This window comes from Streptomyces sp. H27-C3, assembly GCF_030063415.1.
Taxonomy (GTDB): Bacteria; Actinomycetota; Actinomycetes; order Streptomycetales; family Streptomycetaceae; genus Streptomyces.
Map to the genome: position 1 here is coordinate 1 of NZ_JASITA010000016.1, position 167,356 is coordinate 167,356.

A 167,356-nucleotide genomic window follows, 5' to 3' on the forward strand; every position below is an offset into this window, starting at 1 on the left:
GGACCTCCGCCTCCGGCGTTGTCGTCAGTCGCGATGGCTCCGCCATCACTCCCTCCTCCGCCTTGGATTCGAAGGCCCCAGACGTCGCTCCTTCTCCCACTGTCAATCGCGGGTGAGGTCGTAACCACGGGCCGAGCTGTGCGCGCAAAAGGCCGAACCGCACGTACGGGGGGCTGAACCACTCGACAGCCGACTTTCCTCTTGAAATAGGACTAACTAGTCTCAAGCGCATGTCAGTGCCGGACGTGCCGCCCGCCCCGAGCGACCAGAGCGACCCGAGCGATTCCAGGTACAGCGAGGACAGTAAGGACATCTGGGACGCCAAGGACACCGAGGACGAGCTCGAAGCCGCGTCACAGGCGGCCCGCAGCCCGCAGGGCCTCTCCACCGAGCTCACCGCCCGTGTCCCGCAGCTTCTTGAGGCCATGCGATCCGTCGGCACGGGCCTGGAGCTGCACTCCACCCTCGACCGGATCTGCGAGACCGCTGCGGAGCTCGCCGACGCGCGCTACGCGGCGATCGGAGTCGTCGACGAGGAGGGCGACGGCCTGTCCGACTTCGTCACCCACGGAGTCACCGAGGAGTCGGCCGCCCGTATCGGCCGACTGCCGGACGGCCGCAAGGGGCTCATCGGCGCACTGATCAGGCACCCCGAGCCGGTGCGGCTCGCCGACCTGACGGCCGACCCGCGCTTCGCCGGATTTCCCGCCCACCACCCCCCGATGCGGACCTTTCTGGGTGTGCCCATTCGTGTACAGGGCGAGATCTTCGGCAATCTCTATCTGGCCGAGAAGGCCGGCGGGGCAGAGTTCAACGACTATGACCTGCACATGGTCCGGGTGCTCGCCACCGAGGCCGGGATCGCCATCGGCAATGCCCGGCTGTACGAGGCGGCGCGCCAGCGCGAGCGCTGGATCGACGGCTCGGTCGCCGTCACCACTGCCCTGCTGTCGGGCGGCAACGCCGACGACGCACTGACGGTCGTCGCGGAACAGGCCCGCCATCTGGCCGCGTCGGCAGCCGGAATGGTGCTGCTGCCCGTCGGCGAGGGCGGCCTGGAGATCGTCGCGGTCTCTGCCGACGATCCGTCCCGGTCGCTGGGAGTGATCATCCCGCCGGAGAGCCCGGTCATCGCGAAACTCCTCGATGGCGAGGCGGTGTTCGTCAACGACGCGGCGAACGACCCGCGCATGATCAGCAAGTTGACGTCCCGATACGGCCCGAGCATGATGCTGCCGCTACACAGCGGGGGGCGGGTGCTCGGCGCGCTCGCCACGCCACGCGCGCGTGGCGGGAAGCAGTTCACTGACGCGGAGCGGACGCTGGCCACCCAGTTCGCCTCGCAGGCCGCACTCGCGCTGATGATGGCGGAGGCGCAGCGGGACCGGGAACGGCTCGCGGTGTACGAGGACCGCGACCGGATCGCCCGCGACCTCCACGACCTGGTCATCCAGCGGCTGTTCGCCACCGGGATGATGCTGGAGAGCGCCCAGCGCACCTCGGCCGTGCCCGAGGTGCAGACGGGCGTGGGCAGGGCCGTGGACGAGCTGGATGTGACGATCCAGGAGATCCGTACGGCCATCTTCGCGCTCCAACAGGGCCCGGCCGAGGCCCCTTCGGGGCTGCGCACGCGCGTGCTGCGGGAGATCAACATGGCCGCTGTGCCGCTGGGCTTCAAGCCCGCGCACCGTTTCGTCGGAGCGGTCGACGCGCTCGTCGGCGAACTCACCGGCAAGAACCTGATCGCGGCCCTGCGCGAGGCACTGTCCAACGCGTTCCGGCACGCGGGGGCGGCCCGGATCGAAGTCGTCGTCGACGCCACGGTGACGATGCCGGACGGGACCGCCGGGGTGCGTCTTTCGGTCGCGGACGACGGGGTGGGCATCCCGGAGGGCGGCCGGCGCAGCGGACTGCGCAACCTCAAACGGCGGGCGGAGTCGCTGGGCGGGTCGAGCGGGTGCGAGCCCGGGATCGGTGAGGACGGCTCGGGGACCACAGTGGTGTGGGAAGCGCCGCTGTAGGGAGCGCCCCGGGGGTCACAGGGGCGTGAGAAGCGCCCCTGTGGAGAGCGGGCCCCGGGGTGCGTGGCTGTCCGGCCTGGACGCCCGTTGTAGGCCGGATGGCGGGACGACACCCCGGTGGCGCGCCCCCTATGCGCGCATTCGTGCCGCGACAGGTCCACGATCCGTGGATGCGCCCAGGACTGTGTCATCGGCCCCTCGTCCCGGTGCTGTGCCTGCTCCTGTGCCTCGTCGCATCCGCACCGGCACGGGCCGCTGAGCGCGTCACCCCTTCCGACGGGCCCACCATCGGGGCCGAGGTGGCGCGGCTTTACGAGGAGGCGGCGCTGGCCACCCAGACGTACGAGCACGGCAGGCGCGCGGCGCGGGTCCAGCGGGCCAGGGCGGACCGTCTGGAGCGGCTGCTCACCGCGGAACGGCGCGGTATCAAGGCGCTGCATGCGAATCTCGGCCGGGTCGCCCGCGCCCAGTACCGCGTCGGCGGCGGAGGCATCGAGTACACCGCGCAGCTGCTGCTCGCCGACGACCCGGAGGAATTGATGAACGGTCAGCGGCTCGCCTGGCAGGCCGATCTGGCGGTCTCGCGCATGCTGGAGCGCGCCGAGCGGGCGGAGCGCAAACTCGCCACGGACGAGAGAGTGGCGTCCGCCGTGTGGCGGGATCTCACCGGCCGGACCGAACGGCTGGCAGGGATCAAGCGGGGCATCCAGACGAAGCTCGAGGACGCCAGGTGGAAGTTGCAGAGCGACGCGGACCGCAGCGTCGCCGCGGGGCGCTGCGCGGGCGCCGTACGGCTGGAGCAGCGGGAGCGGCCCGCCACGCGCGCGTGGGTGGCGCCGGTCGAGACGTACGAGCTGTCCGCCGGGTTCGGCGGCTCGGGCGCGCGCTGGAGCAACCGGCACACCGGGCAGGACTTCGCCGTGGACATCGGCACACCGGTGCGCTCCGTCGGCGCCGGACGGGTCGTCTCGGTCTCCTGCGGCGGTGGCTTCGGCATCGAGGTGGTGGTCGGGCACCCGGGCGGCTACTACTCGCAGTACGCGCACCTCGCCGGGGTCACCATTGACCAGGGCGAGAAGGTACGGGCGGGACAGTGGCTCGGGCAGGCCGGCACCACGGGCAACTCGTCCGGGCCGCACCTGCACTTCGAGGTGCGGCTCACCCCGTACCTGGGATCGGGCGTCGACCCGGCCCGCTGGCTGCGCGAGCACGGGGTGAAGCTCTGAACGTCCCCTGTCCGCGCGTCGGCCCCTGTCCGGCCCGTGCGCGGAGGGGGGCAGGCCCGGGGCCGTAGGGATGGCCTAGGCCATCTGTAACTGCCGTGCACCGTACGGACGGCCGAAGCCATCCGTCACTGCCGGGCACCATACGGCTCGCCGAGGCCATCCGTCGGGGTCCGGCGCCGCCCGGGACTACAGGCCGCCGGTCAGGATCCGCTCGATGACGACCGCGACGCCATCCTCGTTGTTCGCGACGGTACGTCCGGACGCCGCGGCGATAACGTCCGGATGGGCGTTGCCCATCGCGTACGACGTGCCGGCCCAGCTCAGCATCTCGACGTCATTGGGCATGTCGCCGAAGGCCACGACCTCCGCGGGCGAGATGCCGCGCTCCGCACAGCACTGCGCGAGGGTGCTCGCCTTGGAGACGCCGGGGCCGCTGATCTCCAGCAGGGCGGTCGGGCTCGACCGGGTGATCGACGCACGCTCCCCGGCGGTCGCACGGGCCAGGGCGAGAAACGCGTCGGGGGACAGCTCGGTGTGGTGGGCGAGCAGCTTGATGACCGGAGCCCCCGCACCCGGGGTCGGCTCCTGGAGCAGCTTCTCGGCGGTGGCTACGGTCGCGCCCGGGTCGAGATGGAAAGGCGGGTACTCCGGCTCGTAGTGGATGCCGGTGGTCAGCTCGACCGCGAAGGAGGTGCCGGGGGCGGCGGCGCGCAGGGCCTCCACAACGGCGAGCGCGGTGCCGCGGGGCAGCGGGCGGACCTCGATCAGTTTGCCGTCGGCGTGCAGATCGACGACGGCGGCACCGTTGGCGCAGATCGCCAGCCCGTGGCCGTGGACGTGGTCGCTGACGACGTCCATCCAGCGGGCCGGGCGGCCGGTGACGAAGAAGACCTCGATGCCGGCCTCCTCGGCGGCGGCGAGCGCGGCGATCGTACGGTCCGAGACGGACTTGTCGTCGCGCAGCAAGGTGCCGTCGAGGTCGGTGGCGATCAGCCGCGGCAGGACGGTGGCCGGGGCCGGGCGGGCGGGGTGGGGGTCGGTAGCTGAGGTCACAGGTGCATCTTCGCGTATGAACACGCGGGTAGGTGCACGGGCGTGCGAAGGGGTGCACATCTGAGAGGGGAGCCACACCCCTGAGATCTGCGGGATTGCCGGTCCCGCGAGCCGACGTTGGAGCCCTCTGCGCCGGGCGTCCGTCGCTCGTGTCGCCCCCGCGAGCCGCGCCGGCTTTGGGCGCCACGCCGCGTTCGGGGCTCAAGCCGGCTTCTCGGGGGCAGGCCGACTTTTGGTCGCGCCCGCTTCGTACGCCGTGTCCTGCGGGCTTGCCGGCTCACGGTGGCGCCGGGCCTGCGCCGCCATCCTGGGCCGCCGTGCGGGGCCGGGGCCACGTAGGGTCGGAGCATGCGCTTGAGCACCGTGATCCTTCCCATTTACCGCTGGTCGGACGGCGGCCGTGACGCATGGCAGCGAGCCGAGCAGCTCGGTTTCCACACCGCGTACACCTACGACCACCTGTCCTGGCGGACTTTCCGTGAGGGCCCGTGGTTCGGCGCCGTGCCGACCCTCACCGCAGCGGCCGCCGCCACCACGCGGATGCGCCTCGGCACCCTCGTCACCTCGCCGAACTTCCGGCACCCGGTGACTCTCGCCAAGGACCTGATCACGCTGGACGACGTGTCCGGCGGGCGGGTCACGCTCGGTATCGGTGCCGGCGGCAACGGCTTCGACGCGACCGCGCTCGGCCAGGAGCCCTGGACCCCGCGGGAGCGGGCCGACCGCTTCGGCGAGTTCGTACCGCTCCTTGACCGGCTGCTCAGCGAGCCCGCCGTCACTCACGAGGGCACCCACTACTCCGCCGTCGAGGCCCGCAACATCCCCGGCTGTGTGCAGCGGCCCCGGCTCCCCTTCGCCGTCGCCGCCACCGGGCCGCGCGGGCTGAAGCTCGCCGCCCGGCACGGTCAGGCGTGGGTGACGACCGGTGACCCAAAGCTTTTCGAGTCGGGCACACCCGCCCAGTCGCATGAAGCCCTCAGCGGTCAGATCGCGAAGCTGGGCGCCGCCTGTGCCGAGATCGACCGTGATGTGCACGAGATCGACAAGGTCCTGCTCACCGGCTTCACCCCGGAGCGGAGCGGTCCGCTGGAGTCCCTCGACGCCTTCGTCGACTTCGCGGGCAAGCACTTCGCGCTCGGCTTCACCGAGATCGTGCTCCACGCCCCGATCCCCGATTCGGACTTCGCGGCGGACGTGAAGGTCTTCGAGAAGATCGCCACCGAAGCGCTCGCCCAGCTCGCTGCCTGATCCGAGCGACACCCGCTACGGCGTCTTGGCCATCCGGCTGAGCCAGGGGCTGAGCGTGCCGCCCACGACGAGCTCCTTGTACGTCTCGTCGCCGGGCAGCGACACGATCAGCCACCAGCCCGGCGGGAAGAACTTCCCCTTCAGGTGCGCGAGCCCGCCGTACACGGACCGCGGGAAAGCGGGCGCCGCGGCGCGCGGCACATCCGCGAACTCCACGCCGTCGACCGTGATCGTCGCGTCGTCCTCCGGGAAGACGCGGACGGTGACGGTCGGCGAGCCACCCAGCTCGACGAATGCCTCGTGCGGGAGCGAGCCGTCGGGGTCGACCACGCTGAAGGCACCGGCCGAGGTGCGGCGCGAGACCTGGTCGGCGCCGATGTCGTCCGTGACGGTCATCTCGCGTTCGTGGTCGCGGGCGACCGCGCGCAGCGCGGTGACCACGGCTTCGGTGCTGGAAAAGTGCGGGTGCTCCATGTCGACGATCATGTCCGATCCATAGGCTTGTTCCATGGACGGGGAAGCAGTACTGGTAGCCCTCAGGGCGGAATCGAAACGTTTGTACGAGAAGGTGGCCGGCCTTCCTGAAGGGGAGTGGGACCGTCCGAGCCCTTGTGCGCCCTGGACCGTGCGCGAGGTGTTCGCGCATCTGACGACCGCTGTGGGCCGGGTCGACAGCATGCTGGCGGAGTCGGAGTCGGAGTCGGAGTCGGAGTCGGAACCAGGGCCGGGGCCAGAAGGGGAACCAGAAGCGGAGCCGGAGGCCTCGGAGATGCTGGTGACCGCTGCCGGGTATTACGCACCGAACGAGCGCTTCTCGTCGATGTCCAATGGCGCGAGGGTCGATGCGGCCCAGGAATCCGCCGTCGCGTACGCCGACGGCCGGTCCCTCGCCGAACACTTCGACTCCGTCTGGCGCTCGGTCGCCGCCACCTGCGCGAAGGAGCCGCCGGAGCGGCGGATCCGGACCCGGCACGGCGACCCGATGCTGCTGAGCGAATTCCTCGTCACCCGGGTCGTCGAGGTGTGCGTGCACGGCTTTGATGTCGCGGCGGGGCTCGGTCATGAGCCGTGGCCGACCGAGGAGGCCGCGGAGGTGGTGGCGCGACTGCTGCTGGGCGGGCGCCCGTACGAGACGGGCCACGACGCCGGCGGGGGATACGCGGGGCCCGCGGCCGGATTCGGCTGGGACCGCACGGCGTTTCTGCGCAAGGCGACCGGGCGGCTCCCGATGACCACGGCAGAACGCATGGCCGCGGAAGGGCACGGGCTGCACTGGCTGACACTGGGCTGAACTGGCCGACACGGGACGGAGAAGGCCTACACGGGACGGGGAGAGGCCGCATCCACCGCTGAGCCCCTACGTGTTTCACGTGAAACAGCCGACCGGGCAGGAGGCCCGATCATCAGGGGAGGCGCAGATACTCCGGCGGTACGGACCCGGTGAGCCACACCCCGTTGGCGCTGACCCGGAAGGCGTGCCCGGCGCGATGCATGGAATCGGCGTCCACGCTGATGACGATCGGGCGTCCGCGCCGGGCACCCACCCTGGTTGCCGTTTCCCGGTCGGGCGAGAGGTGGACGTGGTGCCGGGCCATCGCGCGCAGCCCCTCGGCGCGGATGGCTTCGAGGCTGGCGGCGACAGTGCCGTGGTAGAGGTACGCGGGCGGCTCGGCCTCCGGGAGTCCGAGGTCGACCTCGATGGTGTGGCCCTGGCTCGCGCGAATGCGGGCACCCTCGATCGCGAAGCGCTGCTTGTCATTGGAGGCGACGACAAGATCCAGCTCCTCTCGGGTGAACCGAAAGCCGTGTTCTGTCGCTGCCAGGATCAGGGCGTCGATTTCCACCCAGCCGTTCGCGTCAGGTGAGATCCCGATGCGGCCGGGCTGGTGCCGCAGGTGCTTCGAGAGATATTTCGACACCTTCGTGGTGCGTCTTTCGTTCATCTCGTCAGAGTGCCCGTGAGGCGAGCGTCACGCCACTGGAATTCATTGCGCAGGTTTGATCCACAGCCAAGTCAGGTTTTCCACAAGGGATTTGGCGATTCTGTGGACAACTCCCTAGTGATTTCAAGGGATTTGGTCAACTTGCCTAGTAATCGCAGCATTTGAGGCAAGTGTATCCAATGTCCTTGCCTGTAGCTCTCGTTCGGTTGCTGCGGCGATGAAGGCAGCGGCATTGCCGGAGCCAACCAGCTTCTGGACGGCACTCATTGTGTCCGGTGGCAATGTCACGGACGCAGGCTCAGGATCGACGAAGGGCGCGAGGGTCTCACCGAGGTGCTGTCGCAGGTGACGGGTGGCGAACGTCTGCATCGCGCGGGCCAGTTCGGCGTCGACTGTCTGCTGCGCGAGTGGCCGGAGCCGCCGCACCAGCGCCGCCGCTTCCTCAGCATCCGCGTCGGTGGGCGGCGTATGGCCGAGGTAGCGGACGAAGACGTGCTCCGTCGTGAACTCCAGGAAACGCGTGGCGATGTGCTCCACTTGGCCGCGAAGTTCCCTCAGGTGAGCGGATATTGCCTGGAGTGGGACGCCCGCCGCGTGCAACTCGGCTGCCACTGACAGTTCCTGCGGGGACGGCACGAGGAATTCGTCCGCGCGGCCGGGGATCCGCTCAAGCACACCCAGCTCGACCGCCTCGTCCACCGCCTGGTCGTCGGGCACTCCGCCGAACCGCTCGTCCAGCTCGACGCGCGAGATCCGGTCCGCCTTCTCGTCCGTCCACGGACCGTTGACCTCGGCGACGAGCCCCAGCACCCCGCCCAGCCCCCGGCCCGCGTCCCAGGCCTCCAGCAGCTCCTTGATGCTGGCCAGGGTGTAACCGCGTTCGAGGAGGTCGGCGATGCGGTGGAGGCGGGCCAGATGCGTGTCCCCGTACACATTGGACCGGCCCCTCCGCTCCGGCTTGGGCAGCAGTGCACGGTCCTGATAGGCGCGGATCGTACGCACCGTGGCGCCGCTGAGGTGCGCGAGGTCCTCGATCCGGTACTCGGCTGCTGACTGCCCTGACACGCGTACTCCTACCGTCGGGGTCTTCGACAAGCCGCTCGGCGGCCACGGCCACGGCCACGGCTCTGTCGGCGTCGGCCATGGCCCCGGTGACCACGGCTCCGGTGGCTAGGACAACGCCGCCCGGCCCACCGCGCCCGCCGCGGTGCGGGCCGCGGGCGAGGTCGCGAGGTATTCGACGGCCTTGCGCAGCGAACCTTCCTGCGAGGGATGGTACGACCGCCGGAAGTAACGCGGTATCGCGGCGCCCAGCTCGCGCCACGTGGGCAGCAGCCCCTTGGCGACCGCCTTGTTGTGCTCGCGCAGCGAGTAGCGCTGCCGGCCTGTGAGCTGGGGGTCGTGCCGCATCAGATACGAGGCGCCCCACGCCCACAGCCACAGCAGGACCGGCGCGACCACCACCATGCCCTCGACGCGTCGGACGTATCGGGGCAGCCCGGAACCCGAGCAGTGCTGATACATGTCGAAGGCCACCGCGCGGTGTTCGACCTCCTCGGCGCCGTGCCAGCGCAGCAGATCGAGCATCACCGCGTCCGGGTCGGCGAGGTCCAGGGCCTCCGCCCGCAGTACCCAGTCCCCGAGCACCGCCGTGAACTGCTCGATCGCGGCGACCAGCGACAGCCGGAAGCGCAGCCACTCCTGGGTGGGGATCGGCGCGCCGAACGGCGGCGCCTCACGGAGGAGTTTCTCGAAGAGGAAGTCCACGTGCCTGGTATACGGCTCGGTGTCCAGGTTCTGCTCGGCCAGGTGGTTCAGCACATACGAGTGCTGCACACTGTGCGTCGCCTCCTGCCCCATGAACCCCTTGACGTCCCGCAGCAGCTCGGGGTCGCGCACCAGCGGCAGCGCCTCCTTGAACACCTTGACGAACCACCGCTCGCCCGCCGGCAGCAGCAGGTGGAGCACATTGATGACATGGGTGGCGGTCGGCTCGTCCGGAATCCAGTGCAGCGGGGTCTCGCGCCAGTCGAACGAGACCCGGCGCGGCGCAATCGCGTAACGCCCCGCGCCGCCCTTGCCCCGCTCACGGCCCCCGGGCTCCTCGAACCCCCCGTACCCTTCGCGCGCTTCGTACTCCCCGGCGCTCACAGCGGCGGCTCCATCCGGGCGATCGCGCGCAGCGCCCTCGGCGCGAAGCGTGACATGAGGTGCGCGCCGCGTGCCTCCGGCGTCACAGGGACGACCGCCTGATTGCGTACGACGGCCTTGAGTACCGCGTCCGCGACCTTCTCCGGCGGGTAGTTGCGCAGCCCGTACAGCCGTGATGCCCGCTTCTGCTTGCGCTTCTCCTCGTCCGCGGAGACTCCGGCGAACCGGGAGGTCGAGGTGATGTTGGTGTTGACGAAGCCGGGGCATATCGCGCTGACCCCGATGTCCTGACCCGCCAGCTCCGCCCGCAGACACTCGCTCAGCATCAGCACCGCCGCCTTCGACGTGCTGTACGCGGGCAGGGCCTTCGACGGCTGGTACGCCGCCGCGGAGGCGGTGTTGACGATGTGCCCGCCCTGGCCGCGCTCTGCCATCTGCTTTCCGAAGAGCCGACAGCCGTGGATGACGCCCCACAGATTCACATCGAGGACCTTCTTCCAGTCCTCGGCGGTGGTCTCCAGGAAGGAGCCGGAGAGGCCTATCCCGGCGTTGTTCACGAGGACGTCGACGACGCCGTACTCGGTGGCGACCTTCTCGGCGAGCTTTTCCATGGCCTGTTCGTCACTGACGTCCACCGTCTCGCCCCACGCCTGCGGCGCACCGATCAGCCGGGACATCTCCGCCGTCCTGGTGGCCCCCTCGGCGTCCAGGTCGACCGCGATGATTCGCGCGCCGGCCTCGGCGAACGCGAAGGCGGTGGCCCGCCCTATGCCGCTGGCCGCGCCCGTCACCAGCACGAGCTGCCCGCCGAAACGGTCGGCGTACCGGCCGCGCGCCACCACGCCGGTGGCGGCCACCCCGGCCGCGCTGTCCACGTTGGCGGCTACGAACTCACTGATCCAGGAAGCCAGTTGATCGGGCCGGGTGCGCGGCACCCAGTGCTTGCCGGGCAGGCTGCGCCGCACCAGGTCGGGTGCCCACACCTCCAGCTCGTCGTAGAGCCGCTCGGACAGGAAGATGTCACCGGTGGGCGTGATCAGCTGGACGGGTGCGTGGGCGTACGCGTCGGGGCGCGGCCTGCGCAGCCTGGCCCGGATGTTGTCCCTGTACAGCCAGGCGCCGTGAGCTGCGTCCTGCGGCAGCGACGCGGTGGGGTAGTCACCCGCGGGCACCTTCTCAAGACGCTGGAGGATCTTCGGCCACTGCTTGCCGAGCGGCCCGCGCCAGGCCAGCTCCGGCAGCACGGGCGTGTGCAGCATGTACACGTACCAGGACTTGGCGCCCTGGGAGAGCAGTTGGGCCGCCCTGCGCGGCGTCGGCCTTGCCACGCGCTTCTTGATCCAGTGACCGAAGTGGTCCAGGGACGGGCCGGACATCGAGGTGAAGGAGGCTATCCGCCCCTCGGTGCGCTTGACGGTGGTGAACTCCCAGGACTGCACGGATCCCCAGTCGTGCCCGACCAGATGCACCGGCCGGTCGGGGCTCACCGCCTCCGCGACCGCCAGGAAGTCGTCCGTCAGCTTCTCCAGGGTGAAGCCGCCGCGCAGCGGTGTGGGCGCCGTCGACCTGCCGTGCCCGCGTACGTCGTACAGCACGACGTGCCACCGCTCGGCGAGCCGGGAGGCGACCTCCGTCCACACCTCCTTGCTGTCCGGATAGCCGTGCACCAGCACCACCGTCGGCTGCGTGGCGTCGCCCAGCTCGGCGACGCACAACTCGACCCCACCGGTGCGCACCCAGCGCTCGCGCGCCCCCGCAAGGCCCTTGTCCTTGGACCTGTCCAAGCCGTTCACGAGGTCTTCTCCTCCGCCCAGCGCCGCACATGCGGCAGATCGTCGTCCAGCCAGAAAGCGCTCTGCTCCGGATCCTGCGAGTCGGTGACCACCAGGATCTCCTCGAACTTCGCGCCCGTACCTCTGAATCCGAGGTGCGGTTCGACCGCCCACAGGCCCGGCTGCGGCGGGTGGTCGGAGAATTTGTACGGGCTCCACAGCGGCGACCAGCCCTCGCGGTGGCCGTGCAGCGCGTCACCGGCGAGGCCCTTCAGCGCCTGCGTGCCGAACCCGAAGACATGCGGTGACCAGCGGCGCTCCTTGACCCGGTCGATCTTGTGGGCGATGACGCCGAAGGGATACGCGCGGTGCCGGTTGGCGTACCCCTGGCGGACCATGAGCCGCTCGACGTCCTCGTAGATCTCGCGCAGCGGCCGCCGCTCGCGCACCTCGCGCAGCAGCAGCTCGCGGTGCGCCTCAAGATCGGAAAGGAGCTTGTTGTGCACGGGGTTGAGGCCGAGACACCCCGAGTACCCGATGTCCGCGGTGCAGCCCTTGTAGACCGGGGCCATGTCGAGGATGAAGGGCATCCCCGGCTCCAGCCGCCGGTTCGTCGGGAAGAACTGCAGCGGCACCTTGAAGTTCGCGAAGGCCGTGCGGTCCCCGAACCAGGCGAACGGCAGATGGAACCAGTCGCGCACACCCCGCCCGTGCAGCCAGTCCCGCTGCATCCGGGCCGCATCGCGCTCGGTGACCCCCGGCTTGAGCTGGGCCGCGACGGCTTCGGCGCATTCGTAGGCGAGGCGCTGCACCTCCCTGAACCCACGCAGCTCCGCGGTCCGCTCCCGCTGCTCGCTCCGCACTGCTGAGGTCATGCCACCTGTCCGTCCCTGTGCGGTACGCGTCCTGAACTTGACACTGATGAATGTGACAATGCTCGGCGGCTGCGTCAAGAGCTGCGCGAAACCTGTGGAGAACTCCGCTCCTGTGGAAAACCCGGCCAGCCCCACGCCCAGCCCCCGCACGCCCAGCCCCAGCCCCGCCCCCGCCCCCCACCTTGGGTACCGCCCCCCTACGGGTCCGTACGCCTGGAGTCGGACACGGAAGCAGCCGTCAGGTCTGACGCGTGATGTGGTGCGCGCCACTACCTTCGAAAACGTGACTGTGATCGCGACCGAAAGCCTGAGCAAGCGGTTCCCCAGGGTGACCGCACTTGAAGAGCTCTCCTTGGACATCGGACCCGGTGTGACCGGGTTGGTGGGTGCCAACGGAGCCGGCAAGTCCACCCTGATCAAAATCCTGCTGGGTCTGTCCCCCGCCACCGAAGGCCGGGCCGCGGTGCTCGGCATCGATGTCGCCACCGGCGGTGGCGCCATCCGTGAGCGCGTCGGCTACATGCCCGAGCACGACGCCCTGCCGCCGGACGTCTCGGCGACCGAGTTCGTCGTACACCTGGCGCGCATGTCGGGCCTGCCGCCCACCGCGGCCCGCGAGCGCACCGCCGACACCCTGCGCCACGTCGGTCTGTACGAGGAGCGCTACCGGCCCATCGGCGGCTACTCGACCGGCATGAAACAGCGGGTGAAGCTGGCCCAGGCGCTCGTCCACGACCCGAAGCTGGTCCTCCTCGACGAGCCGACCAACGGCCTGGACCCGGTGGGCCGCGACGAGATGCTCGGCCTCATCCGCCGCATCTACACCGACTTCGGCATCTCGGTGCTGGTCACCTCGCACCTGCTCGGAGAGCTTGAGCGCACCTGCGACCACGTCGTCGTCATCGACGGCGGAAAGCTGCTGCGCTCCAGCTCCACCAGCGACTTCACCCAGACCATGGCCACCCTGGCCGTCGAGGTGACGGACACCGACACGCACCCCGACGGCACCCGCGCCCTGCGCGATAAGCTCGCCGCCGCCGGAGCGACGCTCCACGCGGGCGTGGAGGAAGGTCTGCCCGGTGCGGGTCACATCCTGCTCGTCGAGGCCGTCGGCGAGGAGACGTACGACCTGGTGCGGGACGCCGTGGCCGAGCTCGGCCTCGGGCTCGTACGGATGGAACAGCGCCGCCACCACATCGCCGAGGTGTTCCGCGCGGACCACCGGCAGGAGACGGCCGCGCCACTGGTCGCGGCGACCGCCTCCGCTGTCCCCGCCGGCGCCACAGCCGCCGCCGACCCGAAGGGAGACGGCCGCGATGGCATCTGAGGCCGCCACACCGCTCACCCCGAGCGCAGACCCCACCCGTATCCACAACATCGGCTACCGGTCGTACGACGGACCGCGCCTGGGCCGTGCCTACGCGCGCCGCTCGCTCTTCTCGCAGTCCCTGCGCGGCGCCTACGGACTGGGCCGCAGCGCCAAGTCCAAGGTCCTGCCGATGATCCTGGTCGGCGTGATGTGCTTGGTCGCGGCGATCATCGTCGCGGTCGCCGTCGCCACACCGAACATGACGGACCTGCTGCTGAAGTACACCCGGTTCGCGATCGTCATGCAGGCCGTCATCGGTCTCTATCTCGCCTCCCAGGCCCCGCAGTCGGTCTCCAGGGACCTGCGCTTCAAGACGGTCCCGCTGTACTTCTCGCGGCCCATCGAGCGCATCGACTACGTCCTCGCCAAGTACGCCGCGATGGCCTCGGCCCTGTTCATCCTGACCGCGCTGCCGCTGGTGATCCTCTACGCGGGCGCCCTGCTCGCCAAGTTCGACTTCGCCGACCAGACGAAGGGCTTCGCACAGGGGCTCGTCTCCGTGGCGCTGCTCTCGCTGCTCTTCGGTGGCCTAGGCCTGGTGATGGCCGCGCTGACCCCGCGCCGCGGTTTCGGTGTCGCAGCCGTCATCGCCGTACTGACGATCTCCTACGGAGCGGTGTCCACCGTCCAGGCCATCGCCTGGAACCAGGGCGCGGCCGGGGCGGTCGAATGGCTCGGCCTGTTCTCGCCCGTCACCCTCATCGACGGCGTACAGACCGCCTTCCTCGGCGCGGCTTCCGCCTTCCCCGGCGGGGAAGGCCCGTCGGCCGGCAGCGGAGTGGTCTACGTCCTCGTCGTCCTCGGCATCATCCTCGGCTCGTACGCCGTCCTGATGCGCCGCTACCGGAAGGTCGGGCTGTGAGCACCATCGACATCACCAACACCTCACGCTGGTTCGGCAATGTGGTGGCGGTCAACGACATCACGATGAAGGTGGGCCCCGGCGTGACCGGGCTGCTCGGCCCCAACGGCGCCGGCAAGTCCACGCTGATCAACATGATGGCCGGTTTCCTCGCGCCGTCCACCGGCACTGTCACCCTCGACGGGAAGCCGATCTGGCGCAACGAGTCGGTGTACAAGGAGATCGGGATCGTGCCCGAGAGGGAAGCGATGTACGACTTCCTCACGGGCAAGGAATTCGTCGTCGCCAACGCCGAGTTGCACGGCCTCGAAGCGGGCGCCGCGTACAAGGCGCTGGCGACCGTCGAGATGGAGTACGCGCAGGACCGCAAGATCGCGACGTACAGCAAGGGCATGCGGCAGCGCGTGAAGATGGCGTCCGCCCTCGTCCACGACCCGTCCGTATTCCTCCTCGACGAGCCCTTCAACGGCATGGACCCGCGTCAGCGCATGCAACTCATGGAGCTGCTGCGGCGGATGGGCGCGGAGGGCCGCACGGTCCTCTTCTCCTCGCACATCCTGGAGGAGGTCGAGCAGCTCGCCTCCCACATCGAGGTGATCGTGGCCGGACGGCATGCCGCGTCCGGCGACTTCCGCAAGATCCGCCGGCTGATGACGGACCGCCCGCACCGCTATCTCGTACGGTCCAGCGACGACCGAGCGCTCGCCGCCGCACTGATCGCCGACCCGTCGACCACGGGCATCGAAGTGGACCTTACGGAGCGCGCACTGCGCATCGAGGCGGTCGACTTCATCCGGTTCACGGAGCTGCTGCCGCAGGTCGCGCGTGCGCACGGCATTCGGTTGCTGACGGTCTCGCCCTCGGACGAGTCCCTCGAATCGGTCTTCTCCTACCTCGTAGCGGCCTGAAAGGAGCTTGCAGCGATGTACGAACCCACAGTCGCCCGGCTCACCTACCGGGCCCTCCTCGGCCGCCGCCGAGCGGCCATCCTCTTTGTGCTCCCGGCTCTGCTCATCCTCATCGCGGTGGCGGTACGGCTGCTCACCGGCGCGGACGACCAGGTCGCCGCCGATGTGCTGGGCGGTTTCGCGATCGCCACGATGATCCCGCTGATCGGCGTGATCGCGGGCACCGGCGCGATCGGCCCGGAGATCGACGACGGCTCGATCGTCTATCTGCTGGCCAAGCCGGTGAAGCGGTCCACGATCATCTTCACCAAGCTGATCGTCGCGATCGCCGTGACGATGGCGTTCTCCGCGATCCCCACTTTCATCGCAGGCCTGATCCTCAACGGCAACGGCGGACAGATCGCGATCGCCTACACGGTCGCGGCGCTGGTCGCCTCGATCGCGTACAGCGCGCTGTTCCTGCTGCTGGGCACGGTCACCCGGCACGCGGTGGTGCTCGGGCTCGTCTACGCGCTGGTCTGGGAGACGCTCTTCGGCAGCCTGGTGCCCGGCGCGCGCACCCTCAGCGTCCAGCAGTGGTCGCTGTCCCTGGCGGAGCGGATCGGCGCGGACGGCATGATCACCTCGGACGTCGGCCTGCCGACGGCCGTCACCCTGCTGGCCGTGGTCACGGTGGCCGCGACCTGGTACGCGGGGCAGAAGCTGCGCACGCTCAAGCTGGCGGGCGAGGAGTAGGCGTACGCGGTACGCGTTCCGAGTACCGCGTACCGCGTACGTCCGTGCAGTCGTGAACCCCCGTCCGATGGATGGGGGTTCACGCGTAACTGTACGTTTATCGGTTCGTTGTTCAGGGTGCGTGGAGGCAACTGGGATCTGTGGCGTCGTAGCGTTCGTGAAATTGGGGATTGCCGGTACCGGATCGAAAGCCGGGCCGGTCATGGGGTGAGTAGCACCGTGAGCCGACCTCCGCCCCTGAAGCCCGGGGACAGGGCCGACCATGATCGGTTTCGCGAACAGAAGGCATGCCCATGCCATCGGAAGTCACCCTGCTCGAATCGCGCACGATGCGCGACGAATCGGTGGGTCGGGTCGAAGCGCTCGACAAGGTCAAGGCGCTTGTCATGCTCCCGGACGGAATTTATGTCTGCACAGAGGACGCGGCCCGGTACTTCGAAGTATCCACAGAGGTCGTCAAGAAGGTGGTACAACGCCATCGGGCCGAACTCAACGAGAACGGGTTGTAAGTTCTGCGAGGCGATGACCTGCGCATCTTCCATAGGGACATGGTGTCCCTATGGAGCGACGACCTGGGGACAAGTTATCCACAGGCGGCCACCCAACTGACCCTCTTCACCCGCCGGGCAGTGCTCAACATCGCGATGCTCCTTCGCGACAGCGACATCGCCCGCCGCGTCCGTACGTACCTCCTCGACGCCGAGGAGAACGGCTGGCGCGCGGGTTACGCCTCGCTGGACCGGCGGGTCACCAAGGTCGAGTCGCACCTCGACACCGTGGGCCGCGCGCTCCAGGAGCTGGGGCCCGTCATCAACGGGATCTCCATCCGGCTCGACCGGCTGGACCGGCGGCTCGACGCGACCAGGCTGCTCCCGGTGGACGACAGTCCGAACGCCTCGCCGATCTCGCTCACCAGCGGCGACACGCTCGCGAGCGCCGCCCGCATATTGAGCGAGGCCAGCACGATCCCGATCAGCAGCACCGCGGGACGGGCCAGCAACGCCCGCCGGGCGGCCACCCCTTGAGGCGTGGGCCGTACGTCGGCCTCCGCGTCGAGGAGTTGATCGGAATCCGAGCGTGACACAGCGAGCACCTAACAGAGGAGACAGAGGAGACAGGGGAGAAGGAAAGGGAGGTGATGGGGTCAGCGGTCGAGCAGGGCCCTGACCACATCGATCGGCACCTGAAGGACGGCCCGCGCCGCGCGTTCCGCCGTCGCCGGGTCGCCGTCCGCGATGGCGTCGACCAGCGCCGCGTGCGCGTCCAGGTCGATCGGCGGCATCTCGTGGTCACCCAGCGAGGCGGCCAGCGACTCGTGCACCTGGGCGGAGAAGAAGCGGTAGACCTCCGTGAACGCGGCGTTGTGGGTGGCTTCGATGATCGCGAGATGCAGGACCATGTCGGCGTCCGCGGCCCGGTCCCCCTGCGCGCGCAGCCCGTCCAGCGCGGCCCGCAGCCGCTCCAGGTCGGCGTCGTCGCGGCGGGCGGCGGCCAGCCTGGCCGCCTCGGCCTCCAGCGCGACCCGCAGTTCGAGTACGTCCAGGGCCCCTGCGTGCCGCATGGAGCGCAGTACCGCGGCCGGGTCGGCGGTGGAGCGTACGAAGGTGCCGCTCCCCTGCTGGGACTCCAGCAGCCCCGCGTGCACCAGCACGCGTACCGCCTCCCGCACCGTATTGCGCCCGATGCCGAGCTGGGCGGCGAGCTCGTGCTCGGTGGGCAGCCGGTCGCCGACGGCCCACTCGCCCTCGGTCAGCTGGGCACGCAGCTGATCCACCACGGTGTCCACCAGGGACTGCCGTCCCGCCGCACGCAACGCCTCTATTCGCCCGGTTGCCCAGTCATCCTACAACTGTGGAAATTCGCTGGCGCATGGGTGTGCGGAAGGGGCACAGTAGGTGACGTAACCGACAGATCGAGAGATCTGCCCCAGAAAGAGATCTGCCCCAGACCGGGGCGGAGCGTGGCGGCGAGCGGGATTTCAGGTCCTGGTCCGCCGCGCTCCAGCCGGGCGGCCGTCACTTGCCGCCCAGGGGGCGGCCGCTTCGCGCGGGCCGCCCCCTCCCCAGCGAATCCCGGGGAGAGAGCCGGGCCCCTCGGCTCAGTGCCGTGCGGCGAGCATCTGCTCCAGGACCACCGCGATGCCGTCGTCCTCGTTCGACGCCGTGACCTCGTGCGCCACGGCCTTCAGTTCCTCGTGCGCGTTGGCCATGGCGACGCCGTGCGCCGCCCAGCCGAACATCGGGATGTCGTTGGGCATGTCACCGAAGGCGATCGTGTCCGACGCCTTGAGCCCGAGCCGCCGCGCCGCCAGCGAAAGCCCTGTCGCCTTGGTCAGGCCGAGCGGCAGGATCTCCACCACGCCCGCGCCGGCCATCACGACGTCAACCAGGCTGCCGACCGTCTCGCGCGCGACCTTCGCCAGCGCGTCGTCGGACAGACCGGGGTGCTGGATGTAGACCTTGTTCAGTGGAGCCGACCAGAGGTCCGCCGGGTCCGTGTACGGCAGATACGGCAGCGGCCCTTCCTGCACCTGGTAGCCGGGGCCGATCAGGACCGCGCCGTCCAGACCGTCACGGCTCGCGGCCAGCGCCAGCGGGCCGATCTCCGCCTCGATCTTGGAGAGCGCGAGGCCCGCCAGCTGCCGGTCCAGCGTCACCGAGGTCAGCAGCCGGTGCTCACCCGCGTGGTAGACCTGCGCGCCCTGGCCGCAGACCGCGAGGCCGTCGTAACCGAGGTCGTCGAGGATGTGCCGGGTCCACGGGACCGCGCGCCCGGTGACGATGATGTGGGCCGCGCCCGCCGCCGTGATGGCGGCGAGCGCATCGCGCGTGCGGGCCGAGACCGTGTCGTCGGAGCGCAGCAGCGTCCCGTCGAGGTCGGTCGCGATCAGCTTGTACGGCAAGGGGGGAAGGGCGGTGCTCACTTGGAGATGGGCTCCAGAATCTCTCGTCCCCCGAGGTACGGACGCAGCATTTCAGGCACTCGTACCGAACCGTCGGCGAGCTGGTGGTTCTCCAGGATCGCCACGATCGTGCGCGGTACGGCGCACAGCGTGCCGTTCAGCGTGGCGAGCGGCTGGAGCACCTTCTTGCCGTCGCGGTTGTCGCGCATCCGGATCGACAGCCGGCGGGACTGGAACTCCAGGCAGTTCGACGCGGACGTCAGCTCGCGGTACTTGCCCTGCGTCGGAATCCACGCCTCGCAGTCGTACTTGCGCGAGGCCGAGGAACCCAGGTCGCCGGAGGCCACGTCGATCACCTGGAACGGCAGCTCCAGCGACGAAAGCCACTGCTTCTCCCAGCCCAGCAGGCGCTCCAGCTCGGCCTCGGCGTCCGCCGGGTCGATGTACGTGAACATCTCGACCTTGTCGAACTGGTGCACCCGGAAAATGCCCCGGGTGTCCTTCCCGTACGTACCGGCCTCGCGGCGGAAGCAGGGCGAGAAGCCCGCGTAGCGCAGCGGCAGCTTGTCCGCGTCGATGATCTCGTCCATGTGGTACGCCGCGAGCGGGACCTCGGAGGTGCCGACCAGGTAGTAGTCGTCCTTCTCCAGGTGGTACACGTTCTCGGCGGCCTGGCCGAGGAAGCCGGTGCCCTCCATGGCGCGCGGGCGGACCAGCGCGGGGGTGAGCATGGGGATGAAGCCGGCCTCGGTCGCCTGCGCGATCGCGGCGTTGACGAGGGCGAGCTCCAGGAGCGCGCCGATGCCCGTCAGGTAGTAGAAGCGCGAGCCCGACACTTTGGCGCCGCGCTCGACGTCGATGGCGCCGAGCGATTCGCCGAGCTCCAAGTGGTCCTTGGGCTCGAAGCCCTCGGCCGCGAAGTCGCGCGGGACGCCGATGGTCTCCCGTACGACGAAGTCCTCTTCGCCGCCCACCGGGACGTCGGTGTGCACGATGTTGCCGAGCTGGAGCAGCAGCTTCTTGGCCTCGGCCGCGGCCTCGTCCTGATCGGCGTCGGCCTGCTTGACGGCGGCGGAGAGCTGACCGGCCTTCTTCAGCAGCTCCGCCTTCTCGTCGCCGGAGGCCTTGGGGATCAGCTTGCCGAGCTGCTTCTGCTCGGAGCGGAGTTCGTCGAAGCGGCTGCCGGACGACCTGCGCCGCTCATCGGCGGAGAGGAGGGCGTCGACGAGCGCGACGTCCTCTCCACGGGCACGCTGGGAGGCGCGCACACGGTCGGGGTCCTCACGGAGCAGGCGAAGGTCAATCACCCCACCAGGCTACCCGCGCCCGCTTCCCACGATCGACTCGATATTGCATTGCATGGCGTTATGTCCAAATTGCCCGAGATTGAGAATTCGGATGGGTAAGTGGATGGCAAGTGGATGGGCAATGCGGGGAGCGCCGGGGTCGCGGGGAGTCGCCGCGGGAGTGCGCGTCGGCCACGCGTCAATAAAACAGGCACTTTTCCCCGAAACAGGGCAATCGGCTTCGGCGGCTTGACGCTTCTCCCTTGTGGGGGGCGGGAGTTGGCCACCGGGTTGTCCACAGGGATGTGTGGGTCCGAAAAGTTATCCACAGGCTGTGTGGAAGATCTGTGGATGCCGGAAGTGATCGTCCCGAAAGCCCCATGAGGGACGAAGGATTCCCCGCGGAAACCCGCCCCACACACTCATTCGGGTGGGAATGCCTCGCTCCAGAGAGTTGATCACTGGAATTGAGGTGACAGAGCACGGCCTACCTTCCTGTGGAAGGAAGGGCCCGCTCTAGGCAGATTTGTCGATGATGTTGAGTTGCGTTGTCGACTTGTCCCCAGGTCGAGACCCAACCCTGTGGATAACTTTCTGTGACCGGATCAGCAGCCCGGGTATCCACAGCCGGGGCACCGGAAGGCGGTGCCCCGCGTCGTCAGGCCCGGCCGTCCTGGCAGCGCGCCAGCCAGTCCGACGCCGCCACGAACTCCGTGTCCGAGGTACCCGCCCGCAGCGCGGGCACGTCCTCCGGCAGAACACCGGCCCGCGGGTAGGACCCGAGGAACCGCACCTTCGGGCTGATCCGCTTGAGCCCCATCAGGGCCTCGCCCACCCGCCTGTCCGAGATGTGGCCCTCGGCGTCGACGGCGAAGCAGTAGTTGCCGATCCCCGCACCTGTCGGCCGCGACTGGATGAGCATCAGGTTGACCCCGCGCACCGCGAACTCCTGAAGCAGTTCGAGCAGTGCGCCCGGGTGGTCGTCGCCCAGCCAGATCACCACCGAGGTCTTGTCGGCCCCCGTCGGAGCCGCGGGCCGCGCGGGCCGCCCGACCAGGACGAAGCGCGTCTGTGCGTTCACCGCGTCGTGGATCTCGGTGACCAGCGGCACCAGGCCGTAGGTCGCCGCCGCGAACTCACCCGCGAAGGCCGCGTCGTAGCGCCCCTCCTGCACCAGCCGCGCGCCGTCCGCGTTGGACGCGGCCGACTCCCACGTCACCTCGGGCAGATTCGCCGCCATCCAGTTGCGGACCTGCGGCTGGGCCGCCGGATGCGCGGTGACCGTCTTGATGTCGGTGATCTTCGTGCCGGGTCGCACCAGCAGCGCGAAGGTGATGGAGAGCAGCACCTCGCGGTAGATCATCAGCGGTTCGCCGGACGTCAGCTCGTCGAGGGTCGCGGTGATGCCGCCCTCGACGGAGTTCTCGATCGGTACGAGCGCCGCCGCGGCGGCCCCGCTGCGCACCGCGTCCAGCGCGGCCGACACGGACACCATCGGGACGAGCTCCCGGGTGGCGGCTTCCGGGAGGGTGCGGAGGGCGACCTCGGTGAAGGTGCCCTCGGGGCCGAGATAGGCGTAGCGCGTTGCCGACATACGGTCACCTTAATGGGCCGTACGGGAACGCTGTACGGAATCCTCACCCGCCCCGCAGCCCTCACCCGCCCCGCAGCCCTCACCCGCCCCTCGGGGCTCACTGGCCCCACCGGGGGGCCTCAGCCCTCCAGCAGCCGCTGGCCCACGTACTCCCCCTCCGGCGCACCGCCCGGCACCGCGAACAGTCCGCTCGCCTCGTGCCGGACGAACGGCGACAGCGCGTCCCCGCGGTCGAGCTTGCGCTGCACCGGGACGAAGCCGCGCAGCGGGTCCGCCTGCCAGCAGACGAAGAGCAGCCCGGCGTCCGGCTCACCGTTGCCGGAGATCCCGTCGTGGTACGAGAACGGCCTGCGCAGCATCGCCGCGCCGCCGTTCTGTTCGGGGGCGGAGATCCGGGCGTGCGCGTCGGAGGGGATGACGAGCCTGCCGTCCGCGCCGGTCTTGTCCAGCGCCAGTTCCGAGTCCTCGTCGCCGCCGGTGAGCGGCGCTCCGTCGGCCTTCTTGCGCCCGATGACCTTCTCCTGCTCGGCGCGCGCCAGCTTCTCCCAGTCGTCGAGGAGCATGCGGATACGGCGTACGACGGCGTACGAGCCGCCCGCCATCCACTGCGGATCGCCGCCGGCCGGCACGAAGATCCGCCGGTCGAAGTCGTCCTCGGACGGCTTGGGGTTGCCCGTGCCGTCGATCTGGCCCATCAGATTGCGGGCGGTCATCGGCCGTGCGGTCGCGCCGGGCGAACGGTTGAAGCCGTTCATCTGCCAGCGCACCCTGGCCGCGTCGCCCGCCTCCCGCTGGATCGCGCGCAGCGCGTGGAAGGCGACCAGCGAGTCGTCGGCGCCGATCTGTACCCACAGATCACCGTTGCTGCGCCGGGCGTCCAGGTGGTCGGACGAGAAGTCGGGCAGCGGGTCGAGGGCGGCCGGCCGTCGGCCGCTCAGGCCCGTACGGCCGAAGAAGCTGTGGCCGAAGCCGAAGGTGACGGTCAACGAGGACGGTCCCGCGTCCAGCGCGACGCCCGTGTCACCGTCCCCGGAAGGGGCGCCCGCCATCAGTTCGCGCGCCGCCGCCGACCAGCGCCGCAGCAGCGCGGCGGCCTCCTTGCGCCCGGCGCCCGGCGCCAGGTCGAAGGCGACGAGATGGCCGCGGGCCTGCAGGGGTGTGATGATTCCGGCCTGGTGGGCGCCGTGGAAGGCCACGGCCGTGGAGCCGACCGCCGTCAGCGCCGTGCCGGTGTCCGCCCCGGAGCCGGAGGCGACGGCGTAGCCGCCGGTCCCGCCCAGGGCGAGCCCGGCGGCGCCCGCCGCGCCGGTGGCGGCGAGCAGCCGCCGCCGGGAAAGGCCGTTGCTTCCCGCGCCTGTGCTTTCCACGACGGAGCCTTCCGGGATGTCGCTTCCCGCGCCGCTGTTTCCCACGTCACTTCTTCCCACGCCTGTCAGCCGATCTTCACGTTCTTCGTCACGGTCACCTGATCGATGTCCGAGGTACGGACCATCACTTCGAGCTCCCACGTGCCGGGCATCGGGATCTGTACGCCGGCCGCACTCCAGTGTCCGGTGGCGACACGGTCGGGGGCGGCGGGCAGCGGTCCGATCGCCTTCTTCTTCTCGGTGAACGCGACCGTCACCTCGGGGGCGTCCAGGGGCCGCCCGTTGGGCCGCTCCAGCCATACGTGCAGGCTGTTGGCGCCCGACCTGGCCGGGTCGAGCTGGACGCGCGCCGTGCCCCTGCCGTCCTCGCCGCCGGTGTCGAAGGGGATACGGACCTCGATCGGCTCCGCGGGGGCGGAGGGGGAGGTCTCGGCCCTGCCGACCTCCTTCTCCTGCGTACGTCCGGGCTCGGTGCTCGTCAGTACGGTCGTCACGGCCAGCAGCACCACGGCGACCCCGGCCTCCGCCAGGACGGACCGCCGCAGCCCCGTCCGTACGGGATCGGCGTCGCGCACCCGCTTGACGCGGGCGGTGGCCACCGCGGCCTTCTGCCGGGAGAGCTGGGCGGAGCGCGCGGGATCCTCGGGGACGGTCACCCGCTCCTCAGCCTCGGCTTCCTCCTCCTCGGCCGCCTCGGTCCCGTCCTCGGCCTTCGCGTCCGCCACCGCGTCCTCGGCCAGCCGCGCCGTCCAGCGCCGTGAGATCCAGGCGACGCCGACCAGGACCACGACCAGGCCGACCTTGACGAGCAGCAACTGCCCGTACGACGTACCGGTCAGCGCCGACCAGGAGCCGACCTGCCGCCAGGACTGGTAGATGCCGGTCGCGGCGAGCACGACGACACTCACGAAGGCGACCCGGGAGAAGTTGCGGACGGCCGCGCGCTCAAGGCCCGGCGTCCGGTACAGGGCGACGAGCAGCGCGGCGAGGCCGCCGAGCCAGGTCGCCACGGCCAGCAGATGCAGCACGTCGACGGGCATCGCGATGCCCGGCTGGAGCCCGGTCGACGCGTGCTCGGCCAGTGCCCAGGTCGCCGCGATCCCGGCGGCCATGACCCCGCCGCCGAGGGCGAGCCCGAAGGTGAGGTCCTTCTTCTCCTTGAGGTCCTCGCGCTTCGCGTACGCCCCGAAGAGGACGGCGACGAACAGCGCCGCCGCGCCGAGCAGCAGCAGCCGCGAGACGAGTGACGCCCCGGTCTTGGTCTCCAGGACGGCCTTGAGGCCGCTGAGGTCGAAGGCGTCGGCGAGCTTGCCCGAGCCGGTGTACGGGGTGCGCAGCAGCAACATCACCAGGGTGGAGACGGTGAGCGTGATCCACCCCGTCACGACGAGGCGTTGCAGCGGCCGCTCGCCCGCACCGCGCTGCCAGCAGGCCAGCACGAAGGCGGCGCCACCGGCGAGCAGAATGAAGCCGGCGTACGCCGTGTAGCGCGCGATGTCGTAGAGCGCGCCCACCAGACCGCCGCCCGCCGCCTGTTCGGGCACCTCGACGGTGGTCTTGGAGGGGGCGCCGATGGAGAAGGTGAAGGCGCCGGAGATGGGGTGGCTGTCGGCGGAGACGGCCTGCCAGGCGACGGTGTACGTGCCGTCCGGCAGCCCGGCGTGCAGGTCGACGCCGTATCTGACGACTCCTCCGGCGGTCAGGTCGCGCACATCACCGGTGTCGGCGCGTTTGCCGCTCGGTTCCAGCACGCGGATGGAGTCGTCGCCCAGGGCGATCTGTTCGGAGAAAGTGAGGCTGACTTCCTTGGGCGCGGTGTCGACCACCGCCCCGTCCTTCGGATCGCTCCCGGTGAGCGCGGCGTGCGCCGAGGCGGGGGCGGCTCCTGCGAGCAGGGTGGCGAGGAGCGCCGTCGTGACGAGCAGCAGCCGTATGACAGAGGCTGCGAAGCGCGGGGCGGTGGCCGGCATGTGTCAGTCCCTCACTGCTTCTTCGGGTTGTGGGTGGTCTCCTCCACGGGGAAATCGACCGTCATGGTGGCGGCCTTCTCGAAGTGCAGCTCCACGGCGACCTTCTCGCCCCGCGCGGGCTTCTTCTTGAGCTGGAGGAACATGATGTGGTTCCCGCCGCGCTCCAGATTCAGTTCGCCGTTCGCGGGGATGTCGAAGGATTTCACCCCCTTCATCTTCTGGTCCTTGGCCTCGTGGATCTGCACCTCGCCCGCGATGTCGCTGGTGAGAGAGGTGAGCCTGTCCGCGGTGGAGCTGCCGTTCTTGATGGTGAGGAAGCCCGCGGCCATGTCGTCCATGACGGGCTCGGGCATGAACGCCCCGCTGACCTTCAGTTCCGGCTTGTCGTCACCGCCGCCGGAGCAGCCCGCGAGGGTCAGCCCCGCGGCCAGGACCACGGCGGTGGCGAGGGTGGTGCGGCGGTTCACGGGTTCTCCCCCTTGAGCAGCTTGGGAAGATCCTTCGTGTAGTCGTCGGCCGTGGTGTCCTCGCCGTACAGCACATAGCCGCCGTCGGTCTTCGGCGAGAACGCGACGACCTGCGCGCCGTGCATGGAAACGACCGTGCCGTCCTTGTCCTTCTTGGGCGGGTCGATGCCGATGCCGAGCTGGCGGGCCCCGGCCTGGATGGTCGGGAAGTCGCCGCTGAGCCCGGTGAAGGCGGGGTCGCCCGCACCCTTGAGCCACTTGCCGAGCGCCTCGGGGGTGTCCCGTTCGGGGTCGGTGGTGACGAAGACGACCCGGAGCTTGTCCCGGTCGGCCTGGGGCAGCTTCTTGTACGCGATGGCGATGTTGCTCATCGTCAGCGGGCAGACGTCCGGGCATTTGGTGTAGCCGAAGTAGATGAGCGTCGACTTGCCCTTGGTCTGCTCACGCAGGTCGTACTTCTTGCCGTGGGTGTCGGTGAGGACGAGGTTCGGCTTCGTGAACGGCTTGTCGAGAACCGTCGCGGCCTTGGTGTTCATGTCGGCGGAGACATCGGTGACGGGCTTGGAGCTGTCTGCCTTGTCGGAGCCGCACGCGGACAGGGTGAGCGCGGCCGTGGCGACGAGCGCCACGGCCAGCGCGTTCTTCTTGCGCATGAAAAGAAATCCCGATGCTTCGGAGGGGGGTCAGGAGGCGCGGCGGCGACCGGCGAGAACACCGAAGGCCACACCCGCCACACCCACGATGATGCCGATGACGCCGAGGGTGCGGGCCGTCGTGTCGCTGCTGTCGGCCGCGTTCTCGGTCTTGTCGCTCTTGTCCGCCTTCTCGTCGTGCGACGCGGCCTCCGCCTTGCCGTCCTTCTGGTCGTCGGCGCCCTTGGCACCGGCGCCGTGGTGGTCCTCACCGGAGGGCTCGGTCAGCTTGAGGACGGGGGCCGGGGACTTCGGCTCCTCCTCGCCCTCCTTGGGCTCCTCGATCCAGCGGACGACTTCCTTGTTGTCGTACGTCTGGATGGCCTTGAGGACCAGCTGGTCGGCGTCCTCGGGCAGCTGGCCCAGCGACAGCGGGAACTGCTGGAACTGGCCGGGGCCGATCTTCCCGCCGGTCCAGGTGACCTTGGAGACGGCCTCGGTGATCTCCTTGCCGTGCACCTTGAGCGGCTTGTCGAGCTTGGTCTTCTCGACCTTGACCGTCCAGCCGGGTACGGGCTGCGGCATCACGGAGGACAGCGGGTGGTCGGTGGGGAAGGCGACCTCGAGCTTGGTGGTCGATGCGTTGTCCCGCTCGTTGGGCACCTTGACGTTGACGGTGGCGTAGCCGCCCTTCTCGGCGGGCCCGACGGGCTGCACGCCGACGTGCGCGAAGGCCGGTCCGGCGAGAAGCACGACGGTGGAGGCGGCGACGGCGCCGGCGGCGGAGATACGCGTGATGTTCATGGCTGGGAACACTCCGGGGAGACAGGGGTGAATGCTGCTCCGGCGCGCGGATGCGCGACGGCATCGCGACACCACTCCCTGGGGAGCGGGCCGCGTCAGGCTGCGAGAGTGAGCGCCTCGCGGGGCGGTCCGCGCCTGATCACCGTGTGCTGGAGTGCGTCCGCGGCCGGCCGCAGGGGCGTGCGCAGTGGTGTGCCCAGCGCGCGCGGGCTCTGCGCGTGCGCCCGCGGAAGACCGGCGCGCATTGACCGTACGAGCGCGAGCGCGGCGCGCAGGGACCGCACGAGCGCGCCCTCCGCGACTCCGTGCGCCGAGAGCCGGACCAGCCGGGCGAGCGCCACTTCGCCACGCCGCATCAGCCAGCCGGTCGCGACCGCGGCCAGGAGGTGGCCGAGCAGCATGGGGAGGGTGGGAAGCAGCCCGGCGGCCGATTCGGCCCCCGAGTGCTGCACCGTGTGTGCCGCGTGGTGCTGGGCGTCGTCCACCGCGGCGGGGCTGAGGCCCGCCGCGGTGACGATGTGCCGGGTCTCGACGGTGCTGAGCGGCAGGGCTCCGGCGCCGCACACCAGCTTCGCGGCCAGGGCCGCCAGCGAGGTGTCGGTGGCCCCGGACCGCGTGGCCGGGTGGTGCTGGCCGATCCCGAACAGGACGTGCAGGGCCAGCTGTCCGCAGGTCAGCGCGGTGACGATGACGGGCATCGAACGTGCGCGCCCCGCGAACGGTGCGATCGCGCCGAAGACGGCGGCGCAACCGATCGCCATCGTCCACCAGGGGACGGTCGCGCAGGAGGCCACGACGTGTCCTGTCGCGGACAGCGCGACGCAGACCGCGGTGAACACCGCGGCCCGCAATAGCCGCAGACCGGCTCCGGCGCGTGCGACGGACGTAGACATGGCCGCGCCATCATTGCACTGCGCCCAGTCCGTTCGTACGGCAGGTCTGCGATCCCATACACCGGCGTGAACGGCGAGCGCTTCGGCCGAATGAGCGCAATCACGTCAACTCTGTGCTTATTCGACGGTGCTTGCGGCAATAGGTATGTGTATGTCGAGCCGCAGCCTGGAGGCTGGAGCATGAGCATCTGGTGGTCTCTCCGCTTGCGACGTGAAGCGGCGAGCGTTCCGCTGGCACGCCGCCTACTGCTCGGCACCATGGAGACCGCGGGGGTGGATCCGGACGTCTCCTTCGACCTGTCGGTCGCGCTGAGCGAGGCCTGCGCGAACGCGGTCGAGCACGGCGGGGAGGTACGGGCCGGGGTGTCGTCCCCCGCGGAATATCGCGTGACCGCCTACCTGGACGGCGAGAAGTGCCGTATCGAGGTCGCCGACTCCGGGCCGGGCTTTCCCGTGTCACGAGGGCGTCGTGCCGCCCTGAGATCCGTCCACGAAACGGCGGAGGACGGCAGGGGGCTCGGCCTGATCGAGCAGCTCACCGACCATGTCCACTACCGGAACAGGCCGGGCCGTGGCGCCGTGGTCAGTTTCGACAAGATCCTGAAATGGCGCGAGGGCGCACTGCTCATGGCCTCCTGAAGAAGGAGCCGGAGCAGCACGCCCTCGTGGCGTACGCGGTCGGCCGTGGGCCGGTTCTGCGTCAGGCTTGCTTGGTCGCGGCCATCCATGCCTCGACGTCCTCGGAGCGGCGCGGCAGGCCGGCCGACAGATTCCGGTTGCCGTCCTCGGTGACGACGATGTCGTCCTCGATCCGCACACCGATGCCGCGGTACTCCTCGGGCACGGTCAGGTCGTCGGCCTGGAAGTACAGACCGGGCTCGACGGTCAGGCACATGCCGGGCTCCAGCGTCCCGTCGGCGTACGCCTCACGGCGGGCGGCGGCGCAGTCGTGGACGTCCATGCCGAGCATGTGACCGGTGCCGTGCAAGGTCCAGCGGCGCTGCAGGCCGAGCTCCAGGACACGCTCGACCGGGCCGTCCACGAGGCCCCACTCGACGAGCTTCTCGGCCAGGACGTGCTGCGACGCGTCGTGGAAGTCGCGGTACTTGGCGCCGGGCCGCACGGCTGCGATGCCGGCTTCCTGGGACTCGTACACCGCGTCGTAGATCTTGCGCTGAAGGTCGGTGAAGCGGCCGTTGATCGGCAGCGTGCGCGTCACGTCGGCGGTGTAGAGGGTGTGGGTCTCCACGCCGGCGTCGAGCAGCAGCAGGTCGCCGGAGCGCACATCGCCGTCGTTGCGCACCCAGTGCAGGGTGGTGGCGTGCGGGCCCGCGGCGCAGATCGAGCCGTAGCCGATGTCGTTGCCCTCGACTCGGGCGCGCAGGAAGAAGGTGCCCTCGATGTACCGCTCGCTGGTCGCCTCGGCCTTGTCGAGGACCTTCACGACGTCCTCGAAGCCGTGCACGGTCGCGTCGACGGCCTTCTGGAGCTCGCCGATCTCGAACTCGTCCTTCACCGCGCGGGCCTCGGAGAGGTACGTGCGCAGCTCGTCGTCGCCCTCGGCTGTGGCCTTGTCGGTCAGCGCGGCCTCGATGCCGGCGTCGTGACCGCGCACGTTGCGCACCGGGCCAGTGGCCCGGGTCAGGGCGGCGGGCAGCTCACGGACGTCCTTCGCCGGGATCCCGAGCAGCTGCTCGGCCTCGGTGAGGGAGTGGCGGCGGCCGACCCACAGCTCGCCCTGGCCGTCCAGCCAGAACTCGCCGTTCTCCCGGTCGGAGCGCGGCAGCAGGTAGACCGTCGCGAGGTGACCGTCGTCCGCCGGCTCCAGCACGAGGACGCCGTCCTGCGTCTGGTCGCCGGTCAGGTACGCGTATTCGGTGGAGGCGCGGAACGCGTACTCGGTGTCGTTGGAGCGGGTCTTCAGATTGCCCGAGGGGATCACCAGACGCTGGCCCGGGAAGCGGGCGGAGAGTGCCTCGCGGCGGCGGGCGGTGTGCCCGGCCTGCGCGAGGGGCTCCAGGCCGTGCAGTTCGGTGTCGGCCCAGCCGGACTTCATGCTCTCTGCGAGCTCGTCGGAAACGCCCGGGTACAGGCCGTTCTTCCGCTGCTTGATCGGCTCTTCTTCAGTTTCCGGGGTCTCCGGATTGAGCTCCTCAGACACGACTTCTCCTTGATACGACACCTTGGGACGCCACTGGGCCGCCTTCCATCGTATGTGCGATGAGAAGACGGCCCGAAGACCTGTGGACAACTGTGAGAAATCAGTCGAAGCGCGCCGCGAGCAGCACGATGTCCTCCGCCGGATCGCTGGTGTCGTGGCCCTCCGGAAGCATCGTGGCAAGGACGTGGTCCGCGATCGCTCCCGGGTCGTCCCGCACCGTCTTGGGCACGCTCGCCGCTGCCGCGTGCAGCCGGGCGAAGGCCCGGTCCATGGGGTCACCGGTGCGCCGCAGCAGCCCGTCCGTGTAGAGCAGCACGGTCTCTCCGGGGTCCGGCGTGAACTCCACGCTCGGCGCCTCCCAGCAGGCCAGCATCCCCAGCGGCGCGGAGAGCGACGTCTCCACGTACTCGGTGCGCCGCTCGCCGACGAGCAGCGGCGGGCTGTGCCCGGCCCCGGCCAGCACGATCTTGTGGAGGGCCGGTTCGCAGTACGCGAAGAGGGCGGTCGCCGACCTGGCCGGTTCGGTCAGGCGCAGCAGCAACTCCAGATCGGACAGTACGGCGACGGGGTCCTCGCCCTCCATGACGGCGTACGCCCGCAGGGAGGCCCGCAGCCTGCCCATCGCGGCCAGCGCGCTCGGGCCCGACCCTGAGACCGAGCCGACGGCGAGTCCGAGCGCGCCCTCGGGCAGCGGCAGCGCGTCGTACCAGTCGCTGCCGCCGCGCGGCCCGGTGTGGTGCCGGACGGCGAGCCGCACCCCGGGGACCCGCGGCAGTCTGCCGGGCAGCAGGCCCTCGGTGATGGTCGCGACGCGGGTGCGGGAGCGCTCCAGCTCCAGCAGCCGGGCCAAGTGCTCGGCGGCGTACCGCGCGTAGAGACCGGCGAGATGGCGGGCACGCTCACCGGGCTCGGCCGGCTCGTCGTAGAGCCAGACGGCCGCGCCGACGCGGCCCGACTCCTCGGTGGCCAGCGGCAGCGCGTAGCTGGCGGCGTAGCCGAGGCGGGCCGCGACCTCGCGGTGGCGCGGGTCGAGGCTCTTCTCGCCGAGCAGGTCGGGGTGCGCGATCTCGCTCGGGCGGCCGTTCTCCGTGAGCGTCTCCAGGCCGTCGAGGATCCGGCCGTACGAAGTGGAACTGCGCGGCACGGTCTCGATGTGGCCGAGGTCGGCGTGGGCCAGGCCCAGGCCGACGGTGGACACGGGGCCGAGGCCGTCGGCGGGTTCGAGCACGATCAGGCCGCGGCGGGCGCCCACCAGGGCGGCGCCGGCGCTCAGCAGTTCGTGCAGGGCCTCGTCGAGCGTGCCGGTGCGGACCAGGCGTTCGGTGAGTTCGTGCAGGGTGGTCAGGTCGGACACCCAGGTCGCGAGCCTGTCCTGGATCACTGTCACGGCGCCCGCGGGAGGGGCTGAGGGGGCAGCGGTGGACGACTGGGGCGCGACAGTGTGCGCGGGAGCCGGAACCACTGGATCGATTCCAGCCACTTTCGGGACGTGCGGGGCGCTCATGACCGCGAGCTTTCCATTTGGTGCTTTTTGCTCAATAGCATCGCAAACCCCCATGTCATTCTGCGCCGCTATCAATGCATCCACATGTACACGTACAGGTAAGGGGATGTCCAGCATTGCGGTCTCGGGACTCTTGGTGTCTGTGGGATCGGCAACTTGGCTTAAAAATGCCACCCTCAGTAATAATTTGCGGTCGACTGAGGGCGTTCAGGAGCGCGTCATGTCAACCGTGTTGGGTAACTACTCGTTGATGGCCGGGGGCAGTTGCCTCTGTCCCGGAACCTGGCGGCGGGCTCAGGCGTCTTAACCGCCGTGGGTCGCGCCCCGTCCCCGAGTAGCGGGGAACGTTCCACCGGACCAGTAAGCGCCATGCGTGCGCCACCCTCCGCTACGTTCACGCTCGGCTCCGACGAGTGACCCGTGCCGCAGGCTGTTACTGCAACGATGCGCCAATTCGTAACCGAAGAGTACGCGCAGTGAAGTGACGCACACACGATGTGATGTGGACCTCGGCGTTCAACGGAAAGGACGAGCGCTCATGCGCGAGATCCCCGGAAGGCGACGCAGGCTCTGGTTCCGGCAAAGCGAGGAGCCCGCCCTGCTCGGCGCGGCCCTGACCTGCGCCACCGAGTGGCAGTGGCCCGTACTTCCCGGCGTGGGGCTGAAGGCGACCACAGGTCGCGACAGCCGCAGCGGCCAGGACCAGGGCTGTGCCTGCCCCGACCCCGAGTGCGTCGTACCCGGCGCACACCCCTTCGACCCCGGCATTCTGGCGGCCTCCACCGACGAGCGCATGATCCGCTGGTGGTGGACCAACCGGCCGACGGCCCCGATCATGCTGGCCACCGGCGGCACCGCCCCGTGCGCGCTCAGCCTCGCCGCGATCGCCGGCGCCCGCGCGCTGACGGCCCTGGACGCGATGGGCATGCGGCTGGGCCCGGTCGTGGCGACCCCCACCCGCTGGTCGCTCCTGGTGGCGCCGTACTCCCTGGAGCGGCTCGGCGAACTGCTGTACGCCAAGGACTGGGTGCCCAGTTCGCTGCGGTTCCACGGCGAGGGCGGCTATCTGGTGCTGCCGCCCTCGGAGACGGGCACGGGGCAGGTGCGCTGGGAGCGGGCGCCGGCCCAGAGCCCTCGGCTTCGGTCGGGCAGGGGAGAGCCCGTCGCCGCTTCCGTCGCGCCCTGGCTGCCGGACGTCGAGGCGGTCGTGGACGCGCTGGTGGTGGCGAGCAACGGCGCGCCGGACGGCGGCAGCAGGCTCACGTACTGACGGCCCATCGGCGCGCCGCCGGCCATGCGCGTCGGCGGTCCGTCGGTCGGACCATCGGGCTCGGCTCGCCCCTACGCGCCGTCAGGGCCGTCCGGCCCAGCGGGATTTACGACGACACGCCGGGCGACTCACTCGTACGGGTGTGAGCAGGGGCCGAGTTCCGGGGAATTGGGCGCGCGGCTGCCCGAGTGCCTGCCGTACGTCGATATCTTCGGGCCACCGTCAGGATTTCCCAGGCAGTTGACAGGTGGGACCCCCCATGAACATCCGCACGATCGGGATCGCGGCCGTGGTGGTGCTCACCGTCCTGCTCCCGCTGGCCGGCGCATCCGCGGAGCCCGAGCCCGCCCCCGCCCCCGACGACGCCAAGGGCGCGCCCCGCACCACCCCCTCGCCGAGGCCGTCGCCCGAGGCCGTGGCGGAGGGCGCACGTGACATCGGGGGTCCGTCGGCCGGGGCAGGGGCGGCCGGTGACACGCCCGGCGCACCCGGCACCACGCCCCGTAGCACCGCGCAGTGCGGTCCCGAACTGAGTTCGCCCGAGGGGATCGAGGCGCAGACGTGTGTACTGACCGACGGCGACAACACCTGGGCGCGCGCATACTACCGCAATGCGACGGGCGAGGAACTGCGCGCCGTACTCACTCTGATGGGACCCGCCAACCGGACCGTGCAGATGCATTGCGCGGTGGGCGCGGAGGACGAACCCGGGGTGTGTGAAACGCCGCGTGAACCGATCGACGGAAAGGCCGCGCAATACACGGCGGTCTCGGAGTTCGCCGCGCGGGGGGACGGGCCGCTGCTGCTGCGCTCGGGTAGCAACTCGGCGAGGTCCGCAAGTAGTTGAAACCCGGAGGTGATGGGCGGCCGGGTGGGGGAAACACCGGCGCCGGCTCCGGAACGTCGAACGCCCGGCCGCTGGCGACGGGGGATGCACCAGCGACCGGGCTCCTAGAACCGTAACAAGAGATCTGCGGTTAGCAAATTCGATCTCAGTAATTCGGACAGGGATTTACCTGCCACCGCAGGGAGTTGTGACGGGAATCACCAATCACCCGGCAGGAAACGTCCCCGCGGGCCGGCCGTCACTGCGGGCCCGCGGGTGGCCGGGGTTCGGGCCCGCGGGTCCGACGGTCGGTTTCAGCTGAGAGTGACCTGGCGGTTGGTGAGCCCGCCGCGCGCCCGGCGCTCCTCGGCGGTCAGCGGGGCGTCCGAGGCGAGCGCCGCGGTGAGCCGCTCCGCGAGCTGGGCCGCGGGCTTCTCGATGTCCTGGGCCGTCATCGTGCTCGGCAGGTCCCAGACCGGGACGACCATCCCGTGCGCCCGGAAGGAGCCGACGAGCCGGGTACCTTCGCCGAGCGAGGACGTACCGGTGGCGTGCAGCCGCGAGAGCGCGTCGAGGAGCTGGTCCTCGGCGTACGGCATGACCCAGCGCAGGTGGTTCCTGCCCGGGGCCTCGCACCAGTAGGCGGCGTCGACGCCGGTCAGCCGGACCGTCGGGATCGCCGCGGCGTTGGCACGCTCCAGGGAGGCGCCGACCTCGGGCGCCGCGTTCTCCGAGTCCGGCACCCAGAACTCGAAGCCGGAGTGCACGACCGGCTCGAAGGCCGCGTCGGGGTCGAGCAGGTCCTGCAGGCGCGGCCCGTCCGCCGGGGCGCGCTCGGCCACCACCGGGTTGCCCGGCTCGGTGGTCAGCGCACGCCGGAGCGTGTCCGCGAGGTCGCGGCTGAGGTCGCCGGAGGGCGTGTCGTTCTGCAGGCCGAGCAGCACGGAGCCGTCGTCGCGGCGCAGCGCGGGCCAGGCCATCGGCAGTACGGTCGCCAGCGTCACCGAGGGGACGTCGTCGGGCAGCCCGTCCTTGAGTGTCAGCGGCACGGTCGCGGCGGGCACCAGCTCGCGCAGCGCGACCCAGTCGCCCTCGCCCGCCAGGCCCTCGAAGGGGCGCTGCACCAGCTCGGTGACGGCGTGCGACGCGGTGCGGCCGTGGCAGGCCTTGTAGCGACGGCCAGAACCGCACGGGCAGGGCTCGCGGGCCCCGACCACCGGCACCTCCCCGCTGGTCACCTGAGGCTTGGCCTTGGTCTGGAGGCGCTTCTTGGCCATGCGTGGCTTCTCCCGTTCACGGCAGTGCTGTGTCGGGCGCGAGCCTAGCCGCTGCGCCGGGCGGGAATCGTCCGCCGACGGGCGCGGGGACCCCGCGCCCGGTCCGGCGCCGGGCGCCCTGGGGCTCGCGTACCCCCGGCTCGTCCGGTCCGGGCGTTGATCCATGGCGGTCAGTCCATCGCGGTCAGTCCAGGTCGTCGAGGACGTCGGCGAAGGTTAGATCGGGGGCGGCGACGCGCGTAGCGAAATCCTCGCGCCGATTGCTCTCGCCGACCACAGCCCACACGGTGACCTCTCCGACCGCGTTGTCCTGTACCCCCCAGTCCCGCGCCAGCGCACTGATGATGTTGAGCCCGCGACCACCGCGCGCGGTGACCGACGGTGTGGCCGGAACCGGTCGGGTCGGACCACCGCCGTCCGTCACTTCGACGGTCAGCGCACCAGCCGGGTCGACGCGCCACGCGGCGCGGATGTCGCCGTCCCCCACCTCCGCCTGTCCCAGCGGCCTGCCATGGCGGCAGGCATTGCTGAGCAGTTCGGAAAGGATCAGTACGGCATCGTCAATGACCGCTTCCGTCATCCCATTTCCGTGCAATTCATCACGCATACGACGTCTTGCAGTGCCCACGCCCGCAGGGCCGTGGGGAACGGCCATGCTCGACGACGTGGGCACTTCCTGTGCCACCACCAACGCCACCCCCGAGACCTCCTTCGCCCCACGCCACCGAGTGAATGCCCCAATGGCCTGGACCGGAAACCGGCCAAGCGTTGAGCAGTGACGCACTCGTACGATCGAGTACGGAACGAATGCGCCGGTGCACTCCCTGTAGCCGTCGTCAGAGGCGACCGAGTTGCGACAACACCTGCTTCGGGCGATTGGTGATGATTGCGTCGACTCCGAGGCGGACGCACAGCTCGACATCCTCCGGCTCGTTCACCGTCCAGACGTGCACCCGGTGTCCCGCGCGGTGCAGCCGCGCGATGTATCCGGGGTGATTGCGGACGATGCGCATGCCGGGCCCCGCGATGCGCGCACCGGCCGGAAGTCGCCCGTCGCGCAGCCGCGGCGAGACGAACTGCATCAGATAGACGGTCGGGACCGTGGGCGCGGCGGCCGCCACCCGGTGCAGGGAGCGGGCCGAGAAACTCATGATGCGTACGGGCGAGGGCTCGTCCGCTGCGGGTGCGTCGAGGCCGAACTGCTTCAGCAGGAGGAGCAGCCGCTCCTCGACCTGGCCGGCCCAGCGGGTGGGGTGCTTGGTCTCGATGGCCAGCTCGATGCGGCGCCCGGCGTCCGAGACCAGTTCGAGCAGCCGCTCCAGGGTGAGTACGGAGGTCAGCTCGCCCCGGCCGGGGTCCCAGTCCGGGGACTCCTCGCGGTCCTTCCAGGAGCCGAAGTCGAGGGTGGCGAGATCGGCCAGTTCGAGGGCGGAGACGGCGCCGCGGCCGTTCGACGTGCGGTTCACCCGGCGGTCGTGCACGCAGACGAGATGTCCGTCCGCGGTGAGCCGTACATCGCATTCGAGGGCGTCCGCGCCGTCCTCGATCGCCTTCATGTACGCGGCCAGGGTGTGCTCGGGGGCGTCCTCTGAGGCACCCCGGTGAGCGACGACTTGAGTGGTGTGCTGCCGTGCGTGGGTCACCGCGTCATGGTGTCACCGAGACGGGGTAGGCGCGCACCTGAGGGACCTGGGGCGAGGCCTGCTGGACGCCTTGAAGGTTCGCCGGTTTTGTCCGATATAAAGGACGATCGGTGGACGCACAGGTACTGCTTACCGTGCGCTGACGCTCGGTGGGAAAAGCTGACAGCGGACACTTGCACAGGTGGACGTTGACGAGACTCAGACAAAGACTTCACACAGGGACATCCAGACCCAGCCTGATGTGGGACCGAGGAGAAGAGAGCTGTGAGCACCGAGAACGAGGGCACTGCGGTTCCGGCCGCCCCGTCCGCACCTCCCGCACCGGCCGCTCCCGAGCCCGACTCCGCGACTGCGGCACAGCAGCCCGGGTATGGGGCCGGGCCCGTCCCGGACGCCGGGCAGCGGCCGTCGGCGGCCACCGCGCGGGAGCAGCCCGCGCACGCCCCGCAGCCCGGCCCGGTGCCCGCAGGGGCGCCGCAGACCCAGTCCCGGGGCGCCGGCTGGCCCCCGCCGCCGCCCGTGTACCCCTCGTACGGAGGCGGTGACGTCGGCATCGGCGGTCACGGCGGCGGCCCCGCGTGGGGTGCGCCCATGGCACCCGTTCCCCCGGCCCCGAAGAAGCGCAACGGCGGCCTGGTGGCAGGGGTGCTGGCGGCCGCGCTGATCGCGGGCGGCGTCGGCGGCGGCTTCGGCTACTGGGCCGCGGAGCGCAACGACAACCCCAACGACTCGACCACCGTCTCCGCCGCCGGAGACCTCAAGGACTTCAAGCGCGAGCCCGGCACGGTCGCCGCGGTCGCGGGCAAGGCGCTGCCGAGCGTCGTCACCATTCAGGCGCAGGGCGGCGACGGCGAGGGCGGCACGGGCACCGGCTTTGTCTACGACAAGGAAGGCCACATCGTCACCAACAACCATGTGGTGGCTTCCGCGGCCGACAGCGGCGCACTGTCCGTCACTTTCTCCAACGGCAAGAAGTACGCCGCCGAGGTGGTCGGCCGGGCGCAGGGCTACGACGTGGCCGTGCTGAAGCTGAAGAACGCCCCGTCCGGCCTGGCCCCGCTGCCGCTGGGCGACTCGGACAAGGTCGCGGTCGGCGACTCGACGATCGCCATCGGCGCCCCCTTCGGCCTGTCGAACACGGTCACCACCGGCATCGTCAGCGCGAAGGACCGTCCGGTCGCCTCGGGCGACGGCCAGGGCAGCAAGGCCTCGTACATGAGCGCCCTGCAGACCGACGCCTCGATCAACCCGGGCAACTCCGGCGGCCCGCTGTTGGATTCGCGCGGCGCGGTCATCGGCATCAACTCGGCCATCCAGTCCGGCGGCGGCTCCGGCGGCTTCGGCCAGTCCCAGGCGGGCTCCATCGGCCTGGGCTTCGCGATCCCGGTCAACCAGGCCACGACCGTCGCCGAGCAGCTGATCAAGACGGGTGAGCCGGTCTACCCGGTGATCGGCGCGACGGTGGCCATGGACGAGAAGAGCACGGGCGGCGCCAAGGTCGCGGACAGCGGCGCGGGCAACACCCCGGCGGTCATGCCGAACGGCCCGGCCGCCAAGGCGGGGCTCAAGGCGGGCGACGTCATCACCAAGCTCGACGACCGCGTGATCGAGAGCGGCCCGACCCTGATCAGCGAGATCTGGACCCACAAGCCGGACGACAAGGTCACGCTCACGTACGAGCGCGCCGGCAAGTCCTCCACGGTCGATGTCACCCTGGGCCAGCGCAAGGGCGACGACAGCTGACCGGCTAGGCTGTCCCCGCGTCACCGCACAGCGCTGGCGCGGGGTGGGTTGCCCGAGCGGCCTAAGGGAACGGTCTTGAAAACCGTCGTGGCAGCGATGTCACCGTGGGTTCAAATCCCACACCCACCGCAGCAGGCCAGCGTATGCGCAGGCCAGAAGGGGCGCCCCTCACCAGAGGCGCCCCTTCGTCGTGTGCCCTGTCTCACCCTGAACCGCTCCTGCGCCGTTTTGGATCACCGCGCGTGGACCAGGCATGGACCGGGCCCTGGCCTCTCGGCGCGGCTAGTACTACAGCCGGTGGTTTCACGGTGAGTGAGCGCGGGCAGCTCGGGTGCGGTAGTGGCTGGTTCGGGCGCGGGATTGGTGGCGGGTGCGCCAGCGGTGCCAGTGCATGGCCAGCCAGGTCCGGGCGGTGCGGGCGGGAGCGAGCACGATCCGGTCGTACAAGCGGCGGATCTCGTTCACGGTCGGGGGTCGGGTGTTGTCGGCGGGGCCGGTATAAGCCGGCTCCGGACGGTGACCAGGAAGGCCATGGCGAGCATGCACACGGTGGTGTGCCGGTACCACGAGCACCATTTGCGTACCTCGTGCTCGTCCAGTCCCACCTGTCCCTTGGCGACCTGGAACGACTCCTCCACCGTCCAGCGCTGTCCGGCGGCGACGACCATCTCGGCCAGGGGCGTGTCCGGGTGGGTGTGGCACAGGAAGTAGGCGATCTCCCGGACGAGTTCGCCGGTCTTCTTGTCCTTCTTGTTGGGCACGGTCGAGCGGCGGATCAGCAGGTGTCGCTCCAATCCTGCTGAGGTGGAGGCGAGTTGGACGGAGGCCCAGTCGTACTCGCGGGGACCCTTGGCGCCGTCCGCACAGGACCGGCGTTCGAAGGCATGCTCCGGCACCAGCGCCCACAGCTCGGGGGCCTGCCGGGTACGCCCGTCGGGCAGCGGCAGCACCTCGTTTTTCGGGATGGCGAGCACGTAGCGGATCTGGCGTTCCTCCAGCCAGGCGCGCAGCGCACGGCACTGCCCGTAGGCCTCGTCGGCCAGGAAAAAGGTGAACGGCACCGAGGCCGCCACCGCGCTCTCCAGCATCCGCCGGGCCAGCTCCGGTTTGGTGGCCACCGTGCTTGCGCGTTCGGGCGGGATGCCCTGCTCGGCGCAGCGGTGTTCGTGCTCCGCGGTGGTGCCGGCCCAGTTCCCGCCGAGGTAGAGCTCGCTGCCGATCAGGGTGCGGCCCTTCCCGGATCCGTACGACAGGTGCACGCTGACCTGGGCGTTCTCGACCCTGCCCGCAGTTCCGGTGTACTGACGCTGGACACCGGCGGTCTTGGTGCCCTTCTTGATGTCGCCAGTCTCGTCCGCGATCAGCACCGCGTCGTCGGCGGCCAGGGCTGCGACCGCGAAGGCGCGGACCCGGTCGCGCAGTTCGTCCGCATCCCACGCGGCCTTGGCCAGGAAGCCCTGCAACCGGTCCGGGTTGGGGTGGCCGGCAGCCTCCGCGAGCTGCCACAGGTTCTTGCGCGGCACCTCGCTGAGCAGCCCGCGCACCATCGCCCGCAGGTTCTCCCGGGAGGCCGGGCGCGCGAACACATCGTCCACCGAGGCGCACAGCGCCTCCAACTCCTTCTCCAATGCCCGGACTTCGGCATCGCTCAACTCATCCGTCCGCGCCACACCAAGCGGCAATTTCAGTCTCACGAACGGAGCAACGAGCCAATCGCCGTCACGTCATGTGAAGCACCGGCTGTAGTACTAGTTCTTCATCTCGACCTGCTTACCCCTCCTCGTCGGCATCGAGGGCCCGTTCGATCTGCTGGTTGCTGTGGTGCTGGGTACCCTGGATCGCCTTGGCGTAGAAGCGGAACAGCACGGCGATGCTGTGGCCGGCACGACGGGCGACTTCGGCCGGGGAGACCCCAGATGCCAACCAGAGGGAGACGCCGGCGGCTCGGAGCGAGTACGGGACCTCAGCGAGAGGGGATTGCACCTCCGTCTCGGTGAGGACAGCACGGTGGGCAGCCTTCCAGATGTCGCCGTACTCCTTGCTGAGGAGGCCGCCGCCCCGAGCTGCTCGGAAGATCCGACCGTCCTGAGCCACCCCGAACTCCTCGATGTGCTCACGGATCATGCGGACCAGTACAGGCGGGATGGGTACTGCCCGCGTTGCCTTCCGTGCCCGCTTCTTGAGCCCCCGGGAGTCGAAGGACTCACCCGTGTCCGTCCACCCGGAGCCAACCCGAGCAGTACTGGTCGACAGCAGGACTTCGCCCCACCCTTCCTCGGGGAGGGTGAAGGCGTCCTCCTTGAGGTTGGAGGCTTCACCAGGGCGGTTCGCCGCGTAGTAGAGGCAGCCGTAGAACGCTCTCAGGTGACGGCCCCGCTTCCCCTGCTCGCCCGTAGCGGTGATCAGCCTCTTGGCCAGTGCTGGCCCGGGGACGAACCGGAAGTCGATTTCATCGTCAGTCTCCGGCGGTGTCCAGTCCACACGGTTGAGAGGCAGGGACGCGAGCCGTTCCAGCTCTACCGCGTACCGGAGGCAGTTGCTGAACACTGGGACTTTCCGCTTCACGGTGTTGTCGGCGGCGACCTTCCCGTCGAGCTTGAGGGCCAGGGCATCGAGCGCGGAACGGACCACCGCCGGGGTGTTCAGGGCGGTGATGTCCACGGACTTACGGCCGATCCAGTCGAGAGCCGCCGCTATGTCCTCTGGCGGATCTTCGGCAGTGACACGGGGCACCAGCTCTCCGGCTTCGTTGAGCATGAAGCGGAATACCCAGGAGTAGAGCGCGGTGCGGAGAACCCTGGGGGCAGGTGCCCCGCGGTTGTCCCTGACCAGGCGGGGAGTGATGGTGGCGAGAGCGTCCGCGATGCTCGCGCGATGCTTGGCGGAGGCGGTCGGCCACTTCATCGCCGCGTACTCCCGTGCGTGGGTGTACCAGGTAGGAGACAGGGCTGCCAGGACCTCGGAGGCCGGCAGGCCGCTGTCCGTGTCGAACTGCTCGCGGTTGCGCAGGGCGGCGAGCAGCTCGGAGCGGCGACCGTCAGCCTGTGCCTTGATCTTGTAGCTCTTGGAGAACGGCCGGATGCCGACACGCCAGCGGAGCTGGTAGGCCGCCGCGCGGTTGGCGCGAGCCAGAGCCCGGAAGAACCAGGCCAATCGCCCACGGCGAGCACAGCCAGGAGGGACGGGATGTTCACCAAACCCGCACAGGTCAGCGCGGATTGCTGTCCACCCAGCAGTGGCCGGGGCTGGCGGCCTCCACGGCTTTACTCACCTGTTCGACTCGGGGCCCGCGTCGGGCAAGTCCAGGGGGCCACTCGATCAAATTCCGGGCAGGATCAAAGCCTGCCCGAGTTGCCGGACAGCGTAAGGCCCCCTGAACATGCCCGACCCCAACCCGAACAGGACACCGGCCAAACCCGCTCCGGCCGCCCGCGATGGCAAGGTGGGCGCTGTCCGTGCCAACGGCCAGAGCGAGCACATGAGTTGTAGCGCACCGCCGTGTTGACGAACAGGTCGTGTCGGCTGTCCCTCTCCTGCTACGGTCGTCCGTTCGTCAAGGAGGTTGCGATGACTGCACCCCTGCCCGTTGCCGCCCGTGTGGATCTCCGCCGTCAGCCGGTCGAAGGCGTGCTGGAACGCGTGGAGGCTGCCCTGCACGTACGAGTGGATCGGCAAGGGCTCGTACGCAAGCGCCGTTCCCTGGGGGGCCGTACGGAGCGGGGCACGTGGGTGCGGATCGAGCGGCGGGGATTCGAGCGGATCGGACCGCAGGGCTGGAACGGGACCGAGGCCGCCGCTGTCCTGCAACGGGTCGCGATGCCCGAGTGGTACCAGGGCGTGGCGTGGCGGGAGCCAGGCGAACCGGTGATGTGGCGGGCGGACGAGCTTGAGCTGATCGACTCGCCGTCGATCGCAAAGGGCGCCCTCGTGCTCGAAGACCCTGGCCTGCCGGATGCCTGGTGGGAGGCGCTGAACGCCTCGCTGGACGCCCTTGCCGAGCAGCAGACGCCGAGGATCGCGACTCCGGACACGGTGACGATCACGCAAGAGCTGGTGACTCACGCGCTCGGAGAAGTCTTTCCCAGCGTGGCTGACACGCGGATCGAGCGCTGGGCGCCGGCGCACGCGGATCTGACCTGGGCCAACGTGATGGGACCAGGGTTCTCCATCATCGACTGGGAGGACTGGGGCATGGCGCCCCGCGGCCTGGACGCTGCGACGCTGTGGGGCAATGCACTGGCCGTCCCGGCACTCGCGGATCGCATCCACCGCGAGCGGTGTGCGGACTTGGAGAGCCGGGACGGCAAGCTGATGTCGCTGTTCTTCCTCTCGAAGATCGTCGGACCACACGCTCACGAGGAAGATCCGCTACTGGCGCCCGCCCAGAAAGAGGCCCAGCGCCTGGTGGCCGAGCTTCAGCTCTGACGACGCCCGTGGAGGGCCCGCAGGTACTGACCGACAGCGGCGGAGTGCACCGTGGCACCCAGGGACTGGACCAGTTGGGCCAAGTGTCCGGGGTCGTCGGTGCCGACCGCCACAGCGGCAGCACTCGGCAGGTGGAACGCGGTCCGGAACGCGGCCTGCATGCGGGAAAGGCCATCGTGGGGTCGCCGCAGGAAGGGCCGAGGGTCAAAGTCCTGCCACACCTTCCCGCTGCCGCCGCCGAAGGGGCTCATCCCCCAGGTCTCGCCCGGAAGCCAGGCAGTGCGCAGGACGGACGTGGCATCGAGGACGTCAATGCCCACGAGGAACCCAGACCGAACCATGAGGACGTCCGGAGACGGCAGGTCCTCCACCCGGACCATGCCAATTGGCCGGGTGTCCCAGGAGGCCACACCCCAGGCGCGGCACAAGCCGTCGCGGGCGGCGTTGGCCAGGGCGGTACAGGCGCTGTAGAGGAGGGCGTGGGCGACCGACGGCGACAGGCCCGCGAGACTCCGCTCGGGGTTGTGGAGGAGCACGGTGTCAGGTTCCCTGCCGAGGTCCCGGGCAGCCTTCGCGACGGCCAGGCGCAGCCGGCCCGGGTCGAGGGAGTGCTCCGTACCGTCCAGGCCCTGGAAGAAGCCGACCTTCGTGGAAAGGGTGAACTTCGGCAGCAGGTCCGCCGCGGTTTCGGCCAGCACCGTGTGTGAACGGAACCCGAGATAGGGAGCCGCGGTGTCCAGGTGGGTGACGCCGAGGTCGAGTGCGGCGGTCAGGATGTCGCGGTGGTGACGAGATCGGTGTAGGCCGAGGACAAGGCGGGGGTCAGCTCCGTGCACAGTTCCTCCTTCAGCAGGACTTCGGCGAGCTGTTCCACGTCCACGCCGGTCTTCTCGGCGGCTTCGGCGATGTCGACGGGGTGGCCGCTCAGCAGTAGGGCGAGGGCCGGATATGCCTTGCCGGCGAAGGTGAGCTTCTTGCCTGCGGCGAGGACGTCCACGGTGTCGCCCTGCTGCTCGATCACGGGCTCGAAGTCGGTGACGCACACGACGGCCCGGGGCTTGCCGAACAGGCCGGTGGCGGGCACGTGCCGGGCGGCCAGGTGTTCCCGCTCGCGGGCATGGAAGTAGTCCTGCGGGGTCAGCTTCGTGGCCATTTCGGCGACGGCGTCGGCCAAGAGGAGCTGTTGTCCCTCCCACTGGCCGGGGGTGTTCCAGCGGTCCAGGTCGTACCGGAACAGCTCCTGCGTGCGAGCCTGGTCGGCGAGCCAGGCCAGCCAGTTCACACCGACGCGCTTCAGGATGCCGAAGGTGGCGTGCAGGCTGTAGCCGTCGCCCTGGTCGTCCCGGGTGGCCTGGTGCCAGAAGCCGCGCGGGATGTGCATCACGTCGCCGGGCTCCATGACGCCCTGCCAGACGATCTCGTCGCTGGGTTCGCCGTTGGGGGCGGAGTCGCGGTGCATCGGCGCCTTGCGCGAGGAGCCGCGGACTTCCCAGCTCTTTTGGCCGGCGAGCTGGACGATCACGACGTCGTGGTCATCCCAGTGGAGGTTGAAGCCGCTGGCGTCCTGGGTGGTCAGGTAGGCGTTCACCTGTACCAGCTCACGAGCCCACCACTGGAGCGCGCGACAGGCGGCCTCCATGGCCGGGTCGAAGAAGTCGACCTCGTCCAGGACCATCGTGCAGCCCTCGCGCATCAGCCCGCCGACACGGCGCATGTCAGCCATCGGGATGGCCTGTCCCCGCCGGGTGACGGAGGGGTTGATGTAGCGGCCGGGGTGCAGTTCGGCCCCGCCCTGGAAGATGCGGAACTGCGGGGTGGTGACGCTGCGGCGCATCACCAGTTCCAGCAGCTTCGTGGGGTTGAGCAGGCGATCGAGCAGACCAAGGTCCTCGATCGTCCCCCGGGCGAAAGCGGCTCCGAGCTTTCCGGGGCCGTCCCAGCCGAGGGCCTTTTCCAGTGCGGTGACGAAGTGGTGGTCCACGTATTCCTCCGGTCTGCGTCATGGGGGTGAGAGCCGGGGGCCCGCCGTAGATGACGAGCCCCCGGTTTGGTGCTGCGGCGTGCTGCTGGGGCTACTCCTGCGGGAGATTCAGCCCGTCGCGGTTCTCGCCGTCGTCGCCCGAGGAGGTACCGGTGGAGTCGGACTCCGCCGCCGCCGCGGTGAAGCGGTCCTGGACCTTGATCAGGCGTTCGACGCTGATCAGGAGGTCTTCCTTCTGCGCTGCCATGTGCGTGTCTCCTCTTCCTGGTCGTCCAGGGTCGACGGGTGTCGGCCCAGCCCCGTTGGGGCGTGCCTCACCAGCCCACTCGTGTCCGGGCCTGTGAGGAGATTGGGGGTGGCATGAGGGCCACGGCCCGTGCGAACGGGTTTCTCAGTCCGGGAGCTGGTTGCCGGCCAGCGGCTGGGATGGCCGGCGCTGGCCAAGGCGGCCACCAGCACGGTGACGGCAGCGGCGTAGAGGAGCACGGCGAGTTGTTGGCGCCAGCCCCACAGTGCTCGACCACGTACCCGGGAGTCCTGTTCTAACGGCGCTTTCACCGCCCGAAGGTGGCCACTACGCCGTCCCTCGCGTGATGGACGCCGGCCGAAGGGCGCGGGCCGACGAGGACGCACCGCCGCAGCGGGGGCACTCGCACGGGGGGTAGCGGCCGGGGTCGGAGAGGATGTCGAATGGATCACCCTCGAAGATCCGCGTGCTCGGCGACCACGTCCGGCCCGAGTCCCGCGATACCCGCATGCTCATCAGGACGCGGGGTTTGACGCCCAGGTCAGGGAGATCCTCGAGGGCCTTTCGCTCTGTGTCAGGAGTACCCGCCGAATTACTCAAGGCGGTCGTCCTCGGTCGCTTCGCCATGTGTAGAAGGATCGCGATCGGAGCGCTGGGCCAGAAAGGCCCAGTGGATTACCCAACTTGGGTACCATCACGTTCGGTTGAGACTTTGAAGCGATCCGTAGCCTCCCTCCGGAGCGTGACCGATGCCCGAGTCAGGACGCACGAAGGAACTCCCGCCCAGCCTGCTCACCGATCCCGAGATGATCGACGCCTGCCGGGTCCGTGACTTCGCGAGGATCTTTCGGCTGGTCAAGGCCAGGGCAGGCATCTACCCGTCGATGATCGCCCGGCAGTGTGAGCTGACACCGAGCCGAGTGGGCGAGGTGATCGCGGGCCGGAGGCAGCTCCTGCACATGGACGTGATCGAGCGGATCGCGGACGGGCTGCGCGTACCCGGACACATGCTCGGTCTGGCACGGCGCACCTGGGAGACGCCAGCGGCCTTGGTCGTCGCGCAGCGGGAACAACCCGACGCCGTCGAGGTGAACGCCGCTCCGAAGCTCCTTACCGGGTTACCCGGCGTCGAGGTGGACAGCATCCTGGCTCTGGCCGCTGGCACCAACCCGAGCCCGTCGACGCTCCGGGCCTTGCGTTCCTCGATCGAGGACTACTGGCGTCGCGACGACGAGCACGGTGGCGAGACGCTTCGGCCGGCAGTCGTGGGGCAGCTCCGCTACGTTGAGGGTCTGCTGAAGGACCACCGGCCGACGCAGATACAGAACGGCCTGTATGGCATCGCGGCGGAGCTGGCGCGCCTGACCGGATGGACGTTCTTCGACGCCCGCCGGTACCAGCAGGCCCGCGCGTACTTCTCGGAAGCCCTGCAACTGGCCAAGGAGATCGACGACCGCCCGTTCATGGCCAACGTACTGGCCTGCATGAGCCTGCAAGCGACCTACCAGGACAAGCCCGCCGACGCTTTGGCCCTGGTATCCGCAGCGCAGGACCAGGCCCGCGCCGAGACCGGCACGACAGCGAGGGTGCGGGCCATGCTCGCGATGCGGGAAGCGTTCGCCCACGCCACCCTGGGGGACCGGAAGTCCACCCACGCCGCGATTGCCGAGGCCCACGGCCAGTTCGAACGGATCCAGTCCCACGATCCGGATCCGGCATGGGTGAGCTACTTCGACGAACCGAAGCTCATCGTGGACACGGGCATCGCCCACGGCCGTCTCGGGGAAGCGGCGATTGCCGAACCGCTCATCGCGGACGGGCTGGCACGGGAAGACCCGTCGAACCAGCGAGGCCGGGCGTTCCACGCGTTCTGGCTGGCCCGTACGCAGCTCCAGAGGGGCAAGCTCGACCAGGCGTGCCACACGGCGATCGAAGCGCTGGTACCGGCCGCCGCGGTCTCCTCCGAGCGGGTGACCGGGCACCTTCGCGAGTTCTACGAGCAGCTTGCGCCCTATCGCGAGGTGCCGGCCGCGGTTGCCTTCGAGGCCCGGCTACGAGCGGTGCTTCCGCCGCCGGGTCAGCGGATGCCTTCGTCCATGAGTACGTAGAGCAGGCCGACGAGGGCGCCGCTGCTGACGATCTCGCGGCGGTCGATCATGCCCCGGATATTGGCCAGCGGGATCCACTCGATCCGGTCGGACTCGTTCTTCTCCGTCGGCGGACCGTCGTACGTGGCTCCGTCCGCGCGGAACAGGTGGTGCTGGGAGTCCGTGATGCCGTTCGCCGGTTCGGCGTAGATCAGCGGCTTCATCGGTCCCGGGCGCCAGCCGGTCTCTTCGAGGACTTCACGGGCGGCGGCTTCGCCGGGGGTCTCGTCCGCCTCCACCAGACCCATGGGCAGCTCCCAGGCCCAGGCGTCCGTGATGAAGCGGTGTCGCCACATCATCAGGACCTCTTGCCGGTCATTGATCACGGCGGCCACGGCCAGGTGGCGGAGCTTGACGACGTGGTGTTCCCAGCGGTGCCCGTCCGGCGTCTCGACGTCGGTGAGCCACAAGTTCACCCATGGGTTCTCGTAGATCGGACGTTCACCGTGGATCTTCCACTGCATCGCTGCGGCCCCTCTCGATCGACCACCAGCATCGCAGAACTCGACCGAACTCCCGCTAACTTCGGGCTAATTCACGTCACACTGACGAAATGCCATGCCGAGTGACAGGTGAGGTCGCAACGGAGGCCCGTAGGGTGCCGTTGGGGGCGGAGCCGTAGCGCAGAGGTCGTCGCGCGCGGTCTCCAAAATCGCGAGGACGCTGGTTCGGATCCAGCCGGTTTCGCTTTCTTTCCGGAACCGATCTGAGGTGAGGGGCCCGAGGTCCGCCGACATGGTTCAGCGGGACGACTCCCCGGCCGCTGGTGGCCTGGGTCGGCAGCAGGCTCGGCGCTGGAGTCCTCGCTGACGCGCGATGCTCCTCAACCCCGCGTGGTTCCGAGCGCGAGGGGCCTCACTCTGCCTCACGGACCTCCCCGTACCAGCGCCACTTCTCCAGCCGCTCCCGCCCCGGGAGGGCACCCCGCCCGGTCGCCCACAGCAGCGTCGGCCACGGCTCTTCGTCGCTCTCCACATGCGGGAAGAGCCTTCCGAGGACCAGTGCGCACAGGTCGTCGGGGGCGGTGAACTCCAAGCCGAGGCCGGCTGTGATGTCGTATGTGTGGAGAAGGGTCTCGACGATGCCCATCGCCGCGAAACCGGCCGGGTCTGAGGCACCGGAGGCGTGGTGGGCGCGGGCCGACGGGGGAGTTGTGCGAGTCAGGGAGACCTGCATCGCACCGCACGCCTCCAGGACCGTCAGCAGCCCGGACGGGCCCGGCCCCCGATCGGCCTGGAGGATGTTGACCGGCCCTTGGGGCCGTTGGCGGTGCATCTCGAGGGGGACATAGGTTCCGGCCGGCAGGCCGGGCGTCCCGATCTGCATGCCGTAGAAGAACAGGTCGTCCGCCAGGTGCTCGGCCGTCTCCCAGCACGTCCACTCCAACGAACCGGCTGTCGCGTCCCACGCCTCCGCCTCCGAGGGAGCCGACCGCAGCGTGGCGAGCGCGAGCTGCACCGCGCGGGCCAGGGCGTCGGCCCAGGCGTCGTTCGTGCGGGGGGCCGACTGGTCATGATCTTCGAATGTCATCCGGGCACGGTAACGTGCCCGCCCAATCGCCGGATCACAGTTCGGGCAACGTCCCTGACCGCCCCACCGCGCCGCCACAAACGGCTGTCCGAGCGCCTCGCGGCCGCCTGCGCGGGTTATCCCGGCTGGTCGCTCGGTAGACGGGTTTCGCCCAGGTTCCCCAGCGCTATCGAGAACTGATCCCCTACACCACGACGAGGGACATGACCTCTCGCCGCAGCCAGGGTGTTCGCGAACTGGGCCCTGTCACCATGCGCAAGCTATGGACCCCGTGTGGACCACGCGGCCGATACGCCCTTGTGCGGGAAGGTGAAGTGGCAGGTCAGGCCCGTATTCGGCGCCCAGGGCAGAACCCTCTTGAAAACCGTCGTGGCAGCGATGTCACCGTGGGTTCAAATCCCACACCCACCGCGTAGTTCAAGGCATGTGCAGTGCAGAAGGGGCGCCTCCGGTCACGGAGGCGCCCCTTCTGTTGTCGGCCTTCTGTTGGCGCCGGGTCGCTCGCCAGGGCGGTCGGACTGTTCTAGGTGGCCGTGTCGAGCGCGGCGAGGATTGCCGGCCAGGGGGTCTGCTGGTCCGCCGGGGCGCGGCGGGGTTCGTGGAGTGGCCAGACGTCCGGGCCGTGGATCAGGTGCACGCCCGCGCGGCGGAGCGCGGTGATGTGGCTGTTCCATGCCGGGTGTCGGGCGTGGGCGGCGTTGACGCGTGGAAAGAGGATGACGGGTACGTCGAGGGTGCCGATGGCTTCGGAAACCTGGGTGAGGGCCTGGTTGTCGGCGAAGCCGCAGGCGAGCTTCGCGGTGGTGTTGGCGGTGGCGGGGGCGACGACGAAGCGGTTCGCGTAGGGGTGGGGGCGGGCCTCGGACGGCAGCCGGGGTTCGTCGCGTACGGGCAGGCCGGTGAGCTTCTCCAGCCGCTTGAACTCGGCTGTCTCGCGCAGCCACCGGCCCGCGGTCGGGGTGAGGGTGACCGCGACCTGCCAGCCGCGCTCCATCGCGGGCTCCACCAGCCCGGAGCGCAACTGCTCCACCCCGTCCGCCGCACAGCCCACCACCGCCAGCACTCGCTGGGCTACGTACGTCACTGCTCCCCACCCCTCCACGACGGCCATGACGAATGTGGCCATCCTGCACGGCGACCTCGGTTCAGGATGTCGTGGAGAGGCGGGCCGCGGAGGCGATGGTGGCTCGGGCCTCGCGTTCCGTGAGGCCTGTGCGGACCGCGGCTTCGGTGAGGGCGTCCGTGAGGGCGGGGCCGAGGCCGTTCTCGTGGGCACGGCACGCGGCCCAGAAGAGGCGGGTGTTGCGCTGCCCCTCGTGCGCCGCGAGGACGAACTGGACCAGGCCGTGGCCGCGTCCGGGCGGTTCGGCGTGGGGGCCGGGTCGGTCCGTGGGGTGGTGAGGGCGTGCGGGGGGCGCAATCAGGCGTAGGAGTGCGCCGGGGCAGGCGGCCGGGGCGAGGTGCGCCGTGCCCGGCGCCGTGCGGTAGATGCCCCGCGTGGTGAGGGAGCCGGGGCCCACCAGGTAGCCGCCGGCGCCGCGGATGTCGATGCCCGGGGCCAGGCGGCTCGCGGAGTTGGGGACGACGACCTCGGGTGGCGCGGTCAGCCAGAGGTGGCGACCACCGCTGGGGGTGAGGACCACGACGGTCTCCGGGATCGTGAAGAGGTGCTGGAGGGCGAGGTGGCGGAGGGCCGCGGTGCTGTCGGGGGCGGCGGTGGTTGATGTGGTGGGGCCTGGCGCGCCGGGGGCTGGGGAGGGGGCGGCGTACGCCCCGGTGCCCGAGACGGTGGCGTCCGGGTCCGGCTTGGTGTCCAGATCGATGCCTACGAGGTGGTGCGGGGTCCGGCCGCAGGCGATGCCGTAGCCGGTGGCCCAGGGGGCGGCGGCGAACAGGGCGCGGACGGTGGCGGGGTCGGTGCTGGCGTCGTGCACGCCGTGTCCGGGCTGTCCGCACTCGCCGCGGCACACGATCGGATCGGCGGAGTCGCGGTGCGGGGAGCGCAGGGCGGGGAGCTTGGTCCGGGACAGGGGGATGACGGGGAGCCCGCGCTCGGCGGCGGAGAGAGCGTGGGCGAGGGCCAGGGTGGCGGCGCGCCGGTCGGTAGTGGCCATGCGTTCATATTCGTACAAATATTCGAAGAAAGGAAGGGGGAGGGGAGGGGGCGGATTGGCCGAAAATGTGGCGGAACGCTTCTTCCCTTGCCCGGCCCGGATTCTGACGACCGTGACCGGCGTGAGCTCGGGGTTTGGGGGCGCGAAGGGGGTTTATCGACATGTCCTCACGCTTGAGGGGGAATTGGGCCGTCCGGGCTGGTTCGCCGGGGATTCGATAGGCAAGTCTGATCTCGCGACGTCGTGACCAACGCCGCAGCGGTCGGCCGGCCGCCCCGGAAAAGTCCGTACTTACCAGTCACAGTTCCTGGAGGAATTGACATGGCAACCACCCGTACCGCTCGCACCTTCGCCGTTCTCGCCGCGCTGCCCCTCGTGGCGGCCCTTTTCTCGGGTGTCGCGGTTGCCGACAACGGCTCCTTTGCGAACAACGGATCCAACGCGAGCGTGGCCACGGTCAATGGCAGCGGTGTCGGTCGCGACAACAACGGAAACTCCACCACCACGCAGCAGGTGGCGACCGGTTCCGGCGCCTCCAACCAGAACAACACCGCGGCCGTGAACGGCTCCGGTTTCACCGTGATCGACCAGTCGAACGAGAACGTTGCGGTGAACTTCACCAAGCTCTGGTGAATCGCGGCCCTGTCGGGGCTTGTGCCTCGGGGTGAATGACGGCCTGCGCGACGGTGCTTCGGCGCCGTTGCGCGGGCCGTTCCCGTTGTGGAGGAGGAAGTGGGGAAGGGCGGGCGGGCCCTCGGTGGCGTGACGGGCCGGGTCCTCGACCTTGACAGCGCACGCAGATCTGACGGACAGTCAGAAATCCTGATCCGTAACGTCGCCGGAGGCCACCGCCGTGCACCTAGCTCCCACCGCGCGTCAGCGGCAGCTGCGCGCAGAACTCCGCTCGTACTTCCGTGAGGTCATGCCGGAAGGGCGGCGCGTCGAGGATCCGGCCGAGCAACGCGCCCTGGTCCGGCGGATCGGCGCCGACGGGATGCTCGGGATCGGCTGGCCCGTCGCATACGGCGGGCAGGGGCGCGGGGCCGACGAGCAGTTCGTCTTCTTCGACGAGGCGTACCGGGCGGGCGCACCCGTTTCGATGGTCACGCTCAACACCGTCGGACCGACCCTGATGAAGTACGGGACGCCCGAGCAGAAGGATTTCTTCCTGCCGCGCATCCTGCGCGGCGAGATCGTCTTCGCGATCGGGTACACCGAGCCCTCGGCCGGTACGGACCTCGCCTCACTCCGCACACGCGCGTGCCGCGAGGGCGGCAACCCCGAAGATGCGGGCGGTGAGGGCGGCGAGTGGCTGATCGACGGACAGAAGATCTTTACCAGCAACGCCCAGAACGCCGACTGGATCTGGCTGGCCTGCCGTACGGATCAGGCGGCCCCCAAGCACAAGGGCATCTCGATCATCCTGGTGCCGACGGATGCGCCGGGCTTCTCGTGGACGCCGATCGAGACGGTGGGCGGGCTGACCACGACCGCCACGTACTACGACGGGATCCGGGTGCCCGTCACGAATATGGTCGGTGAGGAGAACGCCGGCTGGGGACTGATCACCAACCAGCTCAACCACGAGCGGGTGGCGCTCGCGGCGATCGGGATGCAGGCCGAGGACTGTTACGACCAGGCGATGGCGTACGCCGCCACCCCCGACCCGGACACGGGCGAGCGGCCGGCGGACCGGCCCTGGGTGCAGGCGCGGCTGGCGGAGGCGTACGCCCGGCTCGCGGCGATGCGGCTGCTCAACTGGCGGCTGGTCGGGGACGTGGGGGCGGACGCCCTCGCGCCGGGGGACGCGAGCGGCGTGAAGTTCATGGGAACGGAAGCCGCGGTCGCGGTGTACCGCATGTGCCAGGAGGTCACGGGTGAGGCCGGGCTGGTGCGGTCCGGTTCGCCGGGCGCCTTCGGGGACGGGGAGTTGGAGCGGATGAACCGGGCGGCGCAGATCAACACCTTCGGCGGCGGGGTCAGCGAGGTGCAGCGCGAGATCGTGGCGACGATGCGGCTCGGCATGCGCAGACCGAAGAGGGAACGGGCGAGGGCCACGGAGGGGGCGCGCCATGAGTGACGATCCTGATGAACTCCGGATGCCTGATGAGCTTCAGCTTTTCCACGCGCGGCTGAAGGCGTACGAGGGGCAGGCCGCCACGACCTCCGGGGTCGGCAAGGACCTGGTCAACGAGCCCATGATCAGGCACTGGTGCGAGGTGATGGGCGACGACAGCCCGGCGTACGCGGGGCCGGGCGCGGTGGCGCCGCCGACGATGTTGCAGGCCTGGACGATGGGCGGTCTCTCGGGGGACACGGGCAGGTCGGGCGCGTACGACGAACTGTTCGAGCTGTTGGACGGCGCGGGCTGCACCTCGGTCGTCGCGACCGACTGCGAGCAGGAGTACCTGCGGGACCTGCGACCCGGGGACCGCATCACGTTCGACGCGGTGATCGAGTCGGTGTCCGGGCGCAAGACGACCAAGCTGGGCACCGGGCACTTCGTCACGACCCGGATGGATGTCAGGGCCGAGGGGGAGCTCGCCGGTACGCACCGCTTCCGCATCCTCAAGTACGCCCCAGCGGAGGCCGGGAGAAAGACCAAGGAACCGGCCGAGGCCGCGCGCCCCAGGCCCGTCGTCAACCGGGACAACGCCGGATTCTGGGCCGGGGTCGCCGAGCACCGACTGCTGATCCAGCGCTGCGAAAGCTGCGCGACGCTGAGATTCCCCTGGCTCCCGGGGTGCAACGCGTGCGGGGCGGCCGAATGGGACACGGTCGAGGCGAGCGGGGCGGGCACGGTCTTCTCGTACGTCGTCATGCACCGCCCGGCGTTCCCGGCCTTCGACCCGCCCTACGCGGTCGGGCTGATCGAACTCGCCGAGGGCGTGCGCATGATCAGCAACGTGGTCGGGGTGCCTTGCGACAAGGTGCGGATCGGCATGCCCGTACAGCTCGAATTCCTGCGCGTCGACGCGGATTTGGAGCTGCCGGTCTTCAGAGGGGGCGCGGGCTGACATGGATTTCACACCCACCGAGGAGCAGACGGCGGCGCGGGAGCTCGCGGCGCGCATATTCGGGGATCTGTCGACGCACGAGAGGCTGACCGCGGCCGGGACCGGCACGGACGCCGGGCTGTGGAAGGAACTCTGCGCGGCCGGGCTGCCCGCGGCGGTCGAGGAGACGGGGCTGCTCGGCCTGGTTCTGCTGCTTGAGGAGCAGGGCCGGACCACAGCGCAGGTCCCGTTCGCGGCGACCTGTGTGTACGGGCTGCTCGCAGTGGCCGCGCACGGCACCCGGGAACAGCGGACCCGCCTGCTGCCCGCGATCGGTGCGGGCACGGTGGTGGTGACCGGGGCGTTCCCCGCGCGGGGGGCGATACGGGCCGACGCACCCGGGAGGCCGAACGGCACGGCGGCCTCCGCCACCCCGACCGGCACGGCGCCCGCCGCAGACCCGACCGGCACGGTGCCCACCGCGAAGCTGACCGGCATTGCGCCCGTCGTGCCGTGGCTCCGGGACGCCACGTGGGTGCTGGTCCCCGATGCGGACCGGGGGCTCTGGCTCGTACCGACGGCGGACGCGACCGTGGGAGTCGAGCCGGTGGAGACCACCGCGCCCTGGTCCGCGGGCCGGCTCACGCTCACCGGGGCGCCGGGCGAACGGCTGGGCGGGCCGGGGCCCGGGGCGTACGAGCACGTGCTGGCGGCGAGCCGGGTCGCCTTCGCGGGACTGCAGGCGGGGGCGTGCGCGGGGTCCCTCGCGCGGGCCGTCGCGCACACCTCCACGCGCGAACAGTTCGGCCGCCCGCTCGCCACCAACCAGGGCGTGCTGCTGCGGGCCGCCGACGCGTACATGGACACCGAGGCGATACGCGTCACGGCGTACGAGGCCGCCTGGCGCCACGACGCGGGCCTGCCGTTCGCCAAGCACGCGCTGACCGCGGCGTGGTGGGCGTCGGAGGCGGGGCAGCGGGTGGTGCACGCCGGGCAGCATCTGCACGGCGGGACTGGCGCGGACCTGGAACACCCCGTCCACCGGCACTTCCTGTGGGGCCGGCAGCTCGACGCGTACCTGGGCTGCGGCAGCGAAGTGCTCGCGGAGCTGGGGCGGTTGCTGGCGGATGCGGCAACGGAAGGCGAGGCGGACACGGCACTGGAAGGCGAGGCGGATACGGCACTGGCCCCCGAGGCCGAGGTGCGCACAGCAATGGAAACCGGGGCGGATACGGCAACGGAAGTCGAGCCGGGCCGAGGAGAGAAGCCGAGCCGACAAGAGCAGCGGGACCAAGAGGAGGAGCCGGTATGAAAGTTGGCCACGAGCTGCCACCGCTGGAGATCCCGATCACCCGCACGCTGATCGTCGCGGGTGCCGTCGCCTCGCGCGACTACCAGGACGTGCACCACGACGCCGAGGCCGCGCGGGAGAAGGGCTCCCCCGACATCTTCATGAACATCCTGACGACCAACGGTCTGGTCGGCCGGTACATCACCGACCACTTCGGCCCCGAGGCCCGGCTGCGCGCCGTGAGGATCCGCCTCGGAGCCCCCAACTACCCCGGCGACACCATGGTTCTCACGGGCACCGTGGTGGCGGTCGACCAGGACGGCACCACCGAGGTGCGGGTCGTCGGTGCCAACGGGGTCGGCAACCACGTCACCGGAACAGTGCGCCTCGCCCTGCCCGCCGCCTCGCCGGCCACCATGTCGGCCACTCCCTCGGCCGTTCCGGGAGGGCACCGATGAGCGTACGCGGAGCCGACACACTGGGTGGAAGGGCGGCGATCGTCGGCATCGGGGCGACCGAGTTCTCCAAGGACTCCGGGCGCAGCGAGCTGAAGCTGGCCGTCGAGGCGGTGCGGGCGGCCCTCGGCGACGCCGGGCTGACGCCCGCCGATGTCGACGGCATGGTCACGTTCACCATGGACACCAACCCCGAGATCACCGTCGCCCAGGCGGCCGGTATCGGCGAGCTGTCCTTCTTCTCCCGCGTCCACTACGGCGGCGGCGCGGCCTGTGCCACCGTCCAGCAGGCCGCCCTCGCCGTGGCGAGCGGAGTCGCCGAAGTCGTCGTCTGCTACCGGGCGTTCAACGAGCGCTCCGGGCGCCGGTTCGGCTCCGGGGTGCAGCACCGCGAGCCCTCGGCCGAGGGCGCCGCGCTCGGCTGGTCGCTGCCGTTCGGGCTGCTCACCCCCGCCTCCTGGGTCGCCATGGCCGCCCAGCGCTATCTCCATACGTACAACCTGACGCCCGAGGCCTTCGGCCATGTCGCCGTCACCGATCGCCGGCATGCCGCCCGGAACCCGGCGGCGTATTTTTACGGGAAGCCCATCACCCTCGCCGACCACGCCGCTTCACGCTGGATCGTCGAGCCGCTGCGGCTGCTTGACTGCTGCCAGGAGACCGACGGCGGGCAGGCGGTCGTGGTGACGAGCGTCGAGCGCGCCAGGGACCTCGCGCAGCGGCCCGCCGTGATCACGGCGGCGGCGCAGGGCGCGGGTCGCCGTCAGGAGGCGATGACCAGCTTCTACCGCGACGGCCTCACAGGGCTGCCCGAGATGGGTGTGGTCGCCCGTCAGCTCTGGCGGACATCGGGCCTCGGCCCCACCGACATCGATGTGGGCATCCTCTACGACCACTTCACGCCGTTCGTGCTGATGCAGCTGGAGGAGTTCGGATTCTGCGGTCCCGGCGAGGCCGCGGACTTCGTCGCCGCGGACCGCCTGCCGCTGAACACGCACGGCGGTCAGCTCGGTGAGGCGTATCTGCACGGCATGAACGGCATAGCGGAGGCGGTCCGACAACTGCGCGGCACTTCGGTGAACCAGGTGCCCGATGCGGCCACGACTCTGGTCACGGCGGGCACCGGGGTTCCCACGTCCGGGTTGATCTTGGGTGCGGATGGCTGAGGGTGGGGTGTAGGAGCCGTTCCGCGCCGGGGCGGGCACCTTCACTCTCCCTATGAACCTACGACTGTGGGCCTTGCGCCTTCTCGGACACGCGCTCGTACTGGCCGTCACGATCGGTGTGCCGATCGCACCGCATCAGGCACGGGCGCAGGCAGGATCGCAAGCAGGAGTGCGGGAAGGAGCGCAGGCAGGACCGGAATCAGCGGCGCCGACGCTCCGGACAGCAGCGGCATGGGTGCCCGCGCGGGTACCCACGTACAGGCAGGCACCCGCACCCGCACCCGCACCCGCACCCGCACCCGCACCCGCACCCGCACCCGCACCCGCACCCGCACCCGCACCCGCACCCGCACCCGCACCCGCACCCGCACCCGCACCCGCACCCGCACCCGCACTCGGCCAGGCGCCCGCCCCTGCCAACGCGCCCGCCATGCCCGCTCCCGCGCCCCTCGCCCCCGCCTCAGCGCTCCGCCCCCTGTACTTCCGTGGCTGGGCCTTCGACACCTGTATCGCCCCCACCCTCGCGACCATGCGTGCCTGGCGTTCCTCCCGCTACCAGGCGGTCGGCGTCTACTACGCGGGTCGCGGCAGGGCCTGCCGCAAGCAGCCGAACCTCAGCAAACGCTGGGTGGCCGCCGTGGACGAGATGGGCTGGCGCGTGCTGCCCATCTTCGTCGGCTCGCAGTCGCCCTGCGTGCTGGCCAGGAACAAGAAGGCCGTCAGGATGGGCCGCGCCCCCTGGCGCCAGGGCAAGCGGGAGGGCGCGCACGCCGTCCGGCGCGCCAAGGCGCACGGCATGGACCGGGGCAGCGCCCTCTACCTCGACATGGAGGCGTACGACCTGCGCAACAGCCGATGCGCCCGCACCACCCTCGACTTCGTGCGCGGCTGGAACCGCACAGTGCGCCACTACGGATACGTCCCCGGCTTCTACAGCAGCGCCGACTCCGGGGTGCGCCATGTGGAGCGCGCCCGCAGGGCGGGGGCCAAGGACCTTCCGACGGTGATGTGGTTCGCCCGCTGGCACACCAAGCCGTCCCTGTACGGCGAGCGGGCGCTGTCTCCGCGCGCCTGGCACCCGCACCGCCGGATCCACCAGTACGCGGGCAACGTGACGGAGAAGCACGGTGGCCGACGCTTCAGCATCGATCGCAACAAGGTCGACGCCCCGGTCGCCCGTATCCGCCGCTGACCTGCGAAGAAGGCCCGCCTGTCCCACGCGCCCCGAGATTCGACCCTTATGAAAAAGGGTGCGCCCTCCACCTTCAGGAGGTGGGGCAGGCACCAGCACTACAACCTGAGGCGGACCCACCTTCGGGACCTGGGGCCGATCCGCAACGGTAGTGCCCACTCCTAGCTTGGACCTATGACCACGCTTGTCTGCACCAGCGCATCCAAGGCAGCGACGCCGACGCCCTATCCCTCGTTCTCGACGTACGTACGAGCCCGGGGGCCGGTGCTGCTGCGCACGGCCCGCTCGCTCACCGCGAACCCGTGCGATGCGGAGGACTTGCTGCAGACCGCGCTCACCAAGACCTATGTCGCCTGGGACCGCATCGAGGACCACCGAGCCCTCGACGGCTACGTCCGCCGCGCCCTGCTCAACACCCGCACCTCGCAGTGGCGCAAGCGCAAGGTCGACGAGTTCGCCTGCGAGGAACTGCCCGAGCCCGAGGCTGTCCCGGCCACCGACCCCGCCGAGCAGCAGGTGCTGCACGACGCGATGTGGCGTGCGGTCATAAAGCTGCCGGAACGCCAGCGCGCGATGGTCGTCCTGCGCTACTACGAGGATCTGAGCGAGGCCCGGACGGCCGAGGTGCTCGGGGTGTCCGTCGGCACGGTCAAGAGTGCGGTGTCCCGCGCGCTCGGCAAGCTCCGCGAGGACCCGGAGCTGGCGACGGTCCGCTGATTGCACGGGAATCGCGGGATTTCCCGGACCGCACCGGACCGCACCGGACCGCACCGGACCCGTACTCCCGAATTGCTCCCGAATTACTCCCGAAACTAGTGACATACCGAGTGGTACGTGCGCAGAATCAGCGCAACCTTACTGCCGCGTAGCGCCCACCGGGAGGACGCCGTGCTGAGCACCATGCAGGACGTACCACTGACCGTGACCCGCATTCTGAATCATGGAATGACGATCCACGGTCGCTCACAGGTCACCACTTGGACCGGTGAGAGCGAGCCGCAGCGCCGCAGCTTCGCCGAGGTCGGCGAGCGTGCGGGCCGCCTCGCGAACGCCCTGCGCGACGAACTCGGAGTCGTCGGCGACCAGCGCGTCGCGACGCTCATGTGGAACAACGCCGAGCACGTGGAGGCGTATCTCGCGATCCCCTCCATGGGCGCCGTGCTCCACACCCTCAATCTGCGGCTGCCCGTCGAGCAGCTGATCTGGATCGTCAACCACGCGGCCGACCGCGTCGTTATCGCCAACGGCTCCCTGCTGCCACTGCTCGCGCCGATCCTCCCGCACCTGCCGACCATCGAGCATGTGATCGTGTCGGGCCCCGGCGACCGTTCGCTCCTCGACGGTGTCGCGCCGAACGTGCGGGTGCACGAGTACGAGACGCTGATCGCGGACCGTCCTTCCACGTACGACTGGCCCGAGCTGGACGAGCGCACTGCCGCCGCCCTCTGCTACACCTCGGGCACCACCGGCGACCCCAAGGGCGTCGTCTACTCGCACCGGTCCATCTACCTGCACTCGATGCAGGTCAACATGGCCGAGTCGATGGGGCTGACGGACCGGGACACCACCCTCGTGGTCGTGCCCCAGTTCCACGTCAACGCCTGGGGCCTGCCGCACTCCACCTTCATGACCGGCGTCAACATGCTCATGCCGGACCGCTTCCTGCAGCCTGCCCCGCTGGCCGAGATGATCGAGCGCGAGAAGCCGACGCACGCGGCGGCCGTCCCCACGATCTGGCAGGGCCTGCTCGCCGAGGTCACCGCCAACCCGCGCGACCTGTCCTCCATGGTGACCGTGACCATCGGCGGCGCGGCCTGCCCGCCGGCCCTCATGGAGGCGTACGACAAGCTCGGTGTGCGGCTCTGTCAGGCCTGGGGCATGACGGAGACCTCACCGCTCGGCACCATGGCCAACCCGCCCGCCGGTCTCACCGCCGACGAGGAGTGGCCGTACCGCATCACCCAGGGCCGCTTCCCGGCCGGCGTCGAGGCCCGGCTGATGGGCCCCGCGGGCGAGACCCTCGCCTGGGACGGCGAGTCGGCCGGTGAGCTGGAGGTGCGCGGTGCCTGGATCGCGGGCGCGTACTACGGCGGCGCCGGCGGCGAGGACTTCAAGCCCGACGACAAGTTCAGCGAGGACGGCTGGCTCAAGACCGGCGACGTCGGCGTGATCAGTACCGACGGCTTCCTCACCCTCACCGACCGGGCCAAGGACGTCATCAAGTCCGGCGGCGAATGGATCTCCAGCGTCGAGCTGGAGAACGCGCTGATGGCCCACCCGGACGTGGCGGAAGCGGCGGTCGTCGCCGTGCCCGACGACAAGTGGGGCGAGCGGCCCCTGGCGACGGTGGTGCTGAAGGAGGGGGCGACCGCGGGCTACGAGGAGCTGAAGTCGTTCCTGGACGGCAAGATCGCGAAGTGGCAACTGCCGGAGCGCTGGGCGATGATCCCGGCGGTCCCGAAGACCAGCGTGGGCAAGTTCGACAAGAAGGTGATCCGCAAGCAGTACGCGGCAGGCGAGCTGGACGTCACGCGGCTCTGATTCCGCCCTCTGCGGGCGACCGCTGAACGGACGGCAGAAGGGCCCCGCGACGACCACTAGACCTCAGGCGGTGCGGGGCCCTTCTGCCGTCTCACGCGATGTTCGCGTACGTACGGCTCAGTTGGTGCCGATCTTCGCCAACAGGTCCACGATGCGGCCCTGCACATCGCTGCTGGTGGAGCGCTCGGCGAGGAAGAGGACCGTCTCGCCGGAGGCGAGCCGGGGGAGCTCGTTCTCGCTGAGGCCGGCCGAGGTGTAGACGACCAGCGGGGTGCGGTTCAACTGCCCGTTCGCACGCAGCCAGTCCACGATCCCGGCGCGCCTGCGGCGTACCTGCATCAGGTCCATCACCACCAGGTTCGGTCGCATCTGCGTCGCCAGCGTGACGGCCTCGGTGTCGGTCGCCGCGCGCGCGACCTGCATGCCGCGCCGCTCCAGCGTCGCCGTCAGCGCGAGCGCGATCTCCTCGTGCTCCTCGATGAGCAGCACGCGTGACGGGTGCTGCTCACTGTCGCGCGGCGCGAGCGCCTTCAGCAGTACGGCGGGATCGGCGCCGTACGCCGCTTCGCGCGTCGCCTGCCCAAGCCCGGCCGTGACCAGCACCGGGACCTCGGCGGCGACGGCCGCCTGGCGCAGGGACTGGAGCGCGGTACGGGTGATCGGCCCGGTCAGCGGGTCGACGAACAGGGCCGCGGGGAAGGCGGCGATCTGCGCGTCGACCTCCTCACGGGAGTGCACGATCACCGGGCGGTAGCCGCGGTCGCTGAGCGCCTGCTGGGTGGAGACGTCGGGGGCCGGCCAGACCAGCAGACGGCGAGGGTTGTCGAGCGGCTCGGGGGGCAGCTCGTCGTCGACGGGCCGCGGCTGGGGCCGGTTGGCCACCTCCACGGCGCCGTTGGGCCCGTCCAGCGGCTCGGGGCCTTCGGAGCCCTCGTCCGGTGCTCCTATGGCGTACGCACGCCCCTCGGCCTGCGCCGACAGGCGCTGCTGGGGCGGGCCCTGGGGGTGCGGGCGGGGGGCGGTGGGCTCGTCCGGCGCGGAGGTCTCGGCGGACGGGGACGCCGGGGACGGCTCCGCCTGCTGCCGCTCGGAGAGCTTGCGGCGACGACCGGAGCCGAGCGTCTGGTTCTGCTGCTGGGCGATCTGCTGTGCGAAGGGCATGCCCTGCCCGAGGGTGCGCACGCTGAACGCGCGCCCCTGCGTCGAGTCGGCGGGCACCGGCGCGGGTGTGGGAGCCTCGGCGGGCAGCGCCTGGGCCGGGGGCAACGGCAGTGCGGCGTGCGGCCGCGGGTGTGCGGGGGCGGGTGTGGGCGTAGATGCGGGGGCGAACGGGTTGGCGTTCCTGCTGTTCTCGTCCTCCTCGTCTCCGTCCTCGTCGTCCCCGTGCGCGTCCCCGCTCGCCGACGCGGGCCAGGTCTGCGTCGACCCGACCGCCGTGGTGGTGGCCCCGACGGGGGCCGTACCGCCTGCCGCGGCCCAGCTCCGGGGCGCGCCGACAGCGGCGTCGTGGAGGTGCGCGTCGGGTGCGTCCGGGGCCTCGTGCGGGTCCTGGGCGTCCTGTGCTGCTTGGGCGTCCTGTGCTGCTTGGGCGTCCTGAGCCGCCTGTGCGTCCTGAGCCGCCTGGGCGATCTGTGTGGCCTGTGCGTTCTGCGGCTCGGCGTCGTCGGGGAGTTGGGGGGACCGTGCGGGCTGCTGCGGCCCGTCCTGGCGCGCCCTGCGCCGCCCCGTCGGGTTGGCCACCGGATGCGGCTGCGGCGGGGTGTGGTCGGCGCCGGGATCGGACCGTACGGCGTCATGGCGACCCGGCAGCGAGGCGTCCGCCGCACCGGCCGTCGGCGGCACCCGGTCGGCCTCGGCCGGAGGCAACGCGAACGCGATCCGCGCACCGCCCTGCGCCTGGCCCTGGCCTTCGCCGGTCCGCTCCTGAGCCGGGGCGAGCGCCCTGCGGGCACGCCGTCCGGCCGCCTGCTGTTGCTGCGGGGTGTGCTGCTGCTGGGCGTTGCTCCCGGCGGAGGGCGCGGCAGGGAGGGCGGGGAGCGCGCGGGGGCCCTCGTACGCCCCCTCCGCACCACGCCGTGCGCGGCGCCCTGTCGGGCTCGGCGCATCGGTGGGCACGCCCTGGGGCGGTACCGTCTCGCCGAGCGCCGCGCGCCCGGTGCCGTGCGCCCCCTCGGCGGCTGTCACGACGGAACCCTCGGAAGGCGCCGGGACCCGGCCGGCGGGGGCGATGGCGCGCAGCTCCACGTCACTGCCGACCCCGCCGCCGCTGCCGGCGCCCGTCGGCACCTCGACCTGGCTGGGCCGGCCACGCCTGCGACCCGTGCCTCCTGAGGCGGAGCCGGGCCCGGGGCCGTCGCCCGAGTTCTGGGCCGGAATGCGCTCCTGCTGACCGCCACCGGACTCGTCCGGCGCACCGCGGCGAGCCCTGCGTCGACCGGTCGGCGGGACCTGTTCCCCGTCGGCACCGACAGCGGGGTTCTCGCCCGGCCGCCCGTTTTGGCCGTCCTCTGCGCTCGCGCCGCTGTCGTGCTGCCCGTTGCCGAGGAACGCTTCGGTGGAGGCCCGCCGGGCACGCCGTCCGGCCCCGTCCGTGCCCGTCTGCTGTCCGGGTAGGTGCGCCGATACGGGAGCGTCGTCCCGGCCCGTGGGCTGCGGCACCGCGACAGCGACCGTCCCCGCACCGTCGCCGATGGGCACTTCGAGTACGTACGCACTCCCGCCCATACCCGGCACCTCGTGCGTCTGCAGCACTCCACCGTGCGCCTGCACGATGCCCCGCACGATGGGCTCGTGCACCGGGTCTCCCCCGGCGTGCGGCCCGCGTACCTCGATACGTACGACCTCACCGCGCTGCGCCGCCGCGACCACGATCGTCGAGTCCAGGTACCCGCCACCGGCCGGTGCTGCGGGCGCTTTGCCCGTCGAGTCGACCCCGGCCACATCGGCGACCAGATGCGCGAGCGCCTTCGCCAGCCGTACGGCGTCCACCTCGGCCTCTATTGGCGGCGCGTGCACGGCGAACTGCGCACGGCCCGGCCCGATCAGCTCGATCGCACCTTCCACGCCGGCCGCCACGACCGCGTCGAGCAGCACCTTCTTCTTGTCCAGCCGCGCCGTGCCCGCCATGAGCCGCTGGAAGCCGAGCACATTGTCGACGAGGGTGGTCATCCGGGCGTACCCGGCGGCCAGGTGGTGCAGGATCTGATTCGCCTCGGGCCACAGCTGGCCCGCCGGGTCGGCGGCGAGCGTCCCCAGCTCGCCGCGCAGCTCCTCCAGCGGCCCGCGCAGCGAGTCACCCAGGACGGCGGTCAGCTGGGCCTGCCGGCCGGCCATCTCCTCGTACCGCGAGGTCTCCCGGTCGAGCACCTCGGCGTGCTTTTCGATCAGTTCGTCACGGATCTGGGCTTCCCGTGCGAGCGCTTCGGCGTGCTTTTCGACCAGTTCGTCGTGGAGCTGGGTTTCGCGTGCGAGCGCTTCGGCGTGCTCCTCGATCAGTTCGTCGTACGGGCGGCGGTCCGTGAAGGTCATCACCGCGCCGACGAGCTGGTCGCCGTCGCGCACCGGGGCGGTCGTCAGATCGACGGGGACGGCCTTGCCGTTCCTCGCCCACAGCACCTGCCCGCGCACCCGGTGCTTGCGACCGGACTTGAGGGTGTCGGCGAGCGGTGACTCCTCGTACGAGAAGGGCGTGCCGTCGGCGCGCGAGTGCACGGCGAGTGGGTGCAGCTCCTTGCCGCCCAGGTCGCTCGCGCGGTAGCCGAGGATCTGCGCGGCGGCCGGATTGACCAGGACGACCCTGCCGTCCGTGTCCGTACCGACCACACCTTCGGAGGCGGCCCGCAGGATCATCTCGGTCTGGCGCTGCGAACGGGCCAGCTCCGCCTCGGTGTCCATGGCACCCGACAGGTCCCGCACGACGAGCATCAGGAGCTCGTCGCCGGTGAAGCTCTGCCGGTCGTTGTGCGCGTCACGGAAGGCGTCGCGGCCGTCCGCCAGATTCGCGCTGGTCACCTCGACCGGGAGTTCTGTCCCGTCGGTGCGCCGCGCGATCATCCTGGTCGGCTTCGTACGCCCCTGCTCGTCCGCGCCGTCCGCCCGCCGCATCGACCCCGGGATCAGCTTCGAGTCGAACCCCGGCAGCAGATCGAGCAGCCCGCGCCCGACCAGTCCGGTGCCCGGCGACTCGAACGTCTCCAGGGCGATGGTGTTCGCGTTCACGACGGTGCCGTTGCAATTGACGAGCAACAGCCCGTCCGGGAGCGCGTCGAGTATCGCCGCGAGGCGAGCAGCGCCTCGGGATGGCCTGCTGCTCACGACGACTGTTCCTCCCTGACTACTGCACCTTGCCGACAGCCGCTCCCATCTTGCCCCTGGGTTCGCGTGCTGTCACTGGAGAGAGTCTAAAGGCAGGGGATGGCCGTGTGACGGCGGATGAGGGGGAGCTCTCAACGAGGTTGTGTGCGCGCGGGCGCACAACTGGGCCCGTCGCACCCCTCGTGACCTGGTACGAGTCCCCCTGTTGACGGGGCCGGAACCGCTGCCGGAAGGGTTGCCGGAAGGGTTGCCGGAAGGGTTGCCCGGACCGCTCCGGTGTCCGATTCCTGTGCCCGTTCTGGGCCGGGCGTCAGGAACTGGTGCTCGTAACGGGTGCTCGTAACGGGTGCCAGGAACAACTGCCAGGAGCGACTCCTGGGAACGACCGCTACGCACGGGCGTTCGGCAGCACCGGTGCGACGGGAAGCGCCGGCAGCACCGGGGTCATCGAGTTCCAGTGGGAGATCTCGCAGCCGTCGCCGCGGCCGAAGACGGCATCGACGGGCCGCCCCTGCCAGATCCCGGTGACCCGGGCGGAGGCGGGTCCGCCGTACTGCTGCGTGCACACCTGCCCTTCGGGCGCCGGTGCGAAGGGGTCCTTGCCCTGCCCGGCCAGCTCCCCGAGCCGGTCACAGGCGGCCTGCGCCCGCGGGTGGCTGCCCCCGGCGGGCCCGCATTCGAGCTTGTACGTCGCGTCGGCGTCGGGGTTCCCGGTCTCGGAGGTGGTCACGGTGAGCAGGTCCTCCCCGGCGTGCAGCAGCGGCACGGGGAGGGGGCCGCCGGCGGCGAGGGCGCCGGGCGCGGTGACGGACAGCGCGGCGACGGACGCGGCGGCGGTGAGAACGAGGCGGCGCAGCATGCGGGCTCCTGGGATGTGAGGGGTGCGTGGGGACACGAAGGGACGGGACTCCCTGCTCCCTCTAACGCGCCACAGCCCCCGGCGTTGCGCCACAAGAACGGTTTTGCTCTGGGGCCGGGGCGCCTAGTACCGTGGGCAGCGATTGGTGACAGCCCGCAAGGCTGTGACATCATCTGCACGCACCCACTCGCGCAGGCGAGAGCGTGTGCTGGAGGCGTCGCCTAGTCCGGTCTATGGCGCCGCACTGCTAATGCGGTTTGGGTTTTAAAACCCATCGAGGGTTCAAATCCCTCCGCCTCCGCGTGTGATCACCGAAGCCCCGGTCCCCAGGACCGGGGCTTCGGCCGTCCATGGCCGTCCCTCACCGCTCAGGGCCGTTCGGGTGCTCTTCGAGGGCTCGCGCAAGGGGCGCCCAGAAGGCTGTTTCCGCAGCTCAGGTGGGGTCCGGCTAATGGATTTCGTATGGCGGCGCAGGTCATGTAATGTTGTTCTCGCAACGCCGACGGGGCAGGAAACGCCCCGAACGCCAAGCACTCGTAGCTTAACGGATAGAGCATCTGACTACGGATCAGAAGGTTGCAGGTTCGAATCCTGCCGAGTGCACGCAGGTCAAAGCCCCCGCCGGTTCATCCGGGCGGGGGCTTTGTCGTGCGTGCGAGCAGCGAAGTACATCAACCGGGTCAGGTCTTGCCGAGGGCCTTCCGGTGAGGCACTACGACGACTTGGTACTGCTGTATGCGGCGGACCGGGTCTGACACCGATGGCGCGCCCGTCTACGTTCTTCCTTAGCCGACGTGCTGACAGGGGGTGTGGCTGTGGAGTGGCGGAGCGCGGGGCTCGGGTGGCCCGACGGGGTGCCTGTGCTGCGGTGGGATCGTGGGCGGGTGAGTCCGCTGTCGTACGGGAAAGAGATCGGCTTTCGGGTCGTGGGTGAGCGGTACTGCGTGGGGGCGCGGGGGAATGCTTGTCCGCTCGGGGCCCTGGTGGCGGGGCGGGCCTCGCAGGCTCGGTGTGCGGAGTGTGCGCGGCTGGACCGGGCGTTCTCCGTCGCGGCCGACGGGGTGCCGGACGATCCGCGGACGTACCGGGTGTACCTGGCGTGGTTCGGGGCCGGGATGGCCAAGGTCGGGATCACCGCCGAGGAGCGTGGATCCGTAAGGCTGTTGGAGCAGGGAGCCGTGGCGTTCAGCTGGTTGGGGCGGGGGCCTCTGATGGCGGCGCGGCGGACCGAAGAGCTGTTGCGGGCCGCGCTCGGGGTGCCCGACCGGATTCCGTACGCGAAGAAGCGGGCCGTGCGGCACGACTTGCCCGGGTGGCCGGAGCGGGTCGCGGAGATCGGGGAGCTGCATCGGCGGGCCGTGGCGCTGGAGGGATGGCCGGATTCGCTGGAGCGGGTGCCGTTCGAGGCGGTGGACCACTCCGGGGCCTTCGCGCTGGCCGGGCTGGCGCCCCTGACGCGGGTGGTGAGCGAGCTGGCCGCGGGCGGGGTCGTCGCGGGGCGGCTGGTGGCGGCGGCCGGGCCCGATCTGCATCTGGTGGAGGCGACGGCGGGTGCGGAGGGCGGGGTGCTGGTGCTGGATACGCGGCTGATGTCCGGGTGGGCGCTGACCGGGGGTGACGGGGTGACGTCCGTGCCGGTGCGGCAGGTTGAGGCCTCGGGTGACGGTGATGGCGATGTGCAGGAAGGGCTTTTCTGACGAGGACGGGCTGGGCGCGACGCGCACCGCGAGTGTGACCGGCCGGTCCGGCTGTGTGGCCCGTGGGTCTTGTGGCTCCTGTGGGTCTTGTGGGTCCTGAGGGTGGACAGGGCCGTGCGCGGAGCCGAGGGTGGGTGCCATGAGCATGCAACCTGTCGCGTCGGAAGAACCGACCTCATCGGACCGGGCCGAGCCTGCCGTCGTGCGGTTCTGGGAGCGGCTCGGGCTGCCGGGGATCATCGACGTACACACGCACTTCATGCCCGACCGCGTGCTCAAGAAGGTGTGGGCCTATTTCGACGCCGTCGGGCCGCTGACCGGCATGGCGTGGCCCATCACGTATCGCCACGAGGAGGACGAACGCGTCGCGCTGCTCCGGGAATTTGGGGTGCGGCACTTCACCTCCATGCTCTATCCGCACAAGGCCGGAATGGCGGCCTGGCTCAATGCGTGGGCGGCTGATTTCGCGGCCAGGACCCCCGAATGCCTGCATACGGCGACGCTCTTTCCGGAGGAGGGAGTGGAGGCGTACGTACGGGAGGCAGTCGAGAGTGGGGCGCGTGTCTTCAAGTCGCACCTTCAGGTCGGGGCGTACGACGCGAACGACGCGCTGCTTGATCCCGTCTGGGGGCTGTTGGCTGAGGCCGGGATTCCGGTGGTGACGCACTGCGGGTCCGGGCCCGCGCCCGGCAAGCACACCGGACCCGAGCCGATCGGCCGGCTGCTGGCGCGGCATCCGCGGCTGCGGCTCGTGGTGGCTCATATGGGGATGCCGGAGTACACCGACTTCCTTGATCTCGCCGAGCGGTACGGCGAGATCAGACTCGACACGACCATGGCCTTCACCGACTTCTCCGAGCGCCTCACGCCTTTTCCGGTGGGCGAGCGGGGGCGGCTGGCCGACCTGGGGGACCGGATTCTGCTCGGTACCGACTTTCCCAATATTCCGTACGCCTACGGGCACCAGCTGGAGGCGCTTGAGCGGCTGGGGCTGGGGGACGACTGGCTTCGGGCGGTCTGTTACCGGAATGCGGTGCGGTTGTTCGGGCTGTGAGCTGCTGTGAGCTGCTGTGAGGGGCTGCGGAGGGGCTGTGACGGGGTGGCATCGCAGTGCGGTGCGGTGGAGTGCGCTGCGGTGCGCTGCGGTGTGACGTGTGTGGCGGCGGGGCGTTTCTCAGGGGATTCACAGGAATGGGAAAGGGCGCTCTCAGAGGCCCGGTCCAGGGTGGCCCCATGCGTACCGAAATACTCAGGCCCGGCGGCAGCCCCGTGCGGGTGCTTGTCGTGGACGACGAGGCGTCTCTCGCCGAGCTGCTGTCGATGGCCCTGCGTTACGAGGGGTGGGAGGTCCGCAGGGTCGGCGACGGGGCCGGCGCCGTGCGCTCGGCGCGCGACTTCCGGCCCGATGCGGTCGTACTCGACGTGATGCTGCCGGACATGGACGGGCTCGCCGTCCTCGGGCGGCTGCGCTGCGAACTGCCCGATGTGCCGGTGCTGTTCCTGACCGCGAGGGACTCCGTGGAGGACCGCATCGCGGGGCTGACGGCGGGCGGCGACGACTATGTCACCAAGCCGTTCAGCCTGGAGGAGGTCGTGGCCCGGCTGCGCGGGCTGATCCGGCGGTCGGGTACCGCGGCGGTGGCCGTACGGAGCGAATCCGTGCTGACGGTCGGCGACTTGGCCCTCGACGAGGACAGCCACGAGGTCACGCGGGCCGGGGACGGGATCCATCTCACCGCGACGGAGTTCGAACTGCTGCGCTTCCTGATGCGCAATCCGCGCCGCGTCCTGAGCAAGGCGCAGATCCTCGACCGGGTGTGGAACTACGACTTCGGCGGCCAGGCCAATGTCGTCGAGCTGTACATCTCGTATCTGCGCAGGAAGATCGACGCGGGCCGGGAGCCGATGATCCACACTCGGCGTGGCGCGGGGTATCTGATCAAGCCGGGTATGTGAGTGAGGTTGAGGGTGGCTGTCTCCCTTCGCGCTGTCTCCCTTCGCGCTGTCTCCCTTCGCGCTGTGTCGCTGCGCACCCGGCTCGTGCTGTCGGCCGTCGCGCTGATCGCGGTGGTCGCTGCGGTGATCGGGCCGGTTACGACGATCGCGCTGCACTCGTTTCTGGAGCAGCAGCTGGACGATCAGCTGACGTCGGCGGTGCAGCGCACGCAACGGGGACCCGCGGGGATCGTGGCCCCACGCTGAAGCTTGTCGCTGCGCCGGTGCAGCGGATCCCGCACCCGATGCTGGACACGCACTTCTTCCGCAACCAGCGCTTCATCGGCGCGGTCGCCTGCGGCTTGCTGACCGCGAGCCGCAGGACCGCGCCCCGCTTCCGTAACCCCCGAGGTCGTAAGCGCTCCTCGGTCGCGGCGATGAGCTCGATGCCCCGGGTGTCGATGAACGTCGTGTCCGTGAGGTTCAGCACCAGGACGCGCAGCGAGCCGGACCGCGCGTCGATGATCCGGGCGGCGTCCGCTGCAGTTGGGGCGAGTCGCTGAGGTCGATCTCGCGCGGCAGTTTGACCAAGGTGGGGTGCGGAAGATCACAGGGGTTCAGGAGCATGGCTGGAGACCTCACCCGAGCGACTTGACGTCGCGGCCCGGATGACGGCCGCTTCCTGACCCGGAGTTCCGTTTCAGCACGGGCGGGCTCGCCCGGTGGAGCGTGTGCCCTGTTGCTTCGGGGCAGTCAGGAAGCGGATAGAGTCTGTCCGTCCTTTGCTCGCAGTCGGGAATGTGCTGCGGAGCTCTCCAGCGCATGGCCTCAACCCGGTCGTGCTCGCCGAAGAGGTTCGTGGTGACTGCGTCCGACATTTCCGAAAATCAGCATGAATATGCCGATTCCTCTCCTGATTCTTCCGCCGATTCCGTCGGCGACGCCGAGCTGCGGCTGGCCGACGCACTGACCGCCGCCGCGGTCGGTCTGCACGAGGCCAGAGGCCGGGACGACACGCTGCGCACCGCGGTACAGCTGGCCAAGGAGATCGTCCCGGGCGCCGACTGTGCGGGCATCTCCGTCGTCGAACGCACCGGCAGTGTCTCCACGGTCGCCTGGACCGACGAGACGGTACGGGTCATCGACGCCGGCGCGTCGTACGGCAGTTGGGACGGGCTCCGGTCCGCGCCCCTCATGCGGATCGACGACACCACGGAGTGGGAGGGCTGCGGCCCCACGCTCGCCGCGGTCAACCTCCGGTCCGGCCTGTTCCTGCGCCTGCGCGGCCACCAGCGCAGCTTCAGCGTGCTGACGCTCTACGCCCGCAAGCCGCAGGCCTTCGACGACCGGGCCGCGCACATCGCCCGCCTGCTGTCGGCGCACATCGGCATCGCGCTGGAGACGGCCGCCGTGCAGGAGCAGCTCGCCGAGGCCATGCACACCCGGGACGTCATCGGGCAGGCCACCGGCATCCTCATGGGGCGGCTGAACATCGACGCGGCACAGGCCTTCGAGCACCTCGTACGCGCCTCGCAGCAGGGCAATGTGAAACTGCGCGACATCGCGGCCCGCATCGTCGACGCAGCCACCCCCGAGTGAGGGACGCCCGATTCGGGTGATAGTCGCCGGACCCGAATGACGGTCGCCACACCCGGACGGCACCCGGGGTGAGCGACCCGATCCGGGGCACGCGAAGTGGATGACAGATACGGCGGATGCGACCGATGTGACGGGAGCGGCGGGTGCGACCGGGCGGAGCGGCGGCTTCGACCTCGCCTCGCTGCACAGAGCGCTCTCCGACTGGCGCGGCCTGGACCCCTTCCTCCAGGAGCTGACCGAGCGCGCCGTGCACGTCATCGGTGGCACCGACTCGTGCAGCATCACCATGCGGCGGCACGACCGGTTGGTCACCGCCGCCAGCAGCGACGGCCTGGCGCTTGCCCTCGACGGGCTGCAGTACGACGTCGAGGCGGGGCCGTGCGTGTGCAGCCTGGACAGCAGCGAGGAGGAGTACGTACCCGACATGCTCGAGGAGCGGCGCTGGGGGCCGTATCCGCGGCTGGCGTCCGCGCACGGGATCCGGTCGGTGCTCGCCACACCGCTGGTCGCCAACTCCTCGACGCTGGGCGCCCTCAACCTCTACTCCCGTACGCCCAGGGCCTACGAGGGCCACAAGGAGGCCGCGCGCCGGCTGTCCGCGCAGGCGGCGGGTGCGGTGGCCGTCGCGGACCGCATGGAGCGGGAGACGGGGACGGGGCGCGACCTGCGGGCCGCGATGCTCTCGCGCTCCGTCATCGACCAGGCCATCGGCATCGTCATGGCGCGTCAGCGGTGTCCCGCGGACGTGGCGATGGCTGTACTGCGCCGCACCTCGCAGGGCCGGAACATCAAACTGCGGGACCTGTGCGCCGAGTTGGTAGCCCACACGGGCGGCACACCGCCGGGCCCCGGGACCTTCGCCCGGCGACTCTGAGCAGCCTGCCCCCGGCTGCACAGTGAGGCCGACAAGATGCACACGCAGCCCGCCCGGGACACACGGAACGGGCGGTCCTGAGCAATCGGCCCCCGGCCGCACAGTCAGGCCGACCAAGACGCACACGCAGCCCGACCGAGACACCCGGTCAGCCCGCCCGAGACAAAATCAACGGGCCACCGTACGAACGTGGGAATCACGCCCGTCCAATGGCCCGTCGCCGGAGCACCCACTACCGCGGGGGCTACGCCTGCGGCAGCTGCTCCCCCTGCACCGCCTGGATGTCCAGCTCGACCCGCAGCGTCGCGCCGATCGCCGAGATGCCCGCCTGGACCACCTGGTTGTAGTTGATGGCGAAGTCCTCGCGGCGCAGCTCGGCCGTCGCGCGGAAGGCCGCCCGTACGCCGCCCCACGGGTCCGGTCCCGTCCCCAGGTAGCTGAGGTCCAGTTCGACCGGGCGCGCGATCCCGTGCAGGGCCAGCTCGCCGTGCACGGTCCACCGGTCGGGTCCGGCCGGGGTGATGCCCGTACCGGCGTACGTGATCTCGGGGAACCGCTCGACATCCAGGAAGTCGGGCGACTTCAGGTGCCCGTCCCGCATGCCGTTGCCCGTGTCGATGCTCGCCGCCGTGATGACCGCGTCCACCCGGGACTTGGCCAGGTCCTCGGCGATCTCGATGCGCCCGCCGAATCCGGTGAACCGGCCGTGCACGCTGGAGATGCCCAGGTGCTGGGCGACCGCGGCCACCGAGGAGTGCGCCGGGTCGATGGTCCAGGGGCCCGGCGGCGGCAGCTCGACGCCGCCCTGACGGGCCAGCACGAAGGTGCCGGCGTTCGCCCGGCCGCTCGCCGTGACGAGCGCGGTCGAGGCGGCGGGGGCGTAACCGGCGGCTGTCACGACCACCGTGTAAGGACCGGCCGGCAAGGGGGCATCGGTCCTCACCGATCCCTCCCCGTCCGCGTCGGCCCTCAACACCTGGGTGCCCGTCATGTCGGTCACGGTCACCACCGCGTGCTGTACGGCCCAGCCGTCGCGGGTCCGTACCTGTGCGCGAAGTCCCATCCCGTTTTCTCTCCTTGCCGAAATGATGCGGGCCCCGGACGGGGCGGCGGGCCGTCCCCTGCCCGCCGCCGCATCCGGGGCCCATTTCCACCCGCTCGGCCGGCGCCGCGCCTCCGCTTGGAGCGCGGCCCCGCCGAGGGGGGCCTGAGGGTGCCTGTGAGGGCTACTCGCCCGGGTGGGCGAGCTCGATGTCGTGGCCGTCGACTCCGCGGCCCGCGACCGTCAGTGCGCCGGCCGCCGGCGGGTAGCCGGTCGCGACGACCGTGTACTCGCCCGAGTTCAGGTCGGCGAAGGCGTACGCCCCGTCGTCCCCGGTGGTCGACGTGGCGACCACGTTCCCGGCCGCGTCCATCAGCGTCACGCGGGCGTCGGCCAGCGGACGCCGGTCGGCGCCGCCGCGTACCGTGCCCCGGACCAGCGCGCCGGACTGCAGCGCGACCTCGATCCGGGTGACGCCCTGGCCGCCGATGTCCACCGGCAGTGCCATCGGCCGGAAACCGGCCGCGTTCACCGCGACGGTCACCGAGCCGGGGATCAGCTCACCGAAGGTGAACTCGCCCTGGCCGCCGGACTTCCCGGTGGCCAGCACATCGCCGCGCACATCGGTCACCACGACCATGGCGCCCTCGACGGGCAGACCAGCGTCCGTGGTGCGCACGGTGCCGAGCAGTCCGCTCGTACCGGACAGCAGGATGTCGTACGCGACGGGCTCGTCGCCGACGACCACCGTGGACGCCTGCGGCTGGAAGCCGTCGGCGGAGGCGATCAGTACGTACGAACCGGCTGCCGGGGCGTCCAGCGCGTACCGGCCGTCCTGGGCCACGGTGCGGCCCAGTTGCCGTCCGGCCAGCGAGATCAGCGTGACCGCGGCGTGCGACACGGCTGCTCCCTCGGCGGTACGGACCGTGCCGTGCAGGGTCTTGCCGGTCGGCGGCGTGGCCGCGAACGACGCGGTGGGGTCCTGGTCCGGGTCACGGACCTGGAATCCGGCCACTCCGGCGGCCTCTTCGCCGAGCAGCTCACCGGTGGTCTCCCTGGCCGGGCCGTTGGCGGGCTCGGCGGGTGCGGCCGGGCCGTCGGACGACTTCAAGGCGACCTCCTTGACGAACAGCACCAGGATCAGTCCGACCAGCGCGAGGGGCGCCGCGTACAGGAAGAGGTCGGCGACCCCGTGCCCGTACGCGCTCTCCACGACGGTCCTGACCGGTCCGGGCAGGGCGTCCATGTCCGGGATGGCGTTGCCGCCACCGGCGCTGGGCTTGATGTGCAGGGCGGTGAGACCGTCCTCCACGTAGTGGGCGATGCGGTTGGACAGCACCGCGCCGAGCGCGGAGACGCCGACCGCGCCACCGAGGGAGCGGGTGAAGGTGACCAGCGAGCTGGCCGCGCCGAGCTCGTGCGGCTCCACCTGGTTCTGCGAGGCGAGCACGAGGTTCTGCATCATCATGCCGAGTCCGAGGCCGAGCACCGCCATGTAGATGGCGACCTGCCAGTACTCCGTGTCGTACCTGATGGTGCTGAGCAGGCCGAGGCCCGCGACGAGACCCACACCGCCGCCGACCAGGAATCCCTTCCAGCGGCCCGTCTTGGTGATGATCTGGCCGGAGACCGTCGACGAGATGAAGAGACCGGCGATCATCGGGATCGTCATGACGCCGGACATCGTCGGCGACTTGTCCCGGGCCAGCTGGAAGTACTGGCTCAGGAAGACGGTCGAGCCGAACATCGCGACACCGACGAAGAGGCTCGCCAAGGACGTGAGCGCGATCGTACGGTTACGGAAGAAGCGCAGCGGGATCAGCGGCTCCGAGACCTTCGTCTCGACCAGCAGGAAGAGCAGGCCGAGCACGAGCGTGCCGCCGAGCATCGTGTACGTCTGCCACGAGTTCCAGTCGTACTTGTCGCCCGCGAGCGTCACCCAGATCATCAGCAGGGAGACGGAGGCGGCGAGGAAGAAGGCACCGAGCCAGTCGATCTTCACCTTGCGGCGGACGACCGGAAGCTTGAGGGTCTTCTGGAGGAGGACCAGGGCGATGGCCGCGAACGGCACACCGACGTAGAAGCACCAGCGCCAGCCGAGCCAGTCGGTGTCGGTGATGACACCGCCGAGCAGCGGACCGCCGACGGTGGCGACCGCGAAGGTGGCGCCGATGTAACCGGCGTACCTGCCGCGCTCGCGGGGCGAGATCATCGCGGCGATCACGATCTGGGTGAGCGCGACGAGACCGCCGGTGCCGATGCCCTGGAGCACGCGGAAGGCGATCAGGGTGCCGGTGTTCTGCGACAGACCGGCGAGCGCCGATCCGATCACGAAGATGACCAGCGCTATCTGGACCAGCAGCTTCTTACTGAAGAGGTCGGCCAGCTTGCCCCACAGGGGGGTGGTCACGGTCATGGAGAGAAGTGCGGCGGTGACGACCCAGGTGTACGCGCTCTGGGTGCCGTCGAGATCCTTGATGATCTCGGGAAGGGCGTTCGACACGATGGTCGACGACAGCATCGCGACGAACATGCCGAGCAGCAGGCCGGTGAGGGCTTCCATGATCTGCCGGTGTGTCATCGGCGCGCCGTCGGAGGAGTGGTGTGACCCCTGCTTGGCGTGGCCGCCCCGCACACCGACTGGTGTGGTCGTAGCCATTGAATTCCTTTGCTTTACGCGGGTGTTGCGGGTGATGCAGGTGTTACGGGTACCGCGGGCTTCCGGGCCTCGGAGCCACCGTCCTGCTCGAAGTGGTGCGGGGTCCGTGCCCGGCAGTCGCCGAAGCTGTCGCGCAGGCGGGCCAGCATGAAGTTGAGCTGTCCGACCTCGTCGTCGGACCAGTCGTCCAGGGCGCCGGCGAGCGTCGCGGTGTAGCGCTCGGAGAGTTCCTCCAGGAGCGCCAGGCCCGCCGGGTTCAGCCGCAGGATGCGCGAACGCCTGTCCCCCGGGTCGGGGGCCCGGTCGATCCAGCCGCGGTCCGCCACATGGGCGACGTGCCGGCTGGTTACCGACATGTCGACCGCGAGCAGTTCGGCCAGCCTGCTCATCCGCATCTCGCCATGACGGTCGAGAAGGGTGAGCACCGCGGCCGATCCTGCCGGGCAGTGTGCGGGGAGGATCTTGGCGAGATCGCGCTTGACGGCGCCGATGGCACTGAGCTGCCGGGCCAGTTCCGCGTACTGACTCTGCGCGGCCATGGGCACCTCCGTTCATCTCGTTGCTTAGGGCAACCATAGAAGCGGTTGGTTGCTACAGGCAAACTAAAAGGGGACTCGGGGAGTAAAGGAACCCAAAAGCCTCCGTGCGGCCCGGGTCAAGCGCGTCCGTACTGCCGGTAAAGCCGCAGATCGCGAGGGGCGGGGGGCCGGGGTGTGCGGGATGCCTCTTCTTCGCTAGGGTCCTGCCCCATGGCACACAACCCCCACGCCCCCCAGGGTCCCGAGGGTCACAGCGACCCGGCGGGCAGCACTCAGATGTTCCGCGCCTTTGTCGACGAGGGCGAGCCGCAGCGGCAGCAGCCGGCCGCGGCCGTGTCCTCGGGCGGCCCGAAGACCGGACTGATCGTCGGCGTCGTCGCCGTCATCGTGATCCTCGCCGCGGTGGCCTGGCTCGCGCTCGGCTGATCGTTTCGTCGGCCGCCGCCGGTGGCCGCCGGTGGCCGCTGCGGGAGCCGACCCGACGGTCGGCGCCCCGCGGCCGCCCCGCGTGGCGCTCCGGGCTTCACTCCCGGTCCGGGTGGCCTCCCGGCGTCGCTCCTGAAGTCACCGGCGGCGTCACTTCCAGTCGGCGGTGACGTCCCGGGTCTCCACGCGCATGCCCAGCGGCACCCGCCAGGAATCCACACACACGGTGTACGTATTGTTCACGGCCGCGCCCGCGGCGATCGGTCCGGGCAGTGGCTGTGCCGAATAACGGGTGCCCCAGTCGACACCCAGCGCGCCGATGATGTGCGTCGCGAAGGTGACAGTGCCCGACCGGACCGGTGAGCCGCCGGTGTTGCTGAACCGCACGGTCACCTTCTCGCACCACCGCTTCCCCGCGCCCGCGCGCGCGGGCGCGCCCACCTTGAGCGCGGCGGGCGCGGGTGGGGGCGGCGGAGGCGTGGTGGTGGGCGGCGATCCGGGGCCGGTGCCCGGCGATCCCGTACCCGGCGATCCCGAACCGGGTGATCCGGGCGCGGTCGGACCGCCGGACGTGCCACTGGCCGCGCCGCCGCCCGTACGACCGGGGGCCGATGCGCCGCCGCCCGGTCCGCCGGGCTTCCCCGGGCTGCCGGGTGCGCCCCGGTCCGGTGCGTCCCCGCCCGAGCCACCGTCGTCGGCACCCGCGGCGCCGGACGCGCCCTTGCCCGTACCGCCGGCCGATGACCCGCCCGAGCCTTCGCCCTTGGCGGGGTGCCCGCCCCTGTCGCCGCCCCGGGCCCCGTCGTCATCGAGGGGCACCAGCTCGACCTCGCCGTCGGGCGGTACGGCCTTGCCCGCCGCCCGATCCGGCGATGAGCCCGCGGCGCCGACCGCCGCATAGCCGTCGTCGCCGGCCTCGCCACCGCACGCGGCCAGAACCCCGCCCAGACACAGCACAGCCACCGAGGCGCCCAGCGCGGCACCTCGGTGGCCGTGTATCAGACCATGACGTCGCATCGCGCCAGTTTGTCTGACGCTCCGTCAATTGGAAACCCCGTCAGCAGGACTGACCGTATGTCACTCGGGTCCCAGTGGTGAGCCGTCAGGTCAGTCCGCGATGAGCCCTTCCCTGAGCTGCGCGAGCGTGCGGGTCAGCAGGCGCGAGACGTGCATCTGGGAGATGCCGACCTCTTCGCCGATCTGCGACTGGGTCATGTTCGCGAAGAATCGGAGCATGATGATCTGGCGCTCCCTCGGCTGCAGTCTGGCCAGCAGCGGCTTGAGGGATTCGCGGTACTCGACGCCCTCAAGCGCCGTGTCCTCGTATCCCAGCCGGTCGGCCAGCGACCCCTCGCCGCCGTCGTCCTCGACGGAGGGCGAGTCCAGCGAACTGGCGGTGTAGGCGTTGCCGACGGCGAGGCCTTCCACGACGTCTTCCTCCGACACCCCCAGCACCACGGCGAGTTCGGGCACGGTCGGCGAGCGGTCGAGCTTCTGCGCGAGCTCGTCACTGGCCCGGGTCAGCGCGAGCCGCAACTCCTGCAGCCTGCGCGGCACCCGCACCGACCAACTGGTGTCGCGGAAGAAGCGCTTGATTTCACCGACCACCGTCGGCATCGCGAACGTGGGGAATTCCACTCCGCGTTCGCAGTCGAACCGGTCGATCGCCTTGATCAGGCCGATCGTTCCGACCTGGACGATGTCCTCCATCGGCTCGTTCCGGCTGCGGAAGCGGGCCGATGCGTAGCGCACCAGGGGGAGATTGAGTTCAATGAGAGTGTCTCGAACGTACGTATGCTCCGGGCTGTCCTTGTCGAGGGCGGCAAGCCGCAGGAAGAGAGAGCGGGACAGAGTGCGTGTGTCGATGACTTCCGGCTGCGACACGATTGCCGGCTTGGCCACGTGGTCGAGCACGGCGGGCACTGCCTTGATGAGCACCTTTGAGCTGCCCTGTTCTGCGGACATGCCACCCCCTTGAGGTCGCGGACGGTAGCGGCGGGCGCTCCCGTTCGGAGGAAGCAGCCTCCACCTGAATACCGGTGGCGGAGCTGCGGCAAACGCGGTTCCAGCAGAATGTCACATGTCGGCAACACGCTGTAGCGCCAAGTCGACAAATCTGCGCAGGAAAGAGGGGGTGTGCGGCTTTTCGGCCATCCTGCGGAAGTACCCGTTCTGCTTACGCTTCGATTCGATTTGCGGATCGAAGCCGCGCGAAGCTTCTGGCCAGCAGTCTTGACACGTGCATCTGGGACACGCCCAATTCCGCACTGATTTGAGATTGCGTCAGATTGCTGTAGTAGCGCAGCAGCAGAATCCGCTGCTCGCGTTCGGGCAACTGTACGAGCAGATGCCGTACGAGATCCCGGTGCTCGACGCCGGCCAGGGCCGGGTCCTCGTATCCGAGCCGGTCGAGCAGGCCCGGCAGCCCGTCGCCCTCCTGGGCCGCCTCCAGCGAAGTCGCGTGGTACGACCGGCCCGCCTCGATGCAGGCCAGCACCTCGTCCTCGGAGATGCGCAGGCGCTCGGCGATCTCGGCGGTCGTGGGAGACCGTCCGTGGGCCGTGGTGAGGTCCTCGGTGGCCCCGCTGACCTGGACCCACAGCTCGTGCAGCCGGCGCGGTACGTGGACGGTCCTGACGTTGTCACGGAAGTACCGCTTGATCTCGCCCACGACGGTCGGCATCGCGAAGGTCGGGAACTGCACCCCGCGGTCCGGGTCGAACCGGTCGATGGCGTTGATCAGACCGATCGTGCCGACCTGCACGACGTCCTCCATCGGCTCGTTGCGGCTGCGGAAGCGGGCGGCGGCGTACCGCACGAGCGGCAGGTTCGCCTCGATGAGCGCCCCGCGCACCCGGCTGTGCTCGGGGGTCCCGGGATCCAGCACCTTGAGCTCGCCGAACAGCACCTGGGTCAGCGCCCGGGTGTCGGCACCACGACTCCTGGCCGGGGCCGCGTCAGGGGCGGGGTCGGGGGCGGTCTCGGGGGGCAGTGGGGGGAGCTGGGGGCCCGGACGGCTGTGCTGGCTGTGCTGGATCTGCTGGGGCGGAGCCTGAGGCGCTGTACTGGCAGGCACGGTCGCGCCACCCCTTTCCTCGGTCAAACACGGTCAACTCATCCGTCAAAAGCGGTCATAGCATCACAAGACATGTGCACTGTGTGCAAGCACCGTATAGCGCCGTGTTGAGGGCAAGTTGGGGTATAACTACGCATAAACCCCACACCGGCACGGTGTGGGGCGGGGTGCGGAGGGGGCTCAGAACTCGTAGTCGGCGATCACCCACGTGGCGAATTCGCGCCACTGTCCGGCGGCCGCCTGATGGGCCGGGTGTTCGACATAGCGCTTCAGTGCATCGCGGTCCTGTACCGCCGAGTTGATGGCGAAGTCGTACGCGATGGGCCGGTCGGTGATGTTCCAGGCGCACTCCCAGAACTCCAGCTCGGGGACGACTCCGTCGAGCTCCTGGAAGGCCTTCACACCGGCGGTGACACGCGGCTCTTCCCGCTGCACGCCGTCATTGAGCTTGAAGAGGACCAGATGGCGGATCAAGAAGCACTCCTTGGAGACGGAGGGCGCCCGGATCGGTCACCGGTCGGTCACTGGATCGGACCGGTCGCTGGAGCAGGTCGGTCACCGGATCGGACCGGTCACTGGAGCAGGTCGGTCACTGGATCAGTTCGGACATGAACTCGCCGACGCCCTGAGCGGCACTGGCAATGCCTTCGAACCCTACCCCGACAAGATCGGCCGCCCTGTCGGGCGACGTGATGATCGTGTACAGCACGAAGACCACGATCACGTACAGCGCGAGCTTCTTGGTTTGTACCATGCGTGCGGCCTCCCCTGCCGGTCCCCTGTGCAGTCGGGAGAGTGTATCGGCAGAATCGGCTTGCCCAGAGGTCGCAGCGATCACTCACTCAGCCTTTAAGGACCTATGACCCGCCGATCCGGGCCTTTTGCCCGCCTGTCGCCCCTCGCGGGAGGCGCAGGATGGATCTCGTCGCCCGGCGGACCTGGCAGGAATCCGCGGGGCGAGGAACAGGACCTCACTGCGGGGTCCGGCCGCCGGCTTCCCCCCTGGTGCGGCCGGACTTGCAGGTCTTGTTCTCATCGGGGGAAGCGGCTTGTCCCCCCGATACCGCGCTTCCCTCGTCCCACGCGAAGGCCCCGACCACCCCGGTCGGGGTCTTCGGCTGTTCGTCACCGCGCTGCGAGCCCGTACGGCAGCCCGCGCGCTGTGGAGATCCCGTGCGCGGCGGCCCGTATCAACGCGAAAGCCCCGATTCAATGAACCGGGGCTTTCGCTCAGAGCGGTAGCGGTGGGATTTGAACCCACGGAGAAGTTGCCCCCTCACACGCTTTCGAGGCGTGCTCCTTAGGCCGCTCGGACACGCTACCGAGAGAGAGCTTAGCCCACGGTGGGCCGTGCTCCGAAATCCGTTCCGGCAGGTGCCCGCGCGACCGTATCCGGACGCGCCGACAGCCCGTTCCCGGCCCGCCCTAGCGGTCCCGGAAGAAGGCGGTCAGCTGAGCCGAGCACTCCGCTTCGAGTACGCCGGCGACGACCTCGGGCCGGTGATTGAGCCGCCGGTCCCGTACGGCGTCCCAGAGCGACCCGGCCGCGCCCGCCTTCTCGTCGAGCGCGCCGTAGACCACCCGGTCCACCCGGGACTGGACGAGCGCCCCCGCGCACATCGTGCACGGCTCCAGCGTCACGACCAGTGTGCAGCCGGTCAGCCGCCAGCCGCCGAGCTTCCCGGCCGCCCTGCGGATGGCCAGAACCTCGGCGTGCGCCGTCGGGTCGCCCGTCGCCTCGCGCTCGTTGTGGCCCGCGGCGAGCAGCGAGCCGTCGGGAGCCAGCAGGACGGCGCCGACCGGCACATCGCCGGCCTCTGCCGCCCGTGCCGCCTCGTCCAGGGCGAGACGCATCGGCGCCTGCCAGGGATCACGTACCGGGTCGGGTACTGGATCAACTACTGGGTCGGGTGGGGCATCGGTATCGGTATCGGCATCGGGTCGTGGGTCGGGTGCCGGCCGATCAGGTACTGGATGAGCCGCGGCCACTACTGGACGGTCTCCAGTACGTCGGCGGCGCCCAGGACGTCGGCGATCTCGGTGAGCGCATCCGTGTCGAGCGCCAGCAGTTCCTTCTCGGACAGACCGAGGTCCACCAGGACCCCCGCGTCGCCGAGCGGGCCCGCCGGTACGACAGCACTGTCGCCCGGCGTGCTCTCCTCCCCGTTATCCTCCACTTCCGTTTCCTGGTCCGGCTCGCCGTCCTCGGTCCCGTCGAGGTCGACGAGTTCCTCCAGGGCGTCCGGATCCTCGGGGTCGCGGCCGAGCAACTCGTCGGTGAGCAGGATCTCCCCGTACGAGGAACGGGCGGCCGCGGCCGCGTCCGAGACATAGATACGCGGATCCTCCTCGCCGTCCACCCGGACGAGGCCGAACCATGCGTCTTCCTGCTCGATGAAGACGATCACCGTGTCGTCGTCGACCGTGGCCTCTCGGGCCAGATCGGTCAGGTCGGACAGGGTCTCCACATCGTCGAGCTCCGTGTCGCTCGCTTTCCACCCGTCTTCGGTGCGCGCGAGCAGTGCGGCGAAGTACACCGTGACTCTCCCACTGGTCTTGAGAAGTGCCGGTTGGAAGTCCTCCCGGCCGGAGGGTGTCGCTGGGCGGGGGAAACCGTTTTGCAGCTCCGGGCCCTGCCCACTCGGAATCGTGGCAGAAACGAAGGCTGAGCGAGAGGTCTTCCGCTCTTGCGTCGTGTACCAGTCCTGACGGATTCGCATCGGAGCCCCCATCGAGTCCCCTCGGTTTCCCGAGCAGGAGTCCCCGGCGAGGGTGCCCGGCAGGGGCTCAGCTTGGGCTCAGTAGACGTCCGGCAGGCGCTCGGGTAGGCCCCTCGGGCCTGCTGGGCGGCCGCTACCAGCGGAAGGTGCGCATCCGCATCTGCTGACGCATCCGCGCGGCGCGGGCCGTGCGCGGCTTCACCCGGTCGCGCAGCTCCTTGGCCTCGTTCAGTTCGCGCAGGAAGTGGGCGCGTCGCCGCCTTCGGTCGGCCTCGCTCTCCGGCTTCGGCTGCTGGTCCCGCGTCTGCTCGGGCTCTTCCCCGTCCCGCATCGGCCACACCACCCCACGCTGGGTACTCGTGCACCCCACCTTCCCCCCGGACAGGGGGTTGATGCCAGCGCAGCGAGGTCTTGGGCCCGGTTACTGTTGTGGGCATGCGGATCAATGTCGTCGACCACCCGCTGGTCGCGCACAAACTCACCACGCTGCGCGACAAGCGCACCGACTCTGCGACCTTCCGGCGCCTCGCCGACGAGCTGGTCACCCTGCTCGCGTACGAGGCCACCCGGGACGTGCGCACCGAGCAGGTCGACATCGACACCCCGGTGTCGAGGACGACGGGTGTGAAGCTGTCCTACCCGCGCCCCCTGGTCGTACCGATCCTGCGGGCCGGCCTCGGCATGCTCGACGGCATGGTCCGGCTGCTGCCGACCGCCGAGGTGGGCTTCCTCGGCATGGTCCGCAACGAGGAGACCCTGGAGGCCTCCACCTACGCCACCCGGATGCCGGAGGACCTCTCCGGCCGCCAGGTGTACGTGCTGGACCCGATGCTGGCCACCGGCGGCACCCTCGTCGCGGCGATCCGCGAGCTGATCAAGCGCGGTGCGGACGATGTGACGGCGGTCGTGCTGCTGGCCGCGCCCGAGGGCGTGGAGGTCATGGAGCGCGAGCTCGCCGGTACGCCGGTCACCGTGGTCACCGCGTCGGTCGACGAGCGCCTCAACGAGCACGGCTACATCGTCCCGGGCCTCGGCGACGCGGGCGACCGGATGTACGGCTCGGCCGAATAGCCGGTCCGCACATCAGCAGTGCCGGTCCGTACGTCAGCGGTACTGCTGACGTACATCGGCGGTACCGCCCCGTACGCCGGCAGTGCTGTCCCGCACGTCAGCGGTCCTGAGCAGTACTTCAGCACTTCGCGGAGGGCGCGGGGGCGGGCCGGGCCAGTGCGGCCAGGGCCGCGTCCGCGTCCTTCTCCGTGTCCAGCTTCTTGAAGGCCGTGCCGAGGATCATGTCGACCTCGGTGCCCGTGCGGGCGTCGGCCTTCTGCTCCGCCTTCTTCAGCTGCGTCCCGAGAACGGGCAGCACGCCGGCCACGTCCTTGGGGGCGCCCAGCAGTATTCCGGTGCCCTTGACCTTCTTGTCGTACTCGGAAGGGGCGTTTCCGACCTTGCCGATGGCGAAGCCGCGCTTCTTCAGCTCGTCGGCCGTCTCCTTGGCGAGGCCACCGCGCGGCGTCGCGTTGTAGACGTTGACCTTGATCTTGCCCGGTTGGGGCAGGGTCTTGGCCGACGCGGTCGACGTCGATGGGGAGGCCTGCGGCGCGGAGGGCTTGCAGTCGTCCTTCTTGCGGCCGGACGCCGTGGTCTTCTTCTCACCGCCCGTGAAGACGTCGATGAGCTGCAGTGTCCCCCAGCCGACCAGGCCGAGGGCCAGGACCGAGGCCACCACTACGAGGACGATCCTGCGTCGGTGACGAGGGCGGCGCATACGCGGGAACTTGTCGCCCGTGATGCGGTACTTTCCGCCCATGCCCGGGGGAGTCAGCATGCTCATGGGCGCAGCGTAGTGCGCTCATAAGGCGATTCCTACTAAATGATCAACGACTGACCGGCACTCCAACCCAAAAGGCCCAATTGGGGGTTGACCGGGCGCACCGAATGGAGCACCGGGCGGGGCCCGAGGCGGGTGCCCCGGCCGCTCGGTGGTGCGTCGGGCGGCGCGGTCAGATGCCGTCGAGTTCGAGGACGCGGGCGTGCAGCACCTGGCGCTGCTGGAGCGCGGCGCGGACCGCGCGGTGCAGTCCGTCCTCCAGGTAGAGGTCGCCCTGCCACTTCACGACATGCGCGAAGAGGTCGCCGTAGAAGGTCGAGTCCTCGGCGAGCAGCGTTTCGAGATCCAGCTGGCCCTTGGTGGTGACGAGCTGGTCGAGGCGGACCGGGCGTGGCGCGACATCCGCCCACTGGCGGGTGCTTTCCCGGCCGTGGTCGGGGTATGGCCGGCCGTTTCCGATGCGCTTGAAGATCACACGGAAAGCCTACCGGGCAAGCGCCTCCGGGCGCAGCCATGAGGCAGGGGTGCAAAGGTCGTATTCAGCGTCAGAACGGGAGCAAATCATGAGCGGAAGTACCCCCTCCGGTGACTCCGGCGGTTCGGCTGACGATGTGGCGGCCATCGCCGCGGGTTACGCCTTCACCGGACCGGCCCTCGAACTGGGCGCCCTGCTCTGGGAGGGCGCGTGTCTGCCGGATACCCAGATCCGCATCCCCCTGTCCATGCTCAACCGGCACGGGCTCGTCGCCGGGGCCACCGGCACGGGCAAGACCAAGACGCTCCAGCTGATCGCCGAGCAGCTGTCGGCGCAGGGTGTCCCGGTCTTTCTGGCCGATGTGAAGGGCGATGTGTCGGGTATTTCCGCGCCCGGTGAGGACGGCGAGAAGGTACGCGAGCGGGCCGGCCAGGTCGGGCAGACGTGGGAGGCGACGGGCTTCCCCTGTGAGTTCTACGCGCTGGGCGGGATCGGGCCCGGCATCCCGCTGCGGGCCACGGTCACCAGCTTCGGCCCGGTGCTGCTGTCGAAGGTGCTCCAGCTCAATCAGACGCAGGAGCAGTCCCTCGGGCTGATCTTCCATTACGCCGACTCCAAGGGCCTGGAGCTGGTGGACCTGAAGGATCTGCGGGCCGTGGTCGCCTTCCTGGTGTCGGACACCGGAAAGGCCGAGCTCAAGGGCATCGGCGGGCTCTCGTCGGTGACGGCCGGGGTGATCCTGCGGGCGCTGACGGCGTTCGAGCAGCAGGGCGCGAGCGACTTCTTCGCGGAGCCGGAGTTCGACACGAGCGAGTTCCTGCGGTCGGCGCCGGACGGGCGGGGGCTGGTCTCCGTACTGGAGCTGCCCGCCGTGCAGGGCAAGCCGCAGCTCTTCTCGACGTTCCTGATGTGGCTGCTCGCGGACCTCTTCAACGATCTGCCGGAGGTCGGCGACCTCGACCGGCCCAAGCTGGTCTTCTTCTTCGACGAGGCGCATCTGCTGTTCAACGGCGCCTCGAAGGCGTTCCTGGAGTCGATCACGCAGACGGTGCGGCTGATCCGTTCGAAGGGGATCGGGATCTTCTTCGTCACGCAGACGCCGAAGGACGTGCCCGGGGACGTCCTCGCGCAGCTCGGCAACCGGGTGCAGCACGCGCTGCGGGCCTTCACCCCTGACGATGCGAAGGCCCTGAAGGCGACCGTACGAACTTTCCCCCATTCGGAGTACGACCTCGAGGAGTTGCTGACGGCGCTCGGCACCGGCGAAGCGGTGATCACCGTCCTGAGCGAGAAGGGCGCCCCGACCCCGGTCGCCGCGACCCGGCTGCGCGCGCCCGAATCGCTGATGGGCCCGGTCGACGCGGCGGCGCTGGAGCAGTCGGTGAAGGCGTCGCCGCTCTACGGGCGGTACGCGGAGCCGGTGGACCGCGAATCGGCGTACGAGAAGCTCACGGCGAAGCAGCAGACCGCGGACGCGGAGGCGGTTCGGGTGGCGCTGGAGGCGGAGCAGGCGAAGGAACGGGCCGACGCCGCGAGCCAGGCGTCGCGGCCGCAGAAGGCCAAGAAGGGGGATGCGTCGCTCGCCGAGCAGGTGGTGGACAGCGGCGTCTTCACGTCACTGGCCCGGTCGATCGGGACGCAGCTGGGACGCGAGATCTCCCGGTCGATCTTCGGGACGGCACGGCGGAGGCGGTGAGGTGAGGGGCGGGGCGAGAAGGTGAGGGGCGGTGAGGTGAGGTGACGGGCGGTGCCCGGAGCTGCTGTGCGCCCGGGGCGGGGAGGGGGTGGGGCGGGGCTTTCTGGCGGCCCTCCGCCCGTCCCCGCCCCTCCCGGCGCACCGCCTGGGGCTTACGACCTCGGGGGCGTGGATCAGCGCTCCATTGCCCCCGAGGTCGTAATCCGTGGGCCATGACGCGGACTATTCCGCGGCCTTCTTGGCCGCCTGCTTCGCTGCCTGCTTGAACGCGCGGACCTTGGCCAGGGACTCCGGGCCCGTGATGTCCGCCGCCGAGCGGTAAGCGCCCGCGTCGCCGTACGCTCCGGCCGCCTCCCGCCAGCCCTTCGGCTTCACCCCGAGCTGCTTGCCGAGGAGCGCCAGGAAGATTTGGGACTTCTGCTTGCCGAAGCCGGGCAGCTCGTTCAGCCGCCTCAGCAGCTCCTCGCCGGTGGCGACATCGCGCCACACCGCACTCGCGTCGCCGTCGTAGTGCTCGACCAGGTACTGGCACAGCTGCTGCACGCGCTTGGCCATGGAGCCCGGGTAGCGGTGCACTGCGGGCTTGGCCGACAGGAGCGACGCGAAGGCCTCGGGGTCGTACGCGGCGATCTGGTGGGCGTCCAGGTCGTCGCCGCCCACCCGCTGGGTGATCGTGTACGGGCCCGCGAACGCCCATTCCATCGGCACCTGCTGGTCCAGGAGCATGCCGACCAGGTCGGCGAGCGGGCTGCGGCCGAGCAGTTCGTCGGCCTCCGGCTGCTGGGCGATTCGCATGACGGTGCTCATCCATCCATGGTCGCCCACGACCGCCGGGACCGGCCAGCGGAGCCCATGGCACCTGCCTCACTCACCCGCCCCGCTCACCCGGGCGGCCCACCTCCGCTGGTCGCAGCGGGTGGACACCACCGGCTTCATCAAGGGCGGCCACCTCACCGTCACCACCGGGGCCGACGGCTCCACTGCCACCTGCACCGTCACTGTGGACGGAGGGAAGCCGAGGACCTCCACAGCCAGCGGCCGTTCGCGACCGCCATCTGTGACGGCTTCCGCAGCCGTCCGCAGCCGTCCGCAGCGACCCGGCCGGCCGCTACCCGCCGACGTACTGCCGCAGGTGCTCCGCCGTCAGTGTCCGGCCGGTCGCGACCAACTCGGCCGGGGTGCCGGTGAAGACGACCTCGCCGCCGTCGTGGCCCGCGCACGGGCCCAGGTCGATGAGCCAGTCGGTGTGGGCCATGACGTCGTACTCGCGCCGGATCTCCCGACCGTGCTCCCGACCGTGCTTCCGACCGCCCCCTGGGCGAAGTTCGGACGTTCCTCGGCTGCTCCGGGCTCGATTTCCCTGGGCGGCCTCGGAGTTTTCGGCTATATTCGGCCGTTCGCTACCGATTCGGACCGCACTTTCCACCCGCTCCTGCGACGTGACACATGCAAGAGGTGAGTGCGCTCGCGCATTCAGGCGCATCCTTGGCCCTGCGATCGCACTACCGGGGAGGGGTACAAGGTGGCCTTTGTGGGGCACGATGACGACATATCACTCTGTGCCGCCCCAGACCCCGGTGGCGCGGCGCGCAAGCTCCGTCACCGGTTCCGCGTAGCGGTCGGTGACGCCTCAAGCCTGAGCAGAATGCCGGGGGTTGGCCATGGGTGTCGACGAGATCACTTTTTTTCTGAGGGACCGCACGATAGGTGCGGTACTGGTAATCGAGCTCCACGGTGAGCTGGACATCTGGGCGACGGTCGTGCTGTGCGAACGGGCGGAGGCGATCTGTGACCGCTCCCGCCCTGACGTAGTGGTCGATCTGCGCCCCGCGACTTTCCTCGACGCGGGTGGCCTGCGGCTGCTCCTGCGGATCCGGGCCCAGGTGGCCAGAAGGAGAGGCAGCCTTCGGCTCGTGCGCCCCATCCCCAAGGTGTGGCGCGTGCTGTGGATGACGGGCCTGGACCAGGCGTTCACCGTCATCGACGTCCTGGAGGGCCAGCCGATCGTGTCGGCCGAGGCAGTCCACCGCGGCGATCACGGCCTGTCGGCCTGATCGCGCTCCTGCGCGCGGGCGTTCCTTGCCGCCGCCCCGAGGGCGTACGAAGGTGACTGTGCGCCCTCGCCCGGGCAGGGGGGCACCACCCATGACCGTCCGTGCCGTACGCGAGCCTGTTGCGACGGCACCCGGCGGAAGGCCGTTCACCGTGGTCGCAGCGATCAGACTGACCGATCGGGAGTGCCGGGACGTTCGCGCGAGCCCTGGCGGGGCGGCTCGCGGTGGCCTGCCGAGGGGTGCCGTACGTCGAACTGGTCGGCCTGCTCTGCCTGGACGGTGACGCGGTGGCCCTGGCCTCCGGGTCCGGCACGATCGCCCGGCTGCTGCCCCCAGTGGTTTCGCCCCGGCGCCAGGTTGTGCTCCAGGCCGACGACCTTGCCGCGCAGCGGCGTTCGGTGCAGGCCATCACGGTGGTGGCCCGGCCCCGCTGGGGGGTGGACGTCGGGCGCGCTGGCCGTATCGCGTCCGGAGGGCCCGGCCCGTACGCCGTCACCGGCGTAGCTTCGAGCAGTGCGCAGGAAGCGCATGGTACGTGCATGTTGAGGTGCATGTGAGGTGCATGTGAGGTGCATGTGAGGTGCATGTGGGTGACGTGGAAGGTGCGTTGGTCGCGGCCTTCCCCGGGGCCGCATGGGAACCACGGGGGGAGGAGCTCCCGCTCCGGGGAAGACCGCTGCCCTGCCACGCGGGTCTGCGGAGCAGGGGGTATCGATCGGACCGGCGCGATCGGCCCGGCCCTGGAAGTGGTCTGTGCGGCTGGTGTGGCGGGAGTGCCGGGCGGCTCCGTCGGCGCAGGGCCGCCCCTCGGTGAAGGATGAAAGAGGCTCGCGGCAGGCTGAGGCGCCCCCTGCGCCATGCGGTGTACCTGTCAGGGGCAACGCTTGCATCCCTGTACCGATCTCCTTCCGGGGCCTGCGGTCCGAGCCGACCACAGGCACCGTCCTGCGCGGTCGCTCGTGCGTGTCCCCACCCCGGTTCGTTGGTCGCGCGGGCGCACGGCGGAGCCGATGCGCTGCCGGGGTCTCGGGCAGTGTCACCTTAGAGCGACGTGACGGATGCGAACAGTCAGGCTTCGGCCATGTGTTGGGGCGTATTTAAGCTTGCCTCAGTGCTCGCCCCGTGTGTTCACCCGAGTGCGGTGCCCGCGTACGGATCCCGCCCCTCCCGGATCGCCTCGACGAGCCCGGCCAGATGCTGCTGCACCGCGATGAAGAGGCTTGGGCCGAAGGTCACCCTGGCCACGCCCGCCGCCGCCAACTCCTCGAAGGACAGAGGGTTCCCGGGCCCGTACGCCACATTGACGGGCGCGCCGATCCCCGCCACCAGCGAGCGCACCGCCTGGTCGGACAGGCCGGAGACGGAGATCGGATAGACGCAGTCGGCGCCTGCGCCTGCGTCGGCGTACGCCCGGCCCCGGGCCACCGCCTCCGCCAGCCGTGACACGTCGGCTTCCGTTCCTTCCCCGGATCCGGCTCCCTGCGGGAAGGTGTCCACGCGCGCGTTGATCACCACATCGGGCGCCGCCTGCTGGAACGCGGCGAGGAAATCGGCCTGTTCACGTACGTCGACCAAGTGGCCCGTGCACGGGTCGGAGTCCTCCAGATTGCAGCCCACCGCGCCGCTCTCCGCCAGCCGCGCGGCCAACTCGGCGGGCGGCAGGCCGTAGCCGCGCTGCCGGTGGCGACGGCCGGGAATTCGGCGGCGGCCACGGTACGGGCCGAGGCCGCGTCCCAGGCGTTGGGCGTCGGCGGTCTACTCGCCTCCTTCGACTGGCGCTGGGTGTTCTTCGCGCCGGTCGTGCTGTCCTTCGTCATCCTGCTGGCCGCGCTGGCGTTCGTGCCCAAGTCACCGCGCCCGGACCGGACGGGCGAGAGCTTCGACGTGGCCGGTGGAGTCACCATCACCGCCGCCATCGTGCTGCTCGTGCTCGGCGTCGAGCGCGCCAGTCACACGGGAATCGGCTGGACCCTGGGCACGCTCGCCGCGGGACTGGCGTCTCTCGCCGTCTTCGTGGCGATCGAACGCCGGGCGAACTTTCCGCTCGTACGCCTCGGAATCCTCCGCAACGGTCCGCTGGTCCGCGCGAACATAGCCGGGCTGCTCTTCGCCGCCGGTTTCTTCGGCTTCCAGTTCCTGGTCGTCCTCTACCTTCAGGAACTGCGCGGCTGGTCGACGCTCCAGACCAGCTTCGCGATGATCGTCATCGGCATCGACGCGGTCCTCTCGCCCACCCTCACCCCCAAGCTGGTCGCCCGGTTCGGCAACGCCCGGGTGATCTTCGGGGGGCTGCTGCTTGCCGCGCTCTCGTACGGGCTGTTCCTGCCGGTCGGCGCGGACTGGACGTACCTGGCGATGTTCCCGAGCCTCATCATCCTCGGCCTCGCCTTCGCGCTGGCGTACGGCCCGCTCACCATCGTCGCCACCGAGGGCATCGCGGAGAAGGAACAGGGCCTGGCGGGCGGGCTGCTCTATACGTCCTTCCAGTTCGGCGCGGCGCTCGGCCTGTCGACCGTCACCGCGGTCAACGTCGCTGCCAGCGCGTCGAGTTCACCCACCGCGACGCTCGACGGCTACCACGCCGCCCTCGTCGTGCCGCTCGTCGCGGCGCTGCTCGCGGCCTTCGTCAGTGCCTTCGGGCTGCGGACAGGGAGGAGTAGGACAGTGGCTGGTGCTGGTGCTGGTGCTGGTGCTGGTGCTGGTGCTGGTGCTGGTGCTGGTGCCGAGGGCCTCACCGAGGCCCCTGCGACTCACTGACCCAGCGCAGGGGAGAGGTCCGCACCGGACCCACAGGCCGACCAGCAGGTCTCCCCCGAAGCCGAGCCCGAGGCCGTCGCCGAGCGGGAGCTCTGCGGGATGGTGAACGGGCTGGCCCGCCAGATCGGGGACCATGTGCGCGAGCGCGCCACGAAGCTGGAGCTCACGGCCCCCAGGCGACCGCGCTGCGCGAGATGACGGGTCCGATGACGATGCGGGACCTCGCCGAGCGCATGAGCTGCGAGCCCTCCAACGCCACCTTCGTCGTCGACAAGCTCGAAAAGCTCGGCCTGATCGAGCGCCGCCCGCACCCCACGGACCGCCGCGCCAAGCAGCTGGTCCTCACCCCGGAGGGCGTCGCGTTCCGGGAGCGCCTGATCGGCCTCCTGGTGCAGGACTCCCCCTTGGCGGGCCTGACCCACCAGGAGCAGTCCACCCTCCACGACCTGCTGAAGCGGGCCGTGGTCCCCAGCCGATTGCGCAGGCCTGGTCACACCGGCTGATCACACGGGCGTCAGGCGGCCATGAGCGCGGCGGCCTGCGCGCGCGCCCGGTCCAGCCAGGCCGCGCGCTCCGCGTCGGTGGAGTCGGTGACGGTACGGAAGACGACCCGGCGAATGTCCTCGACCCCCGTGTACGGCAGGACGCAGGCGGCCCAGATCCGCTGGAGCGGGTCGCCGAACTCGCTCCCCTCGCGGTCGGCGGGGGTGTCGGACGTATTCAGCACCAGGGCCCGGCCGGCCTTCAGCAGCCCGGCGGGCTTCCCGGCGGCCCCGCCACCCAGCTTGTAGGCGACACCGGGGACGAGCACGCGCTGCATCCACCCGGTGAGGACGGCGGGTGGCATGCCCCACCAGTTGGGATGGACGAAGACCATGGCATCGAGTGCCGCCACCTCCGCCCGGTGCCGCGCCACCTGCGAGTCCTGCGGGAGTAGGGCCGGGAGGACCGTGTCTGTCTCGTCGGCGGACAGCACCGGGTCGAACCCTTCGGCGCAGAGGTCATGGGCGAAGACGCTCGCCCCGCGCCCGCGCAACTCCTCGACCACGGCGTCGAAGAGAGCGTGGTTGAAGCTTCCCGGACGGGGATGAGCTAGATAGACCGCGATACGCACCATGATTCACCCTTCCCGGCTGTCCCTGACTGTCCCTGACTGTCCCGGCTGTCCCCGGCTGGTCATCATTGTCGGCGGGGCCGGGGTCCGGGTCGTGCGGAGTCGGCTTGATCAGGTGCGCGACCGGGTGGGTGACAGGGCGTGCGATCAGGCGCGTTGGCCGGGTGCGGTGACGCGGATCTTGGACTGGCCGTGCGGGCGTGTCTCCCAGTCCTCCATGAAGCGGGCGGTGAGGCCGCGCTTCTCGGCCAGCCGGATCAGGGTGTCCGTACGGTAGTAGAAGTCCTCGCGCAGGACCTGGTGTTCAACGCCCTCGGTCCGGTCGAAGGTAAAGTCGAAGTAGCCGCCGGGAGCCAGCACCCGTCCCACATGGGCCAGGCACTCGTCGATGATCCCGATGGGCGAGTGCGAGAACACGCTGCGCGCGTGCACCACGTCGAAGTACCCGTCGGGCAGGATGCCGAGGGTGAGGTTCTGCGTGATCGTCAGATGCGGGAGCCTCTCCTGGAGCGCGTACCTGGTCACCGTCTCCTTGGCGGACACCAGGATTTCCGGCGGGATGTCGATCCCGTAGTAGTGGCCGGGGGCCACGTACTCGATGAAGTAACGGCCCGCACGGAGGTTGCCGCAGCCGATGTCCAGCATGCGGTGCTCGCTCCGGAGGCCGTGTTCCGTCAGACAGTCGAACTGCATCTGCCCGAGCGCCAGCCAACGGTCGTGGCTCCTGCTGCCCACCGCCGCCTCGGGGTTACGGGCCGTGTCCGAAGTCATCACGGCCCGGTAGTAGGCGACATGGTCCGGGTGCTTGAGGCTCAGCCACCTGTCACGGGCCGAGCGCCGCAGACGGGGGACGACGCGGGCCGGGTCGCGCAGGGCATAACCGACGCGGTGGGAGAGGGCGGAGCGATTGGCGGAAAGCGACTTGGCCGTCTTCCTCGGCATGGGCTTCCTTCGGGTGGTGGGGGGGCTTCGGAGAGGTGCTCGGGCGACGGGCTCTGGCGAGGGTCTTCGGCAGATGGAGCGCGGCGCGGGGCTCAGGGCTTGCAGACCGCGCCCGGCTCCGCCGTCGCGGGCGCCAAGAGCTGGGGGACGGTGACGAAGGTGTAGCCGCGCTCCTTGAGCGCGCTGATGATCCCCGGGACGGCCGGCACGGTCCCGTCGTAGATGTCGTGGAGCAGGATGATGCCGTCGCGCTCGGAGGCGTCGAGGACGCGCCGGGTGATGAGGTCCGAGTCGGTCGTGGAGTAGTCCTTCGCGGTGGCACTCCACAGCACCTGTGAAAGCCCCAACTCCCGGCTGATCCGGGACACTTCCTGCGTGCCGAGAACAAGCAGTTGGGGCAGGCGCTGGTCAGCCACGCGGTGGTCGACCAGGCATGCGGGATGGTGATGGCCCTGGCGCCGTGTTCCAGGCAGGGGGCCTGGAACACGGCTGGTGGACGTATCGCAGCGCTGCAACATCAAACTCAGGGACGTAGCTGTGGCCCTGGTCGCCACCACGGAGGGCAAGAAGCTCCCGCAGGAGATGCAGCGGGAGTGGCGACGTACGTTGTGGCGCCTTCGCGCGGCGTAGCGGCGGTGGCTGCTCGCACGTCCTCAGGCGGCCACCGGTCAGCGTGTGAGCCCGCAGGGCCGTACGGCGAGGACAGCCGCAGGGCCGGTGGAAAGGGTAACCGAGGAACGGCTGCCGGGGGGGTGGGCACGAGGGCTATGCTGCGATGGACGTCCCAGACCCCGGCGTCGCCCATGCTGTTGTCGTGCTGGTGCCCGCGGGGAGTGGACGATTCGTCTGGACTGCCGCAGGCCCACCTTCGAGGCGAAGCCGGCCGGGTTCACCGCCCTGGAAACAGGGCTGCCATCCGTCCTTTCTGCCTGACCTGTAAGGCATCCGACCACGAGGAAAGCGTGCCGGGTGTGGCCGAAAGCCTCAGGCCACTCCAGCGCTGCACCAAGTGGTCACAAGAACTGAGGCACCATGCCTGTTTCTGTCAAGCTTGAACCTCCACCGGCACGACCGGGGAAGCCACGCGACCACCACTCTGGCGGGTGAACTTGACCTGGAGACGGCACCCTCTGTGCGCGTGATGACCGAGGACTGTCTGCGGGACGGAATCCGTGCGCTCGACATCGACCTGACCCTCCTCACCTTCTGCGATGTCAGCGGCCTCAATGCCTTCCTGACCGCTGCTCAGCTCACCACCACAGCCGGCGGGTGGCTGCGGCTGCGCCACCCGAGTCCGATGCTGACCCGCCTCCCGGATCTGACCGCCACCGGCTTCCTCCTGTACGACCGGCCCCTGGTACCCGCGCTGTCTGTCGCCGTTACGGACGACCTGGCAGTCGCGCGTCCCACGTCGCTGGCCTCATGACGGGTCGGGGAGCACGACCAAGAGCCAGCCCGACCCAGCCGGCACGGGGCGAGGTGGTGGCGGGTGATCAGTGACCGCATGGTCGGGGTTCTGCGCCTGCTGCAGTCCGACGACGGCTCCGGCCAGGTCGCTGATGTCACCGCGGCCGGCGCCGCCGCCCTGGGCGTGGACGGCCTCGCGGTCTCCCTGGTCACCGAGGGCGACCTCACCGAGCTCCTGTGGTGTTCGGACGCGGCGACACGCCGCTTCGAGGACCTTCAGCTCACCCTCGGGGAGGGGCCTGGGCCCGACGCGGCCCGCACCGGTGCGATGGTGTGGGTGCCCGACCTGGCCGGCGTTCGCCTTGCGCGCTGGCCCGCGCTGGCCATGGAGGCCCTCGGCCTGCCTACCCGTGCGGTCTTCTGCTTCCCGATGGGGATCGGCGCGATCCGCACGGGTGTCCTGACCGTCATACGCGTCACCCCGGGCCCGCTCACCGCACAGCAGACCGATGACGCGCTGATCCTGGCCGACGCGCTTACCGCCCGGTGCCTGAGCGGTGGCGAGACACCCGTGGACGTCGCCGGCACTCTGCAGCACGCCGTGATCCACCAGGCGACGGGCATGGTCAGCGTCCAACTCGCCCTGCCCCTGGCCCAAGCCCTTCTTCGGCTGCGCGGGCATGCTTACAGCAGTGGGCGCTCCATCACCGACATCTCCCACGACGTGGTGGACCGGCGGCTTCGTCTGGGCCGCAACGGCAACGGCAACGGCACGCCCCCGACCGTCGTAGACAAGGACTGATCGACATGCCCCGCGAACAACGGCTCACCGAGGTCTTCGTGGAAGTCGCGGACTCCCTGACCGACGACTTCGACCTCATCGACTTCCTCCAGCAGCTCTCGGTGCGCTGCATGGAACTGCTGGACGTGGCGGCGGTCGGCATCCTGCTGGCAGACCAGCACGACAGGCTGCAGACCATCGCCGCCTCCGACGAACACACCCGGCTGCTCGAACTCTTCGCCCTGCAGCACGGCCAAGGCCCCTGCGTGGAGTGCTACAAGAGCGGCCGGGCCCGCACCAACATCAGCCTCACCGATCCGAAGACCACGGCGAACTGGCCGCAGTTCGCCACCCGCGCCCACGCGACCGGCTTCGTGGCCACCAACGCACTCCCGCTACGGCTACGCGGCCGCGTGATCGGCGCACTCGCCCTGTTCCAGACCGACCCCAACCCCCTCACTGATCAGGACGTCACCCTCGCCCAGGCCCTGGCAGACATCGCGACCATCGCCATCCTGCAACAGCGCACCCTGGACCACAGCCACATCGAGCGTGCCCAACTCCAGTACGCCCTCACCAGCCGCATCGTCCTGGAACAGGTCAAGGGCATCCTCGCGGAACGCTGGAACATCTCGGTCGACGAGGCGTTCACCGCCTTCCGTTCGTACGCCCGCGCCCACCGACGTCAGCTCGCACAGCTCGCGCGCGAGATCGCCGACGGCGACTTCGACACCACCCTGATCCCCCACCCGGCCATCGCACCTCCCCGGCGCTGAGCGGCGCCTCATGTGCGCGCTTCGTGGCAACGGCATGACGGATGCGAGCACTCATACGGCATGAACGGCGCTCGATGGGGGGCATGAGACCAGAGCGTCGGGACGTACGCCTCCGTGCGGATCTCGTCCAGGAGATCCTCGGGAATCGCCATCGTTACCTTCTTCGCCGCCATACATACTCTCGGTATCGCGCTGCTTACTCGTGCGCTCAGTCCCGGGGGCTGCCCGGCCCGCACTCGGCACGCAGGCGCGTGTACCCGGAGATGATCTCCTCGGTGTCGCCGTCGAAGGGGGTTCCGTTGGCCGGATCGGGGTTCGGTCCGGTCGGCGGGGTGGCTCCCAGCCTGGCGCTCAGGTCGACGGTCGCCGGAGCCACCGCTGTACGGTCGCTCGTGTTCCGGCGGTGCGACACGCCGACGGGCAGGCGTGGAGGCGGGACCGGGGCGGCGGCAAGGCGCCATTGGGCTCCGAACCGGAACCGGTACTGCACGTGCCCCAGAATGGCGCATTGCGAGGGACGCCCGCCTCCGGGGGCAGAAACCCGCTTTTGAGAGAAGGCGATGTCCTGTGGCTCGGCCCGTCGACGGGAAGCCGAGGGGGCGAAATGCCGCTCATGTCAGCAGTGAATGAGACCAGGACTGAGACCGAGGCGCGCCGAGAACCCCGGCCGCTGAGCGGTCCGGGGTTCTCGTTTCGCCTGTTCAGGCGGGTGCGGAGGAAACGAGATTCGAACTCGTGAGGGGTTGCCCCCCACACGCTTTCCAAATGTTCGTCTGGGGGTTCCGGGGCGTACAGGAGCGTTGCGTTCTGACCTGCGATGCAGCGGATGCGGGTGGGGTCTGTGAACGGTGCTGTACGCAGTTGAACGCGACCAGAACTGCAACCAGCGGGGCCCAAGCCCTTGCTCACGCCCTGCGCCAGGCGCTGAGTAGTTCCTCAGGACCGTACGCCGCTTGGAGCCCGGAACAGCTGGTCCCGTTGCGGGAGATCGCCACGAGCGGTACCGGCTCATCGGTGATCGCTGCCCGGTGCTTCTGCAGCGCGGCCAGGTCATGGCTGTCGAACGTGGAGTTCTCCAGCCACTTGACCGAGCCGAGGAAGAGCAACTGTTTGGCCACTGGCTGCCGGTCGGCGCCCACCAGGTCGATTTCGACATCGTTGCTGCGGGTCCAGTACCCGCCGATCGCCGGGGCGCCGGGCAGGAATCCGTCCGGCAGGAGACGGGCGAGGGACTCCCGGACCAAGGGCTCGATCGCGCGGCCACGCCAGCTCGTCCACTGCTCCTTGATCCGGCTCAGGGTGAGATCCCCCCTCATTCGCTCGATCTCCGCCATGTGCGGATCCAGGAACGCGAGCCAGAACCGGAGATAGGGGTCGGCCACTCGATAGCGGCGCTCCTTCGACGGTCGCAGTGAGAGGGGCAGCTCGGCTGCCACTACGCGTTTCTCGGTCAGGACATCCGTGGCTCGCGTGAGCGTGGTGTGGGCGATGCCACCGGCGGCGCGCGCGATGTTGGTGAAGGTTCGCTCCCCTGTTCCGATGGCCCGCAGGACTTCCCTGCTCATCGCCTGCGGTGGAAACTCCGCGGCCAGTGAGCGCTCGGCGGAGACCAGCAGCGCCGAGATCGGGTTGCCCAGCGCCTCGCTGAGGAACTCCCAGACGTCCGCTCCGGCCCGCCACTCCGCGCAGATCAGCGGGAGACCACCCGTGATCAGGGCGGCGTCGAAGGCAGCCGCTGGGGGAAGGCTGAGCATCTCGCCGATGTCGGCCGGGTTCAGCGGCCCCACGACCATTTCCCGTCCCCGCTGATGGAAGGGGCGGTCGTAACTGTTCAGGGCCTCCATCATCGACAGGTCGGACCCGACCAGGAGGAGGAGTACGGGTTTGCGGCTGAGCAGGCGGTCCCAGGCCCGCTGGAGCATCCCCTCGAAGGCGTCGATGCGGTCCATGAGGTACGGCACCTCATCGATGACGACCACGCTCGGGCTGTCGTCGGGCAGGATCTCCGCAAGCAGCCTGAACGCCGCATTCCACTGCGCCGGGGTCTCCTCCGAGAACAGTTCCCGCTCCGGCAGGGTGGATCTGGCGACGGAGTCAAGCAGCTCCGTCAGTTCGTCCTCCGCTGTGCCGCCCGCCGCGGTGAAGAAGAGGTGCGGTGTCTCCGTGCGCCGGAGGAACTCCTCGACGAGGCTGGACTTGCCGACCCGCCGTCTTCCCCGCATGAGGATGCATTGCCCCGGTTTCGCCGACCCGGCGGCATCGCCTACTGCTTGGAAGGCGTTGCGGAGCACGCTCAGCTCGCGGCCCCGCCCGATGAAACGATGCATGGGGTACCCCCGTAGGTGATAGTAGCGATAGGGATACTATCTTCATCGCTACTATCACGCCTCTCATTCGGGCATGACGTCGTGGATGCGGGAGAGGGTGAAGACGCGTTCGGCATCCCGCAGGTGACACCAGGCTTCGAGGTAGGGCGGGTCGAGGGTGAGCCGGCTGAGAGTGCGTACGGTTCGACTGCCCGAGGTGGCGACGTACTCGACGGTGATGGCTTGAACGGCGTCGACGGCATGGGCGAGCTGCCGGACATCGCTGTACGTCAGGTTCTTCGCGTACCCGGCGACGATCTCCTCGGTGTCCGTGCCGTAGGGGACACCGGTCCCGAACGGGTCGGGGGCCGGGAGGGTCGGCGGTGCGGTCAGCAGCCGGGCGGCCAGTACACGCGGCTCGACCGCGGCGGGCGCGGCTTCCGGTGGATGGCCGGCCGTGCTCCGGCGGCTGGGCTTTCCGCTGGTACCACGTGGGGCCGGAATGGGAGTGGAAGCCCGGTGAGGCTGGACCTTCTCGATGCGTAGCGTTCCCCCGGCCGTCTCGGCCACGGGGGCGTAGCCCTCGGCGCGGAGCGCGGTGAGGGTGGTCTCCAGCGGGCTGCCGCTGACCAGGACCGTTGGGGCGAGCTGCCGCAGGCCGAGCTTGGAGAGTGCGCGGTGGACGGCGATTTCGGCGAGGAGCGCGGGCTCGTCGCCGTGAAGGACGCAACCGGCAGGGGTGATGCGTACCCGCCCGTGCCGCCGTGCGGTGTCGGCGATGAGATAGGTCAGAGGCTGGGGCAAGGCTGTGGTGTCGACGGCGGCCAGATCGGCGGTGATGCCGTCAGCGGTGTGGCCGGCGTCCAGGGCCCGGCGGATGCTGCCGGCGCTGAACCGCCACACCGACGCCGTGCCGCTGGTCTCCCGGGCGGCCACCGAATCCAGGAGCGCGGCGAGTCGCGCGGTCGGTGTACCGGTGACGACGGCGGTGAGGTCGGCGCCGATCCGCGCCGTTGTAGTGGCCAGGGGCAGCAGTCGTCGGGCCGTGGCGCTCAGCTTTTGCGCGGCGTCGGCGGCCAACAGGTGGGCACCGAGGGGGGACAGAACGCCGCGAGCCAGCACACCGAGCAGCTCTGCCTCGCGGATCACGGCGCCGAACGGGGTTGTTTCCTCGGGCGAGGTGTCGGCGAGCGGGCGATGCCAGGCCACGAGCGGTCCCAGATCCGAGGCGGCACGCATGCCCCGCCCCGCCGGGAGCTCCTCCGCTGCGACGAGCAGCCCGTGGCGGGCCTGCACGCAGCCGTTGCAAGGAGGTGCACCCGCGAGTGCGGGGAGTGCTTTGTTGTCCTCGTCGCGGGCCCGGCTAGGTGTGAGCGGTAGGTTCCGCCAGGCTTGAAGCAGCACGGCGAACCGTTCCGCGGGCTCCTGTTCCGCCCAGGCGTCGTACGCCTCGGTGGGCGGCACGCGATCGCCGTCCCGGGCCAGCAGCCCAGCGGCGTACGCGGTCTCCAGAGTGAGCCGTACGACGGCGTCGTCGGCCTGGGCGGCCTTGCCGATCCGGGCCAGTTCACGCGCGCCGATCCCGCCCGACTTCAGCCGGGCCGGTGGAGCCGTCGCGCAGGTCGACAGGACCGAGGCCGCATGGGCCGCGAACGACGTGGCGGCGACCGCGGCCTCCCGCTCCACCTCCGAGGGGGTCACCGACACCAGTGGTGCGACAGGTGGGAGGGGCTCGAACGGCGCGTGCCAGCCGGGTCCGCGCACGGCCAGGGCCACCTCGACCGGCATGCGGGTGGGCCCGTACCGGTGGCGGTCCTGAAGAAGAAGTCCCCGGTCGAACGCCCATCGGGCGCCCGGTTGGAGGCCGGGGCCAGGAGCCCCGAACGCGATGAACAGCGGCTGATCCGGTGCGGACCTCGCGCGGTGTTCAAGCAACTTTCGTGTGGTCGCTGGTGCTCGCGCCACCACCGCGGCGATCCGTTCCGGGTCACTGTGGTGTTCCACCAGGGCCGCGAGTCGCTGCTGCTTGGTGCCGGGCGGCCTGATGTCCAGGGCCGCCAGCATGCCGCGCAGTTCCTCCGAGGTCGTGCCCGCCAGTAGCTCTTGCAGCGGGGCGTCCAGGCCCAGGGGCGCGTCCCACGCCTGCCGCAGGGGTGCCGGCATGCGGAGCGTCCCGTTGCTGTCCGGCCAGACGAGCGCGTGATCGGACAGCGCCTCCAGGATCATGTCCAGCGAGCGTGCCGCCGCGAGTGTCGTCGCGCCGAGCAACTCCGCGAGGCTGTCCCGTGTCGCTCGGGTTCCCAGGGCCGCCAGGGCCTCAGCAGCCTGTAGGCACGGCAGCGTGAGTTGTGGCAGGACGAGTGCCACGGACCCCGGGCGCTGGAGACGGTCTGCCAGTTCCCCCACCGAGCGCGGTTCCGGATGGGACGCGGTGTCCTTCCGGACTGCGAGCACGCGTGCAAGGCGGGAGCCGTCGAGGTCGCTCAGCCATGTTACGAGCGTCGACCGAGATTTCATGTGGGGTGCACCTCGACAAATCAGGGAACGCCGCAACAGGACCGGAGCCGGTCCGGCACGGACTCAAGGATGACGCATTCCCATGATCCGCGGGTGCCGTACGCGGACAGATGCCCGTCGCCTCGCTGGCGCCTCGAGGTCCAGCGGCACCAGGTCTGGCCATGAGTACGCCGAAATGTCTTGAATGTGTCGATATAAACGCAACCAGAAGTGCAACCACTACACGCCGAAGGGCCGAGCCACAATTGCGGCTCGGCCCTTCGTTTCGCCTGTTCAGGCGGGTGCGGAGGATACGAGATTCGAACTCGTGAGGGGTTGCCCCCAACACGCTTTCCAAGCGTGCGCCCTAGGCCACTAGGCGAATCCTCCGCCGCAAACAATACAAGACGCTGAGGGGTGCTCGCGAACGCGTTCCCGGTAGCCGGAACCCGGGTCGTTTTCCGGGGGGACCATCCGCTAGGCTGGGGGCCAGCCCCTCACGTGGCGCTATCTCACCGAACTCCCCCAGGGCCGGAAGGCAGCAAGGGTAAGTGGGCTCTGGCGGGTGCGTGGGGGGCGCTTTCGTTTGCGCGGGAACAGTTGTCAGTGGGTCCCGATAACCTCGTATACGTGTCGTCCCTTGCGCTGTACCGCCGCTACCGTCCCGAGTCGTTCGCCGAGGTCATCGGGCAGGAACATGTCACTGCCCCGCTCCAGCAGGCCCTGCGTAACAACCGGGTCAATCACGCGTACCTGTTCAGCGGGCCGCGCGGCTGTGGAAAGACAACCAGTGCGCGCATCCTGGCCCGCTGTCTGAACTGCGTGGAGGGGCCCACGCCCACGCCCTGCGGTGTATGCCAGTCCTGCCTCGATCTGGCTCGTACCGGGCCCGGATCCATCGATGTCATCGAGATTGACGCGGCCTCGCACGGTGGTGTGGACGACGCCCGTGACCTGCGGGAAAAGGCCTTCTTCGGCCCGGCGGGCAGCCGGTACAAGATCTACATCATCGATGAGGCGCACATGGTCACCCCGGCGGGCTTCAATGCCCTGCTGAAGGTGGTTGAGGAGCCGCCGGAGCATCTGAAGTTCATCTTCGCCACGACCGAGCCCGAGAAGGTCATCGGGACGATTCGGTCGAGGACTCACCATTACCCGTTCCGGCTGGTGCCGCCGGGGACGCTGCGCGACTACCTCGGTGAGGTGTGCGGCAAGGAGGACATCCCCGTCGAGGACGGGGTGCTTCCGCTGGTCGTGCGGTCCGGGGCCGGGTCCGTGCGTGACTCGATGTCCGTCATGGACCAGTTGCTCGCCGGAGCGGCCGAAGACGGTGTGACATACGCCATGGCCACCGCCCTCCTCGGCTACACGGAGAGCTCCCTGCTCGACTCGGTCGTGGACGCCTTCGCGGCGGGCGACGGAGCCGCCGCGTTCGAGATCGTGGACCAGGTCATCGAGGGCGGCAACGATCCGCGCCGGTTCGTCGCCGACCTGCTGGAGCGGCTGCGGGACCTGGTGATCCTGGCCGCCGTGCCGGACGCGCGGGAGAAGGGCCTGATCGACGCGCCCTCGGACGTCGTGGAGCGCATGCAGGCACAGGCCTCGGTGTTCGGCGCGGCCGAGCTGAGCCGCGCGGCGGACCTGGTCAACACCGGGCTCACCGAGATGCGCGGCGCGACGTCGCCGCGGCTCCAGCTGGAGCTGATCTGCGCCCGGGTGCTGCTGCCCGCAGCCTTCGACGACGAGCGTTCGTTGCAGGCCCGGCTGGACAGGCTGGAGCGCAACGGCGGCGCGTTCATGGCCGCGGCGCCCGGCCCCCCCATGGGGTACGTGCCGGGGCCGGAGACGCAGGCACATGCGGCCGTACGGGCGGAGGCCCCCCCGGCGGCTGCGGCGATGCCCGCCCCGATGGCCCCCGCCCCCGTCGCCCCGGCCATGCCCGCCCCGGCCGCTCCTCCGGCCGCCCCCGCTCCCGCGGTGGAGCCCGCGCGCCGGCCCGGTGGCTGGCCGACGGCCTCGGCGCCGGGACAGGGGCCGATGACGCCCCCGCCCGCCGGGCCCCCGCAGGCCGGGCCCGCGCCGACGGCCCCGGCAGGCGCCCCGGCCCCCGCCGCCGCACCCACAACGGGCGGCCAGGGCATTTTGAACGTGCAGAGCATGTGGCCCGGCGTCCTGGAGGCCGTGAAGAACAAGCGCCGCTTCACCTGGATCCTGCTCAGTCAGAACGCCCAGGTGACCGGCTTCGACGGGACGACCCTGCAGATCGGTTTCATCAACGCCGGCGCCAGGGACAACTTCGCGAGCAGCGGCAGCGAGGATGTCCTCAAGGAGGCGCTCGCCGAGTCCTTCAACGTGAAGTGGAAGGTCGAGGCGCTCGTCGACCCGACCGGCGGCGGCGCCCAGCCGTCGCCCGGTGGCGCCGGAGGCGGCTTCGCCGGGCGGCCGCCCGCCCCGGCCCAGCCGCCCGTCCAGGCCCCGCGCCCCGCCCCGGCGGCCTCCCAGGGCCAGCCTGCCGCACCCCAGTCGCAGGACCGTCAGGCGCAGCAGCAGCAGCAGCAGCCCCAGTCCCAGCCGCAGGGGCAGCAGGCGCCGCAGGGGGCAGCGCCCGAGTCCTCCTACGGCTCGGACGCACCCCCGCCGCCCCGGGTCGCGATCGAAGACGACGTACCGCAGGAGGACGACGCGGACCTCGTCGACTCGGCGCTGTCCGGTCACGACCTGATCATGCGGGAGCTGGGCGCGACGGTCGTCGAGGAGTTCAACAACGAGTAGGGCAGGACCGCCGGGCGAGCTGCCCGGCGGGGGGACCCCGGTGCGCGGGCTAGGCTGCACCCCGTGAAGGTCCTCGTCATCGGCGGCGGCGCCCGCGAACACGCCCTGTGCCGCTCTTTGTCCCTCGATCCCGACGTCACCGCGCTGTACTGCGCCCCCGGCAACGCAGGAATCGCCGAGGTGGCCGAGTTGCGCCCGGTCGACGCCCTCGACGGCGCTGCCGTGGCCCGGCTCGCCACCGAATTGGGCGCCGGCCTCGTTGTCGTCGGTCCGGAGGCACCGCTGGTCGCCGGGGTCGCCGACGCCGTGCGCGCGGCGGGCATCCCGTGCTTCGGCCCGTCCGGGGAGGCCGCCCGCCTGGAGGGTTCCAAGGCCTTCGCCAAGGACGTGATGGCCGCGGCGAACGTCCCCACCGCCCGCAGTTATGTCTGCACCACCCCCGAAGAGATCGACACCGCGCTGGACGCCTTCGGCGCTCCCTACGTCGTCAAGGACGACGGCCTCGCCGCAGGCAAGGGCGTGGTCGTCACCAATGATCTCGAAGAAGCTCGCGCACACGCGCTGGCCTGCGACAACGTGGTCATCGAGGAGTTCCTCGACGGCTCCGAGGTGTCGCTTTTCGCGATCACCGACGGCGTGACCGTCCTCCCGCTGACGCCCGCGCAGGACTTCAAGCGCGCCCGTGACGGCGACGAGGGTCCGAACACCGGCGGCATGGGCGCGTACTCCCCGCTCCCGTGGGCCGATCCCAAGCTGGTCGACGAGGTCATGCAGAGCGTGCTGCAGCCCACCGTCGACGAGTTGCGCCGCCGCGGCACGCCGTTCTCGGGGCTGCTTTACGCGGGCCTCGCGATCACCTCGCGCGGGGTGCGGGTCATCGAGTTCAACGCCCGGTTCGGCGACCCTGAGACCCAGGTGGTGCTGGCCCGGCTGAAGACCCCGCTCGCGCGGATCCTGCTGGGCTCGGCCAACGGCACGCTCGACACCGAACCCCCGCTGAACTGGCGCGACGATGCCGCTGTGACCGTCGTCATCGCCTCGCACAACTACCCCGGCACGCCCCGCACCGGAGACCCGATCGAGGGTCTCGACGCGGTGGCGGCCGAGGACGCGCCCGATGCGTACGTCCTGCACGCCGGGACCAGGCAGGACGGCGACGCCGTCCTGAGCGCGGGCGGCCGGGTCCTCTCCGTGACGGCGACGGGAACGGACCTGACGCAGGCCCGCGAGCGCGCGTACGCGGCGGTGGCCAGGATCCGGCTCGACGGGTCGCAGCACCGTACGGACATCGCGCAGAAGGCGGCCTCCGAGGCCTGAGCACCGCCGCGGGGTCCGGGCACTGCCGGGCCCCGCGCTGCCGGGCTCGTGCGATCCCGGGCCCGGCGCGAGCTGACCCGGGCCCGGCCTCGTCCTACCCCGGCACGAGCGGTCCCGCCCTGCCCGAGCCCGGCACGAGCGGTCCCGCCCTGCCCGAGCCCGGCGCGATCGGACCCCGGACCTTGTGCGAGCCCGGCACGACCGCACCCCGGACCTTGTGCGAGCCCGGCACGACCGCACCCCGGACGGGCCTGGCCCTGGCACGGCCGAGCCCTTTCCGCAACGCCGCCCCCGGCCCCCTGACGTCAGCACCTTTAGCCAAAGCCATTCCATCGAGTGACCGCTGGGCCATCCGGCTGACGCATGTCGAACCCCCAACTAGGGTGCGGCGAAAGCGTTCCGGCACATGGCCCACCGGCATTGCGATGTCAGTGGTCGGTGCCACAGTGGGGGAGTGAGCAAGCCGTCGCAGGGCGAAGGGGGTGACGTCCGGCTGTGTCCGGTACCGGATTGAGTGTGGAGAAGGGCGTGCGGTCCGCGCGTTCCAGAGCGCTGTCCGTGCTGCGGATCCGCAGCACGGCACTGGCCGTCGCCCTGCTGCCCGCGGCTGTCGCCGTTGTGCTGCTCGTGGGAGGTGCCACGGGCCATATCGGCGGCGGTAGTTGGGACGCGGCGCGCTGGGCGGTGACCGTCGGCGCGGTGGTGGTGCTGCTGGCCGCGGCCGCCGTCGCGGCCGTGATCGTGCGGGCACGGCCGGCCGTCAGTCCGACGGTGGAAATCGCCGAGTCGTCCGCCCCCGATCTGTACCGCTTGGTGCGGGACCTGGCGGACCGCCTCGACGTGCCCGCGCCGTCGGCCGTGGCGCTCACGCCCGACTGCGACAGCTGGCTGGAGGACCGTACGCATCCGGCTTCGGCGTCCCCGTCCCTGCCGGCCCGCGGCCGGCGCAGGACGATGGCCGCTCCGGTGCTGGTCATCGGCTCGCCCTTCCTGTGGTGGATGCGGGTGGCCGAGCTGCGGGCGGTGCTCGCGCCGGTCGTCGCCGGTACGGGCCCCTCCGCACACCCCGACATAGCCGCCGCCCGTCGCTTCGTGCGCGGGCTCGACGCCGCGGTCGCGGTCTCCGCCCGGCCCGGACAGGGCGCGATACGCAAGATCCCGCTCGCCTTCGTCGGCTGGGTGTCCCGGCTGCTGCTGCGCGCCTGCCGGGTGCACGCTGCGGAGATGGAGCGGGGCGTCGCCGCCGCCGCGTCCGAGCGGGCGCTGACCGTGGACTACGGGCTGCGGATCGTCGCGCAGGAGCAGGTCGGCCTCGCATACGCGGGCTGGGACCGGCTGCTGACCCGGGTCGCGCTGCCCGCCTGGCGGATGGGCCGCTGGCCGTCCCGCCTCGACGCGGGCGTGGTCTCCGCCCTCACCGAGCTCTCCCGGCGCGACCGCCTCGCCGAGGGCTTCACCTCCCGGCTCGGCGAGCGCCCCGCGTGCGATCTGCTGGAGGAGCCCGGCGCGGTCGACGAGGCCACATCGCTCCTCGCCGCCCGGCTCTTCCACGGCGGGCCCGCGGAGCCGGGCCCCGACTGGTCGCCGGTGGACTGGCAGCAGTACCCGGAAGAGGTCGTCGACCGGAAGTGGCGCGCGGACGCGGCACGCCTGCACCGGGTCCTGGACGAGATGGGCGTACGACGCCCCCCGGACCCGGCGGATCCCGCGGGCCCGACGCTGGCCCGGGTCATCGCACACCTGACGCTGGATCGCGGCGCGGCCGACGGCCACGACAGCGCTGACGACGCGGACGCGGAAGCCGTTGAGTGCAGTGCCGCGGAAGGCCCTGAGGGCAGCGACGCGAAAACCGGCCGGTACTACGGCGCGGAGGCCGGCCGGTTCGTCGACGCGGAAGTCGGCGTGGGCATCGACGTGGAAGCCCTTGAGGGCATCGATACGAAGGCCGGTGAGGGCGGCGGCTCGGAGGTCGGCGAGGCGCTGGCCGCGTGCATCAGCGCCGAAGTGGCCCGCGAGGAAACGGCGGCGCCGCCCGTCGCGCCGAGCGGCTTCACCGACGAGGACCTTTGGGACATGGGGCCCCTCCCGCTCTTCCCGCTCCAGCCGCCGCGTACGGGGCGTGAGCTGCTCGCCGACCACGTCACGGCGATGGTCTGCTGCGCCGCCGTCGACACGGCCGGCGCGGCCCCCGGCCTGGACTGGCTCGACGGGCCGACGCTCCTCGTCGACGGTGAGCGTCGGGCGGACCTGGCGGGCCGGGTGCTGAGCCTGGTCGAGGACGGTGACGCGGAGCCGCTGCGTGAGTGGCTGGCGTCGGTCGGCGTCCGGCCGGAGAAGCCGGTCCGGCTGGTCTGAGGGGCGGGCGGTCCGCAGCCGGGTTGCCGGCCGGATCCCCGCCGCCCGGCGCCGGACCTCACCCCGCCGCCGTCGGCCTCCCGCCACTTCTCCCCGCCCTCTCCCGAAGCTGGGGGGAGGGTTCCTGGCCTCATGCGGCCCAGGGGTCCCAGGCACTCGGGCGCCGTGCCCCGAGCACTCAGGCACCCAAGCGCCCACGCACTCAGGCGCCCAGCCATCCCGTACACCCCAGCCATCCCGTACACCCCAGCCATCCCGTACACCCCAGCAATCTCAGGAGTCCCCTACACCTCAGCCGTCTCCAACGACCCGGAGGTCCTGCGGGCACGTTCCCGAACACCGCACAGGCCGGGATTCGGCCCCTCCGCCCGCCGCCCCCGCCCAGCACGCACCCCCAACCACCGGACTCCATCGTCCCGTTCACGTCAATTCGCGACGAAGGGTGACGGAGTGCGTGCGTTATGTGATGTGCTGGGGCAAGAGCTGACAGGTGGAGCACCACTGTTGTCCAGGGGGATCGAGGGAGGGAAGCGGCATGGGGGCGGAGTACAGCAGGCGCTGGGAATCGGGCGCCCTCGCACATGCTGTTTCGGATCCCTTCGGGCAGGGGCCGCTGCCCTGGCTGCGCGGCGGCGAGCACTACTTCGGCGACAGCGGGCAGGTGATCCCCTGGTACGCGGAGCAGCCGGAGTTCGGCGACCACGTCGACCACATCGACAAGGCCACCGGGGCCAGGATCCCGCGTCCCCGCGGCGCCACCACCGGCACCCCCCGCACCGCCGACGACGTACGCCAGCAGATCAAGGGCTTCGTGTCCCCCGGCGCCGCGGCACCGGGGGAGGCGATCGACTTCCACATCACGGTGGACCCGCCCCAACAGTTCTCGGTCGACATCTACCGCATCGGCCACTACAGCGGCGACGGCGCGGCCAAGATCACCACCAGCCCGCGGCTCTCCGGCATCGTCCAGCCGCCCCCGCTCACCGCCGATCGCACGGTGTCCTGCCACCACTGGTGGCTGTCCTGGCGGCTCCAGATCCCGACGTACTGGAACATCGGCGCGTACGTCGCCGTCCTCACCACCGCCGACGGCTACCGCTCACACGTCCCCTTCACGGTCCGCGACGACCACCCCGCCGACCTGCTCCTGCTCATGCCCGACATCACCTGGCAGGCGTACAACCTCTACCCCGAGGACGGCCGCACGGGCGCCAGCCTCTACCACGCCTGGGACAGCATGGGCCGGCTCCTCGGCGAGGAGGACGCGGCGGTCACGGTCTCCTTCGACCGCCCGTACGCGGGCGCGGGCCTGCCGCTGCATGTCGGCCACGCGTACGACTTCATCCGCTGGGCCGAGCGCTACGGCTACGACGTGGCCTACGCCGACGCCAGCGACCTGCACGCGGGCCGCATCGACCCGACCCGCTACCGGGGCCTGGTCTTCCCGGGGCACGACGAGTACTGGTCGGTCCCGATGCGCCGCACCGCCGAGCTGGCCCGCGCCGCAGGCACCTCCCTCGTGTTCCTCTCCGCCAACACCATGTACTGGCAGGTGGAGCTGAGCCCGTCGCCGTCCGGCACCGCCGACCGTCTGCTCACCTGCCACAAGCGGCACGGCCCCGGCAAGTCCGCGCTGTGGCGGGAGGCGGACCGCCCCGAGCAGCAGCTGATGGGCATCCAGTACGCCGGGAGGGTCCCCGAGCCATGCCCCTTGGTCGTGCGGAACGCGGGCCACTGGCTGTGGGAGGCGACCGGCGCCGTCGAGAACGACGAGATCGACGGTCTGGTCGCGGGCGAGGCCGACCGGTACTTCCCACGTACCGCCCTCCCCGAGCACCAGGGCCGCATCCTGCTCGCCCATTCGCCGTACCGCGACGGCGCGGGCACCCGCCGCCACCAGGAGACCTCCCTCTACCGGGCCCCCAGCGGCGCCCTGGTCTTCGCCTCGGGCACCTTCGCCTGGTCCCCGGCCCTGGACCGCCCGGGACACGTCGATCCCCGGGTGCAGCGGGCGACGGCCAATCTGCTCGACCACATCTGCAAACGGGACTGAGAAGCGACTGAACTGACAGGGCCGGAGCGACGGGGCCGAGGACCCGCCCGGGCGGCCCCGGCCCGCATGCGGGAGAATCAGCAACGCTCCTGGATCAACCTACGCGGAGGAACCGTGTCCGGATTCGTAGAAAAGCCCGAGCCGCTCCAGCTCCCGGGCCTGACCCACCTCCACACGGGCAAGGTGCGTGACCTCTACCAGAACGAGGCGGGCGACCTCGTGATGGTCGCCAGCGACCGCATCTCCGCGTACGACTGGGTGCTGCCCACGGAGATCCCCGACAAGGGGCGGGTGCTGACCCGGCTCTCCCTCTGGTGGTTCGACCATCTGGCCGACATCGTCCCCAACCACGTCATCTCCGCGGAGCTGCCGCCCGGCGCCCCGGCGGACTGGGCGGGACGCACCCTCATCTGCAAGTCGCTGAAGATGGTGCCGGTCGAGTGCGTGGCCCGTGGCTACCTCACGGGCTCCGGCCTCGTCGAGTACCGGCAGACCCGCACGGTCTGCGGCCTCGCCCTGCCCGAGGGCCTGGTCGACGGCTCGGAGCTGCCCGCCCCGATCTTCACGCCCGCCACCAAGGCGGCCGTCGGTGACCATGACGAGAACGTGAGTTACGAGGAAGTCGCCCGCCAGGCCGGCGCCGAGACCGCCGCCCAGCTGCGCCAGGCGACCCTCGCCGTCTACGGCCGGGCCCGTGACATCGCCCGTGACCGCGGCATCATCCTCGCCGACACGAAGTTCGAGTTCGGGTTCGAGGGCGAGCAGTTGATCATCGCCGACGAGGTGCTGACGCCGGACTCCTCCCGGTTCTGGCCCGCCGCCACCTGGGAACCCGGCCACGCGCAGCCGTCGTACGACAAGCAGTACGTCCGCGACTGGCTGACCTCGGACGCCTCCGGCTGGGACCGTAAGGCCGAGCTGCCACCGCCGGCGCTCCCGCAGGAGATCGTCGACGCGACCCGGTCGAAGTACCTGGAGGCGTACGAGCTGCTCACCGGCATCCCCTGGAGCTGAGCGAGGGCCCGAGCGCACGAAGAAGGCCCCGGTCGCGTGGACCGGGGCCTTCTTACTTCACTGAGCGGACGACCAGGTTCGAACTGGCGACCTCAACCTTGGCAAGGTTGCGCTCTACCAACTGAGCTACGTCCGCGAGCACCCGAAGGCGCGGAGCTCACTATACCCAACCTCGCTCACGTGCGATGCGCACCGCCGTGTGCCGGTTCTCGGCCCCGATCTTCGACGCGGCCGACGACAGATAGTTGCGTACGGTCCCCGGCGAGAGCGCCGCCCGCTGCGCGATCTCCGCGACGGGCGCCCCGTCCGCCGCCAATTCCAGGACCTCCGCCTCGCGCGCGGTCAGCGGCGAGTCCCCCGCCGAGATCGCGTCGGCCGCCAACTCCGGGTCCACATAGCGGTTTCCGTCCCGCACGCTACGGATCAGCTCGGCCAGCCGCTGCGCGCTGACCGTCTTGGGTACGAACGCCCGCACCCCCGCTGCCAGCGCCCGCTTCAGATGCCCCGGCCGGCCGTGGCTGGTCACGATCATGCAGCGGCAGTCGGGCAGCTCGGTCCGGAGCGCTGTGGCGACACTCACACCGTCGGCGCCGGGCATCTGCAGGTCGAGCACGGCGATGTCGGGCCGGTACGCCATCGCCATCGCCAGCGCCTCGGGGCCGGTGGCAGCCTGCGCGACGACGACCAGATCGTCCTCCAGCGCGAGCAGGGCGGCGAGAGCGCCCCGGATCAGATGCTCGTCGTCGGCGAGCAGAATGCGCACGGGCGGAACGCCCGGAACAGGCGATTCAGGCGGTACGGCCGACCCCGGTGATCCAGCCGATCCAGCCGATCCAGCCGATCCAGCCGATCCAGCCGATCCGGGCGACCCCGGTGATCCAGCCGATCCAGCCGATCCAGCCGATCCGGGCGACCCCGGTGATCCAGCCGATCCAGCCGATCCGAGCGTTCCAGCCGATCCGGGCGATCCGGGCGACCCCGGTGACCCGGCCGACCCTGGCGGGACAGGCGGCACGGCCGCCCCAGGGGGAGTGGTCATCGCGGCACCCCCCGGCTCATAGGCGCCTGCGTGTCCGGCGCCGTCTCGGGGACGTCAGACGCCCGCAGCTCCGCGGGCACCTCCCGGCTCTCCGACGCCTGCGCGTCCGGCAGCGTCCCGCGGGTGCCTGAAGCCTGCGCGTCCGGCGCCATCTCGCGCGCACGCGCCACCCGCTGCTCCACCGGCACATCCCCGGCATCCCGCACCTCCCCGGAATCCCCCGCACCCCCCGCATCCCGCCCCAGCGGCACCTCCGCCGTCAGCCGGAAGCGGTCGCCGTCCCGTACGCCCGCGTTCAGCGTCCCGTCCAGCGCCGCCAGCCGTTCCCCGAGCCCTGCGAGACCGGCGCCCCGGGAGGCCCCCGCACCTCCGGCGCTCCCTGAACCCCCCGCCCCCTCAGCCTCAGCCACCACAGCCACCCCGTCGTTCTCCACGACCAGCGTGGCCACTTCATCCGTCGCCGCCAGCGAGATCACGCAGATGTTGGCGTCCCCGTGCCGCAGTACATTCGTCGCCGCCTCCCGTACGACCCACCCGAGCGCCGACTGCACAGCGGGCGGCAGGTGCTGCGTACCTTCGTCGCCGCTCACCCGGCAGTCGATGCCCGCCGCCCTCAACACCCCGCGCGCACCTTCCAGTTCGGCCCGCAGGTCGGCTTCGCGGTAGCCGCGCACCACATCCCTGATCTCGCGCTGCGCCTCCTGCGCGATCCGCTGCACCTCGGCCATCTGGTCCACGGCCTCCGGTTTGCCGCGCCGCGCGAGCTGTACGGCGAGCTCGCTCTTGAGCGCGATCACGGCCAGATTCCGCCCCATGACGTCATGCATGTCCCGCCCGAACCGCAGCCGTTCCTCCGCGACCGCCAGCCGCGCCTGCGCGCCGCGGGCCCGGTCGAGCTCCCAGATCAGAGACAGGAACCAGGCCGTGGGCCGCGCGGCGAGCAGCGCGACGAGCGCCATGATCAGGACGGCCACCGCGCAGCCCACGGCCAGCCCGGTGTCCTCCCCGACCGCGACAATCGCCCCGCCCAGGACCGCCACGACCAGCACGGTCCAGAGCAGGAGCCGCCGGACCGTCGAAAGCATGTACACGGACAGCGCGGTGGGCACCAGGGCGAACGGCAGCATCTGGGCCAGGACCGCCCCGTCACCGACGGCGCCGGATGCCTGGAGGGCCACCGCCAGCCCCGTCACGCAGACACCCAGGGCCAGGGAGATGCCCGCCGAAAGGCGAGGAACGGGCGCCGCGTCCAGATAGTGCGCGAGCGCGCGGCGCATCGTGTCCATCGCCACCGCGCACTGGGCCACCCCGAGCACCAACAGGCTCTGCCCGAGGGCAACGGCGCCGGGTTCCCGGTCCAGGGACAGCGTGATGGGGACGAGGAAGCCGGCCATGAACGACCACGGCAGCACGTACAGCGTCACGCGCGTGTACAGGTCCAGCTGTTCGGCCTGGCTCCGCTTGCGCAAGATGCGCCTCATGCCCGCTCCCACACTCATCCGCACGCTGCCGGCGCTAGCGCCGCGGCTCCCACCGGAACCACTTCTGTACGGCGAATCCTGACAGTACGGTCCAGGCCACCGCCGTGGCGACGGCGCCGAGTGCCTCGTACGCGCCCAGCTGGCCGGTCCAGCCGCCGCGCACCAGCTCCACGATCGGCGACAGCGGCAGCAGCTCACAGATCGAGGCCAGCTTGTCGGGCAGCATCTCCAGCGGTACGACCACCCCGGAGCCGGCCATCGACACCAGCATCATCGGCATGATCGTGAGCTGCGAACCCTCCGCGGACCTCGTGAGGATCGTGGTCGCCGCCGCCAGCGTGCCCGAGAGCACCATGCCGAGCAGGATCCCGGCCACCACGAGGAGGGGGTTCTCCGGCATTTCCATGCCGAGGACGGCCGCCCCCGCGACGACCAGCACCACGCACTGCACGATCCCGGCCGCGATCGTGGCGACCGCAGTCCCGGTCAGGATCTCCGTGTCCCCCGGTTCCCCGGTGCGCAGCCGCTTGAGCACCAGCTCCTCGCGCCGCACCACAAAGACCGTCACCAGCGCCGAGTACACCCCGAAGAGCAGCACGAACGCCACGGCCATCGGCATCACCGCCGAACCCATGGTCAGTCCGGCCTTCTCCAGGTCCATGTCGTCGAAGACCGGGCGCATCGCGAAGGTCAGACCGACGGGCAGCACCAGGGCGGTGAAGAGGACCGCCTTGTGCCGTACGAGCAGGGTCAGTTCGGCCCGGGTCAGTGCGGCCACCCGGCCCGTCGCGGTCGTACGCACCCGGCTCGACCCGCCCTTCGTGCCCGCCGGATCCATCGTGGTCACCGTGCTCATCGCGCCGCCACCTCTTCCCGCTCCGACGTTCCCGGCGTACCCGTCTTCGCCTCCCGTGCGATGTGCAGGAAGGCCTCGTCCAGCGAAGCGGACCGCACGTCGAGCCCGCGCAGTTCGACCCCGGCGTCCGAGGCCCAGGTCAGCAGCCCAGTGGCGGTCCGCTGGAGCGTCGCGGTGTGCAGCCGCACCCTGCGGCCCTTCCACTCGTGTCCGGTGATGCCCAGCGCCAGCAGCGGCGGCAGGTCCCCCAGGTGGTAGCCGTCGGGAAGCTCGAAGGAGATCTGCGCCGGATACGCGGCCACCACCTCGTCGACCCGGCCCTCGGCGGCGATCCGCCCCTCGTGCATGATCGCCAGCCGGTCGGCGAGCTGCTCCGCCTCCTCCAGGTAGTGCGTGGTCAGCAGGACAGTCGTCCCGCTGTCCCGCAGCTCGCGCACCAACTCCCAGGTGTCGCGCCGCCCTTCGGCGTCCAGGCCGGTCGTCGGCTCGTCCAGGAAGAGCACCTCGGGCCGGCCGATCAACGCCATCGCCAGGTCGAGCCGGCGCCGCTCACCCCCGGACAGTTGCTTCACCCGTACGCCCGCCCGCCCTCCGAGCCCCACCAGGTCCAGCGCCTCGTCCACCGGCCGCGCTCCGCTGGTGCACCCCGCCCACATGCGCCCCGTCTCGCGCACGGTCAGCTCGGACGGGAAGCCGCCTTCCTGGAGCATCACGCCGATCCGGGGCCGGACCTCGGCGCGTTCGCCGTACGGGTCGTGGCCGAGCACCCGCACCCGGCCCGCGCTCGGCCGGGACAGGCCCTCGACCATTTCCAGGGTGGAGGTCTTGCCCGCGCCGTTGGTGCCGAGCAGCGCGAAGAGCTCACCGCGCGCCACGGAGAAGGAGAGGGAACGTACGGCCTCGAATCCGCCGCCGTAGGTGCGCCCGAGCTCCTCGGCCTCGATCACATACTCGTGGGTGGTCATGTCTCCAGACTTCCGCCCGGCGGCGTCCGGCAGCAGTGCGTGTTGTCATCGGAGCTCATGACAAATGTCATCGGGGTGCGCACACGAAGAAGACCCCGGTCGCGTGGACCGGGGCCTTCTTACTTCGCTGAGCGGACGACCAGGTTCGAACTGGCGACCTCAACCTTGGCAAGGTTGCGCTCTACCAACTGAGCTACGTCCGCAGTGCAACCGGCCCGAACCTGCGGGCGGTGCGAGCATCATCCTACCGGATCCACCGGAGTGGTCGGTGAGCGATGCAGAGCGGGTGACAGGAATTGCACACTGCGCCTTCCCCCTGGAAGGGGGATGTTCTACTACTGAACTACACCCGCACGCTGCTGGGGGCCCGGCTTTTCGGCCTTGCCCTTCGGCGTGCTCCGAACTCTAGCCGACGTTCAGGGGTGCAATGCAAGTCGGTAGTTCAGCCACTCCCCGGCCGGGCTCCGGACGGCCCCCGGCCGGACCGCTGCCGGGCTCCGGCGCGACCTCGGTCGCACCTCGGTCGCCGGCCCCCGGACCGGGGACCGCGACCGAGGTGCGGACCTCAGACCGACGCCGCGGTGAAGGCCTCGTAGACCTTCTTCGGGATGCGCCCGCGGGCCGGCACGTCCATCTGGTGCGAGCGGGCCCATGCGCGGACCGCCGCCGGGTCGGGGGCGACGTCGGTGTGCCGGTAGACCTTGCCGGACCTCGACTGCTTTCGGCCCGCCTCCAGGAACGGCTCCAGGGAGGTGCGCAGTTTCTTTGCATTGGCGGGATTCAGGTCGATCTCGTACGACTTCCCGTCCAGGCCGAACGTGACCGTTTCCGCTGCTTCCCCTCCGTCGATGTCGTCGGAGAGCGTGACCACGACGCGCTGAGCCACGGATATCGGTCCTTTCCTGCGGCAACACCGCGTCTGACATGCGGCGACACCGGCCATCCGGCGGATTTGGGGCAATGCTGATTTTCTTGCTATTCCTTTGTACAGCGACAAGCATTGCATTGTGAAGCCCAGTTAATTTCATCCGCGTGTCCATGCGCAATCGGGGGCGCCCATTTTTCCTCGATTTTCCCTCGGGTTGTCGCCGCCGATACCGGAACGTGATCGGCGTCAACCGATATCTACCCGCGTAGAATTTCTGGGCGGGTACGCTGACTGAACCGCCTTACGCACCACACCACCACCGGGAGTGCCCGTGGCACGCGTCGTAGTCGACGTCATGCTCAAGCCCGAGATTCTCGACCCGCAGGGCCAGGCGGTGCAGCGTGCGCTGCCCCGGCTTGGCTTCGAGGGAATCGCGGACGTACGTCAGGGAAAGCGCTTCGAGCTGGAGGTCGAGGGACCGGTCGATGCCGCCGCCCTCGCCCGCATCAATCAGATGGCCGAAACTTTCCTCGCCAACACCGTCATCGAGGACTTCACCGTGAAGGTGGAGGAGTCGAAGTGACCGCTCGCATCGGAGTCGTCACCTTCCCAGGGACGCTCGACGACCGGGACAGCCTGCGCGCCGTCCGGATCGCGGGCGCCGAGCCGGTCTCTCTGTGGCACCGCGACAAGGACCTCAAGCAGGTCGACGCGGTGGTGCTCGCGGGAGGCTTCTCCTACGGCGACTACCTGCGGGCCGGGGCGATTTCGCGCTTCTCGCCGGTGATGGAGACCGTCATCGAGCAGGCGAAGGCCGGTATGCCGGTCCTCGGAATCTGCAACGGTTTCCAGGTGCTGACCGAGTCGCACCTGCTGCCCGGCGCGATGCTCCGCAACAATCACCTGCACTTCATCTGCCGCGACCAGAAGCTGCGGGTGGAAAGCGCGGAGACCGCCTGGACCGCCGATTACACGGCCGGTCAGGAAATCTCCGTACCCCTCAAGAACATCGACGGCCGGTACGTCGCCGACGAGCACACGCTCGACGAGCTGGAGGCCGAGGGCCGGGTCGCCTTCCGCTACCTCGACGGAAACCCGAACGGCTCGCTGCGCGACATCGCCGGCATCAGCAATGCCGCGGGCAATGTCGTCGGCCTGATGCCGCACCCGGAGCACGCCGTGGACCCGCTGGTCGGCACCGGGCGCACCGACGGCCTCGGATTCTTCACCTCGATCCTCAAGAAGCTGGTCAACGCATGAGCCTCGACACGGTCAAGCACGCGACCGAGACCCCGGACGCCGAGCAGCCCTGGGCCGAACTCGGCCTGAAGCAGGACGAGTACGCGCGCATTCGCGAGATCCTTGAGCGCCGTCCGACCGGCGCCGAGCTCGCCATGTACTCCGTGATGTGGTCCGAGCACTGCTCGTACAAGAGCAGCAAGGTCCACCTCAAGCAGTTCAGCGAGAAGGTCCCGCCGAACGACGCGATGCTCGTCGGCATCGGCGAGAACGCCGGCGTGGTGGACATCGGCCAGGGTTACGCCGTCACCTTCAAGGTCGAGTCGCACAACCACCCCTCGTACATCGAGCCCTACCAGGGCGCGGCCACGGGCGTCGGCGGCATCGTCCGCGACATCCTGGCGATGGGCGCCCGCCCGGTCGCCGTCGTCGACCCGCTGCGCTTCGGCGCGGCCGACCACCCCGACACCAGGCGCGTGCTGCCCGGTGTCGTCTCCGGCATCGGCGGCTACGGCAACTGCCTGGGCCTGCCGAACATCGGCGGCGAGGTCGTCTTCGACGAGTGCTACCAGGGCAACCCGCTGGTCAACGCCGGCTGCATCGGCGTCATGAAGCACGAGGACATCCACCTCGCCAAGGCCAGCGGCCCAGGCAACAAGGTGATCCTCTACGGCGCCAGGACCGGCGGCGACGGCATCGGCGGCGTCTCGGTCCTCGCGTCCGAGACCTTCACGGATGCGTCAGCGGCTGGCGCCGCGGGCGCGAAGCCCACCAAGCGTCCCGCCGTGCAGGTCGGCGACCCCTTCCAGGAGAAGCTCCTCATCGAGTGCACCCTGGAGATCTTCCGCGAGGACCTGGTGGACGGCATCCAGGACCTGGGCGGCGCGGGCCTGTCCTGCGCGACCTCGGAGCTGGCTTCGGCCGGGTCCGGCGGGATGCGCGTGGAACTGGACAGCGTTCCGCTGCGCGACTCCTCGCTCTCGCCCGAGGAAATCCTCATGAGCGAGTCGCAGGAGCGCATGTGCGCGATCGTGGAGCCCGGCAAGGTCGATCGCTTCATGGAGATCTGCGAGAAGTGGGACGTCATCGCGACCGTCATCGGTGAGGTCACCGAGGGCACCCAGCTGGAGATCTTCTGGCACGGCGAGCAGATCGTCGACGTACCGCCGCGGTCCGTGGCGCACGAGGGCCCGACGTACCACCGGCCTTTCGCCCGCCCGTCCTGGCAGGACGCGCTCCAGGCGGACGACGCCAACAAGCTGGCTCGGCCCACGAATTCGGCCGAGCTGCGGGGGCAGGTACTCAAGCTGGTCGGCTCGCCGAACCAGGCTTCGAAGTCCTGGATCACCGACCAGTACGACCGCTTCGTGCAGGGCAACACGGTGCTCGCCCAGCCCGAGGACGCAGGTATGGTGCGGGTCGACGAGGACACCAACCTCGGTGTCGCCATCGCGACGGACGGCAACGGCCGGTTCGCGAAGCTCGACCCGTACACCGGCGCGCAGCTCGCGCTGGCCGAGTCGTACCGCAATGTCGCCGCGTCCGGCGCCAAGCCGCTCGCCATCTCCGACTGCCTGAACTTCGGCTCCCCCGAGGACCCGGACGTCATGTGGCAGTTCGCTGAGGCGTGTCGTGGACTGGCCGACGGCTGCCAGCAGTTGGGCACCCCGGTGACCGGCGGCAATGTCTCGCTCTACAACCAGACCGGCGACACGGCCATCCACCCGACGCCCGTCGTCGCGGTGCTCGGCGTGATCGACGACGTGACGCGGCGCACCCCCGTCGCCTTCGCGGAAGAGGGCCAGCTCCTCTACCTGCTCGGCGACACCCACGAGGAACTGGGCGGCTCCGCCTGGTCGCAGGTCGTGCACAACCACCTCGGCGGCATGCCGCCCAAGGTCGACCTGGACCGCGAGAAGCTGCTCGGCGAGATCCTGATCTCGGGCTCGCGCGACGGCATGGTCGACGCGGCGCACGACCTGAGCGACGGCGGCCTGATCCAGGCCGTCACCGAGTCCTGCCTGCGGGGCGGGAAGGGCGCGCGGCTGGTCGTGCCGGACGGGCTGGACCCGTTCCTCTTCCTGTTCTCCGAGTCGGCGGGCCGGGCGATCGTGTCCGTGCCGCGCAGCGAGGAGCTCAGGTTCAACGACATGTGCGGGGCGCGTGGCTTGCCGGTCACCCGCATCGGTGTCGTGGACGGCGACGAGGTCGAGGTGCAGGGCCAGTTCAGCATCCCGCTGAGCGAGCTCCGTACGGCGCACGAGGAGACCATCCCGGGCCTGTTCGCCGACACCACCACCGCCTGACCGTACGAGCACAGTGCCCCCGCCCGGACGGTTCGGGCGGGGGCACTGTCGTCTCCCCCTTGTGCGGGATTACGTAATTACGTAAAGTTGGTGTCATGGAGCTTGAGCAGCGCGTCGCGGAGCTGGAACGACGCATCGTGGCGCTGGAGAGCACGGACCGGGAAGCCGTCGGGAGCGCCCCGGCGGTGGGCCTCGGCGACGAATTCTGGGCGCTCGAAGGGCTCAGGAGGCTGCTCGCCGGGGCCGGGGCGGCCGACGGCGGTGTGCTGTTCACCGGGGCGGTGCGACTGCCGACGGGGGAGCGGTACGAGTGGCAGGAGGGCGCGCTCACCGAAGGCGTCCTCGACACCGACTGGGCACGGGCCGCCGAGTGCTTCGCCGCGCTCGGGAACCCGGTCCGGCTGCGGCTGCTGCGCGAGATCCTCGGAGGTCGGCGCACCGCCGCCGAGCTGACCGAGCTCGACGAGGTCGGCACGACCGGCCAGATCTACCACCACCTGCGCCAACTGACCGGCGCGGGCTGGCTGCACACGGCCACGCGAGGGCGTTACGAGGTGCCCGCGGGCCGGGTGGTGCCGTTGCTGGTGATGCTGGCCGCGGCTGCCTGACAACCCCGTAACCCTGGCGATCAAGGGGGAACCATGACCGCGGCACGTCTGTTCGCGAACCTGTACCGCTGCCTCGCGGTGGCATTCTTCGCACGCGTCGTCGCAGCGGTATTCGCCGACCATCCCTTCGCCCTCTGGTGGGTGGCGCTGCCCCTGCTCGCGGCTTACGACCTCGGGGGCAATAGTGCGCGGGCTCCCGACGCCCTGCGCCTCCGACTCCGCCTCCGACTCCGGCGTTGTCGTCGGTCGACGACGCTCCGCGTCGCCTCCCTCCTCCGCCTTGGACGCGAAGCCGCAGGACGCCGCTCGCTGATCCACGCTCCATGGCCCCCGAGGTCGTTACGCCGTCACCATTGCCCGGGGCCGCATCGCCCACCGCCGCACGGCCGGCCGGGCCGCGGCACCCCGTCGAGGTCGCACAACCGGTCACCGGCCGTTGGCTGGCGCTCAACAGCCCGGCCGACAAGACCCCGAGCCACGGCACGCACCAGTACGGCCAGACCTTCGCGATCGACATCGTGGCCGAGCCGGAGGCCGGGCTGGGTTCCGCCACTCGTCCCGGCTTCGCCTGGTTGCGGCCGGTCGTCCGGCGCCCCGCCGTCTTCCCGGCCTTCGGCGTCCCGCTGCTCGCGGTGCGGGAGGGAACGGTCGTACGGGCCACCGACCGTTAGTGTGACCACCTCAGCCGCAACTCGCTCCCGGCGCTGCTCTACCTCCTGTTCGCCGAGGGGGAGGCGCGGGCCGTCTTCGGCGGCGCGAGCCGGGTCGTGGGTAACCATCTGGTGCTCGATCTGGGCGACGTGACGTACGCCATGTACGCGCATCTTCAACAGGGTTCACTGACCGTCAGTCTCGACGACCGGGTCGAGCGCGGCCAGGTGCCGGCCCGCTGCGGCAACTCCGGCAACACCACCGAACCCCATCGGCACTTCCAGCTGATGGACGGCCCCGACCCGGACACGTCCTACGGCATTCCGTTCACCTGGACCGGCCTCGGAGTCCCGCGCAACGGCGCGCACTTGACGGTGATTCGGCGCCGGTGTCGGACCCAGGAGTTAATGTCGGCTCATGCCTCCGGCCCAGAAGCGCACGCGCCGTTACGACCCCGCGAAGACCCGCGCCGCCGTCCTCGCTCAGATCGACCATGTGCGAGAGGCGTTCCGGGCGCTGACGCCCGAGCAGCTCGCGCTGCCCACGCACCTCGGGGACTGGACGGTCCATGAGCTGGCGGCGCATCTCACGATGGTCGTGGGGACGATCAGCGGCAACCTGGAGGGTCCCGCCCCCCTCAAGCAGGAACTCGCCCTGCTCGAATGGCCGTTCGCGACGGTCAAGCACGCCGGGGACATCGCCGAGGACACCAGGGGCATCGCCGCTTCGGCGCCGGGCCCCGATGCGCTGGTCGAGCTGTTCGACCGGACGGTGGCACGCGTCGTCGAACTGCTGGCGACTGCGCCGGACGACCGGCTCGTCGCGGCCCGCCCCGGCGCGATGCGCCTCGACGACTTCCTGGTCAGCCGCACGGTGGAGCTGATCGTCCACACCGACGACCTGAACCGGGCTGCGGGCCTGACCGTCCCGTTCGACCGCCAGGCGCTGGCGGCCTGCACCCGGCTGCTCGCCGACGCGCTCGCGGTGAAGGCGCCGGGCGGCTCGGTGGAGGTACGGATCCCGCCGTACGCGGTGGTGCAGTGCGTGGAGGGCCCCCGGCACACGCGCGGCACCCCGCCGAACGTGGTCGAGACGGACCCGCTGACGTGGATCCGGCTGGCGACGGGCCGGCTGGGGTGGGCGGAGGCACGGGCCGAGGCGAAGGCCAGCGCGAGCGGGGAGCGGGCGGACCTTTCGCAGCTGCTGCCGATCCTGGGGTAGCGGCCGGTGTCCGTGGGGCTGTTCCCCACCCCGCCCCTTCCCGGCTGTGACACTGTGCGGCTGCCGCCGCGTGGCGGGGGTCGGCCCCGGACCCCGGACGCCCTTCGGGCGTGTCCTCAATCGCCGGACGGGCTGAATTCTTTCCGGGATGCTGCGCCCGGGGGACCGGGGCCGGGGGTCAAGCTGCCCCGGCCCATCTCAGCCGGTCCTGCGTTTGAGGACCGGGACCGGGGCGTTGGGCTGCCCTCGTGTGCTCCCACCCCGCCCATTTCAGCCGTCCGGCGTTTGAGGACCGGGGTTGGGGCGGAGCCCCAGTTCGGGAAGGGGCGGGTAGGGGCAAGCCCCGCGCAGCGGACCTCCGCCCCCAAGTGGAACCGGATCCCCCACTCCCCCCGTCCCATCGCCATGGATATGTCACGCACACGCCTCCCCGCCACTGCCCTGGCCCTCCTCGCCCTGACCGCGACCGCCTGCGGCACGGACACCGGATCGAACGCCGGAAGCGACGGCACGGTAAAGCCGGATCTGGCCGTCACCGGGATCGACTGGGCCGTCGAGAGCGTGACCGTGGACGGCAGGAAGATCCCCGCGCCCGAGGGAACCCGGGTCACGATCGACGACAAGGGGCGCGCCTCCGGCAACAGCGGCTGCAATTCCTTCGGCGCCGAAGCCACCGTCAAGGGCGACACGATCACGGTCGGGACGGTCCAGTCCACGGAGATGGCCTGCGAGAAGGACATCCAGAAGTTCGAGGGCAGCCTGCAGGCGGCCTTCACCGGGAAGCTCAAGGGCAAGGTCGCCGACGACCGCCTGACGCTGACGACGGCGAAGGGCGACAGCATCGCGATGTCGGCCAAGCCTCAGGAGCCCAACGCCAAGCTCACCGAAACCCGGTGGAACGTGGAATCGCTGATCAAGGGCAAGAGCGTCACCTCGCTGCCCTCGGACACGGCGGGCAAGGCGGAGCTGATCTTCGGCAAGGACGGTTCGGTGGGCGGCAGTACCAGCTGCAACAACCTCAGCGGCAAGGCGGCCGTCGCCGGGTCCACCATCACCTTCTCCAAGGTGGCGACGACCCGGAAGATGTGTACGCCGGAAGCCATGCGGACCGAGCGGGAACTGCTCAAGATCCTTGACGGCAGGACGAATTACGAGATCAAGGGATCCACCCTGTCCCTCACCGCCGCCGCCGGCGACGGCCTGGAGGCCAGGGCCGCCAAGCAGAAGTAGCGGCTCAGGGGGCCGGAGCCGGCCCCTCCCGCGGACCCTCCGGCAGCACCTGCCGCGGCACTGAGTGCCGCGGCCAGTCGCCGCCTCTCGGGGAGCCCCCCCATCCGCACCATCACCCCGCCCCGCTTCCGGGGTACCGGCCCAAAGCGGGTGGATCCGGCGCACACTCTCTCGTACCCCGATCCGGACATACCCCGGAACCCTCCGCTCCGCCCCAGGTGAGCGCCCGTCCACGTCCCTAATTCGGACCAGTGGTCGATCTCGCCTACACTTGGTGCCGTGCCTCGTGGTGATGGACGACTCAACCACGACCTGCTCCCCGGAGAGAAAGGCCCCCAGGACGCTTGCGGCGTCTTCGGTGTCTGGGCTCCGGGCGAAGAGGTCGCCAAGCTCACCTATTTCGGACTGTATGCCCTGCAGCACCGTGGACAGGAGTCCGCGGGCATCGCAGTGAGCAACGGGTCTCAGATCCTCGTCTTCAAGGACATGGGACTGGTCTCGCAAGTCTTCGACGAAACATCTCTCAGCTCCCTCCTGGGTCATATCGCGGTGGGCCATGCCCGCTACTCCACCACCGGAGCCTCGGTGTGGGAGAACGCCCAGCCGACCTTCCGTGCCACCGCGCACGGATCGATCGCGCTGGGTCACAACGGCAACCTGGTCAACACGGCGCAGCTCGCCGAGATGGTCGCCGCCCTGCCCAAGGAGAACGGCCGCGCGACGCAGGTCGCCGCCACCAACGACACCGATCTGGTCACCGCACTGCTGGCCGGCCAGACGGACGACGACGGCAAGCCGCTCACCATTGAGGAAGCCGCCGCAAAGGTTCTCCCTCAGGTGATGGGCGCCTTCTCCCTCGTCTTCATGGACGAGGGCACGCTGTACGCGGCCAGGGACCCGCAGGGCATCCGCCCGCTCGTCCTGGGCCGTCTTGAGCGCGGCTGGGTGGTGGCCTCCGAGTCCGCTGCCCTGGACATCTGCGGCGCCGCCTATGTCCGCGAGGTCGAGCCCGGCGAGATGCTGGCCATCGACGAGAACGGACTGCGCACCTCCCGATTCGCGGAAGCGAAGCCCAAGGGGTGTGTCTTCGAGTACGTCTATCTGGCTCGCCCGGACACCGACATCGCCGGCCGGAACGTCTATCTCTCCCGTGTGGAGATGGGCCGCAAGCTCGCCAAGGAAGCCCCGGCGGAAGCCGACCTGGTGATAGCGACACCGGAATCCGGCACGCCGGCCGCCATCGGCTACGCGGAGGCCAGCGGAATTCCGTTCGGCGCCGGACTGGTCAAGAACGCCTACGTCGGCCGGACCTTCATCCAGCCGTCGCAGACGATCCGGCAGCTGGGCATCCGCCTCAAGCTCAACCCGCTCAAGGAAGTCATCCGCGGCAAGCGCCTGGTGGTCGTCGACGACTCGATCGTCCGCGGCAACACCCAGCGCGCCCTGGTCAAGATGCTCCGCGAGGCGGGCGCTGCCGAGATCCACATCAGGATCTCGTCCCCGCCGGTGAAGTGGCCCTGCTTCTTCGGCATCGACTTCGCCACCCGCGCGGAGCTGATCGCCAACGGCATGTCCGTCGACGAGATCGCCACCTCCATGGGTGCGGACTCCCTCTCGTACATCTCCCTCGAAGGGATGATCGAGTCGACCACCATCCCGAAGCCGAATCTCTGCTGTGCCTGCTTCGACGGTGAGTACCCGATGGACCTGCCCGACCCGGAACTGCTCGGTAAGCAGCTCCTGGAGAGCGAGCTGGCAGCAGGCCCGGCCAACACGGCCGCAGCCGAAGCGCTCCGCCGCCCGTAACGCCCCGTTTCCCGACACGAAAGTTCCCAGCGCCATGCCTATTGATCAGGGCACTCCGAACCCGGGCAACAGTGCCAGCTACGCCTCCGCGGGCGTCGACATCGAAGCCGGCGACCGTGCCGTCGAGCTGATGAAGGAGTGGGTGAAGAAGACGCGGCGCCCCGAGGTCCTCGGCGGCCTCGGCGGTTTCGCCGGCCTCTTCGACGCCTCCGCGCTCAAGCGCTACGAGCGTCCGCTGCTCGCCTCCGCCACCGACGGCGTCGGCACGAAGGTCGATCTCGCCCGCAAGATGGGCGTGTACGACACGATCGGCCACGACCTCGTGGGCATGGTCGTGGACGACCTGGTGGTCTGTGGCGCCGAGCCGCTCTTCATGACCGACTACATCTGTGTCGGCAAGGTGCATCCCGAGCGTGTCGCGGCGATCGTCAAGGGCATCGCCGAGGGCTGTGTCCTCGCGGGCTGCGCCCTGGTCGGCGGGGAGACCGCCGAGCACCCGGGTCTGCTCGGTGAGGACGACTTCGATGTCGCGGGGGCCGGCACGGGCGTCGTGGAGTTCGACCAGCTGCTGGGCGCGGACCGTATCCGTAAGGGGGACGCGGTGATCGCCATGGCGTCCTCCGGTCTTCACTCGAACGGGTACTCGCTGGTGCGGCATGTGCTCTTCGACCGGGCCGGCTGGTCGCTGGACCGCGAGGTCGAGGAGTTCGGCCGGACGCTCGGCGAGGAGCTGCTGGAGCCCACCAAGATCTACTCGCTGGACTGCCTGGCCGTCACGCGCGCCGCCCAGGTGCACGCTTTCAGCCACATCACGGGCGGCGGCCTGGCGAACAACCTCGGCCGGGTGATCCCCGACCACCTGCACGCCACGGTGGACCGCTCGACCTGGACCCCCGGCGCGGTCTTCGACCTCGTCGGCAACGCGGGCAACGTCGAGCAGCTGGAGCTTGAGAAGACCCTCAACATGGGCGTCGGCATGATGGCCGTCGTCCCGGAGGAGTCGGTGGACGTGACTCTCTCGGTCCTCGCCGACCGCGGTGTGGACGCCTGGATCGCAGGAGAGATCACCGAGCGGGGCGAGCACCGCGAGGGTGCCACGCTGACCAGCACCTATTCACGCTGAGGACACCTGGAGGCAGCTTGTCGGGAAGCCCCTGACAAGCTGCTGAAGGCATCGTGAACCATGCTCCCCGCGGGAAGCACAGTCCCCCGCGGGGAGCACAGAACCCGGTCCCGGGCTCGCGCCCCGGACCGGGTCAGGTGATCAAGCTGTACGACGTCAAGCGCCGCGACGTTGCGCCGAGGGGCCGGACTGGTCGTCCTCGTCCCCGTCGTCGTTGTACTGCGACGCGTACTGTGCGTACGGGTCGTCTTCTTCGTCGTCGTCCTCGAACGGCTCGCCATTCGGCGGCTGTTGCGAAGTCGAAGCGCCCAGCTCATTGGCCAGACGCGACAGATCTGTCCCGCCGCTGCTGTACTTCAGCTGGCGGGCGACCTTGGTCTGCTTGGCCTTTGCCCGGCCGCGCCCCATGGCTCGACCCCCTCGGTGACGGGGCTCGATGGCCCCAGAGTCTTGACACCCGTTCATGGTTGGGAACGGTCTCTCCTCGGAGAGGCCGGTCCGCAGGACTTCAACGGTACCTGCTTCCGCGGCCATACGGTACGCCGCCCGCATGACATGCCCCGGTGCAGAACCCGCGAGATGCCCCGTACTCGCTGGTCAACCGCGATTTTAACCTCTTATTGAGGGCCGACCCGCCGAGTGGCGTGAGGCATCTCTCGCCACCGTCGGGGCGGCCCCCGCCGAATGTCAGCGTCCGCGCGCCTCGGACATCCGCTGTTCGGCGATCCTGTCGGCCGCCGCGGCCGGAGGAATGCCGTCACTCTTCGCACGTGCGAATATTGCCAGCGTGGTGTCGTAGATCTTCGCGGCCTTCGCCTTGCACCGGTCGAAGTCGAACCCGTGCAGCTCGTCGGCGACCTGGATCACGCCGCCCGCGTTCACGACGTAGTCGGGTGCGTAGAGGATCCCGCGGTCCGCGAGGTCTTTCTCGACGCCCTGGTGTTCGAGCTGGTTGTTGGCCGCTCCGCACACGACCGTGGCGGTGAGCACCGGCACGCTCGCGTCGTTGAGCGCGCCGCCCAGGGCGCACGGCGCGTAGATGTCCAGGCCCTCGACCCTGATCAGCGCCTCGGTGTCGGCGACCGCCGTCACCTGCGGGTGCCGGTCGGTGATGCGGCGCACGGACGCTTCCCGCACATCGGTGATCACGACCTCGGCGCCGTCCTCCAGGAGGTGCTCGACGAGGTGGTGCCCGACCTTGCCGACGCCGGCGACGCCGACCTTGCGGCCGCGCAGCGTCGGGTCGCCCCACAGGTGCTGGGCGCTGGCCCGCATGCCCTGGAAGACGCCGAAGGCGGTCAGTACGGAGGAGTCGCCCGCGCCGCCGTTCTCGGGGGAGCGGCCGGTCGTCCACTGGCATTCGCGCGCGACGACGTCCATGTCCACGACGTACGTGCCGACGTCGCACGCCGTCACATACCGGCCACCGAGGGAGGCTACGCAGCGGCCGTAGGCCAGCAGCAGCTCTTCGGTCTTGATGGTGTCCGGGTCGCCGATGATCACGGCCTTGCCGCCGCCGTGGTCGAGGCCTGCCATGGCGTTCTTGTACGACATCCCGCGCGAGAGGTTCAGGGCGTCGGCGACGGCCTCTTCCTCGGACGCGTACGGGTAGAAGCGGGTGCCGCCGAGGGCCGGGCCCAGGGCGGTGGAGTGGATGGCGATGACGGCTTTGAGGCCGCTGGCGCGGTCCTGGCACAGCACGACCTGTTCGTGGCCGCCCTGTTCCGATCGGAACAGGGTGTGCAGGACGCCGTCGGATGCGTCGGTCACGGTGGTGACTCCCAAGTACGAAGCGGCGGTGCCCTCCTGCGGGTGGGGAGGGCTGATGGGCAAGAGCGTAGAACCTGGCGGGCCGCCGGGTGACCGCAGTGCTCAGGATCACCCTCCGGCGGGGTGCACGTGGGACGATTCCCGTCCGACCCGACCGGACCCGAGCGGACCCGACCCGTTCCGTCCGAACCGTCCGAGTGAGGAGCAGGCGTGGCCCAGGCGCCATCGGTGATCGTCCCGTACGTCTCGTATCTGCGGGTGTACGAACCGCTGGCGGCCTTCCCGGAGCCCGAGCGGGGGTACTGGGCGGGCTACGCGCGGCGCGGGCACCTTCCGACCGCCCAGGACGAGCTGAGGCGTTCCCTGGCCGACCTGCTGCCGACCCCGCCGGTCGCGGTGCCGGTGCACGAGAGTGGCGACGCGTTCGTCGCCGAGCTGGACGGCGTGGTGTGCGTCTGCCCGTGGCGCACCCGTCTGCGGGGCTGGCTGGCCCTTCAGGAGCTTCCCGAGCTGTTTCCCGAGCCGCTGTTGGACGCGGCGCTGCCGCCCGTCGTACGCCGCCAGGCGGCCGCGGACTTCGAGCGGTGGCTGGAGCGCAATCCGGATGCGCGGCCGTGGATCAGGAGCTCCGTGTGGCACGTGCCGGTGAGCTGGTTCGCGCTGTTCGCGGGCGAGGAGCGCACGTACACGAAGGCGCGGGAGGGCTCGGCGCCGACGCTGAGCTACCGGACGCCGATGGCGCAGGCGCGGCGGCGGGTGGCGCGGGCGCTGAAGGCGCTGCGGGAGCTGCTCGGTGACGGCGGCGCGGGCGACGGCGACAGCGCGGGCGAGGGCGAGGGCGGCGTCGAGGTGCTGCTCATCGGGGGCCTGGTGGACCGCCTGGTGGATGTGGGGCGCTGGCTGGAGGAGTTCCACCCCCGGTCGCTGGTCGAGCTCGACTACGGCGGCCTGGTGCACACGGTTCCGGAGGTGCATCTCGCCGATGATGTGTCGGCGGCGGACGTGGCCGAGGGGATCGCGGCGCTGCGGGCGGGTGACGGCGCCGGGGCCGGCGAGGCGTACGAGCGGCTGATGGAGCGTTGGCGGACGGTGCGGGAGCGTCAGTTCGCGAACTGAGTGGCTCGCGGGGAAAGTGCCGGGGTGCCGAAGGGCCGGGACGTAGGTCCTGATCCGGGCCTTTGACTCAAGCGTGACGGACGGCACTTAGCGGGCTCTTGCGCCCATCCCCCATCCTCATGCCAAAATAGGACAAGGAGTCCGGTAGGGGCTCCTTCCGTCCAAGTAAGGGCGGAAATCTCGGCATTGCGCGCTATGGGGGGTCTGACGGCTCCTGATCGCTCTGTGACTGATCGTCACTGTGACGTGACTGTCCGCTATGGCATGGTCCATCGGCTTCGTCGCTGATGAACACCTGGGAGGGCAATTCCATCGGTTTGGCCGACGTGGCTGGACGGATGGTGTAGTTGTAGTGCCGAGGACAAGCCGTTCGTCCTATAACCGACTCGGCCCGCGTCCGCCATTTCGGGCAACGCGGGTCAAGGTGCAGAATTTAGAGGAAAGAACCGTGATGGTTCGGTTCTCCCGAGGAGGCCGCTCATGACCGCTCGCACCCCTGACGCCGAGCCGCTGCTGACCCCGGCTGAGGTCGCCACGATGTTCCGCGTGGACCCTAAGACGGTCACTCGCTGGGCAAAGGCTGGCAAGCTCACGTCCATCCGCACGCTTGGTGGACACCGGCGTTACCGCGAGGCAGAGGTCCGCGCGCTGCTTGCGGGTATTCCGCAGCAGCGCAGCGAGGCCTGAACAACCGCATGACCCGCACAACCCCGTATTGACGGGCATCTTCCGGGCCCCCCAACCCGGAAAGCCCATTTGAGCACCACACGGCAGGAGTCCGCCCCAACGGACTCCACATCCATGCAGCACGGGTGCGCCGTCGATCGCGCTGGACTCCGCCGGGTCCAGCGCGATCTTTTTATGCCCTGAGCCAGGCTCTCCGTCATGTCCTGAGCGCGTCCCGGGCGGTCGCTGTGACCTGCGAAGCGACCTCGCGTCGGCCGGTTCCGGGGGTCCCGCGGACCGTCCCGCGGACGCCTGGCCGCGACCCCGCACCCTCCCGCACCCGACCCTCCGGCGGCCTCCGCAGGCTGGTGCAATTGCACATATTAAATTGACCTGTTGTAGGAGGGGAGTAAGTCGACCCGCTCCCGAAACTCTTTCGGTGACTCCCGTCACACAGCGAAACTCTTGCCAACTCCGAGCCTGCCACTGATGGGTGAGGCTGTGCAGCGCCGTTCGTCACCGGGGCGGGGGACTTTCGTCCCGGGACGGCTCGTGCTCCATGGCGAGCCGCAGGAGGCGGTGGCAGATCGGGCAGTGTCTGGTGAGGTGCCGATAGCCCCACGCGGCCGCCAGATGGGCACGCAGCAGTGCGCGCGTCTCATGCCTGACCCTGACTTCGGATGCCGCCATGCGCCACCTCCGGTGCTGGCCCCCCTGAGGCCCTGTTGTTCTGGGTACCGGCTGGTGGCTGACGGCGTCAAGACGCAAGAAGGCCCGGATCCTTGCGGATCCGGGCCTTCCCTCACTGCTTCACTGCGGTCCTGACGGGATTTGAACCCGCGGCCTCCACCTTGACAGGGTGGCGAGCACTCCAAGCTGCTCCACAGGACCTTGATTCGCTTCGCCGTACTGCGCGGCGCTGCGAAGACAGACTGTACAGCAGGTCAGAGGGTGCGGTCGAACTCGCTCCCGGTGAAGGTTCCGTTACGGCGCCAGGGCGTCGATCGCCTTCATGATCCGCTTGTCGGAGATGGTCTGCGCGGTGCCCAGGGCGTGCGCGAAGTAGCTCACCCGCAGCTCCTCGATCATCCAGCGGACGTCCAGCACCTCCCGCGGAACGGGCCTGCCCTGCGGCATCTGTTCCAGCAGCCAGGCGTACTCGTCCTGCATCTCGTGGACCTTCTCCATGCGCGTCGTGTCGCGCTGCACGGCCGTCGGCATCTGCTGGAGCCGGCGGTCCACCGCGACGAGATAGCGCATCAGGTCGGGCAGCCTGCGCAGCCCCGTCTTCGTGACGAAGCCGGGCGGCACGAGGATCGCCAACTGGTCGCGTACGTCGCTGAGGTTGTTGACCAGGACCAGGCTCGTAGAGGCCTTCAGTCGGCGCTCACAGGCCTGCCAGGCGGCCAGGATCTGCTGCACCTGGTTCACCGTCCGCACGGTCGCGTCCACGAGGTCGGCGCGCACCTTGTCGTACAGCTTCCGGAAGGACTCCTCGTCCCAGGCCGGACCGCCGTGGTCCGCGATCAGCTTGTCGGCGGCGGCCGTCGCGCAGTCCTCGAAGAGCGCCTGGATCGAGCCGTGCGGATTGCGGGACAGTGCCAGCTTGTGCTGGTTGGAGAGCTTGTCCGAGGCGAACTTCGCCGGGTTCACCGGGATGTTGAGCAGGATGAGCCCGCGGGTGCCCCGCCACATCGCCTGCTGCTGCTCCGCCTCGGTGTCGAAGAGGCGTACGGCGACACTCTCACCCAGATCGACCAGCGCCGGATACGCCTTGACCGGTTGCCCCGCCCTGCGGGTCTCGAAGACGCGGCTCAGCGAGCCGATCGTCCAGTCCGTCAGCCCCGTGCGTTCGATGGACTCGCCCGTCGGCCCCGGCGTCGCCGCCGCGGCCTGGGAGAGCGCCTTGCGGGCCTTGGGCCTGAGCGAGAGCCTGAGCGCTTCCAGGTCCTTGTCCTCGGCGAGCTTCTCGCGCCGCTCGTCGATGATCCGGAACGTGATCTTCAAGTGGTCCGGGACCCGGTCCAGATCGAAGTCCTCGCCGGAGACGGGCACCCCGACCATCCGCTTGAGCTCACGCGCCAGCGTCAGCGGCAGCGGCTCCTGGAGGGGCACGGCCCGGTCCAGGAAGGCCCCCGCGTAGTTCGGCGCGGGCACGTAGTGGCGGCGGATCGGCTTGGGCAGGGAGCGGATCAGCTCGGTGACCACTTCCTCGCGCAGGCCGGGGATCTGCCAGTCGAAGCCGTCGGACGTGACCTGGTTGAGGACCTGGAGCGGGATGTGGACGGTCACGCCGTCCGCGTCCGCGCCCGGCTCGAACTGATAGGTCACCCGGAACTTGAGCTTCCCCTGGCGCCAGGAGTCCGGGTAGTCGTCCTTGGAGACGTCCCCGGCCTTCTCGTTGATGAGCATCGAGCGCTCGAAGTCGAGCGCGTCGGGCTCCTCGCGCCGCTTGGTCTTCCACCACGAGTCGAAGTGCGCGCCGGACACGATGTGTTCGGGGATGCGCTGGTCGTAGAAGTCGAAGAGCGTCTCGTCGTCCACCAGGATGTCGCGGCGCCGCGCCCGGTGCTCCAGCTCCTCGACCTCGGTCAGGAGCTTGCGGTTGTCGTGGAAGAACTGGTGCGTGGTGCGCCAGTCGCCCTCGACGAGCGCGTTGCGGATGAAGAGATCACGGCTCGTCTCCGCGTCGATCCGCCCGAAGTTGACCTTGCGCTGGGCGACGATCGGCACGCCGTACAGCGTGACCTTCTCGTACGCCATGACGGCCGCCTGGTCCTTCTCCCAGTGCGGCTCGCTGTACGTGTGCTTGAGCAGATGCCCGGCGATCGGCTCGATCCACTCCGGCTCGACCTTCGCGTTGACCCGCGCCCACAGGCGGGAGGTCTCGACCAGCTCGGCGGACATGATGAAGCGCGGCTGCTTCTTGAAGAGCGACGAGCCGGGGAAGATCGCGAACTTGGCGTTGCGGGCGCCCACGTACTCGTTCTTCTCGGTGTCCTTCAGCCCGATGTGCGACAGCAGACCGGCCAGCAGCGAGGTGTGGACGGCCTGCTCCGGCGCGTCCTCCTCGTTGACATGGATGTCCATCTGCTTGGCGACCGTGCGCAGCTGCGCGTAGATGTCCTGCCATTCGCGAATGCGCAGGAAGTTGAGGTACTCCGTCTTGCACATCCGGCGGAAGTTGGACGAACCGCGTTCCTTCTGCTGCTCGCGGATGTACCGCCACATGTTGAGGAAGGCGAGGAAGTCGCTCGTCTCGTCCTTGAAGCGGGCGTGCTGCTGGTCGGCCTGGGTCTGCTTCTCGGCAGGGCGCTCCCGCGGGTCCTGAATGGAGAGCGCGGCCGCGATCACCATGACTTCGCGTACGCAACCATTTTTGTCGGCCTCGATGACCATCCGGGCCAGCCGCGGGTCGACCGGCAGCTGGGAGAGCTTGCGGCCCAGCCCGGTCAGCCGCTTCTTGGGATCCTTCTGCGCGGGATCCAGCGCGCCGAGCTCCTGGAGGAGCTGGATGCCGTCGCGGATGTTGCGGTGGTCCGGCGGATCGATGAAGGGGAACTTCTCGATCTCGCCCAGGCCGGCCGCGGTCATCTGCAGGATGACCGAGGCCAGGTTCGTACGGAGGATCTCGGGGTCCGTGAACTCCGGACGGGTGACGAAGTCGTCCTCCGAGTAGAGCCGGATGCAGATGCCGTCGGACGTACGGCCGCAGCGGCCCTTGCGCTGGTTGGCGCTGGCCTGGCTGACCCGCTCGATCGGCAGCCGCTGCACCTTCGTGCGATGGCTGTAGCGCGAGATACGGGCGGTGCCGGGGTCGATCACGTACTTGATGCCGGGGACGGTCAGGGACGTCTCGGCCACATTGGTGGCGAGGACGATCCGGCGGCCCGTGTGGCGCTGGAACACGCGGTGCTGCTCGGCGTGCGAGAGGCGCGCGTACAGCGGGAGGACCTCGGTGTGGCGCAGGTTCCGCTTGTTGAGCGCGTCCGCGGTGTCACGGATCTCGCGCTCGCCGGAGAGAAAGACCAGGACATCGCCGGGGCCCTCGTGCTGGAGCTCGTCGACGGCGTCCGCGATCGCGCTGATCTGGTCGCGGTCGACATCGTCGCTGTCGTCTTCGAGAAGCGGCCGGTAGCGGACCTCGACCGGATACGTACGACCGCTGACCTCGACGATCGGGGCATCGCTGAAATGCCGGGAGAAGCGCTGCGGGTCGATCGTCGCCGAGGTGATGACGACCTTGAGATCCGGGCGCTTGGGTAGCAGCCTGGCCAGATAACCGAGCAGGAAGTCGATGTTGAGGGACCGCTCGTGGGCCTCGTCGATGATGATCGTGTCGTACGCGAGCAGCTCGCGGTCCGTCTGGATCTCGGCGAGCAGGATGCCGTCCGTCATCAGCTTGACGAAGGTCGCGTCCCGGTTGACCTGATCGGTGAACCGCACCTTCCAGCCGACCGCCTCACCGAGCGGCGTATCGAGCTCGTCGGCGATGCGCTCGGCGACGGTACGGGCGGCGATACGGCGGGGCTGGGTGTGGCCGATCATGCCCTTCACCCCACGCCCCAGCTCCATACAGATCTTGGGGATCTGCGTGGTCTTGCCGGAGCCGGTCTCGCCCGCGACGATCACGACCTGGTGGTCCCTGATCGCCGCCGCGATGTCGTCCTTGCGCTGGCTGACCGGCAGCTCTTCGGGATACGTGATCTTGGGCATGCGGGCAGCACGCTGCGCCAGCCGGGCGGCGGACTTCCCGGCCTCGGCCGCGATTTCGTCCAGTGCGGCCTGCTGGGCCTCGGGGTTACGGATGCGACGGGCGCCGTCGAGACGGCGGCCGAGCCGGTGGGCGTCGCGGAGCGGCAGCCCTCCGAGCACGGGCTGGAGGTCGGCAAAGGAAGTAGACATACCTGACTCAGGATCTCACCCGCCGCTCACGAGTGGCGAACCCATTTTTCGCGGTGGCCGTTTCGCGTCGGTTTGGACCCGGGACATACGGCCGCCCGCGCAGCATCTAGTCTTTCCGGACGCGTACGCACCCGCGCACCCCGCGCGCCCACCGAGGAGAGGCCGAGCCCATGCCCCGTGCCGGCACTCCTCGACGGGGCGGCGTGGCGACGGTGAGTGTGCTGCGGCAACGTGGCGCGGTCGCCGTGAGTGTGCTGCTGGGTGCGCTGCTCGCGCTGCTGATGTGCTCGGGGGCGACGGGGGCGGGTACGTCGACGGTTACGTCGGCCGGGTCCGCGACGGGACTCGCCCCATGGGCCGACGCGGCTGCCGCGACGGCCGACGCCGGGGCTGTCTCCGCAGCTGCCGCGGGCGTCCCGGTGGCCTTGCCAGGGCCCGCAGCCGCGACGCCCGGCGTGGTCGGCCTCCCGGCCGCCGCCGTCGGGGACCAGCAGGTGCCCGGCTGCGGTGAGAGCCCCGGGGGCGACAGTGGGACGGGCCCGGGGACCCCGGCGCGAGGCTCCTCCTCGTACGAGCTGCTGCACGCCCTGTACGACGCCCGCGCCGCCTCGGGGCCGTGGGGTGCCGACCCCGTGCTGCCGGCCGCCGAACCCGACCGCGGGCCGCTGCCGCTCGACCCGCCGTCCCCGATAGATCTCTCCGTCCTGCGCGTCTAGGCCTCACCCGCCTCAGGGCCGCATCACCGAGCCGAGCCGCGTAACCGGGCCGACATCGACACGCAGGCCGGGGCCTGGCCCGACGTACGAGCCGGTACTGCCGGCGCACGGCAGGTCCCCGTACGGCAGATCCCGCACGGGCAGGCCCGCGCGCGGACCGTCCGCACGCGCACCCCGCGCCCGGCACTGCTCGCGGTCCCGGTCCGCGCCGTCCCGTCCGCCCGGCAGCTGTCCGTGCCCCCCCTCATATCCCATGCCTCCGGCGCCCAACGCGCCCGCATCCCGTTCAGGAGTACCGGAACACCCATGAGCACCTCCGAGCGCAAGACCGACAAGACCGAGCCCAAGCCCAAGATCACCCCCAAGATCACCCCCAGGAAGACCTCCCGCCGCGGCCTCGCCATCGGCGCGGGTGTCGCCGCCGCGGCGATCCTCCTCGGCGTGGCCTCGTACCGCGCCACCAAGCCCGAGGCCGCATCCTCGGCCGCCGCCGACGACTCCCCGGCCGCCGAGGTGTCCGCCGACCCGCGGGCCGGCGTCTATCCCGAGCTGGCGAAGCTCGCCAGGCGCGACGCCAAGGACTCGCTCGCGCAGGGCCGGGCGGACGCGCCCGTCGTCCTCATCGAGTACGCCGACTTCAAGTGCGGCTACTGCGGGAAGTTCGCCCGCGACACCGAGCCCGACCTGGTGAAGAAGTACGTCGACAACGGCACCCTGCGCATCGAGTGGCGCAACTTCCCCATCTTCGGCAAGGAGTCCGACGCGGCGGCCCGCGGCGCCTGGGCCGCAGGCAGGCAGGACCGCTTCTGGCAGTTCCACGCCGCCGCGTACGCGGACGGCGCGAAGGAGAAGGGCTTCGGCGACGGCCGACTCAAGGCGCTCGCGGAAGAGGCCGGGGTGAGGGATCTCGACCGTTTCACCGAGGACACCGGGAGCGAGGCCGCCAAGTCGGCGGTGAAGGCGGACCAGGACGAGGCGTACCGACTGGGCGCCACCTCCACGCCGTCCTTCCTCGTCAACGGCAGGCCGATCGCCGGCGCCCAGCCCGCCGAGGTCTTCACCCAGGCCATCGAGGCGGCGGCCAAGGCCGCGAAGACGGCCAAGGGCGCCGGGCCTGAGAAGAAGGCGAAGGACGACAAGTGAGTCCGGATATCGGGTACCTGGCCGCCTTCCTCGGCGGCCTCCTCGCCCTGCTCAGCCCGTGCAGCGCCCTGCTCCTGCCCGCCTTCTTCGCGTACTCGATCGACTCCACGTCACGCCTGATGGCCAGGACGGGCATCTTCTACGCCGGCCTCGCCAGCACTCTCGTGCCGCTGGGCGCGGCCGGCTCGTACGCCGGACGGCTCTTCTACGGCCACCGGGACCAACTCGTCCTGTTCGGCGGCTGGCTGATCATCGTGCTCGGCGTCGCCCAGATCCTCGGCATGGGCTTCGCGTCCCGCCGTATCGCCGCGCTCTCCGGGCGGATCCGGCCGACCACCGCGGTGTCCGTGTACGCACTGGGGGCCGTCTACGGGCTGGCCGGTTTCTGCGCCGGACCCATCCTCGGCAGCGTCCTCACCGTCGCGGCCGTCAGCGGCAGCCCGGTCTACGGCGGACTGCTGCTGGCCGTCTACGCGCTGGGCATGGCCGTACCGCTGTTCCTGCTCGCACTCCTCTGGGAACGCTTCGACCTGGGCAAGCGGCAGTGGCTGCGGGGGCGGACGCTCACCCTGGGCCGCTTCGAGCTGCACACCACCTCGCTGCTCTCCGGGCTGTTCTTCATCGTGCTCGGCACGCTCTTCCTCGTCTTCGACGGGACGACGGCCCTGCCGGGACTGCTCGACGTGGACGACTCGTTCGCGATCGAGGAGTGGGCGAACGGCCTCGGCGAGGCGGTGCCCGACGCTGCGCTGCTGGCCGGTGTGGTGGCCCTGGCCGGCCTGGTGCTCGCCCTGCGCGCCTGGCGGCGCAGGACGGCGGCGCGGGAGGCGGTGGAGGAGGGATAACGCGAAAGGCCCCGTCCACCGGACGGGGCCTTCGATGTGTAGTGGCTGGGGCCGGGATCGAACCGGCGACCTATCGCTTTTCAGGCGATCGCTCGTACCAACTGAGCTACCCAGCCACGCAGCCTTACGGTTGCAGCGGTCCTGACGGGATTTGAACCCGCGGCCTCCACCTTGACAGGGTGGCGAGCACTCCAAGCTGCTCCACAGGACCAAGCGTGGTGCGAGACTTAGTCTCGCACACGATTTGTGCGTGCCCCCAACGGGATTCGAACCCGTGCTACCGCCTTGAAAGGGCGGCGTCCTGGGCCACTAGACGATGAGGGCTAAGGGCCCACCTGCGCGCTTCACAGCGCGTCGGGGACTTGAGAAGCATATGGGATGGCGGGAGCTATCGCCAAAACGGTTTACGGAGTGCCGGACGGGGCGCCGGGAGAGGTCTCCGGGGAGGCGTCGGCGGACGGCTCGGCCCCCGGCTGGTTCTCCTCCGGGAGGTGGCGGCCGACCTCGGCCGTCGTCAGGCCGAGGCCGCCCAGCGTGATCTCGTCCCAGGCCTGTAGCCGCTTGGTCGTCCGGTCCAGATAGAGCAACGAGGTGCGGACCTTCTCCGGCTTGTCGTTCTGCAGCGCGCGCAGCCCGCCGCCGCCCGACGAGCCCTCGATTTTGAGCCGGGTGCCGTACTCCATGACTTCGGTCCTGCGATGGTGCGTGTGCCCCGCCAGTACGAGAGGGACCTCGCCGTCCGTCTCGCGGGCCGCCACCGGGTTGTGCGCGATGGCGATGTCGACGGGGGTGCCGGCCCGCTCCTGGTCGCGCAGCGCGGAGGCGAGCCGCGTGCCCGCCATGCGTTCCGCCGGGTCGCCCTCGGCCTCCACCGAGCGGTCCGGGGTGAACTGCGGATCGCCCATGCCCGCCACCCGCAGCCCGTCCACCGTGACCGCGCTGCCCTCGTCGAGGACGTGCACGCCCTTGAGACCGCGCAGGTACTTCTGGGTGACCGCCGAGTCGTGGTTGCCGCGCACCCAGACGTACGGCGCGCCGAGGTCCGGGATCGGATCCAGGAAGCTGTTCTCGGCGCCGGTGCCGTGGTCCATGGTGTCGCCGGAATCGATGATCACGTCGATGTCGTACTGCTCCACGAGCGAGCCGATGATGTGCCACGACGCGGGGTTGAGATGGATGTCGGACACGTGCAGCACCCTCATCGTCGCCGGGTCGGGCTGGTACGTCGGGAGGGTCGAGGTCGCGTCGTACAGCTTGGTCACATTGGTGACGAGCCGCGCCAGTTCCTTCTGGTAGACATCGAATTCGGCGACGATGCTGCGCGCGTTGCCGACGACGGACGGCGCGGAGGAGAGCAAGCCGGAGAACTTCGGCTCCAGGACCGACTTGGGATTCCAGGTCACGTACGCGCTGACGCCCGAGGCCGTGAGCAGGGCGAGCGCGAGACCGCCCGCGGCGAGTGCTTTGCGCGGGCGGCGGTAGACGGCCAGACCCAGCGCGGTGGCCCCGGAGACGACGGCGACGCAGGAGCGCACGGCCAGTTCGGTGGCGCCCGCGGAGACGTCGCCGGTGACCTCGCCCTGGAGCCCGGAGAGGCGCTCGGGATGCTCGACGAGGGCTTGCGAGCGGACCGGGTCGAGCTGGTCGACGTCCACGTCGAGGCGGATCGGGGCGATATGGGTGTTGAGTTCGAGCGCTCCGAGCGGGGAGACGTTGATCTTGGTGCCGCCGGACAGGGACGGGCGCAGGGTCATGCTCGTGTCCATCGGGCCGACCGGCGTCCGGACACTGCCGACGATCAGCAGCCCGAGCCAGGCGCCGAGCAGCACCACCGCGGTCAGGCCGAGCGCCCGTGCGTAGGGGTGCGGGGCGTGCACGAGGGCGCTGGTCGGGGAGGCTTGTTGGGAGCGGTAGTGGCGTCGTACGCGGACATACGTGGCACGGAAGGGGTCTCGGGCCATTGCTCCCGTATTCCCATGCGGGAGCACCGCTAAGCCCGCCCGGCCACTCGCCCGGAAGTCGGCGACAATGGGCCCGTGCTGGAGATGACGCGTGAGGAGTTCGAAGAACTGGTCGCGGAGGCCCTCGACCGGATCCCACCCGAGCTGATGCGGCTGATGGACAACGTCGCGATCTTCGTGGAGGACGAGCCGCCGAAGGACGAGCCCGAGCTGCTCGGGCTGTACGAGGGAACGCCACTGACCGATCGCGGCGAGTGGTACGCCGGTGTGCTGCCGGACCGGATCAGCATCTACCGGGGGCCGACGCTGCGGATGTGCACCTCGCGGGAGGAGATCGTCGCTGAGACGGAAATCACCGTGGTGCACGAGGTGGCGCACCACTTCGGGATCGACGACGCGCGGCTGCACGCCCTGGGATACGGGTGAGCCGGTGAGTGCGGCGGCGGGGGCCACGGTCGGCGCCCGCGATGAGTGACGCGATCGATCCGGACGTCGATCTCCGGGTGCCCGCGCACCGCGCCGAGACCACCGGGCGCGGCAAGTGGCTGGTCCTCGGGGCGATCTCGGTGGGCGGCGCGCTCGGGGCGCTGGCCCGGTACGGTGCGGCGCTTCTGTGGCCCGGGAGCGTGTGGACGACGTTCGGCGTCAATGTGCTGGGCAGTGCGCTGATCGGCGTGCTGATGGTGCTGGTGAGCGAGTGGGGCCGGGGGCACGCGCTGGTCCGGCCGTTCCTCGGGGTCGGCGTGCTGGGCGGCTTCACGACCTTCTCGACGTACGCCGCGGACGTGGCGCGGCTGCTTGATGAGGGCGCGGCGGTCACCGCGATGACGTACGCGGCCGGGACGTTCGTGGCCGCGCTGAGCGCGGTGTGGCTGGCGGCGTCGGTGACGGGGTCGCTCGTGACGCGGGTGGTGGCCCGATGAGGGCGCCGGCCGTGGCATCGGAGGTGGGCGCATGACCTGGGTGCTGGTGGCGGTCGGGGCGGCGGTCGGGGCGCCCCTGCGGTATCTGACGGACCGTGCGGTGCAGGCGCGGCACGACTCGGTGTTCCCGTGGGGGACGTTCGTGGTCAACGCGGTGGCGAGCCTGGTCCTTGGCCTGCTGACCGGCGCGTTGGTCTCCTCGTCGACGTACGCGTTGCTCGGGACCGGTCTGTGCGGGGCGCTGTCGACGTACTCGACCTTCTCGTACGAGACGCTGCGGCTGGCCGAGCGTGGCTTGAAGTTCCTCGCGGCCGCGAGCGCGGTGGCGTCGCCGCTGGTGGGGCTGGGTGCGGTGGTTCTGGGCGTGGAGCTCGGGCGGGGGCTGCTGCGGTAGCGGGGCCTCTGCGCGCCGTCGTGCGGGGCGCCGTGGTCGTTGTGCCGTGGTCGTTGTGCCGCGGTCTCCGGACGCCCCGGGGAGTGACCCGTGCGGTAGTCGGGCCGGGGTCTTCGGGCGCCCGGGGAATGACCCGAGCCGTAACCGATGAGCCCGGCGCGTGTCCCTTGCGGGTGAATGGGAGTTGGACAGATGAACCCCGTTCGCCGTGCCCCGGAGGTGCCGCCCAGTGCGCCAGTTGAACATCCCTGTCCGATTGGCCGCCGCCGCGCTCGCGGTGGCGGCGTCCGCAGGCTGCATGAGTGTGGGCGACGAGGAGGGCAAGCCCTCGCCGACGCGTCCCGCGGCGCGGCAGGGGACGGTCGCCGAGGTGGACGCCGACTCGGGTCCGTCCGGCACGGGGCAGGGGCGTACGGGCGGACACGGGGCCACCGGTGAGGGCGGCAAGGACGCCAAGGGCGGCAAGGACGGGAAGGGCGATCCGCGGGACGAGGGCGCGGACGCCGAGCCGGGTGCCTCGGCCGGGCCCACCGCCGACCCGCCGGACAAGGGCACCGGGGCGGGCGACGGCGTCACCCGGCCCAAGCCGCCGCGCCCCGGCACGCCGACGCCGACGGGCGGCGGGTCCACGCCGCCCAAACCGCCGGTGACGCCGGAGCCTCCGGTGACGGAGCCGCCGCCCGAGCCGCCGCCCGAGCCGCCCTCGACCCCGCCTGGACCCTCGGCTTCGCCGGCGGCCGACATGAGGGCCGCGGGGATGGGGGAACAGCGCCTCAGTTCACGCGAGCCGACCGCATCACCGCAGGTGGGGCCGGTGTAGGAGAGCCGGTTTGCCATAACCGGGGGAGGGTGCGTATGGTTATAGATCGTTTGATCCCATTGCCCGGCGCCACTGAGTTCTCGCAAAAGACGAGAGCAAGAGCGCCCCGTGGCGCGTACTCTCCCTTACCGTGCTTGACCGCATTGAGGCGGTCGAATTGCGATTCACGGAGTTTGGGCGCGTGCCGAGACTCCGGAAGGTTTCGCATTTCGTATGTCCATTTCCAGCACTGACCGCACCGCCATGCCCGAGAACGAGTCGGTCGACCAGACCGCCGACATCATCGAGGCTGTAGACACCACCGCGGACACCACTGCCGCGGACACCACCCCCGCCGACACCGCCGTCGTGGACGCAGCCGCCGAGATCATCGAGGTTGTCGAGATCGCGGAGGCCGCCGAGGTCGTCGTCGAGGTCACCGACACCCCCGCCAAGACCGAGGCCGTCCAGGCCGAGGCCACGGACGACGCAGCAGCCGACGACGCGGACGCCGAGCCGACCGTCACGTTCGGCAGCCTGGGTCTCCCCGACGGCATCGTCCGCAAGCTCGCCCAGAACGGCGTCACCGCGCCCTTCCCGATCCAGGCCGCGACCATCCCGGACGCCCTGGCCGGCAAGGACATCCTGGGCCGCGGCCGTACCGGCTCCGGCAAGACCCTCTCCTTCGGTCTGCCGCTGCTGGCCACGCTGTCCGGTGGTCACACCGACAAGAAGAAGCCCCGCGGCATCATCCTCACCCCGACCCGTGAGCTCGCGATGCAGGTCGCGGACGCGCTCCAGCCGTACGGCGACGTGCTCGGCCTCAAGATGAAGGTCGTCTGCGGCGGTACGTCCATGAGCAACCAGATGTACGCCCTGGAGCGTGGCGTCGACGTCCTCGTCGCCACCCCGGGCCGTCTGCGCGACCTCATCAACCGCGGCGCCTGCTCGCTGGCGGACGTCCGCATCGCCGTCCTCGACGAGGCCGACCAGATGTCCGACCTGGGCTTCCTGCCCGAGGTCACCGAGCTGCTCGACCAGATCCCCGGCGGCGGCCAGCGGATGCTCTTCTCCGCCACCATGGAGAACGAGATCAGCACGCTGGTCAAGCGCTACCTGACGAACCCCGTCACGCACGAGGTCGACAGCGCGCAGGGCAACGTCACGACCATGACCCACCACGTCCTCGTCGTGAAGCCGAAGGACAAGGCGCCGGTCACGGCCGCGATCGCCGCCCGCAAGGGCCGCACGATCATCTTCGTCCGCACCCAGCTGGGCGCGGACCGCATCGCCGAGCAGCTGCGCGAGTCGGGCGTCAAGTCCGACGCACTGCACGGCGGCATGACGCAGGGCGCCCGTACCCGCGTTCTTGAGGACTTCAAGAAGGGTTACATCAACGCCCTCGTCGCCACCGACGTCGCCGCTCGCGGCATCCACGTCGACGGCATCGACCTGGTCCTGAACGTGGACCCGGCCGGCGACCACAAGGACTACCTCCACCGCTCGGGCCGTACGGCCCGTGCCGGCAAGTCCGGCGTCGTCGTGTCGCTGTCCCTGCCGCACCAGCGCCGCCAGATCTTCCGCATGATGGAGGACGCGGGCGTCGAGGCCTCGCGCCACATCGTCGCCGGCGCCGGTGTCTTCGAGCCGGAGGTCGCCGAGATCACCGGCGCCCGTTCGCTCACCGAGGTCCAGGCCGACTCCGCGAACAACGCCGCCAAGCAGGCGGAGCGCGAGGTCAAGGACATGGGCCGCGAGCTGGAGCGCACCACGCGCCGCGCGACCGAGCTCCGCGAGGAGGCCGACCGCCTGGTCGCCCGCGCCGCGCGTGAGCGTGGCGAGGACCCGGACGAGGCAATCGCGGAGATGGCGAAGGCCGCCGAGGCGGAGAACGCCGCCGTGGCAGCGGCTGCAGCCGCTGTGCAGGAGCGCCAGGCCGCGGAGCGTCGCGACGAGCGCGGCAACTTCGAGCGTCGTGGCAACGACCGCGGTGGCTACAAGGGCAACAACGACCGCGGTGGCGACCGTGGCGGCTACAAGGGCCGTGACGACCGTGGTGGCAGCAGCAGCCGTCCGGCGTTCAACCGTGACGACCGTGGTGGCAGCAGCAGCAGCCGTCCGGCGTTCAACCGTGACGACCGTGGTGGCAGCAGCAGCCGTCCGGCGTTCAACCGCGATGACCGTGGTGGCAGCAGCAGCCGCCCCGCGTTCAACCGTGACGACCGCGGTGGCGACCGTCGTGACGACCGTGGCGGCAGCAGCCGTCCGGCGTTCAACCGTGACGACCGTGGCGGCGACCGTCGTGACGACCGTGGCGGCAGCAGCCGTCCGGCGTTCAACCGTGACGACCGTGGCGGCGACCGCAGCGCCCGTCCGGCCACCGGTGGCGGCTTCCGCGCCGGCGGCTCCGACCGCCCGTTCAACCGCGACGACCGCGCGGCCCGCCCGGCCACCGGCGGCGGTTTCCGCGCCGGCAGCTCGGACCGCCCGGCCAGCCGCCGCGACGACCACCGCGGCAGCACCGGCACCGGCACCGGCTCCTTCGGCCGCCGTGACGAGAAGCCGCGCTGGAAGCGCAGCTGATCCGGTGGGCCGGCGGCGCAGGCCGCCGACCCACTAGATAGCTGAACCACTGAAAGCGGGCCCGTTCCTCAATGCGGGCCCGCTTTTCTGTGCCCTGCGCAGCGGCCAACTCCCGCTCCGGACCAGCCACTTACCATGATCCCCGCCGGAAGCTGACGGCTCTGCTCCGGGCCTGGCGCGAGCCGCGACGGGCCCGGCAACCGATACCCGATCGGCTGCCGGGCTCGGTGCGACTATGCTCAGGGGTGCCTTGCCGAGGGCCGTTAGCTCAATTGGCAGAGCAGCGGACTTTTAATCCGTTGGTTGTGGGTTCGAGTCCCACACGGCCTACCGCTCAGCCCCAGGTCAGGGAGCATCTGATCTGGGGCTGATTCTGTTTTCGGGGGGTTGAAGATTGTTAGATCGGCCTGCGCTCGGCCGAAGTGCTAACGATCAAGACGTGAGGAAGCCCCGGCCGTCCGCCTCGGGGGGAGCGGACGGCCGGGGCCGACGGGGGGTTACAGCGCGGTGGTCAGCACCCGGCTGCGCAGCGGCTCCGAGACGAGCATGTCGGCGAACTGCCAGGATGCCGCCGTCACCTCCTCCTCCTCCTCCTGGAGCACGATCTCGTCCGCCGTGGTGCGGAACATGAACCGGAGGTCGAAGTGCAAGTGATCCGGCTCGTCCTTCGCAGGGTTCGCCGGAATAATGTGCGCGTCCACGTGCAGCGGCAGGTCGACCGCCAGCGTCACCTTGTCAGCGTCGGTACCGGTCTCCTCGGCGAGCTCGCGCAGCGCCGCCCCGACGAGCGTCTCGTCCGTGTCCTCGACGACATGGCTGCCGGGCAGCAGCCACTTCGAAAGGGCCTGGTGCTCGATGGTCAGGACTCGACCGTCGGGGCGGTGGAGCACGACGCCGGCGGTGACGTGACCGCGGAACTCCTTGCGTGAGGTGATCGTGTCGCCCGCCTCGTCGAGCAGGGCGGCGAGCGGCTCCTTGTCCTCGGGGTGCTGGGCGAGGTAGCCGCCGACATCGAGGAGGACGAGAGGCTCACCTGCGGCGCGCGACTCGAGGAAGTCGACGGCCGTCTCGGGGTCGGTGAACAGTCCTCGGGAGAGGGTGGCGCACTGGGCGACCTTCTCCACCTCGCGCTGCGCCGAGGCATTGATGGGCTTCGGCTTGGGGAGGATCGCCCGCAGTTGTGAAGCCGCCGCGACCGCCTTCACGAACGAGGGGCGTTCCGGCAACGGGTGGGTGATGAGCAGGGACGCCGGAGGCTCCGGCGGGCGGAACTGGGTGTTGATCCGGGCGAAGTACGCGTCGAGCCGCGCGTGTTCGAACGCTTCCATGAGCGTCGCCTTTCAGGTCTCAAGCGCGGGGGCCGTGCACCAGGCGCACTGGCAGGGCGGGTAGGCGATGGAGCCGATCGGAGCAGTCTCGGGGTGTTCGCGTTCGACGATCAGATGCTCGTCACGCCGCACATCTCGAACCTGCTGGGCCACGAGTCGCCGATGCTGCACCTGCGGCGCCTCGGAGACGATGGTCTCTACGATCGTTTCGCTGCCCACGCAGCCGCCCTGTGGGAGACCGGTCGACCAAGTCTGGTCCTGAACGCGCAAAGGCGCCCCCTGCCAGCCGGTGAGGGCCGGACAGGGGGCGTGCGGTCACCGACGCCAGGGCGTCAGGTCGAGGTCGGGTAGCCCACCGCAGGAGATCCAAGACGAACGAAGTGAGTAGCTTGCGCTGGGTTCGCTGGTCCTTCACTCCCTGGTCGAGCCGGTCAGTGATCGCGGCGAAATCTTGGCGGCGGTTCGCGCCCCTTGACTGGGGCCACGGCAGGATGCCCACAGCAGAGCAGCCCCGGCCGCCGCGATTCCGGCGCCGGAACGAGGCGATGCGGGGCGGTGAGGAACGGTATCGCCGCAGTCTGCCGAGTGGGCCGAGCGCCGCTCTGACCAGGCCGTTGCGGCAGAGCGCGACACAGGGCGCCCTCTACCGAACCCTTCGGAGTCGTAACCCCCGTCGACGGGGGTTACGACATTCCGGGGACCCTTCGCTCAGGCGCGCGTGAGCTCCGCCGCTCCGAAGGAGACGTTGAAGCGGTCGCACCAGATGCTCACGCTGCCGTACCGGTCCAGATCGAGAGCGGCGGGCAGGGCGTAGTTCTGGTCGCCCTTGTTGCCCTTGAGCCTGCCGAGGCTCTCGTACTTCCCGTCGTCGAACACGCCCCAGCCCGCCGTGCCCTCCTTCACCGGCGCATCGGTGATCCAGACCCGCAGATCCGGGCCGTTGCTGGTGTCCAGCCCCGTCAGGCGCAGGGTGCGCGAGCCGTCGGGCAGTTGCAGGATCCGCACCTTGCCCGAAGTCCGGTGCTCGTGGCTGATGAATTCACCGGTGGCCAGTGTCTCCGGGGCCCTTGGTGGCTTCGACGCATTGGCCGCCGGGGCGCCGGACGGGCTCTCGGCCGACTCGTCCACGGCCGCGGCGGTGGGGATTCCTTCTCGTACGGTCTCGTCCCGCACCAGCTTCCACGGCTCGAACCAGTAGAGCCCCGCCCCGGCCACCAGCGCGGCCGCCATCAGTGCGCCCAGGAGTAAGGGCCTGCTCAGCCATCGCCGTACGCGTCCCATGTCGTTCTCCTGTGAGTGTCCGCACCGAACTGTCCTTGATTCCCAGTCAACGGGATCAGGCCGCTGTTTGTCCCCGGCTGCCTGATGACGGATTCCTTACGGCGGCACGGTGGCGCGGGGCCCCGCGGAAAGTGGTGGAGCGGTGCTCCACCGATGGCGTAGAGTCAGGTTTACCGACGCGGGGTGGAGCAGCTCGGTAGCTCGCTGGGCTCATAACCCAGAGGTCGTAGGTTCAAATCCTGCCCCCGCTACTGAAGTAGTGGATGAAGGCCCGGACTCATGGAGTCCGGGCCTTTGTCGTGTCTCCTGGCGCCCCCCGCCCGTTTGTCCCCCACTTGGCCGACCCCGGATAGCCGTCCGGCGCGGCTGCGGACAGCCTGGGTGGGGCGCGGTACGGTCCGCAACCGGGTGCGGACTGGCAGGAGACCACAGGTGGGAAAGCAAAGCGGAGCGGGTGGCGGTGGGGCCCGTACAACCCGGCGGTTCGTCCGGGCGCTGCCCGCGCTGCTGATCGTCGGCGGATTCTTTTTCGACCTCACGACCCCGTCGAACTTCACCGCGTCGCCCCTCTTCGCCGCCGCCCCGCTGATCGCCGCGCCGCTCTTCGCCCTCAGCAACACCGTGCTCACCGGAATCGCCTCGACCCTGGCCGTCGCCGGGCTGCATCTTCGTACGCAGACCGCGACGCAGGTCGAGGCCGTCACCGAGCTGATCACCGTGGTCACCGTCGCCGCCCTCGCAGTGGTCATCAACCGCGTCGTGCGGCGCGGCGACCGCGAGCTCGCCTCCGCGCGGGAGATCGCCGAGGCGGCCCAGCGCGCCGTGCTGCCCACGCCCGCCGACCGGATCGCCGGGCTGCACGTCGCGGCGCGCTACGAGGCGGCGCAGGCGGACGCGTTCATCGGCGGCGACCTCTTCGCCGTGCAGGACACTCCGTACGGTGTGCGCCTGGTGGTGGGGGACGTGCGGGGCAAGGGCCTGGACGCCGTGGAGGCCGTCGCCGTGGTCATCGGAGCCTTTCGTGAGGCCGCCGAGCAGGAGACCTCGCTGGAAGGCGTCGCGCAGCGGCTGGAGCGGGCGCTGGCGCGGGAAGGGACCCGGCGGGACGGCCTCGACGCGTTCGAGGGCTTCACCACCGCCGTGCTCGCGGAGATCTCGCGGGACGGCGGCGTCCTGCGGCTGGTCAACCGCGGCCACCCCGAGCCGCTGCTGCTGTACGCCGACGGGGCTCTGGACGTCATGGAGCCGGTCGAGGCCGCGCTGCCGCTGGGGATGGCCGAGCTGGGGGCGTGGCCGGATCTGGCGCAGGAGTACACCTACCCGGCGGGGGCCACGCTGCTCCTCTACACGGACGGGCTGTCCGAGGCCCGCAACGCGGCGGGCGTCTTCTACGACCCGCAGGCGCGGCTGCGCGGCCGGATCTTTCCCGGGCCCGATGAGCTGTTGGGGGCGCTCATCGACGACGTACGGCTGCACACCGGTGGCGGGTCCACGGACGACATGGCGCTGCTGGCGGTCGGGCGGCCCTCCGAGGGGCAGCAGGACCGACGCAGGACCGTGGAGATCGTCAGGCGGGCCGAGCGTCAGAGACCGGCGGCAGAGGGCGGCCCCGGGCGCGGGGCAGGGGCAGCGGGCGTGACAGCGGGCGGACCTCGTGGTGGATCCCGTGGCGGCCCCGATGGCGGACCTCGTGGTGTGTACGGCGGTGGATCCGGTGGCGGTTTCGGCGGTGGGTTCGATGAGGGAAGCGGCGCGGAATCCGACGGAGGGTCCGGGGCGCGCTCCGGTCCCTGCGGGCGCTGAAACAATCGCGGTTCCCCGTGCTGCGACGCTCCGTAGTCGTGAAGCACCGCTGCGCATAATAATTGACGAACCGTCAAGAAAACGATGTTTCCTGAGTGGCGATCAACTCGACCCATTGTGACCGTTTGTGTCCCGCTAAGTCTGTGGCGAAGTCGTTAAAGATCACCTGGAACGGCTTGGAACCGGACCGGGTCTCTATTAACGTTCGATAACGCAGCGCGGTTGTCCCAGTCGTCGCAAGAGGCGACACCGTGCGCACGCGCCGAATTCCGCAAGGGAACCGGGGAACCATGTTCCTTGGGGTGAATCGGGCCGAACCTGGCCCGTAGGAGACCTTCCTGCTCCGAACCCGTCAGCTAACCCGGTAGGCGAGAAGGAAGGAAAGGAGCACGCCTCCGTGGCGTCCAACACCCCTGCCCCAGTGGCCCCCCTGCCCCCCTACGGGGTGCCGAACGACCCCGCTGACCTCATTCGCGGGGAGGGTACTTGGGAAGAGTGGAATCCCACCGAGGACTCCATTCGTCCCGTGCGTGGCAAGCACCGCGTGGCCAAGCAGCGCGGCGGCATCGCCCGCAGCTCCACGGTTCTGGGTGTCGGCGTCATCGCCGCGGTCGGCGCGGGCGGCATCGCCACCGCGCAGGACAAGCCGGCCGTCTCGATATCCCTGCCGGACTCCATCGCCGACTCGCTGCCCGACGCCAAGTCCCTTCCCGGCGTGGGCGCCCTGTTCTCCGACGACTCGGACGGCGACTCCGGCGTCACCACGGGCGAAGCGGTCGTCGCCGCCACCCCGCTCACCACGGCCGGTGTCAGCACCGCCGACGCGCGGCAGGGCACCACCGGCGCCGGCGAGGTGCTCCGCGCCCGCATACTCCAGCAGGCCGATCAGCAGCAGGCCGCCGCGGACGCCGCCGCCAAGCAGGCCGCCGAGTCGGCCGCCGCCGAGCGGGCCGCGGCAGACGCGAAGGACCAGCAGGACGAGGCGAAGGCCGACGCCGCCGAGAAGGAGCGCAAGGCGAAGGAAGCGGCCGAGGCCAAGGCCGAGGCGAAGCGGCTCGCGAAGCTGGCCGCCAGCTACTCCCTGCCGACCTCCTCGTACACGCTCACCTCCACCTACGGCCAGTCCGGCTCGATGTGGTCCTCCGGTCAGCACACCGGCCTCGACTTCGCGGCCCCGACGGGCACGCCGGTCAAGGCCGTGCACGGCGGGACCATCAAGTCGGCCGGCTGGTCGGGTTCGTACGGCTACCGCATCGTCCTCGAACTCGATGACGGTACGGAGATCTGGTACTGCCACCTCTCCTCGATGAGCGTCACCTCGGGCAACGTCGGCACAGGCGACACCATCGGCAACGTCGGCGCCACCGGCAATGTGACGGGCCCGCACCTGCACCTTGAAGTGCACACACCCGGCGGCGACGGCGTTGACCCGGCGTCCTGGCTGCGCGGCAAGGGCCTCAACGTCTGAGGCCCCGGCCGGTTGCGGGAGACCCGGAGCCGGCCGAGGGAACGCATGAGCCCGCCATGCGGTTGATCAACCCATGACTTCTCTCCGCAAACTGGGCAACTCCGACCTCGCCGTCTTCCCGGGCGGCGTGGTGCGCTGGGGCGGCGTGGTGCGGTGCCCTCGGCGGTGGCGTCCACACCCGGCCCGTCGCCCGCGCCGCGTACTCCAGCGCGGGCCCGGCCACACCCTTGCGCTGCCACAGATGGTGCAGCAGCTCCAGCTCGCGCGCCGCGAAGTCCGCGCCCACCATGCCCCGGCGGGCCCGGTGGCGCAGAAAGGCCAGGGAGGTCGCGAAGGCCTCGTACTCGGCGACCGTACGAGCCGCCGCCCGGCCGCCGTGCACCCGGGCAGCGGCGTCGCGCGCCACCGAGCGGGCCCGCATGGAGGACAGCGCGAGCGGTTCGTGGGCGCCCAGCCAGCCCGCGCGCGCGTAGGCGGGCAACGCGGCGGAGACGGTGCGCAGCTCGCGCTGGCTCGTCCAGACCGCCAGCCAGGTCAGCAGGCCGAAGGCGGGGACCATGAAAGCGGCGTACACCGCGTAGAAGCCGTACTCGCCGAAGGTCCCCGAACCGTTCCACAGGGCGTGCATGCCCATCGCGAAGGCCAGGCCGAGCAGGGGCAGCGCGATCCGGCGGACCCGTCCCCAGCGGGGCGGCGCGAGCGCGGCGAGACCAAAACCTATGCCCGTGAGCGCGGTGAACAGTGGGTGCGCGAACGGCGACATGACGATGCGTACGAAGAAGGTCGCCGCGGTCACCGAAGCGAAGCCCGATGCGCCCATCTCCTGGTCCTGGCCGAAGGCGTTGCCCAGATAGAGGATGTTCTCGGTGAAGGCGAAGCCCGTCGCGGTGAAGCCCGCGACGACCACCCCGTCGACGATCCCGTTGAAGTCGCGTCTGCGGAAGAGGAAGATCAGCAGGACCGCCGCCGCCTTCGCGCTCTCCTCCACGACCGGGGCGATCACGGTGGCGCCGAGGGTGTCGGCGCCGGCCGGATCCGCGGTGGCGGTGGCTATCCAGCGGGTCGCGAAACTGTTCGCGATGATCGCGACGAGGGCGGCGGCGAACGCGCCCCAGGCGAAGGCGAAGAACAGATTCCGCCAGGGGCCCGGCTCCACCCGGTCCAGCCAGCGGAACGCCGTGATCAGCAAGGGCACCGGCAGCACGGCCAGGCCGAGGCCGACGAGGAAGCCCTGGGTGCCCGTCTGGTCGCGGACGATCGCCAGGATCACCAGCGCGCAGAGCGCGAGCAACGTGATCACCGCGCCCGCGCGCACCGCCTTCTTGTGCCAGAAGGAGCGGCGGGGCCTGTAGCGCCAGTGCGCACGCGCCGGTACGGCGGCGAACTGCGGCTGCTGCTCACAGTCCGGGACCGCCGGATCCTGCCGGGAGTGCGGAGACGACTCGTACACCCGTCGACCCTAACGAGCGACACTGACACCTGGCGATGCCGCCCTGCGCCCCGGCGGGGCCTATACGCGGCGGAACAGCAGGTCGTGCACCGCGTGGCCCTTGTCGAGGCCCTGACCCTCGAACCGGGTAAGTGGCCGAAAGGCGGGCCGTGGCGCGTAATCGCCGTTCGGCCGGGTGTTCTCGAACTCGGGGTGCGCGGTGAGCACTTCGAGCATCTGCTCGGCGTACGGCTCCCAGTCGGTCGCGCAGTGGAGCACCGCGCCCGGCGCGAGGCGGGTGGCCGCCAGGTCCAGGAACTCCGGCTGGATGAGGCGCCGCTTGTGGTGGCGCTTCTTCGGCCAGGGGTCGGGGAAGTAGACGCGCAGCCCGGCCAGGGAGGCGGGCGGGAGCATCTCGCGGAGCAGGATGATCGCGTCGCCGTTCGCCACCCGGAGGTTGGTCAGTCCGGCGCGCTCGGCGAGGGCGAGCAGGTTGCCCTGGCCCGGGGTGTGCACGTCGACGGCGAGGAGGCCGGTGGCGGGGTCGTCGGTGGCCATCTGCGCGGTGGCCTCGCCCATCCCGAACCCGATCTCCAGGACGACCGGCACCCCTCCGAACAGCTGGTCCAGGTCGAGGACGCGCAGCCCGTCGATGTCCAGCCCCCACTGGGCCCACAGCCGCTCCAGCGCGTCGACCTGCCCGGCGGTGACCCGGCTGCGCCGCGGCTGGAAACTACGGATCCGCCGCTCGTGATGCGACCCGGCGGGGTCGGGCGCGGGGCCACCGGGGAAGCGGGGCTCGCCCTTGGGTCGGTGAAGGGGGGTGGTGGGCGCGGTGGGCGCGGCGGGGCGCGTATCGGGAGACTCAGACACAATGCGTCGATTCTACGGGGGTGGGGTGCGGGGGGTACGGGGCCGCCTGCGGCGGGCCTGTCCCCTACCCGCCCCTTCCCGAGACTGGGGGCAGGCCCCCAGACCCCCGGACGCCCTGCGGGCGTGTCCTCAAGCGCCGGACGGGCTGAAAGTGTCCCGGATGCTGCGCATCTTCGTCAGTCCGGAGGACCGGGGCCGGGAGGGCCGCGGCCGGGGGGCCAAGCTGCCCCCGTGTTCTCTCACTCCGCCCATTTCAGCCTTTCCGGCGTTTGAGGACCGGGACCAGGGCGTGGGGCTGCCGCCCGCTTTCACCCCGGTCCTCCAGCCTGTCCGGCGTTTGCGGACCGGGGTCTGGGGCTGAGCCCCAGTTACGGGAAGGGGCGGGCAGGGCACAGCGCAGCGCCGCCGGCAACCCGCACCTTGAGCCGCACCCGCACACCGCACCCCCGGCACCACCCTCACCCCACCCCCAAAACCCCCAGCGCCCGACGCGCCACCTGCCGTCCGATCGGCAGCGCCGCCGTCGCCGCAGGCGAAGGCGCGTTCAGGACATGGATCGTCCTTGGCGCCTGCCTGATCAGGAAGTCATCGACCAGCGTCCCGTCCCGCAGGACCGCCTGCGCCCGTACCCCCGCCGGGGCCACCCGCAGGTCCGCCTCGGTCGCGGCCGGCAGCAGCCTCCGCACCGCGTCGGTGAAGGCCCGCTTCGACAAGGAGCGGTGCAGCTCGCCCGCGCCGTAGCGCCAGTGCCGCCGGGCTATCCGCCAGGATCCGGGCCAGCCGAGCGTGCCCGCCAGCTCCCGCGGCCGGATCGCCGACCAGGCGTACCCCTCACGGGCCAGCGCGGGCACTGCGTTCGGCCCGACGTGAACGCCTCCTTCGATGCCCCGCGTCAGATGCACCCCGAGGAACGGGAACGCCGGATCCGGCACCGGATACACCAGGCCACGGACCAGCTCGGGCCGGGCCAGCTCGTAGTACTCCCCCCGGAACGGCACGATCCGCATCCCCGGATCGTCGCCCGCGAGCCGCGCCACCCGGTCGCAGTGCAGCCCCGCGCAGTTCACCAGGACCCGCGCCCGCAGCACCGCGCCGTCCGCCGTGCGCACCGCGACACCCCAGGGGCGCCGGTCGACGGCGGCGACCTCCGCGCCGTAATGAATCTCCGCGCCCGACGCGCCCACACTCTCCGCGAGCTGCGCCGCGACCGCCCCGAAGTCGCACACCCCGGTCGACCCCACCCGGATCGCGGCCAGGCCCCGCACCTCGGGCTCGTACTCCGCGATCTGGGCGGGGCCGAGCTCCCGCACCGGAATCCCGTTCTCCCGGCCGCGCTGCACCAGCGCGTGCAGCCTCGGCAGCTCCGCGCGCGCGGTGGCGACGATCAGCTTGCCGGTGATCTCGTGCGCGATGCCGTGCTCCGCGCAGAACTTGACCATCTCCGCCGCGCCCCGCACCGCGTATCTCGCCTTGAGCGAGCCCGGCCGGTAATAGATGCCACTGTGGATGACCCCACTGTTGCGCCCGGTCTGGTGCAGGGCGGGGCCCCGCTCCTTCTCCAGCACCACCACGCGCGTGCCCGGCGCGGCCCGCGTGATCGCGTACGCGGAGGAGAGCCCGACGATGCCGCCGCCGACGACCAGCACATCGCAGTCGTAGCGGCCGTACCTGTCGTGTCCCTCGTATGTCATCGGATTCACCTCCCACCCCGGCCGTGTACCCCGAGAAGCGCAGGGAGCGCGCCCCGGACTACCGATGATGCACCGGCCCACTGACAATGCCCTCGAACCCGGGCCGGCCACCCCGCCTCCCGCGGCGGACCGCCGTCCCCGGGCCCGAGGCCCTACGCGGGCGCCACCAGCAGTGGCCGCGCCCGCTCCCGCAGCTCCACGACCCGGGGCTCGTCGCCGTACGGCTCCAGCCGGTGCAGCAGGTCCCGTACGTACTCCGTGGTCCGCGCCGACGAGATCCGCCCCGCGACCTCCACCGCCCGCGTCCCCGCCGCGCACGCCGCGTCCAGGTTTCCCGACTCCAGTTCGGCGACGGCCGACACCACAAGACGCAGCCCGTGCGAGCGCACGAACTCCTCCGTCGGCCGCGACAGCGCCTGCTCGGTGAAGCGGCGCACCTGGCGCGGCGCCTTCAGATCGCGATAGCACTCGGCGGCATCTGCCGCGAACCGGTCGTACGAGTAGAAGCCCAGCCACGTCGGATCGGGATCGCCGTCCCGCGAGCGCTCCAGCCAGCCCTCCGCCGCCTTCAGCGCCGCGCCGGCCGCCTGCGCGTCGCTCGCCTTGGCGTGCGCGCGCGCCTCGACCAGCCGGAAGAAGCTCATGGTGCGGGCGGTGGCGAGCCCCCGGTTGCGCTCGACGGCCGCCTGCGCCAGGTCGACGCCCTCGTCGGCGAAGCCCCGGTAGGTCGCCTGGAGCGACATCGACGCCAGGACGTACCCGCCCAGCGGCACATCGGCCGCCGCCCGCGCGAGTCGCAGCGCCTGGATGTAGTAGCGCTGGGCGGCCTCCTGCTGACCGGTGTCGAAGGCCATCCACCCGGCCAGCCTGGTCAGTTCGGACGTCGCTCCGAAGAGCGAGCGGCCCACCTCGTCGCTGTACGAACCGAGTAACAAGGGCGCCGCGTCAACACGCAGGCACTCCGGGACCATCGAGGAACGCCAGTCCCCTCCGCCGTACTTGGAGTCCCAGCGCCGCGCGTCCTCGGCCGCCTCGCGCAGCTTCACCACATCGCTGTGCCCGACCCGCAGCGGCGTCGCGTCCGACGCGCTCTCGGCGGCGGTGGAGTCCCGCGCGACCGACGAGTCGGCCGGGGTTATCAGCCAGCGGGACGCGGGTGTGGCGTACGCGCTGACGGCGAAGGAGCCGGCCAGGGACTGCCAGATTCCGCCGCTGCCCGCCCGCCTGCCCGCCAGATCCAGCCGGTACAGCTCGGTCGCCGAACGCACCGCCGCCGACACATCACGCGGGAAGGCGAGCCCGACCTCGGGCGCCGGATCCGCGTCCGCGAGACCGATTTCGTGCAGCGGCACGGGACGCCCGAGCTTGGCGCCGATCGCGGCGGCGATCAGATGGGGCGCGGCGCCCTGCGGCACCATGCCCTTGGAGACCCACCGGGCCACCGAGGTCTTGTCGTACCGCAGTGTCAGGCCACGCTGAGACCCGAGATCGTTGACCCGCCTCGCCAGGCCTGCGTTGCTGATTCCCGCGAGGGCGAGAACCGTGCCGAGCTTTTCGTTCGGCCCGCGTTGCTCCCTGGACATGCGCCACCCCTCGACACAGACGGCCGTCCGGCGGGACATTCCCGGCTTTCCCGCCCGCACAACCACGCGGCCAGCCCAGCCGGAATATGCGCCCCGCGCAGGACATCAGTTGCACCCAGCGTAGTTCTCCGCATCCCGACCGTTAAGAGGCGGCGTTCCGGATGGCGAGATTGTTGTTCGGGAGGAAGCTCCCACGACGCGCCCCGTGCTCCGTGTGTGTGGCAGTGCGCCCGGCCTGCGCTCTCCTCGGGCCGGTACGGGAGCGCTTCCATGGAAGTCGCGTGGGTCGGCCCGCTGCACTGGATCCAGTGGGCTGGGGGACTCCGCCGCCTACATCCCCGCGGGCGGCGGACCGGTCCGGGAGGCGAACAGCGCTTCCCGGACTGTGCGTTCGCCCATGGCCCTCGCATGCCCTGAGAATGGCTGAATCACGACTGTCGTCCCGTGCCGTTCCTGGCCGGTTCCGGGGCCGTTTCGCGGCCCCCACAGTCCGTCCTGCTGCCGTCCCGTCACTTGAGCCCCAACCCCGGTCGGCACGAGGACGTTTGTGGCGTTTCGCTCAAGCGCCCCGCGCAGAGGCCCCATTGACTTGCCCGCGCGCATCCCGTAGCCCCTCCAGTACGCCGTTGTCGTGGCAGCATGGTCCCAAAGCTACTTCGATGCGTGCGGTTTGGTTTTTCCACAGCCTGTGGAGGCGGCGATGCGGTGGTTGGTGGGGTGGAGCAGTATCGCCGCGAGCTTCGGAACGGTCGGTTCGGTCGGATCGGTCGGCGCGGTAGGAACAGCGGGCGTGGTGGGCCCGGCCGGCGGCCCCGACGACGAGGCACGCACCGTGCACCCCGTCGGCTCCCAACTCCTGTGGGGCGACCCCGACCCGCTGTGGGCGGTCGGCGACTGGCGTCCCGACGAGGTCCGCACCATCACCGTCGACACCTTCACCCGCCTTGCCGTCCTCGGCTGTTGTGGAGCATCCGACGAAGAACTGCGCGTCGGCCTCTTCGCGGCGCGCGGCGGCGCACTGCGGCACCTCACCGCGTGGTCCGGCAGCTATACGGTCGTCGTCCAGGTCGGCAGAAGGATCACCGTCGTCGGTGACCTGGCAGGGGCCCGCCCCGTCTTCTATACGCCCTGGGCCAATGGCACCGCGTACGCCACCGCCGCGCTTCCGCTCGCCGACCTCATCGAGGCGCAGCTGGACATCGGCCACCTGGCGGCGCTGCTCGCCTGTCCCGACGTGCCCGAGGCCCTGCGCGACGGCACGCCGTACGCGGGTGTGCGGCGCATCCCGCCCGGCCACGCCCTTGTGCTGCGCGAGGGCTCCCGCGAGATCACCGGCTACGAGCAGGTGGCGTCCCTGGCCGTCGCCGCGCCCCAACTCGACCCCGAGCGCGCGGTGGACCTCGTGCGCGACGCGCTCGTCGAAGCGGTACGGGCCAGACTCACCGCACCCCGGCACGCCCCGGAGACCATGGCGCCCGACCCGGGGCCGGTGCCCGGCATGGGGCCCGCGGAACGCCGCGCGGCCCGGGGCGCGCCCGTCCCCGGCATCGGGGCCGACCTCTCCGGCGGCAGCGCGTCGGCGACGCTCGCCCTCCTCGCCGCGGGCCTGCCCGGCATGCCAGGCACCGTCCTGGGCCACGGCACGGGCGCGGGGGAGCGCCTCCTCGCCGTCACGTTCAACGACCTGGCCTCCGACGCGCACGGCCGCGAAGCCGAACTGGAACGGGCCGGCGCCATCGCAGCCAACCCTCGGCTGCACCACGTCGTCGTCGCCGGAGGCGAAGAGGCCCTCCCGTACGCCGACTTGGCCAGCGGGCCCCTCACCGACGAGCCGGGCCCGTCCCTGGTCACCGCCGAGCGGCACCGCCGCCGCCTCGCCGCGGGCAGCGCCGACCACTTCACCGGCCACGGCGCCCGGCAGGTCCTCGACGCACACCCGGCCCGCCTCGCCGACCTCCTCATGGACCGCCGCCGCCGCGACCTGCTGCGCCCGGTCGCGGCGCTCGCGAAGGTCGAAGGGCCCTCCGCGCACTCGCTGTTCCTCCCGCTGACCGTCTACCGCGCCGCCCGCCGCCTCGCCCGTACGCCGTACCGCACAGGCATCGAGGAGGCGGCCACCCGCCTGATGGAACGCCGCTTCGACGAGCCGGGCGCGTGGGGCGCGGGCAACGGCGCGGGCGCGCTCGACGCGTCGCTCGCCGCGCTCGCCTGGAGCCGTCCCGGCCCGGCTGCGCGCTGGCTGACGGGCGAGGCGCTCGCTGAAGTATCGGTTCGCCTCCAGGGGGCCGCGGCGCGCCCCTCGTCCATACAGCGTCCCGGTGAGGCACGCGCGCGTGGCGCGCTGACCCGCGCCGCGTCCGACCACCGGGTCTTCGAGCAGGCCGCGGAGGTCCGCAGCCAACGGCTGCACGCACCCTTCCTCGACAATCAAGTCGTACGGGCCGCCCGCACCCTCCCCGAAGCCCTCCGCGTCCAGCCGGGCGCGCGCGCCGCGATCCTGCGTACCGTCCTGTCCGGCGCGGGCGTCCAGGACCTGCCCGCAGGCTGGGGCGCCACCTCGCACGCCTCGTCGGCCGCAGCCGACCGGGTCGGACTGCGGGCAGCGGTGGATGACTTGATCGCGCTGTTCGACGCACCGCTGCTCGCCGACGCGGGCATCGTCGAGGCCCGCGTCGTGCGCAAGGCCCTGAGAGCGGCGGCGGAGGGGGAACAGGTCCCGCTCGACGGCCTGGCCGACCTGGTCTCCACAGAACTGTGGCTGCGCCGCCTGGTATCGCGGCGAGGCACCTGCTGGACAGGTACGGCGGCCCCCCGCCAACGTGCAGTGGCAGGCGGAGTCCCGCCACTGCGGAGCTTGTAGGCGGGCGGGCGTCTGTGGTGCTGTTTCCGACCCGGGCTTGCCTACCGTGCCGGAGGTTATGGGTCGGGTGGGCGTCTGCGTTGCCGTCCCCGAGGGGACAGCCCCGCGCAGCGGGCCCTCCTCCCCCCTGCCCCCACCTACTCCCCGCAGCTGATCCGCGACTGGGCCCAGTCAGAAAGCACCACCGAGCTGAACGGATCCTGCGGCTCGACCACAAGCCGAACCGTCTCGCGCCCGGACACATCCGCATGGACCGGCACCGCCGCATCATCCCCCCGCACCACCTGCGACTTCCACAGCAGCGCCCCGTCCCCGTACACGGAGAACCGCACCGCCCCGAGCCCCATCGTCATGTCGTCGACGCCCGCCACCGCGTCGTACGTCGTGCAGCTGCGATTGAGATCGATGGTCACCGAGGACGCTCCGTGCACCGTCACCCCGTGCCCGTACTGCTTCCCGCCGATCGACATCCCGTCGCGCTGCCACAGCCAACTGCTCTCGCCGACCCGCACCTCGGGCTTGGTGTGATCGCCGAACACCCAGTAATCCAGCCGGTTCACCTGGTAGACGACCGGCGCGGGCGGCGGCGGAGGAGGAGGGGTCGGCTTCGGCGGAGGAGTGGTCTTCACCGGCGGCTCCTGCTCAGGCGGCGGCTTCGGCGCGGGCGGCCTGGGCGCAGGCGCCTGCGGAGGCTTCGCCTGCGGAGGCTTCGCCTGCGGAGGCTTCGGCTTCGGCGTGGGGGACGGCCCCGCCACCGGCACCACCCGCGGCGCCGGCGGGGGCGGCGGCTTCGGCTCGGGGCTCGGCTTCCGCGGTACGACGGGCTGCGCGACCGGCGGCTTGGCCACCGGCGGCTTCGGCTCGGGCTTCGGCTCCTCCCCGGCGAGGGCGAACACCACTCCCGCGGCCACCGCGACAGCCACCGCCGCCGCGATCGCCGCCTTCGCGGGCGCACCCATCGCCTCGGCACCGGCGGCCCCCGCGGCCCCGCCGGAAGCACTCCCGCCACTCGCGGCGGCAGCCGCCCCCGCACCCGCCGCGCCACCCGCCACAAGGCCGGCGGCCTTGAGCGTGAACCCACCGGCGATCCAGCCGATGACGGCGACCGGAAGCAGCGCGGGAATCCCGGCATTGACGTCACTCAACTCACCGGCGGCGACCCGGCACTTCGCGCAATCCTCCAGATGCTTGCGCAGCCCCCGCTCGGCCCGCATCCGCAGACCGCCGCGGGCGTACGCGCCGAGGCGGTCTGCGTAGTGCGCGCAGTCACCACCCGCTGTCAGGGCGGAGCTCACATGAGCCTGCAGATACGCCTGCTTGAGCCCCTCACGGGCCCGGCTGGCCAGCACCGCCGTGGCGTTGGGCGTCAATCCGAACAGCGGTGCGACCTCGCTCGGCGACTCCTCCTCGACCGTGGTGTGCCAGAGCACGGCCTGCCAGCGTTCGGGCAGACTGCGAAAGGCCTGCATGGCCAGCGTCTGCTCGGCCTCGTGCATGGCCCGTACGTCGGCGCCCAGATCCTGGGTGTCCTCGTTCGACATGTCCGACGACCGGGCGGACTCGGCGGCGAACAGGGCGAAGTCCTCGATCAGTTGCTCGCGCTTGGCCGTCTTCGTCCAGGCCGCGGCGACGCGTCGTGCGGTCGTCAGCAGATACGCCCGCACGGCCTGCTCGGGACCCGCACCCGCGCGCACGGCCTGCAGCGTGCGCGCGAAGACCTCGGCCGTCAGATCGTCCGCGGTGTGAGCGTCCCGGCAGCACGAACGCGCATACCGGCGCACGGCTTCGGAGTGACGTCGGTAGAGCCCTTCGTACGCACTGTCGTCACCGGCCCGCATCCGCTGGATCAGCGCCGCGTCGGAGGCCGTCACGGCCTCGGCCGAAGGCGACTGCGGCGACTGGACCGATTCCGTCAGCGGCCCGCTGCCGCCCTCGCGCTGCAAGGGGACACCCGCGTCCTCGGCATCCGCAGGGGGCCACGGACCGGGGAGGACGGTCCCGCCCTCGGGATCACCGCTCGTGCGGCCCGGCCCGCCCTGGCTCGGCACCTGCCGCGCGGGCAGACCACCGACCTCCGGGCCGTCGCCGGCATGCCCGGCACCGCCAGGACTCTCGAGCGATTCGTCCCGCCCCTCAACACCCATGGCGGAAGCCCCCGTAAGCACCCTCAGACCGCAACACCGGCCAAGAGTCCCACAGGGCGAACCACGGACAGCCACTCACGACCGCCAACCACTCGTCCGGGGTGTTTTACCGGAAGGCGAGCACTGGCCTTCACCCCATCGGGGAAGACTCAACGACCCTCATGAGCACGCGACTTCGTCGCATGATGACCCGTCAGGCGCCGCCGAGTCGCGTCAGCGCCGCCAGGTCCTGCAAGGCAGAGCCACTGGCCACCGGTCTGAACGGCGACCAAGCCGGTCGTACCCCTTGCCCGTGCCCGTACCCGTACCCTTTGCCCGTGCAAGAAGCACGACCAGGCCGGTCGTACCCCCTGCCCGGGCAAGGAGCCGCACCCCTCGCACGAGTAGGAAGCCGCACCCCTTACACGTGCCAGAAGCAGCCACAAGAAACCGGCACTCGCGTCACACGGGCCTGGACCGCAGCCCCTCCAGCAGGATGTCCAGCAGCCGTGCGGAAGCCGCCGCCTGCTGCGCCGCATCCGGCAGGGAAGGCGCAGCCGTGGCTATCACCAGCAGCACATCGGCCACCGTCACATCGCCACGCAGCTCACCGGCCGCACGCGCCCGGTCCACCAACTGCCCCACGACCGCGAGCAGCGTCGCCGCGCCCGCGTCGACAGTGTCGCCGTCATCCAGGCCGTCAAGACCGAGACCGGACGCCCGCGGCTCCGGCCGCTGCTCGACCAGCCGCAGCTCCGGCCCCGCCGGGAGGCCGGACTGCCGCTGCTGCGGCACCCGCGCCTCGCTCTGCACCACGGTCGACTCGTCGATGTCCACGCCCACCCGCAGCACCTGCGGCGGAAGCAGCCTGCCCGCGCCGGAAGCCACCGACGTACGCAGGAATCGCGACAGCGCCGACCAGGGCTCTTCCTCCTGGCCCAGGGCAGTGCGCGCCTGGTCGGTCAGCCGGGAGGTCTCCTCGTCGGCTATCCGGCGCACCAGCACGTCCTTGCTGGGGAACCGCCGGTAGACGGTCCCGACCCCGACTCTGGCCCGGCGGGCGACGTCCTCCATCGGCGCCCCGTAGCCCAGCTCGCCGAAGACCTCGCGAGCCGCCCTCAAAACATGTTCAAGATTGCGCTGTGCGTCAACGCGCAGCGGCGCGGCACGGGATCTGCCCGTCGCCACCCGCCCGTTGCTGTCTGTGGCGACAGCAGTCTGCCAATGAGAGTCCTGAATGCGCATCAGCGTTCCCCCGGTAATGATGTCTCCCCCCGGAGACTCCCCGCCCTGACTGTCAGGAGCGCAAACCTGGGCGCTCCGACGAGATACGAACATAGTTGAGCCGGAGTGGATTCAGAAGGGGGTAGTTCCGCACGGAGCGCCCGCCCGATCGGAGTATGGACCGAAACCTTCCTGATTCGGCCTGTGCCCACCCTTCATCCCCATGCCCTGACCTGCGAACCTTCCGAATCGGCCGGGAATTTCCGCACCCCGTTACCCCCGTGACCTCCGGTCACACAATTTGCTGGGCCTGTGGACAAAGTCCTGATGCCGTTGCGTCATGGGGTGGTGAAAGCTCATAACTCACCGGGGTCGACCCCCGGGTCCCCGCCCCGCACCCGGATTCTCGTGGTCGGCGGCGGCTATGTCGGGATGTATACCGCACTGCGTCTCCAGCGGAAGCTGAAGAGCGACGAGGCCGAGATCGTCGTGGTGACGCCCGACCCCTATATGACGTATCAACCTTTCCTCCCCGAGGCCGCGGCCGGCTCCATCTCGCCGCGCCACGTCGTCGTACCGCTGCGCCGGGTGCTCGACGGCTGCAAGATCGTCATCGGCGAGGCCCGGTCGATCGACCACGCCAAGCGCATCGCGACCGTCGCCACCCTTGCCACCGAGGAGGAGGGCACCGGACCCGTCGAGATGCCCTACGACGAGCTGGTCCTCGCCCCCGGTTCGGTCTCCCGCACACTCCCGGTCCCCGGCCTCGCCGAACTCGGCATCGGCTTCAAGACCGTGGAGGAGGCCATCGGCCTGCGCAATCACGTCATCGAGCAGATGGACATCGCCTCCGCCACCCGCGACCCGGCGCTGCGCGACGCGGCCCTCACCTTCGTCTTCGTCGGCGGCGGCTACGCGGGCGTCGAAGCGCTCGGCGAGCTGGAGGACATGGCCAGGTACGCCTCCCGCTATTACCACAACATCAAGGCCGAGGACATGAAGTGGATCCTCGTCGAGGCCTCCGGCCGCATCCTCCCCGAAGTCGGCGAGGAGATGGGCCAGTACGCGATCCGTGAGCTGCGCCGACGCAATATCGACGTACGCCTGGAGACCCGACTCGACTCCTGCGCGGACCGCGTCGCCGTGCTGGACGACGGCTCCCGCTTCCCCAACCGGACGCTCGTATGGACCGCCGGCGTCAAACCGCACCCCATCCTCGCCGCCAGCGACCTCCCACTGAACGCACGCGGCCGGCTCGCCTGCACCGCCGAGCTCAAGGTCGACGGCGCCGAGCACGCCTGGGCGGCCGGTGACGCCGCCGCCGTACCCGACCTCACCGCGGACGAGACCGGCAAGGAGTGCGCGCCCAATGCCCAGCACGCCGTACGCCAGGCCAAGGTCCTCGCCGAGAACATCGTGGCCTCGCTGCGCGGCGAACCGCTGAAGAACTACGAGCACTCCTACGCCGGATCCGTCGCCTCGCTCGGCCTCCACCAGGGCGTCGCGCACGTCTACGGCCGGAAACTCAAGGGCTATCCGGCCTGGCTGATGCACCGCGCCTACCACCTCAGCCGGGTCCCGACCTTCAACCGCAAGGCACGGGTCCTCGCCGAGTGGACGCTCTCCGGGCTCTTCAAACGCGAGATCGTCTCGCTCGGTTCACTGGAACATCCGCGCGCCGAGTTCGAACTGGCGGCCGGTGGGCATCCGCCCAAGACTCCCTGACGACTGTCAGTGCGGTCGGTCACAATGGACGTGTGACCATAGGTGGGCTCACACCTGCACAGAGTGACCCGCTGTAGCCGCCCGGCGGCGCACCCGAAGCGACACCCGGCAGGGCAGCAAGCCCCGACCATGCCGGCCGGACAACACCATGAGGCCTGAACGTCAGTGAACTTCACGCGCTGGAGCGCCCGTCTCCCCGGAACGCAGCGCCGCGCAGCAGCGCGGACCGACCGCGGCTCCGTGCCGGCAGCCCGCGGTGAGTACGCCCAGCGGACCGGGCACGATTCCGACGCGCCGGGGGGCGACTCCCTGGACGCCGTGCCTGCCCTGGACGAGCTCTCCGTCCGCGAGATCCTCGGCAGACTCCCCGCGCTCGTCGCCCTCGTGTACGGGCCCGAGCACCGCGTCGCGTACGTCAACGACGCCTACGCCACCGCCTTCGGCCCCCGCGAGCCCGGCGCCCCGGCGGCCGTCGCCCTGCCCGAGCTGGAGGAGCTCGGACTGCTCCCTCTCATGGACCAGGCCCTGCGCGGAGGCACGCCGCGCACGGTCAAGTCCCGCAAGATCCCCAAGGGCGGGTCGTACACGATCACCTGCACGCCCATCGAGACCTCCGGGCGCGGCGGGAGTGAGGGTGGCGTCCTCGTCTTCGCCGCCGACGTCACCGACCACGCGGAGGCCGCCGAGCGGCTGCGCGCCAGTGAGCGCCTGCTGCGCGAGACGGCCGTCACCCTCCAGCGCTCGCTGCTCCCGCAGGAACTGGAGCAGCCCGACGACCTGCGCATCGCCGCCACGTACCAGCCGGGCGGTACGGAAGCGGCGGTCGGCGGCGACTGGTACGACGTGATCACCCTCGGCGCCGGCCGTACGGCCCTGGTCATCGGTGACGTGATGGGCCGCGGCGTGCGCGCGGCTGCCGTCATGGGCCAGCTCCGCACAGCGGTCAGGGCGTACGCCCGGCTGGATCTCCCGCCGCACGAGGTGCTCCAGCTGCTCGACGGCCTTGCCGCCGAGATCGACGCCAGCCAGATCGCGACCTGCGCGTACGCCGTCCACGACCCCAACGAGGGCCGTCTCGTCTACGCGTCGGCGGGCCACCTCCCGATCCTCGTCCGCGACGCGGACGGCTCGGTCCGCCGCGCCGAGGACCACACGGGCCCGCCGCTCGGCACCGGTGGCTGGATGCACACCTCGGGCACGATCGGCCTGCCGCCAGGATCCACGGCCGTCCTCTACACGGACGGTCTGGTGGAGCGCCGCGGCGAGGACATCGACGAGGGCGTGGACCGCCTGGAAACGGCAGTGGCCGGAGCTACCGGCACCCCGCAGGTCGTCTGCGACCGGCTGATCCGCGCCCTGGGCGTCACCGCGGAGCACGACGACGACGTAGCGGTCCTCGTCGTCCAGCACCCCGCCCGCACCGGCCACAACGCGGAGCTGTTCCACAACGCCGCCCTTGAGCTGCTCGGCGGCATTGAAGCGGCCCCGCGCGCAAGGGCCTTCGCCTCGGGCGTGCTGGCGTCCTGGCGTTTCCCGGTCGAGCTGTGCGACCTGGGCGTCCTGGCGGCCAGCGAGCTCGTGGCGAACTCGCTGCAGCACGGCACCCCGCCCATGCGCCTGCGGCTGCGCAGAACGGACCGCCGCCTGATCATCGAGGTGACGGACGGCGACGACCACCTGCCCCGCCGCCGCCGGGCCGACCCGGCGGACGAGGCGGGCCGCGGTATCTCGATCGTCGCGACCATCGCTTCGTCCTGGGGCAGCCGCCGCACGCCGGGAGGCGGCAAGGCGGTCTGGTGCGAATTCGCCCTGCCGGACCCGGTGGCCTGAGCCGGCCGGCTCAGCGGACCGGCTCGGCCTGCCGTTCCGCGTGCTGCACCTCGGGTACGGAAGAGGCCACCACGAGCGACTTGACCGGCAGCGGCCGGTCCTGCGCCGGGGTGAGTCGCCTGCCGAGCCGGAGCGACAGCACGCTGATGCCGAGCGAGAAGACAATGAAGGTCACGATGTACGGCGCGTGCAGCGAGGCACCCATGGGCCCGCCCACCGCCGGGCCGAGGGCCAGCGCGAGCTGCTTGACCAGCGCGAAGGCCGAGTTGTACTGCCCGACCATCGACTCCGGTGCCAGGTCCACGACCAGCGGCGCGACGGTCGGCGACAGCATGGCCTCACCGAGTCCGAAGAGCGCGTACGTCGAGATGAACGCGGCCGTCGCCATGGTCTGGCTGCCGTGCCCGAGCCCCGCGTATCCGGCGACGATCCAGGCGAAGGCCCAGATCAGCCCGACCAGCGCGATGACCCGCGAGCGCCGACGGTGCTCGACGAGCCGCAGCACCACGAACTGCGCGACCACGATGACCGCCGTGTTGGCGGCAAGCGCGAGCCCGAGGGTCGAGGGATCGATCCCGGCCGCCTCGGTCCCGTACGCGGCGAGACCCGACTCGAACTGCCCGTAGCAGGCGAAGAACAGCACGAACCCGAGCACGCACACCCGCACCATGGCCTTGTGCCGCATCAGCACCCGGAAGCCGCCCTGACCGGCCGCGTCGCTCTTCGGCACGCCGCCCGGGAGGACCGCCGCGCGCGGCAGCTTGACGCCCGCGCCGATGCCGGCCAGCACCAGGAACATCACCGCTTCGATGCCGAAGAGCAGCAGGAAGCTGTCGGGCCGGTTCTTGTCGACGATCTGGCCGCCGATCAGTCCGCCGATACCGAGGCCGAGGTTCTGCAGGAAGAACTGGGTGGCGAAGGCGCGGGTACGGGTGGCGGGGGTGGAGGACCACACGATCATGGTCGCGAGCGCCGGCTGCATGACCGCCGTACCCGCACCGAGCAGGGCCGCCGAGAACACGGTCATCTGCACATTGCCGGCCAGCCCCATGGACAGGGCGCCGACCGAGGCCGTGACCGCGCCGGTCAGCAGGACGGGCAGCGGCCCGCGCCGGTCGATGATCCGGCCGGTGAACGGGAGAACGACAAGTGCGGCCACGGCAAAGACGGCGAGCACGACGCCCGCCGTAACCGAACCCAGATCCCGCACTTGAGCCACGTACACATACAGATACGGAACGGTGAAGCCGATACCGAACGCACTCAGTGCGTTCCCCGTTTGTATCCGGCGCATCGCAGCGCCCATCGCCCTGGTCACACTCACCTGCCTCGAGGTCTTGAAGGAGAGATGAAGTCTGAAGACTTCAAAGCTAAAGTTAGAACCTCAACAATACACATGCAAGGACTTAATGGCGAACGGCGGCCGTGTCATACTGCGCGGCATGCCTGAGACCCCCAAGCCGTCCGGCCCCCAGGAGCCGAGCCTCGACGAGCAGATCGCCGCCTATCAGCGCGAGTACGGCGATCTGGACCCCCAGGTCGAGAAGGTCGTCTCGGCCCTCGGCCGCCTCAACCGCCGGATGAACGTCGCCTACGGCCGCCAGGTCGCGACCCTCGGGATCAGCAACACGGAGTGGGAAGTCCTCAAGACCCTCGTGATCTCCGGCGCCCCGTACCGACTGGGCCCGGGCGAACTCGCGAAGCGCCTCGGTCTCACCCCGGCCGCCATGACCCACCGCATCGACCGGATGGCCGGCGAAGGACTGGTCACCAGGGACCGCGACGAGAACAACCGGGTGCGCGTGATCGTGGAGCTCACCGACGAGGGCCGCAGCAAGTGGCTCGAAGCGATGCGCATGGCGTCGATGTTCGAGGAAGACCTGCTCCAGGACCTGTCCGGCGAGGAGCGCGGTTCGCTGGGAGACATGCTGACCCGCCTGCTCCGCAGGGTTGAGGACGCTCAGCCGGACGCCGGGGGACGCCTCACGGACCTGGACTGAGGGCGGGAGTTGACACCGGTCGGATCGGTCCGTAGTATCCTTCGAGTTGTCACGGAGCCGGAACGGTTCTTCGTCAACAACTCACGCCGCGAATGCGGCAACCCAAACTCAGAACGATCTCCCACTCGGGATGATTTCTGTATGCCGGAATCCATTCCACAGGCTCGATTGTGAGCCGCCCGGGAAATCCGCTAGAGTTCGGGACGTCGGAACGGCCAAACAGCCGGAAAGACAAAGCCCGCTGACTGGGAATCAGGCCCGAAAGGATCTGATAGAGTCGGAATCGCCGGAAAGGGAAACGCGAAAGCGGGAACCTGGAAAGCACCCCGCCGACGGGGAATCGGACACGAAAGCGTCTGGTAGAGTCGGAAACACGAAATACCGAAGGGAAGCGCCCGGAGGGCCCCGTGAAAAGGGACCAAAGGAAGCGTCCGTTCCTTGAGAACTC

At 70.4% G+C, this 167,356-nt stretch carries 145 protein-coding genes, 15 tRNA genes, 1 other RNA gene, 4 pseudogenes and 1 riboswitch; of the genes and pseudogenes, 79 read left to right on the forward strand and 86 right to left on the reverse strand.

Annotated features, from left to right (window positions below; translation table 11 throughout):
- The first annotated feature begins 230 nt into the window (after nt 1-230).
- Nucleotides 231-2,021, forward strand: coding sequence for a GAF domain-containing sensor histidine kinase (locus tag QMK30_RS17685; protein ID WP_283519145.1), 1,791 nt, complete (start codon nt 231-233; stop codon nt 2,019-2,021).
- A 170-nt stretch (nt 2,022-2,191) separates the two neighbouring features.
- On the forward strand, nt 2,192-3,247 hold the full coding sequence (locus QMK30_RS17690) for a M23 family metallopeptidase (protein ID WP_283519147.1): 1,056 nt from the start codon (nt 2,192-2,194) through the stop codon (nt 3,245-3,247).
- 186 nt (nt 3,248-3,433) lie between these two features.
- Here the strand turns inward: QMK30_RS17690 and QMK30_RS17695 are convergent, their stop codons facing one another.
- Nucleotides 3,434-4,300, reverse strand: a complete 867-nt coding sequence (locus QMK30_RS17695; protein ID WP_283519149.1) for a Cof-type HAD-IIB family hydrolase — start codon at nt 4,298-4,300, stop codon at nt 3,434-3,436.
- A 348-nt stretch (nt 4,301-4,648) separates the two neighbouring features.
- Between QMK30_RS17695 and QMK30_RS17700 the strand changes: the two genes are divergently transcribed.
- Nucleotides 4,649-5,548, forward strand: a complete 900-nt coding sequence (locus tag QMK30_RS17700; protein ID WP_283519150.1) for an LLM class flavin-dependent oxidoreductase — start codon at nt 4,649-4,651, stop codon at nt 5,546-5,548.
- A gap of 15 nt (nt 5,549-5,563) precedes the next feature.
- Here the strand turns inward: QMK30_RS17700 and QMK30_RS17705 are convergent, their stop codons facing one another.
- Entirely contained in the window at nt 5,564-6,022 is a 459-nt protein-coding gene (locus tag QMK30_RS17705) for a hypothetical protein (protein ID WP_283519369.1), read from the reverse strand.
- 34 nt (nt 6,023-6,056) lie between these two features.
- On the opposite strand from QMK30_RS17705, the gene QMK30_RS17710 reads away from it, so the two are divergent.
- Nucleotides 6,057-6,839 carry a maleylpyruvate isomerase N-terminal domain-containing protein gene (locus tag QMK30_RS17710; RefSeq protein ID WP_283519151.1) on the forward strand — a complete coding sequence of 261 codons (783 nt, stop codon included), beginning with the start codon at nt 6,057-6,059 and terminating at the stop codon, nt 6,837-6,839.
- 112 nt (nt 6,840-6,951) lie between these two features.
- Here the strand turns inward: QMK30_RS17710 and QMK30_RS17715 are convergent, their stop codons facing one another.
- From QMK30_RS17715 to QMK30_RS17735, 5 genes are all read right to left on the reverse strand, one after another.
- On the reverse strand, nt 6,952-7,491 hold the full coding sequence (locus QMK30_RS17715; RefSeq protein WP_283519152.1) for an RNA 2'-phosphotransferase: 540 nt from the start codon (nt 7,489-7,491) through the stop codon (nt 6,952-6,954).
- Between the two features lie 123 nt (nt 7,492-7,614).
- Entirely contained in the window at nt 7,615-8,556 is a 942-nt protein-coding gene (locus QMK30_RS17720; protein WP_283519153.1) for a MerR family transcriptional regulator, read from the reverse strand.
- 105 nt (nt 8,557-8,661) lie between these two features.
- Entirely contained in the window at nt 8,662-9,546 is an 885-nt protein-coding gene (locus tag QMK30_RS17725; protein WP_283519372.1) for a metal-dependent hydrolase, read from the reverse strand.
- A gap of 92 nt (nt 9,547-9,638) precedes the next feature.
- Nucleotides 9,639-11,435, reverse strand: coding sequence for an SDR family oxidoreductase (locus tag QMK30_RS17730; protein ID WP_283519155.1), 1,797 nt, complete (start codon nt 11,433-11,435; stop codon nt 9,639-9,641).
- A complete protein-coding gene (locus tag QMK30_RS17735) occupies nt 11,432-12,289 on the reverse strand; it encodes a M24 family metallopeptidase (RefSeq protein WP_283519156.1) in 858 nt (285 codons plus the stop codon). Before QMK30_RS17735 ends, QMK30_RS17730 begins: the two co-directional genes overlap by 4 nt.
- Before the next feature lie 256 nt (nt 12,290-12,545).
- Between QMK30_RS17735 and QMK30_RS17740 the strand changes: the two genes are divergently transcribed.
- The 5 genes and pseudogenes from QMK30_RS17740 to QMK30_RS17760 form a co-directional block, all read left to right on the forward strand.
- Nucleotides 12,546-13,616, forward strand: coding sequence for an ABC transporter ATP-binding protein (locus QMK30_RS17740; RefSeq protein ID WP_283519157.1), 1,071 nt, complete (start codon nt 12,546-12,548; stop codon nt 13,614-13,616).
- Nucleotides 13,606-14,520, forward strand: coding sequence for an ABC transporter permease (locus QMK30_RS17745; protein ID WP_283519159.1), 915 nt, complete (start codon nt 13,606-13,608; stop codon nt 14,518-14,520). Before QMK30_RS17740 ends, QMK30_RS17745 begins: the two co-directional genes overlap by 11 nt.
- On the forward strand, nt 14,517-15,428 hold the full coding sequence (locus QMK30_RS17750; protein ID WP_283519160.1) for an ABC transporter ATP-binding protein: 912 nt from the start codon (nt 14,517-14,519) through the stop codon (nt 15,426-15,428). Before QMK30_RS17745 ends, QMK30_RS17750 begins: the two co-directional genes overlap by 4 nt.
- A gap of 15 nt (nt 15,429-15,443) precedes the next feature.
- A complete protein-coding gene (locus QMK30_RS17755; protein ID WP_283519161.1) occupies nt 15,444-16,163 on the forward strand; it encodes an ABC transporter permease in 720 nt (239 codons plus the stop codon).
- Between the two features lie 293 nt (nt 16,164-16,456).
- A pseudogene (locus tag QMK30_RS17760) lies at nt 16,457-17,026 on the forward strand (hypothetical protein); the annotation flags it as partial.
- A gap of 281 nt (nt 17,027-17,307) precedes the next feature.
- On the opposite strand, the gene QMK30_RS17765 reads toward QMK30_RS17760, so the two are convergent.
- The 10 genes from QMK30_RS17765 to QMK30_RS17810 form a co-directional block, all read right to left on the reverse strand.
- Nucleotides 17,308-17,985 (reverse strand): FadR/GntR family transcriptional regulator, encoded by a 678-nt coding sequence (locus QMK30_RS17765; RefSeq protein WP_283519374.1) that lies wholly within the window; start codon nt 17,983-17,985, stop codon nt 17,308-17,310.
- Nucleotides 17,986-18,261: 276 nt separating this feature from the next.
- Complete coding sequence (locus tag QMK30_RS17770) at nt 18,262-19,086, reverse strand: HAD family hydrolase (protein ID WP_283519162.1); 825 nt, start codon at nt 19,084-19,086, stop codon at nt 18,262-18,264.
- The gene (gene serS / locus QMK30_RS17775) at nt 19,083-20,372 is read right to left on the reverse strand and encodes a serine--tRNA ligase (protein ID WP_283519163.1); all 1,290 of its coding nucleotides are present in this window, start codon (nt 20,370-20,372) and stop codon (nt 19,083-19,085) included. Before serS ends, QMK30_RS17770 begins: the two co-directional genes overlap by 4 nt.
- A 637-nt stretch (nt 20,373-21,009) precedes the next feature.
- Entirely contained in the window at nt 21,010-21,945 is a 936-nt protein-coding gene (gene pheA, locus QMK30_RS17780) for a prephenate dehydratase (protein WP_283519164.1), read from the reverse strand.
- 119 nt (nt 21,946-22,064) lie between these two features.
- Nucleotides 22,065-23,330, reverse strand: coding sequence for an iron uptake transporter deferrochelatase/peroxidase subunit (gene efeB, locus QMK30_RS17785; protein WP_283519375.1), 1,266 nt, complete (start codon nt 23,328-23,330; stop codon nt 22,065-22,067).
- 47 nt (nt 23,331-23,377) lie between these two features.
- On the reverse strand, nt 23,378-25,282 hold the full coding sequence (locus QMK30_RS17790; RefSeq protein ID WP_283519165.1) for a copper resistance CopC/CopD family protein: 1,905 nt from the start codon (nt 25,280-25,282) through the stop codon (nt 23,378-23,380).
- An 11-nt stretch (nt 25,283-25,293) separates the two neighbouring features.
- Nucleotides 25,294-25,749, reverse strand: a complete 456-nt coding sequence (locus QMK30_RS17795; RefSeq protein WP_283519166.1) for a copper chaperone PCu(A)C — start codon at nt 25,747-25,749, stop codon at nt 25,294-25,296.
- Entirely contained in the window at nt 25,746-26,402 is a 657-nt protein-coding gene (locus QMK30_RS17800; RefSeq protein ID WP_283519168.1) for an SCO family protein, read from the reverse strand. The genes QMK30_RS17795 and QMK30_RS17800 overlap by 4 nt, the downstream gene beginning before the upstream one ends.
- Before the next feature lie 30 nt (nt 26,403-26,432).
- Nucleotides 26,433-27,185 (reverse strand): YcnI family copper-binding membrane protein, encoded by a 753-nt coding sequence (locus QMK30_RS17805; RefSeq protein WP_283519170.1) that lies wholly within the window; start codon nt 27,183-27,185, stop codon nt 26,433-26,435.
- A 95-nt stretch (nt 27,186-27,280) separates the two neighbouring features.
- Nucleotides 27,281-28,078, reverse strand: a complete 798-nt coding sequence (locus QMK30_RS17810) for a hypothetical protein (protein ID WP_283519171.1) — start codon at nt 28,076-28,078, stop codon at nt 27,281-27,283.
- 180 nt (nt 28,079-28,258) lie between these two features.
- Here QMK30_RS17810 and QMK30_RS17815 point away from each other — a divergent pair, with 180 nt between their 5' ends.
- Nucleotides 28,259-28,717: an ATP-binding protein gene (locus QMK30_RS17815; RefSeq protein ID WP_283519172.1), complete on the forward strand. Its 459-nt coding sequence runs from the start codon at nt 28,259-28,261 to the stop codon at nt 28,715-28,717.
- 61 nt (nt 28,718-28,778) lie between these two features.
- Here the strand turns inward: QMK30_RS17815 and QMK30_RS17820 are convergent, their stop codons facing one another.
- Entirely contained in the window at nt 28,779-30,239 is a 1,461-nt protein-coding gene (locus QMK30_RS17820) for an aminopeptidase P family protein (protein WP_283519173.1), read from the reverse strand.
- Nucleotides 30,240-30,339: 100 nt separating this feature from the next.
- Complete coding sequence (locus QMK30_RS17825) at nt 30,340-31,860, reverse strand: PP2C family protein-serine/threonine phosphatase (RefSeq protein ID WP_283519176.1); 1,521 nt, start codon at nt 31,858-31,860, stop codon at nt 30,340-30,342.
- A 421-nt stretch (nt 31,861-32,281) separates the two neighbouring features.
- Between QMK30_RS17825 and QMK30_RS17830 the strand changes: the two genes are divergently transcribed.
- Complete coding sequence (locus tag QMK30_RS17830) at nt 32,282-33,013, forward strand: bifunctional DNA primase/polymerase (protein WP_283519178.1); 732 nt, start codon at nt 32,282-32,284, stop codon at nt 33,011-33,013.
- A gap of 259 nt (nt 33,014-33,272) precedes the next feature.
- Nucleotides 33,273-33,860, forward strand: coding sequence for a hypothetical protein (locus QMK30_RS17835; protein ID WP_283519180.1), 588 nt, complete (start codon nt 33,273-33,275; stop codon nt 33,858-33,860).
- Nucleotides 33,861-34,153: 293 nt separating this feature from the next.
- On the opposite strand, the gene QMK30_RS17840 is transcribed toward QMK30_RS17835, so the two are convergent.
- The 3 genes from QMK30_RS17840 to QMK30_RS17850 form a co-directional block, all read right to left on the reverse strand.
- Nucleotides 34,154-35,116: a DUF5926 family protein gene (locus QMK30_RS17840; protein WP_283519182.1), complete on the reverse strand. Its 963-nt coding sequence runs from the start codon at nt 35,114-35,116 to the stop codon at nt 34,154-34,156.
- Nucleotides 35,117-35,300: 184 nt separating this feature from the next.
- On the reverse strand, nt 35,301-35,900 hold the full coding sequence (locus QMK30_RS17845) for an ATP-binding protein (RefSeq protein ID WP_283519183.1): 600 nt from the start codon (nt 35,898-35,900) through the stop codon (nt 35,301-35,303).
- Nucleotides 35,901-35,952: 52 nt separating this feature from the next.
- On the reverse strand, nt 35,953-36,759 hold the full coding sequence (locus QMK30_RS17850) for a glycerophosphodiester phosphodiesterase (RefSeq protein WP_283519185.1): 807 nt from the start codon (nt 36,757-36,759) through the stop codon (nt 35,953-35,955).
- A 264-nt stretch (nt 36,760-37,023) separates the two neighbouring features.
- On the opposite strand from QMK30_RS17850, the gene QMK30_RS17855 reads away from it, so the two are divergent.
- On the forward strand, nt 37,024-38,502 hold the full coding sequence (locus QMK30_RS17855; protein ID WP_283519186.1) for a S1C family serine protease: 1,479 nt from the start codon (nt 37,024-37,026) through the stop codon (nt 38,500-38,502).
- A 42-nt stretch (nt 38,503-38,544) separates the two neighbouring features.
- Nucleotides 38,545-38,631: transfer RNA gene (locus QMK30_RS17860), tRNA-Ser, on the forward strand.
- A 174-nt stretch (nt 38,632-38,805) separates the two neighbouring features.
- On the opposite strand, the gene QMK30_RS17865 is transcribed toward QMK30_RS17860, so the two are convergent.
- From QMK30_RS17865 to QMK30_RS17875, 3 genes are all read right to left on the reverse strand, one after another.
- Nucleotides 38,806-38,967, reverse strand: coding sequence for a hypothetical protein (locus QMK30_RS17865; protein ID WP_283519187.1), 162 nt, complete (start codon nt 38,965-38,967; stop codon nt 38,806-38,808).
- The gene (locus tag QMK30_RS17870) at nt 38,964-40,154 is read right to left on the reverse strand and encodes an IS701 family transposase (RefSeq protein ID WP_283519189.1); all 1,191 of its coding nucleotides are present in this window, start codon (nt 40,152-40,154) and stop codon (nt 38,964-38,966) included. Before QMK30_RS17870 ends, QMK30_RS17865 begins: the two co-directional genes overlap by 4 nt.
- Nucleotides 40,155-40,272: 118 nt before the next feature.
- Nucleotides 40,273-41,655, reverse strand: coding sequence for a site-specific integrase (locus QMK30_RS17875; RefSeq protein ID WP_283519192.1), 1,383 nt, complete (start codon nt 41,653-41,655; stop codon nt 40,273-40,275).
- A gap of 414 nt (nt 41,656-42,069) precedes the next feature.
- Between QMK30_RS17875 and QMK30_RS17880 the strand changes: the two genes are divergently transcribed.
- Nucleotides 42,070-42,927: a hypothetical protein gene (locus QMK30_RS17880; RefSeq protein WP_283519194.1), complete on the forward strand. Its 858-nt coding sequence runs from the start codon at nt 42,070-42,072 to the stop codon at nt 42,925-42,927.
- Here the strand turns inward: QMK30_RS17880 and QMK30_RS17885 are convergent.
- From QMK30_RS17885 to QMK30_RS17895, 3 genes are all read right to left on the reverse strand, one after another.
- Entirely contained in the window at nt 42,918-43,763 is an 846-nt protein-coding gene (locus QMK30_RS17885) for an aldo/keto reductase (protein WP_283519196.1), read from the reverse strand. The genes QMK30_RS17880 and QMK30_RS17885 overlap by 10 nt on opposite strands.
- Nucleotides 43,697-44,908, reverse strand: a complete 1,212-nt coding sequence (locus QMK30_RS17890; RefSeq protein ID WP_283519198.1) for a JmjC domain-containing protein — start codon at nt 44,906-44,908, stop codon at nt 43,697-43,699. The genes QMK30_RS17885 and QMK30_RS17890 overlap by 67 nt, the downstream gene beginning before the upstream one ends.
- A gap of 91 nt (nt 44,909-44,999) precedes the next feature.
- Complete coding sequence (locus QMK30_RS17895; RefSeq protein ID WP_283519200.1) at nt 45,000-45,155, reverse strand: hypothetical protein; 156 nt, start codon at nt 45,153-45,155, stop codon at nt 45,000-45,002.
- A 749-nt stretch (nt 45,156-45,904) separates the two neighbouring features.
- Between QMK30_RS17895 and QMK30_RS17900 the strand changes: the two genes are divergently transcribed.
- Nucleotides 45,905-47,263: a helix-turn-helix domain-containing protein gene (locus QMK30_RS17900; RefSeq protein WP_283519201.1), complete on the forward strand. Its 1,359-nt coding sequence runs from the start codon at nt 45,905-45,907 to the stop codon at nt 47,261-47,263.
- On the opposite strand, the gene QMK30_RS17905 is transcribed toward QMK30_RS17900, so the two are convergent.
- A complete protein-coding gene (locus tag QMK30_RS17905; protein ID WP_283519203.1) occupies nt 47,233-47,766 on the reverse strand; it encodes an NUDIX hydrolase in 534 nt (177 codons plus the stop codon). The genes QMK30_RS17900 and QMK30_RS17905 overlap by 31 nt on opposite strands.
- 148 nt (nt 47,767-47,914) lie before the next feature.
- Here QMK30_RS17905 and QMK30_RS17910 point away from each other — a divergent pair.
- Nucleotides 47,915-47,989: transfer RNA gene (locus QMK30_RS17910), tRNA-Trp, on the forward strand.
- A gap of 168 nt (nt 47,990-48,157) precedes the next feature.
- Here the strand turns inward: QMK30_RS17910 and QMK30_RS17915 are convergent.
- The 3 genes from QMK30_RS17915 to QMK30_RS17925 all read right to left on the reverse strand — a co-directional run bounded on the left by QMK30_RS17915 (nt 48,158) and on the right by QMK30_RS17925 (nt 50,946).
- A complete protein-coding gene (locus QMK30_RS17915; protein ID WP_283519205.1) occupies nt 48,158-48,832 on the reverse strand; it encodes a hypothetical protein in 675 nt (224 codons plus the stop codon).
- Nucleotides 48,833-49,355: 523 nt separating this feature from the next.
- A complete protein-coding gene (locus tag QMK30_RS17920; RefSeq protein WP_283519207.1) occupies nt 49,356-49,958 on the reverse strand; it encodes a flavoprotein in 603 nt (200 codons plus the stop codon).
- A gap of 19 nt (nt 49,959-49,977) precedes the next feature.
- On the reverse strand, nt 49,978-50,946 hold the full coding sequence (locus tag QMK30_RS17925; protein WP_283519208.1) for a bifunctional DNA primase/polymerase: 969 nt from the start codon (nt 50,944-50,946) through the stop codon (nt 49,978-49,980).
- A gap of 321 nt (nt 50,947-51,267) precedes the next feature.
- On the opposite strand from QMK30_RS17925, the gene QMK30_RS17930 reads away from it, so the two are divergent.
- The 9 genes from QMK30_RS17930 to QMK30_RS17970 all read left to right on the forward strand — a co-directional run bounded on the left by QMK30_RS17930 (nt 51,268) and on the right by QMK30_RS17970 (nt 60,587).
- Nucleotides 51,268-51,579, forward strand: a complete 312-nt coding sequence (locus QMK30_RS17930) for a hypothetical protein (protein ID WP_283519210.1) — start codon at nt 51,268-51,270, stop codon at nt 51,577-51,579.
- A 220-nt stretch (nt 51,580-51,799) separates the two neighbouring features.
- Complete coding sequence (locus QMK30_RS17935; RefSeq protein ID WP_283519211.1) at nt 51,800-53,026, forward strand: acyl-CoA dehydrogenase family protein; 1,227 nt, start codon at nt 51,800-51,802, stop codon at nt 53,024-53,026.
- Nucleotides 53,019-53,963 (forward strand): bifunctional MaoC family dehydratase N-terminal/OB-fold nucleic acid binding domain-containing protein, encoded by a 945-nt coding sequence (locus QMK30_RS17940; RefSeq protein ID WP_283519213.1) that lies wholly within the window; start codon nt 53,019-53,021, stop codon nt 53,961-53,963. The genes QMK30_RS17935 and QMK30_RS17940 overlap by 8 nt, the downstream gene beginning before the upstream one ends.
- Before the next feature lies 1 nt (nt 53,964).
- Nucleotides 53,965-55,254, forward strand: coding sequence for an acyl-CoA dehydrogenase family protein (locus tag QMK30_RS17945; RefSeq protein ID WP_283519215.1), 1,290 nt, complete (start codon nt 53,965-53,967; stop codon nt 55,252-55,254).
- Nucleotides 55,251-55,691 (forward strand): MaoC family dehydratase, encoded by a 441-nt coding sequence (locus QMK30_RS17950; RefSeq protein ID WP_283519217.1) that lies wholly within the window; start codon nt 55,251-55,253, stop codon nt 55,689-55,691. Before QMK30_RS17945 ends, QMK30_RS17950 begins: the two co-directional genes overlap by 4 nt.
- Nucleotides 55,688-56,854: a lipid-transfer protein gene (locus QMK30_RS17955; RefSeq protein WP_283519219.1), complete on the forward strand. Its 1,167-nt coding sequence runs from the start codon at nt 55,688-55,690 to the stop codon at nt 56,852-56,854. The genes QMK30_RS17950 and QMK30_RS17955 overlap by 4 nt, the downstream gene beginning before the upstream one ends.
- A gap of 52 nt (nt 56,855-56,906) precedes the next feature.
- On the forward strand, nt 56,907-58,046 hold the full coding sequence (locus tag QMK30_RS17960) for a DUF1906 domain-containing protein (protein WP_283519221.1): 1,140 nt from the start codon (nt 56,907-56,909) through the stop codon (nt 58,044-58,046).
- Between the two features lie 174 nt (nt 58,047-58,220).
- On the forward strand, nt 58,221-58,763 hold the full coding sequence (locus QMK30_RS17965) for a SigE family RNA polymerase sigma factor (protein WP_283519223.1): 543 nt from the start codon (nt 58,221-58,223) through the stop codon (nt 58,761-58,763).
- A gap of 171 nt (nt 58,764-58,934) precedes the next feature.
- A complete protein-coding gene (locus tag QMK30_RS17970) occupies nt 58,935-60,587 on the forward strand; it encodes a long-chain fatty acid--CoA ligase (RefSeq protein WP_283519225.1) in 1,653 nt (550 codons plus the stop codon).
- A gap of 117 nt (nt 60,588-60,704) precedes the next feature.
- Here QMK30_RS17970 and QMK30_RS17975 read toward each other — a convergent pair whose 3' ends face one another.
- Complete coding sequence (locus tag QMK30_RS17975; protein ID WP_283519227.1) at nt 60,705-64,901, reverse strand: hybrid sensor histidine kinase/response regulator; 4,197 nt, start codon at nt 64,899-64,901, stop codon at nt 60,705-60,707.
- Between the two features lie 388 nt (nt 64,902-65,289).
- The gene (locus QMK30_RS17980; RefSeq protein WP_283519229.1) at nt 65,290-65,760 is read right to left on the reverse strand and encodes an SSI family serine proteinase inhibitor; all 471 of its coding nucleotides are present in this window, start codon (nt 65,758-65,760) and stop codon (nt 65,290-65,292) included.
- A 210-nt stretch (nt 65,761-65,970) separates the two neighbouring features.
- On the opposite strand from QMK30_RS17980, the gene QMK30_RS17985 reads away from it, so the two are divergent.
- The 9 genes from QMK30_RS17985 to QMK30_RS18025 all read left to right on the forward strand — a co-directional run bounded on the left by QMK30_RS17985 (nt 65,971) and on the right by QMK30_RS18025 (nt 71,865).
- Nucleotides 65,971-66,061: transfer RNA gene (locus QMK30_RS17985), tRNA-Ser, on the forward strand.
- A 229-nt stretch (nt 66,062-66,290) separates the two neighbouring features.
- Nucleotides 66,291-66,363: transfer RNA gene (locus QMK30_RS17990), tRNA-Arg, on the forward strand.
- A gap of 206 nt (nt 66,364-66,569) precedes the next feature.
- Entirely contained in the window at nt 66,570-67,457 is an 888-nt protein-coding gene (locus tag QMK30_RS17995; RefSeq protein WP_502963161.1) for a DUF2797 domain-containing protein, read from the forward strand.
- A 139-nt stretch (nt 67,458-67,596) separates the two neighbouring features.
- Nucleotides 67,597-68,511 (forward strand): amidohydrolase family protein, encoded by a 915-nt coding sequence (locus QMK30_RS18000; RefSeq protein ID WP_502963156.1) that lies wholly within the window; start codon nt 67,597-67,599, stop codon nt 68,509-68,511.
- Between the two features lie 179 nt (nt 68,512-68,690).
- Entirely contained in the window at nt 68,691-69,413 is a 723-nt protein-coding gene (locus QMK30_RS18005; RefSeq protein WP_283519232.1) for a response regulator transcription factor, read from the forward strand.
- A gap of 63 nt (nt 69,414-69,476) precedes the next feature.
- Nucleotides 69,477-69,659 carry a hypothetical protein gene (locus QMK30_RS18010; RefSeq protein WP_283519386.1) on the forward strand — a complete coding sequence of 61 codons (183 nt, stop codon included), beginning with the start codon at nt 69,477-69,479 and terminating at the stop codon, nt 69,657-69,659.
- A 38-nt stretch (nt 69,660-69,697) separates the two neighbouring features.
- A complete protein-coding gene (locus QMK30_RS18015) occupies nt 69,698-69,955 on the forward strand; it encodes a hypothetical protein (protein WP_283519387.1) in 258 nt (85 codons plus the stop codon).
- A gap of 298 nt (nt 69,956-70,253) precedes the next feature.
- Complete coding sequence (locus tag QMK30_RS18020; RefSeq protein ID WP_283519234.1) at nt 70,254-70,991, forward strand: GAF and ANTAR domain-containing protein; 738 nt, start codon at nt 70,254-70,256, stop codon at nt 70,989-70,991.
- Between the two features lie 100 nt (nt 70,992-71,091).
- A complete protein-coding gene (locus QMK30_RS18025; protein WP_283519236.1) occupies nt 71,092-71,865 on the forward strand; it encodes a GAF and ANTAR domain-containing protein in 774 nt (257 codons plus the stop codon).
- A gap of 244 nt (nt 71,866-72,109) precedes the next feature.
- Here the strand turns inward: QMK30_RS18025 and QMK30_RS18030 are convergent, their stop codons facing one another.
- The 3 genes from QMK30_RS18030 to QMK30_RS18040 all read right to left on the reverse strand — a co-directional run bounded on the left by QMK30_RS18030 (nt 72,110) and on the right by QMK30_RS18040 (nt 76,105).
- On the reverse strand, nt 72,110-72,928 hold the full coding sequence (locus QMK30_RS18030; RefSeq protein ID WP_283519238.1) for a YceI family protein: 819 nt from the start codon (nt 72,926-72,928) through the stop codon (nt 72,110-72,112).
- Nucleotides 72,929-73,091: 163 nt separating this feature from the next.
- The gene (locus tag QMK30_RS18035; RefSeq protein WP_502963162.1) at nt 73,092-75,488 is read right to left on the reverse strand and encodes an MFS transporter; all 2,397 of its coding nucleotides are present in this window, start codon (nt 75,486-75,488) and stop codon (nt 73,092-73,094) included.
- 92 nt (nt 75,489-75,580) lie between these two features.
- Nucleotides 75,581-76,105, reverse strand: a complete 525-nt coding sequence (locus QMK30_RS18040; RefSeq protein ID WP_283519242.1) for a MarR family winged helix-turn-helix transcriptional regulator — start codon at nt 76,103-76,105, stop codon at nt 75,581-75,583.
- 210 nt (nt 76,106-76,315) lie between these two features.
- On the opposite strand from QMK30_RS18040, the gene QMK30_RS18045 reads away from it, so the two are divergent.
- Nucleotides 76,316-76,531: a hypothetical protein gene (locus QMK30_RS18045; RefSeq protein WP_283519243.1), complete on the forward strand. Its 216-nt coding sequence runs from the start codon at nt 76,316-76,318 to the stop codon at nt 76,529-76,531.
- Nucleotides 76,532-76,681: 150 nt separating this feature from the next.
- On the opposite strand, the gene QMK30_RS18050 is transcribed toward QMK30_RS18045, so the two are convergent.
- From QMK30_RS18050 to QMK30_RS18090, 9 genes are all read right to left on the reverse strand, one after another.
- Nucleotides 76,682-77,548 (reverse strand): hypothetical protein, encoded by an 867-nt coding sequence (locus QMK30_RS18050; RefSeq protein WP_283519245.1) that lies wholly within the window; start codon nt 77,546-77,548, stop codon nt 76,682-76,684.
- A gap of 90 nt (nt 77,549-77,638) precedes the next feature.
- Entirely contained in the window at nt 77,639-78,496 is an 858-nt protein-coding gene (locus QMK30_RS18055; protein WP_283519246.1) for an RNA polymerase sigma factor SigF, read from the reverse strand.
- Between the two features lie 211 nt (nt 78,497-78,707).
- Nucleotides 78,708-79,607: an RNA polymerase sigma factor SigF gene (locus tag QMK30_RS18060; RefSeq protein WP_283519248.1), complete on the reverse strand. Its 900-nt coding sequence runs from the start codon at nt 79,605-79,607 to the stop codon at nt 78,708-78,710.
- 180 nt (nt 79,608-79,787) lie between these two features.
- Nucleotides 79,788-80,081: a Dabb family protein gene (locus tag QMK30_RS18065; protein WP_283519250.1), complete on the reverse strand. Its 294-nt coding sequence runs from the start codon at nt 80,079-80,081 to the stop codon at nt 79,788-79,790.
- A 115-nt stretch (nt 80,082-80,196) separates the two neighbouring features.
- A complete protein-coding gene (locus QMK30_RS18070; RefSeq protein ID WP_283519252.1) occupies nt 80,197-80,361 on the reverse strand; it encodes a hypothetical protein in 165 nt (54 codons plus the stop codon).
- A 482-nt stretch (nt 80,362-80,843) separates the two neighbouring features.
- A tRNA-Ser gene (locus tag QMK30_RS18075) sits at nt 80,844-80,930 on the reverse strand.
- A 102-nt stretch (nt 80,931-81,032) separates the two neighbouring features.
- Nucleotides 81,033-81,461, reverse strand: a complete 429-nt coding sequence (gene tadA / locus QMK30_RS18080) for a tRNA adenosine(34) deaminase TadA (RefSeq protein ID WP_283519254.1) — start codon at nt 81,459-81,461, stop codon at nt 81,033-81,035.
- Between the two features lie 134 nt (nt 81,462-81,595).
- The gene (locus QMK30_RS18085; protein ID WP_283519255.1) at nt 81,596-82,144 is read right to left on the reverse strand and encodes a tRNA adenosine deaminase-associated protein; all 549 of its coding nucleotides are present in this window, start codon (nt 82,142-82,144) and stop codon (nt 81,596-81,598) included.
- A 316-nt stretch (nt 82,145-82,460) separates the two neighbouring features.
- Nucleotides 82,461-82,658 (reverse strand): hypothetical protein, encoded by a 198-nt coding sequence (locus QMK30_RS18090; protein WP_283519257.1) that lies wholly within the window; start codon nt 82,656-82,658, stop codon nt 82,461-82,463.
- Nucleotides 82,659-82,762: 104 nt separating this feature from the next.
- Here QMK30_RS18090 and upp point away from each other — a divergent pair, with 104 nt between their 5' ends.
- A complete protein-coding gene (upp, locus tag QMK30_RS18095; RefSeq protein WP_283519260.1) occupies nt 82,763-83,398 on the forward strand; it encodes a uracil phosphoribosyltransferase in 636 nt (211 codons plus the stop codon).
- A 118-nt stretch (nt 83,399-83,516) separates the two neighbouring features.
- Here the strand turns inward: upp and QMK30_RS18100 are convergent, their stop codons facing one another.
- Together QMK30_RS18100 and QMK30_RS18105 are read right to left on the reverse strand one after the other, a co-directional pair.
- Complete coding sequence (locus tag QMK30_RS18100) at nt 83,517-84,164, reverse strand: LytR C-terminal domain-containing protein (RefSeq protein WP_283519262.1); 648 nt, start codon at nt 84,162-84,164, stop codon at nt 83,517-83,519.
- 169 nt (nt 84,165-84,333) lie between these two features.
- On the reverse strand, nt 84,334-84,636 hold the full coding sequence (locus QMK30_RS18105; protein WP_214921385.1) for a type II toxin-antitoxin system VapB family antitoxin: 303 nt from the start codon (nt 84,634-84,636) through the stop codon (nt 84,334-84,336).
- Nucleotides 84,637-84,724: 88 nt separating this feature from the next.
- Here QMK30_RS18105 and QMK30_RS18110 point away from each other — a divergent pair, with 88 nt between their 5' ends.
- On the forward strand, nt 84,725-86,332 hold the full coding sequence (locus QMK30_RS18110) for a helicase HerA-like domain-containing protein (protein WP_283519266.1): 1,608 nt from the start codon (nt 84,725-84,727) through the stop codon (nt 86,330-86,332).
- A gap of 222 nt (nt 86,333-86,554) precedes the next feature.
- Here the strand turns inward: QMK30_RS18110 and QMK30_RS18115 are convergent, their stop codons facing one another.
- Both QMK30_RS18115 and QMK30_RS18120 read right to left on the reverse strand, forming a co-directional pair.
- On the reverse strand, nt 86,555-87,139 hold the full coding sequence (locus tag QMK30_RS18115) for an HhH-GPD-type base excision DNA repair protein (RefSeq protein ID WP_283519267.1): 585 nt from the start codon (nt 87,137-87,139) through the stop codon (nt 86,555-86,557).
- Nucleotides 87,140-87,440: 301 nt separating this feature from the next.
- A complete protein-coding gene (locus QMK30_RS18120; RefSeq protein ID WP_283519389.1) occupies nt 87,441-87,587 on the reverse strand; it encodes a hypothetical protein in 147 nt (48 codons plus the stop codon).
- Between the two features lie 406 nt (nt 87,588-87,993).
- On the opposite strand from QMK30_RS18120, the gene QMK30_RS18125 reads away from it, so the two are divergent.
- Both QMK30_RS18125 and QMK30_RS18130 read left to right on the forward strand, forming a co-directional pair.
- Nucleotides 87,994-88,386, forward strand: coding sequence for an STAS domain-containing protein (locus tag QMK30_RS18125; protein WP_283519269.1), 393 nt, complete (start codon nt 87,994-87,996; stop codon nt 88,384-88,386).
- A 239-nt stretch (nt 88,387-88,625) separates the two neighbouring features.
- The gene (locus QMK30_RS18130; RefSeq protein WP_283519271.1) at nt 88,626-88,943 is read left to right on the forward strand and encodes a hypothetical protein; all 318 of its coding nucleotides are present in this window, start codon (nt 88,626-88,628) and stop codon (nt 88,941-88,943) included.
- Between the two features lie 571 nt (nt 88,944-89,514).
- On the opposite strand, the gene QMK30_RS18135 is transcribed toward QMK30_RS18130, so the two are convergent.
- Nucleotides 89,515-90,003, reverse strand: coding sequence for an isocitrate lyase/phosphoenolpyruvate mutase family protein (locus QMK30_RS18135; protein ID WP_283519273.1), 489 nt, complete (start codon nt 90,001-90,003; stop codon nt 89,515-89,517).
- Between QMK30_RS18135 and QMK30_RS18140 the strand changes: the two genes are divergently transcribed.
- Both QMK30_RS18140 and QMK30_RS18145 read left to right on the forward strand, forming a co-directional pair.
- The gene (locus QMK30_RS18140; protein ID WP_283519274.1) at nt 89,962-91,143 is read left to right on the forward strand and encodes an MFS transporter; all 1,182 of its coding nucleotides are present in this window, start codon (nt 89,962-89,964) and stop codon (nt 91,141-91,143) included. The genes QMK30_RS18135 and QMK30_RS18140 overlap by 42 nt on opposite strands.
- A gap of 99 nt (nt 91,144-91,242) precedes the next feature.
- Nucleotides 91,243-91,646 (forward strand): annotated as a pseudogene (locus QMK30_RS18145) (MarR family winged helix-turn-helix transcriptional regulator).
- A gap of 11 nt (nt 91,647-91,657) precedes the next feature.
- Here QMK30_RS18145 and QMK30_RS18150 read toward each other — a convergent pair.
- The 3 genes and pseudogenes from QMK30_RS18150 to QMK30_RS18160 all read right to left on the reverse strand — a co-directional run.
- Complete coding sequence (locus tag QMK30_RS18150; protein WP_283519276.1) at nt 91,658-92,260, reverse strand: NAD(P)H-dependent oxidoreductase; 603 nt, start codon at nt 92,258-92,260, stop codon at nt 91,658-91,660.
- Between the two features lie 144 nt (nt 92,261-92,404).
- Complete coding sequence (locus QMK30_RS18155) at nt 92,405-93,199, reverse strand: class I SAM-dependent methyltransferase (protein WP_283519278.1); 795 nt, start codon at nt 93,197-93,199, stop codon at nt 92,405-92,407.
- 92 nt (nt 93,200-93,291) lie between these two features.
- A pseudogene (locus QMK30_RS18160) lies at nt 93,292-93,567 on the reverse strand (polysaccharide deacetylase family protein); the annotation flags it as partial.
- Between the two features lie 124 nt (nt 93,568-93,691).
- On the opposite strand from QMK30_RS18160, the gene QMK30_RS18165 reads away from it, so the two are divergent.
- From QMK30_RS18165 to QMK30_RS18180, 4 genes are all read left to right on the forward strand, one after another.
- Complete coding sequence (locus QMK30_RS18165) at nt 93,692-93,829, forward strand: hypothetical protein (RefSeq protein ID WP_283519280.1); 138 nt, start codon at nt 93,692-93,694, stop codon at nt 93,827-93,829.
- Nucleotides 93,830-94,250: 421 nt separating this feature from the next.
- Nucleotides 94,251-94,625: an STAS domain-containing protein gene (locus tag QMK30_RS18170; RefSeq protein WP_283519282.1), complete on the forward strand. Its 375-nt coding sequence runs from the start codon at nt 94,251-94,253 to the stop codon at nt 94,623-94,625.
- 63 nt (nt 94,626-94,688) lie between these two features.
- Nucleotides 94,689-95,408, forward strand: a complete 720-nt coding sequence (locus QMK30_RS18175; RefSeq protein ID WP_283519284.1) for a hypothetical protein — start codon at nt 94,689-94,691, stop codon at nt 95,406-95,408.
- 5 nt (nt 95,409-95,413) lie between these two features.
- On the forward strand, nt 95,414-96,163 hold the full coding sequence (locus QMK30_RS18180; RefSeq protein WP_283519285.1) for a GAF domain-containing protein: 750 nt from the start codon (nt 95,414-95,416) through the stop codon (nt 96,161-96,163).
- 208 nt (nt 96,164-96,371) lie between these two features.
- Here the strand turns inward: QMK30_RS18180 and QMK30_RS18185 are convergent, their stop codons facing one another.
- From QMK30_RS18185 to QMK30_RS18200, 4 genes are all read right to left on the reverse strand, one after another.
- Nucleotides 96,372-96,539 carry a hypothetical protein gene (locus QMK30_RS18185; RefSeq protein WP_283519287.1) on the reverse strand — a complete coding sequence of 56 codons (168 nt, stop codon included), beginning with the start codon at nt 96,537-96,539 and terminating at the stop codon, nt 96,372-96,374.
- Between the two features lie 529 nt (nt 96,540-97,068).
- A complete protein-coding gene (locus tag QMK30_RS18190) occupies nt 97,069-98,490 on the reverse strand; it encodes an ATP-binding protein (protein WP_283519289.1) in 1,422 nt (473 codons plus the stop codon).
- 63 nt (nt 98,491-98,553) lie between these two features.
- Nucleotides 98,554-100,986, reverse strand: coding sequence for a helicase-associated domain-containing protein (locus QMK30_RS18195; RefSeq protein ID WP_283519290.1), 2,433 nt, complete (start codon nt 100,984-100,986; stop codon nt 98,554-98,556).
- Nucleotides 100,987-101,270: 284 nt separating this feature from the next.
- Nucleotides 101,271-101,355 (reverse strand) — tRNA-Ser (locus QMK30_RS18200).
- Between the two features lie 98 nt (nt 101,356-101,453).
- On the opposite strand from QMK30_RS18200, the gene ffs reads away from it, so the two are divergent.
- The 6 genes from ffs to QMK30_RS18230 all read left to right on the forward strand — a co-directional run bounded on the left by ffs (nt 101,454) and on the right by QMK30_RS18230 (nt 110,476).
- Nucleotides 101,454-101,552: signal recognition particle sRNA small type (gene ffs, locus QMK30_RS18205), an RNA gene on the forward strand.
- 43 nt (nt 101,553-101,595) lie between these two features.
- Entirely contained in the window at nt 101,596-103,737 is a 2,142-nt protein-coding gene (locus QMK30_RS18210; RefSeq protein WP_283519291.1) for a DNA polymerase III subunit gamma and tau, read from the forward strand.
- Nucleotides 103,738-103,800: 63 nt separating this feature from the next.
- The gene (purD, locus tag QMK30_RS18215; protein WP_283519293.1) at nt 103,801-105,054 is read left to right on the forward strand and encodes a phosphoribosylamine--glycine ligase; all 1,254 of its coding nucleotides are present in this window, start codon (nt 103,801-103,803) and stop codon (nt 105,052-105,054) included.
- 528 nt (nt 105,055-105,582) lie between these two features.
- Nucleotides 105,583-107,409, forward strand: a complete 1,827-nt coding sequence (locus tag QMK30_RS18220; protein WP_502963157.1) for a M48 family metalloprotease — start codon at nt 105,583-105,585, stop codon at nt 107,407-107,409.
- Nucleotides 107,410-107,944: 535 nt separating this feature from the next.
- Nucleotides 107,945-109,462, forward strand: coding sequence for a N,N-dimethylformamidase beta subunit family domain-containing protein (locus tag QMK30_RS18225; protein ID WP_283519296.1), 1,518 nt, complete (start codon nt 107,945-107,947; stop codon nt 109,460-109,462).
- Between the two features lie 114 nt (nt 109,463-109,576).
- Nucleotides 109,577-110,476: a phosphoribosylaminoimidazolesuccinocarboxamide synthase gene (locus QMK30_RS18230; RefSeq protein ID WP_283519297.1), complete on the forward strand. Its 900-nt coding sequence runs from the start codon at nt 109,577-109,579 to the stop codon at nt 110,474-110,476.
- A gap of 63 nt (nt 110,477-110,539) precedes the next feature.
- On the opposite strand, the gene QMK30_RS18235 is transcribed toward QMK30_RS18230, so the two are convergent.
- From QMK30_RS18235 to QMK30_RS18270, 8 genes are all read right to left on the reverse strand, one after another.
- Nucleotides 110,540-110,612: transfer RNA gene (locus QMK30_RS18235), tRNA-Gly, on the reverse strand.
- Between the two features lie 24 nt (nt 110,613-110,636).
- Nucleotides 110,637-111,239, reverse strand: coding sequence for a response regulator (locus tag QMK30_RS18240; protein WP_283519310.1), 603 nt, complete (start codon nt 111,237-111,239; stop codon nt 110,637-110,639).
- A gap of 272 nt (nt 111,240-111,511) precedes the next feature.
- Nucleotides 111,512-112,996: a sensor histidine kinase gene (locus QMK30_RS18245; protein WP_283519312.1), complete on the reverse strand. Its 1,485-nt coding sequence runs from the start codon at nt 112,994-112,996 to the stop codon at nt 111,512-111,514.
- Nucleotides 112,997-113,030: 34 nt separating this feature from the next.
- On the reverse strand, nt 113,031-113,852 hold the full coding sequence (locus tag QMK30_RS18250) for an ABC transporter permease (protein ID WP_283519313.1): 822 nt from the start codon (nt 113,850-113,852) through the stop codon (nt 113,031-113,033).
- Nucleotides 113,849-114,817: an ABC transporter ATP-binding protein gene (locus QMK30_RS18255; protein WP_283519315.1), complete on the reverse strand. Its 969-nt coding sequence runs from the start codon at nt 114,815-114,817 to the stop codon at nt 113,849-113,851. The genes QMK30_RS18250 and QMK30_RS18255 overlap by 4 nt, the downstream gene beginning before the upstream one ends.
- 130 nt (nt 114,818-114,947) lie before the next feature.
- A tRNA-Gly gene (locus tag QMK30_RS18260) sits at nt 114,948-115,020 on the reverse strand.
- A 78-nt stretch (nt 115,021-115,098) separates the two neighbouring features.
- A tRNA-Gly gene (locus tag QMK30_RS18265) sits at nt 115,099-115,170 on the reverse strand.
- Between the two features lie 212 nt (nt 115,171-115,382).
- Nucleotides 115,383-115,703 (reverse strand): histone-like nucleoid-structuring protein Lsr2, encoded by a 321-nt coding sequence (locus QMK30_RS18270; protein ID WP_283519317.1) that lies wholly within the window; start codon nt 115,701-115,703, stop codon nt 115,383-115,385.
- Nucleotides 115,704-116,016: 313 nt separating this feature from the next.
- Between QMK30_RS18270 and purS the strand changes: the two genes are divergently transcribed.
- The 9 genes and pseudogenes from purS to purM all read left to right on the forward strand — a co-directional run bounded on the left by purS (nt 116,017) and on the right by purM (nt 125,869).
- On the forward strand, nt 116,017-116,268 hold the full coding sequence (gene purS / locus QMK30_RS18275) for a phosphoribosylformylglycinamidine synthase subunit PurS (RefSeq protein WP_283519318.1): 252 nt from the start codon (nt 116,017-116,019) through the stop codon (nt 116,266-116,268).
- Nucleotides 116,265-116,945 (forward strand): phosphoribosylformylglycinamidine synthase subunit PurQ, encoded by a 681-nt coding sequence (gene purQ / locus QMK30_RS18280; protein WP_283519319.1) that lies wholly within the window; start codon nt 116,265-116,267, stop codon nt 116,943-116,945. Before purS ends, purQ begins: the two co-directional genes overlap by 4 nt.
- Nucleotides 116,942-119,230 carry a phosphoribosylformylglycinamidine synthase subunit PurL gene (gene purL, locus QMK30_RS18285; protein ID WP_283519321.1) on the forward strand — a complete coding sequence of 763 codons (2,289 nt, stop codon included), beginning with the start codon at nt 116,942-116,944 and terminating at the stop codon, nt 119,228-119,230. The genes purQ and purL overlap by 4 nt, the downstream gene beginning before the upstream one ends.
- 95 nt (nt 119,231-119,325) lie before the next feature.
- Nucleotides 119,326-119,838, forward strand: coding sequence for an ArsR/SmtB family transcription factor (locus tag QMK30_RS18290; RefSeq protein ID WP_283519323.1), 513 nt, complete (start codon nt 119,326-119,328; stop codon nt 119,836-119,838).
- A gap of 386 nt (nt 119,839-120,224) precedes the next feature.
- Nucleotides 120,225-120,851, forward strand: a pseudogene (locus QMK30_RS18295) (M23 family metallopeptidase); the annotation flags it as partial.
- Between the two features lie 55 nt (nt 120,852-120,906).
- The gene (locus QMK30_RS18300) at nt 120,907-121,710 is read left to right on the forward strand and encodes a maleylpyruvate isomerase family mycothiol-dependent enzyme (protein WP_283519325.1); all 804 of its coding nucleotides are present in this window, start codon (nt 120,907-120,909) and stop codon (nt 121,708-121,710) included.
- A 411-nt stretch (nt 121,711-122,121) separates the two neighbouring features.
- Nucleotides 122,122-122,940 carry an META domain-containing protein gene (locus QMK30_RS18305; protein WP_283519327.1) on the forward strand — a complete coding sequence of 273 codons (819 nt, stop codon included), beginning with the start codon at nt 122,122-122,124 and terminating at the stop codon, nt 122,938-122,940.
- Nucleotides 122,941-123,219: 279 nt separating this feature from the next.
- Nucleotides 123,220-124,746 (forward strand): amidophosphoribosyltransferase, encoded by a 1,527-nt coding sequence (gene purF, locus QMK30_RS18310; protein WP_283519329.1) that lies wholly within the window; start codon nt 123,220-123,222, stop codon nt 124,744-124,746.
- Nucleotides 124,747-124,780: 34 nt separating this feature from the next.
- On the forward strand, nt 124,781-125,869 hold the full coding sequence (gene purM, locus QMK30_RS18315) for a phosphoribosylformylglycinamidine cyclo-ligase (protein ID WP_283519330.1): 1,089 nt from the start codon (nt 124,781-124,783) through the stop codon (nt 125,867-125,869).
- Nucleotides 125,870-126,025: 156 nt separating this feature from the next.
- Here the strand turns inward: purM and QMK30_RS18320 are convergent, their stop codons facing one another.
- The gene (locus QMK30_RS18320; RefSeq protein WP_283519331.1) at nt 126,026-126,277 is read right to left on the reverse strand and encodes a DUF3073 family protein; all 252 of its coding nucleotides are present in this window, start codon (nt 126,275-126,277) and stop codon (nt 126,026-126,028) included.
- Nucleotides 126,278-126,556: 279 nt separating this feature from the next.
- A complete protein-coding gene (locus tag QMK30_RS18325) occupies nt 126,557-127,639 on the reverse strand; it encodes a Leu/Phe/Val dehydrogenase (RefSeq protein WP_283519332.1) in 1,083 nt (360 codons plus the stop codon).
- 210 nt (nt 127,640-127,849) lie between these two features.
- On the opposite strand from QMK30_RS18325, the gene QMK30_RS18330 reads away from it, so the two are divergent.
- Nucleotides 127,850-128,755, forward strand: coding sequence for a DUF8083 family protein (locus tag QMK30_RS18330; RefSeq protein WP_283519334.1), 906 nt, complete (start codon nt 127,850-127,852; stop codon nt 128,753-128,755).
- Nucleotides 128,756-129,235: 480 nt separating this feature from the next.
- The gene (gene bldC, locus QMK30_RS18335; protein WP_003949541.1) at nt 129,236-129,442 is read left to right on the forward strand and encodes a developmental transcriptional regulator BldC; all 207 of its coding nucleotides are present in this window, start codon (nt 129,236-129,238) and stop codon (nt 129,440-129,442) included.
- A 495-nt stretch (nt 129,443-129,937) separates the two neighbouring features.
- On the opposite strand, the gene QMK30_RS18340 is transcribed toward bldC, so the two are convergent.
- From QMK30_RS18340 to hrpA, 3 genes are all read right to left on the reverse strand, one after another.
- Complete coding sequence (locus tag QMK30_RS18340; protein WP_283519336.1) at nt 129,938-130,111, reverse strand: DUF6274 family protein; 174 nt, start codon at nt 130,109-130,111, stop codon at nt 129,938-129,940.
- A gap of 126 nt (nt 130,112-130,237) precedes the next feature.
- Nucleotides 130,238-130,312, reverse strand: a tRNA-Asp gene (locus QMK30_RS18345).
- 93 nt (nt 130,313-130,405) lie between these two features.
- Nucleotides 130,406-134,326 carry an ATP-dependent RNA helicase HrpA gene (hrpA, locus tag QMK30_RS18350; protein WP_283519337.1) on the reverse strand — a complete coding sequence of 1,307 codons (3,921 nt, stop codon included), beginning with the start codon at nt 134,324-134,326 and terminating at the stop codon, nt 130,406-130,408.
- A 170-nt stretch (nt 134,327-134,496) separates the two neighbouring features.
- On the opposite strand from hrpA, the gene QMK30_RS18355 reads away from it, so the two are divergent.
- Entirely contained in the window at nt 134,497-135,042 is a 546-nt protein-coding gene (locus QMK30_RS18355; RefSeq protein ID WP_283519338.1) for a hypothetical protein, read from the forward strand.
- Between the two features lie 12 nt (nt 135,043-135,054).
- Here the strand turns inward: QMK30_RS18355 and QMK30_RS18360 are convergent, their stop codons facing one another.
- Nucleotides 135,055-135,297: a hypothetical protein gene (locus QMK30_RS18360; RefSeq protein ID WP_283519339.1), complete on the reverse strand. Its 243-nt coding sequence runs from the start codon at nt 135,295-135,297 to the stop codon at nt 135,055-135,057.
- Between the two features lie 51 nt (nt 135,298-135,348).
- Here QMK30_RS18360 and QMK30_RS18365 point away from each other — a divergent pair, with 51 nt between their 5' ends.
- Complete coding sequence (locus QMK30_RS18365) at nt 135,349-136,185, forward strand: DsbA family protein (protein ID WP_283519340.1); 837 nt, start codon at nt 135,349-135,351, stop codon at nt 136,183-136,185.
- The gene (locus tag QMK30_RS18370; protein ID WP_283519342.1) at nt 136,182-137,030 is read left to right on the forward strand and encodes a cytochrome c biogenesis CcdA family protein; all 849 of its coding nucleotides are present in this window, start codon (nt 136,182-136,184) and stop codon (nt 137,028-137,030) included. The genes QMK30_RS18365 and QMK30_RS18370 overlap by 4 nt, the downstream gene beginning before the upstream one ends.
- 42 nt (nt 137,031-137,072) lie before the next feature.
- Here the strand turns inward: QMK30_RS18370 and QMK30_RS18375 are convergent.
- The 4 genes from QMK30_RS18375 to QMK30_RS18390 all read right to left on the reverse strand — a co-directional run bounded on the left by QMK30_RS18375 (nt 137,073) and on the right by QMK30_RS18390 (nt 138,991).
- A tRNA-Phe gene (locus QMK30_RS18375) sits at nt 137,073-137,146 on the reverse strand.
- A gap of 20 nt (nt 137,147-137,166) precedes the next feature.
- A tRNA-Asp gene (locus QMK30_RS18380) sits at nt 137,167-137,241 on the reverse strand.
- Between the two features lie 40 nt (nt 137,242-137,281).
- Nucleotides 137,282-137,354, reverse strand: a tRNA-Glu gene (locus QMK30_RS18385).
- 80 nt (nt 137,355-137,434) lie between these two features.
- Nucleotides 137,435-138,991 (reverse strand): metallophosphoesterase family protein, encoded by a 1,557-nt coding sequence (locus QMK30_RS18390; protein WP_283519344.1) that lies wholly within the window; start codon nt 138,989-138,991, stop codon nt 137,435-137,437.
- 75 nt (nt 138,992-139,066) lie between these two features.
- Between QMK30_RS18390 and QMK30_RS18395 the strand changes: the two genes are divergently transcribed.
- From QMK30_RS18395 to QMK30_RS18420, 6 genes are all read left to right on the forward strand, one after another.
- Nucleotides 139,067-139,417, forward strand: a complete 351-nt coding sequence (locus tag QMK30_RS18395) for a metallopeptidase family protein (protein ID WP_283519346.1) — start codon at nt 139,067-139,069, stop codon at nt 139,415-139,417.
- A 41-nt stretch (nt 139,418-139,458) separates the two neighbouring features.
- A complete protein-coding gene (locus QMK30_RS18400) occupies nt 139,459-139,914 on the forward strand; it encodes a fluoride efflux transporter FluC (RefSeq protein WP_283519347.1) in 456 nt (151 codons plus the stop codon).
- Nucleotides 139,915-139,945: 31 nt separating this feature from the next.
- The gene (locus tag QMK30_RS18405; protein ID WP_283519348.1) at nt 139,946-140,308 is read left to right on the forward strand and encodes a fluoride efflux transporter FluC; all 363 of its coding nucleotides are present in this window, start codon (nt 139,946-139,948) and stop codon (nt 140,306-140,308) included.
- A gap of 229 nt (nt 140,309-140,537) precedes the next feature.
- Nucleotides 140,538-141,128, forward strand: a complete 591-nt coding sequence (locus QMK30_RS18410) for a hypothetical protein (protein WP_283519350.1) — start codon at nt 140,538-140,540, stop codon at nt 141,126-141,128.
- Between the two features lie 213 nt (nt 141,129-141,341).
- Nucleotides 141,342-143,690, forward strand: coding sequence for a DEAD/DEAH box helicase (locus QMK30_RS18415; protein ID WP_502963158.1), 2,349 nt, complete (start codon nt 141,342-141,344; stop codon nt 143,688-143,690).
- A gap of 257 nt (nt 143,691-143,947) precedes the next feature.
- A tRNA-Lys gene (locus QMK30_RS18420) sits at nt 143,948-144,020 on the forward strand.
- Between the two features lie 167 nt (nt 144,021-144,187).
- On the opposite strand, the gene QMK30_RS38480 is transcribed toward QMK30_RS18420, so the two are convergent.
- From QMK30_RS38480 to QMK30_RS18440, 3 genes are all read right to left on the reverse strand, one after another.
- Nucleotides 144,188-145,018 carry an NUDIX hydrolase gene (locus QMK30_RS38480; protein WP_349362079.1) on the reverse strand — a complete coding sequence of 277 codons (831 nt, stop codon included), beginning with the start codon at nt 145,016-145,018 and terminating at the stop codon, nt 144,188-144,190.
- Between the two features lie 12 nt (nt 145,019-145,030).
- Nucleotides 145,031-145,237: a hypothetical protein gene (locus tag QMK30_RS18435; protein WP_283519391.1), complete on the reverse strand. Its 207-nt coding sequence runs from the start codon at nt 145,235-145,237 to the stop codon at nt 145,031-145,033.
- A gap of 489 nt (nt 145,238-145,726) precedes the next feature.
- Nucleotides 145,727-146,299 (reverse strand): DM13 domain-containing protein, encoded by a 573-nt coding sequence (locus tag QMK30_RS18440; protein WP_283519352.1) that lies wholly within the window; start codon nt 146,297-146,299, stop codon nt 145,727-145,729.
- Nucleotides 146,300-146,476: 177 nt separating this feature from the next.
- Here QMK30_RS18440 and QMK30_RS18445 point away from each other — a divergent pair.
- From QMK30_RS18445 to QMK30_RS18455, 3 genes are all read left to right on the forward strand, one after another.
- Nucleotides 146,477-146,550 (forward strand) — tRNA-Met (locus QMK30_RS18445).
- 181 nt (nt 146,551-146,731) lie between these two features.
- Complete coding sequence (locus QMK30_RS18450) at nt 146,732-148,102, forward strand: PP2C family protein-serine/threonine phosphatase (RefSeq protein ID WP_283519353.1); 1,371 nt, start codon at nt 146,732-146,734, stop codon at nt 148,100-148,102.
- Nucleotides 148,103-148,352: 250 nt separating this feature from the next.
- A riboswitch (cyclic di-AMP (ydaO/yuaA leader) is annotated at nt 148,353-148,488 on the forward strand.
- An 11-nt stretch (nt 148,489-148,499) separates the two neighbouring features.
- Nucleotides 148,500-149,570 (forward strand): M23 family metallopeptidase, encoded by a 1,071-nt coding sequence (locus QMK30_RS18455; RefSeq protein WP_502963159.1) that lies wholly within the window; start codon nt 148,500-148,502, stop codon nt 149,568-149,570.
- On the opposite strand, the gene QMK30_RS18460 is transcribed toward QMK30_RS18455, so the two are convergent.
- From QMK30_RS18460 to QMK30_RS18475, 4 genes are all read right to left on the reverse strand, one after another.
- On the reverse strand, nt 149,560-151,020 hold the full coding sequence (locus QMK30_RS18460; RefSeq protein WP_283519354.1) for a PrsW family intramembrane metalloprotease: 1,461 nt from the start codon (nt 151,018-151,020) through the stop codon (nt 149,560-149,562). The two genes, QMK30_RS18455 and QMK30_RS18460, sit on opposite strands and share 11 nt — an antisense overlap.
- A 60-nt stretch (nt 151,021-151,080) precedes the next feature.
- Nucleotides 151,081-151,872: a tRNA (guanosine(46)-N7)-methyltransferase TrmB gene (gene trmB / locus QMK30_RS18465; RefSeq protein ID WP_283519356.1), complete on the reverse strand. Its 792-nt coding sequence runs from the start codon at nt 151,870-151,872 to the stop codon at nt 151,081-151,083.
- 458 nt (nt 151,873-152,330) lie between these two features.
- Nucleotides 152,331-153,563 carry an L-2-hydroxyglutarate dehydrogenase gene (gene lhgD, locus QMK30_RS18470; protein WP_283519358.1) on the reverse strand — a complete coding sequence of 411 codons (1,233 nt, stop codon included), beginning with the start codon at nt 153,561-153,563 and terminating at the stop codon, nt 152,331-152,333.
- 152 nt (nt 153,564-153,715) lie between these two features.
- Nucleotides 153,716-155,146 carry an NsdA family TPR-like regulatory protein gene (locus QMK30_RS18475; RefSeq protein WP_283519359.1) on the reverse strand — a complete coding sequence of 477 codons (1,431 nt, stop codon included), beginning with the start codon at nt 155,144-155,146 and terminating at the stop codon, nt 153,716-153,718.
- 700 nt (nt 155,147-155,846) lie between these two features.
- Between QMK30_RS18475 and QMK30_RS18480 the strand changes: the two genes are divergently transcribed.
- Nucleotides 155,847-158,006 (forward strand): asparagine synthase-related protein, encoded by a 2,160-nt coding sequence (locus QMK30_RS18480; protein WP_283519361.1) that lies wholly within the window; start codon nt 155,847-155,849, stop codon nt 158,004-158,006.
- 137 nt (nt 158,007-158,143) lie between these two features.
- On the opposite strand, the gene QMK30_RS18485 is transcribed toward QMK30_RS18480, so the two are convergent.
- Both QMK30_RS18485 and QMK30_RS18490 read right to left on the reverse strand, forming a co-directional pair.
- Nucleotides 158,144-160,150: a sigma-70 family RNA polymerase sigma factor gene (locus QMK30_RS18485; protein ID WP_283519363.1), complete on the reverse strand. Its 2,007-nt coding sequence runs from the start codon at nt 160,148-160,150 to the stop codon at nt 158,144-158,146.
- A gap of 441 nt (nt 160,151-160,591) precedes the next feature.
- Complete coding sequence (locus tag QMK30_RS18490) at nt 160,592-161,374, reverse strand: TetR/AcrR family transcriptional regulator (RefSeq protein ID WP_283519364.1); 783 nt, start codon at nt 161,372-161,374, stop codon at nt 160,592-160,594.
- A gap of 306 nt (nt 161,375-161,680) precedes the next feature.
- Here QMK30_RS18490 and QMK30_RS18495 point away from each other — a divergent pair, with 306 nt between their 5' ends.
- On the forward strand, nt 161,681-163,078 hold the full coding sequence (locus QMK30_RS18495) for an NAD(P)/FAD-dependent oxidoreductase (protein ID WP_283519382.1): 1,398 nt from the start codon (nt 161,681-161,683) through the stop codon (nt 163,076-163,078).
- 165 nt (nt 163,079-163,243) lie between these two features.
- Nucleotides 163,244-164,908: an ATP-binding SpoIIE family protein phosphatase gene (locus tag QMK30_RS18500; RefSeq protein ID WP_283519366.1), complete on the forward strand. Its 1,665-nt coding sequence runs from the start codon at nt 163,244-163,246 to the stop codon at nt 164,906-164,908.
- A gap of 10 nt (nt 164,909-164,918) precedes the next feature.
- Here the strand turns inward: QMK30_RS18500 and QMK30_RS18505 are convergent, their stop codons facing one another.
- Nucleotides 164,919-166,202, reverse strand: coding sequence for an MFS transporter (locus tag QMK30_RS18505; RefSeq protein WP_502963160.1), 1,284 nt, complete (start codon nt 166,200-166,202; stop codon nt 164,919-164,921).
- A gap of 148 nt (nt 166,203-166,350) precedes the next feature.
- Between QMK30_RS18505 and QMK30_RS18510 the strand changes: the two genes are divergently transcribed.
- On the forward strand, nt 166,351-166,908 hold the full coding sequence (locus QMK30_RS18510) for a MarR family winged helix-turn-helix transcriptional regulator (RefSeq protein ID WP_283519368.1): 558 nt from the start codon (nt 166,351-166,353) through the stop codon (nt 166,906-166,908).
- Nucleotides 166,909-167,356 lie beyond the last annotated feature (448 nt).

Coding starts and splice junctions, on each gene's coding strand:
- QMK30_RS17685 (WP_283519145.1), top strand. CDS start 231: ATGTCAGTGCCGGACGTGCCGCCCGCCCCGAGCGACCAGAGCGACCCG.
- QMK30_RS17690 (WP_283519147.1), top strand. CDS start 2,192: ATGCGCCCAGGACTGTGTCATCGGCCCCTCGTCCCGGTGCTGTGCCTG.
- QMK30_RS17700 (WP_283519150.1), top strand. CDS start 4,649: ATGCGCTTGAGCACCGTGATCCTTCCCATTTACCGCTGGTCGGACGGC.
- QMK30_RS17705 (WP_283519369.1), bottom strand. CDS start 6,022: ATGGAGCACCCGCACTTTTCCAGCACCGAAGCCGTGGTCACCGCGCTG.
- QMK30_RS17710 (WP_283519151.1), top strand. CDS start 6,057: ATGGACGGGGAAGCAGTACTGGTAGCCCTCAGGGCGGAATCGAAACGT.
- QMK30_RS17715 (WP_283519152.1), bottom strand. CDS start 7,491: ATGAACGAAAGACGCACCACGAAGGTGTCGAAATATCTCTCGAAGCAC.
- QMK30_RS17735 (WP_283519156.1), bottom strand. CDS start 12,289: ATGACCTCAGCAGTGCGGAGCGAGCAGCGGGAGCGGACCGCGGAGCTG.
- QMK30_RS17745 (WP_283519159.1), top strand. CDS start 13,606: ATGGCATCTGAGGCCGCCACACCGCTCACCCCGAGCGCAGACCCCACC.
- QMK30_RS17755 (WP_283519161.1), top strand. CDS start 15,444: ATGTACGAACCCACAGTCGCCCGGCTCACCTACCGGGCCCTCCTCGGC.
- pheA (WP_283519164.1), bottom strand. CDS start 21,945: ATGTCGGCAACGCGCTACGCCTATCTCGGCCCCGAGGGCACCTTCACC.
- QMK30_RS17790 (WP_283519165.1), bottom strand. CDS start 25,282: ATGCCGGCCACCGCCCCGCGCTTCGCAGCCTCTGTCATACGGCTGCTG.
- QMK30_RS17800 (WP_283519168.1), bottom strand. CDS start 26,402: ATGCGCAAGAAGAACGCGCTGGCCGTGGCGCTCGTCGCCACGGCCGCG.
- QMK30_RS17805 (WP_283519170.1), bottom strand. CDS start 27,185: ATGAACATCACGCGTATCTCCGCCGCCGGCGCCGTCGCCGCCTCCACC.
- QMK30_RS17810 (WP_283519171.1), bottom strand. CDS start 28,078: ATGTCTACGTCCGTCGCACGCGCCGGAGCCGGTCTGCGGCTATTGCGG.
- QMK30_RS17815 (WP_283519172.1), top strand. CDS start 28,259: ATGAGCATCTGGTGGTCTCTCCGCTTGCGACGTGAAGCGGCGAGCGTT.
- QMK30_RS17825 (WP_283519176.1), bottom strand. CDS start 31,860: ATGCTGGACATCCCCTTACCTGTACGTGTACATGTGGATGCATTGATA.
- QMK30_RS17830 (WP_283519178.1), top strand. CDS start 32,282: ATGCGCGAGATCCCCGGAAGGCGACGCAGGCTCTGGTTCCGGCAAAGC.
- QMK30_RS17835 (WP_283519180.1), top strand. CDS start 33,273: ATGAACATCCGCACGATCGGGATCGCGGCCGTGGTGGTGCTCACCGTC.
- QMK30_RS17840 (WP_283519182.1), bottom strand. CDS start 35,116: ATGGCCAAGAAGCGCCTCCAGACCAAGGCCAAGCCTCAGGTGACCAGC.
- QMK30_RS17880 (WP_283519194.1), top strand. CDS start 42,070: ATGACTGCACCCCTGCCCGTTGCCGCCCGTGTGGATCTCCGCCGTCAG.
- QMK30_RS17895 (WP_283519200.1), bottom strand. CDS start 45,155: ATGGCAGCGCAGAAGGAAGACCTCCTGATCAGCGTCGAACGCCTGATC.
- QMK30_RS17900 (WP_283519201.1), top strand. CDS start 45,905: ATGCCCGAGTCAGGACGCACGAAGGAACTCCCGCCCAGCCTGCTCACC.
- QMK30_RS17905 (WP_283519203.1), bottom strand. CDS start 47,766: ATGCAGTGGAAGATCCACGGTGAACGTCCGATCTACGAGAACCCATGG.
- QMK30_RS17915 (WP_283519205.1), bottom strand. CDS start 48,832: ATGACATTCGAAGATCATGACCAGTCGGCCCCCCGCACGAACGACGCC.
- QMK30_RS17920 (WP_283519207.1), bottom strand. CDS start 49,958: ATGGCCACATTCGTCATGGCCGTCGTGGAGGGGTGGGGAGCAGTGACG.
- QMK30_RS17925 (WP_283519208.1), bottom strand. CDS start 50,946: ATGGCCACTACCGACCGGCGCGCCGCCACCCTGGCCCTCGCCCACGCT.
- QMK30_RS17930 (WP_283519210.1), top strand. CDS start 51,268: ATGGCAACCACCCGTACCGCTCGCACCTTCGCCGTTCTCGCCGCGCTG.
- QMK30_RS17940 (WP_283519213.1), top strand. CDS start 53,019: ATGAGTGACGATCCTGATGAACTCCGGATGCCTGATGAGCTTCAGCTT.
- QMK30_RS17945 (WP_283519215.1), top strand. CDS start 53,965: ATGGATTTCACACCCACCGAGGAGCAGACGGCGGCGCGGGAGCTCGCG.
- QMK30_RS17950 (WP_283519217.1), top strand. CDS start 55,251: ATGAAAGTTGGCCACGAGCTGCCACCGCTGGAGATCCCGATCACCCGC.
- QMK30_RS17955 (WP_283519219.1), top strand. CDS start 55,688: ATGAGCGTACGCGGAGCCGACACACTGGGTGGAAGGGCGGCGATCGTC.
- QMK30_RS17960 (WP_283519221.1), top strand. CDS start 56,907: ATGAACCTACGACTGTGGGCCTTGCGCCTTCTCGGACACGCGCTCGTA.
- QMK30_RS17965 (WP_283519223.1), top strand. CDS start 58,221: ATGACCACGCTTGTCTGCACCAGCGCATCCAAGGCAGCGACGCCGACG.
- QMK30_RS17980 (WP_283519229.1), bottom strand. CDS start 65,760: ATGCTGCGCCGCCTCGTTCTCACCGCCGCCGCGTCCGTCGCCGCGCTG.
- QMK30_RS18000 (WP_502963156.1), top strand. CDS start 67,597: ATGAGCATGCAACCTGTCGCGTCGGAAGAACCGACCTCATCGGACCGG.
- QMK30_RS18005 (WP_283519232.1), top strand. CDS start 68,691: ATGCGTACCGAAATACTCAGGCCCGGCGGCAGCCCCGTGCGGGTGCTT.
- QMK30_RS18015 (WP_283519387.1), top strand. CDS start 69,698: ATGCTGGACACGCACTTCTTCCGCAACCAGCGCTTCATCGGCGCGGTC.
- QMK30_RS18025 (WP_283519236.1), top strand. CDS start 71,092: ATGACAGATACGGCGGATGCGACCGATGTGACGGGAGCGGCGGGTGCG.
- QMK30_RS18030 (WP_283519238.1), bottom strand. CDS start 72,928: ATGGGACTTCGCGCACAGGTACGGACCCGCGACGGCTGGGCCGTACAG.
- QMK30_RS18035 (WP_502963162.1), bottom strand. CDS start 75,488: ATGACACACCGGCAGATCATGGAAGCCCTCACCGGCCTGCTGCTCGGC.
- QMK30_RS18040 (WP_283519242.1), bottom strand. CDS start 76,105: ATGGCCGCGCAGAGTCAGTACGCGGAACTGGCCCGGCAGCTCAGTGCC.
- QMK30_RS18045 (WP_283519243.1), top strand. CDS start 76,316: ATGGCACACAACCCCCACGCCCCCCAGGGTCCCGAGGGTCACAGCGAC.
- QMK30_RS18050 (WP_283519245.1), bottom strand. CDS start 77,548: ATGCGACGTCATGGTCTGATACACGGCCACCGAGGTGCCGCGCTGGGC.
- QMK30_RS18055 (WP_283519246.1), bottom strand. CDS start 78,496: ATGTCCGCAGAACAGGGCAGCTCAAAGGTGCTCATCAAGGCAGTGCCC.
- QMK30_RS18070 (WP_283519252.1), bottom strand. CDS start 80,361: ATGGTACAAACCAAGAAGCTCGCGCTGTACGTGATCGTGGTCTTCGTG.
- tadA (WP_283519254.1), bottom strand. CDS start 81,461: ATGCGTCTCGCCCTGGACGAGGCGGCACGGGCGGCAGAGGCCGGCGAT.
- QMK30_RS18090 (WP_283519257.1), bottom strand. CDS start 82,658: ATGCGGGACGGGGAAGAGCCCGAGCAGACGCGGGACCAGCAGCCGAAG.
- upp (WP_283519260.1), top strand. CDS start 82,763: ATGCGGATCAATGTCGTCGACCACCCGCTGGTCGCGCACAAACTCACC.
- QMK30_RS18100 (WP_283519262.1), bottom strand. CDS start 84,164: ATGAGCATGCTGACTCCCCCGGGCATGGGCGGAAAGTACCGCATCACG.
- QMK30_RS18110 (WP_283519266.1), top strand. CDS start 84,725: ATGAGCGGAAGTACCCCCTCCGGTGACTCCGGCGGTTCGGCTGACGAT.
- QMK30_RS18115 (WP_283519267.1), bottom strand. CDS start 87,139: ATGAGCACCGTCATGCGAATCGCCCAGCAGCCGGAGGCCGACGAACTG.
- QMK30_RS18120 (WP_283519389.1), bottom strand. CDS start 87,587: ATGGCCCACACCGACTGGCTCATCGACCTGGGCCCGTGCGCGGGCCAC.
- QMK30_RS18125 (WP_283519269.1), top strand. CDS start 87,994: ATGGGTGTCGACGAGATCACTTTTTTTCTGAGGGACCGCACGATAGGT.
- QMK30_RS18150 (WP_283519276.1), bottom strand. CDS start 92,260: ATGGTGCGTATCGCGGTCTATCTAGCTCATCCCCGTCCGGGAAGCTTC.
- QMK30_RS18155 (WP_283519278.1), bottom strand. CDS start 93,199: ATGCCGAGGAAGACGGCCAAGTCGCTTTCCGCCAATCGCTCCGCCCTC.
- QMK30_RS18180 (WP_283519285.1), top strand. CDS start 95,414: ATGCCCCGCGAACAACGGCTCACCGAGGTCTTCGTGGAAGTCGCGGAC.
- QMK30_RS18190 (WP_283519289.1), bottom strand. CDS start 98,490: ATGCATCGTTTCATCGGGCGGGGCCGCGAGCTGAGCGTGCTCCGCAAC.
- QMK30_RS18195 (WP_283519290.1), bottom strand. CDS start 100,986: ATGAAATCTCGGTCGACGCTCGTAACATGGCTGAGCGACCTCGACGGC.
- QMK30_RS18225 (WP_283519296.1), top strand. CDS start 107,945: ATGGGGGCGGAGTACAGCAGGCGCTGGGAATCGGGCGCCCTCGCACAT.
- QMK30_RS18245 (WP_283519312.1), bottom strand. CDS start 112,996: ATGAGGCGCATCTTGCGCAAGCGGAGCCAGGCCGAACAGCTGGACCTG.
- QMK30_RS18250 (WP_283519313.1), bottom strand. CDS start 113,852: ATGAGCACGGTGACCACGATGGATCCGGCGGGCACGAAGGGCGGGTCG.
- QMK30_RS18255 (WP_283519315.1), bottom strand. CDS start 114,817: ATGACCACCCACGAGTATGTGATCGAGGCCGAGGAGCTCGGGCGCACC.
- purL (WP_283519321.1), top strand. CDS start 116,942: ATGAGCCTCGACACGGTCAAGCACGCGACCGAGACCCCGGACGCCGAG.
- QMK30_RS18290 (WP_283519323.1), top strand. CDS start 119,326: ATGGAGCTTGAGCAGCGCGTCGCGGAGCTGGAACGACGCATCGTGGCG.
- QMK30_RS18300 (WP_283519325.1), top strand. CDS start 120,907: ATGCCTCCGGCCCAGAAGCGCACGCGCCGTTACGACCCCGCGAAGACC.
- QMK30_RS18305 (WP_283519327.1), top strand. CDS start 122,122: ATGTCACGCACACGCCTCCCCGCCACTGCCCTGGCCCTCCTCGCCCTG.
- purM (WP_283519330.1), top strand. CDS start 124,781: ATGCCTATTGATCAGGGCACTCCGAACCCGGGCAACAGTGCCAGCTAC.
- QMK30_RS18320 (WP_283519331.1), bottom strand. CDS start 126,277: ATGGGGCGCGGCCGGGCAAAGGCCAAGCAGACCAAGGTCGCCCGCCAG.
- bldC (WP_003949541.1), top strand. CDS start 129,236: ATGACCGCTCGCACCCCTGACGCCGAGCCGCTGCTGACCCCGGCTGAG.
- QMK30_RS18340 (WP_283519336.1), bottom strand. CDS start 130,111: ATGGCGGCATCCGAAGTCAGGGTCAGGCATGAGACGCGCGCACTGCTG.
- hrpA (WP_283519337.1), bottom strand. CDS start 134,326: ATGTCTACTTCCTTTGCCGACCTCCAGCCCGTGCTCGGAGGGCTGCCG.
- QMK30_RS18355 (WP_283519338.1), top strand. CDS start 134,497: ATGCCCCGTGCCGGCACTCCTCGACGGGGCGGCGTGGCGACGGTGAGT.
- QMK30_RS18360 (WP_283519339.1), bottom strand. CDS start 135,297: ATGGGATATGAGGGGGGGCACGGACAGCTGCCGGGCGGACGGGACGGC.
- QMK30_RS18365 (WP_283519340.1), top strand. CDS start 135,349: ATGAGCACCTCCGAGCGCAAGACCGACAAGACCGAGCCCAAGCCCAAG.
- QMK30_RS18390 (WP_283519344.1), bottom strand. CDS start 138,991: ATGGCCCGAGACCCCTTCCGTGCCACGTATGTCCGCGTACGACGCCAC.
- QMK30_RS18400 (WP_283519347.1), top strand. CDS start 139,459: ATGAGTGACGCGATCGATCCGGACGTCGATCTCCGGGTGCCCGCGCAC.
- QMK30_RS18405 (WP_283519348.1), top strand. CDS start 139,946: ATGACCTGGGTGCTGGTGGCGGTCGGGGCGGCGGTCGGGGCGCCCCTG.
- QMK30_RS18415 (WP_502963158.1), top strand. CDS start 141,342: ATGTCCATTTCCAGCACTGACCGCACCGCCATGCCCGAGAACGAGTCG.
- QMK30_RS38480 (WP_349362079.1), bottom strand. CDS start 145,018: ATGGAAGCGTTCGAACACGCGCGGCTCGACGCGTACTTCGCCCGGATC.
- QMK30_RS18440 (WP_283519352.1), bottom strand. CDS start 146,299: ATGGGACGCGTACGGCGATGGCTGAGCAGGCCCTTACTCCTGGGCGCA.
- lhgD (WP_283519358.1), bottom strand. CDS start 153,563: ATGACATACGAGGGACACGACAGGTACGGCCGCTACGACTGCGATGTG.
- QMK30_RS18475 (WP_283519359.1), bottom strand. CDS start 155,146: ATGTCCAGGGAGCAACGCGGGCCGAACGAAAAGCTCGGCACGGTTCTC.
- QMK30_RS18480 (WP_283519361.1), top strand. CDS start 155,847: ATGCGGTGGTTGGTGGGGTGGAGCAGTATCGCCGCGAGCTTCGGAACG.
- QMK30_RS18485 (WP_283519363.1), bottom strand. CDS start 160,150: ATGGGTGTTGAGGGGCGGGACGAATCGCTCGAGAGTCCTGGCGGTGCC.
- QMK30_RS18490 (WP_283519364.1), bottom strand. CDS start 161,374: ATGCGCATTCAGGACTCTCATTGGCAGACTGCTGTCGCCACAGACAGC.
- QMK30_RS18495 (WP_283519382.1), top strand. CDS start 161,681: ATGCCGTTGCGTCATGGGGTGGTGAAAGCTCATAACTCACCGGGGTCG.
- QMK30_RS18505 (WP_502963160.1), bottom strand. CDS start 166,202: ATGCGCCGGATACAAACGGGGAACGCACTGAGTGCGTTCGGTATCGGC.
- QMK30_RS18510 (WP_283519368.1), top strand. CDS start 166,351: ATGCCTGAGACCCCCAAGCCGTCCGGCCCCCAGGAGCCGAGCCTCGAC.